155 protein-coding genes, 2 tRNA genes and 2 pseudogenes are annotated in these 180,770 nt (G+C 65.4%); 59 read left to right on the plus strand and 100 right to left on the minus strand.

Translation table 11 applies throughout. From position 1 onward, the window contains the following. The 3 genes and pseudogenes from DL240_RS20230 to DL240_RS08835 form a co-directional block, all read right to left on the minus strand. A pseudogene (locus DL240_RS20230) lies at positions 1-207 on the minus strand (hypothetical protein); the annotation flags it as partial. Next, complete coding sequence (locus tag DL240_RS08830; protein WP_111729515.1) at positions 204-2,615, minus strand: RCC1 domain-containing protein; 2,412 nt, start codon at positions 2,613-2,615, stop codon at positions 204-206. The pseudogene DL240_RS20230 and the gene DL240_RS08830, both read right to left, overlap by 4 nt. Before the next feature lie 165 nt (positions 2,616-2,780). Then, a complete protein-coding gene (locus tag DL240_RS08835) occupies positions 2,781-3,650 on the minus strand; it encodes an AgmX/PglI C-terminal domain-containing protein (RefSeq protein WP_111729516.1) in 870 nt (289 codons plus the stop codon). A gap of 370 nt (positions 3,651-4,020) precedes the next feature. Between DL240_RS08835 and tnpC the strand changes: the two genes are divergently transcribed. Beyond that, positions 4,021-5,445 (plus strand): IS66 family transposase, encoded by a 1,425-nt coding sequence (tnpC, locus tag DL240_RS08840; protein WP_111729517.1) that lies wholly within the window; start codon positions 4,021-4,023, stop codon positions 5,443-5,445. A gap of 59 nt (positions 5,446-5,504) precedes the next feature. Beyond that, on the plus strand, positions 5,505-6,038 hold the full coding sequence (locus DL240_RS19605) for a hypothetical protein (protein WP_146618197.1): 534 nt from the start codon (positions 5,505-5,507) through the stop codon (positions 6,036-6,038). A 159-nt stretch (positions 6,039-6,197) separates the two neighbouring features. On the opposite strand, the gene DL240_RS08850 is transcribed toward DL240_RS19605, so the two are convergent. From DL240_RS08850 to DL240_RS08860, 3 genes are all read right to left on the minus strand, one after another. Then, a complete protein-coding gene (locus DL240_RS08850) occupies positions 6,198-6,860 on the minus strand; it encodes a GNAT family N-acetyltransferase (protein ID WP_111729519.1) in 663 nt (220 codons plus the stop codon). 78 nt (positions 6,861-6,938) lie between these two features. Continuing rightward, positions 6,939-7,736 carry an AAC(3) family N-acetyltransferase gene (locus tag DL240_RS08855; RefSeq protein ID WP_158542452.1) on the minus strand — a complete coding sequence of 266 codons (798 nt, stop codon included), beginning with the start codon at positions 7,734-7,736 and terminating at the stop codon, positions 6,939-6,941. 2 nt (positions 7,737-7,738) lie between these two features. Continuing rightward, complete coding sequence (locus tag DL240_RS08860; RefSeq protein WP_111729521.1) at positions 7,739-9,361, minus strand: AMP-binding protein; 1,623 nt, start codon at positions 9,359-9,361, stop codon at positions 7,739-7,741. Positions 9,362-9,495: 134 nt separating this feature from the next. On the opposite strand from DL240_RS08860, the gene DL240_RS08865 reads away from it, so the two are divergent. After that, positions 9,496-9,969: a hypothetical protein gene (locus tag DL240_RS08865; RefSeq protein ID WP_111729522.1), complete on the plus strand. Its 474-nt coding sequence runs from the start codon at positions 9,496-9,498 to the stop codon at positions 9,967-9,969. 63 nt (positions 9,970-10,032) lie between these two features. Here the strand turns inward: DL240_RS08865 and gpt are convergent, their stop codons facing one another. The 11 genes from gpt to DL240_RS08925 all read right to left on the minus strand — a co-directional run bounded on the left by gpt (position 10,033) and on the right by DL240_RS08925 (position 22,940). Next, entirely contained in the window at positions 10,033-10,548 is a 516-nt protein-coding gene (gene gpt / locus DL240_RS08870; protein ID WP_111729523.1) for a xanthine phosphoribosyltransferase, read from the minus strand. Positions 10,549-10,623: 75 nt separating this feature from the next. Next, positions 10,624-12,102, minus strand: coding sequence for a phytoene desaturase family protein (locus DL240_RS08875; protein WP_111729524.1), 1,479 nt, complete (start codon positions 12,100-12,102; stop codon positions 10,624-10,626). Then, the gene (locus tag DL240_RS08880) at positions 12,099-13,298 is read right to left on the minus strand and encodes a hypothetical protein (RefSeq protein WP_111729525.1); all 1,200 of its coding nucleotides are present in this window, start codon (positions 13,296-13,298) and stop codon (positions 12,099-12,101) included. Before DL240_RS08880 ends, DL240_RS08875 begins: the two co-directional genes overlap by 4 nt. Further along, positions 13,295-14,242 (minus strand): phytoene/squalene synthase family protein, encoded by a 948-nt coding sequence (locus DL240_RS08885; RefSeq protein WP_111729526.1) that lies wholly within the window; start codon positions 14,240-14,242, stop codon positions 13,295-13,297. Before DL240_RS08885 ends, DL240_RS08880 begins: the two co-directional genes overlap by 4 nt. Next, the gene (locus DL240_RS08890; protein ID WP_430673507.1) at positions 14,239-15,810 is read right to left on the minus strand and encodes a phytoene desaturase; all 1,572 of its coding nucleotides are present in this window, start codon (positions 15,808-15,810) and stop codon (positions 14,239-14,241) included. The genes DL240_RS08885 and DL240_RS08890 overlap by 4 nt, the downstream gene beginning before the upstream one ends. 46 nt (positions 15,811-15,856) lie before the next feature. Further along, entirely contained in the window at positions 15,857-16,627 is a 771-nt protein-coding gene (locus DL240_RS08895; protein ID WP_111729527.1) for a fatty acid desaturase, read from the minus strand. Continuing rightward, positions 16,624-17,907, minus strand: a complete 1,284-nt coding sequence (locus tag DL240_RS08900) for a lycopene cyclase family protein (RefSeq protein ID WP_146618198.1) — start codon at positions 17,905-17,907, stop codon at positions 16,624-16,626. Before DL240_RS08900 ends, DL240_RS08895 begins: the two co-directional genes overlap by 4 nt. A gap of 180 nt (positions 17,908-18,087) precedes the next feature. Continuing rightward, positions 18,088-20,334, minus strand: coding sequence for an NADP-dependent isocitrate dehydrogenase (locus DL240_RS08905; RefSeq protein ID WP_111729529.1), 2,247 nt, complete (start codon positions 20,332-20,334; stop codon positions 18,088-18,090). Positions 20,335-20,539: 205 nt separating this feature from the next. Then, on the minus strand, positions 20,540-21,268 hold the full coding sequence (locus DL240_RS19610) for a CAP domain-containing protein (RefSeq protein WP_146618199.1): 729 nt from the start codon (positions 21,266-21,268) through the stop codon (positions 20,540-20,542). A gap of 101 nt (positions 21,269-21,369) precedes the next feature. Then, the gene (locus DL240_RS08920; RefSeq protein ID WP_111729531.1) at positions 21,370-22,371 is read right to left on the minus strand and encodes an LLM class flavin-dependent oxidoreductase; all 1,002 of its coding nucleotides are present in this window, start codon (positions 22,369-22,371) and stop codon (positions 21,370-21,372) included. Between the two features lie 131 nt (positions 22,372-22,502). After that, positions 22,503-22,940, minus strand: a complete 438-nt coding sequence (locus DL240_RS08925; RefSeq protein WP_111729532.1) for a translation initiation factor — start codon at positions 22,938-22,940, stop codon at positions 22,503-22,505. Positions 22,941-23,076: 136 nt separating this feature from the next. Here DL240_RS08925 and DL240_RS08930 point away from each other — a divergent pair, with 136 nt between their 5' ends. Then, positions 23,077-24,759 (plus strand): SulP family inorganic anion transporter, encoded by a 1,683-nt coding sequence (locus DL240_RS08930; protein ID WP_111729533.1) that lies wholly within the window; start codon positions 23,077-23,079, stop codon positions 24,757-24,759. A 40-nt stretch (positions 24,760-24,799) separates the two neighbouring features. Here DL240_RS08930 and DL240_RS08935 read toward each other — a convergent pair whose 3' ends face one another. From DL240_RS08935 to DL240_RS08950, 4 genes are all read right to left on the minus strand, one after another. After that, the gene (locus tag DL240_RS08935) at positions 24,800-25,573 is read right to left on the minus strand and encodes a DUF6694 family lipoprotein (RefSeq protein WP_111729534.1); all 774 of its coding nucleotides are present in this window, start codon (positions 25,571-25,573) and stop codon (positions 24,800-24,802) included. A gap of 136 nt (positions 25,574-25,709) precedes the next feature. Further along, positions 25,710-26,108, minus strand: coding sequence for a group II truncated hemoglobin (locus DL240_RS08940; RefSeq protein WP_111729535.1), 399 nt, complete (start codon positions 26,106-26,108; stop codon positions 25,710-25,712). Between the two features lie 278 nt (positions 26,109-26,386). Then, positions 26,387-28,072 (minus strand): catalase, encoded by a 1,686-nt coding sequence (locus DL240_RS08945; RefSeq protein WP_111729536.1) that lies wholly within the window; start codon positions 28,070-28,072, stop codon positions 26,387-26,389. 333 nt (positions 28,073-28,405) lie between these two features. Continuing rightward, positions 28,406-28,846: a YchJ family protein gene (locus tag DL240_RS08950; protein ID WP_111729537.1), complete on the minus strand. Its 441-nt coding sequence runs from the start codon at positions 28,844-28,846 to the stop codon at positions 28,406-28,408. Between the two features lie 130 nt (positions 28,847-28,976). Between DL240_RS08950 and DL240_RS08955 the strand changes: the two genes are divergently transcribed. Further along, positions 28,977-29,525: a flavodoxin family protein gene (locus DL240_RS08955; protein WP_111729538.1), complete on the plus strand. Its 549-nt coding sequence runs from the start codon at positions 28,977-28,979 to the stop codon at positions 29,523-29,525. Here the strand turns inward: DL240_RS08955 and DL240_RS08960 are convergent. Further along, positions 29,516-30,274, minus strand: coding sequence for a glutathione S-transferase family protein (locus DL240_RS08960; protein ID WP_146618200.1), 759 nt, complete (start codon positions 30,272-30,274; stop codon positions 29,516-29,518). The genes DL240_RS08955 and DL240_RS08960 overlap by 10 nt on opposite strands. A gap of 39 nt (positions 30,275-30,313) precedes the next feature. Beyond that, on the minus strand, positions 30,314-32,053 hold the full coding sequence (locus DL240_RS08965; RefSeq protein WP_199589779.1) for a DEAD/DEAH box helicase: 1,740 nt from the start codon (positions 32,051-32,053) through the stop codon (positions 30,314-30,316). Positions 32,054-32,368: 315 nt separating this feature from the next. Here DL240_RS08965 and DL240_RS08970 point away from each other — a divergent pair, with 315 nt between their 5' ends. The 4 genes from DL240_RS08970 (at position 32,369) to DL240_RS08985 (ending at position 36,363) form a co-directional block, all read left to right on the plus strand. Further along, entirely contained in the window at positions 32,369-32,788 is a 420-nt protein-coding gene (locus DL240_RS08970; protein WP_111729540.1) for a VOC family protein, read from the plus strand. Between the two features lie 139 nt (positions 32,789-32,927). Then, positions 32,928-33,230 carry a hypothetical protein gene (locus DL240_RS20460; RefSeq protein ID WP_111729541.1) on the plus strand — a complete coding sequence of 101 codons (303 nt, stop codon included), beginning with the start codon at positions 32,928-32,930 and terminating at the stop codon, positions 33,228-33,230. Positions 33,231-33,703: 473 nt separating this feature from the next. Continuing rightward, on the plus strand, positions 33,704-34,813 hold the full coding sequence (locus DL240_RS08980; protein WP_111729542.1) for a hypothetical protein: 1,110 nt from the start codon (positions 33,704-33,706) through the stop codon (positions 34,811-34,813). A 284-nt stretch (positions 34,814-35,097) separates the two neighbouring features. Beyond that, positions 35,098-36,363: a helix-turn-helix transcriptional regulator gene (locus tag DL240_RS08985; protein WP_111729543.1), complete on the plus strand. Its 1,266-nt coding sequence runs from the start codon at positions 35,098-35,100 to the stop codon at positions 36,361-36,363. 23 nt (positions 36,364-36,386) lie between these two features. On the opposite strand, the gene DL240_RS08990 is transcribed toward DL240_RS08985, so the two are convergent. After that, positions 36,387-38,858 carry an ATP-binding protein gene (locus tag DL240_RS08990; protein ID WP_111729544.1) on the minus strand — a complete coding sequence of 824 codons (2,472 nt, stop codon included), beginning with the start codon at positions 38,856-38,858 and terminating at the stop codon, positions 36,387-36,389. 233 nt (positions 38,859-39,091) lie between these two features. Between DL240_RS08990 and DL240_RS08995 the strand changes: the two genes are divergently transcribed. Continuing rightward, positions 39,092-39,922, plus strand: a complete 831-nt coding sequence (locus DL240_RS08995) for a CvfB family protein (protein WP_111729545.1) — start codon at positions 39,092-39,094, stop codon at positions 39,920-39,922. 39 nt (positions 39,923-39,961) lie between these two features. Here the strand turns inward: DL240_RS08995 and DL240_RS09000 are convergent, their stop codons facing one another. From DL240_RS09000 to DL240_RS09010, 3 genes are read right to left on the minus strand one after another with little or no spacing between them, the layout of a single operon-like run. Next, positions 39,962-40,576, minus strand: a complete 615-nt coding sequence (locus DL240_RS09000; RefSeq protein WP_111729546.1) for an RES family NAD+ phosphorylase — start codon at positions 40,574-40,576, stop codon at positions 39,962-39,964. A 4-nt stretch (positions 40,577-40,580) separates the two neighbouring features. After that, positions 40,581-41,153, minus strand: a complete 573-nt coding sequence (locus DL240_RS09005) for a hypothetical protein (RefSeq protein WP_146618202.1) — start codon at positions 41,151-41,153, stop codon at positions 40,581-40,583. Then, positions 41,110-41,874, minus strand: coding sequence for a TIGR04255 family protein (locus tag DL240_RS09010; protein WP_111729548.1), 765 nt, complete (start codon positions 41,872-41,874; stop codon positions 41,110-41,112). The genes DL240_RS09005 and DL240_RS09010 overlap by 44 nt, the downstream gene beginning before the upstream one ends. 218 nt (positions 41,875-42,092) lie before the next feature. Between DL240_RS09010 and DL240_RS09015 the strand changes: the two genes are divergently transcribed. The 5 genes from DL240_RS09015 (at position 42,093) to DL240_RS09035 (ending at position 47,441) form a co-directional block, all read left to right on the plus strand. After that, positions 42,093-42,485, plus strand: a complete 393-nt coding sequence (locus tag DL240_RS09015) for a hypothetical protein (protein WP_111729549.1) — start codon at positions 42,093-42,095, stop codon at positions 42,483-42,485. Positions 42,486-42,525: 40 nt separating this feature from the next. Beyond that, positions 42,526-43,215 carry a hypothetical protein gene (locus DL240_RS09020; RefSeq protein ID WP_146618203.1) on the plus strand — a complete coding sequence of 230 codons (690 nt, stop codon included), beginning with the start codon at positions 42,526-42,528 and terminating at the stop codon, positions 43,213-43,215. 11 nt (positions 43,216-43,226) lie between these two features. Next, positions 43,227-43,952: a hypothetical protein gene (locus tag DL240_RS09025; protein WP_111729551.1), complete on the plus strand. Its 726-nt coding sequence runs from the start codon at positions 43,227-43,229 to the stop codon at positions 43,950-43,952. 168 nt (positions 43,953-44,120) lie between these two features. Continuing rightward, positions 44,121-46,835: a hypothetical protein gene (locus DL240_RS19615; protein ID WP_146618204.1), complete on the plus strand. Its 2,715-nt coding sequence runs from the start codon at positions 44,121-44,123 to the stop codon at positions 46,833-46,835. A 36-nt stretch (positions 46,836-46,871) separates the two neighbouring features. Further along, entirely contained in the window at positions 46,872-47,441 is a 570-nt protein-coding gene (locus tag DL240_RS09035; RefSeq protein ID WP_111729552.1) for a hypothetical protein, read from the plus strand. A gap of 105 nt (positions 47,442-47,546) precedes the next feature. Here DL240_RS09035 and DL240_RS09040 read toward each other — a convergent pair whose 3' ends face one another. Next, entirely contained in the window at positions 47,547-47,999 is a 453-nt protein-coding gene (locus DL240_RS09040) for a YaiI/YqxD family protein (protein ID WP_111729553.1), read from the minus strand. A gap of 572 nt (positions 48,000-48,571) precedes the next feature. Further along, positions 48,572-50,029 (minus strand): SulP family inorganic anion transporter, encoded by a 1,458-nt coding sequence (locus DL240_RS09045; RefSeq protein ID WP_233497055.1) that lies wholly within the window; start codon positions 50,027-50,029, stop codon positions 48,572-48,574. Between the two features lie 383 nt (positions 50,030-50,412). Between DL240_RS09045 and arfB the strand changes: the two genes are divergently transcribed. Both arfB and DL240_RS09055 read left to right on the plus strand, forming a co-directional pair. Further along, on the plus strand, positions 50,413-50,853 hold the full coding sequence (gene arfB / locus DL240_RS09050; RefSeq protein ID WP_111729554.1) for an alternative ribosome rescue aminoacyl-tRNA hydrolase ArfB: 441 nt from the start codon (positions 50,413-50,415) through the stop codon (positions 50,851-50,853). Between the two features lie 103 nt (positions 50,854-50,956). Then, a complete protein-coding gene (locus DL240_RS09055) occupies positions 50,957-51,937 on the plus strand; it encodes a hypothetical protein (protein WP_111729555.1) in 981 nt (326 codons plus the stop codon). A gap of 115 nt (positions 51,938-52,052) precedes the next feature. Here the strand turns inward: DL240_RS09055 and DL240_RS09060 are convergent, their stop codons facing one another. Beyond that, positions 52,053-53,681, minus strand: coding sequence for a DEAD/DEAH box helicase (locus tag DL240_RS09060; protein WP_158542453.1), 1,629 nt, complete (start codon positions 53,679-53,681; stop codon positions 52,053-52,055). A 323-nt stretch (positions 53,682-54,004) separates the two neighbouring features. On the opposite strand from DL240_RS09060, the gene DL240_RS09065 reads away from it, so the two are divergent. The 6 genes from DL240_RS09065 to DL240_RS09090 all read left to right on the plus strand — a co-directional run bounded on the left by DL240_RS09065 (position 54,005) and on the right by DL240_RS09090 (position 58,481). Then, positions 54,005-54,397, plus strand: a complete 393-nt coding sequence (locus DL240_RS09065; RefSeq protein WP_111729557.1) for a TraR/DksA family transcriptional regulator — start codon at positions 54,005-54,007, stop codon at positions 54,395-54,397. A gap of 119 nt (positions 54,398-54,516) precedes the next feature. Further along, the gene (locus DL240_RS09070) at positions 54,517-55,194 is read left to right on the plus strand and encodes a hypothetical protein (protein ID WP_111729558.1); all 678 of its coding nucleotides are present in this window, start codon (positions 54,517-54,519) and stop codon (positions 55,192-55,194) included. Positions 55,195-55,342: 148 nt separating this feature from the next. After that, the gene (locus tag DL240_RS09075) at positions 55,343-56,131 is read left to right on the plus strand and encodes a hypothetical protein (RefSeq protein ID WP_111729559.1); all 789 of its coding nucleotides are present in this window, start codon (positions 55,343-55,345) and stop codon (positions 56,129-56,131) included. 113 nt (positions 56,132-56,244) lie between these two features. Further along, the gene (locus DL240_RS09080; protein ID WP_111729560.1) at positions 56,245-56,751 is read left to right on the plus strand and encodes a hypothetical protein; all 507 of its coding nucleotides are present in this window, start codon (positions 56,245-56,247) and stop codon (positions 56,749-56,751) included. Positions 56,752-56,960: 209 nt separating this feature from the next. Further along, complete coding sequence (locus DL240_RS09085) at positions 56,961-57,884, plus strand: hypothetical protein (RefSeq protein WP_111729561.1); 924 nt, start codon at positions 56,961-56,963, stop codon at positions 57,882-57,884. Positions 57,885-57,965: 81 nt separating this feature from the next. Then, a complete protein-coding gene (locus DL240_RS09090; RefSeq protein WP_111729562.1) occupies positions 57,966-58,481 on the plus strand; it encodes a hypothetical protein in 516 nt (171 codons plus the stop codon). An 85-nt stretch (positions 58,482-58,566) separates the two neighbouring features. Here the strand turns inward: DL240_RS09090 and DL240_RS09095 are convergent, their stop codons facing one another. Beyond that, complete coding sequence (locus tag DL240_RS09095) at positions 58,567-59,676, minus strand: Gfo/Idh/MocA family protein (protein WP_111729563.1); 1,110 nt, start codon at positions 59,674-59,676, stop codon at positions 58,567-58,569. 651 nt (positions 59,677-60,327) lie between these two features. Here DL240_RS09095 and hflX point away from each other — a divergent pair. Continuing rightward, positions 60,328-62,562, plus strand: coding sequence for a GTPase HflX (gene hflX, locus DL240_RS19960; protein ID WP_158542454.1), 2,235 nt, complete (start codon positions 60,328-60,330; stop codon positions 62,560-62,562). Between the two features lie 474 nt (positions 62,563-63,036). On the opposite strand, the gene DL240_RS09105 is transcribed toward hflX, so the two are convergent. The 25 genes from DL240_RS09105 to DL240_RS09225 form a co-directional block, all read right to left on the minus strand. Then, positions 63,037-63,858 (minus strand): metallophosphoesterase family protein, encoded by an 822-nt coding sequence (locus tag DL240_RS09105; protein ID WP_158542455.1) that lies wholly within the window; start codon positions 63,856-63,858, stop codon positions 63,037-63,039. Next, entirely contained in the window at positions 63,855-64,193 is a 339-nt protein-coding gene (locus tag DL240_RS09110; RefSeq protein WP_111729565.1) for a hypothetical protein, read from the minus strand. The genes DL240_RS09105 and DL240_RS09110 overlap by 4 nt, the downstream gene beginning before the upstream one ends. Beyond that, the gene (locus DL240_RS09115) at positions 64,193-64,510 is read right to left on the minus strand and encodes a hypothetical protein (RefSeq protein WP_111729566.1); all 318 of its coding nucleotides are present in this window, start codon (positions 64,508-64,510) and stop codon (positions 64,193-64,195) included. The genes DL240_RS09110 and DL240_RS09115 overlap by 1 nt, the downstream gene beginning before the upstream one ends. Further along, the gene (locus DL240_RS09120) at positions 64,510-65,154 is read right to left on the minus strand and encodes a hypothetical protein (protein WP_111729567.1); all 645 of its coding nucleotides are present in this window, start codon (positions 65,152-65,154) and stop codon (positions 64,510-64,512) included. Before DL240_RS09120 ends, DL240_RS09115 begins: the two co-directional genes overlap by 1 nt. Before the next feature lie 85 nt (positions 65,155-65,239). Further along, the gene (locus tag DL240_RS09125) at positions 65,240-65,923 is read right to left on the minus strand and encodes a hypothetical protein (protein ID WP_111729568.1); all 684 of its coding nucleotides are present in this window, start codon (positions 65,921-65,923) and stop codon (positions 65,240-65,242) included. A gap of 89 nt (positions 65,924-66,012) precedes the next feature. Next, the gene (locus DL240_RS09130) at positions 66,013-66,675 is read right to left on the minus strand and encodes a hypothetical protein (protein ID WP_111729569.1); all 663 of its coding nucleotides are present in this window, start codon (positions 66,673-66,675) and stop codon (positions 66,013-66,015) included. Positions 66,676-66,718: 43 nt separating this feature from the next. Beyond that, positions 66,719-67,591 carry a hypothetical protein gene (locus DL240_RS09135; protein ID WP_111729570.1) on the minus strand — a complete coding sequence of 291 codons (873 nt, stop codon included), beginning with the start codon at positions 67,589-67,591 and terminating at the stop codon, positions 66,719-66,721. Continuing rightward, entirely contained in the window at positions 67,588-68,142 is a 555-nt protein-coding gene (locus tag DL240_RS09140; protein ID WP_111729571.1) for a hypothetical protein, read from the minus strand. Before DL240_RS09140 ends, DL240_RS09135 begins: the two co-directional genes overlap by 4 nt. Beyond that, positions 68,139-68,543, minus strand: coding sequence for a contractile injection system sheath initiator (locus DL240_RS09145; protein ID WP_111729572.1), 405 nt, complete (start codon positions 68,541-68,543; stop codon positions 68,139-68,141). Before DL240_RS09145 ends, DL240_RS09140 begins: the two co-directional genes overlap by 4 nt. A gap of 88 nt (positions 68,544-68,631) precedes the next feature. Beyond that, a complete protein-coding gene (locus DL240_RS09150) occupies positions 68,632-69,819 on the minus strand; it encodes a baseplate J/gp47 family protein (protein WP_111729573.1) in 1,188 nt (395 codons plus the stop codon). A 72-nt stretch (positions 69,820-69,891) separates the two neighbouring features. Next, the gene (locus DL240_RS09155) at positions 69,892-70,158 is read right to left on the minus strand and encodes a hypothetical protein (protein WP_111729574.1); all 267 of its coding nucleotides are present in this window, start codon (positions 70,156-70,158) and stop codon (positions 69,892-69,894) included. Between the two features lie 23 nt (positions 70,159-70,181). Beyond that, positions 70,182-70,892: a Gp138 family membrane-puncturing spike protein gene (locus DL240_RS09160; protein ID WP_111729575.1), complete on the minus strand. Its 711-nt coding sequence runs from the start codon at positions 70,890-70,892 to the stop codon at positions 70,182-70,184. Next, complete coding sequence (locus DL240_RS09165) at positions 70,889-71,692, minus strand: hypothetical protein (RefSeq protein WP_111729576.1); 804 nt, start codon at positions 71,690-71,692, stop codon at positions 70,889-70,891. The genes DL240_RS09160 and DL240_RS09165 overlap by 4 nt, the downstream gene beginning before the upstream one ends. Beyond that, positions 71,689-72,060 (minus strand): phage baseplate plug family protein, encoded by a 372-nt coding sequence (locus DL240_RS09170; protein ID WP_111729577.1) that lies wholly within the window; start codon positions 72,058-72,060, stop codon positions 71,689-71,691. The genes DL240_RS09165 and DL240_RS09170 overlap by 4 nt, the downstream gene beginning before the upstream one ends. A 1-nt stretch (position 72,061) precedes the next feature. After that, entirely contained in the window at positions 72,062-72,622 is a 561-nt protein-coding gene (locus tag DL240_RS09175) for a phage baseplate protein (RefSeq protein WP_111729578.1), read from the minus strand. After that, positions 72,619-74,454: a phage tail protein gene (locus tag DL240_RS09180; RefSeq protein ID WP_111729579.1), complete on the minus strand. Its 1,836-nt coding sequence runs from the start codon at positions 74,452-74,454 to the stop codon at positions 72,619-72,621. The genes DL240_RS09175 and DL240_RS09180 overlap by 4 nt, the downstream gene beginning before the upstream one ends. Before the next feature lie 2 nt (positions 74,455-74,456). Continuing rightward, positions 74,457-74,681, minus strand: coding sequence for a hypothetical protein (locus DL240_RS09185; RefSeq protein WP_111729580.1), 225 nt, complete (start codon positions 74,679-74,681; stop codon positions 74,457-74,459). Further along, the gene (locus DL240_RS09190) at positions 74,678-75,139 is read right to left on the minus strand and encodes a phage tail assembly chaperone (RefSeq protein ID WP_111729581.1); all 462 of its coding nucleotides are present in this window, start codon (positions 75,137-75,139) and stop codon (positions 74,678-74,680) included. The genes DL240_RS09185 and DL240_RS09190 overlap by 4 nt, the downstream gene beginning before the upstream one ends. Positions 75,140-75,275: 136 nt before the next feature. Next, positions 75,276-75,716: a tail tube family protein gene (locus tag DL240_RS09195; RefSeq protein ID WP_111729582.1), complete on the minus strand. Its 441-nt coding sequence runs from the start codon at positions 75,714-75,716 to the stop codon at positions 75,276-75,278. Positions 75,717-75,718: 2 nt separating this feature from the next. Beyond that, a complete protein-coding gene (locus tag DL240_RS09200) occupies positions 75,719-76,795 on the minus strand; it encodes a DUF3383 family protein (protein ID WP_111729583.1) in 1,077 nt (358 codons plus the stop codon). After that, on the minus strand, positions 76,795-77,358 hold the full coding sequence (locus tag DL240_RS09205; RefSeq protein ID WP_111729584.1) for a hypothetical protein: 564 nt from the start codon (positions 77,356-77,358) through the stop codon (positions 76,795-76,797). Before DL240_RS09205 ends, DL240_RS09200 begins: the two co-directional genes overlap by 1 nt. 139 nt (positions 77,359-77,497) lie before the next feature. Then, complete coding sequence (locus DL240_RS09210; protein WP_111729585.1) at positions 77,498-77,764, minus strand: hypothetical protein; 267 nt, start codon at positions 77,762-77,764, stop codon at positions 77,498-77,500. Next, positions 77,761-78,207 carry a hypothetical protein gene (locus DL240_RS09215; RefSeq protein ID WP_111729586.1) on the minus strand — a complete coding sequence of 149 codons (447 nt, stop codon included), beginning with the start codon at positions 78,205-78,207 and terminating at the stop codon, positions 77,761-77,763. Before DL240_RS09215 ends, DL240_RS09210 begins: the two co-directional genes overlap by 4 nt. Before the next feature lie 78 nt (positions 78,208-78,285). Continuing rightward, positions 78,286-78,531 (minus strand): hypothetical protein, encoded by a 246-nt coding sequence (locus DL240_RS09220; RefSeq protein WP_111729587.1) that lies wholly within the window; start codon positions 78,529-78,531, stop codon positions 78,286-78,288. A 127-nt stretch (positions 78,532-78,658) separates the two neighbouring features. Then, a complete protein-coding gene (locus DL240_RS09225; protein ID WP_347342246.1) occupies positions 78,659-79,252 on the minus strand; it encodes a helix-turn-helix domain-containing protein in 594 nt (197 codons plus the stop codon). Positions 79,253-79,348: 96 nt separating this feature from the next. Here DL240_RS09225 and DL240_RS09230 point away from each other — a divergent pair, with 96 nt between their 5' ends. After that, a complete protein-coding gene (locus DL240_RS09230) occupies positions 79,349-79,843 on the plus strand; it encodes a helix-turn-helix domain-containing protein (protein ID WP_111729589.1) in 495 nt (164 codons plus the stop codon). Between the two features lie 124 nt (positions 79,844-79,967). Here the strand turns inward: DL240_RS09230 and DL240_RS09235 are convergent. The 4 genes from DL240_RS09235 to DL240_RS09250 all read right to left on the minus strand — a co-directional run bounded on the left by DL240_RS09235 (position 79,968) and on the right by DL240_RS09250 (position 84,156). Then, positions 79,968-80,039 (minus strand) — tRNA-Gly (locus DL240_RS09235). Between the two features lie 55 nt (positions 80,040-80,094). Continuing rightward, positions 80,095-82,869: a tetratricopeptide repeat protein gene (locus tag DL240_RS09240; protein WP_158542456.1), complete on the minus strand. Its 2,775-nt coding sequence runs from the start codon at positions 82,867-82,869 to the stop codon at positions 80,095-80,097. 199 nt (positions 82,870-83,068) lie between these two features. Next, a complete protein-coding gene (gene efp, locus DL240_RS09245) occupies positions 83,069-83,632 on the minus strand; it encodes an elongation factor P (protein WP_111729591.1) in 564 nt (187 codons plus the stop codon). 167 nt (positions 83,633-83,799) lie between these two features. Next, complete coding sequence (locus DL240_RS09250; protein WP_111729592.1) at positions 83,800-84,156, minus strand: roadblock/LC7 domain-containing protein; 357 nt, start codon at positions 84,154-84,156, stop codon at positions 83,800-83,802. A 367-nt stretch (positions 84,157-84,523) separates the two neighbouring features. Between DL240_RS09250 and DL240_RS09255 the strand changes: the two genes are divergently transcribed. Further along, positions 84,524-87,010 carry an ArnT family glycosyltransferase gene (locus tag DL240_RS09255; RefSeq protein WP_158542457.1) on the plus strand — a complete coding sequence of 829 codons (2,487 nt, stop codon included), beginning with the start codon at positions 84,524-84,526 and terminating at the stop codon, positions 87,008-87,010. Continuing rightward, positions 87,010-89,061: a hypothetical protein gene (locus DL240_RS09260; protein ID WP_111729594.1), complete on the plus strand. Its 2,052-nt coding sequence runs from the start codon at positions 87,010-87,012 to the stop codon at positions 89,059-89,061. Before DL240_RS09255 ends, DL240_RS09260 begins: the two co-directional genes overlap by 1 nt. Here the strand turns inward: DL240_RS09260 and DL240_RS09265 are convergent. Both DL240_RS09265 and ahcY read right to left on the minus strand, forming a co-directional pair. Continuing rightward, the gene (locus DL240_RS09265) at positions 89,058-89,939 is read right to left on the minus strand and encodes a beta-keto acid cleavage family enzyme (protein WP_111729595.1); all 882 of its coding nucleotides are present in this window, start codon (positions 89,937-89,939) and stop codon (positions 89,058-89,060) included. The two genes, DL240_RS09260 and DL240_RS09265, sit on opposite strands and share 4 nt — an antisense overlap. A 213-nt stretch (positions 89,940-90,152) precedes the next feature. Next, complete coding sequence (gene ahcY, locus DL240_RS09270) at positions 90,153-91,634, minus strand: adenosylhomocysteinase (RefSeq protein WP_199589784.1); 1,482 nt, start codon at positions 91,632-91,634, stop codon at positions 90,153-90,155. 778 nt (positions 91,635-92,412) lie between these two features. Here ahcY and DL240_RS09275 point away from each other — a divergent pair. From DL240_RS09275 to DL240_RS09285, 3 genes are read left to right on the plus strand one after another with little or no spacing between them, the layout of a single operon-like run. After that, positions 92,413-94,290: a serine/threonine-protein kinase gene (locus DL240_RS09275; RefSeq protein WP_111729597.1), complete on the plus strand. Its 1,878-nt coding sequence runs from the start codon at positions 92,413-92,415 to the stop codon at positions 94,288-94,290. A 48-nt stretch (positions 94,291-94,338) separates the two neighbouring features. After that, the gene (locus DL240_RS09280; RefSeq protein WP_158542458.1) at positions 94,339-95,328 is read left to right on the plus strand and encodes a PEGA domain-containing protein; all 990 of its coding nucleotides are present in this window, start codon (positions 94,339-94,341) and stop codon (positions 95,326-95,328) included. A gap of 6 nt (positions 95,329-95,334) precedes the next feature. Then, a complete protein-coding gene (locus DL240_RS09285; protein ID WP_146618206.1) occupies positions 95,335-97,371 on the plus strand; it encodes an Eco57I restriction-modification methylase domain-containing protein in 2,037 nt (678 codons plus the stop codon). A gap of 12 nt (positions 97,372-97,383) precedes the next feature. Here DL240_RS09285 and DL240_RS09290 read toward each other — a convergent pair whose 3' ends face one another. The 11 genes from DL240_RS09290 to DL240_RS09340 form a co-directional block, all read right to left on the minus strand. Next, complete coding sequence (locus DL240_RS09290; RefSeq protein ID WP_111729600.1) at positions 97,384-98,118, minus strand: hypothetical protein; 735 nt, start codon at positions 98,116-98,118, stop codon at positions 97,384-97,386. A gap of 73 nt (positions 98,119-98,191) precedes the next feature. Beyond that, a complete protein-coding gene (locus tag DL240_RS09295; RefSeq protein WP_111729601.1) occupies positions 98,192-99,031 on the minus strand; it encodes an OmpA/MotB family protein in 840 nt (279 codons plus the stop codon). 161 nt (positions 99,032-99,192) lie between these two features. After that, positions 99,193-100,305, minus strand: coding sequence for an SDR family oxidoreductase (locus DL240_RS09300; RefSeq protein ID WP_111729602.1), 1,113 nt, complete (start codon positions 100,303-100,305; stop codon positions 99,193-99,195). Positions 100,306-100,576: 271 nt separating this feature from the next. Beyond that, the gene (locus DL240_RS09305; RefSeq protein ID WP_111729603.1) at positions 100,577-102,340 is read right to left on the minus strand and encodes a hybrid sensor histidine kinase/response regulator; all 1,764 of its coding nucleotides are present in this window, start codon (positions 102,338-102,340) and stop codon (positions 100,577-100,579) included. A gap of 163 nt (positions 102,341-102,503) precedes the next feature. Beyond that, the gene (locus DL240_RS09310) at positions 102,504-103,304 is read right to left on the minus strand and encodes a CheR family methyltransferase (RefSeq protein WP_111729604.1); all 801 of its coding nucleotides are present in this window, start codon (positions 103,302-103,304) and stop codon (positions 102,504-102,506) included. Between the two features lies 1 nt (position 103,305). Beyond that, complete coding sequence (locus DL240_RS09315) at positions 103,306-104,955, minus strand: amidase (RefSeq protein ID WP_111729605.1); 1,650 nt, start codon at positions 104,953-104,955, stop codon at positions 103,306-103,308. A 14-nt stretch (positions 104,956-104,969) separates the two neighbouring features. Next, positions 104,970-105,752, minus strand: a complete 783-nt coding sequence (locus tag DL240_RS09320; RefSeq protein ID WP_111729606.1) for an enoyl-CoA hydratase-related protein — start codon at positions 105,750-105,752, stop codon at positions 104,970-104,972. Between the two features lie 120 nt (positions 105,753-105,872). Next, positions 105,873-106,991, minus strand: coding sequence for a tRNA-queuosine alpha-mannosyltransferase domain-containing protein (locus DL240_RS09325; RefSeq protein ID WP_111729607.1), 1,119 nt, complete (start codon positions 106,989-106,991; stop codon positions 105,873-105,875). Positions 106,992-106,997: 6 nt separating this feature from the next. Continuing rightward, complete coding sequence (locus DL240_RS09330) at positions 106,998-107,573, minus strand: hypothetical protein (protein ID WP_111729608.1); 576 nt, start codon at positions 107,571-107,573, stop codon at positions 106,998-107,000. Between the two features lie 115 nt (positions 107,574-107,688). Further along, positions 107,689-108,300: a 30S ribosomal protein S4 gene (gene rpsD / locus DL240_RS09335; RefSeq protein ID WP_111729609.1), complete on the minus strand. Its 612-nt coding sequence runs from the start codon at positions 108,298-108,300 to the stop codon at positions 107,689-107,691. 258 nt (positions 108,301-108,558) lie between these two features. Continuing rightward, a complete protein-coding gene (locus DL240_RS09340; RefSeq protein ID WP_111729610.1) occupies positions 108,559-109,215 on the minus strand; it encodes a Rossmann-fold NAD(P)-binding domain-containing protein in 657 nt (218 codons plus the stop codon). A 149-nt stretch (positions 109,216-109,364) separates the two neighbouring features. Between DL240_RS09340 and DL240_RS09345 the strand changes: the two genes are divergently transcribed. The 4 genes and pseudogenes from DL240_RS09345 (at position 109,365) to DL240_RS09360 (ending at position 121,041) form a co-directional block, all read left to right on the plus strand. Continuing rightward, on the plus strand, positions 109,365-110,765 hold the full coding sequence (locus DL240_RS09345) for an NERD domain-containing protein kinase family protein (RefSeq protein ID WP_111729611.1): 1,401 nt from the start codon (positions 109,365-109,367) through the stop codon (positions 110,763-110,765). 523 nt (positions 110,766-111,288) lie between these two features. Then, positions 111,289-115,494, plus strand: a pseudogene (rpoB, locus tag DL240_RS09350) (DNA-directed RNA polymerase subunit beta); the annotation flags it as partial. Positions 115,495-115,592: 98 nt separating this feature from the next. Next, positions 115,593-119,753: a DNA-directed RNA polymerase subunit beta' gene (gene rpoC, locus DL240_RS09355; RefSeq protein WP_111729613.1), complete on the plus strand. Its 4,161-nt coding sequence runs from the start codon at positions 115,593-115,595 to the stop codon at positions 119,751-119,753. Positions 119,754-119,994: 241 nt separating this feature from the next. After that, positions 119,995-121,041, plus strand: a complete 1,047-nt coding sequence (locus DL240_RS09360; RefSeq protein ID WP_111729614.1) for a hypothetical protein — start codon at positions 119,995-119,997, stop codon at positions 121,039-121,041. A 15-nt stretch (positions 121,042-121,056) separates the two neighbouring features. Here the strand turns inward: DL240_RS09360 and mtnC are convergent, their stop codons facing one another. Then, positions 121,057-121,809, minus strand: coding sequence for an acireductone synthase (mtnC, locus tag DL240_RS09365; protein WP_111729615.1), 753 nt, complete (start codon positions 121,807-121,809; stop codon positions 121,057-121,059). A 33-nt stretch (positions 121,810-121,842) separates the two neighbouring features. Then, the gene (locus DL240_RS09370) at positions 121,843-122,100 is read right to left on the minus strand and encodes a hypothetical protein (RefSeq protein WP_111729616.1); all 258 of its coding nucleotides are present in this window, start codon (positions 122,098-122,100) and stop codon (positions 121,843-121,845) included. 151 nt (positions 122,101-122,251) lie between these two features. On the opposite strand from DL240_RS09370, the gene DL240_RS09375 reads away from it, so the two are divergent. Continuing rightward, positions 122,252-123,079: a class II glutamine amidotransferase gene (locus DL240_RS09375; protein ID WP_111729617.1), complete on the plus strand. Its 828-nt coding sequence runs from the start codon at positions 122,252-122,254 to the stop codon at positions 123,077-123,079. A 62-nt stretch (positions 123,080-123,141) separates the two neighbouring features. Here DL240_RS09375 and DL240_RS09380 read toward each other — a convergent pair whose 3' ends face one another. Continuing rightward, a complete protein-coding gene (locus DL240_RS09380) occupies positions 123,142-124,278 on the minus strand; it encodes a PEGA domain-containing protein (RefSeq protein WP_111729618.1) in 1,137 nt (378 codons plus the stop codon). A gap of 3 nt (positions 124,279-124,281) precedes the next feature. Next, positions 124,282-125,130 (minus strand): glutamate racemase, encoded by an 849-nt coding sequence (gene murI / locus DL240_RS09385; RefSeq protein ID WP_111729619.1) that lies wholly within the window; start codon positions 125,128-125,130, stop codon positions 124,282-124,284. A gap of 251 nt (positions 125,131-125,381) precedes the next feature. On the opposite strand from murI, the gene DL240_RS09390 reads away from it, so the two are divergent. From DL240_RS09390 to DL240_RS09420, 7 genes are all read left to right on the plus strand, one after another. Next, positions 125,382-127,721, plus strand: a complete 2,340-nt coding sequence (locus DL240_RS09390; protein ID WP_111729620.1) for a LemA family protein — start codon at positions 125,382-125,384, stop codon at positions 127,719-127,721. A 115-nt stretch (positions 127,722-127,836) separates the two neighbouring features. Beyond that, positions 127,837-128,538, plus strand: a complete 702-nt coding sequence (locus DL240_RS09395; protein ID WP_111729621.1) for a RomY N-terminal domain-containing regulatory protein — start codon at positions 127,837-127,839, stop codon at positions 128,536-128,538. Between the two features lie 57 nt (positions 128,539-128,595). Beyond that, the gene (locus DL240_RS09400; RefSeq protein ID WP_111729622.1) at positions 128,596-129,258 is read left to right on the plus strand and encodes an ATP-binding cassette domain-containing protein; all 663 of its coding nucleotides are present in this window, start codon (positions 128,596-128,598) and stop codon (positions 129,256-129,258) included. After that, the gene (locus DL240_RS09405) at positions 129,252-130,172 is read left to right on the plus strand and encodes a hypothetical protein (protein WP_146618207.1); all 921 of its coding nucleotides are present in this window, start codon (positions 129,252-129,254) and stop codon (positions 130,170-130,172) included. Before DL240_RS09400 ends, DL240_RS09405 begins: the two co-directional genes overlap by 7 nt. Next, positions 130,172-131,245 (plus strand): murein hydrolase activator EnvC family protein, encoded by a 1,074-nt coding sequence (locus tag DL240_RS09410; RefSeq protein WP_111729624.1) that lies wholly within the window; start codon positions 130,172-130,174, stop codon positions 131,243-131,245. The genes DL240_RS09405 and DL240_RS09410 overlap by 1 nt, the downstream gene beginning before the upstream one ends. A gap of 106 nt (positions 131,246-131,351) precedes the next feature. Further along, positions 131,352-132,185 carry a glycosyltransferase family 2 protein gene (locus DL240_RS09415; protein WP_111729625.1) on the plus strand — a complete coding sequence of 278 codons (834 nt, stop codon included), beginning with the start codon at positions 131,352-131,354 and terminating at the stop codon, positions 132,183-132,185. 9 nt (positions 132,186-132,194) lie between these two features. Then, a complete protein-coding gene (locus DL240_RS09420; protein WP_111729626.1) occupies positions 132,195-133,430 on the plus strand; it encodes a glycosyltransferase in 1,236 nt (411 codons plus the stop codon). 3 nt (positions 133,431-133,433) lie between these two features. On the opposite strand, the gene DL240_RS09425 is transcribed toward DL240_RS09420, so the two are convergent. Next, on the minus strand, positions 133,434-133,991 hold the full coding sequence (locus tag DL240_RS09425) for an isochorismatase family protein (protein ID WP_111729627.1): 558 nt from the start codon (positions 133,989-133,991) through the stop codon (positions 133,434-133,436). A gap of 208 nt (positions 133,992-134,199) precedes the next feature. Here DL240_RS09425 and DL240_RS09430 point away from each other — a divergent pair, with 208 nt between their 5' ends. Together DL240_RS09430 and DL240_RS09435 are read left to right on the plus strand one after the other, a co-directional pair. Continuing rightward, on the plus strand, positions 134,200-136,533 hold the full coding sequence (locus tag DL240_RS09430) for a L,D-transpeptidase family protein (protein WP_146618208.1): 2,334 nt from the start codon (positions 134,200-134,202) through the stop codon (positions 136,531-136,533). A gap of 80 nt (positions 136,534-136,613) precedes the next feature. Then, positions 136,614-136,687, plus strand: a tRNA-Arg gene (locus tag DL240_RS09435). Positions 136,688-137,047: 360 nt separating this feature from the next. On the opposite strand, the gene DL240_RS09440 is transcribed toward DL240_RS09435, so the two are convergent. Beyond that, positions 137,048-138,643 carry an FAD-dependent oxidoreductase gene (locus DL240_RS09440; RefSeq protein WP_111729629.1) on the minus strand — a complete coding sequence of 532 codons (1,596 nt, stop codon included), beginning with the start codon at positions 138,641-138,643 and terminating at the stop codon, positions 137,048-137,050. Between the two features lie 355 nt (positions 138,644-138,998). Between DL240_RS09440 and DL240_RS20235 the strand changes: the two genes are divergently transcribed. The 6 genes from DL240_RS20235 to DL240_RS09475 all read left to right on the plus strand — a co-directional run bounded on the left by DL240_RS20235 (position 138,999) and on the right by DL240_RS09475 (position 144,985). Beyond that, positions 138,999-140,432, plus strand: coding sequence for an SEC-C metal-binding domain-containing protein (locus DL240_RS20235; protein ID WP_199589780.1), 1,434 nt, complete (start codon positions 138,999-139,001; stop codon positions 140,430-140,432). Positions 140,433-140,565: 133 nt separating this feature from the next. Next, a complete protein-coding gene (locus DL240_RS09450; protein WP_158542459.1) occupies positions 140,566-141,441 on the plus strand; it encodes a CE1 family esterase in 876 nt (291 codons plus the stop codon). Between the two features lie 199 nt (positions 141,442-141,640). After that, the gene (gene trhA, locus DL240_RS09455) at positions 141,641-142,366 is read left to right on the plus strand and encodes a PAQR family membrane homeostasis protein TrhA (RefSeq protein WP_199589781.1); all 726 of its coding nucleotides are present in this window, start codon (positions 141,641-141,643) and stop codon (positions 142,364-142,366) included. 343 nt (positions 142,367-142,709) lie between these two features. Further along, on the plus strand, positions 142,710-143,150 hold the full coding sequence (locus DL240_RS09460) for a hypothetical protein (RefSeq protein ID WP_111729631.1): 441 nt from the start codon (positions 142,710-142,712) through the stop codon (positions 143,148-143,150). A 233-nt stretch (positions 143,151-143,383) separates the two neighbouring features. Then, a complete protein-coding gene (locus tag DL240_RS19965; protein WP_158542460.1) occupies positions 143,384-144,433 on the plus strand; it encodes a hypothetical protein in 1,050 nt (349 codons plus the stop codon). A 63-nt stretch (positions 144,434-144,496) separates the two neighbouring features. Further along, a complete protein-coding gene (locus tag DL240_RS09475) occupies positions 144,497-144,985 on the plus strand; it encodes a tetratricopeptide repeat protein (protein ID WP_111729633.1) in 489 nt (162 codons plus the stop codon). Here the strand turns inward: DL240_RS09475 and ccoS are convergent. The 7 genes from ccoS to ccoN all read right to left on the minus strand — a co-directional run bounded on the left by ccoS (position 144,982) and on the right by ccoN (position 152,625). Next, entirely contained in the window at positions 144,982-145,140 is a 159-nt protein-coding gene (gene ccoS, locus DL240_RS09480; RefSeq protein ID WP_111729634.1) for a cbb3-type cytochrome oxidase assembly protein CcoS, read from the minus strand. The two genes, DL240_RS09475 and ccoS, sit on opposite strands and share 4 nt — an antisense overlap. Further along, complete coding sequence (locus DL240_RS09485; protein WP_111729635.1) at positions 145,137-147,719, minus strand: heavy metal translocating P-type ATPase; 2,583 nt, start codon at positions 147,717-147,719, stop codon at positions 145,137-145,139. Before DL240_RS09485 ends, ccoS begins: the two co-directional genes overlap by 4 nt. Further along, positions 147,716-148,186, minus strand: a complete 471-nt coding sequence (locus tag DL240_RS09490; RefSeq protein ID WP_111729636.1) for a FixH family protein — start codon at positions 148,184-148,186, stop codon at positions 147,716-147,718. The genes DL240_RS09485 and DL240_RS09490 overlap by 4 nt, the downstream gene beginning before the upstream one ends. Before the next feature lie 2 nt (positions 148,187-148,188). Then, on the minus strand, positions 148,189-149,628 hold the full coding sequence (ccoG, locus tag DL240_RS09495) for a cytochrome c oxidase accessory protein CcoG (RefSeq protein WP_111729637.1): 1,440 nt from the start codon (positions 149,626-149,628) through the stop codon (positions 148,189-148,191). 65 nt (positions 149,629-149,693) lie between these two features. Continuing rightward, positions 149,694-150,230, minus strand: a complete 537-nt coding sequence (locus DL240_RS09500) for a cbb3-type cytochrome c oxidase N-terminal domain-containing protein (protein ID WP_111729638.1) — start codon at positions 150,228-150,230, stop codon at positions 149,694-149,696. Next, entirely contained in the window at positions 150,227-150,412 is a 186-nt protein-coding gene (locus tag DL240_RS09505; protein ID WP_111729639.1) for a hypothetical protein, read from the minus strand. Before DL240_RS09505 ends, DL240_RS09500 begins: the two co-directional genes overlap by 4 nt. Further along, positions 150,412-152,625, minus strand: coding sequence for a cytochrome-c oxidase, cbb3-type subunit I (ccoN, locus tag DL240_RS09510; protein WP_111729640.1), 2,214 nt, complete (start codon positions 152,623-152,625; stop codon positions 150,412-150,414). Before ccoN ends, DL240_RS09505 begins: the two co-directional genes overlap by 1 nt. A 454-nt stretch (positions 152,626-153,079) precedes the next feature. On the opposite strand from ccoN, the gene DL240_RS09515 reads away from it, so the two are divergent. The 3 genes from DL240_RS09515 to DL240_RS09525 are packed head-to-tail and all read left to right on the plus strand — an operon-like array spanning position 153,080 to position 155,139. Continuing rightward, on the plus strand, positions 153,080-153,877 hold the full coding sequence (locus tag DL240_RS09515) for a sulfite exporter TauE/SafE family protein (protein WP_158542461.1): 798 nt from the start codon (positions 153,080-153,082) through the stop codon (positions 153,875-153,877). 57 nt (positions 153,878-153,934) lie between these two features. Next, positions 153,935-154,555 (plus strand): pyridoxamine 5'-phosphate oxidase family protein, encoded by a 621-nt coding sequence (locus DL240_RS09520; protein ID WP_111729642.1) that lies wholly within the window; start codon positions 153,935-153,937, stop codon positions 154,553-154,555. Next, positions 154,540-155,139 carry a DNA-3-methyladenine glycosylase gene (locus DL240_RS09525; protein ID WP_146618212.1) on the plus strand — a complete coding sequence of 200 codons (600 nt, stop codon included), beginning with the start codon at positions 154,540-154,542 and terminating at the stop codon, positions 155,137-155,139. The genes DL240_RS09520 and DL240_RS09525 overlap by 16 nt, the downstream gene beginning before the upstream one ends. 34 nt (positions 155,140-155,173) lie before the next feature. Here DL240_RS09525 and DL240_RS09530 read toward each other — a convergent pair whose 3' ends face one another. From DL240_RS09530 to DL240_RS09540, 3 genes are all read right to left on the minus strand, one after another. Continuing rightward, entirely contained in the window at positions 155,174-156,727 is a 1,554-nt protein-coding gene (locus DL240_RS09530) for a hypothetical protein (protein ID WP_111729644.1), read from the minus strand. An 82-nt stretch (positions 156,728-156,809) separates the two neighbouring features. Further along, positions 156,810-158,102, minus strand: coding sequence for a HEAT repeat domain-containing protein (locus DL240_RS09535; RefSeq protein ID WP_111729645.1), 1,293 nt, complete (start codon positions 158,100-158,102; stop codon positions 156,810-156,812). A 76-nt stretch (positions 158,103-158,178) separates the two neighbouring features. Further along, positions 158,179-158,943 carry an SDR family NAD(P)-dependent oxidoreductase gene (locus tag DL240_RS09540; protein WP_111729646.1) on the minus strand — a complete coding sequence of 255 codons (765 nt, stop codon included), beginning with the start codon at positions 158,941-158,943 and terminating at the stop codon, positions 158,179-158,181. Positions 158,944-159,161: 218 nt separating this feature from the next. Here DL240_RS09540 and DL240_RS20700 point away from each other — a divergent pair, with 218 nt between their 5' ends. After that, positions 159,162-161,171, plus strand: coding sequence for a cation:proton antiporter domain-containing protein (locus DL240_RS20700; RefSeq protein WP_111729647.1), 2,010 nt, complete (start codon positions 159,162-159,164; stop codon positions 161,169-161,171). Here DL240_RS20700 and DL240_RS09550 read toward each other — a convergent pair. Next, complete coding sequence (locus tag DL240_RS09550; protein ID WP_146618213.1) at positions 161,126-163,039, minus strand: hypothetical protein; 1,914 nt, start codon at positions 163,037-163,039, stop codon at positions 161,126-161,128. The genes DL240_RS20700 and DL240_RS09550 overlap by 46 nt on opposite strands. Before the next feature lie 433 nt (positions 163,040-163,472). On the opposite strand from DL240_RS09550, the gene DL240_RS09555 reads away from it, so the two are divergent. The 4 genes from DL240_RS09555 to DL240_RS09570 all read left to right on the plus strand — a co-directional run bounded on the left by DL240_RS09555 (position 163,473) and on the right by DL240_RS09570 (position 168,834). After that, positions 163,473-165,008 (plus strand): hypothetical protein, encoded by a 1,536-nt coding sequence (locus DL240_RS09555; RefSeq protein ID WP_111729649.1) that lies wholly within the window; start codon positions 163,473-163,475, stop codon positions 165,006-165,008. A gap of 729 nt (positions 165,009-165,737) precedes the next feature. Then, entirely contained in the window at positions 165,738-166,823 is a 1,086-nt protein-coding gene (locus tag DL240_RS09560) for an endonuclease/exonuclease/phosphatase family protein (RefSeq protein WP_158542462.1), read from the plus strand. Further along, complete coding sequence (locus tag DL240_RS09565; RefSeq protein ID WP_146618214.1) at positions 166,820-167,656, plus strand: hypothetical protein; 837 nt, start codon at positions 166,820-166,822, stop codon at positions 167,654-167,656. Before DL240_RS09560 ends, DL240_RS09565 begins: the two co-directional genes overlap by 4 nt. A gap of 77 nt (positions 167,657-167,733) precedes the next feature. Further along, entirely contained in the window at positions 167,734-168,834 is a 1,101-nt protein-coding gene (locus DL240_RS09570) for a pectin acetylesterase-family hydrolase (RefSeq protein ID WP_146618215.1), read from the plus strand. Positions 168,835-168,980: 146 nt separating this feature from the next. Here DL240_RS09570 and DL240_RS09575 read toward each other — a convergent pair whose 3' ends face one another. The 9 genes from DL240_RS09575 to DL240_RS09615 all read right to left on the minus strand — a co-directional run bounded on the left by DL240_RS09575 (position 168,981) and on the right by DL240_RS09615 (position 179,114). After that, the gene (locus DL240_RS09575; protein WP_111729653.1) at positions 168,981-170,684 is read right to left on the minus strand and encodes a bifunctional metallophosphatase/5'-nucleotidase; all 1,704 of its coding nucleotides are present in this window, start codon (positions 170,682-170,684) and stop codon (positions 168,981-168,983) included. A 169-nt stretch (positions 170,685-170,853) separates the two neighbouring features. Then, positions 170,854-171,993 carry an acyl-CoA desaturase gene (locus DL240_RS09580; RefSeq protein ID WP_199589783.1) on the minus strand — a complete coding sequence of 380 codons (1,140 nt, stop codon included), beginning with the start codon at positions 171,991-171,993 and terminating at the stop codon, positions 170,854-170,856. Positions 171,994-172,068: 75 nt separating this feature from the next. Beyond that, a complete protein-coding gene (gene recO, locus DL240_RS09585; RefSeq protein ID WP_111729654.1) occupies positions 172,069-172,830 on the minus strand; it encodes a DNA repair protein RecO in 762 nt (253 codons plus the stop codon). A 12-nt stretch (positions 172,831-172,842) separates the two neighbouring features. After that, entirely contained in the window at positions 172,843-173,295 is a 453-nt protein-coding gene (locus tag DL240_RS09590) for a DUF6918 family protein (protein WP_111729655.1), read from the minus strand. A 116-nt stretch (positions 173,296-173,411) separates the two neighbouring features. Beyond that, positions 173,412-174,497 (minus strand): hypothetical protein, encoded by a 1,086-nt coding sequence (locus tag DL240_RS09595; protein ID WP_111729656.1) that lies wholly within the window; start codon positions 174,495-174,497, stop codon positions 173,412-173,414. 12 nt (positions 174,498-174,509) lie between these two features. After that, positions 174,510-175,319 (minus strand): hypothetical protein, encoded by an 810-nt coding sequence (locus DL240_RS09600; protein ID WP_111729657.1) that lies wholly within the window; start codon positions 175,317-175,319, stop codon positions 174,510-174,512. A gap of 673 nt (positions 175,320-175,992) precedes the next feature. Then, entirely contained in the window at positions 175,993-176,826 is an 834-nt protein-coding gene (locus DL240_RS09605) for a hypothetical protein (RefSeq protein ID WP_111729658.1), read from the minus strand. Positions 176,827-176,995: 169 nt separating this feature from the next. Beyond that, entirely contained in the window at positions 176,996-177,238 is a 243-nt protein-coding gene (locus DL240_RS19970) for a hypothetical protein (RefSeq protein ID WP_158542463.1), read from the minus strand. A 76-nt stretch (positions 177,239-177,314) separates the two neighbouring features. Next, positions 177,315-179,114, minus strand: coding sequence for an RCC1 domain-containing protein (locus DL240_RS09615; RefSeq protein ID WP_111729659.1), 1,800 nt, complete (start codon positions 179,112-179,114; stop codon positions 177,315-177,317). A 117-nt stretch (positions 179,115-179,231) separates the two neighbouring features. Here DL240_RS09615 and DL240_RS19975 point away from each other — a divergent pair, with 117 nt between their 5' ends. Then, positions 179,232-179,564: a hypothetical protein gene (locus DL240_RS19975; RefSeq protein WP_158542464.1), complete on the plus strand. Its 333-nt coding sequence runs from the start codon at positions 179,232-179,234 to the stop codon at positions 179,562-179,564. Here the strand turns inward: DL240_RS19975 and DL240_RS09625 are convergent. After that, a partial coding sequence (locus DL240_RS09625; protein WP_111729661.1) for an RCC1 domain-containing protein occupies positions 179,552-180,770 on the minus strand: 1,219 nt, incomplete at its 5' end. The genes DL240_RS19975 and DL240_RS09625 overlap by 13 nt on opposite strands.

Raw genomic sequence — 180,770 nt, forward strand, 5'->3', positions numbered from 1 at the left:
GGGCCGGGGTGCCGCCGGCGGTCGCGCCGAAGGGGCCGGAGGCGCGTCGCTCTGGGCCCGGGGCGCGTCGTAGGCCACGCTCTCGGCGGCGGCGCTGCCCGTGTAGGCCGGGGCCATCTGGGAGGGGGCGCGAGCGGAGCTCGCGCAGCCGGTGAGCAGCGCGGCAAGGAGCAGCGCGGTGGCTTTAAGGGTGGGAGAGGGGCTCAAGGGGTGTACTCCAGTTTGACGTCGAAGGGACGGTAGGACTCATCGCGCAGCAGGGCAGAGTTGCCGATCTGGCCGTACTGGTTGCTGCCCCAGCATTTGATGTTTTGGTCGTCGACCAGCACGCAGGAGAAGGCGTCGCCGGCGGTCATGGCTTCGCCGCGCACGATGTTGTCGTCGACGTCGAAGTAGAGGTCGACCGGCGTGCTCCAGGGGTTGTTGGTGCCGTCGCCGACCTGGCCGTAGCTGTTGAGGCCGAAGCAGCGCACGTTGGTCAAGAGGGTGTCGGGCTGGTCGACGACCATGCAGAGGTGGTTGGCGCCGGCCTCGATGGTGAGGGCTTCGCCCGAGGCGCTGATGAGGGCCGGGGTGCGGGAGAAACGGTTGATGTAGGCGGCGGCCAGGGGGTACTCCAGGCGCTCGCAGCGGTTGTTCGCGGAGCAGGTGTAGGTGGCAGGGCAAGAGGGGGGCTCGCCACAGGAGCCCGCAGAGGCGGTGCGCTCGGTGAAGCGCCCCACCGCCGGGCCGGAGGCGGGCCAGATCGCGCAGTTGGCGGCGTCGCGTCCCGTGAGATTACCCCGGGTGTCGGTGTAGCCGTCGGGGACAAAGCAGGTGCTGCCCGAGCTGGTGGGGCGGTGGATGGCGCCCCAGCAGGAGACTTCGCCAGCGGAGGAACGCACGCAGTTGAAGTCATCGCCGGCGGTGATTTCTGCGCCATCGCTGATGTCGGGCACGGCGACTGGCGAGCGGGTGATGGTCATGAAGTCGATCGGCTCGTTGATGAGGTAGCCGTAGGCGCTGATGAGCCAGGGGCCCCCGAGGGTCAGGTTGGCGACCTGTCCGAAGCGGTTGCGTCCCCAGCAGCTGACGCCGCCGTTGTCGTGGAGCGCGCAGCTGTGATGGCGGCCGGCGGCCACATCGACGATGCCGCTGGAGAGGCCGTCGGCCAGCGTGGCGACGGCGATGTTGGTGCCCAGGCTGAGGTTGGCGTTGCCGATCTGGCCGTAGTCGTTGGCGCCCCAGCAGCGCACGCCGCCGTTGACCACCGCGCAGCTGTGGAACTCGCCACTGGCGATGGCGGTGGCGCCGCTGATGATGGCGCGGCTGCCGGGCAGAGGGTTGTCGACGGTGGTGCCCACACCCAGCTGGCCGCGGTCGTTGGCGCCCCAGCAGAAGACCTCGCCGGCCTGGCTGAGCGCGCAGGTGTGTTCGCCGCCGGGGGCGACTTCGACCAGGGTGGGGAGGTTGGCGACGTCGACCGGGTTGCGCTCATCGCGGGTGGCGCCGTTGCCGAGCTGTCCGTCGGTGTTGCGCCCCCAGCACTTGAGCTTGCCCGAGCCGATGGCGCAGGCGTGGGAGGCGCCGGCGGTGACGCTCTCCACGCAGAACTCGTCGCATTGGGTGGTGCCCCCGCAGCCGTCTTCGAGCTCGCCACAGAGCATCTGGGCGTCTTCGCAGGTGATGGGCGTGCAGCCGCACTGGTTCTCTTCGCCGCCGCCTCCGCAGGTATCAAAGAGGGTGCAGACCTGGTCTTCGGCACCGCAGTCCAGCGTGCGCTCGATGCCGCAGCTGTCGATGATGGCGATCTCGCCACACTCGGCCTGTTGCATGGCGCAATGCTCTTCGTCGGTGAACTCCGGGGTGCATCCGCACTGGCCGGGGATGCCGGCGCCGCCGCAGGTTTCAAACTCGCCACAGACCTGGGTCTCGTCGCCACAGTCCAGGGTGCGCTCGGTGCCGCAGCTGTCGGTGATGGTGAGCTCGCCACAGGCGTAGGAGTTGAGCTGGCAGATCTGGGTGTCGGTGCGCGGGTCGGTGCATCCGCACTGCCCCTCGACGCCGGCGCCGCCGCAGGTTTCGAACTCGCCACAGACGTCGGCTTCGTCGCCGCAGTCGATCAAGCGCTCGATGCCGCAGGCGTCGATGATGGTGTGCTGGCCGCAGGTGAAGGCGTTGGCCTCGCAGAGCTCGACGTCGGTGCCGGTATCCGCGCATCCGCACTCTCCCTCGACGCTGGCGCCGCCGCAGGTTTCGAACTCGCCACAGACCTGAGCCTCGTCACCGCAGTCGACCAGGCGCTCGTCGCCGCAGGCGTCGGTGATGGTGTGCTGGCCGCAGGTGAAGGCGCTGGCCTCGCAGAGTTCGGCGTCGCTTTCGGCCTCGCAGGTGTTCCCGCCGTCGGCGTCGGGGTCGTTGTCCCCGCCGTCGGGGTCGGCGTCTCCGCCGTCGGGGTCGTTGTCCCCGCCGTCGGCGTCGGGGTCGTTGTCCCCGCCGTCGGCGTCGGGGCCCACGTCTTCGATGAGGTCGTCTTTGGGGATGACCCGTGTGTTGGGCTTATCGCCGCAGGCGGCGAGGGCCAGGGTTAAGACGAGCGTAAGAAGCCATCGTGATGGCGAGGCGACGGTGTGCATGGGGAGTTCCTAAAGCGGTGTGGCGAAAGTTCGAGGGGCTACCAGGCGCTTCTGGAGCGTGGTGAAGCGGGGGCCCCGTTGCGTCAGTTCAGATTGGGGCGCACCCTAGCACGAAGGCGGGTATTTTCGAATGATTTCGCGGCTGACAACGCAGATGGGAGCGCTTCAGGGGGCGGGGGCCGTGAAGGTGTAGTGGGGATGGGAGCGCAGCGTGAGATCGATGGGATAGTTCACCGTGCACACGCCCTGGTCGGGGGCGTCGAAGGTCGTGGCGCTCAGGGCCTCGGTGATGCAGGTGTTGAGGGCTTCATCCTCGATGGTGCTGTGGAGCTCAAGGTGGGAGGCGGAGCCGTCGGGGACGATGATGAAGCGGGCCAGCGCGGCGCCCACCAGGCCGGGGCGAGTTTTGAGGGTCTGGTCGTAGCAGTCGTTGATGGTGTCGTGGGCCTGGTAGAGCACGTCGTAGATGTTTTCGTTGCTGCAGCGGCCCTCTTCGCGCAGCTGCGGGGGGATGGCGTCGCGCTGGGCCCGGGCGCGCTCACCAGAGCCCAGGACCATCTGGACCTGGCGGGCGTCGTGCTCGCGCAAAAAGGAGTAGCTCAGCACGACGTCGCGGTGGGGCGCGGCGGTGCTCTCCTGGACCAGGTGGGGGTAGAGGGCTTCGGCCACGCAGCTGGTGAGGCCGTCGTTGGTGAGGGTGTCGTGGGCGACTTGCAGGCCGACCGGGGTGTTGTCTTCGGCCAGCTGCCAGTTGAATTGCAGCAGTCCGCTGAGTTGCGGGGTTTGGGTGAGCGCGCTGCGGTAGCAGGCGTTGATGTCGGCCTCCGCCGCGCTCATCGCCCGGTGGAGGATGCGGCTGGGTTCTTCGGGGGCGTCGGCGGCGGCGTTTGGGGAGGACTGGGCGGAGGCGGAGAGAGGGGCTTGTGTGGCCTCGGTGTCGGCGCCCGGGGTCGGAGTGCTCTGGCAGGCGGAGAGGGCGATGGTGAGGGTCAGCGTGAGCAGAGCGATAGGGGCAGTCGGGCAGAGTGCGCGCATGGCAGACCGGAGGCTTTTGGGGGGGATGGGGCTCCGGACCATGTAAATATGGGATCGAGTGAGGTGCAAGGGGGAAATGGGGGTGGGGGAGGTTTGGTCGCCCGATAACCCGCTGCCATGACGGCCAGACCGCATTTCAACGGCCGTGGGTGTTGGGCTTTTGTACCTTCAAGGGGTGGGGTATGAGTGTTGTAACCGAAGGCTGTTCGAAAGGAGCTGTCTAACTCCTGAGATTCTCAGTGTCTGCAAGTGAAATGTGAAAAATTTCAATAGGTTGTGGGTGTAAGCGTTCAGCCATCTGACCCACTTCCGCGCCCAAACGCCCCTGCCTTGTTTGGTGAGCCGGCGATGGTGTCGATCCTATCAAACTATGGGCGAGACACCACGAGACTGGCGGGATGATCGCATCGCGGAGCTGGAGGCGGAGAATGCGCAGCTGAAACAAATGCTGCGCGAAGCACTGCAACGCATCGCAGAGTTGGAGCGGATGCTCGGCTTAAACTCCCAGAATTCTTCAAAACCACCCTCCACGGACAATGAGCGGGCGAGAAAGAAGCGACGGCGAAAAAAGCCCTCAGGGCGCGCGCCGGGAGGACAGCCGGGGCATCAAGGTCATTGCCGCGAGTTGTTGCCCGAAGACCAGGTCGACCATATTAAAAAGCACATTCCGCCCAGCTGCCGCGGTTGCGGCCAGGAGTTGTCGGCGCAGCATGCCACCGGTCATCCGGCACGGCATCAGGTCTTTGAGCTTGTGCCAAAGTTGGTCGAGTGCACCGAACACCAGCTCGTTTCCTGCCAATGTCCGGCCTGCGGCGAGGTCACGCGCGGAAGATTGCCCGCCGAGGTTGCTGGAAGTGGCTGGGGATCGCGACTTTCGGGCTTAAGCGGCGCGCTCTCGGTGGTCTGTCGGGACAGCCGCCGGCAGGTCGATTGGTTCATCAGCGAAGTGATCGGCGCACCGAGTTCGCTTGGCACGGTCCAAAAACATTTTGAAGAAGTCTCGGCGGCGCTTGAGCCGGGGTTTGAGCAGGTTCGCGCCGCTCTACAACACCCAAAGAACGTTGTGGGGCTTGATGAAACGGGATGGCGACTGGGCAATCTTCCTTATTGGATCTGGGTCGCGGAGACCGAAAACTTGGCGTTCTACATCGTGCGTGAAGGTCGTCGAAAAGAGTTTGCTCGGGAGCTTGTCGGGGAGTCTAAAGAGCGAATTTTCGTTACGGATCGTTATGGCGGATATAGCTTTTTACCTCAAAACCATCACCAGATTTGCCATGCTCATATGAAGCGAGAATTTACCGCCATGGCCGCACGAGAAGGGCCAATGGGCGACATTGGCGTCAAATTGCATGCATCAAGCGAGGCGTTTCAAAAGGCCTGGATCGAGGTGAAATCCGGCAAAACATCTCGTGGTGAGTTTGTGTCCCGGATGAAAGACGAGGTCGTGCCCAGGTGGCTGACGCTTCTGAAAGAGGCAAAAGCGCTCGATGAAAAAGCCCCCGGGTTTGTCGGCTGGCTGCTCAAAGATGCAAAACACGTGATGCTCTGGACCTTCCTCGATCACGAGGATGTAGAGCCCACAAACAACCGCGCCGAACGTGCCCTGCGCGGCCCGGTGATTCAGCGCAAGCTCTCGTGGGGCTCAAAGAGCGAGGCGGGTTTGCGGCTGATGGAACGACTCTGGACCGCTGCCGAAACCTGCAGACGCCAGGGGCGTAGCTTGCTCGACTACATCACGGCCTCAATGGAGGCGTTGCGTGGTGAAAAGGCAGCGCCGGTGCTTGCGTTGGCTTAAACGACGAGGAAAGTAGGGGGGGCTGAACGCTTACGGTTCGTTTTGACACCCCTCTCATTATGCACCGTGGAGCGGAGGGATGCCGAAGCGTCGACCATCCTTTAAAAAGAACGACGACTTCTTATGAATCTTATGATCAAACGCTCGATGTAGGGAATTCGACGCTTTTATTGCCCCCGGATGACTATTTTGATGAACCGCTGGACGAGGCGTGGAGAGATGTTTCCGTATTTAGTGAGACGTTTGACGTCGACGATGATGTTGTTGAGTTGAATCTTCAGATGGCGACATTGAGTGAGAATGTTCCTGTTCGCAAAGAGTATGTCGCAGTTTTCATTGATGGAGAGTTTTATGACAGTCACTCCGGGCTGATCGAGATGCCTGCAGGTCAAAGCTATGAAGAGGAGAGCGAGAGTGCAGAGGTTGTATCGTTCCCGATTAAGGTCGATCTCGGTGATAGGGTCGGGGAGTATGTTCGTGTGCGAGCAATCCGCTTCCCAGACCCTTTTAATCTTCGCGCATGTACTCGCGTTATCCATTGTCGGGCCACATCTTCCAACGAGTTGGTTTTGAGAAGGATGACGGGGAGTTGAATTAAAAACCGCCAGCCCAACATAGGCTGGCGGTTTTTTGCGAACTGGGGCGCTCCCAAAGGGCCATCACATCAACGACACGCTCACATCACGGTCTGAATGTCGGGAGGCGCACCAGGAGAACTTTTGAGTGATGAATTGTTTAATGTATTCAAGGGTTTAGTGATCGTTGAGATCCCGCACCATCGTCAAATAGCGCAGCTTTCCGTCGTTGGATTTACCGCGGTAGGCGGTGTCGAAGCCATAAGCGCGGCAGAGATCGAGGGCGTAGCGGTGGGTTTCGGGCACGTCGACGCGGGCGCGGCGAAAGCCGCCCTGGCGGCCGCGGCGCAGGTAGTCTTCGATCAGCGTGTGGCAGAGCCCGCGGCCGCGGTGGTCCGGGTGGAGGCCCAGGCGTGTGAGGGTGAAGTCGTTGTCTTCGATGGGTGCAAAGAGCTCGCGGACGCGATCGACGCGGGCGCGCAGATGGGCGTAGCTGCCTTCGCCGATCTGGCGCGCCAGGTCCAGGAGGTCGGCCTGGCGGCCCGCGCGTAGCTCGGTGCCGCTGAGGGCGATGTAGCCGCCGGCGATGCGCTCGTCGATCATCAGCAGGCGGGCGCGTTGCAGGGTGATCGTGGAGGTGTCGTTGAGCATCCAGCGGGCGAGGACCTCGTCGGGGTTGACGCCTTCTAAGAGGTAGTCGTCGTAGGGCTGACCGGCGGGGCGGATCCAGCTTAAGAGTTCGCTCAGGCGGTGCTCCAGGCCGGCGGTTTTGTGGCCCCAACGCAGGGGTGGAGTCTGGGGATTGCGGCGGATGTTCATGTCGGAAATCTCCGTCTTCATGGAAGGAACAAGGGTGTGTGTAGGCCTGTGGAAAAGTTGGGGAGAGCCTGGCCGGAGCTGTGGAAAACCCCCGAGGTGTCAGGGCGGTGGCGGCGGTGTGGCCGGCGGCGGTGGTGGCCGAGAGCGCAGCAAGGCGTGCGGGTCGGCCAGCAGGAGTTCGGTGGCGGTGTCGACGAGTCGGGCGGCCTCGACCAGGATGATGCGCGTGCGGCCGAAGGGGACGACTTCCAGATGTCCCCGGGCGGCCAGGGCCCGGGAGAGGAAAAGAGTGGAAAGGGCGATGGTCTGAGGCAGGCGGCGTTGTTGAAATAAGAAGCGGCGCTCCATGGCCAGGCCCTGATCGACCCAGGGGCCCTGGAGCTCCTGAAAGTCGAGGTAGGGGACGCGGGCGCGGCTCTCGGCGATGTGGAGAAGTGGCGAGTGCTGAAGGTCCAGGCCGATGAAGAGGGCCCGGGCGTTGAGCGCGAGCAGGGTGTCGAAGGCCGAGCCGGGGCCGAAGGCCGCCGGGGTGTCGCGGGCGCAGAGGGTATGGGCCAGGGGGCCTTCGGCGGCGAGGGATTGCAGGGCGTGGGCCGAGCGGTGAGCCCGGGGGAGGCGGCGCAGGTACTCGTTGAAGGGCGCGGCCGTGGGGGTGAGCTGGCGGTCGAAGGGGGTGCCGGCGGCAAAGGATGGCGAGTGCGTGGCGACCACCAGAGTGGCCCGGCTGGAGGTACGCTGGCGCAGGACCGAGTAGTAGCGCGAGGGCAGCTCGTGGACCGGGCAGTCGGCCAGGCGGCCGGCGGCGAGCAGGTCGAAGTGCAGGAGCAGGAGCTCGGCAGGGCCCAGGTTGAGCGCGCCCAGCGCGTGGCGCAGATGATTGAGGGTCAGGCCAGGCACGATTAGCTCCGCTCGCGGTTAAGGCGCCGGGCCAGCGCGAGGCGGTCCGGGGTGCCGGAGGAGGTCCGGGGCAACTGATCGATGGGTAGCACGCGGTCGGGGACCAGATGGGCGGGGAGCTGACGGCGGCAGGCGGCGAGGATGGCGGCCACGTCCAGGGGATGGTCCAGGGTGGTGGCGACCAGGGCGATCAGGCCGGCAGGCCAGTCGGTGTCTTGAGGCCAGGGCAGCACCGCGGCGTGGCGATGACCGCAGGCCTGTTGGAGGGCCTGGTCGAGTTCGCTCAGTTCGATGAGCTCGCCGCCCAGGTAGACCTGGTCGTCATGGCGAGGCCCCAGGTCGAAGGCGCCGCCCTGGCCCAGGTGCGCCTGGTGGCCGGTGCGCAGCCAGGGGCCGGGGGCGGGGGTAGCGCCGGGGGCGTCACCGGGTTCGACGCAGGGCGAGGGAGAGGCGTCGGCGGGGTTGGGGCAGGGGACCTGAGGGCCGCTGACCACCAGCTCGCCGGGCTGGCCGGGGGCTGGCGAGCGGAGCTCGGAGGAGAGGGTGGAGGCCTGGTGGCCGTCGAAGAGGGTGAGGCGATCGGGGTCGGTGCCGGGCGTTGCGGCAGCGGGGGCGTGGGTGGATGAAGGGCTGGCCTGGGGGCGCTGGAGCCCGCGGGAGGCCAGCGCGGGGCCAGCCTGAGGGGGGCCCCACATGGAGGTGATCAGGCTCTTGGGGGCAGCGCGGTGCCAGGCGTGGGCCAGGTCGGCGTCGAGCGGCGGCCCGAAAAAGAGTGAGGAGCGCAGGTCGCCGAAGGCATCTTCGGCGAGTTCGCCGGTGCGCCAGAGCCCGGCGGCCAGGGCCGGCCAGCCGGCGAAGCGGGTGAGGCGATGCGCCTGTATTTTTGCGGCGAGTCGGGGGCGGGCCGAGCGGCCCAGGGCGACCAGTGTGGCGCCGGCCTGCCAGGTGGTGAGCATGTCATGGAGGGCCTGGCTCAGGCGCAGGTCAAAGATCTGGGAGACGCGGTCGTCGGGATCGAGATCCAGGCTGCGCGCGACCTGATCCACGTAATGGATCAGCGCCTGGTGGGAGAGGCTCAGCGCGTGCAGGCGAGCCGCCCCGCCGACGTAGGTGATGTAGGCCGGGTGTGTGGGGTTCTCGGGAGCGAGGAGTTCGGCCTCGGCGGTGACGAGTTGTTTCTGATCGGCGAAGCGATGACGGCGGTGGCGCGCGCTTAGTCCGCGCAGCGCGTCGGTCTCCGGGGTGAGGATCAGCAGCGGGCGACCGCTGGCGGCCAGGAGTCCGTCGACGCGGTCCAGGGCCTGAGGCCCTACGACCAGCGCGTCGACGCCGCTGGCGGCGATGATGGCGTGGACGCGGCCGGGAGGGTCAAAGGGATCCAGGGGCAGGATGGCGCGCCTGCAGCCCGTGGCGGCCAGGGCGCCGGCGTAGGCGCTTAAGCTGTGGCTGGCGTAGACTCCCAGAAGGGGGGATTCCCCCGGGGCGCCGGCCTGGACCCGGGCGGCGATCGCCGCGGCCAGGCGTTCGAGTTCCTCATAGGTGACATTCTCGGTATCCAGACGTAGAGCGGTGCGGGTGCAGTGCAGCCGGGCGGCTTGCACAAAGCCGCGAAGCAACGATGCCATGGGTCCCCCCCGGGATAATTGGATGCGTTGGTGCGTACGCTAAAAAAAGTAGACCCGACTCCCCCGGTGGAAAGGTTCCAATCGGCCCTCAATCTGGCAAATCCCCCGGAACATCCCCTTTGTGGAGGTCGCCCATGCCCACGCTGGAAACACTCGCCCATCGCGCCCGGCAACTGGAAAAGTCGTTTAAAAAACGCGTGAAGCTCTTTAAGCGTCAGGCCGAGGGGGCGAAGGACTCGACGAAGAAGTCCGGGAAGGCGCAGGAGCCCCTGGATCCGGTGAGTCTGGAGAGTTTGAGGCGCCAGGCCATTGAGGTGGCCGATCTGGAGATGACCCTGGGAGGGTGGGGAGCCTCGGAGCCCCGGGCGCTGGTGATGGAGGGAGAGGTGGTGGCCGGGCCGCTGAGTCCGGGGCAGCTGGTGGCGCTGGAGGCGTGGCTTAAGCGGGTGGTGCAGATGTATCAGGCCGCCGGAGAGGAGAGGCGCGCGGAGCGCGCCGGCGAGGTACGCCGGGAGGTGCGGGCCCTGCTGGAGAGCTGGCGCAAGGAGGAGCTGGCCACGGCGCGGGCCGGCGAGTCGATTCTGGCGTTTATTGAGCGGGAGCGCTGAAGGGGAGCGGCGGGCGCCGGGGCGGCCTGGGACCGGCGTCGGCGCCCGGGGGAAGTTGGGAGCTCAGGGGGTGGGAGGCCGGTGGCGCTGTTCTTGTTCGATGAGGGGCGGGGCGAAGCTCAGTTCCATATCCCAGGGAAAACGAATCCAGGTGTCCTGGGTCACCGTGCGCACGCAGTGGTCGACCTGTGCGCGCCCCTCGGGCTTGGCGTAGACGGTGGCGAAGGTGGCGTGGGGCAACATCTCGCGCAGCCGGGTGGCGGTGGCGCCGGTATCGACCAGATCGTCGACCAGGAGCATGCCCTGGCCGTCGCCGGCGGCGGGTTTGATCAGGCGCAGGTTTTCGGAGCGTTCCCGGGCCTCGGTGCCCTCGTAGCTGGCGATGCAGACGGTGTCGATCAGCCGGATGTCGAGCTCCCGGGCGACGATGGCCGCCGGGATCAGGCCGCCGCGGGTCACGGCGATGATCCCCTCAAAGGGATAGGCCGGGTCGCGCAGGAGCATCTGGCAGAGCTGGCGGGTGTCGCGGTGAAGTTCTTCCCAGGAGACAAAAAAGTCCTGCTTGTAGGTCGCGCACATCGTTCCCTCGTCGGCAGCGGGTGGGGGGGAGACTACAGCCGGAGTCTTTAGCACTCCGGAGCCCGGGTCGACCAGCTACACCCGATCGAGGAGCAGGGATTCGGCGGCCTGACGGCCCGATTGCAGGCAGAGGGGCACGCCGCCGCCGGGATGGGCGCTGCCGCTGGCCAGGTAGAGGCCCGGGAGCCCGGCGGCGCGGTTGGCCGGGCGTTTAAAGGCGGCAAAGCGGGAGTTGGAGGCCGCGCCGTAGATGCTGCCGCGACTGCCCGGAAAGCGCGTGGCCAGAGCGTCGGGGGTGCGCACCCAGACTGGCGCGTCGTCGGGAGCGAGGAGGCCGGTGCGTACCAGGCGTTCGGTGATGTGCCGGGTGTGGGCGTGCCAGTCGGTGGCGGTGGAGCCATCGGGGGCGGTGGCCGGGGCGTTGGTCATGGCAAAGAGGGGTTCGTGCTCCTGCCAGCCCGGCGCGGCGTGGGCTTTTTCCTGGGCGCAGAGGTAGATGGTGGGCGCCTGTGGGGCGCGCTGGCGGTCGAAGATGTCGACAAACTCCTCCAGGTAGTCGCCGTCGGGGAAGAGCACCTGGTGGGCGGGGCGCTGGGCCGGGGAGCGCCGGCGGGCCTGGAAGAGGGCGGTGTAGCCCGACATGGAGGGAGTGGGGTCGGGGGCGATGCCGTGCGCGGTGTCCTCGCTTAAGAGGTCGTGGACCAGATGCGCGACGTCGGCGTTGATGATCAGGCGATCGGCGCGGAGGCGGTCGCCGTGAATGCGGAGTTCGAACCCGTCGTTGTGGCGAGCGATGCGCTCCACCGGGCTCTGGAAGCTAAAGCGCACGCCCTGGTGTTGGGCCGCCTCAAAGAGGGCGGTGGCCAGGCGGCGCATTCCGCCCTCGATGCCGTAGCAGCCCAGGCCCAGCTCCACCCAGGCGATGCAGTTGAGCGTAGCCGGGGCCTGCCGCGGGTCGGAGCCGTTGTAGGTGGCGTAGCGGTAGAAGAGGTCGCGCAGCTCCGGGCTGCGGATCTGGGCGTCGATGGCGGCCTTCATGGTGCGCATCGGATCGATGGCACGCATCTTTGCGAGCGCCGAGAGGCCGAGCTTGAACACGCCCCCAAAGGAGGGCGCCGGGCCCATCACGAAGTTCGGCGCGGCGGCCTCCCAGATGCGCCGGCAGTAGTTCAGGAAGTTCTCAAACTCGCCGGCGGCCTTCCGGTCCAGCGTCTGGGCGATGGCCCGGGCGGTGTCGGCCGGATCGAAGTGCACATCCAGGGCGGTGCCGCTGCCGAAGTGGTAGCGAAAGAGGTGCTCGGGGTGGATGAGCTTGAGGTGCTCTTCGAGGCGCAGATCGGCGGCCTCAAAGAGTTCGGTGAGGACCCCGGGCATGGTGAGCACGCTGGGGCCGGTATCAAAGGCCAGGCCCTGATGGTGGGCGGTGCCGACTTTGCCGCCGGGGCCCTCCAGGGCATCGACAACCAGAATGTCCAGATCGGGATGGGCGCTCAGGCGCAGAGCGGCCGAGAGCCCTCCCATGCCGGCGCCGACAATCACTACACGCTCGCTCATCGCTGCTCCTCGGGGCTCGGGGGGGGCTCGACAGGAGGGGCGTGCGCCGGCGCCGCCGTGGCGCCCGGGAGCCAGCTCTGGACCAGGCGGCGCACTCGCCCCTGCCGGGGGCCGGTGAAGAGGGGCAGCCAGATGGAGTTGGAGGCCTGGCGCCGGTGCACCCGCATGCGCACCAGGGGGCGATGCACGTCGAGATCGATGCGCGCGGGGTCGCAGACCTCGTTGATGCCGCGGGCAACCTCGTCGCGCTCGTGGTCGTGGGCCCGGGGCACCGCGCGCAGGTAAAAGGGGCCGCTGTCGATGCGGTGGCGGTTGTCGATGGTGATCAGGGGGCGACCCTCGCGCTCGATGACCTGGGTCGGCCACCAGCGCATCGCCCCCATGTTTTTGGCCGGGGCGCTGCGGCGCAGGCTAAGCCCCGGGAGGATGTGTGCCTGGCCGGATGAGTCGAGCTCGACAAAGAGTGACTGCGTCGGGCGTTGCGGATCCCGGGGGTAGAGCACGTAGTAGATGAACTCGCGCGAGGGAAAGGCCAGCCGCCCCCAGGTCCACAGATCGATGCCCAGATCGTGCATGGGGCGGCGGCCCCCGTTGCGGTCGTGGTAGACGCGGCCCTCAAAGTGCACGGTTTTGTTGTGGGCGTGCAGGGTGGCCCGGCCGGTGGCCACGGCCAGGAGAGGCGTCCAGTCGTGATCGGGCAGGGGATCGATGAGGCGGTGGGCCGGATCGGGGGCACGTCCGGAATGGGTGATGGCCGGGCCGGTGGCGTCGATCGTGGCCTGAGCCAGCGCACCGGTGGGCATGGTGAGGTGCAGTTGGAGGTGGACCCGGCGCTGGCCATCGCGCTGCACGCTCTCGAGCACGCTCTGGCCGAAGCGCCAGAGGTCGCCGTGGGGGCCCGGGGACCATTGGACCTCGTGGGGGGCGAACTCCTGGAGGACGTAGAAGTCGAGTTTGCCGCCACGGAAGCTGGCCAGGTTGAGGCTGGGGCGGAGCGCCGGCGTCTGGGGGTGTCCGCGGCGGGCGGCTGAGGTGTAGCCGGGCAAGAAGGGCAGTCCAAAGCTCCAGATGCACACCAGGCCGTTGCCCCGCGCGTCGACCAGATCGAGGTACCACCAGGCGAAGCCCCCCGGGGCGTGGAGAAGGTCGGGGTGGATGCCGCTGCCGGCGGGAGAGAGGTGCAGAAGGTCGCTCATGCGTGAATGCCAGGAAGGCCGCGCAGCTCGCGGTGGAGGTCGGGATTGTGGGAGGGGGCCCGGGCGGGCCGCTGGCCCAGGGTGCTCAACCAGGCCAGGCACCCGCCGGCGGCGCGCAGGATTCGCCCCGCTGGTGAGACGATGGTGCGCCCGCGCAGGGGGTTGGCGCCGCGGGCACGCAGTTTCAGGCCGATGGCGCGGTAGACGCGGCTGGCCACCATGATGGCCGCGCGCGAGCGCGCCGGGATGTAGACCATCCCGCGCTCGGCGCTGCGGTAGTAGTGCTCGGCCAGGTCCAGGAGCTCGGTAACCACGCTGGCGAGCGCGGCGGTATCGGCGCGCTCTTCGAGCAGATGCGCCGGGTGCAGACCCCGGGCCTGGAGGCGTCGGGCCGGGAGGTAGACGCGGCCCATCCGGGCGTCTTCGAGCACGTCGCGGCAGATGTTGGTGAGTTGCATGCCCACGCCCAGATCGATGGCGTGGGCGATGGCGCGCGGGTCGGTCACGCCGAGCACCGCGCACATCATCACGCCGACGGTGCCGGCGACCCGGTAAGCGTAGCGCAGCAGCTCAGCGTCGGATGCCACGCAGACCTCTCCCAGATCGCTTTCCACGCCTTCGATGAGCTCGAAGACGTAGGCCAGATCCAGGTCCCGGCGTCGGGCCATCTCCAGAAAGGAGGTGATAAGCGGGCGCGGGGCGTGCTCCCCGCGCAGCTCTCGGCGCAGCTCATCGAGTCCGCGGCGGGCCTGCTGCGGAGTCGCCGCCTCATCGGCCGTGTCGTCGATCAGGCGGCAGAGCGCGTAGAGGTGCGCGGCGTCTCCGCGGCGATCGCTCGGGAGAAAGTACGAGGCCAGCCGAAAGGAGCGCGAACCCCGGGCCAGAATCTGCTCGTGGACGCGAACCAGTTCGGTGGAGCTGCGCGGTTCAGCGGGGGAACTCATGCCGATACCCGGGGCTGGAGTGAGGGTGAGGGGAGGGGGACTTTATGCGCCGGCGCCGGAACGAGCTTTTCCAGGACCTTGGCCGAGGTGATCACGCCGGGCAGGCCGGCGCCCGGGTGGACGCCGGCGCCCACGAAGTAGAGTCCATCAATGTCTTTGGAGCGGTTATGGTAGCGGAACCAGGCCGATTGCGTAAGCCGGGGCTCCGGCCCAAAGCCGGCTCCGCTGGCCGAGCGCAGCTCCTGCTGGAAGTAGTCCGGGCTGGTCCAGAACTGGGTGGTGATATGCTGGCGCAGTCCGGGCATATGGCGCGCTTCCAGGCTCTGGAGGATGCGCTCCATGTATTCGGGGCCCTGGGCCTCCCAGTCGATGCCGCTCTCGTTGTTGGGCACCGGGCTGAGCACGTAGAAGCAGTCGTGGCCTTCGGGTGCCAGCGAGGGGTCGGAGGCGGTGGGGCGGTGCAGGTAGAGGGAGAAGTCCTCGGCCAGCACCTTTTTGTTGAAGATATCGTCGAGCAGGCCCCGGTAGCGGGGCCCGAGCACGATGGTGTGGTGCTTGATGTCTTCGTATTTTTTGTCGGTGCCGAAGAAGCCCACAAAGAGGCCCATGGACTGCTTGACCCGCTCCACGCGGCGGTCGCTGTTTTTGGAGCGATGTTCCGGGGCCACCATCTTTTTGTAGGTCATGGAGGGGTCGGCGTTGCTGACCACAAACTGGCACGCAATACGCTCGCCGGATTCGGTGCGCACGGCGGTGGCGCGGCCCCCTTCGACCTCGATCTCGGCCACCGGAGTGTTGAGGCGAACCTCCACGCCGATCTCGTCGATCAGGCGCATCATGCCCGCGACGATCGCGGTGGTGCCGCCCCTGGCGAAGTGCACCCCCCATTTGCGTTCCAGCCAGTGGATGAGCAGGTAGATCGAGGTCACATTAAAGGGGTTCCCGCCCACCAGGAGGGGCTGGAAGGTAAAGACCTGCCGCAGGCGCTCGTCTTTGATGTACTTGGCCACCAGGCTGTAGACCGAGCGGTAGTTCTCCAGCTTCATCATGTCCGGCACGACCCGCATCATGTCCATGATGGTGTCGAAGGGCTGGTCGGCGAGCTGGGTATAGCCCACATCAAAGATGCGCCGGGAGTGTTCGGCCAGGCGCCGGTAGCCCTGAACGTCGTCCGGGTTGAACTCGGCGATCTGGGCCAGCAGGCGCTCTTCGTCGCCCACGTAATCAAAGGCCGACCCGTCGGGGAAGGTGATGCGGTAGAAGGGGTCGACGGGCATCATCTCCACAAAATCATTGATGTCGCGCCCGACCAGCTCAAAGAGCTCGTGGAAGAGGTAGGGGGCGGTGATCACCGTGGGGCCGGCGTCGAAGGTGTAGCCCTCGCGCTTGAAGACGCTGGCCCGTCCTCCGGGCTGATCGCGGGCTTCCAGAAGGGTGACCGGGTAGCCCATGGCGCGCAGACGTATGGCGGCCGAGAGGCCACCGAAGCCCGAACCGATGACGATGACAGGGGAGGTGTTGGACACGATAGGGCTCCGAGATACAGGGGTTGAAGAGTTATTGAGCAGTCAATTCCAGCAGGCGCAGAGCAGTATGGGCACGTGTGAACAGGGTTCAAGTGTTTTGAATAGGTTTTGAATTTGATTTTTTGATGAGATGCTTTTTCCGAAAGCCGGGCAGGGCCCACCAGGGGATGTCGGGGCGCTGGTGATGCTCCCGGTGGTAGCCAAAGTGGTAGCAGGTCAGAAATGAGAGCCAGGGAGCGAAGTCGTTGGAGGAGGCGCGGTGGTGATCGGCGTAGCCGCGGGCGGGGCGGCGGTGGGGCAGGTAGGTGCCGAAGTAGAAGAGCTGCAGGGTGCTCAGGAGCGAGGGCAAGACCCAGAAGAGGAGCAGGTTGGGCAGGGGCACTGAGAGCAGGTGGTGCAGGATGTTGAAGACGAGTGCCATGCCCACCAGCTGTCCGGCGGAGACGTAGCCCTTGAGAAAGTGCAGGTACCAGCGCAGCGGATCGGGGTGCTGCCCGTCGTGGAAGTCGGGGTCTTCGGGGCTGGCCGGGTGGGCGTGGTGAGCGTGGTGGCTCTGGAGCAGCCGGGTGTAGGAGAAGAGCGCATAGAGGAGCACGGCCAGCCGGCCCAGGGCGTGATTGAGACGCGGGAAGTCGGGGGCCACGCTGCGGTGCATTGCATCGTGGGCGGTGATGAAGAGGCCGGTGTAGAGAAAGGTCATCAGCGCGACCAGGAGAGGCGCGGCCGCGAGCACGAGGGGGCTCAGGCTCAGGGGCAGGGTCAGCGCCAGTGCCAGGCCACCGGACCAGGCGCTCAGTATGGCGAGGGCTGAAAGGAGCCCGCGCGCGCTGTGGTATCGGGGACGTTGGTAGGTGTTCATGGTGCTCCTCCTTCGACCGTCGCGCGCGTGGGAGTGAGCAGCTTTTGAAGGGTTGTGGGGGCCACACGCAGGGCTTCGCGAGCCAGGTGCAGGCGCAGGCTGTTGGGAGACTTGCCAAAGAGCTTCCACATAAGGGCGGCCACCTCGGCGGGGGTGAGGGTGGCGGCCATGTAGGCGTGCCAGTCTTCGTCCGGGAGGAGGAAGAAGCTCTCGAAGAAGTGGGCGATGGTGTCCAGATCCATGGCCATCACCGACTCCTGGCCCAGGGTGTAGAGGGCGCGGGCGCGGCGGTCGCGGGCTGACCAGAGCAGCGCGCGCGCCTGCAGGGCGGTGGTATGAGCGGGGCGTTCGGCCGAGAGGGCGTTCTGGAGCAGGTCGGCCAGGGGGGCGGCCTCGCGCAGGCTGCGCGCGAGGGAGTAGCCGGTGGCCGGGTGCACAAAGCCGGCCGCCGCCCCGAAGGCGATGATCGGGGCCTGGTCGGCTCGGGGCGGCGGGGGCAGCGCGGTACCCATGGGGATGAGGCATCGTTCCACCTCGAGTACCCGGGTGGGCAGGGCGTGGCGGGCGGCCAGGCGCGCGCGCAGGCGCGCCTCCAGCGCGTCGTAGGTCAGAGGCTGGCGGGTGACCAGGGCGGTTTCTTCGACGAAGTAGAGGTCATCGCCCAGGTGCATGCCGTACAAAAAGGTGGGGATGTCCCGGGCGTCGTCGACCGGGGGCGGGCGAAAGTCCATCAGGGTCAGGGGCTGGCCCTGCAGGGGATCGCGCTCAAAACGGGCCAGCCACCCCAGTGCGCTCTGATAGCCGGGCGCGGTCGGTGCCGAGCCAGATTGGCGGAGCAGGCCCTGGCCGGTGGCGTCGATCAGGGCTGACGCGGCCAGTGATTCGCCACTCTCCAGGGTGAGCCAGGCGGCGGTGTGAGCGTCGCGGCCGGGGGAGGCGGTGGAGGCCCGGCCGGTGTGAAGTGTGCCACCGTGGGCGGTGAGCTGGTCGATGAGCAGCGTTTTAAACGCGCGCGGGTCGACGCGGGTGTAGGCCCGGGGGAGGCGCTGAGCGTCGCGGCCGGGGAGGTGAATGGCCGCCGCCTTAAAGGTGGCCTCGGCCGGCACCGGGAGCTCCAGGTGTTGGAGCGCATCGCTCCAGATGCCGTAGGTGTTGGGCCAGGGCGCGAGAGGATCGGGGTCGACGACGACTACCGCCAGGCCCCGGCGAGCCAGGAGTGTCGAGAGCCAGAGGCCGGCCGGGCCCGCGCCGACAACGATAATGGGATGAGGAGATGTCATGATGATGCTCCAGACAAATAACGTCAGCACAGAGAAGCGCGCGGAGACGAAGCATCGAAACAGATCTTCAGGGGTCAAGCGCTCCGGGGTCGGGAGTACAAGAAGTAAAAAGCGCGGGCCCGGCTGACAAAGTCAGCCGGGCCCGCGCTCGGGGTGTTTCAAGTGAGCTGGTGAGGCGCCTTAGGCCTCGGCCGCCACCGGTCGGGTGATGCGATCGATGATCGCGTTGAAGGTGGCGCTGGGGCGCATCGCCCGGCTGGCGAGCGTCGCATCAGGGTAGTAGTACCCGCCGATGTCGATGGGCTCGCCCTGCACCGCGAGCAGCTCTTTGACGATGGTGTCTTCGTTGGCGGAGAGCTCCTCGGCCACGGCCGCGAAGCGCTCGGCCAGCTCGGCGTCGGCGCTCTGGTTTGCCAGGGCCTGAGCCCAGTAGAGGGCCAGGTAGAAGTGGGAGCCACGGTTGTCGATCTGGCCGACTTTGCGGGCCGGGCTCTTGTTGTTCATCAGGTACTGGGTGGTGGCCTCATCCAGGGCCTCCCCGAGCACGCGGGCGCGCTCTACGCCGAAGGTGTCGGCCAGGTGCTCAAAGCTCACTCCGAGCGCGAGGAACTCCCCGAGGGAGTCCCAGCGCAGGTAGTTGACGCTGTTGAACTGCTGGACGTGCTTGGGCGCCGAGCCCCCGGCGCCGGTTTCAAAGAGGCCGCCGCCGGCCATCAGAGGCACGATCGAGAGCATCTTGGCGCTGGTGCCGAGTTCGAGGATCGGGAAGAGGTCGGTGAGGTAGTCGCGCAGCACGTTGCCGGTCACCGAGATGGTGTCCAGGCCTTCTTTGATGCGCTCCAGGCTTACGCGGGTGGCCTCGGCCGGGGCGAGGATGCGGATGTCCAGATCTGCGGTGTCGTGGTCCTGGAGGTAGGTCTGGACCTTGGCGATGAGGGCGGCGTCGTGGGGACGCTCTGCATCGAGCCAGAAGATCGCCGGGGCGCCGGTGGCGCGGGCGCGGGTCACGGCCAGCTTGACCCAGTCACGAACGGGGGCGTCTTTGGTCTGGCACATCCGCCAGATGTCGCCGGGCTGCACGCGATGCTCGGTGAGGACGTTGCCCTCGGCGTCGAGGGTGCGCACGGCTCCGGCGCGCTCGATCTCAAAGGTCTTGTCGTGGGAGCCGTACTCCTCGGCCTTCTGGGCCATCAGCCCCACGTTGGGGACGCTTCCCATGGTACGCGGGTCAAACGCACCGTGGACTTTGCAGAAGTCGATCACCTCTTGATAGACGCTGGCGTAGCTGGAGTCGGGGATGACGGCCTTGGCGTCCTGGGTATCGCCCTGGGCGTTCCACATCTTGCCGGAGGTGCGGATCATGGCCGGCATGGACGCGTCGATGATCACGTCGCTGGGCACGTGAAGGTTGGTGATGCCGCGGTCGGAGTCGACCATGGCGATGTCGGGGCCCTGGGCGTAGGCCTTGTTGAGCGCGTCTTCGATCTCGGCCTGAAGGTCGTCGGGCAGGGTTTTGATTTTGGCCAGCAGATCGCCCAGGCCGTTGTTCACGTCGACGCCGAGCTTATCGAAGGTCGCCTGATATTTGGCGAAGACATCTTTAAAGTAGGTGCGCACGGCGTGGCCGAAGATGATGGGGTCGGAGACCTTCATCATGGTGGCCTTCATGTGCAGGCTGAAGAGGACGCCCTGGGCGTTGGCGTCTTCGACCTGGGCATCGAGGAAGCTCAACAGCTCCTGGCGACGCATCACCGAGGCGTCGATGACCTCGCCAGCCAGCAGGGGGAGCGAGGCTTTGAGGGTGTTGCTCTGGCCGTCGTCGCCCACAAACTCAATGCGCGCGTCGGTCGGGGCGCTCAGCGTGTGCGAGACCTCGGTGTTGCGGAAGTCGCCCTGGCTCATCGTGGCCACGTGCGACTTCGAGTCGCTGCTCCAGGCGCCCATGGAGTGCGGGTTTTTGCGGGCGTATTCTTTGACGGCACGCGGGGCGCGGCGATCGGAGTTGCCCTCGCGCAGCACCGGGTTGACGGCGCTGCCCTTGACGCGGTCGTAGCGGGCGCGGGCGTCTTTCTGGGCGTCGGTCTGCGGATCTTCCGGGTAGTCGGGCAGATCAAAGCCGGCAGCCTGGAGTTCGGCGATGGCCGCTTTGAGCTGGGGGATCGAGGCGCTGATATTCGGCAGCTTGATGATGTTGGCCCGGGGGTTTTTGGCCAACTCGCCGAGTTCTTTGAGGTGGTCGCCGACCTGCTGCTCGGGAGTGAGGTGATCGGGGAAGACGGCCAGGATGCGGGCGGCCAGCGAGATGTCGCGGGTTTCCACGCGCACGCCGGCGGTGGCGGCGAAGGCCTCCACGACGGGCAAGAAGGAGTAGGTCGCGAGCGCCGGGGCTTCGTCGGTTTTGGTGTAGATGATGGTGGGTTTGGTCATGACGACTTCCATGTGGGGGTAGGTGGGAGCGCGTTCAAATCAAGGCAAGTCCTAAGAACCAATCGGGCGCTGTCGAGGGCGCGCCCGGGTTTTTTGGCAAAGATGGCGCGTGCTCGTCAACGTCGAGCTCGGGGGAGTTCACCGGGCATAACGCGTGGAGGGCGTGAGTTCTGCCCGCAATTCGCAGAGGACGCTGTGCTGGGCTTCAGCGCAAGGGGTCGGGCTCGTGGCCGAACCACACATGGGCGTAGTCCCCGGCGATGCCCACACCGATGGCCTGCCAGGGTTGGGTCCAGCCCTCCTGGTTGAGGATCACGGCGTTATGCCCCGGGGAGCCCTGCCACAGGCTCAGTGCGCTCTCGGGGGTCATGCGGGTGCTCATCGCCGAGATTTCGTAGCCCAGGCCGGGGTAGATGCTGAGTTCGCCGGGTTTTTGCCACATGCATTCGGCCCGGGTGTGATCCGGGGTGTAGCAGCAGGGGGTCCAGTCGCCCTGGTCGGACCAGGAGTGCAGGTTGCACTCGTCGTCGGTGATCTCGGGGTGGGCGTTGAGGTCCGCGACGTGGATGCTGGCGACCAGACTCAGCGAGGGGGAGAGGGGAATGGCGCCAAGATCGTGCTCGGCGCGGTAGGCGATGATCAGCTCGTAGAGGCGGCGAGCTTCGGGCGAGATGAAGTCGTCGGGTCCGGTGTCGGCGTCGGTGTCGAGTTCGGCGTCGGTGTCGGTGTCGGCGTCGGCGTCGGCGTCGAGTTCGGCGTCAGTGTCGAGTTCGGCGTCGGCGTCGGCGTTGGCGTCGGGTCCGACGTCTTCGGGCAGTGAGACGTCTGGAGAAGTACGACGAGGTCCCCGGGCATCGGAGCAGGCCAGCGTGAGGCTGACGAGCAGGATGGGGAACAACAACCGGGCAGGATAGCAGGAGATAATTCCGGGCATGGAGGCCTCGGGAGAAGATCGCTGAAGACCAGTGGTGAGCGTTGAGGTTTAGAAAGTATCGGTCTCGTAGCTGCGATCTTCAACCCGGAGGTGCTCCCGGGTCAGGGGTTCTGCCAGGCTTCGGAGAGGAGCGTCAGGGAGCGGGCGCGGCTGGTGTGCGAGTAGGTGAAGGTGGCGATCATCAGCTCGCTGGCGCCACTTTTTTGTACGAAGTCGCGCAGTCGCTCGGTGACGTGGTCGGCGGTGCCAATGAACTGCAGTTTGCGATGGGAGTGAATGAACTCGCGCTCCAGCGGGCTGTAGGGGTAGGCCAGCGCCTCGTCAGGGGTGGGGAAGGGGGCGGGGACCCCGCGGCGCAGACGCACCATGGCCAGATCCCAGGAGGTGGCCAGGCGCTGGGCCTCTTCGTCGGTGTCGGCGACGATGACGGCGGCGGCCAGGATGATATGGGGTCGGGGGAAGTGCTCGGAGGGCTCGAAGTGGTGGCGGTAGGCGTCCAGGGCCGGCTGCGGGTCGGTGGGGCTGAAGTGGCTGGCGAAGGCGTAGCCCAGGCCCAGGCGACCGGCCAGCGCCGCGCTGGCTCCGGAGGAGCCCAGCAGCCAGATGGGCGGGAGCTGCACGTCGTCGGGCATCACCCGGATGCGGGCGAAGGGGTGTTCGGGGGGGAGCGTGCCGGCGGAGAGCCCGCGTAGCTCCTGGAGCTGGTCGGGGAAGTGGTTGGGGTCAAAGGAGCGCAGCGCCCGCAGGGTGTTCTGGTCGGTGCCCGGGGCCCGGCCGATTCCTAAGTCGATGCGCCCCGGGTGCAGGGCCTCCAGGGTGTGGAAGCGCTCGGCGACTTTGAGCGGCACGTGGTTGGGCAGCATGATGCCGCCGCTTCCCAGGCGGATGGTGGAGGTGTGCGCGGCCAGATGCGCGATGAGGATCTCCGGGGAGGAGCTGGCCACGCCGGGCATGCCGTGGTGTTCGGCCACCCAGTGGCGGACAAAGCCGCGGGATTCGGCAAGCTGAGCGAGCCTGACGGAATTGGCCAGAGTGCTTTGAGGGGTATCCACCGTGCTGACCGTGGCCAGGTCGAGTAGAGAGAGGGGAATCTCGGCGGTCATAGAGCATCCTTGCAGGCAGCATGAAGGGTCAGGCTTAACGACCCGCGCGTGGCGAGTCGGGGCGCAGACAAGAATGGTCGGGCCGAGCGCCTTCTTCCCGGGGTATGGACCGGGGGGGGGGCCGGAGGGGCTCAGCGCACCGAGGCGCCCTGCTCCTGGAGCCAGCGTGCGGCGCGTTCGCGCTGGTCGCCCTGGAGCGCGATGGCCTCGCCATCGATCGCGGCTCCGCAGCCCAGGGCGCGTTTGAGCTGGCCGAGGAGTGCTTCGAGCGCATCTTCGCCAGGGGAGCCCAGCCCTTCGAGAAGGGTGACGGTTTTGCCGCCTCGACCTTTGCGCTCAATGCGCAGGCGCAGATGTTTGAGCCTGGCGAGGTTCAGCGTGGCGCCGGGGGCCGGCTGGTGTTGGGGGTTCGGGGCGGTGGAGGTCTCCTCGGGGGGCGCGGCCGGCGAGGAGGCCTGGCCAAAATGGGCGGCAAACGGATTGTGGCCAAAGCCTTTGGTATCGGCGTCGAGGGCGATTTTTTTCTTCGAGGCGTTGCGCTGATCGCTGGCGTTGCGGCGTTTACCCATGGGCGTGCTCCTGAGCTGTGAGAAGGGGCAGTGAGACGAATGTCGGCCGGATCGTGGCGTAACAAAAGGGCAACACGCAAGAGGTAAAAAGGTTGCCCGGCTGGCGAGCTATGGGACGAGAAGCCAGGGGGATGGGATGACGGGCAAGGTGCGGGGGTGGTTTCCGGCGTTGCGGGGAGGGGGCGCCGGGCGCTGGCGAGCCGATACGGTGGCCGGGCTCACACTCTGGGTGGTGCTGGTGCCCGAGGTGATGGCCTACGCCACCATCGCCGGGGTGCCCCCGGTGGTGGGACTTGTGGCTTCGGTGGCATCGCTGGCCATGTACGCGGCGCTGGGAACCTCGTCCCGGGTGGTGATGGGGCCGATGGCCGCGACCGCCGCGTTGAGCGGGGCGACCCTGGCTTCGCTTCATCCGACGGGCCCGGCCGAGGCCCTGGCGCTGACCGCGGGGCTGGCGATCTTGTGTGGCGTGGCCGCCCTGGTGGCCGGGCTGCTGCGCATGGGCTTTGTGGTGGCGATGGTCTCCAAGCCGGTGCTCAAGGGCTTTGTGGTGGGGCTGAGCCTGGCCGTGGTCTGGGGGCAGCTGCCAGTGTTGCTGGGGGCGGAGTCGGCCCACGGAAGTTTCTGGAAGGTGGGCAAGATCTGGCTGGACGTTGGCGACTGGTTTGATGTGCGCAGCGCGCTGATCGGGATCGGGGGGCTGACGATCATGCTGGTGATGCGACGCTATTGGCCCCGCTCGCCAGCGGCGCTTGTGGCGGTGTTAGGGAGCCTGGCGGTGTCGTGGTTTTTGGAGCTGCCGCAGGCCGGGGTGAGTTCGATTGGCGCGCTCGAAGTGGGTGAGATTCATATGGGGTGGCCGAGCATCGAACTTTCGCGCTGGGGCCGCCTGGTAGGCCCGGCGCTGGCGGTGGCGCTGGTGGGGTTTGCCGATGGGATGGGGGCGGCCCGGGCGGTGGGGACCACCGTGGTGCCCAACCGCGAGCTGATCGCCCAGGGGGGCTCCAACCTGGGTGCGGGCCTGGTCGGCGGGATGGTGGTCAACGGCAGCCTCTCCAAGAGTGCGGTCAACCGCGACGCCGGGGCGCGCACCCAGGTCTCGGGGCTTGTGGCCGCGTCGCTGGTGGTGGCCACGCTCTTGTGGCTGGGGCCGGTCTTTGCCTGGCTGCCCCACGCCACGCTGGCCGCGGTGGTGATCGCCGCGTTGTGGGAACTGGTCGATTTCAAGGGGTTGGTCGATCTCTACCACGTCGGTCGTTCGGGCAAGGTCGAAGGGGTGGCGGTGTGGGCCGACGCGGCCGCGGCCTGGGTAACCTTTGTGGGCGTGATCGGCCTGGGCGTGCTGGAGGGGCTGCTGGTGGGGGTGGGGGGCTCGTTACTTCTGATTTTGTATCGCGCCAGCTGGCCCTACATCGCCGAGCTCGGGGTGCTGGAGCAGGAGCAGGGCGATCTTTATGTGGATCAGGCGCGTCACCCCGAGGCGCAGGCGGTGAAGGGGGTGGTGATCCTGCGTGTGGAGAGCGGGTTCTACTTCGTGAACGCTGAGCATGTGCGTCGGCAGGTGCTCAAGGTGGCGCGGCGCGAGGGGGTACGTTGTGTGATCTTGGACGGGGAGTCGACGCCGGTGATCGATGTGAGCGCCGCACAGATGCTCGTGAAGCTGGCCGAAGAGCTGCGAAAACGAGACAAAGTTTTGGCCATGGCGCGGGATGTGGGGCAGGTGCGCGACATTTTGGCCGAGGAACGAAAACTGCGGGCGATGCCTCACTACGCCAGCGTAGGCGAGGCGGTGGAAGCCCTGGCCAAAGATCAGACCTGACCGAAGCCATGGCCTCCGGATTAGCCGCCCCGCTGGCGCGCTAGAGGGCTTTCAGGGAGCTGAGAGAGCTCTCTTGTTCCAGTCCAAAGGCCGACTCGGCGATGGGCTCTGCGCTGGCATCGTCGAGGCGCACGACCAGGGTCTTAAGCGTCATGCCTTCCTGATACTGAACCGACCAGGCCGGGTTGTAGATCGTGGGTTCATAGATGAGCTGGAGGCTCTCGCCGGGCTCCAGGCTTTGGGGCAGCGTCAGAGTGAAGCGCTGCACATCGAGAGACTTCGGGTTTGGGTTCTCTGGCGTCGTGAGCCCGCCGTCGAAGTGCACGCGGGAGACCGCGCGATTGGTACCGTTGGTCAGAGAGAGCTTCATGACCGGCTGAGCGCTTCCGGAGGGGGGGGTATCGAGCCGATATTCAGTAGCCTTCAGGGTGAACGCATCCAACGTGCGTCGGGCCGGCGCCGAACTCTCACGTAGCGCTTCGAGTTCCTTAATGGTGGGCTCCGCGAGGCTGCGCAGTGCTTCGATGGCATCCTTACGAAGGTCTCCGCCCACTTTCATCACCTGCTTCACGCTAAGTCCGTGAATGGCTTTCAAGGCGGCATCTTCGGCGGATTGATCGGGGGCGACCGTGAATTGAGAGTTGAAGAGAATGGCTTCGAGGTTCTCGTTGAAGGCTTTGCGCTCCGTCTCGGTGAGCCCCTCATGGATGCGGGTGATCGAGGCCTCGAGCGCCTCCGGGCTGGACGCGTCCACGCGGGGGCTGCAGCCCAGCAGGAAGGAGGTTCCGAGCAAGAGAAGGAAAAGTCTGTACATGTCGTCTCCTGGCGAAGAGGGGGATTAGCTCCCCCCGGGGGCGTTTCGTACTTCGCGATGGTGGTCGACTCAGACTGCTTGCAGAGGCTCCAACCGTGATGTGGGAGGCCGCAGAAGCGGGCCTCTGGGGATGGGGTCAGTGCATGTTGCGCATATGGGCGGCGACGCGATCGAGTGCCTGATCCAGGAAGCGGCGCAACTGTGCGTCCTCGACCTGCTCATCAAGGGCCTGACGCATGCAGAGCATCCAGGCCTGGCGGGCGTCTTCGTCGATGTCGAAGGGGGCGTGACGCATGCGCAGGCGAGGGTGCCCGTACTTTTCCATGTAGAGGGGGGGACCGCCGAGCCAGCCGGTGAGAAAGAGCACGAGCTTCTCGCGCGAGACTTTCAGGCTTCTGGCGTGCATCGCTCGGATGGTCGCCGCCTCGGGAAGGGTGTCCATCAGGTCGTAGAAGCGGTCGACGAGCTTTTGTACACCCTCGGTGCCGCCAACGAGTTCAAAAGGAGTGGTGTCTTCGGGGGGAGGTTGGGTCATGAGACTGCGTGGGAAAGAGGGAAGAGGGAAGGGCCGAGGCTCATCGTTAAGGACGGCGGTGCATCCGGTCAACGCTTCGGGGGTGGTGTTGCCCCGCGTGCGGTGAGCAGAACCCGGGATGGCCGCGAGGCCTTCCTGGTAGCGCCGTAGAGCCCTGGCGAGCGTGGCGCGTGCTCGGGAGGCTTTGGGTGGTGTGTGTTGGCGGCGTGCTTCAGGGCGAATCCCTCATCCTCGCCACATACTCGCCAGGGGAAGGTTCCCCTGGCGAGTATGTGGCGTCAGGCGTGAGGCTGAACGCTCTCGTGAAGATCGTCCATCTCTCCGTTGCGGTAGGCCTCCAGCGCCCTGCGAACCAGGCGCCCGTAGTTGGCGTCGGCCTGATCGAAGTGCACGAGCTGTCGCTCGATGATGTCTTTGCGGCAGCCGCCCAGCGATTCGACGATGTTGACCGCCAGGCGCACCTTTTCGTCGCGGTCCATCAGCCGGAAGAGGTTGCCGGCCTGCGTGTAGTCGTCGTGATCGATGCGGGAGTCCCAGCGGTCGACGGTCACCGAGCCGAGCTCCCAGGGCGGTTCATTGAACGAGGCATCGGGCTGGGGAGCGCCCTTGATGCTGTTGGGGTAGTAGTTGGGAAACCCGGTGCCCTCATCGTGCATCCCGCCGAACTGACCGTCGCGCAGGTAATTATGCACCGGGCAGCGGGGGCGGTTGACGTCCAGATCGCGGTAGTTGACGCCGACGCGGTAGAGGTGGGCGTCCTGATAACTTAAGAGGCGCGCCTGGAGCATCTTGTCGGGGCTGGGCCCGATGCCGGGGACAAAGGAGCTGGGGTTAAAGGCCGATTGCTCCACCTCGTGATGGTAGTTTTTCGGGGTGCGGTTGAGCTCCAGCTCTCCAAACTCGATGAGCGGGAAGTCGGCGTGCGGCCAGACCTTGGTCAGGTCGAAGGGGTTCCAGCGGAAGTTCTGGGCCTGCTCCTGGGTCATGACCTGGAGGTAGGCTTTCCATTTCGGAAAGTCCCCACCCTGGATGGCGTCGAGCATGTCGCGCTGATGGCTTTCGCGATCATGCATGATGACCTCGGCGGCCTCAGCGTTGGTCAGGCACTCGATGCCCTGGAGGGTCTTGAAGTGAAACTTGACCCAGACCCGCTCCCCCTGCTCGTTGATCATCGAGTAGGTGTGGCTGCTGTAGCCATTCATATGGCGGTAGCTGCGAGGGATGCCGCGGTCACCGAAGAGCCAGGTCACCTGGTGGAGGCTCTCCGGGCAGAGGCTCCAGAAGTCCCACTGCATGTTGGCGTCGCGCAGGTTCGTCTCGGGGTGGCGCTTCTGGGAGTGGATGAACATCTGGAACTTGTAGGGATCGCGCACGAAAAAGATCGGCGTGTTGTTGCAGACCAGATCCCAGTTGCCCTCGTCGGTGTAGAACTTCATGGCAAAGCCGCGCGGGTCGCGTTCGGCGTCGGCCGCGCCGCGTTCGCCGGCCACGGTGGAGAAGCGCACCACGCACTCGGTTTTCTTGCCCTTTTTCGAAAAGATCGACGCCCGGGTATAGCGGCGCAGGTCGGCGGTGACCTTAAAGGTGCCATAGACGCCGGTGCCTTTGGCGTGGACGACGCGCTCGGGCATGCGCTCGCGGTTGAAGCGCTGGATCTGCTCGATGAGGTTGACGTCCTGCATCAGCAGGGGGCCGCGGGGCCCGGCGCTGAGCGCGTTTTCCTGGTCGCCCACCGGGGCCCCGTCGGCGGTGGTCAGACGCGGACCTCGACGCCGGCCGTTGCCCGACGACTTCGAGCCCCGGGAACTCGTGCTTTTGGCTCCCCGCTTTGCCGCGGTGGAACCCCGGGAAGCGGAGGTCTTGGACGAGGTGCTGCGGGTGCTTTTCGACGCCTTTTTAGACGACTTCGTGGCGCCGCTTTTGGAGCTTTTGGGGTTCTTGCCGTTCTTTGAGGAGCCTGCCATGGGGCCTCCCGGGCTGAGAGAATACGTCGTTGGATGAAGTACCAGGGTACGTCTACGGCCAACTACGTGCCTCGCCATGCGGGGAGACTTCGGGGGCCCTCGTCGGGGGGCCAGGGAGAGGCGTGGGGCGGAGTGTAAACACCGCCTTAAGAGGGCAAGGGCTTTTTTGAAAGGGCCCGGGGGAGGGCCGTCCGGCCCTCCCCCGGGCGTGCGTGGGGACTCAAAGGCGGGGACTCAGGATGTGAGGCTGGCCACAAAAAAAATGCCCCCGGACGCTGGACATATGAGCAGAGGCGGCCAGGTTCGTCTCCGTCCACGGCAGCGGGGCGCGCGTCAGACGCCTTCTTCGAGTTCTTCGCCCTCGGCGTAGTACCAGCGGGGATCGCCCTTTTGGCCGGGGAGGGTTTTGAGCTCGAAGCGGCTGCGTTCGGTGAAGCTGAAGGGCTGGCGATCCTGGATCAGCGTGGCCTTAAAGGTCACGAAGCCTTCGGATTGGCCGGGCTCCCATTCGGTGTGGAGTACGCGTAGCTCCACGAAGTCGGTGGCCTTGCAGTAGGCCAGCAGCTCGCGCCGCCAGCTGGCGCGCTCGGGTTTGGCCTGGGGGCTCTCGGGCAGGGTTGTGTCGATGACGTAGTCGACCAGGCCTCGGGCGTAAGCGCTGAAACGCGAGCGCATCAGGGCTTCGGGATTCGGCGCCGGGAGGCCGCGATGGTACTTGCCGCAACACAGCGCGGCGGGTTGGTTGCTGGAGCAGGGGCAGGTGCGTCGTCGCATAGAGGTTCACGGGGCTTGGGGTCAGAGAAGCGGGGTCTAGGTTTGGGGAGCGCTCCGGTGGCGCGCCGACGTTGCGGCTGCCGGCCGGCGAGTGTGTTGTCATAGTCAACTTTGCCCGGGAGGCGAAGCGATGCGACAGGCGTTGATCGTGTACGAGTCGATGTTTGGAGACAACGAAAAGGTGGCCTACGCGATTGCGCAGGGGCTGGCCACCGGGATGCGTGTGGATGTGATGGAGGTGTCGTCGGCGCCGCCCCGGGTGGATAGCTCGATCGACCTGCTGGTGGTGGGGGGCCCCACTCATATGACGCGCTTGAGCACTGAGCGCTCGCGTCATCGTGCCGAAGACGAGTCGGAAGAAGACTGGGAGCCGCTCTCCGAGAGTGGGGTGCGGGAGTGGCTGGCCGGGTTGAAGGCGCGTGGCGAGGTGGGGCGCGGCGCGGCGGCAGCGTTTGGCACCAACCTCCAGGAGCCGAAGTGGCTCTCCAAGGTCGGTCAGGCGTCGCGGGCCATTGGTCGAAGGCTCAAGCACCTGGGGTTTGAGCTGATCGAGGCGCCGCAGACCTTCTTTGTCGAGGGCACCGAGGGACCGCTGGTGGAGGGAGAGGCCGAGCGAGCGCATCGTTTTGGTGTGGCGCTGGCGCGCCACTTCGGCGAAGCGCCGCGCCCTCACGCCTGAATGCGATCGTTGGCGTAGAGGCGCAGCAGATATTCGCCGGCGGCGGTGGCGCGGAACTCCTCGGTCAGGCGTTTGAGGGCATCGGGTGCGCCCTCCAGCGGGGGGAGCGCCGCGCCGTATTCGGCCGGGGAGACCAGGGGGCCGGCCAGGCTCCCAAAGGTCAGGTCGGCGGCGCTGAAGGTATCCCCGGTGAGGTAGGGGCGACCGTCGGCCAGCGTCTGGGCCACGCGGGCAAAAATATCGTCGATACGTCCGCGGGCGCGTTGCGCCCGCGCCGGGGTGATCGCGTAGCTCTTGGAGATCGCCTGGCGCAGCATGCCAAAGCCCGGGCGAATGGCCTGGCGTTGCCATCCCGGGCCGCTCTCCACCATGAAGTCGCGTGTGTAGGCGGCGTGCGCCAGCAGCACGTCGTAGACGACCACCCGCACCGCCGGGCCCAGACGCTGATCGAACTCCTCTTCCCAGGTTTCGATGGCGTCGGGTTCCGCGTCGTCGAGCGAGCGCTCCGCGAAGAGACGCGTGCCCGAGCCGACCTGATCGCAGAAGTGCAAAATGTCGGTGGAGTCTCCCACGGTCTTTTCGCCGGCTTTAAGGATCGGCACCGAGCGCTGCCCGGAGGGGAGCGCGCCGATCAGGTGAAAGAGGGGCAGGTAGGCCTGCTCCTCAAACCCCAGCCGATGGTGATTGAGCGCCCAGCGGGCTTTCTCACAGAAGTGGCTAAAGGGGATGGTGATCAGCGCGTAGGGCATGGCGAGCACGGGGGAAGAGGAGGCCGTGGGAGAAAACGATCAATCACGCTCGCTCAGCGGGCGGCGATCGCGACGGGTGCGACGAGGCTGCTTCGAGGTGTCAGCCGCAGCGCCTTTGGCGCGCTGTCCCGAAGGTTGCGAGCCCGACGTTGCCTGCAGGTTGCGGGCGTTGGCGCGCTGACGCGCGCCCCGGCTGGTGCGACGCTCCGAGCTTTGGCGACCCGAGCCGCTGCCCTGCCGGGGCTCCGACGAGGCACCCGAGCCCTCCGCGTTCCCCTCACGTTGGGAGGTGCGCGCCCCGGCAGGGCGCTCTCCCTGGCCGGAGCGGCCGCGCCCACCTCGGCGTCCGCGCCGGCGGCTGGAGCTGCGGCGCCCGGTGCCTTCGCCCTGCTCCTGCCGGGCGTCGTCGCGCGCTTGCCGCGAGTCGTTGCCGCGGCTGGCGCTCTCGACGCGCTCCTTGCGCTCGCCATGGCTACGCTCGCTACGCGTGCTCTGGCGCTGCTTCGGCGCGTTCTGGTTCTTGCTGCCACCGCCGCGGCTCTTGCGCCCGCCGGAGCGGCGGTTGGAGCTGCGTCGGCGCCCGCCGCGGCTCTTGCCCCGGCCGCCGGCGCTCCTGGCGGCGGGCACGGCGTTCATCGCCTTCTCGCTGTGGAAGGCATGCGTGGTATCCACCGTGATCGACTCACCGATGGTTTTCTCAATGTCGCGCAGGTACTCGCCTTCGGAGTCATCGCAGAAGGCGATCGCCGTGCCCGCGCGCCCGGCGCGTCCGGTGCGGCCGATGCGGTGCACGTAGCTCTCGGGCTCGTTGGGCAGGTCGAAGTTAAAGACGTGGGTGACGCTCTCCACATCGATGCCGCGGGAGGCCACGTCGGTGGCCACCAGGATGGTGATCGAGCCATCCTGGAACCCTTCGAGCGCGCGACGACGGGCATTCTGGCTCTTATTGCCGTGAATGGCCGCGGCCTTAAAGCCGGCTCGCTCCAGCTTCTTGGTCAGGCGGTTGGCGCCGTGCTTGGTGCGGGTAAACACGATGGTGGACTCGACCTTGAGGTCGACGAGCAGCTCGCTGAGCAGCTGCGTCTTGTCGGACTTCTCGACAAACATCACTCGCTGGTCGATGGCCTCCACCGTGGTCGATTCGGGCGTGATGTCGATGCGCACCGGATCCGTCATAAAGGTGTTGGCCAGCTTCGCCACCGAGGGCGGCATCGTGGCCGAGAAGAGCAGGTTCTGGCGCTCGCCACGCAGGGCTTTGAGGATCCGACGCACATCGGGGACAAAGCCCATGTCGAGCATGCGGTCGGCTTCATCGAGCACGAAGAAGTCGACGTGCGTCAGGTCGACAAACCCGCGGCCATGCAGGTCGAGCAGGCGCCCGGGGCAGGCCACCAAAAGGTCGACGCCCCGCTCCAACGCGCGGATCTGGGGCTTTTCATTGACCCCGCCGAACATCACCAGGTGACGCAGGTTTAAGTGCTTGGCGTAGGCCTCGATCGATTCGCCGATCTGGGCGGCGAGCTCGCGAGTCGGAGAGAGGATCAGGGCGCGTACGGGGCGCTTGCCGCGGGGGGCTTTCTGGCCGGCCAGGTGCTGGAGCACCGGGAGGGTGAACGCGGCGGTTTTGCCGGTCCCGGTCTGGGCGCAGCCGAGCACATCGCGGCCCTGGAGCAGCGCGGGGATGGCCTGGGCCTGAATGGGGGTGGGTTTGACGTAATTCTGGGCAGCGATCGCCCGGCGCAGCGGTTCGATCAGGTCGAGCTTTGCAAAATCGTTCAAGGAGATACCGTGGTAAAGGGGGCACTCCAAACGAGCGCCGCAGTGTCGAGGGCGTGGTAACAGAAGGGAAGAGCGGTGTCCATTGAGGGCGCCGGCACCTCGGATCGCCCGGCCGGCGTCATGCGGGGAACGGGTCGCCTGGCGAGGTTCTTCCGCGGGCGCGCCGGCGTCGCTCTCCGGCGGCGTGGTGCTCACGGTACTTTTTTTGTGCGTCGGTCGGTCGCTGGCGAGGGGATTCGACCAGGGTTCTGAAGGCGTCGCCTCATGGGGAGGTGGATGCTTCATCTGAATGTCATGTGTCTGAGGAGAGTTGCCATGAGCGATCTGTCGGGACGCCCGTTCTTTATTAATCTTGCCGTTGAGAATGTGGAGCGCTCCCGGCGCTTCTTTGAGGCGCTGGGGTATGCGTTTGATGCGCGCTTTGAGGGGGAGCAGGCCTGCTGCCTGATCATCAACGACCTGGCGTATGCGATGTTGTTGGAGCCCTCGTTTTTCCAGAACTTCACCGAGCGCAAGGTCTGCGACACCTCCAGCCACAGCGAAGCGCTGCTCTGCGTGCTCGTGCCTACACGCGAGGAGGTTGATGAGATGGTCGAAAAGGCGGTGGCTCACGGCGGCGCCTATGCGATGCCGAAGCAGGAGCAAGGGGGGATGTACGGATGGAGTTTTTATGATGTGGATGGCCACCACTGGGAGGTGGGGTGGATGGGGGAAGGCCTGCCCCCTCAGGAGTAGTTCAGTCTGCGGGCGCGTTGCTCGCCCGGGAAGGCGCCGAAGGCGCCCGGCCCGCGGTCGACGTCGGGCGCGCGCTCGGGGTAGGTTGGCCCCCCCGGGCGCCGGGCGCGCCCGCAGCCCTTTCCATCCAAGGAGCATGATGAAAGTTACGCGCCTGAATTGCTTTGCCTGCGGCCACGCGCTGGCGTTGCAGACCCCGATCTTTCGCACCACGACCTGTCCGGAGTGCGATGCCGACATGAAGGTCTGCAAAAACTGCCGTTTCTATGACGTGAACGCCTCCAAAAGCTGTCGGGAGCCGGTCAGCGAGCCGGTGCGCGACAAAGAACGGGCCAATTTCTGCGACTTTTTCCGCCCTGCCGCCCCTGCCGGTGGCCAGCCTGGCGAGCGCAGCGAGGCCGATGAGGCCCGCGCCCGATTAGAGGCGCTTTTTAAGTCGTGAAGGCGCCCCGGGGCGGGGTTGCCGGGGGTTGCCCCCCCCCCATGGGTGCGTTCGGGAACGTCCTTTTTGGGGAAGCTTGCTGAGAAGGGCACGTTCGCGAGCGGGATTGCCGGGGGTTGAACCCCCCATGGGTGCGTTCGAGAAGGGCCGGGGAGGGGTTTAACCCCCGAACAGGGGTGGTCGTGGGCGCCTGCCCGGGGCCTGTGGGCCGAGTTCGGTGCGCCCGGGAGGGCTCAACCCCCCATGGGTGCGCCCCGGGGCGCCTGGCCGAAACGTCGGGGGCGGTGGGGGCGGTGGGGCGCGTGGCAGAAGTTTAAAAGTGAAAAATTATTCTCATGACAGGGTGCGAAGCCCTCTCTAACGTCGTCGCGTTACATCCCACCTTTTGGGAGGACTGGAGTGGTGCCGGTGGTCGGCTCTGCTCGCGAACTAACAGGGCGCCTGGCGGCGCTCCATGTGATGAGAGGGTGTGTATGATGCAGTGGTATCGTCTTTTGACTCCTCTGGCGCTGCTGACCTGCGGCGCGCTGCTGACAACGGCCTGTGTGGAAGGCCCCGCGGACGATGGGACGCCCGATGAGACCGGAGAGCCCGTGGAACTCAGCGGGGACATCAGCGCGGACCGCACGGTGGGGGGGGACGTGTTCATCACCTCGTCGCTTACGGTGCACGCCAAATTGAGTTTTGAGGCCTGCTCCACGGTGAAGATCGCCTCCGGGGCGGTGATCACCGTGGAAAATGGCGGCGCGATTGAAGCGATCGGGGAGGCCGACTGCCCGGTGGTGATCGAGAGCGCCAGCGCCAACCCCTCGGCCGGCGACTGGGAGCGCATCGATATCTACGCCAGCGCCGACAACGCCAACCGCTTTGAGCACGCGGTGATTCGCCATGGCGATGGTGAGGGTTACGGCATGATCTGGGTGGAAGAGGGCGCCCAGATCAGTCTGAGCGACGTCGCCTTGCAGGAGAGCGCCTACGCCGCGATTCAGATCAACGGGGATGCCCGGGTGGATGCGTTCTCCAATGTCAGCTTCAAAGACATCGGTGGTCCGCTGGTCTCGGTCAGTGGTGAGCGGGCCCATACTCTGGAGCCCTTCGCGGCCAGCGGGACCAACCCCCAGGCCTACGTCGCTGTGATGAACGGGGATATGAAGCAGGACGTCAGCTGGAAGGCGCTGGGCGTGCCCTATGTCATGCAATCGCAGGCGCTGATGGCGGATCTGACGCTGGAGGCCGGCGTGACGCTTCAGTTTGAAGGCGGCGGGTACCTGCGCGTGAGCGAGGGCGGACAGCTGCGGGCGATGGGGAGCGCGGAGCTCCCGGTGGTGATCGAGAGCGCCAAGTCCAACCCGGCCGCTGGCGACTGGGCGACGATTGAGATTTACGGCGACGCCGACAACGGCTCGCGCTTCCAGCACACCACGGTTCGCCACGGTGGTGGCGATGGCTACGGCGCGATCTGGTTGGAGGCCGGCGCCACGATTGAGCTGGAAGACGTCACCTTCAGCGACAACCAGGGCTGTGACATCGACGCGTTGGGAACGGTCAACGCGACCAACGCCGACTTCGTGACCTGCGACTAAGGCGCGGAGTCCGTCGACGCCCGTAGTCTCAAAAAAAGCCCCCGGTTTCGGGGGCTTTTTTCATGGGGCGAGTCCGAAAGGTGTCGGAAGCCTTCCCCCCGAAAAGGGAGGCCCAGGCATGAGGCGGAGGCCTCAGGAGGGGCGCCCGACGAGCACTTTGTTGCTGCAGAAGAAGCGCCGCTTTGCTATGGGGAGCGCGACTCAACACACCCAAATATGAAGCCGGGCCCCTGTTCGCGGGGTATCACGGCGTTGTTAGGCCCAGAAGCCCGGGTAGAAGTGGCATGAAAAGAGCCGTGCAGGCTGCGCATGCGGCATATCGATTGGAGCGTAGCGAGGCGGAGTGGCTGGAGGGGTTGCTGGCGTTGATGGCGCCCCTGCTCGACCGGGGCCGGGGCGTGGTGGCGTATCGCTGGGTCTGTGATCGCCACCGGGTGCAGGCCCTGACCTTTCGTCAGCAGGGCGGTCGCGGTGGGGATGAGCAGATGTTTCGCGACCTGCTCCAACACCTCGATCCGACCCGGGCCCGGCTGGCCTACGAGCATCCCTATCGCTACCGCGCCCTCTCCGAGATCGCTGGCGAGCATCCGACCCTGAAGCATCTGCGTCAGGACAGCGACATGCAGCGTCTGGCGCATGGCCGCGACGTGGTCGATTTTGAAATGCTGCGGATGGATGAGGGAGGGGGCTCCGGCTTTATGTTTTGCGTGCTGCTGGACAGGCCGGTCGCGATGTCGGCATCTCGCCGCGCGATCTGGGAGCGGGTCGGGGCCCACGTGGCCGCCGGCGCGCGCCTGCGCCGTCGCCTGGATTCGCGGGGGTTGGAGGGGGCGGCGGCCGTTTTTGATCGGAGCCGCTCGCTGCTGGAGGTTCCGGATCCACGGCTGCGCTCCGAGCACGCGCGTCAGCAGGTGCGTCATCTCATCGAAGCGCGGGAGCATGCCAGCAGCCTGGCCGCCGATCGCCCGCTGGAGGCGTTGAACCTGTGGCAGGGCATGGTGGAGGGGCGCTGGTCGCTGCTGGATGTGATCGACACCGATGGGCGCTCCTTTACCGTATTGCACGAAAACCCGCTGGAGGTGCGCTGCAACGTGAGCCTGAGTGAGCGCGAGCGTCAGGTGGCCTACCTGGTGGGGCGAGGGCACCATGTGAAGCTGGCGGCCTATGAGCTGGGGCTCTCGCCATCGACGGTGCGCTCGCAGCTGCGCTCGGCGCTGCTCAAACTCAACCTGGAGGATCGCTCGGCCCTGGTGCGTCTGGTGGCGTCGGTGTTCGGGGCGGAGTCGCAGATTCGGCTCGCGGAGTCTGAGCTGTTGGTGCTGGCTCAGCCGCCGCTGCGTCTGCCGGCGGGATTGAGCGAGGCCGAGCGCGATGTGGCGCGCCAGGTGGCTCAGGGGCGCACCAACGCCGAGATCGCCGCGGCGCGGGGCAGCGCCGAGCGCACCGTGGCCAATCAGCTCGCCAGCATCTACCGCAAGCTGGGGCTGAACTCGCGTCAGGAGCTGGTGCAAACGATCTGCGACGAGCAGCCCTCGACGGACCCAGGCTGAGCCGGGCGCCGGAGGCGCGTCGCTTAGTCGGATGCCGACGAGTTCATGACCTGGAGGATCGCGGCGATGAGCTCGTCGTAGCCGTAGGGTTTTTGGAGCAGGGGGGCGTCGCGTTGAGTGGCGAGCTCGGCCGCGTCGTCGGGGCTGGTGGAGGCGTCGACGAGGAGGACGCGCAGCCCGGGGGCGCGGGCTTTCAGGCGTTGGATAAGCTCTGCGGTGGGGAGTTCGGGGGGGGGCCCCTCGGTGATGAGGAGATCGAAGGGGGAAAGGTCCGGGCGCTCCACCAGCTCCAGGGCGCGGGCGGCGCTTTCGACGCCGGTGACCTCCAGGCCGGCCAGGATCAGCAGGCGCTCGGTGGCGAGGCGCACCGTCGTCTGGGCGTCGACGAGGAGCACCCGCCAGGGGAGCAGGGAGCGCCGGCCGCGGATCGCGCCCGGGCCGTCAGACGAGGGCGTCGCGCGCTCCTCGGCGGCGGGGAAGTAGAGATCAAAGGTGCAGCCCTGGCCCGGCGCGCTCTCCACGAAGATGGCGCCCTCCGACTCCCGGATGACCTCGGCCACGGTGACCATGCCCAGGCCGGTCCCCTCTTTTTTGGTGGTGAAGTAGGGCTCGAAGAGCCTGGCGAGCGTCTGATCGCTGAGGCCCTGGCCGGTGTCGCTAAAGCGCAGGTGGACGTAGCGGCCCGGGCGCAGGGCCTGGCCCAGGGCGTCGATGCGCCGGCGGCGTTCGACGTGGTTGCTCGCTTTCAGCGTGAGTTCGCCGCCCTCGGGCATGGCGTCGCGGGCATTGACCAGCAGGTTGAGTAGCACCTGTTCGATGCGCTGGCGGTCGGCCAGGATCGGCCAGCAGGTGGGGCCGAGATGGCGGGAGAAGATCACGTCGTTGCCGATCAAAGGGCGCATGATCGGGGTCAGGGCTTCGATGAGCGTCGGCAGATCGAGCGCGGTCTTTTGCATCGGTTGGCGGCGCGAGAAGGCCAGCAGGCGCTCGGTCAACGCCGAGGCCCGGGCGCAGGCTTCGGTGATGGCCTGGAGGCTTTGGGTGCTCGCCATGGGGTCGGCGAGCTGCTCTTCGAGCACCTGCGTCGAGTTCTGGATCACGGTGAGCAGGTTGTTGAAGTCATGGGCCACGCCCCCGGCGAGTTTGCCGACGGCTTCCATTTTCTGGGCGTGGCGCAGTCGGGATTCCAGGTCCTGGCGGGCTCGCAGATCGCGGATGGTGACGCTGGCGCGCAGGTTGCCGCGGGCGTCCTGAAAGGTCGCGCAGGAGACATCGCAGGGGATCAGGGTGCCTTCGCGGTGGCGATAGCAAAGCTCGCCGCGGTAGGTGCCGGTGCGTTGAACCTGCACCAGCGCGGCGTGCAGGCCGGGGGCGTCGGGGTCGATGATGCCCCGGCGGCCGATCTCGCAGAGTTCGTCGGCGGAGTAGCCCAGGAGGGCCTCGGCGGCGGGGTTGGCCTCCAGGATCTCTCCCTGCGGGGTGGTGAGCATCATGGCATCCAGCGAGTTACGAAACACCGCCTCGTAGCGTCGCTGAGCGTTGGCGCGGGTGAGCTCCAGGTAACGCACGCGCTGGATGTTGCGGGCCAGGGTGGCGCCGACCTCCTGGAGAAAGGTGCGGTAGTCCTCGTCCAGGGGAAGGTGGGGGTGGAGGCTGGCGAGCATCCCGGCGACGACCCGGGGCCCCCCGGCGTGGAGCTCGACGATCGGTAGCCAGACCCAGGGGCCGGCGCCGGCCTGGCGCGCGCCGGGAAGTTCCACCAGGTGCAGACCCTCCCTGGTTGAGCGCCAGGGAATCTGGTCGAAGAGGGGCCGGGGCCCCATCCGGGGCTCGGTGGTCTCGATCAGGCGCAGGTGATCGCGCGCGGCATCGACCTCAAATAAGAGGACGCGTGGCAGATCCTCAAAAGCCTCCTCCAGGCAGCGGGCGCCCCCGGAGAGCACCGCCTCGACGCTGGTAGCTTCGGTGAAGGTGCCCAGCCTACCTAACTGGCGAGCGCGGCGGATCGCGCGCACCGACGCGGTGGTCTCCACCGCCGAAGCCAGGATGCCGACGACCTCGCCATGCTCGTCGCGAAAGGGGCTGTACGAGAAGGTGAAGTGGCACTGCTCCAGGCGACCTTTGCGGCGAAGCTCAAAGGGGTGATTCTCCAGCCAGAGGGCTTCGCCGCTGCGGTAGACGCCTTCGAGCAGCGGGCGCACCTCCTCCCAGATCTCGGAGTACACCCGGCGTACCGGCTGCCCCAGCGCTTCGGGGTGCTTTTCCTGCAGGATGGGCAGGTAGCCCTCGTTGTAGATCTGCACCAGCTCTGGCCCCCAGGCCAGGGTCATGGGCATGCGCGAGTTCAGGATCATGCGCGCCCCGGAGCGCAGCGCCGCGGGCCAGTGCTGTGGGGGCCCCAGCGGGGTGTCCTCCCAGTTCATGGCGCGGCAGCGGGCGGCGACCTCACCGGGGAAGTCAAAGAGCAGGTCAGGCGACGAAGCGAGGGGGCTCATAAGTCAGACCAGGCCAGGGGGAGAGCACGGTGATCGAGCGCGTGCGTGAACACCCCCCACCATAATCAAAGATGGGGGTTCGGCGAAGGGGGTAGATCGAGCAAAGGGCGCCCGGGCGTGGCCAGGCTAAATGCGCGGGGGGAATCGGGAACTTCTGTGGTAGGAGCGTGGGGAGCGCGGCGCGGCAACGCGGCGCGCCTCTCTCACCACGAACTCACACCCCAGGACAGGCCATGATCGAGATCGGTCAACACACCACACTCACCGTGATCGCGCGCGGCGCACAGGGCTACGTGCTCCAGGGCCAGGGGCCTGAGGAGCGTCTGGACCTGCCGGCTCAGGAGGCCCCCTCGACGTTGAAGCCTGGCGAGCAGGTGCGGGTGTTTGTGTACCTCGATTCCGACGATGTGCCGGTGGCCACCACCCGGGAGCCCAAAGTCGTGGTGGGCCAGTGCGCCTGGCTCAGTGTCAAAGAGGTCAACGCGGTGGGGGCCTTTGTGGACTGGGGGCTGGGCAAAGACCTGCTGGTGCCCTTTGCCGAGCAGGGCACCCCGATGCGCGCGGGGCGCTCCTACCTGATCTACGCCTACATCGACAGCACCGGGCGGATCGCGGGAACTCGCCGGCTCGACACGTATCTCTCGACCGACGGCAGCCAGTTCAGCGCCGGCGACGAGGTGGATCTGGTGCTCTGGGAGCGCAGCGACCTGGGCTTTAAGGCCGTGATCAATCACACCCATGTGGGGATGCTCTTTGAGCGGGAGATCCTGGGCGAGCTCAAGCCTGGCGAGTCGCTGCGCGGCTACATTCAGGAGGTGCGCCCGGATACCCGCATCAACCTGAGTCTGCAGCGGCATACGGCGTCGGCCCGCGACGCCCTGCAGAGCGCGATTTTTCAAGACCTCCAGTCTCGGGGCGGGGTCTCCACGCTCACCGATAAGAGCTCGCCGGAGGCGATTTTTGAGGCCTTTGGTGTGAGCAAAAAGAGCTACAAAAAGGCGCTGGGGGCACTCTATCGGGCACGGATGATCGAGCTGGAGCCGGGGATCGTGCGTCTGGTCTGACGCTGGTGAGAAGGGCGGCTGCCGGCTCGTGGGGGCGAGTCAGGTGGTGATGGCCAGCTGGTAGCGCTCGACCATGGCTTCGAGAAAAGAACGATTGGCAAGCAGGGAGCCCTGTGACTCCCAGACCCAGTGAGGCGCGTGGGTGGAGGCGCGCTCGAAGAGGGCCAGCGAGCGGCGCTCGAGATCATGGCGCGCAGGGTAGCGCAGGGCGTCGGGTTGGTCGCGGTGATGGAAAAGGCGGGCAGCCAGGTGTTGCGAGGCCATGTAGTCGGGGGCGTTGATCAGGCTGCTTTCCAGTCCCATTCGCAGCAGGTAATGGCCGTCGAGGCGTACGACCCGAAGGGGCTGCGTGCAGGTCAGCTGATAGAGTATCTGATCGTCCAGAGCGCTCAGAGCCAGAGCCTGCCCTTGAAGTTTGCCGCGGCCCAGAGTCTCGACAAAGGCCCCTTCTGGCGAGGTGGAGACGTAGCAGACGCCAAACTCCCCGGCGGGATCGTTGAAGCGGGCGTGGGGGCCTCGCCCGAAAAAGATAGGGCTGGGGTAGCCCGCCGCCTGAATGCGGTAGAGCGGGGTATGGGGCTTTAGTGTCGTTAGCTCCAGAGACTCGGGGAGCTCCCGAAGCGTCGCAGGGGTGTCGGCTGGCGAGTCTGGCATCGCTTCAGGTGCTCAGGTGCTGCCAGTGCTGGCGAGCGCAGCGCAACACGGGTTCGAGCTGCCCCTGAGTCAGGGCGTGGGCGGGGGTGTCGCCGTGAAGCCCTTCATGAGGGGAGTTGAAGAAGTTCAGAGCGTCAAACCAGCCGTAGTCGGGAAGGAGCTTAAGAACCTGCTCCAGGCCCGGGAGCAGGTGGCTTTCGACGAGCTGAAAGGAGGGGATGCGTGTCGGGCTCGGCGATGAGTCGTTGGCAGGGATGGCCAGCAGCCGCCCTTGAGCGATGGCGGTGCGGAGCTCGTCTATGCTGAGCTCCAGGCGCCGGGCGGCTTCCTCAAGGGAGAGCGTCGGGGTCTGCAAGAGTTCCCGGCGGCGGCTGTCACCGCGGGCGAGTGCCCTGGCGAGCACCGGGCTCTTCTCGAGTTCGGCGCGCGAGGGCAGGCCAAAGGGCTCTTCCCGGCGTAAGGGGCCGAAACTCTGCCCGGCGCGTATCAGGCTCAACGAGTGGCGTGGGGCCGAGGCGGTGCCATAGGGCTGATTACGACGGGTGGTTTCCGGCAACATCAGGGGGGCAGATGCCATGGTGTGCTCCAGATGTCAGCGCCTCTTTGAGGCGATCACTGATGGCCCATCGAAAAATGTAGCCGCCCTGATCATGGTAGGGGAGTAGAATCTGAGGAATCTGCTCAAAGGGGTAGCGTCCCTGCTCAAAGAGTTCGGTGCGGATCACATAGACCCGTCGATTCTGCTCGTCGCGGGTAAGCCCGTGGGTGATATGGGCTCGCCCCTGCGCGAGTTTAAGCGAGATAAAGCGCATCAGCTCGTCCACCTCATCTTCCTCCAGCGCGTCATCACAGAGCTCGCCGGCAAACGCGGGCTTGAGTAACTCCGCGTAGGAACTCTGGTTCAGACCCAGCTCATGACGGTTGATCACATCCTGGTAGGTCAGGCTGAAGCCGGACGCGGTGTGCACGTCGTAAATTGAGCTGAAGGCTTTTAGCAAAGGGCTCAGGCGCCGGTGGAAATCCTGGCGTTCGGTGTACTCGGTGGTGGCCAGGCGCAGGTGAGTGGCGTTGACCGAGAACTTCCAGAAGCGGTCTTCCGAGATGAAGTCGTAGGTGGTGAGTCCCCGGGAGGCATCGCGGCTGCTCTCCTGGCGAGGGTAGCGATCGCGGATGGCTTCCTGCAACGCGACCGGGAGTTCGCTCTCCAGACGCAGGAGACGCTCGATCGAGAGTTCGCAGCTCACCTCCACCAGGGGGTTGGGCTCGAAGATGATGCGTTCGGATGCAGGGATAGGCATGGGGGCCTCCGTGATCGGCTGCCGGTCATACGGTGCAAAAAACAGCGCTCTCAAAGGGGCGCCTGGGAGCAAGGGGCAGCGAGAGTATAAGGCATGATCTCGCGCAAGTCTTCCCCGGGCACTGGCGAGCGCGACGGGAATATTGCATGGTGGGCTCCTACGCAAACACAGACCGGCCGGGGGGGATCAACCCCAACGCCATCACATCAGGAGGAATGATGACGCAGGTATCGAAAGGGAGCGCGGGAGGAGGGCTGGCGCTGGGCATCGTGGCCTTGATGGTGCTCGCCAACCTGTTCTGGTCGCCTTCTTCCAAAGACACGACTGTGGAGTGCACTCGCGGGCACTGCCAGGTGTATACAGGGAAAAAGGATAAGAAGGCCTATGCGAGCTTTCACCTTCGCGATGTGCGCAAGGTCCGCGTGTCGAGCGCCAGGAGCAGTAGGCGTGGGCGCAGCTGGCGCTCTACCCGCAGCTCCTATTACGAGGTGTCGGTGGGCTTTCACAGCGGCGATACCATGCGCAAGACCGTGACCCCCCGGATCTCCAAAGAAGAGGCCGAGCGCGTCAAAGAGCAGATCGACTACGCGTTGATGGCCTATCGCGGCTGAGTGTGTTGAGGGGGCGACAGGGGAGCCTTTGGAGGGAGCGATGTCGGAATCGATAGCACGGCACGAGATGATCGAGATGCTGATCTACGCCTTCGCCGGGGTGCTCGTGGTGGGGGGCCTGGTGCTCTACTACTGGGGGCAGATCCGGGAGGGGCTGATCTGGGACGCGCTCCGCCAGGCGCGCGGCTGGAAGGCTGGCGAGGACACCTTTTTTGACGTGAGCTGGGAGCTCGATACCGGGGCCGGGCCCGCGCGCGTGAAGGTGGGGCGAGCGTCTCGGCGGTGGGTGATGGTCGCGATGGAGTTTGGGGCGCCCTTTCCCCAACACCTGACGATCACCGAGCGGGTGTTGCCGCTGAGTGGCGAGCCCGATCGGCGTTTTGGGGAAGCCGGCAGTCCCTTTCACCGCGGGCTCAAGGTGAGCGCCCCGGCCCAAGCCCCCGGGGTGGAGCGCCTGGCACGCGCGGGCTTTGGCGAGCTGCTGGTGGCGCTTCGGAAGCGCGGTGCGCGCGTCGAACTCAGGGAGCGTCGCCTGAAGCTGGAGTACGTCAAAACACTCTTTAAAACCCGTGAGGAGCTGGAAGCCTTTGTCGAGCGCCAGCTGGAAGCGGCCCAGACGATCGCCGAGATGGCCGGGCTGCAAGGTGGGGAGAACCAGCCGGTGCCCGAGCCGCGCGCGCTCGCGCAGGGAACAAGCCTGCGGGAGAAGCGCTCCACCGGGCATTGGTGAGAGGAGACGTGATGGACCAGACCTGGATGATCATGGGTGGAAGCCTGGTGGCGCTCGTTGTGCTCTTTCACATCGTTTTTCTGGTGCCCCCGGTGATCTCGGGCATCAGGCTCGATCGACGCTGGGAGGAGATTCGCCAGGCCCGGGGCTGGCCTGCAGGCAAGAGCCACTTCTTTGGCGCGGTGTGGATGGTCGATACGCGGATAGGGCCCATCCACTTCCAAATGGGGTATAAAGATTTCGCCAATGAGATGGACCTACTGGTGACGGTGATGGTGTTTGACGCACCGTTTCCCCGCACGTTGCACGTGAGCAGACGGCGATCTTGGGATGAAGAAGCGCCCGATCTGCGCTTTGGCGGGGCCGATAGCGAATTCAATCGCCTCTTTAAGGTGAAGGTCTCCGACGATGAGCCGGGGCTAACAGGCCTGGCCTGTCCGGCCTTTGGCGCGCTGCTGGCGGAGTTCGGTCGTGGCGATTCATCCCTAGAGCTCAAGGAGCGTCGCCTCCAGATCAAGTTTTGTGGAGCGACAAGGTATGAGCGCCAGGGCATTGAAGCGCAGATCGAGCAGTACCTGCAGGCGGCCCGATCGATCGTCGAGATGGCCGGACTCCAGGGCGGGGAGGGGCCCCCGGAAGCGCCCGAGGCCGGGGAGCGCCACAAGGTCGGGGCATGTGCGGCTGAGACCGGCGAAGGCGTGACGCAGCATCAGGACATGCCCTCCGGGCACTGGTGAAGCGATTTCCCCCAAAAGGGGGGGGAGTTTTGAAGAGCGGTGCCCGTGCTGCTAAAACCAGGGGCACTTCAATCTTAAAGGATGGGGCGGCGGGTGAGCGCGTGAGGTGTTCGCTACGGCGTTCCTCTTTGCATGCCATGAGGGGGTAGGTCGATGAGAGAGCCGGGAATGGGCTGGCGAATGGTGGCGGTGATGATGCCGCTGATGATGCTGGGCGCGGGTTGCGAGGGGTGTCGCAGCTATTTTGAGCCGGAGAATAACCTGGAGGTCTATCAGGGCGCGGCACCCGCAGAGGTGGATTTCCCCTCGTATTGCACCGGGGTGCATGTCTGGGGCAGCGGTGGGGAGCCCTTTGAGGAGGTTGAGGTCGATCTCCAGCTCTTCGATGTCGATGAGCAAGGGCCGCAACATCGGCGGGGGCTTTTCTCGGCGAAGGTGTACTACGGCGAGGGGGACGATGAGTATTTTGTACTGCCGGTGTACTTCGACTCGGAGCGCGAGAAGCATTATTTCATCTCTCCGATGCATCCGGAGTCTGCACAGGGTGGCCCGCTGACCCTGCGATTCACCGATGGTGAGGCGGAGTGCCCGGGGGAGGTGGCCTGGGAGGTGGAGGCTTTGCCGCCGGCGCCCGGCGCCCTCCGGGAGTCGTTGATCGCCTCCTCAGAGCTCGCCGAGACCCTGCTGGAGAGCTACGGGCTGGAGTTGCGCGAGGTGCTGGAGGGGCCCCTGGATGAGGTGCCGGTGATGGCCCTCCCGCTGGCGATGCAGGCCTGGGCCACGGCCCATCCGGATAACCCCGATTCGCTGCTGGCGCAGCTCGATGAGGGGCGTCTGCCGGTGGAGGTCAGCGCTGAGGACCTTGCGCTGGTCGACGCGATCATCGGAAAGGTCGACGCCGCCGGGCTGAGCCGGGAGGCGCTGGTCGGGCTGGCCGAGCTGGAGGCCGAGGGGCCGGTGGAGCTGCGCTTTACCCCGGGGCCTTCTGAGGAGGGGCTGGAGTTTGGAGACGACCTGGGGCAGCACCGCCAGGGGATCTGCGCCAGGATTTCCGACCGTGTGGAGGTGGAGATCGCCAATGCCGAGGAACTCTCCTATTACATGCGAAAGGCCGCCACCGTGGCAGGGGTAAAGAGAGAGGTAGCGAAGGTAGGAACCCTGGCCAGCGTGATCTCCGTTGTGCCGGGGCCGTCCGCCGGTGTGGGTGTGGTGTTGGGGCTCTATGTTGGTGCCGCGCAGTTGGGGAGCTACATGTACACCAACTCTATGCCACGCTGGCTTTACGATGGGGAGGTGCGTAGCTACACCAGCGCATTTATCGAAGATTACCGGGTGCCCGGCCAGTGGGATGACTTTGTTGTTTCGGCCCACGCGCCGGGATGGGTTCTGGGGGGGAGTGTCGCGAAAATGTTCGTGAATCTTGCGCTGGCCGCGGCCTGGGGCGTCGATAACCTGACCGGAGCCGGGCGGATCGCGAAGAAAACCGCGGCCTCTACGCTACTGCGTAACGAGATGAAGATCGGCAACGATGATGTAGCCACGGTGTTTGAGAATATCGTTGAGTTTTTCGTTGCAAACGCTGCCGGGACATCGCTGGAAGGGATGTTTGATTTGACCCTGGGTTGTGAAATTCGCCCGGGCCCCTGGACTGACATCTCGCTCTATGTCGATACCCATCAGGTCGATTTTGAGTACCAGGGAGGGATCGGCTCCCGGGCGAATGGCGCGGATGTGGCCGCGGGCTTTTGTAGCGAGGGGCCGCTGAACACCAACAAGCGGGTGTATGAGCCTCGTCACGCCGGGGGCGGCGCGGTGGTGGTGTGGGCCAACGGTACCCGCGCGGCCTTTCCGCCGCAGAGCAATCAGGAGAGTTCGCGGTGGGAGGGGCCGGTGACGATCACGCCGATTCGCGTGGAGATGGAGCAGCGGGTCATCGCGGCGCTCCCCGGCGACTCGGTCATCTTGAATGCCGAGATCTTCGGGGAGGATGCCCGGGGCCAGTGGGAGGTGACCTATGGTGAGGCCACGCTCCGCGACATCAGCGAGGATGGGGGGCGCCACACGGTGGTGGTAGAGCTGCCGGCGACCCGGGAGGAGTTCCCGGTAGAGGTGACCCTGACGAGCCTCTCTTTTGGGGGCTTGCGCTCTCCGAGCTGCGGGCAGCCCCCGCGCCAGGCCTCGGTGCTGATGCGCAACGAGGAGTCGCTGCGCATCAGCCCGCGGGCTCGCTGCATTCAGCCTGACGAGCCCCTGCAGCTCAGTGCGGAGGCTGTCACCCTGGCCGGCGATGCGCGGGTGACGTGGGAAGCTTCCGGCGGGAGCATCAGCTCCGATGGGCGCTTTGTCAGTGCAGACACGGGGGAATACACCATCTCCGCGAGCATCGAGGAGCGCGAGCTCTACGACTCGGTGCGGGTGCGGGTGGGCCATTGCGAGTGTTTCTACGACATGGAGACCCAGGGGGTGGCCAGCGGTTCGGTCGGCGACTTTAAGGGCATCTCGGCGCTTTATGTAGCGCCACTGCTCACCCTTGATTTTGGCAGCTCTCATACAGCGCGGCATACCATCGTCGCTGAGCTGCCCGTGGGGGAGCAGCCCCTGGTGGTGCCGGCCAACTTTTCGGTGGCGCTGAACGAGATCTTTCCACTGCCCTTCCCTCATACCTCGGCGCATGGCGAGGGGATGTTGACGATCACCCGCTGGACGGAGAATGGGTACATCGAAGGGGTCTACCAGGGCACGGCGCCCGGGGGCACGTACCAGGTCAACGGTCAGCAGGAGGTCTACCTGGCGCCCACCTCCATGGAGCTGCGCTTTATGGCGCCGGTGCGTGATCCGGAACATCCCCTGGCCGGGCTCTTTGTAGAGTGTCCGCTCCTCTGAGATAAAGGGACGTCGCGGATGAAATGAGGAGGTGAGATGAGCGAGCGTGAACACGAGCAGGAAACCCCGGATTTGCCGGTGCAGGAGACCCCGGAGCCGTCGGAATCCGCTCCGCCGGAGTCGGAGTCGTTGGAGGTGTCGGAGCCCCGGGGGTTCTGGAGCGCGTTGAGCCGGGCGCAGCGCCTGCTGGTGGTGGTGCTATCGCTGGTGGGGGCGCTGACCCTGGTCGGAGGGCTGGTGTTTATGAGCGCGCCGCGCGATGCCCAGGTGGTGTGCAACCCCTCCATCTGCCGGGTCTACGTGGCGTCGCGGATGGGGCTGGAGCGCGCGTACACGAGCTTTGACGTCGCTCAGCTGCGCGGGGTGGAGGTGGTCGAGAGGAGCGAGCGCGGCAGCGGCGTGCGCCCGGGCCACCGCGCCACGGGCCACGTCGTCGTGATCTCGCAGCGTGACGGGCAGCGTCAGACCATCTCGCCGCTGCTGCCTGCGGAGTCGGCCTGGCGGATGTACACCCAGCTGGAGCGTATGCGGGCCTTTGATGAGGTGCGCGTTCAGCAGGTCCAGGGGCGTCAGCCCTTGAAGCTGCCGGAGCGCCCCGAGCTCTAGTGGCGGGGAGCTTCTGAGCTCCCCTTCGTTCACACGCCTAAAAAAAGCGCCCCACAGGTCCCGGGGCGCTTTTTTTAGGCGTCGGTGCCGCGGGGGCCCCGGCGCTTAAGGGCGGTGGTGACGGGTGATCCAGCGATCCAGGGCGTTGGCAAAGCCCTGTTTCTGGCTCTGACCGTAGGGGGGCGGCCCGCCGGTCATCACGCCCAAATCGCGCAGCTCCTCTTTGAAGTCGCGCATGCTCAAGGCCTCGCGCACGTTGGCCTCATCGAGCTCGCGGCCGTAGGCGGTGATCACCTGGCAGCCGCGCTCGATCACGCGGTCGGCCAGGGGGATGTCGGCGGTGATGACCAGGTCGCCCTGCTGGCAATGCTCCACGATATGGTCGTCGGCCACGTCGGCGCCGGCGGGCACCACGATGGTCTGGACCAGCTCGGCGCGGGGTTTGGGCATCCAGCGGTTGGCCACCAGCACGACGTTGATGCGCCGAGTGAGCGAGGCTTTGACCAGGATGTCCCGGGCGGCGGAGGGGAGGGCGTCGGCGTCGACCCAGATGGTCATGAAGGCTCCTTCAACGGGGGGGATACGCGCGGAGCGCAGGGTGTCCGGTGCTGGCGAGGAGGTCAAGGGGGCCCGGGACGTTCGTGGCTGAACGAAGGCTATTCAAGCGCTGATCGCGGGTGTCTGCAGCGTTTTGGGGGCTTCTTAAGCGCTGATCGCGGGCGTTTGAAACTGAACCAGGGCTTCTTAAGCGTTGATCGCGAGCGTCTGCAGCGTTTTGGGGGCTTCTTAAGCGCTGATCGCGGGTGTCTGCAGCGTTTTGGGGGCTTCTTAAGCGCTGATCACGGGCGTTTGAAACTGAACCAGGGCTACTCAAGTGCTGATCGCGGGCGTTTGAAACTGAACCAGGGCTACTCAAGGGCTGATCGGCCCTCTTTCAGCTACCGGAAGGGTCGATCAGGTGTTGATCGGCCCTGTTTCAGCTACCGGAAGGGTCGATCAGGTGTTGATCGGCCCTCTTTCATTTTACAAGGGGGCCAACGAGCACCTGATCGACCCTATTTCAATTTGAACTAAGGCCGATTAGGCGCATTCCACCTGCTCCATCGCCCGATCGGCCCTTTCCGGTCGGCTCAGTGCCCGGCGGGGGCGCCGAGCCCCACGCGGTCGACGAGCTTCTGGCTCTCGGGGTTGAGTCCGACCACGCGGAGGGTCTTGCCCAGGCTCTCGTACTTTTCGCGCTGGCGAGCGATGGCGTTGACCGCGGAGAGGTCCCAGATGTGGGAGTCGCCAAAGTCGAGGATGACGGTGTCGGGGTCGTCCAGCGGGGTGAGGCTCTCGGTGAACGCGGTGCAGGTGGCGAAGAAGAACTGGCCGCTGACCCGGTAGTTTTTGGTGCCCTCGCTCAGCTCGCTGACGACCTTGAGGCGCGCGATACGCCAGCCAAAGATGATGGCGCTGAGGGCCACGCCCAGGGCCACGCCTTTGGCCAGGTCGTGGGTGTAGACCACGGTGGCCACGGTGCTGAGCATCACCACCGAGTCGCCGACGGGCACCCGGCGCATCTGGAGCAGGGAGTTCCAGTTGAAGGTGCCCACGCTGACCATGATCATCACGCCGACCAGGGCCGCCATGGGGATGCGCATGACCACGTCGCCGAAGGCCAGGATCAGGACCATCAAAAAGATCCCGGCGACCAGGGCCGAGAGGCGACCGCGTCCGCCGCTTTTCACGTTGATCACCGACTGGCCGATCATCGCGCAGCCGGCCATCCCGCCGAAGCACCCGGCGATGGCGTTGGCGATGCCCTGGCCGCGGATCTCCTGGTTTTTATCGCTGCGGGTGTCGGTCATCTCGTCGAGGAGCTGAGCGGTGAGCAGCGACTCCAGCATCCCGACCATCGCCAGCGTCAGGGCGTAGGGGAAGATGATGCGCAGGGTCTCCAGGTTGAAGGGCACCTGGGGGAGCGCGAACATCGGCAGGGTGCGGGTGATCGTGCCCATATCGCCCACGGTTTTGAGCTCCCACCCGGTGGTAAAGACCAGGGCCGTGACCAGCACGATGCCCATCAGCGCCGAGGGCAGCGCGCGGGTCAGGCGCGGGAGCCCGTAGATGATCACCAGGGTCAGCCCGACCAGGGCGTACATCAGCCAGGTGGCGCCCTCAAATTGGGGGAGCTGGGCCTGGAAGATCAGGATGGCCAGGGCGTTGACAAAGCCCAGCATCACCGGGTGGGGCACAAAGGTGATAAAGCGGCCCAGCTTTAAGACCCCGGCGATGAATTGCAGAAAGCCGGTGAGGATGGTGGCGGCCAGCAGGTATTCCAGGCCGTGATCGGCCACCAGCGTGACCATCACCAGGGCCATGGCGCCGGTGGCGGCCGAGATCATGCCCGGGCGCCCGCCGGTAAACGCGATGGTCACCGCGATGCAGAATGAGGCGTAGAGCCCGACCATCGGGTCGACGTCGGCGATGATCGAGAAGGCGATCGCCTCGGGGATCAGCGCCAGCGCCACGGTGATGCCGGCGAGCACGTCACCGCGGAGGTTGAAGAGCCAGGTGGAGCGGAAGTTGGTCAGAGAGGGGTGCAAAAGCGTGCCTTGTCGTCAGGGGGGGCCAGAGGGTGTCAAAGACGCAGGGGGCTCGTCGCCGCAGGCGCAGCGCGCACCCGGGCGTTTGGGGGCGGCACAGGCCACAGGGGCCCGGGCCGGGTTGGGAGCAACGACGTCAGAGATGTAAGAGGGGGCCTAAGTCGTATCGGGCTCGTCAGGGGCGTCACACATGGGCGTAGCGCGCCTGGTGAAAGGGCGCGTGCGTACACCTTCGAGGCGAAGCTTGCAACCTCTCGGGAGCCCGGGCCCGGGGAGGGCTGGCTTGAAATCCCCCCGGTCGGCGTGCACCTTTGGGGCGCAAACCCGAAAGGCGCACGGCGCCCGCAGGCGCTTACAGGCGCAGGGCTCGACAAGGAAGTGAGATGAGCAGCGAAGACGATCTGGAGGTCAAACCCGGGGTGACCATCCCGGGTTGGGAACTCTATTTTACGGCCACCCGCTCCGGGGGACCGGGAGGGCAGCACGCCAACAAGGCCAGCACGCGGGTGGTGCTGCACTGGCCGGTGGCTCAGACCACCGCCCTCACCGAGGCGGATCGTCGCCGGGTGATGCGTCGACTCGCCGGCTACATCAACGAGGAGGGCGTGCTTTTGCTGGCCTCCAGCGAGACGCGCAGCCAGTACCGCAATCGCCAGGACGCCCGTCAGCGCCTGGCCGAGAAGGTGGAAGAGGCCCTGCGCCGGCGTAAACGGCGCATCGAAACCAAACCCTCCCGAGCCGCGAAGCGTCGCCGGGTGGAGGAGAAGCGCCGCCGCGGTCAGAAAAAAGAGCTGCGCAAAGATCCGGGCTCCCGAGACTGGTAGCTCTCATTGGAAGAGATCGCATGTCAGGGGGGCTTATAGTGCCCGTGAAGTCCATGGAGCCCGGGGCCCGGGCTCAACCTTATTTTGGTGCGGAGGCAATGCGATGGAATGGATGCAAGGCAAGGGGATCGGGGGTGGCGTAGTGACGGTCGGGCTGCTGCTGATGGTGGGCTGCGCCTCGGAGCCGCAGGCCCCGGGCAGCGAGGCGGTGGCCGAGGCCCGCGCGCCGATCGATGCGTCGGCGGCCGCGGCCGGCAAGCGTTTTGCGGTGACGGTGGAAGATGAGGGGGGCCTGCGCACCCGCATCTTCGACGGGCTGGGCTCCCAGCTGGTGGGTTACGAGACGCTGGTGGTGCCCGCCAAAAGCGGCATGTGGCGCTGGGAGGAGTCGGTGCGTGAGGTCACCCAGACCGACTGCGGCTGCATGATGGATAAACTAAACGAGACGCCCGGCACGACCGACACCTCCGGGTGCGAGGTGAGCAAGGAGGTGATTGCCGGGCGCCTGATCAACGACGCCACCGGTCAGGCCTGGGAGCCCGAGGAGAGCACCATGGCGCCCGCAGACGCCGACTGGGAGGTGACCTTTACGCCGGTGGGCGCGGTCGGGTCGACGGCGCTCGTGAAGATCTGCCAGATGATCTACTACTGCGGCGCGGCCCATCCCAACACCGAGTGTCGGCAGGCGGTGGTGGCGCTTGATGGCGAGTCCCCGCAGGAGCTGGCCCCCCGGGAGTTGAGTCCGGTGGTGGGGGCCGAGCATTTTGAGGGTCAGAGCTTTGGGCTGGATGAAGGTGTGGAGGTCGATCCGAAGCGTGCCGCGCTGGTGGCGCTCACGCCCACCTGGGATCCGGAAGCCCGCGAACTCCGGGCCGAGCAGCAGTACGCCTTTGAGGCGTGCTACGCGTGCAGCGACGGAGAGTGGAGTGCCTACTCGGTCTCCACCTTTGTGAGCGATCGCCCCTTTAACGAGAAGGCCGGTGTGCCGGCGCTGCCGCGCGGGCTCCAGGATCTTTTGACCACCTCGTCGTGGCAGGTGCGCGGGTTGAGCGCGGTGCCCGAGAGTGCGGGGCTCAAGCACTGAGCGTGTCGCATTGCGGCCGGGAGCCAGGAGGCCACCGGCGGAACACCCCCGAGGGCGCCCCCTGAATGGGGGCGCCCTCGGGGGTGTGGGCGGGCTGGTTAGCTAGCCGCGGGTCTTAGTCGCGATCGCGAGGGGGGCTCTGGCCCTTGCGGTGGCTGACTTTCTTGCGGGTCTTACGCGTGGCGAGTCGCCCGGAGGTCTTGCGATCTTTGCGCTCGTTGCGCTCGTCGCCGGCGGATTTCGAGGCGCGCGGGTCACTGGCGGATTTCGAGGCGCGCGGGCCGCGTGAGGACTTCGAGGAGCGCGAGCCCCGGCCCTTGGAGCGGCCGCGATGCCTGGAGGAGCGGCTCTTCTTGTTGCCGCCGGAGTTGCGGTGGCTGCTGGGCGCGATGGGGTTGAGGTCGGCCAGCGTGGGGGGCTTGAGCGTGTCGCCGGCGGCCAGGAGCGAAGCCGCCGCGGCCACCTCGGTCATGTGGAAGCCCTCATCGACCAGGGCTTTGACCAGGTTGTAATGCGGCGAGAGTTCGGGGGATTTCGCCACGAGAATCTCGCGGAGGCGAGCGGCGTGAATCTCGGCAGCGCGGTGCTCGACGTCGGCGGCCGAGGGGACCTGCATGGGTTTGACGCTGACCTTCATCTGGCGTTCGACCTGACGGATGAAGGCCATCTGACGGTTGGAGACCAGGCTCACCGCCAGCCCCTCGCGTCCGGCCCGGCCGGTGCGGCCTACGCGGTGGGTGTAGGTGTCGACGTCGAAGGGCAGGTCGTAGTTGACGACCAGGCTCAGGTGGTCGACGTCCAGGCCGCGGGCGGCCACGTCGGTGCCCACGACCACGTCGAGTTGGCGCTCGCGCAGGCGGTGCAGCACCAGCTCGCGCTGCTGCTGGCCCAGGTCGCCGTTGAGGGCCTGGGCGCGGTGGCCCAGTTCGCAGAGCTTCTGGGCGATCTCTTCGGTGTCGGCGCGGCGCTGGGCAAAGACCAGCACGCCCTCGTGGTCGCTGGCGCGCAGCAGGCGGTCGAGCGCGAAGAACTTCTCGGGGTAGCGCAGGCGGATAAAGCGCTGCTCAATCGTGGTGCGATGGTGCGACTCGATGGTCACGCTCTGCGGCTCGCGCAGGTGCTTGCGGGCCACGGTCTCGATGGCGCGGGGCATGGTGGCCGAGAAGAGGGCGGTGCGACGCTCGGTGGGCGTGGCTTCCAGGATCGTCTCGACGTCGTCGATAAAGCCCATGCGCAGCATTTCGTCGGCTTCGTCGAGCACCAGCGCCTGCACCTTATCCAGGCGCAGGCTCTGGCGGCGCAGGTGATCGAGGACCCGGCCCGGGGTGCCCACGACCACGTGCACTCCGCGGCGCAGCGCGTGGAGCTGTCCCATCATCGAGGCCCCGCCGTACACCGGCAAAATGGTCAGGCCCGGGCGATGGCGCGCGTAGGACTCCATGGCTTCGGCGATCTGCACGGCCAGCTCACGGGTCGGGGTGAGGATCAGCCCCTGGACCGCGCGCTCCGAGAGATCGATGGCGTCGAGCATCGGCAGCGCAAAGGCCGCCGTCTTGCCGGTGCCGGTGCGGGCCTGGCCGATGATGTCGTGGCCGGCCAGCAGCAGGGGGATCGCGCCGGCCTGGATGGGCGTGGGGGTGTCGTAGCCGGCGTCGGTGACCGCGTTCAAAATGGGCGCGCTCAGCCCGAGCTGGTCGAAGGTAGACGTGGGGACAGACGCCGCGGCGTCAACCGTGGTGCTCATAGGTGCTCCAGATGTGCCGGAAAAAGGGTGACGAGCTCGACCCTTGACTCCGGCGAGGCGCCACAGAAGGCGCATCGGAGCAGCAAAAGGACAGCGCGCCCGGACGTTTCGGCAATCAGGTCGGGCGCTTAGCTCTGAGGGACTCGGACACCACGGCAGGCGGCGTCCGGCAAGCGGCTTGTGTCAGCGTTGAGCCCGAAGGTCAAGCGCGATAGATCGATAAGGGTGCAATTGTTTCGTCGCTGTTGAAGTTCTGCTGGCGAGTCAAGATTCCCTGAGCACGCATCTGTCTTGAACCTCCCCCCTTATGTGAGTGATCCACCTTGGAAGAAGAAGAACTGCAGGCATTGCGCGAGAAACTCCTGGCCCGTCGCCGGGAACTCCTCACTCAGGGCGACCTCAGCGTCGACCCGAACCGCCCCACGCCGGTGGAGCATGCCGATGAAGACGAGCAGCCCCTCAACGAGATGAACCAGGTCATCGCCTCCAAGCGCAACCGGGCTCGCGTCGACGAGCTGCGCAAGATCGAGGCCGCGCTCCAACGCATGGCCGCCGACCCCGAGGAGTTCGGCCTCTGCCTGGACTGCGATGAGCCCATCCCGGTGCGCCGCCTGGAGCTGATGCCCTGGGCCACCTTATGCGTGCCTTGCCAGACCAAGCGTTCCGGTCCGCGCCGCGACGGTCGGCGGCGGCATCTGCGCGATTTTGACGACTGAGTTCGGGACGTGGGGGCTGAGTCTCTTCGCTGGCGTTGGCACACCGACATGGTTAAAGTCCGCCCTCCGGCAACCGGGTACGCTTTTGATGAGAGTCTGGCCCCTTTTCGGAGGATTCGTTGAACGAGATTCAAGCACAACAACGCCGCCGTGCGCGGATCCTGGGAGCCTTGTCCTTCGCGCTCTCCCTGGTGAGCCTGCCCAGCCTGGCGGGGGCGGTCTACGATATCGTCATCGGAGCTGAGAACATGAAGGGGGCCATCATGGCCGGGCTCTTTATGGCGCTGATTCTGGCTCTGGGAGTCTTTCTGGGGCGCCTGGCTCTGCGCTCCCACCAGGCCTCAAAGCGCGTGACGATTACCGAGGAGCTGGAGCGCATGGTCCTCCAGCTGGCCCGGGCCTCTCATGGCGAAATCTCGGCCTCGGACATCGCGCTGGGCACTCGTCTCAACCTTGAACAGGCCGCCGAAGTGCTGGCCGTCATGGAGCTTCGGGGTCATGCCTACTCCACGGTGAGCACCGAGGGCTCCCGGCGCTTTGTCTTCCCTGACCTGCGCTCCAGTGCGCGCCAGGAGAGCGACGAGGAGCGCGTTTTCCTCGATGAGCTGCGCAGTTCCTCCCTCGTCGACTATCGCGAGGGGGTGAGCGTCCAGGGCCAGGCGGCCCGCGCCGACCTCGTCGATTATCGCGAGGGGGTGAGCGTCCAGGGCCAGGAGGCCCGGGCCGACCTCGTCGATTATCGCGAGGGGGTGAGCCGTCAGGGCCAGGAGGCCCGCGCCGAAGAGTGGGATAGGTAGGTGCTTGGGCCCGAACCATGCTATGGAGAGGGCCGCCCGAGTCATTGCTTGCGCGTGGGGAGCCCCGAGGTCCGGAAGGGATAGGGACCCGGGGTCGGGATGAATTCAAAGCGTCGCGTCAGGCGTGTGATGAGATGAGAGTGAAGCGTTGAAAACGAGCAAAAAGGATAAGGGCTCCACGACAGATGAGAACGTGAATCCGAGCGAGCCCAACGCGAGCCATGGGTTCGAGTACGATCTGGAGCTGGCCAAAGCCACCCAGGGAGAGTTTGAGGGTGAGATCGCGCTGGTCGAATCCTCGTTGGGGCTCGGGCCGTTCAAGGTGCTCTTTCTGGTTGTGGTGTTCTGCGCGAGCCCGGTGTTGGTCGGCTGCCTCTCCCCGGTCCTCTTTGCGATGTGTGCGGCGATCCTTTTTGGGGCGTCCTGGTGCGTGGGGCCCTCGGGGCTGAGGATGATGCCCGACCCGAGAGTCGATGTGATCGACGACATGTTTGATCGGGAGGGCGCGTCCGGGCGGCAGGGGTTGATGCTGATAGGAGGGCTTATTGCCGGACTTTTCGCGGTGATCTGTGTTGCCAAAGGGGCACTGCCCTGGCTGGGCGACGTGTCACTGGAGGATGCCTACGACCAGGTTGCGTTTTTTGGTTTTGGCGCCGTTTCGATGGGGCTGGCGACCAGCATGTTCTGGAAGGAGTACATCCGTGAGAGCCGTCGTCTCGACGACCCCCAGCTGCTGGTGTCGGTGGAGCATTTTATCCTCGAAAGCGCCGCGCAGCAGGGCTCGATCACCGCGGGCACCCTGGCGGTGAACTCCCGACTCTCCCTGCACCAGGCCTCGGAGGTGTTGCGCCTCCTGGAGGTGCAGGGCCATTTGCAGTCGACGGTGGTGGGGGATGGGGCGCTGCATTTCAGGATAGCGGGCCATGACAAACCCTGACCCTCGGCACGTGGGAGTAGGGACGTTCGTTGGCATCGTAAGTTTCGACGTTCGAGGCCTCCGGCTCGCCAGACCGGGCTCGACGCCCGGGGACATGAAAAGAGGTACACGCCATGGACTATGAAAACGCAAAGAGCCCGCCCTATTACAAGTGGATGGGCGGCCTGTGTCTGTCGGTGGGGATTCCCCTGGGGGGCTGGAGCGTGGGGATACTGACCAGTGGTTACCCGGAGGCGAAGGCGTGGGTTTTGCTCTTCCTGGCGGTGATCGCGGCTTTTGTAGGACTGTTGATGGTCCTGGTTCCCGCGCTGCCACAGGACATCCGCGCACTCACGGAGGATGGCGAGCGCAATACGCTGGCCATCGCCCGAGCTCGGGAAGGGCGCCTCAGTGTCGTGGAGCTGGCGCTCTATGGGAGGGTGAGTTTGCGAGATGCTCAGACGATCCTCTCGCACTTTGAAGCTGAGGGGTATGCCTACGTGATCGTCAGCGAAGAAGGCGTTCAACACTATGTGTTTCCCGACTTCTCGCCAGGGCCCCGGGAGTTATCAGAGAGCGAGTCCGAGAACTTCATGCGGCGCCTGGCTGAGGCCGAGGCCGAGGTTGAGGTTCATGGCTGAGCGGCAGGGATTGCTGTGGCCGTGGTCAGTGCGGGGTGCCGGGCCCCGGCGCCCGGTGTGTACACGTCAGGGGTGATGCGATCTGCGCGCTGGAGAGGAGCGTCAGAGTCACGGCATGCACGCCGGGAGCCCCGGGGGCGGTGGCAGATCCGACGTGAAGATGAATTGCGTACGTCGCTTGATATGTATGATGAGATGAGAGTGAAGCGTTGAAAAAGAACAAAAAGGATAAGGGCTCCAAGAAGAGCAAGGGCTTCAAGAAGAGCAAGGGCTCCAAGAAGGGGAAACACACCGAAAGATGGGAGTCCGACGATGAGCTTAAGCCGTCGAGTGCCCCGTGGGATGAGTCCGACGATGAGCTTAAGCCTTCGAGTGCCCCGTGGGATGAGTCCGATGACGAGCTCTCGCGGATTGAAACCGCATGGGAAGAGCCTGACGACGACATCAAGCTGTCTGACAACTCCTGGAAGAACGACCCGATGACGATAGCGCCCTTTGCCGTGGTGTTCTTGGCAAGTGTGGTGTTGGGCGGCTGTTTGACCCCGGCAATCTATGCGTTGGCGCTGCCGATCTTGGTGGGCGCACACTGGTGGGCGCGTGAGCCTGCAAGAAAGACAAGGGTCAATCCCAGAAAGGACATGATCGGCGATGTTTTTGACCGAGAGGGGGCGGCTCGCCGGCGCGGGGTGATGTATATGAGCGCGCTTATCACCGGGCTCGTCACGTTGCTCTTTTTGGTCATGGGGGCGTTTCCCTGGCTCGGGGCAGGATCGTTGGAAGAAGCCTACGAGACGATCGTGGTCTTCGGCATTCTTTCCATTGTGCTGGGGCTTGCCACCGCTGTTTTCTGGGAGGAGTACCGTAGCGAGAGCAGCCGCATCAAAGCGCCCCGACTTCTACCCTCGGTGGAGCGTTTCATCCTCGAAAGCGCTGTGGAGCACGGCTCGATGACGGCGGGGACCCTGGCGCTGAACTCCAGGCTCGACCTGAAGCAGGCATCGACGGCGTTGGGGCATCTTGAGGAACAGGGCTATTTGCACTCGGAGGTGGTTGGCGATGGGGCGTTGCAATACAGCTTTGTCGAGCTTCCCCGGCCCAGTCCTTCGCGAGCGTGGAGGGGCGGCGCCAAATGACCCCCGGGAGTTTCTGTAGGAGAGGTCCGCGGCACGAGAGAAGAGGCTTGGAGCCCGGGGATATGAAAGGAGATACGCGCGATGAATGAGGATGCAGGCGAACGTGATACGACGGCCGCGTGGATTGCTTTTTTATGCCTGTCGTTGGGGATTGGCCTGGGATTTTGGAGCCTGGGTGTGTTTCAGAGTGGCATGGGAGGGGCCAAGACGTGGGCGGTGATGGTGCTGGCGGTGATGGCGCTGGGCTTCGGAGGGTACTTGATCCGCAGTTACCTGCGACCGTGGAAGATGACGCTCGACGAAGAGGACGAGCGCAAGATTCTGGCCCTCGTCAGCGCTCGGGAAGGGCGGATCAGCGTTGTGGAGTTGGCGCTCGATACGAAGATGACCTTGAGGAGGGCTCAAAACGCGCTTTCTTGCCTGGAGCATAGCGGACACGCCTACATCACCCTCAGCGCCCATGGCACCTCATACTACGTCTTTCCCGACTTCTCGCCGGCTCCGGAGGGCCTGGAAAGCCGCGACGCCGAGGACTTCATGCGGCGTCTGGCCGAGGCGCAGGCCGAGGTTGAGGACGAGGTTGAGGTCCACGTCTGAGTCGGGTGCCCCCCTGTGGCCCGCGTCTCCCACCGTGTCACCGGGACCGGGTGGTGTGGCACAGGCCGGTCCCGGGGTGCAGGCGTCAGGGCTGCGACGATTTTGAGGTCAGGATCTCGTCGGGCTTGTCGATGCCCGGTCGCACGATGATCTGAGAGACGTCCGGGCGTTCGCGCTGCTCGACCGGCTCCAGTGCCACTGATTCTTCGAGTTCGGCGGCATGGTAGATGGCTTCGATGATGCGCACATCGGCCATCCCCTCGTAACCATCGGGCTCCGGCGGGCGTTGGTGCTGAATGCACTCGGCGAAGTAGAGCAGCTGGGCGCCAAATTGATCGTGTCGGGGGAAGGTGCGCGCAAAGGGCTCCGGGGTGCTCACCCTCAGGGTGATGGGCAGCGCGGAGGAGAAGGCCGGGCTTAAGCTCAGCGCCCCGTCCTCCCCGAGCAGGTCCAGGCGCCCGATGGAGGCGCTGCCCAGGCTGGAGACAAAACTCGCCAGGCGATCGCCGGGAAAGCGCAGCGTGGCCGAGGTCGATTCATCACAGTAGTCAAAGCGCGGGTCGCCGGGCCGGCGTTGACTCGTGGCCATGACCTCCAGAGGTTCGGCGCCAAAGAGGTAGCGCGCGGCGTTGATACCGTAGATGCCCATGTCGTACACGCTGCCGCCACCCTCATCCAGGGGGCTCAGGCGGATGTTGCCCGGGGCGACATTCTGGCCGAAGGCGCCCGTTAAGTAGCGCAGCTCTCCCAGCGCGCCCCGCTGTGCCATGTCGAGCGCGTGCAGATGGGCCGGGTCGAAGTGCAGGCGATAGGCCGTCATCAGATGGACCTCGGCCTCTTCGCAGGCCGCGATCATCTTGCGGCACTCGACCTCGCTCACCGCCAGCGGTTTCTCGCATAAGACATGCACCCCGGCCTCGGCCGCGCTCAGGGTGTACTCGCAGTGCAGGTGGTTGGGCAGCGCGATGTAGAGGGCGTCGATATGTCCCTGTGTCAGAAAGTCGTCGAAGTCGCGGTAGTGGATGCGATGGGGCACATCGTAGCGCTCTCCGAGCACCTGCAGCTTCCTCGCATCGCCGGAGATGATGGCGCTGAGGTGGGCGTTGGGAGTGCCCGCGAACGCGGGCAGGATGGCGCTCTGGGCGATATAACCCAGGCCAATGACGCCAAAACGTACGGGATCGGCGGTGCTCATAAACTCCTCGGCGCTTCAAGACTCGACCAGGGGGCGGGGTGCTCTCGAATATGAGCACGGGCCGGCGAGCTGCGAAATCAGTGAGAGGCCGGGGCCGGGGGCTGGGAGGCCGTCGCCAGCTTGACTTTTAGGGGGAGCGGTCCCTAGGTTTGTCGCCGATGCCGCCGGAGCACCTCCGGCGAAGGTGCGTATCACCTCCCTGTTGACGCCGCTCCCCTTGAGCCCGGCTACTCGCCATTGCGGAGCGCCTGCCAGATGACGACGATGATCGATTCTTTCTACATCCGACTTCGCTGAGCCCCGTCGGCCGCGTCGACCTCTTGGGGTGACGACGACTGACGTGCAGGCTTAACCATCGCCCCATGTACGCTACTTACGCGACGCGTGTGGGACCGATGGGGGAGTGCCCCTCAGAGGGCAACGTCAGGGTGCAGATTCGCCCTGGCGCAACGCTCCTGCGTACCGTGGATGTAGAGGGAAGCACGCGATCCGGCAGGCCCGGCCTTCACCCTCGAAGGCGCCTTCTCGGGGCACCTTCGCTCCGGCTGAAAGTTCGTCGGCATCTCCCTTCCTTTCCATCCGGTACCTCCATCGTGTCACCGTGACGTCTGTCGCTCTGGTGAGGCTCTTGAGCCCACTTAAGGAGGTCTTATGCGCGACTCTGAATCCAATAACGCATCGTCTGAACATCCCCACACTCACGATACCCGCACGTTGATGGGACACCGGCAGGAACGCGCGGTGATTCTCTCGGTGCAAACCCCCGAGCTCGACGATCAGGAGCTTGAGAGCTCCGCCCGGGAGCTTACCGCGCTGGCACGTACCCTGGGCATGGAGGTGCTCGCCGGGCATGCACAGAAGCGCACCAACGATCGCTCCGTGGCGCTGCTGGGCCGGGGCAAACTGGAGGAGGTTCGCGCCGACTGCGAGAGTCTCGGGCTTAACCTGGCACTGGTTGACGCCGAACTCAGCCCCCGGCAGCAGCAGGTGCTCGAAGAGGCGCTGGGCATCGGCGTGATGGATCGCAGCGCGGTGATCCTGCGCATTTTTGAGGAGCGCGCCCAGACCCGGGAGGCTCGTCTTCAGGTTGAGATGGCGCGTATCAGCTACGAGTTGCCCCGGGTACGCACGAACCTCGTCGGCGATGACCGCCATGGGGGAGGGGGGCGCGGGGGGCGAGGACACTCGAACACGGAGCTGGCCCGGCAACGCTATCGCGAGCGCCTGGTTGAGCTGCAGCAGGAGCTTGCCGAGGTTCAGGCTCGGGCCAGGCTCCAGCGGGAGCGCCGTTCCCAGGCCTTTCAGGTAGCCCTGGTCGGCTACACCAACGCCGGGAAGTCATCGCTGATGCGCGCGCTCACCGGCAGCCAGGTGCTGGTCGAAGACAAGCTCTTTGCCACGCTGGGCACCACCGCCCGGAGGCTGGAGCCGCAGCTTCAGCCCGAGGTGGTGATCAGCGATACGGTGGGGTTCATCAAAAGGCTCCCCCATGAGCTTGTCGCCTCCTTTAAGTCGACCCTGGATGAGGCCCGAGACGCCGATCTGCTGCTCTTTGTTTTGGACGCCTCCGACCCGGCCTGGCCTGAGCATCTGCGGGTGACCCGCGAGACCTTACGCTCCATCGATGTGGACCTCAAAGATGCCCTGGTGGTCTTTAATAAAGTCGATTGTCTGGAGCATGAGGCCCGCGCCAGCCTGCGCATCCACATGCCCGACGCCCTCCAGGTCAGCGCGATGAAGCCCGAGCTGCTCTCGCTGCTGCACCAGAGGATCGCCCGGGCGCAGGAGGCCTCCTTTGTCGAGGAGTCCCTCTTCATTCCTTACGAGAGTGGGCAGCTGGTGGGCAGCGTGCACCGCGGTGCGCGGGTCATGGAGCAGCATCACGGTCCTCACGGGACCGGGCTGCGAGTGAAGGCGCCGGCCCATTCGCTTAACCTCTGGCGAGACGAGCTCGGAGGATTTGTGCCGGTGGAGGAGCCCGAGGAGCTGCTGGCGCATTGTGAGGCGCTGGGGCTGGAGCTTCTCAGCGAGTCGGAGCGTTTTGAGGAGTCTGGCGCCGACTATCGGGCGCTCCACGCCAGCGATCTGGAGGAGCGGCCCTGGGTGGTGCGTTCGCCCCGTCGGCAAGGTTTGATGGAGGCGAGCCGATATGAGGCCCGCGCGCTGCGCGCGCTTCGTGGGGAGCTTCCGGTGGCGACTCCGGAGTGGGCGCTGCACTCGGCGCGGGCTATCGCCTATCCCCGGCTCCCCGGGCGTCCGGCCTGGGAGATCACCGACCAGGGGGAGCTGCGCTGGCCGGTGCTTAACCCGGCGGCCCCGACCGAGGCTTTCTTGAGCTCGGTGGTCGGTCTGCTAAGCGCGCTGCATCACCTGGAGCCGGGCCCCCTGATGCGTGCCGGGCTTCGCCGGCAGGGCCCGGAGCAAGAGCGTAAGCATCTGCACTCTCAGCTCTTGCGGGTGCTCCCGATGCTTAAGCCTTCGCAAGCGCTGCGGGAGCGCTGGGAGCGCTGGCTGGCCGATGACACCCTGTGGGCCTGGGAACCGGTCCCGGTTCATGGAGATCTCCACCCGGGGCATCTCTTGCTCGATGAGCAGGCCCGGGTTGTGGGTGTGATCGACTGGTCGGAGGTTCATCTGGGAGATCCCGCCATCGATCTCGTCTTTTTGGTCGATAGGTTTGGCCCGCAGGTGCTTGTCGATGTGCTGGAGCGTCTGGACGATGCCGGCGCAGCAGGAGGCCCCCGGCTGGAAGTCCGCTGCCGGGAGCGTGGGGCGTTTCAGGCGGTGATCGTCGCCGATTGGGCGCTGACCCACGGGCATGAGTTGGCCCGGGCGTATGCGTTTAGCCTGGTGGAGGCGGCAGAGTCCCAGATGTCTGAGACCTGAGTCCGGGAGCAAGCCGGTCACCCCCGGCCCCGACGGCGACCGGAGTCGCCGCCGGGGCCGGGGAGTTCGGAACCCGCTGAGGGGGGAGTCCCAGCCAGAGGGGGCTCAGACCTCTCCGGCTGGCAGTTCATCACCCGTTCGGGGGTAAGGGGGCCCCCCCGGGCTGGGACTCAGGTCCGAGGGTATGGGGTGTCGGTCCCCCCGGGCTGGGAGTCAGGTCGCAGCGTGGGGGGCGTTGACCCACCCGGGGTGGGGGTAGAGTCCCGCGGCGAGGGGTGATGCACCCCCGGAGGTGTGAGTCAACTCCGAGGGGTGGGGGGTAGGGGAGCGTCCGAGCTGGGAGTCGGGTCGCAGCCGATGGGGTCGAAGACCCCTGTGGGTGGGAGTGACCCCTCGGGGCTGCGTTCGGGAGCGCGGAGGTTGGGAGGGGGCAGGGGGACAGGAGACGCGACGCTCCGGCGAGTTGGGAGGAGTTCAGGACGACGAGGCGGAGGGGTAGGGAGGAAGGAGGGCCTGGTTGAGATGGACCCAGGAGGAGAGCCACCGCCCGGCGTCGTACCAGAGATGGCGATAGCGCAACGAGCGGGTCGAAGCGTCCGCTGCATACACGCGTCGGATGCCCCAGACCTCTGACCAGGCGGCAGCCTGATGCAGATGACCGCAGAGCAGCACGTCGCAGCGGCTTGAGAGCAGGTGCAAGAGGGCGTCGGCGTCTTTGAGCCGCAGGCTGGGATCGTCGCTCATCGGGTGATGGTGAAGCGCCACGATCACCTGGTCGCCCCGCTCGCTGGCGGATTGACAGGCGAGTGCGAGGGCCATGCGCTGAGGGTAGCCGAGTTGGCCTGTGGCGAGTTTGTTGTGGCCCTGGTTGGAGTCGCAGAGAATCAGGGAGAGGCTGGCTGCGCGGTAGACTCGCGGCCAGCTCAGCTCCGGCGGCGGTGCGCCGGCACTTTGCGCCAGCCACTGCAGTGCCATCGTCCGGTAGCGCTCACGTCCGACCAGTCCCATCCAGGCCACGTCGTGGTTGCCCGGGCAGGCCACCACCGGGATGTTTGCGGCGCGAAGTGGCCGGAGCAGCGTCTCGGCCTGAGTCCAGAGCCCGGGGTCGGGCGTATCGATGATATCGCCGGTGAGCACGACGAGGGTGGGGGTGTTGCGAAAGCGCCAGGCGATGTGGTCCACCAGGCGTTGGGCGTTTCGCAGCGTGGTGGCATCGCGCAGGTGGAGGTCGCTGAGGTGGATCACATTCGGCGGCGAATCTCCGGGCAGAGCAAGTCTGAGTGTGGAAGAGGTCATCGTTCCTCCCATTCGTTGCGCACCTCCAGGCGTCGCTGCCCTTCTTGGAGTTGGGCAACTTCGAGTTGCAGCCTGGCGATCTCGTCGTCCCGGGTATCCAGGGCTCGCTTGAGCACCAGGCGTTCGGCTTTGAGATGTTCCAGTTCATCCCGGACGCGTCGCAGTTCCTCGCGGGTTTCTCGCAGCTCTTCTCGCAGTTCGTCGCGGAGCGACTGGCCGGCCAGCAGTTCACTCTCGCGGTGCTTGCGCCAGGCGGCCATCACCGCGCCCCCCAGCGTGACCAGCGCTCCCAGCAGGGCGGTGCCCAGATGTGTGAACAGGCGTTCCCATTCCATCATCTCCCTCCCGAGATCCGGGGATCTCTGCCGCCCAGGGTTTGTTTACGGGCGCTATGTCCGGAGGCAGCCACCGCGCCGGCCCCGATGCCCATCATCACGGCCTCGGGGGGGCCGACCTGCGTCAGCCAGGGCAGATGAGGCGCGAGCAGCGGAAGTACCGCCGGTCCGGAGATGCCCCCCAGGAGCAGAGGCATCATGGGCAGGGCTCGGGCCCAGCCGGGGTGCTCGCGCACCCCGGGCATGCGCTGGATGGCCTCGATCACCGCAAAAATCGCGGTGGACCATCCTGTGAAGATCATCAACGCGCTATCCATCAGCAGACCTCCTCAATGTGTTCGGGGCGAAGTCGGTAGATGCGTCGCACATCGCGCAGGGGGCGTTTGCCCCGAATCACGCCGCGTCCCATCTCTTTATCCGGCCCGAGGGGGCCCACCGCGTTGGCCTCCACGGTGTGAACCGTGTCGCCGGCGGCGTGGTGGACGATGGCGAAGTGGTCGCCGTAGGGCCGGGGGGCGCGAGAGCGGGTGCGCAGGGTGATGATGTCGCCGGGGTGCAGGGCGGCCTCACCAGGCTCGAGCGGAGGAGGGGCGGCGACGCCGGCGCGGGCCCAGTGCCGGGCGCTCTGGGCCCGGAAGGTCGAGGGCAGCACCAGCTCGGCGATGCCTGGCCGCAGACGCACCGGCACGCAGCGCTCCGGTTCCAGGTGGTGGCCCAGGTGCAGGCCACAAAAGGCCACGAAGAGGCCGCAGTACTCCAGGTGCGGCGAGGCGCGGCGGAGGTCTTCGTCGAAGGCGCCACCGGCGTGTTGATCGAGGTGCCACTGCCAGCCGCAGTCGCGGAAGTAGCGGCTGATGCGCGTGGCGTCGCGGCGGCACTCCACGCCGCGCTCCCACTCGGAGAGCGCGGCAGAAAGCAGAGCGCGGCGAAGCCGCGCGCCTTCGGTGGGGATAAGGGGCATGATCGCCTCCGAAAGGGTGCAAGAAATGAAAAAGCCCCGCCGAAGCGGGGCGAGGAGAGGGTGGGGGGATGTGGGGATCGCCGGGCTAGATGCCCCAGTCGGCGGCCAGCTCTGCACGCACGTGTGCCAGCTCCGCCGGGGTCAGTGCGCGGTTGAAGAAGAGCAGGTCGTGTACGAGCCCGCCGAAGAGCCGACCCAGCAGGCCAGGCTCGTCACGTGGCGCAAATAGGGTGTTGTGCGGGCTCACCTGCGCTACCATGGTCGATTGCTGAACGCCCGCCTTGATACCGCTCGTATCGGACACGACAGACACGATGGAGTACCCAGAAGACCACACCCCAGACACCGATCTGCTGATCGCGTACCCATAGAGCTGTAGCGCATCATCGGGATATGTGGTCAAACCCCATCTGCCCGTATCAAGAGTCGCAATGTCGCCCCAGACGGCCAACTGCCTTACGCCATCCTGAGACTGCTTGTTCACCAGTGCGACGACCGTGACTCCTACCAGAGGGTCGCTAACAGCCTCAGCCGGGATCTGCATCGCGGACCTTTGCTCCGCCGAGAACAACACCCCTTGAGCGCTAAATTCATAGGTCGGACTCACCTGATACTCGTCTGGAGCGAGCGTCATCATGTCGACCAGTGATGGCAACTGACCCGACGTGTCGCCCCACTCCGCCACCGGCGCGCCATCGGCCAGACTTAGCGTGCGCGCGTCGTAGCGGGCAAGGCCACCGGCGATGTTAAAAAAGTGGTCTACGTCCACATCCGGTCTCCTTCGCGGCGGTGAACGAACGACTGCCTGAGCGAAGAGCCCCGAGGTGCCGGGGCTGACGATGGCGTCACAATACAGGTTCATTCCAGCACCCCCGGGCCCACGGCGACATGGACCAGGCCATCGGCGTCGGCGATTTCGATGTAGAGCCGGTCGAAGCCCGCCGTGTCCACGCGTTCCACCATGCCCCGGTGGTCCAGCATGAACTCGCCGCGTGAGGCCTGCACCCAGGCTGATGGTTTGGCGGCGTTGGCGATGCCGCCAGGAAGCAGCCAGACGCGCGCGGTGCATTCGGTGGCGTCGGCGTGGACCGTGATATCCCCGTAGGTTGACGTCGTCGTGATCATGAAGTCTTCGGGGCCGAGCCCGCGCACGATGACCTCTCGGGCGTCGGCGTCGTATGTGGCCTGCACCAGAGGCTGCAAATTCACATCGGCGTTGATGCCTTCTGCGAGCTTACTCAGGGTCGTTGCTTCATTGTTGTAGGCCCCCTGGTCCACGTCGATGCCATTGATGGTAGCCGTGTAGAGAGCGCTCTTCGAGAAGCTTAACCTGATGCGAGCTGTTCGATAGTGCGCTTCCTCGCGGGGCGCCACATACACCAGCGTCTTCATCGCGCCGCTCAGTGGTACGCCGGCCGAGAGCGCGGCAGGGGGGCCATATGTGGTGGATTGCGAGCGCCATTCGGGCCGGCGACCGGCGCCGAGTACGCCCAGGCGGTTGAGGGTTTCAAAGAGTCCCATGGTGTTCTCCAAAAAAAAGACCGCCCGGGGGCGGTCTGGCGTTTTAGTCGAATCCGTAAGAGGAGTAGAGCGCAAGGATGAATGGAGCGTTTCTAGACGTTCCACTGCTGCTTGTTATTTCAATGTAAATGGTGGTCTCGTCGTCAGACGGGTTAATGATGGAACGATACGTTGCAAAGTGGTCGCTTTGTGAAGAGAAATTCATTTGTGGAGTGATTTGGATGAAAGGGAAAGTGATTTGTGTTGGGATTTTTACAATGTAGTGCCCTTGCGATGTTCGATCTACGTGGCTAACGCGCGACGTTGGAGTTAAGCTGAAAAAGCCTTGTCCATCCTCATGAACAAGGATGAGTACCTTGGGTGTGTTGCTTCCTTCAATCTGTTCGGTCGCATATAGGTTCCCGATGAGGTTCATGTTTACCTTCCCGTCGGAAGAGAAGGTGCTTATGTTTAAAGAGGCTGAGTTGGAGGTGGGATCAATGTCGGACGCGTAAATGTCTACAACCTTTGACATGTTGCTAATGAGTCCAATGTTTTTTGTCTGGATCTCATCGGAAATGAAGCGCGTAAAACTGGATGGGTTTATGTCAGTGCATCGATGGGTGATTTCATGAACTCGATCGATAGAGTCTCTGTCAAGAGTGACTTTAAATTCCCCTCCTTCGCCCCAGTTGATATGCTCCTTAAGATTGACCTTCGGCGCACTCAACTCCCCGCTCCCCCCATCATGCACATGGTTGTCGCTTTTGTTCGCCAACCACTTCACCCACCTCCCCACCGTCCTCCACATCCAGTTGATTTGTTGCGCCGCAGGCACAAAGCCAAAAGGAAAGCCCGACGGCCGCAACGCGTCGGGCTCGTCGACTTCGGCGCCGGGGTCTTCGGCCCACTCGATCTCTTCGGTTGGTCTGTTCATAGAATCCTCGCGTAGGCGCCGACGTTGAAGCCAGGGCCGGTATCAAAAGAAAAGGCGCCGGAAGGCGCCTCGATTAAGACAAGAGCAATGCCGGCGGGGCGAATGCTTTCGATGAAGGTGCGAATGTGCCGGCGTTGGGTGTCGCTTAAGGGCTCGGAGGGGGCTGCCACCAGGGCAAAGGCTCCCGCGGTCAGCGCAAATAAACGCACGTGCTCGGCGCCGGTGATCAGGCGCCACAGTTCGATAAAGTCGTCGGCGACGCCCGAGACGTTGTTGGCGGTGATCCTGGCCTTGATGAAAGGGCGGTAGGAGTCGTCGCTTCGTTCCCGGCGAGGTTCGCCGACCACCTGCCCCCAGCGTTCCAGGGCCTGGCCCCGAGTGTGGTCGACGTTGTTGGTGAGCAGGGTGTCAAAGCCCAGGTCTTCGGTGTGCTGTGCCGAAGTTGCGAGCGCGTTGATGAGCGCCTGAATCCGGGGAGAGGTACGAAATTGGGCCAGGGTGATCGCCCGGGTGCGCTCGGGGTAATCTGGGATGTAGGTCAGTTCACTCATAGGGGGGCTCCACTGTGAGAGAGGTTCAGTGCCACGGTGGGAGAGGTGTTGCCCGAGGTGGCGACCTCCACGCTCAGGTCGAGCGCGGCTCCCTCCTCCAGGCGCACTTCGCCGGAGAGCCGAATGGTGTCGTCGACTTGCTCCGCGCGCAGGGCCCTGACCTCGAGAATGCCCGGGATGGATGCGATGTCGTCTCGCACCCGGGCGGCCATGGCCTCCAGCGGTGGCGAGCGTTGGGAGCGCCATCGCAAGAAGGGCAGGCCGGCGCGACGATCCAGGAGCCACTCGCCGCGAAAGGTGCTCAGGCGCATGCGGATGCGCTGGGCGATGAGCTCGGGGCCCTCAATCAAGCGCGTGTGCTCGGGGAGATCCCCGTCGACGAGTTGAACGTCGGTAAACATGGTGTCCTCCTGAAAAGCCGAGGGCCCCGTAGCGGGGCCCTCGGATCGATATGGGGTGTGCAGGCTCCAGACGTCACCGACGCGCCCACTATCCCTGCAGGATGGTGGGCACGCCGGTGGTGGCGACCTGATAGGGTTCGACGTCCACGTCGGCGTCCACCCCGTCGAAGAGCACCTCCACGCCGGTGACGCCGTCGAGCTTCGCCAGAGCCACGATCAGCGGTAGACGGTGCACCGTCTCGCCCACGCGCAACGCACGGAAGTGGGCCTGGATGATGTTGGTGGTGGCGTCCACGACAACGCTGGTCAGGTTAACCCCGGTGAGCGTCACGATGACGTCGACGGGGACCGCTTCGCTGTAGCTCCATTGCACGACGTTCTGTGCGCCGTCGGCGGTGGTCACCGCCCAGGATTCGTCGTTGCCGGCGGTGCGTACCCCGGCGCTGAGGGTGGTGTAGAGCACCTCGGCCACCTCGCGCTTCTGGTCGGCGTCCTGCAGTGAGCCATCCGAGTTTTTGCCATAGATGTACACCACCACCGTGTGGGGTGGTGCCGTGACTCCGGCGATGGTTTTGGTGCTGTTGGATGGGTTGTCGAACACCTCGGCGCTTTTTACGAAGTCGAGCGCGAGCAATTTGCCGCGGATGGCGGCGCAGCTCGATCCGCCCTGCACCTGGAGCGAGAGCTTGCGGCGCTGACGCAGCTCGGAGTCGGTCTCTCGTTCACGCCCGGCGGTAGCTTTCTGGGGGTTGGTCACGCTGAGCCAGCCGGCGACCGGGGTGATGATCTTTGTGATGGTTTCGGCGTCTGCGTTGATGTTGCCCACCTCTTCGGAGTGGGCGTCGACCTGCGCTTTGCCCTGCCCCTCCTGCTCGATGAGGGTGACGGCCTGGTCGGTGATCCAGCGCTGGCGCGCGTTGTCTTCGACATGTTGGCCGGCGGGTACCGTGACGCCCACATCGCCGGTGAGCTCCAGGGTGACGGTGGACGCGCGCGCCGGGATGCGGGTGACGTAGGTCAGGGCGCAGAGTTTATCGAGATGCACTCCCGAGGCACTTTCCGGGTCCTGCGCGTCGTAAACGGCATGCAGAAGCTGCGCGTTCTGGTCGAGCTGCTGGGCCATCAACGCGGTGATGTTGCCCAGGAAGGTGTCGCGTCCCCAGTCGAGTTGAAGGCCGGTCTCTGCCTCGTACTGGTCGCGAATCAAGGTGAGGTAGTCGGCGAAGCGAGGGACTTCGAGGCCCTGATCGCTCAGGCCCCAGGGGTGGTCAGCCATGGTGGACTCCGTATCTATGAAAAAGGCTCGCTGTGAGAGCGCCTGAATGATTGGGAAAGGGGGATACAGCGCTTACTGAACGATTCCGGTGGTCTCGACGGTTTCGCCGATCGGTCGGTTATCGGCGTTGTTCACCTTCAGTGGCATGATCGTCAGGTTGTTTTGTATTTCAGCCACGAGAACCTGCGCCATGTAGTGAAGTAAATTGTAGAGTTCAGGTGAAGGTGTGGGTTTGTACATGTCTCGTTGTTCTTCTTCGAAATATGTGTAGCGTTCTTCGGCGTCGCCAAGGATGGTGTTGTAGGTGTCTTTAGCAAGGCGTTCAGCAGAGAGGGGCATGGTGGTTTTCCTGTTATGAAAGTCTAAAGAGAGAAGGTGATCGCGCTGGCGGTAGAGCCGGATGTGGTAGAGGGAGCATTGGGGTCGGAGCCGCCGATTAGCATGGTCGGGTCGACTAGTGTTTTCATAGTCGGACCAGGCGAAGCTGGGATCGCGGGCACAATGTAGGCGTGTTCATGGGTCCGGATATAATCTTCGATGGCGTTAAGTCGGGTCTCCACATGCTTGGCGATCGCCAAAGCCTCGGTTGCCTCAGCATGACCAATTCGCACCTTCTCCCCCCGAATCACCCGCGCATCACTCGCCACCGCATCACCCGGCAGCTGACCCCGCGATCGCACGGGCGTCGCCACCGCATCCGACAACGAAAACCGGCGCACGTCGGCTGGCGTGACGAGCTCGCCCTCGGTCAGCAGCCACTCGTCGACGCTGCGTTCGGCGAAACTGAGCCAGACTTCGTCGCCTCGTTGTAAGGGCCAGGTGTCGCTGTAGGCACCGCCGCCGCCGGCGGGCCAGGCGATGGGCACGTTCGGCAGGGGAGGGGGCTCGTAGGGCACGCGTTCGCCGGTGTCCGGGTCGCGGCGCGAGAAGCGGATGGGGATGCGCACCTCCGCGGTCTGGGTGGTGGCGTCGTAGCTCTCAATCACGCCCGGTAGCGAGGTATGCACCCGGGCAAGTTCGCTGCGAACGACCTGTTGCAGCACATCGATAAGTTCGGGATGGCGCTCACTCATGTCTCTCTCCCGGTGATGACGGTATAAAACGAGGTATCCCACCCCGAATCAAAGGTGTGTTTGACCTCGGTGGCGATATAAGTCCCCTGGTAGTCGCGGCTCTCCACGATGAAGCGGCGGCCGGGGCGAATGCGTCCATCGAGCAGCGCGGTGACCTCCAGCCCCTTATCCAGGGGGCGCGGCGAGCCGATCAGGTTGCCGTTGGTGGCCGAGACCACCACGGCGACCTCGCCGGTGTCTTCGCCCGAGGGAAGCACCTGCAGCAGCCCGTCTTGAATCGACCAGCGCACACCCAGACGTTGACAGACCTCGTCGAGCGCATCGCGCGCCGGCAGGGAGAGTGTAAGCCCCCGTGGCCAGCGCGCGTCGCTCTCCACGCGCACGGTGCCCAGCGGAACATTCAGCGCGTCGGCCAGCGTGCCGAAGACCTGCTCCGCGCTCACTTCTGCCGAGAATGAGGTGTCGACCCGCGCCTCACGCAGGCGCCGGCCGCCATCCTGCGCCTCGATGCGCAAGACGCGGTCCACCTCATCATGCGAGAGCTCCACACCTCCGCGATTGATGTCGCCGGCGAAGATCAGCCGAGGAACCTCATAGCCGGCCAACACCCGCATCATCGTGCCTTCGCGCTGCGCGAACGCGAGCGCGTCTGGCGAGGGGTTGTAAATCGACACCGCCGCCGTATTTGCGTTGCGGCCCCTCGACTTTTTCACCTCACCGCTGATCCGCAGCTTCGTAAACCGGCGCGCGCTCTCGCCAGGCACCCCGAACTCGACAATGACCTGTCGCATAAAACTCATGGCACCTCCTCGTTGCTCTCAACAGACACAATGAAGGCATCGGCGACGTCTTCGACCTCGGGCGTCAACACGTCCAACTCGACGTAGTACTCGCGCAACGCCTCGCCCAGGTCTTCGCGACGCGGTTCGTCCGGGCCACGGGCGTAGATCAGCCCGTCCACGCCCAGCACCTCGGGCCCCGCCACCACCTGCTGACCCACCAAACGGCGCCCCAGCAGCAGCGGCTTCTCATCGCGATCGAAAATGTCCACGTACCAGGACCCGGTGCGCGGCCGATAAGTGCGCTGGTAACGGAGCACCTTTCCACTGAGCGTCAGCGTCATGATGTGTTTAGGAAACTCGGCGAAGGTTGGAAGTCGTTGGATCATGTTAGTTCCTGCCAAAAAAGTCGAAAATAGTGGCCAATGCAGATTTCAGTTCGGGCTCTTCAATGACCTTCTTTTGCTCAGGCTCGGGACACTCCTCCAACAAACACTGGCCAAGTTCTTTAGTTGGCGGTTCAGTATCAGTAATTTCTGCGCGCGGAAGGGTTCGTGTCTCAACCTTCGCAATACGCACTTCTCTCAATGTAATGTTGAAAACAAGGTTGCGAAGATGCGTGACATCATAGGGCCAGCTTTCAAGAAGCCAGGGCCCCGACCGTGCGTGTCGTGATTCAAGCTCGAGAAGCTCGGCGTTCTCGCCAGCGTCGTTGAGGAAGCGAAGCGCCTGGGTAATGCGATCGCCTTCTGCTCCGCCTTCGCCAACGAAGGAGTCGGAAACGATTCCGGTGATGGAAACTTGAAGATGCTGGTGTCGGGCGTGGTCCGAAATCGTCACGCCTTCTTCAACCGGGTGGTCTGTGATTTGGTTTGACGTGGACCAGCTCTGGGTGGGAGAGGCGTCAAAGGTCAGCGACTCTCCGTTGGGTCGTACAAGTGTGACGCTCATAGTTCACCTCCGGCAGTCGCTGCCTGCGTCTGGCGTAGTGCTCGTCCCATGCCCTGTTGAGCGCCACGTGCCACCTCGTTTCCAATGTCAGCCGGGCTGGCGGAGCTGCCCTCGACGTGCACGTTAACTTGCGTAGAGGCGTTCTGGGTCTGAGGACCCACGCCAGGAGAGCGAAGATTGGCTTCTTCATCGGGAGCAAAGGCATTGCTGACGCGCGAGAGCATACCCTGGCCGGCGTCAAGGATGGCCTGGCCAGGATTGGTCAGCGCATTTTTTGCTGTTTCAAAGGTGTCGAGCACGCCTTGAAAACTTTCTTTCAACCAGGTGAGCGGTCCTTCGAAGGCTTCGCGTAGCTTTTCTCCGGCGGTATTCAGAAGGTTGAAAAGGTTGTTAACAAACCCGTCCCACTCGGCCCTAAGCCCTACCAGGACATCGGAAAGGGTCTGTTTTAAGTTGTCCCAGAGTACGTTCCACCCTTCGGTGAGTAGAGTAAAAACCAGAGGGAGTTGGGTGAAGAACTCAACAAAAGAGTTGAATAGGCCGTTGATAAGGTTTCGGCCATGGGCGACCAGAGCGTAGAAGTCTTCGATGATGCCATTGATGAGGTCTTTGATGTAGTTTTTGACCCCGTCGACCATCGAGGAGAAGCCGGCAATGATCCCGTTAATCGCGTCTTTGACGCCGGTGACAAGATTATTCCACATCTGTTTTACGAGGGGGCCGAACTTCTCGAGAAAGCGCCCCAGCATGGAATCGCCACCACGTAGAAAGACGATGACGTCTTCAATGGCCAGCGCCAGACCTATGATGAGCGCTGTGATCATGGCACCGATGATCAGGGGTTTCGCCAGAGCGATCGCCGCCACCAGTCCGACTGCTTTAAACGCGGCAATCACAGCGGTGAGCGAGGTCCAGAGTGCGCCGACCTTGGACGCCACCACAAGAAATCCCAGTCCGGCCAGAGCGATGGCGATTCCATCAAAGATCGTCTCCCATCCGCCAATCTTTTGCACAAAAGCGTCGAGGTGATCGAACTGGTTTCTCAGCACCTCAATGGCATCACCGATGGCCTCGGCCCAGACATCAATCTTGCTGTTGATGAGCTCGCGATTGGTGTCGAGCCAGCTGTTGAGACGCCGAAGCAAGGCGAGGACGGAGGGCATGATTCCGGCGACAAGTGCGTTTTTGAAGCGGTTGATCGTGCCCTGAATGCGATCGAACTCTTTGTTGAAGATGTTGAAATGGGAGATGGCCTCGTCAGAGAAGACGGCTCCCATCGGCTCGGCCTCGGCGGCGAGTTTGAGCATCTCAGGATCACACTTTTCCAGGAGTGCCAGGGTTTCCTGAAGATCTTTGCCACTCTTGGAGCTGGCATACATTGCCTGCTGGAGCCGCTCGACGGTGACTCCGTATTGATCCGCCTGTTTGCTGACGTCTCGAACAGAATCCGCTGCTCCTTTAACCATATCGAAGAGCGTGGTTCCTGCTTTTTTGAGACCTCCCCAAACCGTGTTGAAAAGGTCCGTGGCGGCTGTTTTTAGCTCTCCGAGTGATGTTTTGAATGTGTCGAGGGCTTCTTTTTGTTTTTTAAGACCACCTTCAACCTCGGAGTTTTTACCGTCCTTTTGGGATTCTTTTGGGTTGTCCTTGGCGGGGGCTTCGGTCGTATTTCCGGTCACACGAACGACGACCTCCGCTGTGACGGAACGAATTTTTTTGAGCGTTTTAGATGTAACTTTGAGCGCCTTATTAATGGCTCTCAGGGCTCGGAGCGCCGGGAAGAGGGAGGTCGGGTCGAGCACATCCCCCAGAGTCAACTTTTTTTTGGCCATAATCAGGTTGTCCGAGGGTTAGGGGGCGGGCGTTCGATCGCCGACCACACGTCGAGGACCCGCAACGCGTCGGTGAGCTGGCGCACCGACCAGCGTTGCTCAATGTCCAGGAGGCTGTCGTTGTATTTGCCGCTCGTGGCGATGGAATGCAGCCACCAGTCCACGCCGCGAGCGCGCGCAAGCGCGCGCTGGACGTGCAGGCGCGGTGTGGACTGGGGCGCGTTCATTCGCTCGCGAGCGATGCGGTAAAACCCAGAAATCCGTTGATACGGATGACCTGCACGACGGCTTTGAGCATCTCCAGATAGTTTTGCTGGTAGGCCAGATCGTAGTTGCCCTGCTCGCCAAGCGCTTTGCCGTCGCGCCGGGTGTATTTGAGGAGGTCGCGGATCAGGCGGGTGCCATCGACCTCGGCGATGACCCGTCGCAGATCGCCGGCGATGGCATGCCACTCGATGTCGCCCAGCTCCGCTCCCAGGGAGGAGAGCTCGGTGTCGGCGCCGAATTCTCCCTCGGCAAAACGATTCATCATGTCGGCGAGTTTGGACTCCAGCAGGCGGCCCAGGGGTTCGGCGGCCAGCGACATGACCTGCAGGACCAGGCGAGTGCCCTCGCCGGCCGGGTGGGGCTGAATGTGGTAGGAGTGGGGGGTGCCTTTGGCGTCGACAATCGTGAGTTCATTCATGGTGTTCTCGTCGGTTACTGGGGATTAAAAGCGATGAAGGGGGGGACAACGAAACAGGGCGCGACGCCGTGCGGGCGCCGCGCCCTGAGAAAAGACGCCGGATTCGCGCCTCCGAAAGGGCACGAACCTGTTTCTCTTAGAGGGCGGTTTCCGGCCCGCTGACTTCGGCGTAGGGCAGCAGCACGCGGATGGTGCGCTCCTGGGCCTGTTTCTGCTGCGTGGGATCGGAGCGGGTCTTGAACACGGTGTACGCGCAGGCAACCCGTTCGCCGGTGCCGGGATTGCTCAATTCGAAGGGCAGCTCTTCGATGTTGGACTGGGCCTGCTGGGCACGCATCAGCGCCATCAAGCGGGCGTATCCGGCCGAGGTCTGCATCACGGTGATGTCGGCATAGAGGCGACGGTCGTTGGTGCGGCTGAAGGTGACCTCGCCGTCGGCACCGACGACGTCTTCACCGATGTCGGAGCCCCATTCGAATTCGATCCCGCCTTCTTCGCCGAAGCCACCGATGAGCTGGCCGCCAATGGAGAGAACGGTCTGTTTGAAGTCGTGCGTTTTGAGAATCTGGAAGTTCATGATTAGTCCTCCTGATGGATGGCGGTGCGCTGGAAGTTGAAGGTGAAGTCAAAGGTGCGGGCGCCGACCGCAAGCTGAGCGCGACCGGTGGCGCGGATGCGTTGCGCGTCGATGTCAGCCTGGGTGGGCGCGATGAACACGACCTCGGTCTGGTCGGGGATGAAGTGCCCGGCGGCCACACCTTCGGCCAGTTGGGCTTCGACCAGGGGGCGAAGGATGGAGATGCCCTGCTGGCCCAGAGGGATCTTCTGACCGCGGGCCGAGATGTTGATCTTGGTCTGCGCCACGCGCTGCTCCAGGCGCAGGGCAAACCAGTCGCGGGTCAGAAGTTCGTAGATCGGGCGCCCCGCCAGGTTGACGCCCGGATCGACGAAGGTCTGGACCGGGCCGTAGGGCAGGACCAGGTTGATGTGATTGCCCATCGCCGCGTTGCGCTCGCCACTGCCCATGGGGCTACCGCTGTAGGGTTTCACGCCGAAGATCCGGCAGTCCCAGGGCGCCGAGAAGGTGTCCGGGTTGAAGGCCAGACGGTTGGCCAACCAGGCCAGATCGGCCGCCTCACTGTCGTCACTGTGGTAGACGACGACGGTGCGCTCGTTGACCGCCAGGTTCTCGTAGGCCACCGGCAGCCCCGCGCTGAGCAGGCTCTGATCGCTGGATTGCGCCACAAAGAGCATCGTGCGCGCCTCGGCAAACGCGGCGGCTTCGGCGATATCGGCTTCCAGGCGCGAGTCAATCGCCAGGCCGTACCACAGGTTGTCGGCGGCCTCGATCGCCAGCAGGGCGTCGGCGTAGGTTTCCGCCGGATCGTTGGACTTAAGTCCGAGTTTGATGAGCGAGGGGCGAGGCTGCTGGGCAAAGGAGGACTTCAGGCGGTAGGCGATGCCCGCGCTGATCGTGCCCTGGGTCAGGGCGTCGTCCACCTCGCGCGCCGAGGAGAAGCCCATGACGCGGTTTTCGGGGGCGACTGCGACGTCGGTTTGCGCGACCAGCAGGGGGATGCCAAAGCCGGCCTGGGAGGGCGAAGGAGCATCCAGGATGATGTCGATGGAGATGTTTGAATCATGCGTTGCGGCCATTAATCTGCCTCCAGGGTGACCATGAGTGGGTCGGTGAAGTGAGGATCGGCGTCGAGTTCGACGTCGATGACCAGGCGCTCAAAGTGGGGCTCGACATCGGTCGAGCTGAGTTTGAGCGCGTAATGGAGCGCGAATTCGCGCTCAAAGACCGGTGCGGGGAGTTCCGCGAGGGTCTCATCGTTGACCGGCGTGGTGGGGCCGGTGCTGGAAAGGGTGATGGCGAGGGCTTGAAGCTCTCGCTGAAGTGCGGGCAGGCTCAGGGCCAGCGAGCACTGAGAGAGGAGCGCCGCGCCTCCGGGGCCACAGACCCGCAACACTCCCGTGGCCGAGCGCTGGCCGACGACGCGGGCTTGCATCGCCTGGTTGGCGTCGAGCTCGTAGTGGAGCTCGTCGGTGCCTGCGGAGCGGTCGAGCTGGGGGAGTCGCACCATGAAAAAAGGCGCCTCCGGCCAGGGGGCCGTGGCGCCGTCGAAGATCACGCGCTCCGGGGCGAGTCCGGTCGCGGCGACCACCCAGGTTCGGGTGGCTTCGAGAAGGTCATCAGGAAATGTGTGTGAAGTCATCGTAGTCACCTGCCGGGTTGGCGTCGTTGCGTTGTCCCTTCACAAGGAGTCGAGAACTGGACGTTTGAGCAGGTGTCGGGTGGGGATGCGCCCGTGTTTATGCGGTCGATCGAGGGTGGGACAGGCGTTCAGGTGTCGTCTATGCGTCCGACGACGCCACCTCTTCCAGGAGCCTGACCGCGCGCATCGTGGCGCGCAGTTCGCGAACCTCGTGTTCGCGCTCGCGCAGCCGTCGCGCGATCCATTTGCCGCCGTCGGGCATCGATCTCAGGTCGCGCACGCGCTCGTAGAGGCGCAGCGCCGTCGAAGGCGGGCGCCCGCCGGCGTAGCCCGCCAGGCGGGCGGCCTCGCGACTGCCCGAGCCCTGCAGACGAGCGATGACGTAGCGTTCGGCTTTGGTGCTCATTGTTCCTCCCCCCTCTTGCTGGCGACGGGCTGGCGGGCCAGAAGCTGGCGTTCGGCCAGCGCTTCTTCCACCACTCCGTCCACGCGTGCGACCTGGCGGCCGACGGTGGTCTTCGATCTTCCGGAAATCTCGCGGTAGGCGCGGTGATGTATGCGGACCTGGCACCAGACGTCCCAGTCATCCTCGCTGGCGCGGTCTCGAGCGGTGGTGAAGGCGGCTTCCAGCTCCCATTTGGTGCTCAGATCCCGGATATGACCGGGCTCTGGAGGCGGGGTGTACTGGATAAACAGTCCGACGCTTCGGTAGTCCAGAGCCGAGCATCCCGCGCATTGCAGGGCGATGCGCAGGTAGTGTTCAACGGCGTGCTCGGCGCTGACGTAGCGCGGGAGGCGTTCGATGCGAAGGGCGTCGGTGGAGAGGGTGAGGCTGTTGTCGATGTACATGTTCAGGCTCCTGATGGAAGGTGGGCTGGAGGCTGTACATGTTTTCAGTGTTTCGGTGGGCTGTCAGGAGAAGTAACGTTACTCCGTGAACTCGAATTCGAGTCGGTCGATGATCAGGGCGCGGGCTCTGAGGAGGGCGTCCAGCGGAAGGTGCTCCTCGCTGGCGAGCGCCCGGAGCTCATCTTCATTCAGAGCTCGGACGTAGGGCCCCGCGACAAGTAGTAGCAGCACCGCTCGCCGCACCTGGTAGGGGTGCGGATCGGTCAAAAGTCGATCCCCCAGTTGTTTTAGCGTTGTATCCCCGACCATCATCACCTCAGTCATCTGAACTGATGAGCAGGATATCGCCCTTCAAGGGTAGGTCAACTGCGAAGCGTGGCGAGGGTGTTCGTATGACGATAAAAGAGCGCGATCGTGGCGGTGGGCCGGCGTCGTCGGCTGGTCGGGGAGCTTAGCTCTTGGGAGGAAAGACCAGCTTCAATGCCCACTCGACCGAACCCAGGCGTTCGACCCAGGGACCTGTCACCACGGTATTCCAGTGCTCGCGAACCCAGTTTTCCGGCAGATTTGCCCGGGTGATCAGTTCGTGGCTGGTCAGGGCGACCACCCCCGAATCCGGATCCAGGAACGCCGGAAGCGTGGTCAGCATCAGCGTGATCTCTGGGGAAAGTCTGGCCAGAGCAATGGCATTTCGCCAGGCGTTGGCTTCGGCGTCGCTTCGTACGTGAGAGCACTCAAGGCGTAGGGATTCCACCGCCTGGCCAGCGGCACGTTCTAGCAGAGCGCGGACACTGCACTGGAGGGCACGGGCGATCTCGGGGAGGCGATCTTCGGGAGGAGGTTGTCGCTCCCATCGGGAGATCGTCATTTTTGAGACGCCGATCGCGTCGGCCAGCTCTTGTTGCGTGAGTCCGCGCTGCGTCCTGATGTCTCGGATGGCGAGGCTTAACATGAGCAATGGCCTGGGAAATCTGGCGAGGAGGAACGCGCGGGCACCGGATCTCGATAGTACGCAGGTCCTGATAAAGCAACCGTCCTTTGACATGTAACGTTACTAACGGTACATGTGTTCAGGTCCGACGCCTTCGGGTCAGATGGGCAATGACACTGTCTTCATATCAGGTGCGCTGAAGGAGGATTTATGACGAGGAGACACAAGGCAAGGGTGAGCCCGCGGTCGCTGGCTGAGGTTCGGAGGGCCCGGGGCTGGACGCAGCGTGAACTCGCCGCGCAGCTCGGGGTCTGCAGTACAACGGTGAGTGTCTGGGAGCGGCGAGGATTGCCGGCCACTCGTCTCACTCAGGTGGCGGAGCTTTTGGGGGTGGACAGCGCCGAGCTGCTGGCGGGTCAGCCACGGGCTCCGCGCTCCCAGCCGAGGGCCTCCTGGGTGCCGGCCGGACAGCTGGCCCATGCGCGGATGGAACGCGATGCGTTACGCCGGGCCTACGAGGAGCTTTCCGAGGATCTCAACGCCACGATCGTGGTGTTGGCCGATGCGCTGGAGTTTTACGCGGACTACGGCAGCTACATGTTGGCCGACGAGTCACGGCTTCGCCTGCATCGCGGGGGATATCGGCGCGCGATTCTGGAGGACGGTGGTTTGCGAGCTCGTCAGGCCCTGGGAGAAGATCTCTGAGGGGGGCAGGCTCATCATCAAGAAACGAAAAACCCCCGAAGTCTTTGGGCTTCGGGGGTTACGAACTTGGCACCCCGGGCGGTACTTGCCACCCGGAGGGCTCGTAAGTTGTTGATTTTATTGAAGCGGGTGATGGGATTTGAACCCACGACCTTCAGCTTGGGAAGCTGACACTCTACCACTGAGTTACACCCGCGAAGGTTCAGGTAGGATAAGCGACCTACTCCGGACGTCAAGTTTAAAGTGCAGGGTCAGGAGACAAGATCGGAGATTTCGCGCAGCGTGTTCCCGGCAGCCTCTCGGAGTGCGTGGCTGAGGGTGTCTCGGCTCAAAAGCTCGTTGAGGGTCTGGTGGGCCTGGTCGCCATGTCCCAGATCCCGTTCGCAGAGCGCGATCTGGTAGGTGGCGGCGTCTGCGGCCTCCGGGTCGTCGGTGGCCTGTCGGAACTCGTCGAGCGCTTCGTTAAAAAGCCCCATCTCGCGGTAGGCGATGCCCAGCTCCATGTTGGAGTTGACCACGGTGGAGAAGTCGGGGGCCGGGACCTTGCCGGTGGGGTTGGCCGCGCTGGGGTTGAACTTCTGTGAGAGGCTGCGCGCCCCAAAGGGGTTGTCGGCCGCGCCCAGGCCGCCGCGCACCTGCATCAGCTGGGCGCGGCGCTTGGCCAGGCCCGGGTGATGCGGGTTCTGCGCTTCGAAGGCGGTGAGGGCCTCGGCAGCCTCGTCGGTGAGCCCCTGTTGGATGAAGAAGTCGATCTCGGCCATTTCTCCCATCGGGTCGTCGCCGCCAATGTTGACGTCGCCCCCGGAGACCATGTCGCCGAAGAGGTCCTCGAAGATGTCGTCGGCTTCCACATCGGCGAAGAGGGCGTTGACGCTGGGGGCATCTGCGACCGGCGCGTCGTCGAGGGCCGAGAAGTCGAGGGCGTCGAGGTCGGCCACATCGTGGCCCAGCTCCATCTCGACCACGTCGTCGGTCTCAAAGGCCAGCTCATCGTCGGAGACCACGCTGGAGGCGGCGCCGACCTCATCGAAGAGGCCGATGTCGATCTCCTGGATGTCGGAGAGCTCCAGGGACTCCACATCGTCGAAATCATCGAAATCTTCGATGTCTTCGAAATCACCAAACTCTTCGATGCTCTCGATGTCGCCCATCGAGAGGGGGTCGGCGGCGTCGGTGGGCTGGTCGAGGCCGGTCTCCAGGGCCTCGTTGGCGGTGCCAAAAGCCGAATCCAGCGTCTCCAGCGCGGCGCTCACCGCGTCGGGAGCGTCGAACTCTTCGGAGGGAGGCAGAAAATCGACCACCGAGTCGTCGAGGAAGAGAAGATCGTCTTCGTCGTCGGGGGGTAAGGGCTCGACAAACTCGTCGATGCGCTCGACGTCGACCTGGACGGTGCCCGGCTCCTCGGTGGCGTCGACGACTTCGAGGGCGTCGATGGAGATCTCGGCGATGTCGTCGCTGGTCGGCGGCGTCGTGAGATCCAGTCCCAGGGCCTGCGCGCGGACGTGCACGGCCCGCGGGTTGGGCGCGACCTCCAGGGCCTCATGCAGGAAGTCGTAGGCGCGCAGCGGGGTGTCGACGGTGAGCTCGGCCAGGGTGATCAGCGTGCGGTACGCGCTCTGCCGATCCCCGGTGGCACGCGCCAGATCGAGGAGCTGCTGATGGGCCACCAGGCTTTGAGGGGAGCGCTCCAGCGCGGCGTTGATCGCGGCGATGGCTTTGTCGTAGAGGCCGTACTTCAAAAAGACCTGACACTCGCTGAGCATCTGCCGGACTTCGCTTTCGCTGACCGGCTGGCGTGGGAGCGGCTCGATCTCCACGAGCTCCGGGGCGCTCTCTTCGTCGAGAAACTCCACCTCGTTGGTGATGTCGACAAAGGCCTCCTCCGAGGAGGTCTGCGGCGCCGGCGCGGTTGCGGTCGGAGCCGAGGGCGCGGTCGGAGCCGAGGGCGCCGGGGTTGGCACCGACGAGGCGTAGGCGGCCGGGGCCAGGGCCGGCTCGGGCTCGTCATCGAGAAACTCGATGTCGTCGAGCTCGTCGAGATCGTCGTCGAGAAACTCGACCTGGTCCGTCTCGTAGGCCGGCACCGGGGTGTGCTGCGCCGCGCGCCGCGCGCCGCTCTCCTGGGAGGATGCCCCCGCACCCAGGGCCTCGCGGGCCCGGGCGTTGGAGGGATCGAGGCGCGCGATACGACGCCAGACATTGGAGGCATCGGCCTCTCGGTGGGCCGCAGTGTAGAGCGCGGGCAGCGAGAGGAGCACCAGGACGGCTTTGTCATCACGCCCGAGGCGCTCGAAGGTGTCGCCGAGCATCTCCAGGGTTTCGATATCTTCGGGAAGCTCCCGAAAGAGCATCTGCAGGTGCTGCAGGGCGCTTTGCTCGTCGCGGCGATCCAGGTGCAGGCGCACGACCCGCTTGCGCAGGTCGTGGCGTTGCGGGGTCAAAAAGAGCATGCGCTCCAGCACCTGCAAGAGCTCGTCGTGACGCCCCTCGTCATCGAGTTTGGTGGCGCAGAAGCTAAAGGCATCCAGCGCCTGATCGTTGAGACCATCGCGGGTGTAGCGTTCGGCCAGTTGAATGCGCAGGCCCACATCCTCGGCGTCGATGCGGACCATGTGTTCGAGCATCTGACGCTGCCGCTCGGCGTCACCGGCCTCTTTGTACATGCGCTGGGCCTGATGAAAGGAGCGCAGCGCGTCTTTGAGCCGGCCCAGCCGGAAGTAGCACTCACCGATGGCGTGATGCAGGGCCACGTCGTCCTGATCCAGGCGTTGGGCCTGTTTGTAGACGGCGATGGCCTTCTCGTACATGTCCTGCTGGGCGTAGCGGTCGGCCACGGTTTTGTACGAGGTGAGCGCCTCCTCGATCCGATCGAGTTTGACGTAGAGGTCGCCGCATTTCAGCAGCGCGCGAAGATCGGAGGGATCGTCTTCGGCCAGGAGCACATACTCCTTGAGGGCCTTATCCCAGTTGCCCTTGCGGATGTGTTTCTGAGCCGCGGTGAGCACTTTGTTACGGTTGATCGACACGAGGAACCCTGGCTCGTCGTCAGACGGGAAAGCCCCCGGCCCGGTCTCTATGGCCGCCCGGGTACAGGTCTTGAGGGCTTTGAGGAGGAGGGCCCCGACAAAAAGGGGCCCGGCGTAGTACATCCGGGGCCGATGGGCGCTCGCCCACCGGCCCCACGTCCGACACAAAGCTTAAGCCGGACGATTTATTTTCGAGGCGTTATTTGTTGACGCGCTCCACAAATTCGCCGGTGCGGGTATCGACCTTCACGAACTGGCCCATCTCCAGGTAGAGCGGGGCCTGAACGACGTGGCCGGTCTCCAGCGTGGCGGGCTTGGTGGCGCCCTGCGCGGTGTCGCCTTTGAAGCCCGGATCGGTCTGGGTGACTTCCAGGATCACAAAGGTGGGCGGCTCCACGCTGATCGCGTTGCCGTTGTGGAAGAGCACATCCACTTCCAGGTTGTCTTTGAGGAAGGGAATGACGTCGCTGACGGCATCTTTGCTCAGGCGAAGCTGCTCGTAGGTGTCGGTGTCCATAAACACGTAATGGACGTCTTCGGGGTAGAGGTACTGCATGGTGCGCGATTCGAGGTTGGGCGTATCGACCTTGTCACCGCTGCGGTAGGTCTGATCCAGGACGCGACCGGAAACCAGGCTCTTGATGCGGGTTTTTACAAAGGCCACACCTTTGCCGGGCTTGACGTGCTGGCAGTCGATGATGACGTAGGGCTCACCATCGACCTCGATTTTAAGGTTTTTACGAAAGTCCTGGGTGCTGATCATGGAGTCGCTCTCAGTGCTGGGTCGGTCCCTTCATTCAGGGGCGTCGTCGGGTGGAGAGGGGAGATTCTGACGCATGCTCCCGGCGCCAACGCGCCGGGAGCCTCATCAAAAGCCCCGAGCCTTTCAAAACGTGTGGGGCGGTCGGGTGACCGCGCGGTGGCGCCCAATCAGCGCATCTCGCGCTCCACAAAGGGGGAGATCAGCCGCAACATGGTCTGGCCACGGTTGACGTTCCCTTCCACGGAGAGGGCGAGAATAAGCAGATATTCCTCGGCGACCACCTTGGCCAGCGCCGTGATCGTGCCGGCGGTGATGCTCACCTCGTTGACCTCGCCCACATCGTAGATCTGCAGGCGACGAAACTTGTCGAGGAGGTTGCTCAGTTCAATGGCCACCGCGCTCATTTGTGGCAGCTCTTCGTCTTTGTAGACGCTGTCAATCGGGATGCCGTCAAAGCCAATGAGCAGGCAGCCGATGGCGCCCTCGACGTTGTTGACCACACTGGTCAACTTTTGCTTGAACATGAAACCTCCAGAAGTGGCAAACCCCTCGGCCTGGCCCGGCCAGGAGTGCTCGCGGCGGTTGGACGGGGCAACTTTCCAACAGAGGGGCGTTCAAGGTCAAGAGCCTACCGCGTGCGCCGGGCCGCTGTACAGCCGCTAACGCGCCGCGTAAGGCGGGGTTCGTTGCTTGAGGACGCGCCGCTATGATACCACCGGCGCCCCTGAGTGCCCTGCGCGCGCTTTGGATGTGTTTTACCGAAGGAGCGCCCTGCTTTAGGCGACGCGCGCGCCTGCACGTGTGGCTCGGAGGGGAGAGGTGAACGTAAGGACGATCCGCAGCGGATCGTTTCGAGCACAGGCGGCCCGGCGCCGCGGTGAGGATAGCATGATGGCGAGAGTCGTTGCCGCGTTGGTCGTGGCCATGAGTGCGGTGTTGGTGATCGGGAGCGCGGGCAACCTGGGCATCTGGGAGCCCTGGGAGTCGGGGGCGGTGCGTCTGGCGATGGAGGTCGACGCCGAGGCCCCGGTCGAGGAGGAGGGCGCCGAGGCTGAGGCCGCCAGAGAACCCGCCGCGACGCCGGATGAGGGACGCTTCTCGGGGCTGCGGCTCTGGCTCTTAAGCTCTCAGGTCGATGCACAGCCGGTGGTGGAGTCTGGCGAGATCGGTCGGGCCGAGCGCAGCGCCCGCGCGCCGGTGATGATCATGGGGCTTTTGCTCCTGCTCGGGGTCTGGCTCTGGACGCGCCGCTTTCTCGGGGAGCGCGCCGGCGCGATGAGCGCGGTGGTGCTGGCGACGACGCCGGCGATGATCCTGGGGGCGATCTTTGTGTCGGGACCCATGGCGCTGATGTTCACCAGCTCGCTGGCGGTGCTGGGGTTGCTGGCCGTGGCGCTGACGTCGCAGGCGCGGCGTGAGGCCTCGGAGGAGACCTCGGGCCTGAAGCTCTCGGCGGCCGACTACGGCTGGCTGGGCATGGGCGCGGCCACGCTGGCGCTGGCGGTGTGGGAGGCCGGCGTCGTGGGCCTGGCCCTGCCGGTGCTCACCCTGGGGCTGGTCGCGCTGCTGGAGTGGCGCGCCCGCGGGGGCGGTCGCCCGGTGGGGCGCGTGTTGCTCCATTGGCCGGGGCTTGTGTGGGTGGCGCCGGCCCTGGTGACGCTGGTGCTTTTGGGCCAGGAGCAGGGCTTTGGCCACCTCTTAAGCCAGATGGCGTTTGCCGAAGACGTGAACGCATCGGGGACCTTCGCCTGGTGGCTGCGCCAGATTGGGTTTGGGTTCTTCCCCTGGTTTGCGCTCTCGTTTGCGGCCTACGGCTACATGAGCTGGCGCCTTGCTGGCGAGTCGGAGGGCGATGGCGAGCCGGTTGATGTGGGGAGTGCCGCGATCGCGCGGGTGCTGATGCTCTGGCCGGCGGTGGCCTTTGTGGTCATGGTGATCGGCGGGCGCTGGGGCCACGCCAGCTACGCGGCCTTTGTGCCGCTGGCGCTGGGCGTGGGCTGGGCGCTCTCGGATCGGCGCTACTGGGATGAGCTGCGCCTGAAGCCTCAGCTCTACCTCCTGATCGCGCTCAGCGTGATCTTTGTGGTCATGATGCTGGGCAAAGATCTGGAGCGCTTCCCGCCGCGCCTGGTCGAGTTGGTGACCGGCGGACAGGATGAGCTGGGCCTTGGCGAGGACTACGAGCTGGGGCGCGCGCTCAAGCTGTGGAAGTACGGGTATGTGGCGCTGCTGGCGGCCTATTTTGCCGGGGCGCTGAGCTGGCTGGTCTTTGCCTGGCGCGATCTCAAGGTGTTCTGGGCCTGGCTGGGGCGCAGCTGGCGCACCTGGCGCGGCAAGGAGGAGGCGCCACAGCGTCAGGAGCCGGTGAGCGAGGCCGCCGAGGTGGCGTTGGAGAGCCCTGGCGAGGTGCGTGCGGCCGAGCGCGAGGCCTTCCGCCAGGGCTCGGGGCCGCTGCAGCGCCTGGCGGCCTTTGCCGAAGGGTATCGAGGCCTGGTGATCGTGGCCACGCTCGGGGCGCTGAGCTGGGCCCTGCTTCTGGTCGGGGTGTTTTTGCCCGATCTCGATTCTAACCTCTCCAACCGCAAGGTCGTGGCCAGCTATCTGGAGGTGCGTCAGGACGATGAGCCCCTCTTGCGTTATGGCTTCGACGCCAGCGACTCCGACTTCTATGTGCGGGGGCTGGAGTCGATCGCCCACGCCCGCGCGTTCAATGCGCGTTTTGCGGATGAGGAGCGCTTCTTTGCGCTGATCCCCCGCGATCGCCTGGCCGCGGTGCACTCCGATGTGCGTCGTGCCCATAAGGCCGACCTGGTGGTGGTCGATAACAGCTCATCGACGATGGTGCTGGTGAGCAACCAGCTGGGCCCGGGCGAAGTCGATCAGAGCCCGCTGGCCGGCGTGCTGCTCGACGCGCTGCCCGAGAGCGCCTCGCCGATCACCGTGGAGAATACGCCGGGCGAGTCGCCGGAGTTTAATCGGCAGATCGCGCTGATCGGTTATGAGCTCAACAAGAAGGGCGCTGAGGGGCAGCCGCCGGTGTACGCCTGGGGCGAAGAGCTGGAGATGACCCTCTACTTCGAGACTCTGCGGCGAGTGACCAGCGATCAGGAGATCTTCGTGCATATCGACACTCCCGGAAATCGCATCGGGGCGGATCACGATCCGGTGGGCGGTCATTACCCGACCAACCGCTGGCTGGAGGGCGATATCGTGAGCGATCGCCACAGCCTGACCATCGATCGCTACTCGACGCCCGGGACCTACACCATCTGGATGGGCTTTTACCGGGGTGAGAAGCGCATGCAGGTCACCCCGCGTAAGGGCCAGGATGGCCAGAACCGGGTGAAGGTGGCCACGATTGAGATTGAGGCGTTCTGATGCGGGTGAAGCAGGTGCTTTTCTGGGGGGTGTTGGCGGGATGGATGACGTTGGGAGCGGTGGCCGCGGCTCAGCCGGAGCCACCGGCTCCGGCGCCGGAATCGGGCGCCGAGGCCTGCGAGGTCGAGGCGATCGAGGGGGGCGTGCGCTGCGTGGCCGCGGGGCAGGTGGTGGCCGAGGTGGTGCACCCCGCGCTCTACGGGGCTCCGGGGCGCTACCGTGAAAACCAGGGCGGTCGCCTGCCGGTGGGGCCGGTGCGCCTGGGAGGGCGTGCCTACTACGGGGTGCGCGCCGAGCTGCTGGCCTTTGATGTGGAGGCCCGGGCGGTGGTGGAGCGCGTGGCGTTGCCGGCGCCGCTGGTGGCGATGGAGCGGGTCGAGGGAGAGCCCCCCGCGCTCCGACTGACCCTGGCCGGCGATCCCCCCACCGAGCTTCGATACACCCCTGGCGAGGCGGTGGCCTGGGGCGGGCCCTGGCGCTGGTCGGAGACCCTGGGCGCGATGCAGGACGCGATGTGGCTCCCGGAGGTTGATCTGGCCCGGGAGCCCGGCGCCGTCTCGGTGCCCGACCCCGACGCGCTGAGCCCGGGCCCGGGCGACTCGGCGTTGCTCCAGGCCATGGAGGCCCGGGCTCGGGGGGACCGCACCAACCTTTATTTTGATCTCTACCGGGCCGAGGCCTTGCTGCGCCTGGAGCGCCACGCCCCGGCGGTGCGCGCGGCCAACGACGCGGCCAACGCCCCGGCGCCCTGGTACGACCTCTTGCGCGCGAGCATGAGGCTGCACTACCGCGGGCTGCACGCCCCGGCCGAGCGGGCCTTTGAACGGGCGCTGATCGCGATGGTGGAGGCCGGCGTGCGCCCCGAGGCCCTGACCAGCCCGGTGGCCCTGAGCTTTGCCACGCTCTGGAGTCGCGATCTGATGGACTCCCTGGCCAGCCACGAGCCCGGGAGTGCCGGGGAGGGGCCCGGGGAGCACGCGCCGGTGGTCAGCGCTGTCGAGCTGCTGCAACGCCTGGAGACCATCGCGCCCAACGCCGAGGGGCTGCCGGCTGCCCGGCGCGCGCTGGGGCTCTTGCCCGTGGCTCAGGCCGGTCCCGCCGCGGTGGTGGAGCGGGCGGTGCGCCAGGTCGATCAGCACCTGGCCCTGGGGCTGGGGCTCTTGCTGGCCCTGCTGGGCGGCGGCGCGGTGGTGGGGCTGGGGCGCGGCCAGAGCCGCCGCCGCGTGGTGGGCGATGGGTTGATGTTTGGTGCGTTGCTCGCCATGAGCTTCTGGAACCTGGGGGAACTCGGGCGTCTGGCGCAGCAGGCGTCGGTGGTGTGGGCGATGCCCGATGTGGTGGGCAGCGACGCGCTGACGAGCCCCGAGGCCCGGGCCTGGCTCCAGGCGCTGGAGCCCTCCGGGGAGCGCGCCCAGCTGCTGGAGGTCTCCGGGGCCACGAGCCAGGCCCGGGCCCGGGGCGATCAGCCTCAGGCCCTGCTGGAAGGCCACACGCAGACGATGCTCGTGGGTGACGCGCTCCTGGCGCATCTTCAGGCCACCGCCATTGAGTCGCCGGCTGAGCTGGAGAGTTCGCCGGCGGTGCGCGAGGAGTTCGGCTGGCTGGACGCGGTGCGGGCCCTGGACTTAAGGGGGAGCCGCGGCGCGCTGGTGGCCGGCGGACTCCTGCTCAACGCCCTGCTCCTCGGCGGCCTGGTCTGGATGCTCGTGGGAGGCTCGCCGGCGCTGGGTCAGCGCGTACGTCGGTGGTGGCCCGGAGCGCCCCGGGGGTTGGGGCCGGCGCGCATGGTCGTGTGGACGATGTTCTGCGTGGGGGTGGCCGGGCTGAGCCCCCTCTCGGGCATGGTGCGCGGCGCCACCGATCAGGTGTGGGCCGGGTACTACGGATTGGGCGCGGTGGCCGGTCCGCCTGGCCTCCAGCTCTGGGCGCTGGCGCTGCTGGTGGTGGCGCTGGCGCTGCACCTGGGCGCGGTGGTCTTTGCGCGTCTCTATCCCTCCGGTGGCGAGGGGGCTCAGGACATCGACGAGTCCTCCGGCCAGGCTCCGGCTTAACGTGGGCCCGCAGCTCCCTGGTCGACGTGTCCCAAAAGAATCGCGCGGGCCTGGGCCGGGGTGGCCGGCTCTCGGCCGACCTCGCGGGCCAGGGCGGTCATCGCCTCGATCAGCGGGCCGTTGCCGCAAACCCTGGTGCCGTCGGGCAGGTACAGGGTGTCTTCCACGCCGGTGCGCAGGTGGCCCCCCAGCTCGGCTGTGCGGCGGTGGATCGGCCAGACCTCCTGACCCCCGATCACCACCGATTGCCAGGGGGCCCGGGCCGGGGCTTCGTCGAGGAGGATGGGCATCAGATCCTGGCGAGCGGGCATGCCGCTGGCCATCCCCAGCACAAAGCTCACCAGGTAAGGGGGCTGGAGCAGGCCGTGGCGCTCCAACAACGAGAGCGAGCGCACGATACCGGTGTCGAAGCACTCGCACTCGGGCACGATCTGGTGGTGTGCCATCAGCTCCAGAAAGGCGCCGATTTTGCTGACCGGGTTGTCCACCAGCGTCGGCGCTTCGGCCCACTGCCCGTCGCGACGCAGTTTTAAGTCGTTGAGGGAGCCGGCGTTGAGCGCCGCCATCTCCGGGCGGACGGCCTCCAGGCAGGCCCGCGGTCCGGAGAGATCGTTGCCGATGACGTCGGTGCTCAGGTTGAGGATGATGTCGGGGACCCGGGCCAGGATCGCGTCGGCGACCTCGCGGGCCCGGGCCGGATCCCAGGAGGGGGTTTGCCCATCCTGCGGATCGCGCAGGTGCAGGTGCACCATCGAGGCCCCGGCCTCGTAGGCCTGCCGGGCCTCGTCGGCCATCTGCACGGGGGTGCGGGGCGCCGGGTCGCGGTGCGCGCCGTTGAGCGCGCAGGTGATCACCACGGGGTCGGGGCTCGGGGCCATGGGGCTCTCCTCCAGAGTCGGCGGGGCTGGCGAGGCCAGCGGGGAGTGACGAGCAGCAACGTCGCCTGCGTGTACCCAAGAACGCCGCGCGGCGCCGGGTGTCGAGCGGCGGCCACAAAAAAAGGGCCCTCGCGATCAAAGCGAGGGCCCCTAAAGGGTGATGCGTGCCGGGGCGCCGCGGCCGGTTTGAGCCGGCGGCGACGTCTCAGGCGATCAGTAGCGGTAGTAGTCGGGCTTGAAGGGGCCTTCGACGCCCACGCCGATGTACTCGGCCTGCTCTTTGCTCAGGCTGGTGAGCTGCGCGCCGAGCTTGCCCAGGTGGAGTTTGGCGACCATTTCGTCGAGGTGCTTGGGCAGGGTGATGACATCCTTGCCGTAGGCTTCAGCGTTGGCGTGCAGCTCCATCTGCGCCAGCACCTGGTTGGTGAACGAGGCGCTCATCACGAAGCTGGGGTGGCCGGTGGCGCAGCCCAGGTTCACCAGGCGACCTTCGGCCAGGATGATGATGGAGTTGCCCGTTTCCTTGAACTTCCACTCGTGGACCTGGGGCTTGATCTGGATCTTCTCAACTTCGCCGCGCTCGCGCATCGCCTCCAGACCGGCCATATCGATCTCGTTATCGAAGTGGCCGATGTTGCAGACGATGGCGTTATGCTTCATCCGCTTCATGTGGTCGGCGGTGATGACGTTGAAGTTGCCGGTGGCGGTCACGTAGATGTCGTAGCCCAGCTCCAGAGCCTGCTCCATCGTGATGACGTCGAGGCCGTGCATGCAGGCCTGGAGCGCGCAGATGGGGTCGATCTCGGTGACGGCCACGCGGGCCCGCTGGCTGGAGAGCGACTGCGCCGAGCCTTTGCCCACATCGCCGTAGCCGGCGACCAGGGCGCGCTTGCCGGCGAGCATCACGTCGGTGGCGCGCATGATGGCGTCGACCAGGGAGTGGCGGCAGCCGTAGACGTTGTCGAACTTGCTCTTGGTGACGGCGTCGTTGACGTTGATCGCCGGGAAGAGCAGCGTGCCCTCTTTCTGCGACTGGTAGAGGCGATGCACCCCGGTGGTGGTCTCCTCGCTGACGCCGCGGATGTTGGGGGCGGTGCGGCTCCAGTAGCCCTTGTCCAGACCCTGGAGCTCCTTGAGCACCGAGAGCACCACGCGGAACTCCGCGTTATCGGTGGTGGAGGGGTCGGCGCTGATGTTGTTCTGCTCAAACTCAAAGCCCTTGTGGACCAGGAGCGTGGCGTCGCCCCCGTCGTCAAGGATGAGGTTGGGGCCCTGTCCGTCGGGCCAGTTCAGCGCCTGGAAGGTGCACCACCAGTACTCTTCCAGCGTCTCACCCTTCCAGGCAAAGACGGGCACGCCCTGGGGATTATCGGCGGTGCCTTCGGGGCCGACGGCCACGGCGGCCGCGGCGTGATCCTGGGTCGAGTAGATGTTACAGGAGGCCCAGCGCACGTCGGCGCCCAGGGTCACCAGGGTCTCAATGAGCACGGCGGTCTGAATCGTCATGTGCAACGAGCCCATGATGCGCGCGCCTTTAAGGGGCTGGGCCTCGCCATACTGCTCGCGCAGCGCCATCAGCCCGGGCATCTCGGCTTCGGCCAGCTCGATCTCTTTGCGGCCAAAGGCCACCGTTTCCGGGGAGAGGTCGGCGACCACGAAGGGGTCATTGGTCAGCAGCGGGCGACCGGTGTTCATGAAGGGGGGGATCACGTCGGCTGGCGAGCTGGTCATGGAGAGCTCCCTTGCAAGATGAAGGTAAAAGATAAGGTGCGCCCAGGAGGGGCAGCGTGCCTGAGGTTCGCGAGTGGCGATGAGCCCAAAACGTCTGCTCTGGCGCAAAGTGCGGTGTGCGGCGTCCAGAGAGCGGTGGTGTCGGGCAAAGGGTTGACCAAAAGAGCCTATTCCTGTCAAGCGTGGGCCCCGGGGAGAAGGGGGAAAAGGCGTCGCCGCGACCCCGTTGTGTGCCGGGGCCCACTGGCGCCCAACCCCCGCGGGGCCAGCTCCCATGCGCTTCGACGCGTGTGTTTTAAAATGAAAGAGGTGCGTCGGAGTGCGCGACGCAGGTGTCTGCACGTGAAAGAGGCGCGTCGGAGTGCGTGACGGGGGTGTTTGAGACTGAAAGAGGCGTGTCGGAGCGCGCGACGGGGGGGGTTGATTTGCGGGAAGGCGCGTCGAAGTGTTCGACGGAGGTGTTTGAGTTTCGGAAGGGCGTGTCGACGTGTTCGTCGGCTGTGTTTGAGCCGTGGGAGGTAGAAAGAGGCCGGGGGAGAGCGCCTGCGAGGTCTGCGACGTTGACCCTGATTCAGGGGCGACCTACGATGGCGCAAGTCGTGCGCAGTGAATGTGAATACGCGGCAAAGTCGGGGCAGGAGTCTCCGGTCGGTGCGAGGGGATACGTGCCGGATGTCGCAGAACTTTGATCCAGGGAAGGTCGCCACCGCCAACGATTCGGGTGTGCGGCGCCGAGGCGAGCATGAAGCTATATTGCCCCCAATGTCAGCAGCGTTTTGATGGCGAGCTGGAGGTCTGCCCCGACGATGGCAGTCGCCTCTTTCTGCTCGACTCGCCGCAGGCGGCGCCGGATCCCTTGCTGGGGCAGGTGATTGATGAGCGCTTTCGGATTGAGCGCCTGCTGGGCGTGGGGGGCATGGGCGCGGTCTACGCCGGGGTGCAGCTCTCGGTGAACCGGGAGGTGGCGATCAAGGTGCTGCGCCCGGAGATGAGCGATCGTGAGAAGGCGTTGGAGCGCTTCTTTCGCGAGGCCAAGGTCGTCTCGGAGTTGAGTCACGCCAACATCGTGAGCCTCTTTGATTTTGGTCAGGATCGCTCCCGCGATCTGCTCTACCTGGTGATGGAGTTGGTGCGGGGGATCGGTCTGGGAGAACTGCTGGAACAGGGGCGCTTGCGGGTGAACATGGCGTTGGAGGTGGTCTACCAGGTGTGTGGGGCACTGACCGAGCCGCACGCCCGCGGGATCATTCACCGCGATCTCAAGCCGGATAATCTGGTGCTGCTGCCGGTGAGCGACGGGACGGTGCAGGTGAAGGTGCTGGATTTCGGGATCGCCCGGGCGCTGGAGCAGAGCACGCAGATCACCAAGACGGGCATGATCTGCGGGACGCCGGCGTACATGGCGCCGGAGCAGGCCCAGAATCACGCGATCGACGGGCGCACCGACCTCTACGCGCTGGGGGTGATTCTCTTTGAGATGCTCAGCGGGATGGTGCCCTTTAGCGGGGAGACAAGCCTGCAGATCTTGTTCAGCCATCTCCAGAAGAGCCCGCCTTCGTTGCGGCATCTGGTGGGAGTGGGGAGTCTGCCGGAGGACGTCGAGGCGCTCTGCTACCGCCTGCTGGCCAAGGCTCCCGAGGAGCGGCCGGCGTCGGCGCGGGAGGTGCGCGATGAGATCGATCAGCTGCGGATGCGCCATCAGCTGCGCCCGGTGCGTCTGGATGCGGGGCGAGCCGGGGTGGAGGCCTTTGAGGGCTGGTTGATGCCGCATCTCGATACTGATCGCCGGGCGGCGCCCAGCTCCACGCAGGCGCAGCGTCAGCGTCAGACGCCGCAGACCGGCGGGTTTGGCGCGGTGCCCGGGACCGACGAGTTTGAGAGCATGCCCACCCGGCTGATGCGGACGCCGGCAGAGCAAGAGCCGGTGCGGGTGGGCGCCGAGGGGGAGGCGGACACGCTGCCGGAGTTTGGTGGCGCCCCCCGAGGGCCCGAGCTTAAGAGCGCGCGCCGCGATACGATCACCGGGGAGTCGCAGGTGGATGTGCAGGTCGCCCGCATCCGGGGGCCGCTGGCCACGATGCCGGTGGACCTGGAGGAGCCGGCGGGGCGGCGTCGGACCGGGCTGGTGGCGGCGGTGGCGGTGGTGGCGGTGCTGGGAGCCGGGGGGGCGGTGTGGCTGATGGGAGATAAGGGTGGGGAGCCGGCGGGGGCGCCGGTGAACTCGCCGGCCCTTGTCGAGGTTGAAGCGACGCCGCCGGAGCTTGAGCGCGCCCCGGAGGTCGAGGGCGACTTTCATATTCATGCCCGCAGCGCCGGCGCGGAGGCGGGGGCGGAGGCGGTGCTCAAGGTGCGGGAGTTGACCGCGACGCAGGCCGCGTTGGCCCGGGTGGCCGCCGAGCGCCAGGCCGCGCAGGAGCGTAGCGAGCGGGAGCGCGTGCGGGAGGCAGCGGCGCGTCGCAAAGCGCGCCGGGAGGCCCGGGCGCAGGACGAGGCGCCGGCCGGAGCTGATGAGCCCACTGGCGAGGACGCGGTCCAGAACGCCGCACAGGTGCGCGATAAAGGGAACCAGACCGACTCGGCGCTGCGCGAGCGGTTGCGCCGGTTGCGTTCCGGAGAGTAAGACCGGCCGGGACGATGATGTCGAAGATTCGGGTAAGGACGGATGCGGATGAAGAAGCGAGTGGTGTGGGCGGTGCTGGCGGCGGTGTTGATGTGTCTGTGTGCCAGTGTGGCGGTGGCGGCGGAGCCTTTTGATGCGCTCAGCGAAGCGGAGAAGGTTGAGCTGATCGAGCTGATCGACTCCGGGACGGCTGCTTACGACGCCGGGGAGTTCCAGACCGCGGTGGAGCTTTTTCATCGGGCCTATGAGCTGGCTCCGCTGCCCGATTTTCTCTACCGGCTGGGGCTGGCCTACGAGCGTCTGGGGGAGGATGCGCGGGCGGTGGAGTATTACCGCAGCTTTCTCAACGCGGAGCCACAGGCCGAGGAGCGGGGGCGAATTGAGAGCACGATTGAGGTGATCGAGGGGCGCCTGGCCCGTCGCGCGCGGACCTCGATTGAGGTGATCACCCGTCCGGAGGGGGCGCGGGTGTACGTGGGCTCTCGCGAGGATGGGATGCGGGGAGTGACGCCGATCGAGCTCAACGTGGAGCCCGGGGAGTACCGGCTGATCGTGGAGCTGGAGGGCTACGAGGTGGTCGAGGAGCAGGTGCAGGTGCCTCAGGGGCAGCGGGTGGTGCTGCGCCCGGGGCTGACGCCGCAGGGGGGCTTTGCGGAGGCGGATCGTTCGGTGTGGCGCTCGACCTGGGTGCCGGTGTCGCTGGCGGTGGTGGGCGCGGGGGCGCTGGTGTTGACCCCGGTGTTTAACGGGCTGGCCAATGACGCCGCTGCGGAGCGCTCCGAGCTCTTGCAAGACCGTCGCTCCACGCAGAATGAGGTGGATAAGTACGCCATCGAGCGTCGGGAGGCGACCTACCGGGGGCTGACGATCGGGGCGGCGGTGGTGGGCGGGGCCGCGATCACCACCGCCGGCGCGTTGCTGGTGTGGCAGCTCCTCGCCGATGACGCCGGCGCCGGCGCCGAGCAGGCGGGCCTGGAGGCGGTGGGCGTGGGGCCGCTGGGCGACACCGTGGGCGTGGGCCTGCGGGGGCGTTTCTGACGCGCCGTGAGTCTTTCATCGGAACATGAAGCGAAGGCGGCGCCCGGGCTGGTGGGGCGCCTCGAAGTCCTGCTCTCCGAGGCGTTGGCGCGTGGCGAGTCGGTGAGTTCTGCGCACTGGCACGGGGCGTTGATGGCCGCCGGGGCGGCCCGGCGTCAGGGGTGTCTGGGGCTTAAGGTGTCGCCGATCGCTGAGGAGGATGCGCTGGCGGCGGCCGCCAAGCTGGGGCTGGACGAGGCGCTGGGCGCGTGGCCCGATGCGCTCTTTGAGGACCCGCACGCGCTGGGCTGGCTGCATCAGGGGTGGTCGTCGGTGGGGCGTCTGGAGAGCTTTGAGGGACATGTGCAGCGCGGTGAGCGCCACGGGTCGGCCACGGTCTCCACGCAGCTCTACACCCCGCGCTGGGTGGCCGATGCGCTGGCGCGGCGCGCGATGGCGGGAGGAGAGGCCACCCGGGTGCTCGATCCGGCGGTGGGCGGCGCGCAGATGTTGCTGGCGGCGCTTCAGGTGTGGGTGGATCAGGGGAGGGATCCTCTGCGGGCGGTGAGCGGGCTCTGGGGCTGGGATCTCGACCCGCGGGCGGTGGCGGTGGCCCGGCTCACGCTGAAGCTGGAGCTGGCCCGCTTGTTGGGCCGGCGCACAGCGGAGGGGGAGGCGCGCATCGACGCGCAGATCGTCTGCCGTGACGCGCTGGTGGGGGAGTCCGAGGTGTTTGACGTGGTGTTGACCAACCCGCCCTACATGGGCTGGCGCTCGATGCCCGAGGAGCTGCGCGCGCTGCTCAAGGAGCGGTACCGGCCCTTTGAGCGCGACCTCTACGCGGCCTTTATCAAGCGCTGCCAGGAGCTGGCCTCGCAGTCGGTGGGGCTGCTGGTGCAGCAGGGGATCTTTTATCTCAAAGGCTTTCAGGCCGCGCGGCGGGCGTTGCTGGAGGCCGGCGAACTCCGCGACTTTCTGCACCTGGGCGCCGGGGCGTTCTGGGGGTTGAGCGGGGAGAAGGCCAGCGTGGTGGGCTTTGTGCAGACGATGGGGGAGGGGGCCGGGGAGGCCACCCGGGTCTGGGATCTGCGCGGGCTTCGCGGCCCGCAGGATAAGGAGCGGGCCTATCGGGAGCGCGCCCCGCAGCGTTTTGAGCCCTGGCGAGCGCGTGCGGTGCCCGGGCGGCCCTTTTGCTATGAGCTGCCGGGGGAGCTGCTGCGCTGGTTTGATGAGGCTGAGCCCCTGGACGCCATCGCCGAGGTGCCCGGGGGGCAGAATAAGACCGGGGCCAACCGCCGCTTTGTGAGGCGTTTTGACCAGGTGGACCCGGCAAAGATCACGCATACGCCGGGGCTCTGGGAGGAGGGGGAGGCCTCGGGGCGCTGGCGCTTCTACAGCAAGGGCGGGCGTTTTGCGCCCTGGTGGGGCAACTGGGAGTGGGTGGTGGACTGGTCGGAGCAGGCCCGGGAGTTCTACGCGAGCAACCGCACCTCGAACCTGCTCTCGGAGGCCTACGTGGGGCGCGAGGGGATCTGCTACACGGACTTTGCCGGCGGGCGTTTTAACGCGCGGTGGATGCCGGCGGGGTGTGTGTTTGACATGACGGGGCCGGCGATTTTTGTGCGCCCGCAGTGGTTGGCGGGGTTGAGTTTTGAGGAGCGCAACGCGGCGTTGCTGGGGGTGCTGAACAGCGGTCCGGCCCGGCGTCTGTTGCGGGCGCTCAATCCGACGCTGCATTTTCAGGTCAGCGATGTGCGCGCGCTGCCGGTGCCGCGGCTCAGCGAGGCGAAGGCGCGCCGGATCGCGGCGCTGGTGCGCGCCCAGGTGGCGGGGGTGCGTCGGGCCCACCAGGGGTTGGGGGGCAGCGTGCTTCAGGGGCAGGCCGCGCTCTCGGCCGGGGAGCTGCGGGCGTTGCTCGCCAGGCTCAAGGCGCTGGAGGCGGCGCTGGAGGCGGAGGTGGCCGAACTCTATGAGGTGGGGATTCGACCGCCGGTGGGCGCCTCGGTGGAGGCGCATCACGCGCTGGTAGGGCTCTACCGGGGCCACGGGCTGGCGTTGAGCTGAGCCAGCCGGGGGTCAGCGCATGCGGGAGAGGCGGAAATAGACGGCGGTGGTCAGGGTGTCGACGCGGGCGGGCCAGTCGGGGTAGGCGGCGCTGACCTCGTTGAGGCGGCGGTCGAACTGGCGCAAAAGGTTGCGCTGATCCCCCAGAACCTGGTTGACCTGGCTCCAGCCGGCGGCGCTGAAGAGCGCTCGCCGGCGGGCGTAGTCGGCTTCGATCTGGCGCACGTTGGTGCGGCTGGCGGCGATGAACTCGCGGTGGTCGGCGATCTGGGCGGGCATGGCGGCCAGGCGCATGCGCAGGCTGCCTTTGAGCAGGCGGATCTGGTCGACGAGAAAGAGCAGGCGCAGGGCGTCGTTGCGCGCGTCGAGCTCCAGGGTGCCGATGGCCTGGTTGAGGCGATCCAGGTGCGCGGGACGGCAGGTCAGCGGCGCGCCGGTGGTGGGGGGGGCGCTGGTGGCCGCCGGGGCGTACTCGGTGTTGAGGCAACTGACCGCCACCAGGCGAAAGAGGTCGGTGGGGAAGGTCTCATCGCGCTGGCGATTGGTCAGCGTGCTCAGTGAGAGCAGGAGGTTATCCAGGCGTTGGAGATCCTGGACGATGGCGACCTCGGATTCATGGACCGAGGCCAGCCGCTGGACGGTCTCGTTGCGATCGAGGTCCAGGTTGGGCGGGGGCGGATCGGGAACCGTGGCGCAGGCGGCCTGCAGAAGCAGCACAAGGAGGAGGGGCAGTATGGCGAGGGGCATGGTGGGGATCTCGGTGCTGCGGGCGCCCGGGGGCGGCAGGTGCGCCGGTGGATGGGGCGCCCGCAGCCGGGGCTTACGAGCCCTGGAAGACGTCGTCGGGCACCGACGGCAGCTCTTCGATGTTGGGCATCAAGATGATCTCGATGCGGCGGTTGAGCGCGCGCATCTCACGGTCTTCGTTATCGGCGATGGGGTCAAACTCTCCGTAGCCGGCGGCGGCCAGGTTGGTGGGGTTGACGCCCTGCTCCTGCAGAAATTTCACAACTTCGACGGCGCGTGCCGTGGAGAGCTCCCAGTTTGAGGAGAAGCGACCGGAGCTGATCGGCACATTATCGGTGTGTCCGGCGACGAGGAAGTTGCGATCGTCGACCTCTTGAAGCACGGCGGCCAGTTCCTGGAGGGCGTTCTGGCCGTCTTGCTTGATGTCGGTGCGTCCGGAGTCGAAGAGGATGTTGTCGGCGAGCTCAATGACCATGCGGCCTTCGCGGATTTTGACCGAGAGCTGGCCGGATTCGACCATGGAGGCCAGGCGGTTGGCCAGGTTGCGGTATTCCTGGAGGCGCGCCTCGGTTTGAGCGCGGGCGCGCCGCAGCTCATCGAGTTCGGTGCGGGAGGCCTCCAGGGCTTCTTCCAGGCCGCCGGCACGCGACTCGTAGAGATCCAGGTCGCCGCGGGCCTCGCTGAGCTCGGTTTCCAGGGCGAGTTTATCGTTTTCGAGTTTGGCGATGCGGGCTTCCAGGGTCTCGATCTGGCCGCGGAGCTCTTCTTCGACTTCGGCTTTTTCGCGTTCGGTGGTGGCGAGGGCGATCTTGGTATTTTCCATATCGCGGAGCATCGCCTCGTGTTCATCGGTGGGGACTCCGCAGCCGATCAGCAGGGAGGCAGCGAGCAGGGCGACGAGTGATTTTTTCATGTCATACTCCTTTAACAGACCATCGATGCGAGGAGCTCCCGGCGCTCCGGCGTGCGTGAGGAGGGCTTGAGCGGGAGCGCCGGCCAGTATGGGGCGGCAGATGTAGTAGAGGGGAGGATAGCGCGGCGGGGGGCCTGGCGAGAAGGGGCGCCGGGGGAGTTTTACGACCTTTTGCAGTCGTGGGAGGCCTGGACGCCGCGCAGATGGCGCTCGAAGCGGTGGACGACCCACAGGTGCATCAGCGCCTGGGTAAAGCGGTAGATGAGCCAGGGGAGGCGAGGCTCAAAATCATGGATGGCCACGATGGTGTGGTCGCTGCGGGGGATCTGGCGAAACTCCAGGCGCCCGGGCTGGTGGGGTCTGGCAAGCAGTCCGCCGGTGATCCAGAAGAGCTGGCGGTCGGGGGTGCTGACCTCGGGGGCCAGGGTGAGTTCCAGCAGGGGCCAGGGCAGAGGGCCGAGAAAGAAGCGGGCGATCGAGGGGTGATCGGGATCGGTGTCGTGGGTGGCGCGGATGAGGAAGCGCAGCGAGGTGGGCAGCCAGCGCACGTATTCGTGGGCGGTCCAGCGGGCATCTTTTCCCGGGGGGAGGGTCAGGCGCTGGACGGAGCGCACCAGGGAGGGGAGCCCCTGGCGGTGGGTGAGCGCGCGGGAGGCGGGCCTGGGGGCCTCAGCGCAGGCTTTGAGCGCGCGGGACAGGGGCGTGAGCGGGCGCTTGCAGGCCGCTTCGAAGGGGAAAGCGCGCTCATGTCGGGAGGGTTGGGCCAGGAGTTCCTGGAGCATGTCTCGCCATTCGACGCCGACGGAGGCGGGCATCGAGGCGCGGGGATGGAGGAGGCCGGAGGAGCGCCAGCGCAGGCGGTGGCCGCGGTGCTCGGCCAGGCGTTCGACGAGGGCTTTAAAGCTGAGCGACTCGGGGCCGTGGAGGTTGAAGGTGTCGCCGAAGCGCGCCGGGTCGGTGAGGATGGCTTCGGCCGCCGCGAGGACATCAGCCAGGGCGATGGGGCGTAGGCAGGCGTGGAAGTTCGCCTGGAGGGTCGGGCGTGGGCCGGCGGCCAGGTGCTGAGCGATGCGTGTCAGGGGGCTTTGAGGGCTGAGAACCAGGGGCAGGCGTAGGGTGGTGACCGGCACGCCGTAGGCGCTCAGAGCGTTGTGAATCTCGTGGGTGCGGCCCAGGTCGTGGGCGGCGTTGGGCGGGGTGTCGCACCCCAAATAGAGGATGTGGCGGAGCCCGTGGTGGGCGGCGGCGCGCCCGAAATTATCGGCGCAGAGCACGTCGAGGTCGGCGAGGTGGGCCTGGGTGAGGCGAGCGCGGTGACGGGTCTGGTGGACGGCGTAGATGGCCAGCGACGCGCCCTGGAGGGCGTTGAAGGTCTGGAGGCGGCTGAAGAGGTCGGTCTGGCGCCAGTGGGGCAGGGCGGGAGTGGTGGGGGTGCTGTGTCGGGAGAGGCCGAGGAGTTCGAAGCGTGCGCTCAGGTGGTGGGCCAGCGCCTGCCCCAGCGCGCCGGTGGCCCCGGCCAGGGCCAGCCCGGGGCGGGGGGAGTGTTCAGGGAGACTGGGAGAGGTTGTAGGACTCAGGGCCGGGTCCGGGGGCAGGCGCTTCGGCGGTGTCAGGCGTGATCAGGGCGCGGACGGCTTCGATCAGACGCTCCGGGGAGAAGGGTTTCTCCAGAAAGGGGGCGCGGGCGTCAATGCCGCGTTGCTGGCAGACCGATTCGTGATCGTAGCCTGAGATGTAGAGCACCGAGGCGTTGGGGTGAGACTTGAGCACGCGTTCGGCCAGCTGGCGCCCGTTCATCCCGGGCATGGTCACGTCGGTGACGATAAGATCGATACGCGAGGGGTGAAGCTCGGCGATGTCCACGCCTTCGGCCGGAGTGCTGGCACTGAGCACCTTATAGCCCTCGGCGTTGAGCACCATGGTGGCCAGCTGGCGCAGGTCGGCCTGGTCTTCGACGAGGAGGATGGTGGGTGTGTGGGGCAGATTTTCGGTGCGCGTGGGGGCATCCACGCGGGGGGCGTAGATCAAAAAGGAGGTCCCCTGGTCGAGTTGACTGACCACATCGATGACGCCCCGGTGCTGGCGCACAATGCCCTGGGAGGTGGCCAGACCGTAGCCGTGGGTTTTTTCGTTGTTTTTGGTGGTGAAGGTCGGGTCGAAGATGCGCGAGACCGCGTCTTCGGGGATGCCGTATCCGGTATCTTCGACCTCGATCAGCACGAAGGGGCCTGCTTCTAACCCGAGTTTTCGAGCGGCGCGTTCGTTGAGCACGATGTTGCGGCTGCGCAGGGTCAGGCGGCCTCCCTGGGGCATCGCTTCACAGGCGTTGATGACCAGGTTCATCAGGACCTGTTTGAACTGGGAGGCATCGAAGCAGGCCGTGCCCAGGGTCTTGTCCAGGGAAAGGTGGAATTCGATATGATCCCCGGTCACTCGCCGCAACATCGACTCGATGTCGAGGATGATCTCATTGAGGTCGAGGGCTTCGGGGGAAGGCGCGCGCTCGCGGCTAAACGCCAGGAGTTGATCGATGAGCTCGGAGGCGTGGTGTCCGGCTTTGTGGATCTGCTGGGCGTGAGCGAAGAAGGGGTCGGATGTTGAGAGTTGGTTCATGGCCAGCTTGGAGTAGCCGATGATCAGGGTGAGCAGGTTGTTGAAGTCGTGGGCAATGCCACTGACCAGGCGGCCCAACGCTTCCATTTTGTGGGCCTGGCGAAGTTGCTCCTGCAGTTCGCGGCGTTCGCGTTCGGCGTGCTGCTGATCGTTGATATCGAAGAGGATGGTGCGGCATCGGGCGGCGTCGTCGCCATCGGGATCGACCACCACGCTGATCAGGCGCAGGTGGTTTTGAGAGCCGTCGGGAAGGCGCGCGGTGATCTCGCAGGTGCAGCTCTTTTGGCCGCTAAAGACCTGGGCCAGGTGGGTATTGAAGCGCTCTCGACTGGAGGCGGTGAGCTGCTCCCCGAGTGAGCTCGCGATGAGATTGTCGCGTGGTTTCTCCAAGAGCTCGGCGGCCATCAGGTTGAGCTCTTCGATCGTGCCGGAGGGATTGAGGGTCAGATACCCGACCGGGGCATGAAAGTAGAGATCGACATAGCGCTCGCGGGAGGCTTCAAGCTGGGCCTGATTGCGCTTGAGTTCTTTGTTTTGAAGGTTGAGTTCGATCTGGTGCAGGCGAAGTTCTCGAATCAGTTCATCGAGATTGTGTTGGCGAAGCTCCGTCGGGTCATGTTCATCGAGGAGGGCTTCGGCCCGGGCACGAAGATCGAATTGGGATAGACCTGGGAGACCGCTTTCATTCGGATTCATAGCGTTACCATGGGCACACAAAAGGTCGGCCAGAGGGTGGACGCTCCCCGCCAAGAGAGAAGTCGCGGTACAGACGGCGCAGTCATACTGAATGGGCCCAGATTAAGCCAGAAAACCCTTCAGTGCAACCGATTTAGCCGGGGGGTGTGAGGGGTAATGGGGCTCAGGAGCGGCGGGTAAAGATACTGTGTTGAGCGTTAACCAGGGCAAAGAGATCGGGGCGAGAGGCGGCGGATTCGTAGGCCCCCATAAAGAGGAGGCCTCCCGGAGCCAGCGCGTGGTGCAGGTGCTGAAGAAGCGTCTGCTGGGCGGAAGGTTGCAGATAGATCAGAAGGTTACGGCAGCAGATCAGATCGTAGCCCGGAGGTGGGGGCTGGCGTAAAAGATCGCGGACCTCGTAGTGAAGTTTCTGCTGATAGGCTTCGTGCAGCCTGTAGTGCGCGCCCTGAGCGTCAAAGAAGCGCTCCCGCATGGCCGGGGGCAGGGCCTCGACCTCGGAGCGGGCGAAGATGCCCCGACGCGCCCGGGCGATGGCCTGAGTGTTGATATCGCTGGCCTGCACCGAAAAGTGGGAGGTGTCGGTGTGGAGGCGCTCCAGGAGCATGAGCACCGAGACGGCTTCCTGGCCGGTGGAGCAGGCGCCGACCAGGGCGTGCACGGGGGGGCTCTGGGCGGAGAGGCGTCGTTTTAGCTGGTGGGTCAGCGCGTCGAAGGCCTGGGGATCTCGAAAAAAGTGAGTGAAGCCCACGAAGGTGTCATTGAGCAGCGTGAAGGCTTCTTCGGGGCGGTGGTCCAGGTAGTCGAGGTAGGCGTCGAGGGTGTTCAGCCCCAGACTGCGGGAGCGTAGCGCGATGGTTTCGAAGAAGAAGTCGCGGCGGAAGGGGTCAAGGTGCGCGCCGCTGATGGTGGCGACGCGCTGGAGGATGTGACTCAGGGGGTCGGTGCCGGGGGGCAAGGGGGGCATATCAGGCCAGGGCCAGGTAGTCGGCAGGGGCGGGCAGGTGGTGGAGCCCCAGGCGCTCCCCGTGGGCCATGGCGGCCAGCACCGAGGCCTCGTCGAAGGCCGCGCCGATAAACTGCAGGCCAAAGGGCAAGCCGTTGTGGCGTCCGATCGGGATGGAGCCGGCGGGAAGCCCGGTGATGTTGGCCAGGAAGGTGAAGCGACACATGTCGCGGGTGCCCTGGTCATCGAGAAGCTGTGCGCCGGTGAGGTTGAGGTCGTAGGGAAGCGCGGTGGTACGGGTGGTGGGCATCGCGATCAGATCGACATCATCGAGGGCCTCGCGCAGCTGCTCTTTGAGGAGTTCGCGGGTGCGCTGGGCGGCCATGAACTCCTCGGTGGTGATGGTGCGCAGCGAGGCGATCAGTACCCGGACTTCTTCGGAGAAGTCGGCGGGGAACTCGCGGAGGTGATCGGTGAGGTTGCCCAGTGTTTCCAGACCGATGGTGAGCACGCCGATGGCCAGCGCGTGGGTGACGAGTTCCAGGTCGAGTTCCACCAGGGTGGCGCCCTCGGCGGCGAACTGGCGCAGCGCGTCGAGGGTGGGCTGCTGGAGTGCCGGATCGAGGGCATCGAGCTCCGAGGAGAGGTAGCCGATGCGTGCTCCTCGCACCCCGCGTCCCAGGGCCTTTCGCCACTGCTCGGCCTTGCGCGGCTGGCGAGGGGCCCAGCGGCTGGCCGGGTCGAGGGGATCGGGGGCGCTGGCGGCGATGAGGAATTCGACCAGATCGGCGGTGGACTGCCCCAGCGGTCCCATCGTGGAGACGGTACCCGCGCCAAAGACGTCGCCGGTGCGGCCGATACGGCCAAAGGTGGGTTTGATGCCCAGAAGTCCGTTGAGGGCGGAGGGGATGCGGATGGAGCCGCCACCATCGGAGCCCAGAGCCACCGGGGCCAGGCCCAGCGCGACGGCGACGGCCGAGCCGGTGGAGGAGCCTCCGGCGCCGTGGTGTCGGCTGTAGACGTTGCGCGGCATGGCAAAATGTGGCGAGAAGCCCGAGGGATTCATGCCCCATTCGGTGGTGTGGGTGCGGCCGTAGAGCAGCGCGCCGGCGTTGCGAAGGTGGGCGATGACGTGTCCATCGCTCTCGCTGCGGGGGTTGAAGTACGAGGTGCCACAGCGCACCGGCATCCCCTGCATGTCGACCTGATCTTTGATCGGGATAGGGATGCCATCGAGGGGGCCCAGGGCGTTGCCGGCCTGCAGGCGTTTGTGGCTGGCCGCGGCGGCATCCAGGGCCCGCTCAAAGTCGGTGCAGACAAAGGGGGAGTGGGTGGATTCGCCGAGGGTGCGTGTGGCGAGTTGTTGCTGGATGCGCTCCAGGACCTCCACCGGGGAGGATTCACCGCTGCGGTAGGCCCTGGCGAGTGCGGCCATGGTGGTGCGTCCGGGCGTCGTCGACGGCGGGTCGAGCTTCTGGTCGTTCCAGCCCCGTTTGCGCCGGGATTGCAGGGGCTGCGGATCAAAGCGCAGCGTTCCGCGCGAGGAGGCCGGAAGCTCAAGCAGGCGATCGATGCCAAAGTCGGCCATCGCGCGTTTGCGCAGAATCAGGGCTCCTGCCGGGCTTTCGGCAGCTTTACGGGCGATGGTGAGCGCGGGTCCAGTCAGGCGCATCGAACTTCCGGGGTTCAGTTGGAGTGGAGGCTGTTGAGGAGCGCTTCGACGGCGTCTTCGTGTTCCTGGGTGCTCTGAATCAGGCCCTGAAGCGCGGCGGTGATGTGTAGGGCGCTCTCCAGGTCACGGTTGACGCTGCGGTAGAGGGCGGTTTTGGCCATGCTGACCGCTTTGGGGGGGAGCGCGGCGATCTCACTGGCGAGCGCCAGGGTGCGTGCGGCCAGCTCATCGTCGGGGACGACTTCGTGGACCATTTCGATCTTGAGAGCGTCGTCGGCGCCGATGACCCGGGCGGTGAGGATGAGCTCCAGCGCGCGGGAAAAGCCTACCGTGCGAGTAAGCAGATAGGCGCCACCATCACCGGGGATCAGGCCGACCCGGGCAAAGGTTGAGCCGAACTTTGCGCGGCGAGCGCTCACCCGAAGATCGCACATCAGGGCCAGTCCCAGTCCGGCCCCGATGGCCGGGCCGTTGATCTGGGCGATGGTGGGTTTTTCGAAGCTGTCAAAGCGCCGCGGCAGGGTCTGCATCCCGCGCAGGTAGCGCTGGCGAAGCTCGACGGGATCACCTCCGAACATACCGCTGTGATCGCGCATGGCTTTGAGGTCACCGCCGGCGCAAAAGGCCGAGCCCTGACCGGTGACGATGACCACGCGGACGTCGGGATCGCGTTCGGCTTGATCCAGGCTGTCGGTGATGCCCTTGATCATCGCGTCGGAGAAGGCGTTGCGCGCGTCGGGGCGGTTGAGCGTGATGCGGGCGATCGGACCATCAAGGGTGTAGAGCACATCAGACATGGAGAGCCTCCGGGAGGTTCGGACATGTATTTAAGGGCCACGACATCAAGCGAGATTTGCCGGCAGGGCTGTGGCGGTGAGCCAGGACCATCGGCCGGCGGTGGCGGAGAGGATGCGCACCTATCGCGGCGCGCAAAGTGAGTTTAAGTGTTCGTAGTATGTGCACCGCAGTCGGGTCCAACGCAAGTTGTGAAGGTCGGGAAGGGGTAGGGAGCGCACTCGCGCCGGATCGCTGAGAAGGGGCCGGAGCGCGTTAACGAGGGCGTCGACCTGGGCGTTGGGTGTGGCGTGGGATGGGTAGAGGTACTCAGCGCCGAAGAAGTTCGGGTAGGCCAGGCGTTCGGGGAGGAGCGGGCGGCAGCCCAGGGCCACGGCCTCCATGACTGCCAGGCCCTGAAACTCCTGGCGGGCGGTGGAGATGACCACATCGCTGCGTCGGAGCCAGCTCAGGTACTCGGCGCGGGAGGGGGCAAAGCCGAAGTGGTCGATGCGATCGCCCAGGCGCTCTCGGGCCTGGTCGAAGATGTCAGGCGATTGGCGAAAGCGCTCTCCGAGGACGACCAGCCGAAAGGGGATCTCTTGCTCGTGAAGGGCAAAGAGGGCGTTAAAGAAGGTCTGCGGGGCTTTGTCGTACTCCCAGCGGTGGTTCCAGAGCAGGCGTAGTGGGCGCTGGTGGTCGGGGCGATCGTCGGGGCGGTACTCAGGCTCGGTCGGCTCAAAGAGCGTGTCGTGGAGCGGTACCGGGAGCAGGTGGGAGCGTTGGCGCAGTGCGTCGACCAGTGCGGAGGGCGCGTGGTCGGGCAGGCGCTTGAGCAGCGTGGAGGCTCCCTCCAGGAAGGAGTCGCGGTTGAACGCCGAGTTAAAGAGGAGGCGATCGGCAGCCAGCGCGGAGTAGAGGCTGGTGAGCTGGAAGTGAAGCGTCTGTTCGCCCTGGGTGGAGGGATAGGCGAACTGATTTTCGTGGAAGTAGAGCGCGGTGGGGAGGCTGGCAAAGCGAGGGTCGATGCCGCGCAGGGTCGCCAGATCGACCATCGAGGTGGCGAGCAGCGCGTGGTAGCCGGCCGGCTCCACGTTGAGTTCGTGGGCAAAGGCCAGGGCGTTGCCGCGAAAGCGCCAGGCGAAGTGGCGAGGAGGCAGTGCGTGGATGTCGATCTCGACATCCTCAAGGTGTTCCGCCAGGCCCCGCGCCCACTGCGCGTGGCTGTGCGCATGGTACGCCGATAAGAGCAAGAGCTTCACGCGATCTCAACTCGTCGGAATGAGATGGACCTCAACGGGCACCGACGTGTTGACGAGTACCGTCCCGAGTGAGGAAAAGAGCCGGTCGAAGCGTTGCGGCGCTGCGGGCAGCGTGATGAGGATGCGCAGGCGATCGGCCGGCTCCAGCGCGTCGAGCGCCTCTTGGAGGGCGGCGATCAGCGCATCGGCGTCGACGGTGGCGTTGGGAGAGCCCTCGGACGCGCTCAAAGCGTCGGCGTCCTCGGCGTCCTCGGCCGGCGCCACCGGTTGGCCATCGATCAGGAGCCGACCTTCTTCGTCAAAGGTCAGTCGGAGCTCGGCGGTGGTGTTTGCCATCTCGGCGGCCTGCTGCGACTTCTGTGCTTCGGCCTGAGCGCCGGCACCCTGTTCGCTTGAGGCGTAGATCAGTCCCTGGTGGCCGGCACGGGTTCGCTCGGCAGCCCGGTGAGCCGTGTGCTCGGCGCTTGTCAGCGCGCTGGAGTCGACCGGCCGCATCGTCGGGCCACTGCCACAGCCGATCGGGGCGATCAGACACGTCAGGGCACACAGGCCGGCGGCGGACATCGAAGAGATCAGGCGCATGAGCAGCTCCAAACGCACCAGGCGCGAGGCGTCCCCTTATGTAAAGGGTCGCGCTCGCGCCTGGTGGGAAAATCGAGATGTGCGCCCCAAAGGATCGGGGCGCGGTGCTGCGAGATTAGAGGCGCGGCGAGTAGTACTCGACGACCAGGTTTTCCTGGACCTGCACCGGAATGTCTTCGCGGCTGGGCAGGGCCTGCATGCGACCGGTCAGGGTCTTGGCGTCGAAGCTCAGGTAGCCGGGCATACGCAGGGTGGGCTGCGCCACGGACTCCTGGATGGCCGAGATGTCGCGGCTCTTGGCGCGGACCGAGATTTCACGGCCGGGCTCCACGCGGTAGCTCGGGCGGTCCACTTTCTTGCCGTCAACGACGATGTGACCGTGGACGACCAGCTGGCGAGCCGCCGGGATGGTCGGGGCCAGGCCAAGGCGGAAGACGACGTTGTCGAGGCGCTGTTCCAGAAGGCGCAGCAGCACCAGACCGGCCGGGTCTTTGGAGCGCTGAGCTTCCACGAAGAGGTTACGCAGCTGACCTTCGCTGAGCCCGTAGTTGTAGCGAAGCTTCTGCTTTTCGTAGAGCTGCTTCTTGAACTCGCTGAAGCGCTGGCGTCCCTGGCCGTGTTGTCCGGGCGGGTAGGGGCGACGATCAGCAAGCTTGCGGGTCAGGCCCGGCAGGTCGGTGCCGAGGCGACGGGCGATACGAAGGCGCGGTCCAGTATAACGAGCCATAGTTGATTCTATCCACGGGTGCGTTGTCGTTTTTTGGGTCGGCGTCAGTCTGACGTGCAGCGACCCATCCAAAAAGGGGCAATGCTTTATAGGTGCGTCGAGCCAGCCACGCGTGCTGCTCGAATCGGCAGCAAAGGGCGCATACCATAAGGGCGGCGCCGCTCGAATGCAAGACCAGAGCGTGAGAGGGGTCTCGCAAGGCGCGCTTTTTGGCATAAAGCGACCCGGGGTGCAAGTCAAAGCACCGGGAGGGCGCGATCAACTCATCTGAGCAAAGAGAGCGTCGCCGAGCTGCGCGCACTCCGGGGCGGTGAGCACGCCCTGGTGCTCAGGCTCCAGAGCCGCGCGCAATAAGGCGATAGCGGCAGTCTCCACCCTCATAGGAAGGGCGAACGCGCCGGGGTTGAAGCGGTGGGCGATCCCAGCGATCGCGGCGGCCATCACCGAGTCCGGGCGATCGGGGCCGTAGATCACCGGGAGTCTCAGGCTGACATGATCGGGAGCCTCGCGGGCCAGCAGAGCTTCGGCCTGGCGGGTGCTGGGCAGGTAGCTTGAGGGCACCAGGGGCGTGGGGGCGGCGGAGCGATACACCAGGCGGGCCTGGAGGGACTCCATCATCTGGAGCACTCGGCGCACGCCTGCGACGTTGCGGGCCTGGAGGCGGCCGCTGCGGTCGTCGAAGTAGGTGGTTGCGCAATAGATCAACGCGTCGATCGGGCCGTCGTTTTGCCAGGCTGGTTTGGGACCGGAGTCGTCTCGAAGCCAGTGCACGCCTGCCATCCAGGGGTGCACTGGCGCCGGGGGCTCGTCCTGGCATACTACCATGATCTGATGCCCAATCGCTCGTCCCAGCCTGGCGACCTCCTGGCCGACGTAGGTCTCTCCGCCGAAGATCACCAGATTTTGTGTCTGCATCGGGATCCTGAACGCATTTTTTGTTTAACTTCGATCAAAAGAGGTTTTGACTTACCCTCAAAAGGGGGCACACTCTAGCGCGCCGGTTGCTACGTTCTGTAGAGGCTGGCTGGTGCACGACCTAAAGACTCTGCGAACGACCACCCAGTATGGCAACTTATATACCGATTGGCGGGCCCGCCAACGACGCCGAGATCGAGGGGATTCGACTGCTGCGCGATCTCTTGCCAGATCATTACGTGATTATCGGCAACTTCGATCTCCGCCTTGAAGGGCGACGCAACTCGTTGGAAATGGATGCGGTTGTGATCGCCGAACACGGCCTCTTCGTCGTGGAAATCAAAGGATGGAGCGGTCCCATCCACGGGGATGCTCGGCGCTGGAAGGTGCCCTGGGGCACGGTGAGCAATCCGATCACGCCCCTGGAGCGCAAGGCCAAGGCGCTGCGCCAGTACCTGGGAGCCAAGTGCGGGGGTCTGCCCGCCGAGGTGTTCTGCTCGCCGGTGGTGCTCTTCCCGCGCAAGGTCGAGGAGTTGAGCCTGCCGGTGGAGCTGCGCCGACATGTGATCCAGCCCGATGAGGTTTACGCGTACTTTGTGGACCTGGAGCTGCTCCAGGAGCAGGGGCCGGGCCGCTTCCGGGATAAGGCGGCGCGCGATGCGATCGTCAACGCCATCGCTCCGGTGGCCGATGCCCCCGGTGAGAAGATCACGATCGAGACCTACGAGATCGAGCGGGAACTCCAGGTTCCCCACCGTCAGTACCGCGAGTACGTGGGCCAGCATCGCTATCTGCAGAGCCGCAGCCGGGTGCGGATCAAAGCCTATAGCATGGATCCGCTCCACGATCGCGCCCGGCAGCAGGCTGAGATCACACGGGTGATGCGCGATACCGAGGCGCTCTCGGTCCTTGATGACAACCCCTACGTGGCGCGCAGCTACGATGTGTTGCGGGATCGCGATGACGAGCTGATCTTCTACATGGTCAGCGAATGGGTGGGGGCCAAGACGCTGGGAGATTATCTGGAACGAGCGCGTCAGGAAGGCTGGCGGCTGGAGCGACGCTGGGAGCTGGCGCGCGAGCTGACCGCCGCGGTGCAGAGCATCCATCAGGCGGGGATTCTTCACCGAAACCTGCATCCGGGCGTTATCTACATGACGCGACGCGAGGCGCGGGTGCCCTTTAAAATCGCCGATTTTGACTACTCCCGGGTGCAACAGCTCGAGTCGATCTCCGAGGACCTCAACGCCATCGGCACCGAGGGCTACCGGGCTCCGGAGCTGTGGCTGGGGCAGCCCTATGACCATCGCGTCGATGTCTTCTCATTAGGCGCGATCCTCTTTGAGTTGCTGACGCTGGAGCGTCTGTTTGAAGGCATGAGCGATCTCCTGCAGATCGAAGAGACCTGGGCGCGTCGCAAAGCGGCGATTCCCTGGGAGGCGGTCGCCGAGGTGATCGGTCAGATGCTCGGGTCTGAGCCGGGCGAACGCCTCGGGGAGCTCGATCTGGTGTCGCAGGCGTTTGAGGCAACGGTGCCCGCGCCGGGGTGAAAAGGGCCGGGAATTTTCCCTTGACAGAACTCCTCATTTGTTCTTGACACCCACAGGTTGCGCTCATAGTCTACGGCGCCTTACCCGCCCTGTGCCCGCGGCGTGTGCTTGCGGCACGGGATTGGTCCGAGCGCGACGACCGGGAGCGGGTTGGACACAAGTTGACACACACCGTGGCGCCATGGAGGCAGACCACGGCGCGACAATTGATGAAGGTTCCGCATCGAGAGCTCCCAGCGCATAGCCGGCAACACCTGTAAGAGCTGGATCTCGCAAGAAGGCGGGACTTTTTTTGTACGTCAAAGAACGAGTGAAATGAAGCACGTGCGGTGATCCGCGACCTGCGCTGGCAGAGCTCTTCTCCAGGCAGGCTTAAGACATGTTAGGGCAGGCAATTGATGTCGCCGCCTTGTAGACGAATTGACCCCCCTGCGTGCGCCCCCTGGAATCCGGCGCGCGGCGGGGGGCGATGTCGTCTGCGAGGCGGTGAATCGCACTTTTGGCAGCACTCCAAGGAGAGACGATGGGTCTAACGATCAAGTCGAACTTCCGAGTCCGCAAAGACTACGGTTCGATCAAGAAGATTGTCGACATTCCGAATTTGATCGCAGTGCAGCGGCGCTCCTACGACGACTTCCTGCAGACCGAGGTGCCTCACGAGGAGCGCACGGATACGGGCCTGCAGGGCGTCTTCAAGAGCGTCTTCCCGATCAAGGACTTCAACGAGACCTCGACTCTGGAGTTTATCAGCTACAACCTCGAGAAGCCCAAGTACGACATCGACGAGTGCATCGCGCGCGGCATGACCTATGCGGCGCCGGTGAAAGTCGTGATTCGTCTGGTGGTCTGGGATGTGGATGAAGACACCGAGACGCGCTCGATCCGCGACGTCAAGGAGAAGGAAGTCTTCTTCGGCGATATCCCGCTGATGACCGAGAAGGGGACCTTCATCATCAACGGCACCGAGCGGGTGATTGTCAGCCAGCTGCACCGTTCGCCGGGCTCGTTCTTTGACCACGATAAGGGCAAGAGCCACTCCTCGGGTAAGTTCCTCTACTCGGCGCGAGTGATTCCTTACCGCGGCTCCTGGCTGGACTTTGAGTTCGATGCCAAGGACATCGTGCATGTGCGCATCGACCGCAAGCGCAAGATGCCTGCCACCGTGCTTCTGCGGGCGCTGGGCTACTCGACCGAAGAGTTGCTCAACTACTATTACGATACCGAACAGATCTTTTTGGAGGGGTCGAGCTTCTTCAAGACGGTCAACCTGGAGCTGCTTCCGGGTCAGGTTGCCTCTAAAGAGGTGACCGATGAGGAGGGCAACGTCCTCGTCAAGAAGGGCAAGAAGTTTACGCGTGGCTCCACTCGCCGCATCTCCCGGGCCGGGCTCACCCGTATTCCGATCGCACTGGAAGAGGTGCTGGGCAAGGTTGCCGCCGAAGATATCTTCGACATGGAGACCGGTGAGATTCTGGTCGAGTGCAACGAAGAGCTCACCGAGGCCAAGCTCGAAGAGCTGCTCACGCGTGGCATTGAGTCGATCAACGTGCTCTTCATCGACAACGTTAACGTGGGTCCCTACCTGCGCAACACGCTCTTGGTCGACAAGATCACCAACGCCGAAGACGCGATCCTCGAGATCTACCAGCGCCTTCGCCCCGGTGATCCCCCCACCCAGGAGCAGGCTCAGAACCTCTTTGATAACCTCTTCTTCAACCCGGAGCGCTACGATCTCTCCGACGTGGGGCGCCTGAAGCTCAACTACAAGTTCCACCGCGAGATCGTGGTGCCGCTGGAAGAGCGGGAGAAGGCACTGCTCGAGAAGATCGAGACGGTCTCCAGCAAAAAGGCGCGGGAAGAAGCCGAGGCCGAGCTGGCCGAAGTCACCGAGGAGCTCGATCGCTGGCGCATTCAGACGCTTCGCGAAGAAGATATCCTGGAGACGATGCGCTACCTCATCGAGCTGCGTAACGGTCGGGGCACGGTCGATGACATCGACCACCTGGGTAACCGTCGCGTGCGTACGGTCGGCGAGCTGCTGGAGAACCAGTACCGCATCGGGCTGGTGCGCATGGAGCGTGGCATCAAAGAGCGGATGAGCATCTCGCAGGATATCGAGACGCTGATGCCCGACGATCTGATCAATGCCAAGCCGGTGAGCGCGGTGATCAAGGAGTACTTCGGCTCCAGCCAGCTCTCGCAGTTCATGGACCAGAACAACCCCCTCTCGGAGGTCACGCACAAGCGCCGCCTCTCGGCTCTGGGACCGGGTGGTCTGACCCGTGATCGCGCCGGCTTTGAGGTGCGCGACGTTCACGTGACGCACTACGGTCGCATCTGCCCGATTGAGACGCCGGAAGGACCGAACATCGGTCTGATCGCGTCGCTGTCGACCTACGCGCGCATCAACAAGTACGGGTTCATTGAGACTCCGTACCGCAAAGTCATCGACGGCAAAGCGACCACCGAGGTGCGTTATTACTCGGCGCTGGAAGAAGAGAATAACGTCATCGCTCAGGCCAACGCCGAGCTCAATGATGATGGCAGTTTCGTCAACGAACAGGTCGCCGCGCGTGACGCCGGCGAGCCGACCTTCGTGCTCCCGGAGCAGGTCACGTTGATGGACGTCTCGCCCAACCAGCTGGTGAGCGTGGGTGCGGGTCTGATTCCCTTCCTGGAAAACGACGATGCGAACCGCGCGCTGATGGGCTCGAACATGCAGCGCCAGGCGGTGCCGCTGATGCGCAGCCGTTCGCCGCTGGTCGGTACCGGCATCGAAGGTACGGTGGCGCGCGACTCCGGCATCACGATCGTTGCCCGGCACGCCGGGGTGGTCGAGTCCAGTGGTGCGGACCGCATTGTGGTGCGCCCCGATGACATCGGCGATCAGCTCTTTGTGAAGCCCGATATCTACAACCTGCTCAAGTTCACCCGTTCCAACCAGGGGACCTGCTTCAACCAGCGTCCGCTGGTGAATGTGGGCGATCGTGTGGAGGCCGGTGAGATTCTTGCCGACGGTCCCTCCACCGAGCGCGGTGAGCTGGCGCTGGGCCAGAACTGCGTCGTGGCCTTCATGCCGTGGAACGGCTACAACTTCGAGGACTCCATCCTGCTGAGCGAGCGCCTGGTCAAAGAAGACTGGTTCACCTCGCTGCATATCGAGGAGTACGAGGCGACCGCCCGCGATACCAAGCTGGGACCGGAAGAGATCACGCGCGACATCCCCAACGTGGGTGAAGAGGCGCTGGCCGATCTGGACGAAGCCGGCATCATCCGCATCGGCGCCGAAGTGGCCGCGGACGACATCCTGGTCGGTAAGATTACGCCCAAGGGTGAGTCGCAGCTCTCGCCGGAAGAGAAGCTCCTGCGGGCGATCTTCGGTGAGAAGGCCGGCGATGTTCGCGATACCTCGCTGCGCATGCCTCCGGGCACCAGCGGCACGGTGATCGGCGCGCAGGTCTTCTATCGTGAAGGCGCCGAGAAGGACGAGCGCACCATCGCGATCGAAGACGCCGAGGAAGCCAAGCTGCTCAAGGATCAGAACGACGAGATCCGTATTCTTCGCGACGCGGCCTACCGTAAGATGCGGGACATTCTGAGCTCGAAGAAGACTCAGAGCGACCTGGTGGATGAGTCGAAGCAGGTCCTGGTCAAGGGGGGCACCAAGCTCACCGAGAAGGTGCTCAGCGAGGTTCCGCGTCGTTACTGGCCGGACTTCGATATCGACGAGGAGACGACCTCCAAGCTCATGCAGATCCTGGGCGACGTTGAGGACCAGATCCTGGTGATTCGCACCAACTACGGTGAGAAGATCAAGAAGGCGCGCAAGGGCGACGATCTGCCCCCGGGCGTCATCAAGATGGTCAAGGTCTACGTGGCGGTGAAGCGCAAGCTTCAGGTCGGCGATAAGATGGCCGGTCGTCACGGGAACAAAGGTGTCATCAGCCGCATCCTGCCGATCGAAGATCTGCCCTTCCTGGAAGACGGAACGCCGGTGGACGTGGTGCTCAACCCGCTGGGTGTTCCCAGCCGTATGAACATCGGTCAGATCCTGGAGACGCACCTGGGCTGGGCGGCGCGTGGCCTGGGGGTTCGCATCACCGAGATGCTCGAGGAGATGCAGAAGCCCGAGAACCTGCGTAACTACCTGTTGAGCGTGTTCAAGGACGAGGAGACCCGGGAGGTCATCAATCAGGTCGATGATGACAACCTGTTGGAGTTCGCCCGTTCGATGAAGGACGGCGTGCACATGGCCACGCCGGTGTTTGACGGGGCTCCGGAGACGGAGATTCGCGAGATGCTGGGTCTGGCTGACCTGGATATCAGCGGACAGTCGGTGCTCTACGACGGTCGTACCGGCGAGGCGTTTGATAGCCCGGTGACCGTGGGTGTGATGTACATCCTGAAGCTGCACCACCTGGTCGACGATAAGATTCACGCGCGTTCGATCGGGCCCTACAGCCTGGTCACCCAGCAGCCGCTCGGCGGTAAGGCGCAGTTCGGTGGTCAGCGTCTGGGTGAGATGGAGGTCTGGGCCATTGAGGCCTACGGCGCCGCGTACACGCTGCAGGAATTCCTGACGGTGAAGAGCGACGACGTCCAGGGCCGCACGCGTATCTACGAGTCGATCGTCAAGGGCGACTTCTCGCTGGATCCGGGCCTGCCGGAGAGCTTCAACGTGTTGATCAAAGAGCTCCACTCGCTCTGCCTGAACGTCGAACTTCTGGAAGACGTGGCTTAAAGGCAGAGTTCGGCCGCCGGCTGTCGAGGCCGGCGGCGCGACGACGATGATCGTATGTACCTCTTGAGTCCCTGAAGGAGGGTACCTTGAAAGATATCTTCAGCTTCTTCGAAAAGCCCAAAGACCCGTTAAGCTTCAGCGCGATTCGGGTTGGAATCGCCAGCCCGGAGAAGATCCGCGAGTGGAGTCACGGCGAAGTTAAAAAGCCTGAGACGATCAACTACCGCACCTTTAAGCCGGAGCGTGATGGCCTCTTCTGCGCCAAGATCTTCGGTCCGGTTAAAGACTACGAGTGCATCTGCGGCAAGTATAAGCGCATGAAGCATCGCGGCGTGGTCTGCGAGAAGTGTGGCGTGGAGGTGATTCAGTCCAAGGTGCGTCGTGAGCGCCTGGGACACATCAACCTGGCCACTCCGACGGCGCATATCTGGTTCCTTAAGAGCCTGCCCTCGCGCATCGGTAACCTGCTCGATATCACGCTTAAGGATCTGGAGAAGGTCCTGTACTGCGTGGCCTACATCGTCACCGACCCGGGCTTTACGCCCCTGTCGAAGGGCGAGGTGCTCTCCGAGCAGAAGTACATGCAGTACCTGGAAGAGTACGGCGATGTGTTTGAGGCGCGTATGGGCGCCGACGCCATCAAAGATCTTCTGGCTGAACTCGACATCCTGCGCATCGCCGAAGAGCTGCGCGCGGAGATGAAAGAAGCGACCAGCCAGGCCAAGCGCAAGCGCATCGCCAAGCGCCTCAAGATCGTGGAGGCCGTGCGCGACTCGCAGAACCTTGCCGAGTGGCTGATTCTCGACGTCATCCCGGTGCTGCCGCCGGATCTGCGTCCGCTGGTGCCGCTGGACGGGGGGCGCTTTGCGACCTCGGATCTCAACGATCTGTACCGTCGGGTGATCAACCGCAACAACCGACTCAAGCGCCTGCTCGATCTGCACGCGCCGGAGATCATCATCCGCAACGAGAAGCGGATGCTCCAGGAGGCGGTCGACGCGCTCTTTGATAACGGTCGCCGTGGCAAGACGATCACCGGTCCGAATAAGCGCCCGCTGAAGTCGCTCTCGGACATGATCAAGGGCAAGCAGGGCCGCTTCCGCCAGAACCTTCTCGGGAAGCGCGTGGACTACTCGGGACGCTCGGTCATCGTGGCCGGCCCGGAGCTTAAGCTCCACCAGTGTGGTCTTCCCAAGAAGATGGCCCTGGAGCTCTTTAAGCCCTTTATCTACAACCGTCTCGAAGAGAAAGGGTATGTGACCACCATCAAGAGCGCCAAGAAGATGGTGGAGCAGGAGCGCTCCGAGGTCTGGGACGTTCTCGATGAGGTGATCAAAGAGCACCCGGTGCTGCTCAACCGTGCGCCGACGCTGCACCGTCTGGGGATCCAGGCGTTTGAGCCGGTGCTGATTGAGGGTAAGGCGATCCGCATTCACCCGTTGGTGTGTGTGGCGTACAACGCCGACTTCGACGGCGACCAGATGGCGGTGCACGTGCCGCTCTCGCTGGAAGCGCAGATGGAAGCCCGCGTGCTTCTGCTGAGTACGAACAACATTCTCTCGCCGGCTAACGGTGGTCCGATCATCGTGCCGACGCAGGACATCGTCCTGGGTTGTTACTACATGACCAGCGAGCGTCCCTTTGCCCGGGGTTGCTACCGGGAGAATGAGCAGGGGCATCCGATTCAGGGGCTTTACGCGAACTTCGAAGAAGTGCGCATGGCTCACGATTCCGATGAGCTCGACCTGTTGGCCAAGATCAAGGTGCGCCATGAGGGCGAGATCGTGGAGACGACCTGTGGTCGGGTGCTCTTCTACGAGATCATGCCCAAAGAGCTGCCCTTCTCGCTGGTGAACCGCTCGTTGACCAAGAAGGCCCTGGCTCACGTGGTCGACACTTGTTACCGGATGGCGGGCAACAAGATGACGGTTCTGGTGGCCGATGCCATTCGTACGATCGGGTACACTTACGCGACGATGGCCGGGATTTCGGTCTCGATCGGTGACATGCAGATCCCGGGCAACAAGTGGACCGTGGTTGATGCGGCGCGCGAAGAGGTCAACGAGATCCAGGCGCAGTACACCGAGGGTCTGATCACCGACGGTGAGCGCTACAACAAGGTCGTTGACATCTGGGCCAACGCTACCGAAGAGGTGGCCAGCCAGATGAGCAAGGAGATCTCGACGGAGAAGTTCGTCGATAAGGTCACCGGCGCCGAAGAGGTGAGCAAGTCGTTTAACCCGGTGTTCATTATGGCGGACAGCGGGGCGCGTGGTTCCGCGCAGCAGATGCGTCAGCTCTCCGGGATGCGTGGTCTGATGGCCAAGCCCTCCGGTGCGATCATCGAGACGCCGATTACGGCGAACTTCCGCGAAGGTCTGACGGTGCTCGAGTACTTCATCTCGACGCACGGTGCGCGTAAGGGTCTGGCCGATACGGCGCTGAAGACGGCGAACTCCGGTTACCTGACGCGTCGTCTGGTCGATGTGGCCAACGATTGCGTGATTGTGGAGTTCGATTGCGGCACGCTCGACGGCATCGATCTGACCGCCCTGTACGAGGGTGGTGAGGTGATCGAGCCGCTGGCAGCTCGTCTGCTGGGTCGGGTGGCGCTGGAGCCGATCTGGGATCACAACGACGAGATGCTCATCGACGCCAATGGTGAGATCGATGAGGACACCGCCGAAGCGATCGAGAACTCGGGCATCGAGAAGGTGCGGGTGCGCTCGACGTTGACCTGTCAGTCGGAGAACGGGGTTTGCGTGCGTTGCTACGGTCGCGACCTGGCGCGTGGCCGCATGGTCAACGTGGGTGAGGCCGTCGGAACGATCGCCGCGCAGTCGATTGGGGAGCCGGGAACGCAGCTTACGATGCGTACCTTCCACATCGGTGGTATTAGCTCGCTGCGCGTTGAGCAGTCGGCCCACGAGGTGCGCTTCAGCGGGAAGGTGCGCCTGATCAACGTGCGTCTGGTCGAGCGCGATGAAGCCGGCACCAAGGTCAACGTCGTGATGACCCGTAACGGGGAGGTCTCGATCGTTGATGATCAGGATCGCGAGCGTGAGCGTTATCCGCTGGTTTACGGTGCGCGCCTCTACTACAGCGACGGCGACATGATCGAGCAGGGCGCGACCCTGGCCGAGTGGGAGCCCTTTGCGACTCCGGTGCTCACCGATGTGGCCGGTCTGGTGAAGTACGAGGACATCATCGAAGGCGTCTCCATGGAGGAGCGCGTCGATGCCGACACCGGTCTCTCGCGTAAGGTGATTATTGAGAGCCGCGATTCCAGCGTGCGCCCGAAGATCTCGATTCGCGAAGACAAGAAGGGCGGCAAGATCCTCTCGAGTCAATTCTTGACGGTGGGTGCGGCGATCTTTGTGAACGAAGGTCAGCCGGTGGAGCCCGGTCAGATTCTGGCGAAGATCCCGCGCGAGACGACCAAGAACAAAGATATTACCGGTGGTCTGCCGCGTGTTGCCGAGCTCTTTGAGGCGCGTAAGCCCAAGGAACAGGCGATCATCAGTGAGATCGATGGCATCGTCTCCTACGGTCGGGAGACCAAGGGTAAGCGCACGGTCATCGTGACCCCCGATGTTGGTGATCCGAAATCGTACAAGATCCCCAAGAACAAGCACATTACGGTGCTTGAGGGCGACCGCGTGCGTGCCGGTGAGGCGTTGATGGAGGGTTCGGAGAACCCGCACGACATCCTCAAGGTCAAGGGTCGCAAGGATCTGGCGAAGTACATCGTGGACGAGATTCAGGAGGTGTACCGTCTCCAGGGCGTCGGGATTAACGACAAGCACATCGAGGTGATCGTGCGCCAGATGCTGCGCAAGGTGCGCATCGTCGAAGTGGGCGACAGCGATTTCCTGACCGATGAGCAGGTGGAGCGCGCGGAGTTTGAATCGGTCAACCGCAAGCTCGTAGAGAAGGGCGGTCGTCCGGCAGTGGGTCAGGACCTCTTGCTCGGGATCACCAAGGCGTCGCTGTCGACGGAGAGCTTCATCTCGGCGTCGAGTTTCCAGGAGACGACCAAGGTGCTTACCGAGGCGTCGCTGGCGAGCAAGGTCGATTACCTGCGCGGCCTCAAGGAGAACGTCATTATGGGCCGTCTGGTCCCGGCGGGAACCGGCGCCACGCAGTATCAGAAGCTGCGTCACCGGGTGGAGTCTCCGGAGGAGCTTCCCGATGCCATCAAGCGTCGCTTCGGCACGCTGGATGAGGAGATGGCCGCCGGCGAGTGATCGCCAGCGTACGAGTTCGCTCCGGTGAGGGGCGGCTCGTGCTTTTCGGATCAAGGCGCCGACGGCACTTTCCTTAGCGCGAGGAGAGGGCCGTCGGCGTTTTTGATTTCGGGCGTGGTCCGGAAGGGCTATGAGGCGGGGGTTGTTCCAAGGGGGCGGAGGTTGCTGAAGGGGCGAAGATCCGTAGGTTTAGAGCAGGTGCGTCCCGCACAACGCAGCGCACCAGGCTTGAGGAGCGACGATGAGCGAAAAGAATCAAGAGTTGAACGATGATGAGTACGCCGCGCTCCTGCGCGATCTCGAAGGGCGGGCGTCTTCGCCGGGCGTGTCGACCTCTGCGGAGGGGGCATCGGAAGCGGGGGCGGATGAAGATTTAGAGGCCTTTCTGGCGTCGCTGGAAGACGATGCGGAGGCTCGTGCCGAGAGCGGCGTGAAGACAGCGACCGCCGAGCGGGCCGAAGATCCTTTTGCGGGGGAGTTTGAAAAGCTCGCCAAAGAGAGCGACCTGGTGGTGGCCGAGGAGCAGGAAGAAGAGAAGAAATCCTGGTCAGCGCGTCGGGCCGAGAAGAAGGCCGAGAAGCAGGCCGAGAAGGATGCGGCCGAGGCGGCGCGTCAGGCCGAGAAGCAAGCCGCGGCCCAGGAGAAGGAAGCGGCGAAGGCGGCCAAAGCCAAGGCCAAAGAAGAGGCCCGACAGGGACGCGGGGTGGGGCAGCGGGCGCTGCGGATGATGGGGCGGGTGGCGCTGTGGTACGGGCCGGCGCTGGTGCTGTGGTGGGTTGTGGGAGCGTTGATCGCGCCCTGGGTTTCGGCCGGGTGGTTGATCGCGGCGATGGTCACGATGTTTGTGTTCGGATTGCCGGCGCTCTGTAAGCGGGTGTTTCAGCGGGGGACGTACCGGGCCTGGACGCTGGGGGTATCGTTGATCGGCCTGGGGGTGGCGTTGGTGCCCTGGCCGCAGAGCGCGGGGGAGAAGCTCGCGCATTACGGCTACTGGCCATCGGCGGTGGTGGCCGAGGTGAGCGGGCAGCCGGTCGACAGCGCGTTGGTGCGGGCGCATGCCGGCGTGTCGGAGTTTGTGGGCGGGTTGCTTACGGCGGACGACGTGGACTGGAAGGCGTACCGCCTGGGGACGGATCTGCCGCTGGGGACAGTGGCGCCGGAGAGCGGCGAGCCGGGCGCGAGCGAAGCCGGGACGGAGGCACCGGCGCCGGAAGCGCCGGCGTCGGAGGCACCGGCATTGGAGGCACCGGCTTCGGAGGGAAGCGGCGCCAGTCCGAGCTGGCTCTAAGGCCGGGGCAGGCGCTTAGTCAGCCGGGGAGAAGAGCGCGTCGAAGGAGGTCAGGGTGAGGTGGTCGTGCTCGGGAAGGGGGGCGTTGCCCGGGCGCAGGGCGATGCGCGTTTGCATCCCGGCTTCGCGGGCAGCGATGGCCTCGTGAAGGTTGTCGGTGACGAAGAGCACGTCAGCGGTGGGGACGCCGATCTCATCGGCGATATCCCGGTAGCTTTGGGCGACTTTTTTGGGGCCGGTGGTGGTGTCGAAGTAGCCGGCGAGCAGCGGGCGGAGGTCGCCTTCTTCGGTGTGGCCGAAGAGGAGTTTCTGGGCGGCGACGCTGCCGGAGGAGTAGATGTAGGTCGGGAGCTTTGCTTCGTGCCAGCGTCGCAGTGCGGTGAAGACGTCGGGGTAGACCGAGGCGGTGAGGGTGCCGGCGGCGTAGCCGTCTTTCCAGATTTTTCCCTGGAGGGACTTCAGGCCGGTGGTCTTTCGGTCGGCGTCCATCTGCCAGTGGATGTTGGCCAGGGCGGCCTGGCGCAGGGTGTCGGCGTCGCCGCGGTCGGGGATCTGTGGGGCGTCGGGGAAGTCGCCGGCGGCGTCCTGGCGGGCCTGGTCGCGTAGCAGGGCGATGTCGTCCTGGACTTCCGGGCGCTCCCAGGCGCTTTTGAGGAAGGCCTCGGCATGAGCGCGAGCGTAGGGGAAGAGGACGTCGTAGACGAAGGTCACCGGGGTGGTGGTGCCTTCGATGTCGAGGAGGGCTGCGCGGTAGGAGAGTGTGGTCATGAAAGGGGGCTCACGGATGGGGTTCTGGATGTTTTAGGGGGCGGTGCGGTCCTGGTGCTCGACCGACGATGTTCTGGAGGTGGCGTCGACGCAGGGGGAGACCGGCTCGGTGCTGCGGGCGGCCAGGGTTTCGTAGGCTTTCAGGTCGCCGCGCTGGCAGGCCAGGCCGGCGAGCTCCTCGAAGGGGCGAGCCTGGTCGGAGCGTGCGTAGGGCTGGCCGCCGTTGACGAAACAGGCGGAGAGGGAGAGGGCGAGGGTCGCCAGGGTGACGCGAACACGAGGTGAGAGCATGGGCAGCCGGGGATAAGGGCCCTGGGATTGACCCGGGGAGAATTTCACAGGGCGGGGGCTTTGTCATCTGGATCGGCTGGGCGTCGCTGCGTCGATGCGCATCTTTAGAAGAGGTCAGGGTTGAGACGGAGGGGGAGACCAGGAGTGGGTTATGGGACAGATGTTCGGGTATGTGTGCAGCGACGATAGCCTCAGCGGCGCGTTGATGGAGGAGGTGGGAGAAGTGTTGCGGGCGGTAGCGCCACGCGCGCGCGCCGGGCTGGGGCTGGGCTGGGTGCAGGGGGGGCGAACGCTGGTGCGGAAGCACCCGGGAAAGCGGGCCACCGGAGCCGATCTGCCGGCCTTGATCGGCGATCTGCGAAGTCGAGCGGTGGTGGGGCATGTGCGCGAGAGTGCCGAGGGCCGGGTGCCCACCGGAGCGTTGCAGCCCTTTCGCGCGGGGAAGTGGGTGTGGTGTCAGGAGGGATTCGGGGAGGCCAGCGCCGAGGAGTATGCGGCGTTGCGGGAGTGGGTGCCGGAGCACCTGCGCCAGCGTTTGGGGGGGCGGGCGTTGGCGGAGGTGATGTTTCTGGCGTCGTTGGGGGAAGTGGCGCCGGCCTGGAATCGCGCCGGGGAGCGGGAGCGCTGGGAGGCGGCGGCGCGGGCGATGTGTCGGGTTTTGTGGGGAGCCCGGGAGCTTCTGGGAGGTGGCGATCGGGGTGGGGCGGCGTTGGTCGCCCGGGGCCGCGGGATGGTGGCTGTGGCGTTGGGGTCGCCGCTGTGGGTGCGCCAGGTGGAGGGGTTGGCGGCGGTCGGGGGGCGGCGAGCGGAGGAGGTAGTGGAGCGGGTGGGGAGGGAGCGCTTTCGGGCGGTGCTGGTGGTAAGCGGGCCGGATCCTGGCGTGGGCTGGTCGTGTCTGGGGCCCGGGGAGGTGCTTCGGGTGGAGGAGGGGCTGGAGCTCATCCGAACTCCTTTTGAGGCGATGTTGCCCGAGCATTAAAAAGGCCCTCGCCGAGAAGTTCCTCGGGAGGGTTCTTTAAAAAGGTGATGTGTTTCAGTGGGTTAGAAACGTCCGTCCAGGTGCAATCCCGTGTAACCCTTGCCCAGGGCCGGGCTCAGGCTCACGCCGACCGGCTCGGCCTGGCGGGCCTCCCCGGCGAGCCAGGGCCAGGTCAGGAGGACGGCGCCGCCGGCCAGGGTGGTGGCGCCCAGGATGGTGAAGGTCAGCCCCATGGGGGCGGTGTTGTAGAGGGTGGGGCAGCGGGAGTAGGCGGTGCCATCGTCGCAGGTGGCTTTGCCCTGCTGGGCGGTGAGCAGGATACCGGCCACGGTGAGCATGGCGCCGGTTCCAACGGCGGCCCAGCCGTAGGCCAGGCGGCGCTCCTCGATGTGGTCGACCAGACCGTTACCCCGGGAGACGACCACGCGCTGGGGAGCCGGCGCCCCGCTGAGGTGCACGCGCACCATGATCAGGTCGGGGGATGACTCGCTGACGATGATGGTCTCCCGCAGGTCACGGTGGGACTCCGAGGCGAAACGCAGCTCCTGCTGGCCGGGCTCCACATCCAGGGTAAGTTCGCCCTGGCCGACGTTTTCACCGTTGAGAAAGACGGTGGCGTCGGCGGGGACCACACTCACGCGGAGGCGCTTGTGGCCGGGAGCGGCCGGGGCCTCCGAGGAGGTGTCGAGGGCCTCGGCCCGCGGGGGCGCACCGCGTTCTTGAAGGTTGAGCGTGGCGAGGTTGGCCACGATGGCGGTGCGCACCTGCTGGACGACTTCGGCGCGGCCGCAGAGCTCGCAGACGCCGCGGTCTTCGACCAGCGCGGTGCCTTCGGCCAGCTCAAAGATGTCGAGTGACCAGGTGTAGATCTGGCCTTCTTCGCTCAGCGTCAGGCGCAGGCCGGCCTGTGCGCCGGTGGATTCCCCGGCGCGGATGAGGCAATCGGCGGTGAAGCAATCGCGGACAACCGGGTTGAGCTGGGAGCGCACCCGGGAGACCGGGATGTAGCTAAAGCGCGAGTTCTGCTGGAAGGCCTCGGAGATGCCCTGGTCGAGGTCCTCGCGCAGGGGAGCGTTGACGGAGGCGCCATAGCTGGTCTGCAGGCCGGCGACGACCTGCGCCTGGGCCTGGTGGGCCAGCCCCAGGGTGAGGGTGGCGGCCGAGGCAATGGCGAACACAAGCGGTTTAAGAGAAGCCATGGCTTAACCGGGGGTGGAGGCGAAGGTGTCGATGATGTCGACGTGCTCGCAGCGCTCGGCGACGGACTGGCCAAAGAAGCGCGAGGCGGTCTCGACAAAGCCTTCGGGAAGATCGGTGAGCAGGAAGCGATGTTGACCGGGGTCGGTCGACGTGGTGGCGAGCTGAAGCCTGGCCAGGGTCTCTCGGAGCTCGGTGGCGGTGGCCGTGGCGCTGTCGAGAAGTTCCACGGGGTGAGGCGCAATCCGGGAGATGACCTCGGAGATGGCCTGGCGTAGCAGGGGGTAGTGAGTACAGCCGAGGATCATGGTGTCGATCGGGGAGCGGGTCAGTGGCTCAAGGTAGTGCTGGAGGACCTCTTCGACGACCGGTCCCCGGGTCCAGCCCTCTTCGGCCAGGGGCACGAGCAGGGGGCAGGCTATGGGGTGGACGTGGGCATCGGGGCGAAGATTCATCAGCGCGCGCGTGTAGCTGTGGCTGCGCACGGTGGCGCGGGTGCCGATCAGCGCGATGTGTCCGGATTGAGAGCGGGCGGCGGCCAGGGCGGCGACCGGCTCAACGACGCCGAAGACCGGGATGTCGAGAGCGTCCTGGAGGGCGGGGAGCGCGTAGGCGGTGGCGGTGTTGCAGGCCACGACCAGGGCTTTGATGTTGCGGTTGACCAGCAGGCGAGCGGCGTTGAGGGCGTAGCGGCGGATGGTCTCGGCGCCGCGATTGCCGTAGGGCACGCGGGCGGTGTCGCCCAGGTAGAGGAGGTCTTCGTGGGGGAGAGCCTCGACCAGCGCGCGCATGACGGTGAGGCCGCCGACGCCGCTGTCGAAGACGCCAATGGGGCGGTGGGCGTGGGGATGCATAGGTACTCGTCGGGTCAAGATGCCGGTGGTTTGCGAGCCGGAGCTCGTCGGGGGCGCACGATAAGCCGGGGCGCAGTGGGAGACCAGCTTTTTTAGGTGGTGGTCGGCGGCCAGAGTCTTGAAGGGGGGCGGTCCGGCGGGCTAGGGTGAGCCCCGAGAAGAACGGGTGACGTTGGGGTTGAAGGCGCGGCCCTCGTGCGTGCATCGCGCGCGAACATGGAGAGGTTCGCCCGCCAGAAGCAGGAGTTGTGGTGAGTGAAGGGAAAGAGTCGGAGCAAGAGGGCAGCGGGTTGACCGGGAAGTTGGGTCTGGCCGCCGTGGGGGCGCTCCTGATGGTGTTGGGGTTGCTCGCCGGGCTGGGGAGCTTTTCGGAGCTCGGGCAGGCGCGTCAGCTCGATCGCGGTGTGATTCAGCGCATCGGTGGGGCGCTGCCCGGTGGAGCGCTGCTCCGCGGTGAGGTCGTCTCGGCCGGGGAGGTGTTTAGGGCCACCGGTCATGACGCGCCCTGCGTGTATCACCTTCGGGAAGAGTATAAGCGCCAGGGCTCCGGGTCGGATAAGAAGAAGTGGCATCGCGTTTTGAGCAAGGCCAATCGGGCGCCCTTTACGCTCAAAGATGATAGCGGCCAGGTGGCGGTGCACCCGAACAAAGACGTGAACTTCCGGGTGGAGAAGGTCTACGAGGAGCGCACCGCGGACCGGCGTATTGAAGAGTACTGCCTGGAGGTAGGGGCCACGGCCACGGTGATGGGGATGGTGCGGCTGGAGCGCAGCCGGACCTTTGTCGACTTTGAGAACCTCGAGGGGCTCAAGCCGGCGATTGTCAGCGGGAGTGGGGAGCGGGCCCGGGCCGATGCCTCGTTGGTGAGTTATGTGTTTGTGCTGGTGGCGCTCTTGTTGGTGGGGCTGGGCGTGTGGGCGCTCTTTAACGGACTGGGATTTGTCTCGGTGGGTGGTTTTGTCAGCCTGATGACGGTGGTGATGCTCCTCTTTCTGAGTGTTCTGGGGCTGCGTCTGACTCTTCAGGAGCTGAAGCAGAATCAACAGACGATCGAGCAGGCCCGGACGGCCACCGAGGAGGTCACCCGCGATCTTCTGGGAAGCGCGGCCAAGGGATGGAAGCTCGACTGGGCGCATGCCTGGAATTACGACGCGGCTCCCTTCAAGAGCCTCAGCCGGGCGGAGCGGGAGCGGGTGCAGCTGATGCGCGCGAACCTGGCGACGATGGTGGAGCAGGCGCGTCGTTTTCAGAGCCGGCCGCCGGAGGTGTTGTTTGCGCTGGCGCTGGGGTATGCGCGTCCGGCCGAAGTGGTGCTTAATGCCGAGGAGACGGCGCTGAAGCCCGACGTGGAACGCGTCTGGCGTCGAGGATTGACGGTGGGACAGGCCCTGCTCGGCGGGCTTTTGACCGGGTTGCTCGGGCTTCTCTTTAGCTGGCTGGGGTTGCGCGAGATCCGGGGGCTGCGCGTCTCGCGAAGCCTGCCCACGCCGGCGGTCGAGGCGGTGGTCTACGGCACGACCGAACTCAAAGGGCGCGTCGAAGTGCATCCGGACCATGGGACGGTGCTCTCGCCGCTGAAGCAGCGGCCCTGCGTGATGTACACCGAGGCTCCTCAGACGCTTGATAAGCGTGGGGATGGCAAGAAGAGCGGCGTGGGGACTCGCAGCTATGAGGCACGGCCCTTTTACTGCGTCGACGCGACCGGCAAGATTCTCATTGAGCCCGATGGCGTGGAGTTGCTCACCGACCATCATGAAGAGCGCAAGGTCGGCAAGGATGACAAGCAGGAGTTCTGGCGTCTGGAGGAAGGCGACGAGATCTATGTGCTGGGCACGGCCGTGGTGGAGGAGGGCTCTTACACGACGTTGAAACTGGGGCGGGGAGCCGGCGAGGTGCCTTTTATTATCAGCACCTGGAAGGAAGCGCGGGTGCAGCGCTCCAAGGCAAAGAAGGGCACCGGGCTGCTGGCGGTGGGGGTGGTCGGGGTGATCGGGGCCGCGCTGAGTGTGCTGGGGATGGTCATGACCTTTTCGCCGTTGATGTTCACCGGTGGGGCAATGGTGGTGTGCGCCTGGGCGCTGGTGATGCCGGTGATCTTTTTGTTCAACGACATGGTCTTCATGCGCCTGCGGGTGGATCGGGCCTGGGCCAATATCGAAGTTTCGCTCAAGAAGCGTTTTGATCTGATCACGGCGTTGGAAGAGATGGTGCGCGGGATGTTTGATCATGAACAGGCGCTCCACCAGGCGGTGAGTTCGGCCCGGGAGCGCCGCGAGCGCCTGTCGAAGAGCCGGGAAGGGTTGGAGGCGGTGGCCGAAGAAGAGGAAGTGCTGGCCCGGCGGATGATGGGAGTACTGGAGTCGTATCCCGAGCTGCGCAGCGACGAGCAGGTTGCGCGTCTGGGGCAGGCGCTCCGTGATGTGGAGAATGAGCTCATGCTCATGCGCTCGGGCTACAACGAGGCGGTGACCTTCTATAATACGCGTCGGGAGCGTTTTCCGCAGAAGCTGGTGGCCGCTCCGATGGGGTTTGTCGGGCGTCCGCTCTGGGATGAGCGCGAGCAGGCGGTGTCGGGGGTGGGCCAGGGCTGAGGGGCCGGGACGTAGCTGGTGGTTTTCAGCGCTGAAGGGCTGTGCTAATTTTCGCTCGATATGAACCCTGCCGGTCGACTGGTCGCCGGCGCCGCTCAAGAGGTCGGAGTCCTGCATGCTGATTGGCTACAACAACGACGTGGAGCACCGCGGGAAGACGTTTCATATTCAGACCGAAGATCGGGGCTCGAGTACCGACACCATTGAGACGCAGCTTTTTCATGGCGGGGCGATCCTCGATACACGGATCACCAATTACGCCGAGTTGATCGTGGGGCTCACCGGTAAGACGCGCGACAAGAAAGTGAAAAGCGCGATGCAGGCGAGCCACCGCACCCTCTACAAGAAGCTGCTCTCTGGCGAGTACGACCATATGGTGGGGTTGGAGCCCCAGGGAGAGGCGGTCGAGGAGGACGTGGAGGCCAAGACCGAGGTCTTTAACCCCTCGCAGGAGCGGGTGCCGGCCGCGGCGCTGGCGGTTGAAGAAGGTCAGGCGGAAACGCTCGAAGGGCTCGGTGGCGATGGTCATGTGGGGCTGTCTCAGCTCAAAGATAAGTTGGCCAATCTCAAGGAATCCAGCGCTTCGGTGGTCGATGAGGCCGAGGTTGAAGCGCCGGTGCAGGAGAAGGCCGGGCGTCGCCGTGGTCGAGAGCTCTCGGGCCGCTTTAATGTGCATGAGCTCAAGGCCGGTCTGGCGCGGGCGGCCAAAGGGCCGTCGGAGCTCCCGTCGACCGGTGTGGCGGCGTATAACGGGCTCGATCCGATCGACGAAGATCTCTCGTTGACCGAGCTTGTAGAGGCGTTCATTCACCGATGAGCGCGAGTCCGGCAGAGGTTGCCTCAGGATGAGTGTGACCGGGGAACGTTTCCATTCATGATCGCATTGTATGACGTCATTATCCCGGGCGCGTTTGCCGGGGGGGCAGTGTCGCGCGCGCTGACCTGGCGAGTGGAAGCCGGGCAGTGGGCCGAGGTCGTGGGTGGCGCCGGCAGTGGCAAGAGTGCGCTTTTTGAGGTGCTCACGCTGGGGAGTTTGCCGGCGAGTGGGCGCCTGGTGGTGGCCGGCCGGAACCTGGATCGGGCGGGACGAGGGGGACTGGCGGCGGTGCGTCGCGAGATCGGGGGATGTGCGCAGTGGCCGCAGGTGCTGGCGGAGCGCACCGTGATCGAGCACGCGGTGTTGCCGATGGTCGCCCGTGGGCAGCAGGGGCGCGCGCTGGTCGCGGCCGAAGAGGCGCTGGGAGCGCTGGGTCTGGACGCCTGTCGGGAGGTCTGTGGCGCGGAGCTCTCGGCGCAGCAGCGGGCCTTGCTCGGTGTGGTGATGGCCACTGTGGGGAGGCCGAAGCTCGTTGTGGTCGACGCAGTTCAGGAGGGGCTGGAAGCCGCGTGGCGTGGGCGGGTGCTCTCGTGGCTCTGGCAGCTTAAGGAAGGGGGAAGCACGGTGGTCGTGCTGGGGCGCCGCCCCACCAGTCGTGCGCGTGAGGGGGAGGTGCTCCGTCTGGGCGGGCTGGAGGTTGTGGAGGAGGCGTCATGTTGAGGTCACCTTTGATCGGGCTGGGAGCCCGTCGGATCTGGACGCTGGGGGTGGTCCTGGGGCTGGGGGCGCTGCTCTGGTGGGGGGGCGTGGTGTGGTTGGGCAGCGCGCAGCTTCGCCAGGCCCAGGAGGGCGGGGCCGGGCACTACTGGCCGGCGGTGTACGTGGAGGCGCAACCGGAGGAGGCCACCCTGGAGGCGTTGATCGCGGAGCTTGAGGGCTGGTCGCGGGTGAGCGCGGTGCATCGACGTGAGCCGGCCGAGAGCATGAAGGTGTTGAAGCAGCGCCTGGGAGAGGAGGAGGTGCGTCGGATGGGGGTCGAGGCCGCCATGCTGCCGGTGATCCTGGAGGTTGAGCCGGCGGTGATGCCGGGCCGCTCCATGGAGCTTGTGGCTCAGGTCGCGGCGCTGGAAGTTCGGGAGGAGGTGGTGGCCGTGGATCTTCCCGAGGCCCGGGCGCTGGAGGCGGTGGCCGCGTGGAAGGTATTGGGCGGCGGGCTCTGGGCGGGCTGGTTGCTGGGGCTGCTCGGGGGTGTGCTGGGGCTGGGGGGCCTGCTGTGGCGAGTGCGCGAAGATGAGCGTGCAGAACAGGCGATGTTGGAGCGTTTCGGGGCCTCGCAGGTCGCGTTGAGTCGACCCACGTTGGTGAGAGGCCTGGTGGTGGGGGCAGCGGCCGGGGTGGCCGCGGCGCTGGCGACGGTGGTCAGTCTTAATGCGTTGCGCGGGGCGCTGGAGCCGCTCTTGCTGGACGCCACGCTGGGGGCGGGGGCCGCTGTTCCGGTGATGATGCTCCAGGTGCTGGGAGGCGGGCTGGCCGGCGCTCTTGCCGGCTGGGTGCTGCGGCGCCCGCAGCGGGGAGACTCGAAGAGGCCGGTGCGTGAAGGAGCGCTGCGTCCGCTTCTGGAGTGGAGGTCGTGATGGCAGGTCGAGAGAGCACACCATGGCGCGCGCTGAGTCTGGGGGCGCTTCTTGTGTTGAGCGTCTTTGTGGGAGGCGATGCGTTGGCCGGATCCGGGAGCCCGGGAGGCGATTGGCTTGAGGTGCTGGATGCCCGAGAGCGCGAGGTGCTGGCACTGGAAGATGCGCTGGAGCGTCAGCGCGCGCAGGCCCGGACGATCGATGGCAGCGGCGACCTGGTGATGGCCGATGAGCGCGCGGTCTGGCGAGCGACCCGGGGGATGCGTCGCCAGGTGAGCGAGCGTCTGGCCTTGTGGGATGCGGCCGATCGGCAGGCGGCTCGACAGGCAGTGTGGCAGCCTCCGGCCGATGCCGACCGTCTTTCTCGCCTGTTGCAGCTCAGTGAGACCGGGGCGCTGGAGGAGAGCATCGGCGACGATGTGGGTACGCTTAAGGAGCTGGCGCAGGGGGTGGAGCGCGGCGCCGAGCTCCTGGTCTGGCGCACCGCGCTCGACGTGGAGTTGGCCGGCGATGCGGCTAAATTGGCGACCCGTAAGGCGGAGCGCCAGCTGTGGATTAAGCGGGCGCTTAAAGATGGTGGGCGAGGGCTGAGCGGGGCTTTTGTGCAGGCGGCTCAGGCGCTGGAGGAGGCCGGGGAGTCGATGCCGGAGAATCCTTCGACGGCAGATTTTCATCGCAAGAAAGGGGCGCTGGTCCCGCCGGTGAGCGAAGCCGCGGCCCATCTCTTTGGACCACGCAAGCTGGAGGGCTCGCAGACCCTGGTGCGCCATACCGGGTTGACGTATCGGGTGGAGGCCGGCACCGATGTGCGGCCGGTGTCGTCGGGGCTGGTGGTGTTTGCCGATCGCTTCACCGGCTACGGTCGGCTGGTGATCGTGGACCACGGCGGGGGGTATCACTCACTCTACGCGCATCTGGGCGCGGTGGAGGTGGCAGTCGGACAACGCGTGGGGCGTGCCGATGTGCTGGGGGTCAGCGGGGAGAGCGGGAGTCTGGAAGGACCGAAGTTGTATTTTGAGCTGCGTGAGCGCGGACGAGCCATCGATCCGAGCCCCTGGTTTGTGACGCGCTGAGAGTTGGACGTGGAGGTGTGCGTCGGTTGCTGGGCTGATGAGCGATGCGATCGGGCGCATGATAGGCCGTTGATCCCGAGGTCGGACGGCGGCGATTGAGGTTGAGATGTTTGAAGCAAAGCGCGTGGCTGTGGTGGTGCCGGCTTACTGTGAGGCGGCGATCTTGCCGCGAACGCTGGCCGGGCTCCCCGCCTACGTTGATGATGTGATCGTGGTCGATGACGGTTCGCCGGACGCCACCTTTGAGGTCGCCCGGGGGCTGGCGGCCCGGGAGGCGCGGGTGGAGGTGGTGCGTCTGGGCTTCAACTACGGGGTGGGGCGGGCGATTGTGAGCGGTTATGAGCGCGCGCTGCAGCTGGGGGCCGATGTGGTTGTGGTGATGGCGGCCGATGATCAGATGGACCCCCGGGATCTGCCCGATGTGATCGCGCCGGTGGCTCGTGGCGAGGCGGATTACGTCAAAGGCAATCGCCTGCGCCATGACGAGATCGGTCGGATGCCGCCCCTGCGCCGGGCGGGCACCTGGGCGCTGGGGAGATTGACCAGCGTGGTCAGCGGGCTGGAGGGCCTGGAAGATACGCAGTGCGGCTACACCGCGATCGGTCGAGCGATGTTGGAGCGGCTGCCGCTTGGCGAGCTCTACCCGCGCTATGGTTATCCCAACGACATGTTAATTCGGCTGGCCGAGCGCGGCGCGCGGGTGGCGCAGCCGGTGGTGCGGCCGGTGTACGCCGATGAGGTCTCGGGGTTGAAGATCACCAAGGTGATCGGGCCTATCAGCGGGATTTTGATGCGGGGAGCCTGGCGGCGCTGGACCGGGCGGGGCAGCAGCACCCGGGCGGCGGCTCGGCGCGCGGCGCCGACGCGGTTGCCGGTGGCGCCGCCGCCGGTGGTGGGGGCGGTCGACTCGGGCGAGGCGTTTGGCGCTGCGGCGGAGTGAGGTCCGGGGATGAACCTGGTGGTTCTGACCAGCAGCTACCCGCGCTTTGAGGGGGACGGTGCCGGGGCTTTTGTGGCCCGGTGGTGCGAGAGCCTGGTCGCCCGGGGGCATCGGGTGAGGGTGTTGTGTTTTCGCGGTCCGGAGGCTCGGGGAGGCGTGCGGCGAGGGGTGGATCTGCGATTTGTGCCCTATGCTCCGCGGCCCTGGGAGCGCCTGTTTTTTGGGCAGGGAGGGCCGGAGAACCTGGAGCGAGAGCCGGGGCTGGCGGCGTTGGCCGTGCCCGCGGTAGCGGCCATGTTCGGAGCGGCGCTGGCCGAGGTACGCCGGGAGCGATGCGACCGGGTGGTGGGGCACTGGGTGTTGCCCGGTGGGCTGGTGGCCCGGGCGGTGGAGCGGGTGACGGGGGTGCCCTCGGCGATTGTGGGGCATTCGGGAGGGGTGCATGCGCTGGGTGGGTTGCCGGCTGCGGTGAGCGCGCGTCTGGCGCGCGCGGCGCTGGCCGGCCCGCTGACGATGAGCAGCGCTCCTCTGGCCGCGACGCTCGCCAGGCTGGCCGGTGCGCCGGGGCGAGGCGGGGCGACGCCGGTGGCGCCCATGGGCTACGACGGGCCGGCACCTGAGGGCGCCCCGGGAGTTGATGCGTGGCGGGGAGATGGGGCGTTGCGGGTGGGGTTTATGGGGCGTCTGGTGCCGATAAAGGGCGTGGATCGCGCGATACGCGCCGTGCAGGAGCTACGGTCGGCGGGGCTGGATGTCACGCTGGAGATCGCTGGCGAGGGGGCGGAGCGCCGGCGTTTGGAGCGCCCGGGCGGGGAGGAGGGTGTGTGCTTCAGGGGGCACTTAAGCGGCGCGGAGAAGGCTTCATTCCTGCACCGGTTGGACGTTTTTGTGATGCCCTCTCGCCGCATGGCGTCGGGGCGTCACGAGGGGATGCCCGTCTCGCTGCTGGAGGCCGCCGGGGTGGGGGCGGTGCCGGTGGTAGGGGAGGTGCCCGGGGTGGAGCGGTGGCTGGCCGAGCCCGACTGGCAGGTGGCGCAACGCGCCGATGAGCTTCGCGGCGCGTTGCGACGGGTGGCCGAACTCAAGGCTCGGAGCCCCGAAGGCTATCTGGCGCTGCGGGCGCAGACGCGCGCACGGGTCGAGAGTCTGTGCTGGCCAGCCTATGCGGCGCGTTGGGAGCGCTGGCTGGAGTCGCCGCAGCGGGGGTTCTGGGACGCGCCAGGCGCTGTGGCCGTTGAGGGTTGAGGTTCAGCGCACTTTTTTGGAGAAGGTCTTAAACGCCGGGTGTTCGGCGCTTCGCAGTGCGTCGAAGACCACCGTCTCGTAGTTGGTGATGACAGCGCCGGCCTGCTCCATCACCCGCAGGCCGTTGTCGCGGTTCTCCAGACGGCGGCTGATCACCGCGTCGAAGGGCACGAAGACCCGGTGGCGGTGCTCGATCAGCGCGCGCACCGTAGCCTGCACACAGATATGTGCCTCCATGCCGCAGACGACGATGCGTTTGGGAAGTTCGATCAGGAAGCGGTGGAACTCCGGAGCGGCGCAGGCATCAAAGGTCATTTTTTCGACGCGTTCTGCATCGGCGTCGTTGAGCGCCTGGAGGAGCGAGGCTTCGGTGGGACCCAGGCCCCCGGGGTACTGTTCGGTGTAGACGATCTGGGCGCCCACCTCTTTGGCCAGCTCCACCAGTGTTTTGGTGGCATGGAGGCAGCGCTCCATCTCGGGCTCGGGCATCGCCTTGAGCAGACGCTCCTGGACGTCGACCACCAGCAGCGCGGATTTTGAACCAAGGTAGATGTCGGTCATGGTAAGTTCCTGGAAATAATATGCTTTTAGGTTCTGATGTTCAGGCGGGTCACGGGCAAGCGCGCCCGAGGAGGGGGGCGCTGATTTCTTGGGCGAAGCCCCGGCCTCTGATAGGGTCCGCTCCTTAAGAGGGGGGTGGGGCAAGGCTAGAGGTTAGAGAGGCGGCGGACAAGTCCGGCCGCCCGGGCAGTAGCGAAGGAACTCGGTCATGAAGCGAGTGGATATTCTGGGGCGATGGCAAAAGAGGCTGGCAGTAGCGAGCTGTGCCTGGGTGCTGGCGAGCTGTGGCATGGAGGGCAGTGAGGCTCCCGGGCCGCTGCCCGTGCCGGTGGAAGCGGCCCGTCAGTTGGTGGAGTCGCGTGTCGGGGAGCTGGCGCCGGTGCTGGAAGAGGCTGCCCGCGAGAAGGCGCTGCGCGGAGCCGTGGAGGCGTTGGTGGCAAATGAGGCGGCCCGGCCTTTTGCCGCGCGGGTTCAGTCGGGGCTGCGCTATTCGACGGTGTATCAGCGCGAGTATGTGGATGGAGAGCGCTGGCCCTTTTTGACCGACGCAGGGGGGCTTAATGAGGTGGGGATCGCTGTGTTGGAGGAGGTGCGAAAGGCCCCCTTGCACGGCATCGAGCTGACGCTCTTTGGGTTGGAGCGCATTGAGAAACTCCAGGCGCGTATCGCGGCGTTGAGTCCCGATGAGCCCGCTGGCGAGGAGAGCGCCTTTAAGCTCCAGCCTCAGGAAGTGGAGTCGCTGGTCGTGGCGGTCAGTGCGTTTGCTGAGACTCATGGGGGGCTGGAGGGGCCGGTGGTTGAGCGTACGCTGATCCGCGGGGGGGCGGGGCTGGAGCGGGTACAGGAGTATGTGCGGGAGCGGGGCCGGGCGTTTGCCGAGCGCTCGGCGTTGCGCGCCGAGCTGGAGCTCTACGTGGCGGACGCCGCGCTGCGATACGCCCGGGAGATGCGTCACGCCAACCTCAATCGCCTGGGCTGGCGGGAATTGCGCGATGCCGGTGGTTCCACCGAGCTTATTCTGGGGAGGATGCAACGCACGCTGGGAGCGCTGAACCAGGCCCGGGGGGCCGACGATGTGCAGGAGGTGTTCCGGGGGCTGGAGCCCGATCATCCCCAGTACCGGGCGCTCTTTGAGGCCACGCAGCGCTATCGGGAGTGGGTGGCCGCAGGTGGGTGGCCGCAGGTGCGTCCGGTGTCGCTTCGCGAGGGGACGCGTAGCCCACGGGTGGGCGTCTTGCGCGAGCGGCTGCGGCGAGAGGGCTATCTCTCGCCGGTGGAGCCCGATGAGGAGGTTGTCGAGCCCGGTGATGAGGCCGAAGAGGCGTCGGCGGAGTTGGTCGCGCGTGCCGATGTGCCGGATCCGGATGGGGAGGTCGCGCGTGCCGAGGTGCTGGATCCGGATGAGGAGGTCGCGCGTGCCGATGTGCTGGATCCGGATGAGGAGGTCGCGCGTGCCGCGGTGCTGGATCCGGATGAGGAGGTCGCGCGTAGCGATGCGGCGAGTGCGGAGCAGGAGGTCGCGCGTAGCGATGCGGCGAGTGCGGACGAGGTGCCGGCGGACGAGGTGGTGCCCGAGGTCGATCCTGACGTCGTCGATGCTGCGCTCATCGAAGCGATGCGGCTGTATCGCCAGACCCATCAGTTCCAGGAGCGTGGCGAGCCCACCGCCGGGGTGTGGCGAAGTCTCAACGTGAGCGCCGAGAGAAGGCTCGCGCAGATGGAGCTGACGCTGGGGCGCTGGCGGGAGAGTCAGATGGATGGAGACGAGGACTTCGTCTTTGTGAACATCCCTGACTTTCACGCCGAGGTCTTTGTGGAGGGAGAGCGGCAGATGCGCTTTCGGGTGGTTGTCGGCAACAACAAGCGGGTGTGCGACAGCGAGAGCGGCCGTTGGAAGTATCCCAACGCCACACCGGTGCAGTGGGCGCCGATGGAGCATATGATCCTCAACCCGTCCTGGTATGTGCCGCCGCGTCTGGTGCGTGAGTCGCTGGCGCCCAAGGCTGCAAGGAACCCGAATTACTACGAGGAGAAAGGCTACGAGGTTCTTCAGCTGGGAAGCGGGGAGGCCGTGCGCCAGAAGCCCGGGCCCGACAACGCGCTGGGGGTGGCGAAGTTCATCTTCCCCAATGAGCAAAATATCTACCTGCATGATACCCCCCAGAAGCATTATTTTGACTACCCGGTGCGCGGGTTCAGCTCCGGATGTGTGCGCGTGCATCAACCGGTGGAGTTGGCACGTTTTCTGGCCGAGTATCAGGGGCGGGAGGAGCTCAATGTCGATGAGCTGATCGACTCGGGGCGTACGCGAAAGATCGATTTTGAGCGTCAGCTGCCGGTGTTCATCGAATATTACACCGTGTGGATCGATGAAGCCGGCCACGCCAACTTCCTGGCGGATATCTACCGTCATGATGCGCGCCGAAGTTCCGAGGACCCCGAGGCGTTCGATAGTTGCATTCAGCGTCGTGCTCCGAAGGAGTCTCCTCTGGAGGGCAGTGAGGATGAGCCGACCGGCGTGGGTGACGACCTTGGTCCGTGAGAGTCGCGTGAGCGTTTGGGGTTGACGACTAGAGACGTTTCACCTAGCGTGCCTGCTGCTCGCCTCTACGAGAGCGCGACGCGCGAGTAGCTCAGCTGGATAGAGCGCTGGCCTCCGGAGCCAGAGGTCGTGGGTTCGAATCCCGCCTTGCGCATTCAACAAAAACACAGCCATCAAGGGGCATCCAGTGTGCTCGCGTCGGTAGCGTCCCAAGCTCGCCGATGCGGTCCCAGGTAAACGTACCAAGTGAAGCCAGCCCCATGGCCTGCTCGACCAGTGCAGCGTCGACGCCATCCAGCGCCGTGTCTGCGAGAGCGTGTCGAGTGCGGCGTGCTTCGATTCCGTCCGAACTCCAGAATAGCGTTGAGTCATCGCCACCGAGCTGTGGCTGACCATCGACCCGAGCGTGCGGGGCGATGCCGGTGGTGCGCTCCGCTGGTGCTCGCGCGCCATCGTTCGCATCCGGGGGGCTGCCTGGCCATCCCAGGGAGAGGCGTGCCCGGGGGGGAGCGCCCTATGGCGTTGGTGGGTGTGATTCCGGGGCCGGGGAGTACGGTGGTTCTTGCATCTGAAGCAGGTGCCTGAGCGTGGCCTGATCGTTGGTGGCGAAGGCCTGCTCGGCGCGCAGGCTCGCGCGAGGGCGTCCCAGGGTAACTACGGCCTCGATGCGGTCTTGATGGATGTAGCCCACGATGGCGTCGCGTTCTGCGAGCGAGCCGTGGATGAGGACCCGATCGAAGTGTTCGCAGTGGCCGACGTAGCGGATGTTGAGATCGAAGTGACGGCTCCAGAAGAAGGGGACCAGGGAAAAGGGCTCCACCGGTAGATTTAGCATCACCCTGGCCGCGCGTTGAGCCAGGCGCTGGGCCAGCACCCAGTGTTCCACGCGGGCCGGGGCGTCGCTGGCGGGTTCGGGAAAGCGAGCCACATCACCCACGGCGAAGATCGCCGGATCGCTGGTGCGCATCTGGCGATCGACGAGGATGCCCCGATCGACCTTGAGTCCGGCGGCCTCGGCCAGCTCCGTACGGGGGCGCACGCCCGTGCCCAGGACCACAAAGTCGAAGTCGATGTGTTGCCCGGTGCTCAGGTGGGCACGGGTTGGCTCGAAGCTCTCCACACCGGTGCCCAGCATAAAGTCGACGCCCTGAGCCTCGTGAGTGTCTCGGACCAGGCGGCCGAGCTCCTCGCCAAGGACAGGTTGAAGGGGGAGCTCCTCGGGAGCCACCACCGTGACGTTGAGACCGCGCTTGCGCAGCGAGGCTGCTACTTCCAGCCCGATGAAGCCGGCCCCTACGATGAGGGCGTGTTTGCCGGAATCGGCCGCCTGGCTGATATGCCGGGAGTCGTTGAAACTTCGTAGCGTGAAGTGCGTTGTCTGCTCCAGGCCTTCGATGGGAGGCACAAGGGGTTCGGCACCGGTGGCATAGAGAAGCGCGTCGTACTCAAAGGCGGTGCCTTTGTCGGTGACGACCTGTCGGGCTTTGCGCTCAATGCGGGTGACCCGGGTATCCTTAAGAAGGTTGACGTTAAGCTCTTCCCAGCGCTTGTCTCCTCCGAGTGGTAGCCACGACGCGGGGGCATCGCCGGCGAGGTAATCTTTGGAGAGGTTGGGGCGGTCGATAGGGCCGCTCTCTTCCTGGCCGATCATGGTGATGGTGCCCTCGAACCCTTCGTGGCGCATCAGCTCCACGGCTGCCGCTGCGGCTGCTCCGGCGCCGACGATCACCAGCGCGTTGATCGCAGGGCGTCTGAGATGGCGCCGGGGGACGTCTTCTCGCGCCCTGACTCGGACGCGTTCGCCGTCCACAATCACCGGATAGCAGCTCACCGGGGAGAGCGCCGGGGCCCCCAGGGCGCTGCCATCGCGAAGACTGAAAACAGCGTGGTGCAAGGGGCAGTGGATGGTGTCTTCCACGACCAGGCCCCGGTGCAGGGGCCCTCCGTAGTGGGTGCAGCGCGCGCTGATGGCTCGTATCTCGTCGGCCAGGCGCACCACAACGACCGCATCATCGCCGACGTGTCCGAGAAAGGGCTCGCCAGGACGAAGCTCCGAGAGCGCGATGCCTTGGGTGAGGTCGGGGCCGTTTGCGTCGGGCTGATCGGTCATTGCGTGAGGTCTCCAAAAGGGTGACGAGACGTGGGTACCGGGGCCGTTTACGAGCGTGTGAACGCCGAGGGGGCAGTATGCCGAGAAACCTGTGGACCACTGAAGATTCGTCAAGGATTTGTGTTTGGGGTTGCACATACGATCAGGGGGCACATGTTCAGGCGCGCGGTCGACCCGAGGTTGAGAATGGGGCGGTGGTCTGTGTCTTGCTCGCGCGGCGATGCGGGCCGTGGCGTAGGTTTTAGGGGGACTTCTTTAGGGGGAGGTGCTTTGAGGTTTGGGGCTCGGCGCGCTAAAGTGAGTGCTCCACTCATAAAAAGCAGTACAAGCAGTCATTGCACGGGAGGGCGATGCGATGAACTACGCCGGTCATCAGGTTCATTTTCTGGAACGTCTGGAGCGGGTCGATGGCGAGGAGCAGGAGCTGGCGCTGTCGTTGTACTACGACGCGAAATTTGTACGTGCATACCTGGAGAAAGAGTCCATTCCCGAAGCCTTTGAGCGCGTGGCGCTGGCGCTCTCCGACGAGCCCAACGGGGCTCATGTGGTAGCGACACGGGATGGGGCCTTCGTGACGGTGCTGGGGGCGGGGATGAAGCCGCGCAATCTCTACGTGCTGCCACGCAGTCGCACGGTGAGGTTGCATCAGATGTTGGAGCGCATACGCGGGTATATGGCAGATCTGGAGGGAAAAGAGATTCATCCGAGGAAGGCGCTCGCGGTGTTGCGTCGGGAGGCTAATGTGCTCACACGCGAGAGTTTTGAGAGGCTTAAACGTGGGGCCCCGCTGCTCTATCCGAGTGTGTTGGAGTGGATGTGGCAAGCGCAGGGGCGACTTCAACGAAGGCGCGGGCTGCTGGCGGCTCGGCTGGGGTCACGGGGCAAGCGGGTTCGTCGCGTTAAGGGGAGGATGAGGAGGTTGGCGCGCGAGCACTGGGAGGATGTGTTTATGCTCACGCATATGATGGTGTTGGGCGCGGAATGGAACGCGATGTATGGGGCCTGGGTCGACCATCCTCGGGCCATAGAGGAGAGTTTTGGGGAGATGTTTTATGGGTTGTGGAGTGAAGGATGGTTTGGCGTGGCGACGCGGGTTCTGTGGTGTGCCGGTGAGATGGGAGAAGTCCTGGCTCCGGGGCTGATGGCGCGGATGGAACATGAGGAACATGTGTCGCGAGGGTTCTTCAGTGCGATGGCGCTGACGGTGATTGCGCTGCGTCATGAGCAGTACTTTGATCCGTGGATAAAGCTGCTCAAGAGCTGGCCGCCGAGTGGCGACGACAGTTCAGAGAAAGCGCTGACCGAGGTCGAAAGGATGCGGAGCCTGTGCCGGGAGGAGTTGCTTCCGGCGCTGGAAGATCCGGACTCGCACCGGCAGCGCTTCTGCGAGATGGCGCTGGAGCAGTATGAGGGAAGTTTCGGGGATGGCGATGGTGAGGCCGAAGGCTGGGTGGCTCCGGAGGCGTTGAACGAGGACGAGCTGTGTTCGCTCTTTCACCTGATGCTCTTTGATGATCATGGGGGCGGCGCGAACCTGACGATGCTGGTGTACGCGTTGCCCTATCTCGCGGCGATTTCTGCGGAAGAGTTGTATCCCCGAGCTGAGATTCTTCCGCCGGGGGAGGGATGGGCGCCGGGCATTGGTGCAAGTCTGCTCGCTCATATGGGGCGTCGCCTCAGCTATCGGAAGCCCGAGCGTGTGAGCGCGGTGCCCGGGCGAAATGATCCCTGCGGGTGCGGGAGCGGGAAAAAATACAAGCGATGTTGTGCGGGAATGATGGTGCATTGAGCGGGGGAAGTCTGGCTGGTTTGACACCGATCGGTTAAGAGAGAGTGGAGAGCTGAAGGCAGATTGACTCAAAGCTACGAGGTGTCTGGTGCGCGGCGTCACATCAACGGTGTTGGGGGGGATGGTTTTACTTATGGCGGGATGGTTCGGATGCGGGGAGCCCACAGGTCAGCCCGTGGAAGAGGCGCCTTCGGGGCCGCCGTATGCGCCGGTCTGGGACGGAGAGCCCCTCGGGGGGGAACGTCCGGTCGAGCCTGTGTTGCCGGTGGACTACGATGTGAACAAGCGCTGGCCGCTGGTGATCGCACTGCATGGTTTTTCGGCATCACCGGACTGGATCGACGACTATTTTGGCGTGCGACGCGAAGCCGAGGAGCGAGGTTTTATCGCACTGATGCCCGAAGGAACGTTGGGGGCTGGCGATCTGGCCTTCTGGAATGCGACGCCGGCCTGCTGCGACTTCGCGGATGTTGGCGTCGATGACGTGGCGTATCTGAGCGCGTTGATCGAGGAGGCCCAGGAGCGACTGGCCGTGGACCCGGAGCGTATTTATTTTATGGGGCACTCCAACGGAGGGTTCATGAGCTACCGGATGGCCTGCGAACTCAGCGAGAAGATTCGGGGCGTGGCAGTCGCCTCGGGCTCGAGCCTGGCGGATGCCAGCGCGTGTGGAACGCCTTCGCCGTTGCGGGTACTGCACGTTCACGGGACCGAGGATAATGTCATTCCCTACCAGGGGGGGAGTTTTGGGCGTGATGATTTTCCCGGTGTGCAAGACGTGGTGGCCCGCTGGGTTGAGCGCAACGGATGTGCGGGGGTGCCCACCGAGGAGGGCCCGGTGGATCTGAGCAGTGGCGTTTTCGGTCGCGAAAGTACCATTGAGCGTTGGGCGGAGTGTGAGTCGGGAATGAGTGTGGAGCTCTGGACGGTGAACGGTGCGGATCACTTTCCGTGGCTGAACTTGAGGGGGCAGGACGCGCTTTTTGATGCTCTGCTGGACGAGGATTAGAACTCGGAGCCGGTGTGTGGCCAGGCGTGTTGTGGAAACGTCGGCAGGGGGGGAGCGTTGTGCGTGGCAGAGCGCTTTTGCGATGCCCCTGGGAAGGATAGGGCAGGGGGCTTTGATCGCGAGGGGGGATGTGGGAGCATCGACAAGGCGGGAGGCATCAATGGCCGTGGATGAAGCTTCCGGGGGAGTCAGGAGAGCTATGGGCGCGAACGTAGGGCGAAAGACTGAGCACGGAGATTCGCAGATCGAGGAGTTGGCCGAGAAGATCGGCGATGCCCGCGAGATGATCGCGCATACTGAGATCTTTAGTGCCGAAGATATCGCCAACAGCGTGAGCCATGGCGTGGGATTGGGGGCGGCACTTGTGGGCTTTGTGGTGCTTGCCGTTACGGCATGGGCGACGGGAGCGGGGCTGCAGATTGTCGGAGCGCTGGTGTATGGCCTGACGCTGGTGGCGCTTTTTGCGGCGTCCACGGTTTATCACAGTGTGACGCATCCCCGGGTGCGGCGGGCGCTGCAGGTGGTCGACCATTGTGCGGTGTTTTTTCTGATTGCAGGAACTTATACGCCCTTTGCGCTCGTGACTTTGGCGGGCCCCCTGGGCTGGAGCCTTCTGGCGGGGGTGTGGGCGATGGCGCTGCTGGGGGTGACGATCAAGCTCTTCTGGTTTGGACGTTTTGAGGGGGTGAGTCTGGCGCTGTATCTGTTGATGGGGTGGACGATCGTGTTTGCGATTAAGCCGCTCTGGCTTGCGATGGAGCCGGCTGGCGTGGCGTTGCTCTTTGGTGGGGGTTTACTTTACACGGCTGGCGTGGCGTTTTTTGTGTGGGAGCGGCTCTTTTTGAACCACGCGATCTGGCACCTGTTTGTGCTCGGCGGGAGCGTGTGTCACTACCTTGCGATTCTCTTCTATGTGCTGGGTTGATCTGGGCGCCGAGAATGGTGGTGTCGGCTATATGCGGACGTGTCGGGAGAGGTCCTGGTAATTCTCGGCAGCGGTGACAGGGTGGGGTAAGTTGACAATATATATGGATTATCTATACTCAGCTCTCCTGGTCAGAAGGTCAGTGATCGGGTCATGAGCGGCGTGTGAACGCACATGCTTATTCGCAGCGCTGGCGTCCGATGCGGATTTCGGCGCAAAAAAGCTCAGCTTTGAAAGGTCCAGTTCTTCTTGAGCGGAGGAAGATGTTGGGCGCCTGCGTGGCGTACCTTCATCTGGAAGACGCGCTTCGTGGGCGATGTGAACACAGCACCCAGGAGAGCGAATGGACACGTTAGATGTGGTCAAGAAAGCGGAAGAGCGGGGTGGAAGGGAGCGACGAGAGGCGATTGAGCAGGTGCTCATCAGCGCGCGTCGGCTCGGCTGTGATATGCAGGTTGGAGGCGGTCAGGCGGGGGGGATGAATCTGCGTTATGGAGCGATCGGGTACGCGATTCTGGATGTGAATACCCGTGGGGTGGTCAAGCTCTACGCCTCGCCACATCCGGGTAAAGAGGTCAGCGAGGAGCATCGAGACGCGGTGAACGCGTTTATCGAGGGGCGAGAGGCGTTGGAGCCGAAGTCTTTTCCGGTCCATACCTATGGGCATCTTGAGAATCCGATTGAGGAGATTGGTTCGGAGCCGCTGGTGGCCTTTGTGGAGCGTGCCGTGCAGTTGATTCGCCGGAGTTACTACGAGCCGTGGCGTGAGTTGCACGAGGCTTAAGGGGCTTTGGCGGAGGGGACTGGGGGAGAAGGATTGAAACCCTGCCGGGCGATTAGCCCGGCAGGGTTTTTTGTCTGGTGCTGGAGGTGGGGAGCGAGAAAAAAGCAAAAATAAGGGGTAAGGACGCAAGATCGTCGCCGTGAGCTCGATAACAGAGAACGCAGGGGCGGTGAGTAGGCAGTTGGAGAGGAGTACGCCGCCCGGGGAGAGGATGTGAACTTGAGGGGCTGGCGATGGAAATTTCGAGTGCACTGAGCAATGCCGCGGCGGCGATTTTGGAGATCGGAGGGTCGGCGGCGAGCCTGGAGGCGAGCGCTCCGAGCAGCGTGGGGGCAGGCGATAGTGTGGAGGTTGGCGGGGGGGAGAAGAAGGGTTTTTTCGGGCTGATCAAAGATGTGTTCACCGGAAAGAGTAGCATTGGGACGGCAGCCAATAATGCGCTCGATGGGCTGGGGTTACCGGACTGGATTGGCGATGTTGCCGGGGCGGCGATCGACTTCGGGACGGGCAATTTTGCCGGAGGGTTGGAGAACGGGTTGAAGGTGGCCGGCCATGTGGCCGAGGCCTGTGGTGGCGATGAGATCGCGGGGTTTTGCCGTTCAGCCAGTGATGTGGTGGGGATGTTTTACGAGACGGTTGGTCCGATTGTGACCAAGGTTGCCCTGGGGGTGGCCACCGGTGGGGCGGGCGCGGGTGTGCTCGGAGCTGCGGGCGGAGCGGGAGCATTGGGAGGCAGCGCCGGGCTCTTTGCGAATCTGGGGCAGCTCGGAGGCCTGGTCGGCCAGGCGGGGCCGGTGCTGGAGCACGCCGGAACGGCGATGCAGGTGATCGACGCGATTAAGTCCGGAGGCAGTTTGCTGGAGAGTGCGCCGCAGATCGCGAATCTCTTCAGCGGCGCCTTTGACACGCTTCAGGATTTGGCCGGTCCGGATGGCCCGGCGGATCAGGTCAAGGCGACCTTGGAAGAGGCGGTGGAGCGGGCGCTGGAGAAACTTCAGAGCCAGGGCTCGCTGGCCTCTGATTTGGGGACGCAGGTGTTTGAGCAGGTTCGAGAGGAGCTGATGGGGCAGGCAAACTCGCTGCTTGAAGGGCTTGGTGGTGCGGCGTCCTCGCAGGTGGAGGCGGTGCTCAACGAGGCATTGGAGACCGCGGGGGGCCTGCTCGATATGGCGGGATTGGATTCGGGAGTGGCGGGGGATGTGATGGATATGCTCGGGCAGCTGGATGCGTTCAGTCTGGCGAAGCCGGTAGCGGAGTTGGTGAGCACGATCTTCCGAGCCTGAACTCGGTGATCGAGTGAGTGTGGTCTGAGCGTAATTTTTGTGCGTCCAATCGAAGGAGCAGAGATGAGTGAGCAGAGCGAGAAAGAGCAGAGCAGCACGGAGCGAGCCTGGCAGGCGGCCCCTGATATTGTGGCGGCACAGGTGCAGGCGTTGGCTCGTAAGTATTATGAGCAGGGGGAGTTGGATCGGGCGCGCGAGGTGCTGGAGAAGCTGGTGAAGATGCGGCCCCGCTGTGCGTGGGCCCACGCGCTTCTGGGGGTCGTGCAGCGGCGTCAGGGGCGGATGGTCAAGGCGTTGGAGTCGTTGCAACGCGCCGCGGAGATCGATCCCGACGATCGCAACACACTGGTCAATCTCGGGGAGTGCCTGGTGATTGCGGGGAAGGTGCCTCAGGGGGTTGATGTGTTGCGGGCGGTGTTTGAGATGGGATACGACCCCGCGCTTGCTCCGGAGGAGCACGACGCGTTTACGCGTCGTGCCGGAGCTCAGCTGGAGGTGATTCAGCGCGCGGCACGCATGGTTCAGGAGGAGTACGGCCAGCAGGGGAGTTAGCGCGGCGGGGGGGCGCTTTCGTCGTCGAGCAGGGGGCGAAGCGCCGGGGTTTCCAGGTCGTCGAGTTGGCCCCGGCGCACGGCCCAGATAAAGGCGGCGACCGAGCTCAGGGTCAGTAAGAGCGCCATGGGGATGAGCAGGTAGAGGATGTTCATGCGGCGGACTCCGTGGGGTGAGGATGGCCGGCGAGCTCCCGGGGCTCGGGTGGTGTCGCGGCGTTGGGGGGGGCCGGGGGGCTCTCTCGGGGCTCAAAGGAGCGCTGTGAGAGCGATGAGGCGACCACCGCCAGGGAGCTTACCGGCATGAGCAGGGCGGCGACCAGCGGAGAGACCAGTCCGAGCGCTGCCAGCGAGATTCCAAAGGCGTTGTAGAGCGCGGAGCCGACGAGGTTTCGGCGTACCGTGCGCATGATGGTTTGAGCGCCGTCGAGCAGATCTTCGATCGGGGTAAGGCCCTGACGCATCAGGAAGATGTCTGCGGCCTGAAGGCTGGCCTCCGCGCCGCCGTGGACGGCCACGCCCACGTGGGCGGTCTGCAAGGCGGCGGCGTCATTGACGCCGTCTCCCACCATGGCGACGGTGGCCTCGGGGCGCCGGGCGCGAAGTTCTTTGAGGTAGGCGACCTTGGCTTCCGGGCTGGCTCCGCCCAGGGTGGCGTCGGCAGCGATGCCCAACTCGCGGGCGACACGACTGACCAGGTCGGGGTGGTCTCCGGAGAGCAGGTGGACGCGCACGCCCCGATGGGCCAGACGCTGGACGAGCTCGGAGGCGCCCGGGCGCAGCGTGTCGCCCAGCCCCAGGAGTTGGCGAGGTTTTTCGTCGACGACGATGACCAGGGGAGTGAGCCCGCGTGCGGCCAGCTGGTCGGCACGTGCGCGCCAGGGGTGGTCGTCGGCCAGCTGCCAGGAGGGCCGCCCCACGGCAACGCGGTGGTTGCCGACTCGGCCGGTGATGCCGCGGCCCATATGCTCTTCGATGTCGGCGGTAGGCGGGCCGGGGTGCCCCGGTGTGGGGGGCGCGGCCGCCACAATCGCTCTGGCCAGCGGGTGGCTGGAGTGGGCTTCCAGGGCGCTGGCCAGGGCCAGGGCGCTGTCGTCGCCTTCGCTGGAAGCGATGGTGGGCGTGCCCACGGTCAGCGTGCCTGTTTTGTCGAAGACCAGGTCGGTGAGATGATCCAGGGCTTCGATGACGTCGTCGTTTTTGATGTGGACGCCCCGTCGCGCGGCGCGTCCAGCTCCCACGCTCATGGCCAGCGGGGTGGCCATGCCCAGCGCGCAGGGGCAGGAGATGACGAGCAGGGCCACGGCGTTGGGGATGGCGCGGGAGGGGTCAATCAGGGCCCAGACCAGGGCGGTGAGCAGCGCGGCACCGAGGACGGCCAGCACGAAGATGCCGCCCAGGCGGTCGGCGAGCTGTACGATCGGGGCGCGCTGGGTCTGGTGATCTTCGATCCAGCGCAGGAGTTTGCCCACGCGGGTATCTTCGGCGGTGGCGAGGACTTCGACGTGAAGGAGCGCGCCCAGGTTGGTCACCCCGGCCTCGATGCTTTGCCCGGGGGCGATCTTCTCGGGGCGCGATTCGCCGGTGAGCAGCGCGCGCAGGACTTCGCCGCGGCCCAGGGTGACGGTGCCGTCGGCGGGGACGACGTCGCCGGTGCGGACTTCGATGAGGTCGCCCGGACGCAGGGAAGTGGCTAGGACGGCTTCGGCGGTGTCTCGGAGCGCGGCGGTGGGCTCGTCGGCCCGGCGCAAGAGGCGGGCGCTGCGGGGCAGCAGTGAGTAGAGGCGTTCGGCGGCGTCGGCGGCGCGGGCGTTACCCCGGAGTTGCAGGTAGCGCGCGCTCAGCAGGGCGGCGATGAGGACGGTGAGCGAGTCAAACCAGACATCGCCGGCGCCCCAGACCGTGTTGTAGGCGGAGTGAAGCCAGCCCACGCCGATGCCGAGCGCGATGGGCACGTCGATGGAGAGGCGCGTCAGCCCGGAGGGCAGTCCCTGGGCCAGGGCCGCGCGAAGTGAGGCCCAGGCGCGGCGAAAGAAGATGGAGCCGCCCACGATCATCGCCACGATGCTCAGGCCCAGGCTGAGCCAGCGCATGGTGGTATGCAGCCCGGCATCGGTCAGCGCGCTGAGGCCGGCGTATTCGGAGATGGCGAAGATCATGGTGTTCATCGCCACCGCCCAGCTGATGCCCACTCGGATCAGCAGGCGGCCCAGCCCCTGGGAGCGGACCTTGCGTTGGTCGGCGCGCAGCGGGTGGGCTTTGTAGCCGAAGCGGGCCAGCGCCCGGCCTACCTCGGAGAGGCGCACCCGTTCGGGATCCCAGCGCAGGCTGAGCAGGCCGCGCGTTAAGTCCAGGTGGGCGTTGACCACGCCGTCGAGGAGTTGCGGCATGCGCTCGATCAGCCAGACACACCCGGCACAGTGCACACCTTCCAGGTGAAGTTTCGCGCTGAGGGTGCCGTCTTCGTGGGTTCGGGCGTGCTCCTGGAGGAAGGCTTCGGAGTCGAGCAGTGGCGCTATCTCGGCGGCATCCTGTGGCGAGTGGGCGGGTTGGGGGTCGTTTTTCCAGGCGTCGCGGAGTTGGTAGAAGTTGTCGAGCCCCGACTCATGGAGCACCACGTAGACCGAGTGGCAGCCCACACAGCAAAAGCTGGGGGTGTCTTCCGGTGCACCCCGGGGCGGAGGCGGTGCCGGCAGGCCGCAGTGGGCGCAGGGCACGGTGGTGGGAGTGGTCATGGTGAGCGCTCCACGCGATGGGTGCGCCGGTAGGGGGTTTCACCGGCCTGGAGGACGAGCTCGACGTCGTAGACGCCGGGAGCGTCGGGGGCTCCTTCGATGCGGTAGTGCCCCTGGAGCGTGGGGTGCGCCGTCAGCTCCAGGGGGGCATCGGGTTCGATCTGGGAGGCCAGTCGAAACTGAGCGGTACCGGTCAGCGCCAGCGGCTGGTTTTGAGCATCGCGCACTGCCACCTCGGCCAGGCCTTCATCCAGGCGCAGCGCCACGGTCCAGCTGAGCTCGTCGGCGGCGCGCCTGGTGGCCTGGGTCTCATCCCAGTCGACCGCCTTGGCGTAGTAGTCGGGCACGATGCGCGGCCCCCCGTCGGAGGCCGACGCAAAGATGATCGACATGCCCGAGCCCATGGCGATGGCCAGGATGACGATGATGAATCCGGGCCAGAAGATATGTGATGGGATCGAAGGCATGGTTATTCTCCAACGGAGGTCGGTCCGAGCAGGGGGAAACTTGAGGTGGCCCAGGGCTCGCCGTCGATGATGACTTCGAAGGTGGCGGTGGCCGAGCCGTCGGGCAGGGCTTCGGGCGGAGCGGTGACCCAGACCTCGAAGCGGCTCAGCTCACCGCTGTTCAGCGAGATGGTCTGGGGGCCGACCACCCGTACCTGGGCGCCGGCGGGCTCGGAGAGACGCAGGGTCGCCTGGCGATCTTCGCCGGTGCGGTTGCGCAGACGCACGCGCAGGCGGTTGGCGATCTGTCCGTCGGCAAGCTCGGTAAACGCCGGGCCCGGCATCCGGCCGATGTCGACTTCGAGGGGAGAGCGCTGTCCGATGAGGGCCACGAGGACCGAACTCAGGACGACCAGCAGCACACCGTAGGCCACCGTACGGGGACGGATCACGCGGGTGGGCTTTTGCGCAATGGCATTTTCCGAGGTGTAGCGAATCAGCCCGCGGGGCTTGTCGATAGCGTCCATGATGGAGTCGCAGGCGTCGACGCACTGGGTGCAGGAGATGCACTCCATCTGCAGACCTTCGCGGATATCGATGCCGGTGGGGCAGGTGCGCACACAGGCGCCGCAGTCGATGCAGTCGCCCAGGCGGGCCAGGGGCTGGTCGAGATCGATGGGGCCGGCAGATTTTGCGCGTTTGCGTTTGCCGCGGGGTTCGCCTCGGTTGGGGTCGTAGCTGACGATGAGCGAATGGCGGTCCATCAACACCGACTGGAAGCGAGCGTAGGGGCAGGTGATGGTGCACATCTGCTCGCGGAAGTAGCCGAAGTCGAAGAAGATGAGGGCGGTGGTGATGGCCATCGTCGCGAAGTAGCCCGGATGCTCGGTGGGGCTGAGGCTCATCCAACGCAGCAGTTCGGGCCAGCTTACGAAGTAGGCCACAAAGGTATGCGCGAGGAAGAGGGAGAGGGCTCCGAAGACGACGAGTTTCAGGCCTTTGCGCGCTACTTTTTCGCCGGTCCAGGGGCCCTGGTCGCGGCGTCGACGAGCGCTCTCTTTGCCTTCGATGAGGCGTTCAATGGGGCGGAAGACAAACTCTAAGTACACGGTCTGCGGGCAGCCCCAGCCGCACCAGACGCGGCCGAAGAGAGCGGTGAAGAAGAAGACCGAGAGCAGGATGGTCAGCAAGAAGACCATCAGGAGTACGGTGTCGGTGGCGTGAAGGGTCAGGCCAAAGAAGGTGAACTCACCGCCGGTGAGGTTGAGAAAGATCGCCGGCTTATCGGCGATGTTGATCCAGGGCAGCGCGACAAAGAAGGCGATGAGTACGAAGCCCACCAGGCGGCGAGCATTGAGAAAGCGACCGGGGCTTAAGGTGGGATAGATCCAGCGGCGTTTGCCGTCTTTGTCCATGGTGGATAGGACGGCGTCGGGGGATTCGAGGATAGGAGGGGTGCTCATAATGGCCTCGTCGGCGACGAGAGAAGAGGGGGTGGGCGCCCGGCGAATGCCGGGCGCCCTGAGGGTTATTGCAGGGAGGTGATGTAGGCGGTCAGGCTGGCGATATCCTCCTGACGCAACACCGGTCCCCAGGGGGGCATGCCCTTATCGGAGACGCCGTCGCGAATGGTGGCAAAGATCTGCGGCATTTCTCCGCCGTGGATCCACTCATCGTCGGTGAGGATGGGGCCGACGCCGCCCTCGTGGTTGGCGCCGTGGCAGGGAGCACAGGTACCGCTGTAGATCTCGGCGCCCCGGGCCAGCGCGTCGCTGTCTTCGAGCAGCGCACTGAGCATGGCTTCATCGACCGGCGGGGTCTCCGAGGCGTAGGCGTTGCGGGTCTGCTCCAGCTGGCGCGAGGCCTGGGCGAGCTGAGCGTCGTAGTCGTTGATGAGTTCCAGGCCGAGGGCCACCATGTAGAAGAGGGACCAGGCGATGGTGACGTAGAAGATCGCCAGCCACCAGCCGGGCATCGGGTTGTCGTATTCCTGGATGCCATCGTAGTCGTGGTCCAGGAGCACGTCCTGTTCGGGGGCCGCATTTTGAGTGGTGATATCAGTCATTGGGCAGACTCCTGGCCCGTGAGGGTGCCATCCTCCAGGGGGAGGTGTTGGACGTGGTTAATCTCCTCTTTCTTTGCAAAGGCCGCTCGCAGGACGATGAGCACAAAGGCGATGACAAAGAGGATGAGACCGACCTCAGCGAAGGCCTCAAGGCCGGCGGCTTCCATGATCTCACGTCGCATCAGTTCGCTCCCTCGGCTTGAGTGATGTCAGTGCCCAGGCGTTGCAGGTAGGCAATGAGCGCGATGAGTTTGGCGTCTTCCACCGCCTGGGGGCCGCCCTGTTCGTGGAGTTCGGCGGCGATCTGGGCGGCCTGGGCGCGGGCGTCTTCGACTGCGTTTTCGGCCTGCTCCGGGGTGTAGGGCACGCCCAGCAAGATCATGGTTTCGATCTTTTTCTGGGTCATGGAGAGGTCGAGCGCATCGGTCTCCAGGTGCGGGTAGGCGGGCATGATCGACTTGGTGTTGGTGGAGCGCGGGTCGATCATGTGGCGGTAGTGCCAGAAGTGGTTGTACTTGCCACCGACACGCGCCAGGTCGGGCCCGGTCCGCTTCGATCCCCACAGGAAGGGGTGGTCGTAGATGCCTTCGCCGGGCTTGGAGTACTCGCCGTAGCGTTCGATCTCGGCGATCATCGGGCGGACCTGCTGGGAGTGGCAGGTGTGGCAGCCCTCGGCGATGTAGAGATCGCGTCCCTCAAGCTCCAGCGGGGTGTAGGGCTGCACCGAAGCGATGGTGGGGACCGAGGAGCGGATCAGCAGCATCGGCACGATTTCGATGATGGTACCGACGAGGATGGCCACCGTGGTCAGGATGGTGAAGACCAGGGGCCAGCCCTCCAGGAGACGGTGCCAGCCGCCCTTGAGCTTGTCCTGCAGGGCGAAGAGCGCGTCGTCGTAGCGGGGCTGTTCGCCGGTTTTGGGAGCGGCGGCCGGCTTGCGGGGCTGCTTCCAGGGGCGGATGGCCGGGACGATGGCCTCGGGATCTTCGAGGTCTTTGGGCGCGGTGCGCGCGGTCATCAGCAGGTTGTAGCCGCCCAGGCAGGTGGCGAAGAGGTAGATCGAGCCGCCGAGCAGGCGCACCCAGTACATCGGGACGATGGCCACGACCGTTTCCATGAAGTCCGGGTACATCAGGCGCCCGGTTTCATCGAAGGCGCGCCACATCAGGCCCTGGGTGATTCCGGCGCTGTACATCGCCACGATGTAGAGAAGGATGCCGATGGTCGCCAGCCAGAAGTGGGTGTTGGCCAGGCGCTTGGAGTAGAGCTTGGTCTGCCAGAGGCGAGGCGCCAGCCAGTAGATCATGCCGAAGGTCATGAAGCCGTTCCACCCCAGGGCCGCAGAGTGCACGTGGGCGATGGTCCAGTCGGTGTAGTGGCTCAGGGAGTTGACGAGCTTCACGCTCATCAGGGGGCCTTCAAAGGTGGCCATGCCGTAGAAGGTGATGCCGACCACGAAGAACTTGAGGACGGGGTCGGTACGCACCTTGTCCCAGGCACCACGCAGGGTGAAGAGGCCGTTGATCATGCCGCCCCAGCTGGGCATCCAGAGCATGATGGAGAAGACCATCCCGAGCGTGGAGGCCCACTGCGGCAGCGAGGTGTAGTGGAGGTGGTGCGGGCCGGCCCAGATGTAGATGAAGACCAGCGACCAGAAGTGAAGGATGGAGAGCTTGTAGGAGTAAATGGGGCGGTTGGCGGCCTTGGGCAGGAAGTAATACATCAGGCCCAGGAAGGGGGTGGTGAGCACGAAGGCCACCGCGTTGTGGCCGTACCACCACTGGATCATGGCGTCCTGAACGCCGGAGAAGAGCGAGTAGCTCTTAAAGAGGCCGACGGGGATGGCCAGGTTGTTGACGATGTGGAGCACGGCCACGGTGACGATGGTCGCGATGTAGAACCAGATCGCCACATAGATGTGCTTTTCTCGCCGGTTTTTGAGCGTCAAAAAGAAGTTGGCCGCGAAGATCACCCAGACCACCGTGATGGCCAGGGCGATGGGCCACTCCAGCTCGGCGTATTCCTTGGTCTGGGTAAAGCCCATGGGCAGGGTGATGGCGGCGGCGACGATGATGCTCTGCCAGCCCCAGAAATGGAGTTTGCTCATCATGTCGCTGAACATGCGAGCTTTCACCAGGCGCTGGGTCGAGTAGTAGACCGCGGCGAAGATGGCGTTGCCGGCGAAGGCAAAGATGACCGCGTTGGTATGGAGCGGTCGCAGCCTCCCGAAGGTGAAGTACTTACCCAGCTCGTTGGCCGGGAAGTAGGCCAGCTGAAGTGCCAGGATGACGCCGACGAGCATGCCGACGATGCCCCAGGCGACGGTGGCGATGACGAACATGCGCACGATGCGATCGTCGTAACGGATCCGCTCGGTGGCCGTGTTGGCGACCATCTGGGCGGGTTGTTGGGGGGAAGGCGCTCGAGTCACCGAAACCTCCTTAGGACTCTTAGAAGTGGGCAAAGGGCCGTCTAGCCGTTGCAGTCAAATGCGTCGGATATGGTGTGGCCGACGCTACGCGGGCGAGGGTTAACAAGTTGCGTGCCAGCGCTGGGAGTGGGGGAAATTCGGCGCAAATTTTGTCAAAATCGAGACAATATGCCGCGCTTTTTTAAGGGCGTTGCGCAAAAGCCGGCGCATGTTTTGCGCGTTATTTTGCGCGAAACGCACATATTTCGCAGAATTTGACCCGCGTTGGCCGAGGTTCACGAGTGGCGGAAGGAGGGGGGGCGGGGAGGATGAGAGGGGCGGGAAGAGATCGGCTGGCCTGAGGCTTGCAGACCTGTGGCGGTGGTCACGGCGTTGTGGATCACGACGACATCTGGAGTGCGAGCACGGAGTAGATTTTATGACGCAGGTCGGTGAGTTCGGGCAGGTTGCCCCTTATTACGCGCAGGTGTTGGGAGTAGGCGTGGTGTGGGTGAGCCTGCATTGCGCCGGGATGTGCGGGCCGATCATGGCCAGCCTCACCGCCACCACCGGCGCCTGGTCGGAGCCCTCGCCGGCGCGGCGCGTGGCCAAAGCTTCGGCCGGAGTGCTGAGCTATCAGGCGGGTCGGGCGGTGACCTATGCGGTGATGGGAGGCGCGGCCGGTGCGCTGGGAGCCCTGGCCCAGGGCTGGGTCCGGGGTATGACGCAGACCGCCGGCCTGGTGGTGGCCCTGCTCCTGGTGCTTGCCGGGATTTATAAACTCTTGCCGGCGCGTCTGCGGGCCGGAGCCCTGGCCACGACCTGGAGCGGGAAAGCGGCCGGGGTGACCGGGGGCCTGCTCCAGTCGGCGATGCGCCTGGCGCCGAAAAACCGCTGGTTGAAGATGATGGCGATGGGGCTGATGATGGGATTGCTGCCCTGCATGCTCATGTTCTGGGTGCTGGGCATCGCCGCCTCGACCGCGAGCCCGGTGCACGGGGCCGGCGTGATGGTCGCGCTGGTGGCGATGACCACGCCCGTGCTCATGGCGGCGGCCAGCGGGTCGAGCCTGCTGGGCGGGCGCTGGCGCTCGGCGTCAGGCGTGGTGGTCGCCGCCGGTATGATCCTCTCCGGCGCCTGGATGGGCCTGATTGGCGCGGCGGCGAACGGCTGGGTCGATCACGTGTATTTTGCGTTTGAGCTCTTTGGTGAGGCCTGGACGATGATGCTGTGGTGATGGCGTGTGCAATTTTTGCGCAGGTCGAATCCCCACCCCGATCTTCATGAGGATGTGATGAGCAAGCCCGACGATGACCTTCTGGAAACCTCCGAGTCCACACCGCGATATACCTCGCTCGACGAGGTGCTGGCGCATCTCTGGTCGTACGCCGCGCGCGGCGCTCGATATCGAGATAACGCCATGGCCACGCCGATCTTCGTGAGCACGGCGGTGGAGGGTGGGCCCTCGGCGCGCACGGTGGTGCTGCGGGAGGTCGAAGAGGGGCGCGCGCTGCTCTGCCATACCGATCGACGCTCGCGCAAAGTCGCCGAGCTGGCCGAGGAGCCCCGGTCGATCTGGGTGACGTACGACCGGCAGGAGCACCAGCAGTTTCAGTTCATTGGCCGCTCCAGCGTGCATACCGACGACGATGTGGCCGATCGGATGTGGGCCGAGGAGTCGCCCGATGAGCTGGTGTTCTATTTTAAGCGCTCGCGCCCCTCGGAGGGGGCCGCAGGTCCGACCTCGGCGCAGGACTTCGAGTCGGTCAGTGAAGACGAAGCCCGGGGCAACTTTGCGGTGGTGCGCACCGAGATCGAAGCCATCATGTGGCAGCATGTTCACCCGGAAGGGGAGTACCGCGCGCGCTTTGAGTGGGATGGGGGCCGCTGGGTGGGAACTTGGCTGATTCCATGAGTCGGTGGTCGGGCGAACGTGGGGAAAGTCTGGGGCGTGCATTTTTTGCGCGGGACATTCACCAGGTCGCCCGGGACCTTCTTGGCCGAGAGATCTGGTTCGGGAACCGGGGCGCACGTCTGGTGGAGGTGGAGGTGTACGAGGGGGCCAACGACGCGGCCAGCCACGCGCGGAGCGGGCGGCCCACCGGGCGCACCTGGCCGATGTTTGCCGAGCCCGGGCGCGTGTACGTCTACCGAATCTACGGGATGCATCGCTGCCTGAACCTGCGGGCGCCCAGTGGGGTCGGAGCGGGAGCCATTCTGGTGCGGGCCGCCCAGCCGCTGAGCGGTTTTGAGCCCGAGGTGCATCGCCGGCGCCGACTCAGCGGGCCCGGGTTGCTGTGCAAAACGATGGGGATTGATGAGCGCCTCAGCGGCGCCTGGGTGGGGCAGGGGCTGGTGCTGCGGGAAGGAGAACCCGTGGCGGAGGAGCGGGTCGTGACCCGACCCCGCGTGGGGCTCAATGAGGCGCGTTGCCAGGAAGCCACGCACTGGCCCTGGCGCTACATCATCGAAGATTCGCCCTGGATCTCGCGCCGCTGAAGGGCTCGCCGGCTGGCGAGGCGGCCGCGTGCGCTTAGAGCAGCAGGGCCAAAAGCCCCAGAATCACGACCAGAAGGAGCGCCGCGACCAGGCCGCGGACACCGCCGGGGATGCGCTCGGCGAGGGAGCGCTGCGGCGGTGGGGGACTGAGATCAAAGGTGTGGGAGATGCGGTAGCCGCTTTTCTTGGGGGCGGGACGAGGCAGGCGACGATCGCGCTCGTTTTGGGGCAGCGTGGAGCGAACCAGGCCAAGTTCCAGCATGCGCGGTGAGGGCCCGATGTCGATCGGGAGCTCCATGGCGTAGCCCGACGACACAAAGTTGAGATCCTGTCGGGGGCGCAGCGCCTCGACGGTGACCTCATCGAGTTCGGAGGCCTCGGAGGCCGCCTTTTCGAGATCGTCGAGGGCTTCGTCGAGGGCTTCCTCGTCGAGTTCGAGTTCGGGGCTGATGGCCTCGGCGATGATGAGGTCGTCGTCCGGATCGTGAGCCGGAAGCGCGTCGTCTTCGGCGTTCTCGTCGTCGGGGGGAGTGTCGCCCACGGTGATGTTCCAGCGCGACCGACCGCCGGCGCTCTCGCGCTGGGCTTTGTCGGCTTCGTCCGGGGGTGGGCTCAGGACGTCGTCGCTCGCTACGCGGGTCTCGAGCGTGGGCTCATCGTCAGACGCGGTGCTCGGCTCTGGCGAGCGCTCTTGTGGGTGAGGCTCGTCGGCGGCCTCGGCGCGCTCTTGTTGGGGGGCCTCTTCGGTCTCGTCGAGAGGGTTGGCGAGTTCGGTGCCCTCGTCGCTCTCGTCGTCGGCGTCTTGGAGCGCGGCGCTCTCATCGTCGGAGCCCTTGTCGTCGGTGGCGGCGCTGAGCTCCTCCAGCGCATCGCTGAGTTCTTCCAGCGCGTCGTCATCTGCGTCGCTGTCTGGCGCGGCGAAGCGCTCCACCGGGGGAAGCTCCCGCAGCTCCGTCACCTCGTCAGGGCCCGCAAAACCCTCCTCGTCCAATTCGCCGAGCTCATCCATGCGCGGCTGAGCGTTGAGTTCGGGTTTGGTGAGCTCGGCCGTGGCGAAGAGATCTTCGGGGAGGTCGTGGCGGCCCAGGCGGCGCGTGGCGATGGCCGGGGCAGCAGGCTCGGCCTGCGGGGCGGGAGCCTCGTCGGGGGCCTGGCGCTCGGCGCCTTCGGAGAGGAGCGCCAGGGTGCGCTCGGTCATGACGGTGATTTCAGAGGCGTCGTGGGCTACGCCCTCCACGCCCTCGGGAGGCTCGGGAGGTGGGGGGAAGTCCAGGTCGTCGGCCGGCGGCTCGGGGAGCGGAGCGCGGCGGCGCGCCGGGCGCAAGATTCCGGAGGCGGGGACCGGTCGGGAGGGCGTAGAAGGCACGTGCCGGGCGGTGACCACCGTGTCGGGGGTGTTCTTGTGCGCTTCCTCCAGCGAGGCAAAGAGCGGGGCAAAGCCGGGGTGTTCGCCGATGGGCGCCCAGCGCTCGGTGCTCGGGTCGTGGAGGAGGTCGGCCGGGCGAATCACCCAGTTGCGGATGAGTTTTTCGACCTTCGCCTGAGAGTCACATTTGTAGTGACGTATGTCAGTCTTGATGCGGAACATTCAAGCACCGGCGGTCGGACTCGGAGAATGCGATCAAAGTGAAGGGGAGCTTAAAGTGCGCGGGCGTCAAACTCAACAGGTATCAACGTTGGACGCGAGCCATTTGACGCAGGATTTCGTCGGCGACATCGCGGGTGCGCACATCTTGCTCCGGGTCGTTGACCAGGCGGACCAGCCAGTCCTGGTGCGAAAAGGGATCGGTGTTGCCCACGGTTTTAAGCCATTTGAGGCGGACCGATTCGCCCCAGACCACGTGGTGGATGCGTTCGTCGGGCTCCTGGAAGGTCAGCGGCTCGCAGAAAAGCTCGGGGTCAACGCGTTGGAAGCTGCGCCGGGCCCAGATGGTGTCGTCTTTGGTGGAGACCATTTTAAAGGCTTCCAACGCGGCGCAGCGTCGCGCACCGTGGGGCAGGGTTTCGACGCGCTTCTTGACCTGCTGGCGAGCCTCGGGGGAGCCGATGCGCGCCAGCGCCCAGTAGGCGTAGGCGGCGACTTCATCTGCGGGGTCGTCGATATGCGGGAGAATGGCGGGCACGGCAAAGGGGTCGGCCAGGGAGGCCAGGCCGCGAAAGGCCCCCAGGCGTACTTCGGTGGGTTGGTCGGCGGCGATGAGGGCTTCTAAGGTGGTGCGATTCTTCTCGCTGCGCGGGAGCTTGCCCAGGGCGTAGGCGGCTTGAGCGCGGGTGCCGATGTCGGAGTGGTCGGTGGCCAGGGCAATCAGCGCTTCATCGGCGCGGTCGACGTTGAGGGCGCCAGCGGTCCAGGCGGCGCGCTGGCGTACCTGGTCGTCGGGATCGTCGAGCGCGTCGACGATCATCGTGTGCAGGGCCGGGCGCTCCCAGATGCGGTTGTTGATCGGGTCGGCCAGCTTGGTCAGTGAGGCCAGGCGCTCGTCGGGGTCTTCGGCGCGCATGCGCACCTGAAAGAAGGCCTCGTTATGATAGCGATCAAAGAAGCCGCCGGTGAGCTGGTTGACCGCAAACCCGTTGACGAGCACGCCGATGAGGATGATGGCGATGAACTCGGCGTTGTGGTCCTGAACGGCCATCATCTCTTCGGTGGCGTTGGCGCCCTTGCCCGGACGCTCGCCAAGGAGAGCGCGCTGCCGCCAGCCCGGGGTGAAGAAGAGGTCGCCTAAAAGGGCGGCCTGCAAGAAGGCGGCGACGACCAGGACAAAGAGGTTGGCGGTGATGAGGAGGATATTGAGCAGCGCGGAGCTGCTAAAGTTAAGGATGTAGTCGCTGCTCCAGAGGGGGCAGGCAATCGCCAGCGCGCTTCCCACCAGGGTGGTCACCACCAGGCGAGCGCGGCTGCGGGCCGGCCAGCGCAGGAGCCCCCATTGGGAGACATCGGTGACGAGTTTGGGACGTTCCATGAAGGTCGTGTGGGTGAGGGAAGGTTGAGCCAAGCGTCAGGACGCCCGGGAGAACAGCGCGAGGGGCACGGGCATTTCAGCCGTAGATCTTCTCGGTGGCCCAGAGGGCCAGGGGCCGGGGGATAAAACGGGAGAAGAAGGTAAAGGCCTTGATCGACACGCCGTAGACCGAGAGGAGCCGGCGGCGCTCGGCGTCTTTGAGGGCGCGAGCGACGACTTTTTCGGGGCTGGCCATCACCCCGGGAGGGCCGCTCTTGGCGCCGCCTTCGGTGGCGGCGACATCGAAGAACTCGGTCTGGACCGGGCCGGGGCAGACCGCGGTGACGCCGATGCCCCGGGGGCGTACTTCGCGGGCCAGGGCGTTGGAGAAGTTGACCACGTAGGCCTTGGAGGCGGCGTAGACCGAGAAGTTGGTGATCGGCAAAAAGCCCGCGGAGCTGGCCACCTGGATGATGCGGCTGCCGGCCGAGCAGAAGGGCAGCGCCCGCTGGGTGAGATCGGTGAGCGCGCGGATGTTGAGGTCGAGCATCTGCAGGTTGCTCTGTGGGGGGATGGCCTCGAAGCGCCCGATTTTTCCGAAGCCGGCGTTGTTGATGAGCCAGGCCACGTTGGGGGCCTCCTGCTCCAGCGCCCGGGAGACTTCGTCGAAGCTGGAAGGCACGCAGAGGTCGAGGGCGAAGATGCGCGCGCGGGCGTGGGTGAGTTCGCTGGCGAGCTCTTCCATGCGCTCTTTGCGTCTGGCGATGAGCCAGATTTCGTCGAGATCGCCGCGGGCGTCGAGCTGCAGGGCAAAGTGGCGTCCCATGCCGGCGGAGGCGCCGGTGATGATGGCGATGTTCATAGCTAAGGCTCCGGTTCAGATCCAAAACTTCGGGGGCCGCGGGAGTGTAAGAGCCCGGTGGTCGGTTGTCGATGGGTCGGCGTCGGGCTCGCGGCCCAGGGAATGTGCAGGTGGCGCGCCAGGGCGTACATACGGTAAAACGCGCGGCGAAGATAGGTTTGAAGCGTCTGTACCGGGCTTGCAGGTCGGGCTCGGGCTAGCTGGCAATTGAGGTGTTTTTGGATTTTGGACCGAGCGTAACCTTTCCTTTCTCCAACCCGGTCTTGATCTTTGCGACCCTGATGGCGTTGATTTTTCTGGCGCCGCAGGTGGTCACCCGCTTGAAGATCCCGGGGATGGTGGGCCTGATTCTGGGCGGCGCGCTGGTTGGCCCTTCGGCGTTTAATCTGCTGGCGCGCGACGCGACGATTGTGCTTCTGGGCACAGTGGGGCTGCTCTACCTGATGTTTCAGGCGGGGCTTTCGCTGGATCTGGGGCGTTTTAATACGCTTAAGGGTCGCAGCGTGGTCTTCGGGCTCTTTTCGTTCTTTATCCCTCAACTGCTGACGCTGTGGGTCTCGCTGCGATTTTTGGGGTATTCGCTGGAGGCGGCGCTCTTGCTGGGGTCGATCATCGGCTCGCACACGCTGATCGCTTACCCGATTGTGGCGCGGCTGGGGTTGATGAAGAACACCGCGGTGACCATGACGCTGGGGGGCACGCTGGTCACCGATACGCTCTCGCTGGCGATTCTGGCGATTGTGATGGCCTGGCATAGTGGCGATGTCGCGGCGATTGACTGGGCGGTCTTCGGCGGGGCGGTGGCGGCGTATGTGGCCGTGGTGCTGCTGGGGTTGCCGCGGCTGGGGTACGCGTTTTTTCGGACGGTGCGCAACAGCCCGGAGATGGAGTTCGGGTTTTTGATGACGGTGCTCTTCTTTACGGCCTGGCTGGCGGAGGCGGTGGGTCTGGCGCCGATCATCGGGGCGTTTATCGGGGGTCTGGCGCTCAATCGTCTGGTGCCGGAGCAGAGCACGTTGATGGCGCGGATTCGCTTTAATGGCGAGGCGCTCTTCGTGCCCTTTTTCCTGATCTCGGTGGGGTTGTTGATCGACTTCGAGGTGCTGTTCAGCAGCCTGGCGTTGTGGAAGCTGGCGGCGGTGCTGATCGCGCTGGTCAGCGTCGGGAAGCTGGTGGCGGCGCTGATTGTGCGCTCGATCTTTAAGTACAGCGCGGCCGAGGGGTGGACGATCTACGGGTTGAGCGTGCCGCAGGCCGCGGCGACGCTGGCGGTGACGCTGATCGGGTATGAGGCGAGCATTTTTGACGCGACGCTGGTCAATGCGGTGGTGGTCATGATTCTGGCGACGTGCATTCTGGGGCCGGCGCTGGTGGAGAAGTACGGTCTGGAGATGGCGCATCGGGCGGAGGCCGAGCCGGTGGAGCAGCGCTTTGGGCGCGAGCGTCTGCTGGTGCCGGTGGCCAACCCGAAGACCTCGGATGAGCTCTTTGATCTGGCGCTCTATATGCGCGATCCCAAGTGCAAGGAGCCGGTATATCCGCTGATGGTGGTGACCGACGGGCAGGATGCCGAGGAGCGTCTGCTGACCAAGCGCAAGATGCTCGACCATTTTGTGACCAAGGGGGCCGAGGCCGGGGTGTCGGTGCGTCCGCTGGCGCGCATCGCGATGAACGTGGCCAACGGGATTGCCCGGGTGGCCCGGGAGGAGCGGGCCTCGATGGTGCTCATCGGGTGGAGCGGGCAGGTGTCTACCCGGGAGCGAATCTTCGGCACGGTGCTCGACCAGCTTCTCGACGAGACGCGTCAGCTGCTCTTTGTGAACCGGATCTCCGAGCCGCTGGCGACCACCGAGAAGGTGGTGCTGGCGGTGCCGCCTTTTGCGGAGCGCTCCCCGGGATTTTTTGAGGCGGTCAATTCTGTGAAATTGCTGGCGTCACGGCTCGATGCGGAGCTGGTGGTCGTGTGTGAGGCGCGCCACCTGGAGCACGACCGCAGCTACGTGGATTCGATTGAGCCGGAGCTCGACGCTGACTACGTGCCGGTTGAGGCCTGGTCGACGCTGGCGCAGACGCTGGACAACGTGGTCGAGCGCGGAGCGATGATCTTTGCGCTCAGCGCCCGTCCGCGCTCCGCGCCCTGGATTCCGGAGCTGGATCGCTTGCCCCGGGTTCTGAGCGAGCGTTATCCGGACAACTCGCTGTCGGTGGTGTTCCTCTCGGAGTACTGAGAGGAGTGTGCCGCGGGGGGGCGGGGGGCCAGGAGGGTGTGCAGGCGTTGGGTCAGCGCGCTGTGCAGGGCGTCGTGCTCGGGGGTGGCGGCCAGCAGGGTGAGCAGGGCCTCTAGTGCCGGGTCGATGGCGAGCTCCACCTGGAGGGTGTGCTTTTGGGGGCAGGGCTCGCAGCGCAGGCCGGAGGAGGCATGGAGGTGGGAGGTGCTCAGCATCGCGTCGAGGGGGACCCGGGCCAGAAGTTGGCGCAGGACATGGAGGTGATGGCCCTGGTCGGGGTCCTCGTCGAGCCAGGTAAGGAGCGGGCGCAGATCGATGCGTGCCGCGGCGGCGGGGCCTTCGAGGAGACCGGCATCGCGGGCGGCGGCCAGCGCCAGGGCCAGCAGGCGCAGGGCGTCTTGAAGTTCGAGGGATTCGAAGAGGCGGTGGCCCTGGAGGACGACGCCGGCGGCCAGGTTGGCCAGGGCGTCGGCGCAGGCGCCGGCCAGGTCCAGCGTTTCGGTGGCCCGCTCCAGCAGCGGCGCCTCCAGGCGCGCGCGGGCGCCCAGGGGGGCCGGGGCTTCGCCCTGGCGCCAGGCGCCACAGAGGCGTGCCAGGCGGTCGGCCAGCGCGGCGCGCGGGCCTTCGGCCCGCCAGCTCGCGCGTTCAAACCTGGCGAGATCGGCCTGCTTGTCGCTGAGCCCCTGGCGTTGTCCGGCCAGGACGAGCTCGCGCAGCTCTTCTTCGCGCAGCTTGAGAGCCTGGCGCAGGGGTTCGCGCAGGACCAGGTCGGTCATCGCGCTGAGATCGCTTAAGTTGAGCACATGCAGGCAGTAATGTGCGTAGTGGGTGGCCTCGCGCAGGGTGATGTCGCGGGAGTCGGCCAGTTCAGCGCAGTCGCCGCGCAGGTAGTTGGTCCAGGGCTGGAGCGAGGCCAGGGGCAGCGCGCCCTGGAGGTGGTGCAGGAAGAGGTGGCGCGTTTCGATGAGCGCCCGGGCCAGCGCCAGGAGTGCCGGGTCGTCGGCAAAGAGGGTGAATCGCGCCAGGTAATGTTGGAGTTCGCGGGTCGAGGGCATGGGCTGCCCGCTGGCCGGGGCAAAGGCCAACGCGACGCGCACGGCCACCAGCAGGCCCTGTTGTTCCAGATTGGCGATGAGGCTGCGTTCAAAGTCTTGAGAGCGTTGCTTGAGCTGGCTGAGCTGGAGGGGGGCGCGTTTGTAATCGTGGTCTTCGAAATCGCGCAGCAGGGTCAGTCCGCAGGCGCGGCGTTCGATGGGCCAGGGGGGGAGCAGCTCTTCAAAGTCGGTGATATGGGGGCTTTCGATGACGCTGGCCATCAGTCCGGCCTGTGCCACGAGTCGATCCAGGGCGCGGGCCGCGGGCAGTTCCAGGAGTTCACCCAGCGCCTGTTCATCGAGCATCACGCGGGCCATGGCGAGCTGGCGCGGGTCGTCGGTGGGCGTCTGGGGCTCGTCGTTTTGCCGGGGAGCGCGATGGATGGCGGTGGTGCAGGCCAGGGCGTGAGCGCGCTCCAGGCGGCGGCGCACCGCGTCTTCTCCCTGGTGGATGATCAGTCCCTGCTCGCTGAGCTCTCGGGTGAGGGCATCTGGCGAGAGTTTGCCCTCTTCCCAGGCGGCGTAGAGGGGGACCAGGGGGAGGCGAGCGCAGGCGCTGGCGAGGACCTCCGGGGAGAGCTCCTGGGCCAGGTTGAGAGCGGCGATGGCCAGGTGGCGCAGCGCGGCGGCGTCGGCGGTGTCGTGCTGCCGATGGGGATCGACGAGGCGTTGAAGCAGGGCGCAGGCCTGATGGCGGCGCCGAGCGCTATCGGAGGAGATCATCGCGACCTTCCGTGGTGTTTGCGAGGCGATGCGCGGTTGGGATTCATCCATGAATCGAGTCATTGGGGCGCCGCGCACCTGAATAGGCTTGCAGACGATAGCCGAATTTTACACAGGGAGGCAACCGGTTTGCGTGCAAAACCTGTGGAAAATCAGCGCTGTGGAAAAGTCTGTGGAAAACCTTTGGGCATCGGTGGAGTGTTGTCTGCGCAGTCTGGCGAGCAGAGGGAGTAAGGGTTGACCAGGAAGGGGCGCGGAGGGGTTGTCGGGCGCTTAAATTCGTATTGGCAAGAGTCTTGCTTTAGTGGGGGCCGGCAGCTGTCCCCCGGACGAAGCCCCGGGGATGAGCGGTCCGGTTGAATGAAGCATTTATCTGGCCGGGCGTCCGTAGCGAGCGTGCAGTGCAGATACGATGAGAAGTGCCGACCTCAGCCCGAGCGGAGAGGCCGGGCAGAAGAGACTCTTAACCGATACGAGGTGAGCGATGCGCCAGGATATGAAGAAGTGGTTGGGTTTTACGATGGTGGCGTCCAGCGTCATGGCCTGCGGTCACGATGACGGGAAGCAGGTGGAGGCGGAGCCGCAGCCGGTGGACCACGCGCAGGTGCGGCTGGCGGTTGGCGAGTCGGTGAGCGGAGCGATGGATTCGGTGGCGGAGGGTCTGGCGGTGCTCTCGGGCTCGGATCTCTTTCATGATTATGTCTGGTCGATGGCCAGTGGCGATTGCGGCGGCGCGGCGGTGCCCCCGGAGCCGGTGGGCGGAGATGGGGAGATTGATGAGCCGTTGGAGCCGGTGGAATGTGACTCGAGCGATGGTGAGCGCTTTGAGATGGATCTGAGCGAGGAGCGCGACGAGATCCGCCGGGTGCTGGAGGAGTACGTCTTTGTCGAGGGCAACATCGAGGCCGAGTCCGAGACGGAGGTCACGTATCTGTTGCGTGGCGAGGTGGTATGCGCCGAGGAGGAGGACGAGCTCGCTCGTGCGGAGTGCGAGGCCGATGTCGACGCGCTGGAGCTGCGTCTGGTGGCGAGCTCGTGGACGGCCGAGCAGGTGCGCCTGGAGGTGCAGGTGGGGCCGGAGCGCATTGAGCCGGTGACGCTGGAGTTTTCGCCTTCGTCGGTGGAGGCCAGCGCGGCGCTGGGGGAAGTGCGCCGGGCCGCGCTCTATATGGGGGAGGTACGAGGCGACGATCTTTCTGTTGAGCTGCCCCAAGAGATGTCGGGAGAGCTCCTGGCGAGCTTCTCGTATGGGGAAGGGCAGGCGGCGTTGAGCGTGGAGGTGCTGGAGGACGTGGCGGTGGCGGGCGATGGGTTTGCGCTCCAGCTGGCCCGGACGCCGGAGCTCTTCAGTGTGGAAGCCGATCGCGCTGAGGATGTGTTCGGGGTGCGTCTGGGGCTGGCGGCCAGCTCGCTGCTGGCAAGCACCGGGGAGGTGGAAGAGTGCACGGAGGTCAGCGCCGGGAGTCTGGAGGTGAGTTGCGAGGTGGTCGAGGAGGGCTATTCGATCGGCGCGGAGATTGCGGCGCTGGCCGGCGAGTTGAAACTCTTTGCGGCCGAGGATCGCTTCTCGATTCAGGATCTGACCCTGGGGCAGGGTCCGGCGCGGGTGAGCGTGGAAGGGCAGGAGGTAGCCACGCTGAACTTCAACGCCGCGTTTGCAGACCGGAGCCTCAATGCCAACGTGCATAAGGATGGCGAGGACATCGCGATTTCGATGTCGCCCGGGCTGGATCTGGAGTTGATGCTGGCGCTCTACCGGGCGCAGGACGTGCTCGGCGACGTGGAGGAGTGGATGCTCGACGACGTGCTCACGCTGGTCTTTGACAACGACGCCAGCCCGGCGCTGCGCATCGGGGAGGCCGGGGTGAAGGTGGAGCGCGGGGAGTTGACGTTGCGCTCGGAGGCTGCCGAGCTTGAGATCGGCGTGAGTGCCGGGATGTGCATCGGTGAGGTCGAGCCGGCTGAGGAGAGTGCGGCGCATCCCTTCTCGGCGGTGGGAGAGGTGGCCTGCCAGGAGTAAGGGCTCGTAGCGGCGAAGAGCCGCGCATGTGAAGGTTGCAAAGCCGCGCTCTGAGAGGAGCGCGGCTTTGTGGTCTCTGGAGTTGTGGGGAGAGCCGTGGCGCGGCGCTGGCGGGGAGGAGGGGAGCGGGGGAGGGAAGCGATTTTGGTGTGGGAAAGGCTTCTATTTCGAGCTGGCGGCGATTTTGGTGTGGGAATGAGGCCGATATTCGCGCTGGCGGCGATTTTGGTGTGGGAAAGGCTTCTATTTCGAGCTGGCGGCGATTTTGGTGTGGGAATGAGGTCGATATTCGCGCCGGGAGCACTTCCCATATGGGAAAGAGGTCAATATTCGAGCCGGGAGCACTTCCCGTATGGGAAAGGGGTCGATATTCGCGCCGGAAGCACTTCCCAGGCGAAAAAGAGGTCAATATTCGCGCCGGAAGCACTTCCCAGGCGAAAAAGAGGTCAATATTCGCGCGGGAAGCCTTTCCCAGGCGCAAGGGGGGCGGCGACTTGAAGTGGGGAGCCTTCTTCGGGGGTGAGGAGGGCGCGCTGTGGGGGTTCGGGCTATGCAGCCCACGTGAAAGCCGTTAGCTTTCGGAGGGATGAGACATCACGCAGATCGAACCCCGCCCCGAACAAGTGGCGGGAGCGCAACGCCCATAACGGACAAACCATGGATAAAATGACGCAACGCGCGCACTGGCCGCGGCCCTTGGGCCGAGGCCCCGGGCGCCCGGTGAGGTGGATGATGCAAGTGGCGTTGATGCAGGTGCTGGCCAGTGCGCTCTGGGGGTGCGACCCCTTCAACGCAACCTTCGACGATGTGGAAGACGCGCGCTACTACGAGGCCGCCGAGCTGGTGGCCCCTGGCGAGCGGGGCCCCGAGCTGGTGGTGATGGACTGGAACGTCAAGTTTGGCGGCGCTCGCATCGACTTCTGGTTCGACTGCCATGGCGAACGCGTGATCATGGACGAGGAGGAGGTGCTCGAAAATCTGGAGGGGCTGGCGATGAAGATTCGTCAGGTCGACCCGGATATTCTGCTGGTCCAGGAGATCGATATCGACTCCAAACGCGTGGCCTACATCGACCAGGTGCAGTGGCTCCTCGATCATAGCGATCTCAATTACGCGGTCTTCGCCTCGCAGTGGCGGGCTCATCACGTGCCGACCGACGGGATCGGTCGGGTGAATATGGGCAATGCCATCCTTTCGAAATACCCCATACGTGATGCCCAGCGCATCGCGATGCCGCAGATCAGCACCAACGACGCGCTGACCAATTACTTCTATCTCAAGCGGCACATCTTGACCTCGGTGGTGGAGGTGCCCGATTACGGCGATCTGCACGTGCTCAACGTGCATACCGACGCCTTCGCTCAGGACGGGACCAAAGAGGTGCAGATCGACCTCTTTAAAGACGAGCTCGACCGCATCGACCGCGCCGGCGGGGTGTTTGTGGCCGGGGGAGACCTGAATACGCTTCCGCCGGGGTCGGTGAAACAGAACGATTTCCCCGACTCGATCTGCGTCTCGGAAGACTTCCAGGCCGATGATTTTCGCCAGGAGACCGACGCGCTCAGCGAACTCTACGCGGCCTACACCCCGGCGATCGCGCTGGCGGATTACCAGGCCGATAACGCCCCCTACTTCACGCACTCCACCCAGGGGGGCACTTTCTGGAACCGCAAGCTCGACTACCTCTTCACCAATGGCACCTTTGTGGCCGGCTCCGGGCTGACCCACCAGGATGCCGCCAGTGGCGGTGTCGACACGATGGAACTCTCGGATCACGCCCCGATTACGGTGCGCTTTGCGCTGGAGGCGCCATGAGAGGGATGCGCTGGACGATGGTGGTGGCGTTGCTCCTGCTGGTGGCGCCGCTGCAGGTGTGGGCTCAGGAGGAGGGGGGCCCTGGCGAGGTTTCGGCACAGGCGGCCACGCCGGCGCCGGCGGCGGCCCCTTCGGCGCCGACGACCTTTGTCGGGGGCACGGCCCTGTTGGTGGAGGAGGGACGCTGGGAGCTGGGACTCTTCGGGCCCCTGCGCTACGGGCTCATCGAGAAGGTGGAGCTGGCCACGCACCCGCTGTGGTTCTTTGTGGCGCCGAACCTGCAGGCGAAATTTAATCTGGGGCAGCGGGGGCGCTGGCACCTGGCGAGCAAAGCCCAGCTGACCTACCCGACGCCGCTGCTGCGTCTGCTTTCCCGCGAGGGCATCGGCGGCATCCTGCCCTCCGACCGCGCGGTGCCTCATCTGGTGTCTTTACAGGCGGAGCTGCTGGCCACCCGTGCGTATGGGGAGCACCTTTTGACGTACGGGCTGGGCGTGCAGGTTCTGCCGCGCGTCGGAGCCTCGGAGATGGTGTCGATCGACCTTCCTTTTGTGTACCCGCGGACCGCCGCGGCCTTTGGATGGGCGACCGGCATCGCGCAGGTTCAGGCACAGGGGCCGATCTACAAGAAGCTGGGGTATCAGGCCGATGTGCGCGCGTTTGTCTACCCGGGCATTGAGGGGGCCTTTGCCGTGGAGCAGGGCGCGGGGCTGCGGCTGACGACCAGCGAGCGCTTTATGGCGCAGGCCGGCTATCGCTTCAGTTACGCGGGCTATCCCTTTGGCACGATGACGAACATCGCGCCCACCGTGGAGCTGGCCTGGGGGTTTTGAGCGCGCCTGAGACCATGGCGGGGCGACACAGCGGCGAGTGTGCCGGTGGGGGCCGGTCCACCGACAAAGGGGGGGGCATGAAGGGGAGTCAAGCGATGCGGGGGCGGTGGTGGGGGGCGCTCCTGATCCTGATTGCGCTGGGGGGCTGTGTGCTGCCCCCGGGGCTGCGGCGCAGCAACAACCCGCAGGTCGAGGTCGAGCTCTGGCGCCCGGAGGCCGGGCTGGTCCCGGGGCGCTGGACCTATGTGGAGGTCGAGGGCGCGCGTTGTGCCAATGGCAGCGCGGTGGGGGCTGGTTTTAGCGCCGGTGGGCAGCAGGGCGACCTGGTGGTCTACTTCAACGGGGGAGGCGCGTGCTGGGATGCGTTGAGTTGCGGCATCCTGGAGACCGCCGCCAATACCGACCGGCGCTACTCCCACGAACAGCTCGCCAGAGAGGTGTATCCCCTGGAGAAAGCCGGGCTCTTAAGCCGCGAGGAGGGGACAAACCCGCTGCGAGACGCGCACTTTCTCTTCGTGCCCTACTGCACCGGCGATCTGCACGCGGGGGCCAACACCATCACCTATCCCGGGCTGGGGCTGGAGGGGCCGGTGCACCATCAGGGGCGCCGTAACGTCGAGCTCTTTGTGGAGCGCGCCCGCACGTTTTTTCCCCACGTGGAGCGGGTCTGGTTGATGGGGGTGAGCGCCGGGGGCTACGCCGTGACGCTGAACTTTGAGCTCTTCAAAGAGGCCTTCCCCCACGCCGAGGTTCACGCCTTTGCCGACGCTTCGCCGTGGCTCACCCTGGAGGAGGAACGCTGGGCAAGCTGGCGCGCGAGCTGGGCGATGACCCTCCCTGCTCAATGCCAGGGCTGCCTGGAAAACAGCCAGCTCATCCCCACGCGTCTGGCCGAGACCTACCCCGGGTCCCGCTTCGCGCTCTCGGTCTTCTCCCATGACGCGGTGATTTCCACCTACTTCGGTGCGTCGCCGGCCACCTTCAACACCCTGCTGGAGGCGCTGGTGCTCCGCTATCAGGAGGGCCCTCCCAATATGCGGGTGTTTGTGGCCGAGGGCGGAGACCACGAGACGCTTCTGCAGCTTCGAACCCTGCGGGGCGTCGAGGAGCGCCGCCTGGAGGACTTTTTCCTGCGCTGGGTGCAGGGAGAGGAGTCCGAAGATGGGCCCGGGGAGTAGTGGCGAGCCCGGTGCCCAGCGCGTGCGTCGCCGGCGCAAGCGGTGGTGAACATAGCGAGCAGCGCTCGGGCGAGCGGAGCGCGCACCTAACAATGGCGAGCCCGAAGGCTCGCCATTGTTAGGTGCGGTCTGAATAAGGGGATGACTTAGTTGGCGCCGCCAACCACCGTCACGCGCGTCTCCTCCGGAGCCGAAAGCGGCCCGGAAGTCTCGACGTAGGTCACCAGCGCGTCGAGGTCGATGGGGCCCACCACCCGCTCGGTGCCCCGGGGCAGCACGGCAAAGCCGTCGCCGCCGGTGCTCAGGAAGTTGTTGACCGTCACCCGGTAGTTTTCATCCATCTTCAGGGGCTCACCGTGGAGGGTGATGCTGGCCGGGTCTACGCGTTCGCCGCGCGGGGCGCTGGCGTCCCAGGTGTAGCTAAAGCCCCGGGAGACGCCCAGCATGTGGGTGCGATCCGGGTTGATCCACTGCTGCTCCAGAAGCTCGTGGAGCTGGCTCCCGGTCAGCGTCATGGTCACCAGCGTGTTGCCAAAGGGCTGCGCGGTGTGCAGAGCGGCGAAGCTGATGTTGCCCTCGGCGTCCGGTGCAAGCGAGGCGCGGATGCCGCCCGGGTTAATGAAGGCAATCTGAGCATTGCCGACCTCGGCGCTGGCGGTCGCGGCCAGCTGGGCATCGGCGATGACCATGCCCAGGGGAGACTGGCCAGAGGCGTCGCGCTCGCGGCTGAACTCGGAGGTGAGCTGCCCGACGGTGCGCTCGGCCAGCGGGTTGGCGATGGCCGCGTAGTCCTCGATGATCGAGGCAACCTCGGCGGCGGGTTCCACGTCGCGGGTGACCGCGCGCTGGCGCGCGCTGCGCGAGAGGACTTCGCCGGTCTGGCGGTCGATGGTCATGTCGATGGCGGTGATCACGCGCCCAAACGACTTGGCGCCGGTGACCAGTTTGCCGCCGAACTCACAGAGGTAGGCCTCGTGGGTGTGGCCGGTGAGGATCACCGAGACCAGCGGGGGCATCGCCTCGGCGATCGGGATGATCGGGCCTTCGACCTCGTCGCACGCGCTGATGTCGTCAGAGTCGCCGGTGACCGAGCCCCCCTCATGCAAGAGCACGATGGCGGTGGCCACCCCGGCGGCTTCGAGCTCGGGGAGCAGCGCGTTGACCGTCTCGACCTCGTCACCAAACGAGAGCCCCTCCACGGCGGTGGGCACCACGGCCGAGGGCGTGTCTTCCAGGGTCATGCCGATGATGGCGACCTTCACGCCGTCGAAATCCCGGATGATGTAGGGCGGAAGCAGGGAGTCTTCTTCGCCGGTGATATGCACGTTGGCCGCCAGGTACGAGAACTCCGGGCCCTGGTAGGTGTAGCCCTCGCGGCATCCGGCGGTGGGATGGCAGCCGCCCTCGTTGATGCGAAGGAGCTCCTGGTAGCCCTCGTCGAACTCGTGGTTACCCACCGCCGAGGCGTCCAGCCCCAGGGCGTTCATCACCTCGATGGTCGGCTCGTCGTGCAGGAGCGCCGAGATCAGCGGGGAGGCACCGATGAGATCGCCGGCGGCCAGCACCAGGGCATGGTCGGCGGCCTGACGCTCCGCAGCGATATGCGCCGCCAGATACGCCGCGCCGCCGGTCTCCACCGACTCGCCATCGACCCGGACCTTGCCCGAGGGCCCCTCCAGAGCGCCGTGAAAGTCGTTGAACGCGATGATGCGCAGGTTGACCGGCTCGGCAAACTGCGCGGCCGATGGTTCTTCGATCGGCGGGGCGTCAGGGGTGGCCGGGCCGGTGGAACAGGCCACGAGCGCGAGCGAAGCGAGCGCGGCGGTCAGGGTGCGGGGTTGCCAGATCATAGAGCCTCCAGGGAGTGGCCAGCGTCAGCGATAGCGGCCGCAGGTGTACCCGAATTCTGGCGAACGGGCAAAAGGTGATGCCCGGTGGCTCGCGCAGACAAGAAGGCAAAAGGCCCCGCTCACCGGGGTGAGACGGGGCCTTGCATGATGCGGGTAGAAAGGGTCGGGCTCAGGCGATGGTCGGCGCCAGCTGCGAGCTCTCGTTGAGCATACGCTTAAACTCGCGGAACTCCGCCAACACCCGGCGCTCCGCCTCTCGTCGCGCCAGGCGAAGCTCGCGGGCCGCCTCAGTGTGCAGCTCTTCGGCACGGCGGCTTAGGTCGCGGTGCAGCGCGCGGGCCTCGTCCAGCGCCGACTCAAAGCGCGCGCAGGCCTCGTCGAACTGCGCCTGGAGCTGCTCCTCCCAGTGGACGCGCTGCTCCTGATAACGCTCGTGGAGGTGACTCCAGCGGCGGCGCAGACGGCGATCAAAGGAGCTGCGCTTAAGGTTGGTCGCCAGGCCCACCCGATCCAGCGTCCAGATCAGCCATTTGGTCGGGTCGAACTGCCACCAGCGCACCCCGTTGCGGTAGTCGCCCGGGAAGGTGTGGTGAAAGTTGTGGTAGCCCTCGCCAAAGGTAAAGAAGGCCAACACGGCGTTGTCCCGCGCGCTATGCTCCTGGGTCCAGGGGCGCGAGCCCCACATATGGGCCAGCGAGTTAATGAAGAAGGTGGCGTGGTGCACAAAGACAATGCGCAGCAGCCCGGCCCACAGGAGCATGCCCAGGATGTTGCCGGTGAGCACGCCCAGCAGCAGGGGAACGCCCAGGTTAAAGGCGATGCTGATGGCGTTGTAGTGCTTATGCTGCCAGGCGCAGAGCGGGTCCTTCCAGAGGTCGGGGACGTTATCAAAATCGTCGTGACGGTTGCCCTTGATGATCACCCAGAGCATGTGCGCGTACCAGAAGCCGCGGGTGATGGTGTAGGGGTCGTCGTCGGTGTCGACATCGCGGTGGTGGTAGCGGTGGCCGGCCGACCAGGCGATGACGCTGTTTTGCCAGGCGGCCGCTCCGAAGATGAGCAGAGCCACGCGCACCGGCTTGGCCGCCCACCAGGCGCGGTGGGAAAACATGCGGTGGTAGCCGGCGGTGATGCCCAGGCCGCTGAGAATCCACAGCGCAAACATCGCGACCGGCTCGCTCCAGTGCACCCCGTTGGCGCTGATGTAGAGCGGGGCCAGGATCGCTGCCAGTAGAGGCGTGCCGATCAGAAAAAGCGCATTGATCCAGAGGATCTCTACAGGTTGGCGGTCGTTAGGGTGGTTTTCCATCGCGATGATCTCGTGGGGATGTCGGGGAAGAGATAGGAGAAGATGCGCAGGTGCCCGAAATGATGGATGTTTCTCTTAGATGCGAAGGAGGGAACGAAACATCGCTCGAGCGCTTAATTGGCGAGTGACCAGCGAGTCAATCGAAGTATCAATGACCCGCTCCGCCTGTGCAAGGGCCTCTCCCGGCAGGGGAGTGGGCGGCGCGTGTGCGGGATCTTCAAAGTGCAATAAAAGTTCTAAGGTGGAGGGATGAACCACACCCACCGCCTCGCCAGGGTGGCGGCAGGGCTCGCAGAGCAGACCCTCGCCACTGCGGGCAAAACGCGCCCGGTCGAGCTCTTGAGCCGCCGTGCCACAGCGCGCGCAGCCGGCGATCGAGGGGGCCAGCCCGTACAGGCTGAGCAGGCGCAACTCAAAATGATGCACGAGGCTCAGGATGGCGACATCATCGTCGCAGCGGGGAAGGAAGGTGAAGAGCTGGCGCAAAAGTTCAAACATCGCGCGAGCATCTTCACCCTCCCGCCAGGTCTCCCGGACGAGCTCGGTGGCGTAGCTCGCCGCGCTCAGGGTTTCCAAGCGCTCTTCCAGGCCCGGATAGTCCTCGCTGACCTCCAGCTCCTGGAGCGTGGCCAGGTCGCCGCGGACCGGTGAGGTGTAGACGGCCTCCACCAGACGCAGCGGCTGAAGCGCTCCGCCAAAGCGCTTGCGGCTGGTGCGGGCGCTGCGCGCGATCGCCGAGAAGCGCCCGGCATCTCGCCCCAGCAGCGTGACGATCACGTCGCGCTCCCCGTAGTCGACGGTGCGTAAAATGAAGGCGGGTGAGATGCGGGTGGCCATGCCAGTCCAGAATCAGGCGTCTTTCGGGGCGTAACGATCGATGAGGCGGCCGACCTCGGGGAGCGCTTCTTTGACGTGCTTCTCGGCCTGGCCGCGCAGCTTGCCGTAGGTCGACTTCAGCAGCTTGTTGTCGGCGCGCTCGGCGCGGGCATCGGTGATGCTCAAGAGATCGTTGGCGGCGCGATCTTCGTGCTGCTTGAGGTAGGCTTCAAAGGTGGAAAGCGCGGCGTTCTCCACGTAGTCCTGGTAGAGCGGGTTGAGCGCGCCGGTGAAGGAATCGAGGAGGTTGTCGATGGCCTCTTCGATCATGTTGGGCTTGACCTTCTTGACGACCTTGTAGCCGCCTTTAATCGCCATGCCCGAGATGCCGGACTTGGCGGCAACCTCGCGCTCAATCAGTGCCGCGGTGTCGTTGATCACTTTCTGGCGGTCAACCTGGGAGAGGCGTTCGGTAAGCGAGGTCATACAGGGTCTCCGAGTCATATGTCAGGCAAAGGCCCCTGGGCGAGTCAACCGGGATCGAGGGGCCGCACAGGCGCAGGTTCTAAACGTGATCAAAGGTGGGTGTAAAGCGCCCTGAGTCAACGCACGATGGCGGCGACCACTTCCTCGCCGGCCAACGCGCAGGGCGTAGGCCGGTCGTGGGCGTCGCGCAGGTTGAGCCGGGTGGTGGGCAAGCGCACGGTGAGCAGGTCGCCAAAGAAGGGGAGCGCGCGGGCGCTCTGAGCGACGCAGACGCCGAGCCAGCGGGTGAGCACGTCTTCGATCGGAGAGGGCTCCAGCGCCAGATGCTCGGCCATGGCCAGGCTCAGGTTGAGGTGGAGAGGGTCTTCGCGCTCATCGAACTCAAAGAGCTCGTCGGGCCAGTCGCGCCAGAGCACCAGGGGGCCCAGGCGCTCGGTGTCGAGCCCATGGCGAGCGAGCACGTGGCGACGCAGGTTGGCGTAGACGTCGTCGAGCAGCTCCGCGGCCAGGAGCCCGGCGCGGTCCCCGGGCGCCGGCAGGCGCCAGTCCTCGGGCAGGGTCATCGGGCTGCCCGGCGGCTCCTCGGCCTGCAGGTCGAGATCGACGCGGAAGTAATCGTCGATGCGCGCGCGCCAGGCGCGTTGCTGGCGCTGGCCCACCCAGGATTGCACCCCGAAGATGCCCTGGGTGGCGTCGTGATCGATGCGCAGCCAACGCCCCTGACCGATGTGGTTGACGAACTCCTCGTGGTCCATGCGCCCGTCGTCTTCGCCGCCGTAGTCCACGATCGACCAGGGCAGTGAGGTCAGCGTGTGGCGCAGTCGGGGGACCAGCAGGGGCTGGAGCGTGCGGCTGGTGGCCGCCGAGAAGTCGTCCGGGCGGAAGAGGATGAGCCAGTCGTCGACGTTCTCAAAGGGGAAGAGCATGGCCGCATCAAGCCAGGTGGCCCGACGCTCCCGATCAAAGAGCCAGACCTCTTGCTCGGGCGTCTCCAGGCGCTGGGAGCCCCGGGCCAGCGAGCGGGCGGGGAAGATGCGCTGCTCGGCCAGCCCCAAAACCGGCAGAATCAGGCGCTCGTAGGCGCTTTTCTGCTCGGAGAGCGCTTGCACAAAGGCCTCGGCGAAGGTGTCCGCCGTGGGGGAGAAGCAGCGCTCCGAGAGCACCTGACCCAGGAGCTCGAGCGCATCAGGAGGAGAGACCATCAGTCGTGCGCGTTAGAAGCGCCCCCCGAGTATCGCGCCGGCGCTCCGGCCGGTGAACATCGGGGCGATGTGCAGTGCTCCGGCGTCGGGCTCTGAGGCGCGTGGGTTCAAGAAGAGCATCGTGGCGCCGGCGGCGCCCAGTGCCACGCCGCCGGCCAGAAAGGCCACGGTCAGGGTCTGGTGGGTACGAAGCTGGCTTACATCATCGTTGCGGCTTTGCGCGCCGGCGTACACCGGGTGTGCGGTGCCTTCGGTGCGGCTCACTTCGAGTCGCTCCAGGGTGTCGTCGATCAGCAGACCGCTGCCAAAGAGCGCACTCGCCGCCAGCGCCACGCCGCCGGCGCCGACCAGCGACCAGGCCATCACGTTGGATGCGGGCTCGGCAGCCTCGGGAGGGGCCGCCAGCGGCGCCGGGGCCGGGGCCGGGGTGGCTTCGGGGGCAGCGTCGCGCTCGGCGATGGCCGCTTCGAGCTGCCCGCGCAGCTCGGGCAGGTCCTCAAAACGCCCGTCCTGCGCCATCGTTTCGGCGTAGATGTCGAGCATGCGCAGCGCCTCATCGAGCTTACCCATCCCCTGGTAGGCCAGGATCTGGTTGTAGCGGTAGATAAGGTTCGGATCGTGGGCAAAGGCCTGCTCCAAAAGGTCGACGGCGCGGCCGAAACGCCCCTGGCTGTAGGCCTCGCTGGCCTCCTGATAGAAGGCGGTGGCGCGCTCGTGGGCATCGTCCTGAGCAAAGGCTGCCGTCGGAGCGAAGAGCAGGCTGGTGGTCAGCAGCAGGGCCAGAAGGCGATGTCGAGGAGCAAAGAGAGTCATGGCAATCATCGCTTATCACCCGGGGAAGAGGTCATCAAGAAGGCGCTGCACGCACGACGTGTCTGCGCACGCATTAACACCATCACCGCAGCCGGCAACGCGGCGTCGGCGCGCAAATGGAGCAATCCAGAGACGATTCATGGCAGGTCCCTCCCAGGGCATAGAACAGGCGTTCGTCGAATCAATGCCTCGAACTCTAGCCCTTACGCCCCGGCGAGTCTACCGGGGGGCTCGGGGGGGCAAAGGGAGGGGGGGAGGGGGGAGCGCCCTGAGTGCGCTCGGGTTGAGCCCGAGCCCGAGCCCCACCAGCCCTCCCCACCCACACGCTTCGCCCCGCCCGAGCTTCGCCGAGCCTTCCGACCCAGACCGCCCCTGCCCCCCGGGCGGTCCGCCCCCCTCCCCTGCCAGACACCCTCTGGCCCGACAGGGGGTCCAACCCCCTCCTCTGCCAGACACCCTCTGGCATCGGAGCCTTATTAAGCCTCCGGGACCAGAGGCCCTCTGGCATCGGAGCCTTAGTAAGCCTCCAGGACCAGAGAGCCTCTGTCGCCGGAGGGGGTTCACCCCCCTGCGAGGTCGAGCCACCTCCGAGCCCGCGCACAAAAAAGCCCCCCGCACAGCGGCGAGGGGCTATTCGTTCGTGCAGGCATTTATGCGTTCACTCGCTTACGCATGTTTGCCCTTATGCCACAACAGGCGGCGGCGCATCGGCCTCCTCCGTCGAGAGCTCGCCAGCGTCCTGCTCTTCACCCGTCTCCGGGTTCACATCGCCGATGGCACGACGACGACGTTGGGCGTCGAGCACCCGGGCCTGCTGCTCGCGCAGCGGCGCCAGAATATGCTCCCGCGTCTCCATCGCCGCCACGTCGTCCAGATCCACAAAGTTCGCCAGCACCATGATCGCCACAAGACACGTGGCCTCATGCAGCTCCTCGCGCCGGGCCATGACCTGATCCCAGGTCGTGCGCTCGGTCTTCTGGCGACGCAGCTCCTCCGCAAAATCCGCCACTCGCCCGCGGAAACGCGCGACATCACCCTCCAGCCCCACCCGCGCCACGTCATCCCGCAACGCTCCGCCGAACTCGGCGATCATGGCCTCCATCACGCCCAGCTGATCCTCGAAGCTCAACCGAATCACGTCAGCTACCCCGCGCCGAAAGAGCGTTTGCTCGATCCGCGCCGCCGCCTCACTCACCTCCGAGCTCGCGCTCCGCGAGCGAATCGCCACAAAATCACGCAGGTCGGTGATCATCACATCGAGCTCCCGATCGATCACCACCGCCTCGCCGCGGGCCTGCGAGACGCCCTCTTTATGCTGGTTGTACGCCAGCTCGGCGGCCAGCGCCCCGCGCCCCAGCTTGAGCGCGCGCTCGATCTGGGCGCGAAGCGCGTCCTTCTGCCCCTGGCTCAGGCCCTGGCACCCGGCCACCCGCTCGGCCACCTGCTCCAGCCCGAAGACATGGCGCCCGGCGCCCATCCGACGAAAATTCACATCACTCGACACGACTCCCTTCATCACAAACCTCTCTCTTCAAACAGGTTTGTGCCGCCCCGACCGCGCGCTCAAGCCGAACCCCTCGGCCCGTGCAGGACGACCCATGAATTTCCATTCACCGCCGGGCGCACAGGCACCGAGCGCCCCAGGACGAAACCAGCGGCGTCGTCAGGGATTCGCGGTAGCGCTGCTACAGCTTCATCCCTGCCTCCTTGCTGGATTTCGCCCTGGATACGCTCGGGTCGGCGGGTTCGAGGTCGAGGTCGAGGTCGAGCCCGAGTTCGAGGTCGAGTACGAGGTCGAGGTCGAGGTCGAGGTCGAGTCCGAGCCCGAGCCCGAGCACGAGCACGAGGTCGAGTACGAGTACGAGGTCGAGGTCGAGGTCGAGGTCGAGGTCGAGGTCGAGGTCGAGTACGAGGTCGAGTCCGAGCACGACGCAAAACACCCCACCTCCAGCGTTTGCCGGGGGTGGGGTGTTTTTAGATGGGACGCGTTCCCGAAGCCCGAGTTTATGGCGTGTAAGGCCAGGCGACGGGGGTGGGGGTGGAGGTCTGGTTGGCCACAGCCGGGTCGCCCAGCTGCCCGGAGATGTTCAGGCCCCAGCAGCGCATGATACCGCCGGCGATGCCGCAGGTATGCTCACGGCCAGCGGCGATGGCGGTCCAGTCTTCCCGCGGTGCGGTGATGAGCGTGGGGTCGGCGGTGGATGTGGCATCTGGTGGGAAGGTCAGGTTGAAGCCCAGCCGACCATTGTCAGCACGCCCCCAACAATAGGCCTCGTTCGCGGCGATGGCGCAGGTGTGCTCGGTGCCAGCGGTGATCTGAGAGAAGCTAAAACCGCTCACCTGGGCTACATCAGGCGCAGAACTGTGGCCGTTTTGGCCCGAGTCACCATTGCCCCAGCAGTAAGTTCGGTTTTCAGAGCCAACATCCACCACTGCACAGGAATGCGATCCGCCTGCCGCAATAATCAACGTGGTTGAGCTCGGCGCCCCTGGCGCCCCCTGAACTTTTACAGGCCCTGAGCTCGCCCCCAAAACCCCATCCAACCGCCCATTCGCCGGATTCCCCCAACACCACCCATTCGCCCCCTGAGCCGTCACCGCACACGTATGCGCATCGCCGGCGGCGACCGCCACGAAGGTGTCGATCGGCGTCGGGTCATCGGGGTTGATGATGACCCTGTGACGTTGGTTGGCGGCGGGGGTGTCGGTGCCGAGTTGTTGGTCGCTGTTTTCGCCCCAACAATAAAGTGCATTTGCACCGGTCAGTGCGCAGGTATGCTCGGTGCCAGCTGCTACTGAAACCCAGTCGGTATCAGTGCCGATTTGATGCGGGTTAACATAGTTGAGGGTGCTGCCAGATGTTGGATCGATCTGTTTCTCATTGTTGCGTCCCCAACACCACAAACTCCCATCCTCCTTAACTCCACAGGTATGCTGCCCACCCGCGCTCACCTGAGTCCACACGCCATCACCGGCCACTCGCGTGGGCTGGCTGCGCTGGGTTGTGGAGCCGTCGCCCAGGCGACCGCTGCCGTTATTACCCCAACACCACAACGTGCCGTCGTCGAGGATGCCGCAGGAGTGCTCGGCGCCGGTGGCCACCTGCGTCCAGGTCGGGGCTTCATACGTGAACGTATAAACCTGCTCCGGCAAACAATGCTCCGGCTCCAGACCGGTAGCGCAGGCGTTGACTGTGATGACCACCTCGGCCACGCCCGCCGGGAAGGCCAGCCCCTCACACTCCAGCGTGTCGCCCCCGCCGTCGGTGCAGGTCGTGGAGGTCGTGATCGTGCAGTCCTCGCGGGTGCAAAAACTCTCAAGCTCGGGCGGGTGACTAAAGGTATGATCGCCCGTCGCAAACCCCTGCAGCTCGGCATCAAAGGCGTAGCGCACATCGAAGGTTTTTGAGGCGCTCGTGCTTTGCTCGTCGAGGGAGGTGTTGACGGTGAGCGTCCAGCTGCCCTCGGCGTTGAGCTCGTTGGTGGTGAGCTCGATCGACTCGGCGCACTCAACAGGCGTCACTACCTCGCCGCCTTCAAAGCTCAGGGTGCAGGCATCCAGGGTGCAGCCCTGGGGGGCGCATTCGACGCCAAACGTCACGCTCCCGGTGTCGGGATCGAGAATGAAAGGCCCCTCCTCGCCAGAGATCTCCAGGGTGAGTTCGGGGGGGAGGTCGGTGTCGGTATCGGGATCAGCGTCGGCGTCGGGGGTGATGTCGGTGTCTTTGGGCGTCGCGACGCCGTCGCCGCCGCAGCCCACGGCGAGTAAGGTGAGTGCAATAAAGACCACACGAAAGTACGACATGGCAGGGCCCTCCCGGTGCTGTGTCAGGTTGATATGAAGAGCCCCAGACTTAGCCCGGATGGCCGCTGCGGGGCAAGCCCATCATGAAACCACCCCACCGCCAGCGTTTGCCGGGGGGTGGGGTGGTTTCATGATAGAGCAAATTGCCCCGAGCACGAGCACGAGCACGAGGTCGAGTACGAGGTCGAGGTCGAGTACGAGCACGAGCACGAGGTCGAGGTCGAGGTCGAGGTCGAGCCCGAGTACGAGTACGAGCACGAGTTCGAGGTCGAGGTCGAGCCCGAGTACGAGTACGAGTTCGAGGTCGAGGTCGAGTTCGAGTACGAGGTCGAGGTCGAGCCCGAGTACGAGTACGAGCCCGACGCAAAACACCCCACCTCCAGCGTTTGCCGGGGGTGGGGTGTTTTAATGATCGGACGTGTTACCGAAGCCCGAGTTTATGGCGTGTAAGGCCAGGCGACGGGGGTGGGGGTGGCACCGCCGGCGGCGGGGTTGCCCAGCTGCCCAATGTTGTTTCGCCCCCAGCAGTACATGGTGTCATCAGCAATACCGCAGGAGTGCTCACTACCGGCAGCGATGCCAGACCAGCCAATCAATTCACCACTGACTTCGGTGGGTGTGGTGTTTGTGCTTTGGCTGTGACCGAGGCGTCCTTCACTCGCACGTCCCCAGCAATATGCAGTTTCATCGGCGATTGCGCAGGTGTGTTCAGCGCCAGTGGTGATATCGTTTATGTTGGATACATTCAGTATTTCGCGAACTAATGGAGGGCTGCTGTGTCCCACTTGTCCCGAACCACCATTTGTACCACTTCCCCAGCAGTAAGTTCCCGGATTAAAGCTACCGGAAACAATCGCACAAGAATGGGTTCCACCCGTCGCGATAAAATCGGTGCTAGAACCAATGCGGGAAACTGGACTGCCGACAGCCCTGGGGGCACTATCCCCCGTCGGCTCCCCATCCAACTGCCCATCCGTGGGATCGCCCCAACACCACCCATTCGCCCCCTGAGCCGTCACCGCGCAGGTATGCGCATCGCCGGCGGCGACGGCCACGAAGGTGTCGATGGTGGTGCCGCCGCTGGTGATTTCCACGCGAGTGCGGTCGTCGACGGGGGTGCCGGTGCCGAGTTGTTGGTCGCTGTTTTCACCCCAACAATAGAGGGTGTTTCCATCGGTCAGTGCGCAGGTATGTTCGGCGCCAGCCGCTACTGAAACCCAGTTGGCATCAGTGCCGACTTGATGCGGGTTGGCGTAGTTGAGGGCGCTGCCAGATGTTGGATCGACCTGTTTCTCATTGTTGCGCCCCCAACACCACAAACTCCCATCCTCTTTAATCCCACAGGTATGCTGCCCACCCGCGCTCACCTGAGCCCACACGCCATCACCAGCCACTCGCGTGGGCTGGCTGCGCTGGGTTGTGGAGCCGTCGCCCAGGCGACCGCTGCCGTTATTACCCCAACACCACAACGTGCCGTCGTCGAGGATGCCGCAGGAGTGCTCGGCGCCGGTGGCCACCTGCGTCCAGGTCGGGGTTTCATACGTGAACGTATAAACCTGCTCCGGCAAACAATGCTCCGGCTCCAGCTCGCCGGCGCAGGCGTTGAGCGTGATGACCACCTCGGCCTCACCTTCGGGGAAGGCCAGCCCCTCACAG

This window comes from Lujinxingia litoralis (assembly GCF_003260125.1).
In the GTDB taxonomy this organism is placed as follows: domain Bacteria; phylum Myxococcota_A; class Bradymonadia; order Bradymonadales; family Bradymonadaceae; genus Lujinxingia; species Lujinxingia litoralis.

Excerpts from the sequence above, each read along its gene's own strand:
- DL240_RS08865 (WP_111729522.1), top strand. The coding sequence starts at position 9,496 with ATGCCCACGCTGGAAACACTCGCCCATCGCGCCCGGCAACTGGAAAAG.
- ccoN (WP_111729640.1), bottom strand. The coding sequence starts at position 152,625 with ATGGTCGCCAACACGGCCACCGAGCGGATCCGTTACGACGATCGCATC.
- DL240_RS09080 (WP_111729560.1), top strand. The coding sequence starts at position 56,245 with ATGGACTATGAAAACGCAAAGAGCCCGCCCTATTACAAGTGGATGGGC.
- DL240_RS09295 (WP_111729601.1), bottom strand. The coding sequence starts at position 99,031 with ATGAAAAAATCACTCGTCGCCCTGCTCGCTGCCTCCCTGCTGATCGGC.
- DL240_RS09340 (WP_111729610.1), bottom strand. The coding sequence starts at position 109,215 with ATGCAGACACAAAATCTGGTGATCTTCGGCGGAGAGACCTACGTCGGC.
- mtnC (WP_111729615.1), bottom strand. The coding sequence starts at position 121,809 with ATGACCACACTCTCCTACCGCGCAGCCCTCCTCGACATCGAAGGCACC.
- DL240_RS09360 (WP_111729614.1), top strand. The coding sequence starts at position 119,995 with ATGAGCGAAAAGAATCAAGAGTTGAACGATGATGAGTACGCCGCGCTC.
- tnpC (WP_111729517.1), top strand. The coding sequence starts at position 4,021 with ATGGGCGAGACACCACGAGACTGGCGGGATGATCGCATCGCGGAGCTG.
- DL240_RS09035 (WP_111729552.1), top strand. The coding sequence starts at position 46,872 with ATGAGCGAGCGTGAACACGAGCAGGAAACCCCGGATTTGCCGGTGCAG.
- DL240_RS09530 (WP_111729644.1), bottom strand. The coding sequence starts at position 156,727 with ATGTTCCGCATCAAGACTGACATACGTCACTACAAATGTGACTCTCAG.
- DL240_RS09060 (WP_158542453.1), bottom strand. The coding sequence starts at position 53,681 with ATGAGCACCACGGTTGACGCCGCGGCGTCTGTCCCCACGTCTACCTTC.
- DL240_RS09570 (WP_146618215.1), top strand. The coding sequence starts at position 167,734 with ATGAAGGGGAGTCAAGCGATGCGGGGGCGGTGGTGGGGGGCGCTCCTG.
- DL240_RS09055 (WP_111729555.1), top strand. The coding sequence starts at position 50,957 with ATGGAATGGATGCAAGGCAAGGGGATCGGGGGTGGCGTAGTGACGGTC.
- DL240_RS08900 (WP_146618198.1), bottom strand. The coding sequence starts at position 17,907 with ATGACATCTCCTCATCCCATTATCGTTGTCGGCGCGGGCCCGGCCGGC.
- DL240_RS09105 (WP_158542455.1), bottom strand. The coding sequence starts at position 63,858 with ATGACCTCTTCCACACTCAGACTTGCTCTGCCCGGAGATTCGCCGCCG.
- DL240_RS08895 (WP_111729527.1), bottom strand. The coding sequence starts at position 16,627 with ATGAACACCTACCAACGTCCCCGATACCACAGCGCGCGCGGGCTCCTT.
- DL240_RS09315 (WP_111729605.1), bottom strand. The coding sequence starts at position 104,955 with ATGCGCCTGACTGGACCCGCGCTCACCATCGCCCGTAAAGCTGCCGAA.
- DL240_RS08885 (WP_111729526.1), bottom strand. The coding sequence starts at position 14,242 with ATGAGTTCCCCCGCTGAACCGCGCAGCTCCACCGAACTGGTTCGCGTC.
- DL240_RS19615 (WP_146618204.1), top strand. The coding sequence starts at position 44,121 with ATGGGCTGGCGAATGGTGGCGGTGATGATGCCGCTGATGATGCTGGGC.
- DL240_RS09150 (WP_111729573.1), bottom strand. The coding sequence starts at position 69,819 with ATGGCTGACCACCCCTGGGGCCTGAGCGATCAGGGCCTCGAAGTCCCT.
- DL240_RS08935 (WP_111729534.1), bottom strand. The coding sequence starts at position 25,573 with ATGTACAGACTTTTCCTTCTCTTGCTCGGAACCTCCTTCCTGCTGGGC.
- DL240_RS09550 (WP_146618213.1), bottom strand. The coding sequence starts at position 163,039 with ATGGATGAATCCCAACCGCGCATCGCCTCGCAAACACCACGGAAGGTC.
- DL240_RS09515 (WP_158542461.1), top strand. The coding sequence starts at position 153,080 with ATGACGCAGGTCGGTGAGTTCGGGCAGGTTGCCCCTTATTACGCGCAG.
- DL240_RS09615 (WP_111729659.1), bottom strand. The coding sequence starts at position 179,114 with ATGTCGTACTTTCGTGTGGTCTTTATTGCACTCACCTTACTCGCCGTG.
- recO (WP_111729654.1), bottom strand. The coding sequence starts at position 172,830 with ATGGCCACCCGCATCTCACCCGCCTTCATTTTACGCACCGTCGACTAC.
- DL240_RS09580 (WP_199589783.1), bottom strand. The coding sequence starts at position 171,993 with ATGGAAAACCACCCTAACGACCGCCAACCTGTAGAGATCCTCTGGATC.
- ccoS (WP_111729634.1), bottom strand. The coding sequence starts at position 145,140 with ATGAACATCCTCTACCTGCTCATCCCCATGGCGCTCTTACTGACCCTG.
- ccoG (WP_111729637.1), bottom strand. The coding sequence starts at position 149,628 with ATGAGCACCCCTCCTATCCTCGAATCCCCCGACGCCGTCCTATCCACC.
- DL240_RS09265 (WP_111729595.1), bottom strand. The coding sequence starts at position 89,939 with ATGGCCCCGAGCCCCGACCCCGTGGTGATCACCTGCGCGCTCAACGGC.
- DL240_RS09180 (WP_111729579.1), bottom strand. The coding sequence starts at position 74,454 with ATGGCCAAAAAAAAGTTGACTCTGGGGGATGTGCTCGACCCGACCTCC.
- DL240_RS09475 (WP_111729633.1), top strand. The coding sequence starts at position 144,497 with ATGAGTGAGCAGAGCGAGAAAGAGCAGAGCAGCACGGAGCGAGCCTGG.
- DL240_RS08945 (WP_111729536.1), bottom strand. The coding sequence starts at position 28,072 with ATGGCAGGCTCCTCAAAGAACGGCAAGAACCCCAAAAGCTCCAAAAGC.
- DL240_RS09005 (WP_146618202.1), bottom strand. The coding sequence starts at position 41,153 with ATGGCATCTGCCCCCCTGATGTTGCCGGAAACCACCCGTCGTAATCAG.
- DL240_RS09205 (WP_111729584.1), bottom strand. The coding sequence starts at position 77,358 with ATGACTTCACACACATTTCCTGATGACCTTCTCGAAGCCACCCGAACC.
- DL240_RS09595 (WP_111729656.1), bottom strand. The coding sequence starts at position 174,497 with ATGGTCTCTCCTCCTGATGCGCTCGAGCTCCTGGGTCAGGTGCTCTCG.
- DL240_RS09010 (WP_111729548.1), bottom strand. The coding sequence starts at position 41,874 with ATGCCTATCCCTGCATCCGAACGCATCATCTTCGAGCCCAACCCCCTG.
- DL240_RS08990 (WP_111729544.1), bottom strand. The coding sequence starts at position 38,858 with ATGAGCCCCCTCGCTTCGTCGCCTGACCTGCTCTTTGACTTCCCCGGT.
- DL240_RS09430 (WP_146618208.1), top strand. The coding sequence starts at position 134,200 with ATGAAGCGAGTGGATATTCTGGGGCGATGGCAAAAGAGGCTGGCAGTA.
- DL240_RS09590 (WP_111729655.1), bottom strand. The coding sequence starts at position 173,295 with ATGACCTCGCTTACCGAACGCCTCTCCCAGGTTGACCGCCAGAAAGTG.
- DL240_RS09290 (WP_111729600.1), bottom strand. The coding sequence starts at position 98,118 with ATGCCCCTCGCCATACTGCCCCTCCTCCTTGTGCTGCTTCTGCAGGCC.
- DL240_RS09220 (WP_111729587.1), bottom strand. The coding sequence starts at position 78,531 with ATGACTGAGGTGATGATGGTCGGGGATACAACGCTAAAACAACTGGGG.
- DL240_RS09560 (WP_158542462.1), top strand. The coding sequence starts at position 165,738 with ATGATGCAAGTGGCGTTGATGCAGGTGCTGGCCAGTGCGCTCTGGGGG.
- DL240_RS09155 (WP_111729574.1), bottom strand. The coding sequence starts at position 70,158 with ATGCCCCTCTCTGCTGAACGCCTTGCTAAAGACACCTACAACACCATC.
- DL240_RS09175 (WP_111729578.1), bottom strand. The coding sequence starts at position 72,622 with ATGAGCGTCACACTTGTACGACCCAACGGAGAGTCGCTGACCTTTGAC.
- DL240_RS09040 (WP_111729553.1), bottom strand. The coding sequence starts at position 47,999 with ATGACCATCTGGGTCGACGCCGACGCCCTCCCCTCCGCCGCCCGGGAC.
- DL240_RS09025 (WP_111729551.1), top strand. The coding sequence starts at position 43,227 with ATGGACCAGACCTGGATGATCATGGGTGGAAGCCTGGTGGCGCTCGTT.
- DL240_RS08995 (WP_111729545.1), top strand. The coding sequence starts at position 39,092 with ATGATCGAGATCGGTCAACACACCACACTCACCGTGATCGCGCGCGGC.
- DL240_RS09330 (WP_111729608.1), bottom strand. The coding sequence starts at position 107,573 with ATGCGCCTGATCTCTTCGATGTCCGCCGCCGGCCTGTGTGCCCTGACG.
- DL240_RS09305 (WP_111729603.1), bottom strand. The coding sequence starts at position 102,340 with ATGAATCCGAATGAAAGCGGTCTCCCAGGTCTATCCCAATTCGATCTT.
- DL240_RS09195 (WP_111729582.1), bottom strand. The coding sequence starts at position 75,716 with ATGAACTTCCAGATTCTCAAAACGCACGACTTCAAACAGACCGTTCTC.
- DL240_RS08925 (WP_111729532.1), bottom strand. The coding sequence starts at position 22,940 with ATGGGTAAACGCCGCAACGCCAGCGATCAGCGCAACGCCTCGAAGAAA.
- DL240_RS09215 (WP_111729586.1), bottom strand. The coding sequence starts at position 78,207 with ATGTACATCGACAACAGCCTCACCCTCTCCACCGACGCCCTTCGCATC.
- DL240_RS09000 (WP_111729546.1), bottom strand. The coding sequence starts at position 40,576 with ATGCCAGACTCGCCAGCCGACACCCCTGCGACGCTTCGGGAGCTCCCC.
- DL240_RS09410 (WP_111729624.1), top strand. The coding sequence starts at position 130,172 with ATGGCAGGTCGAGAGAGCACACCATGGCGCGCGCTGAGTCTGGGGGCG.
- DL240_RS09120 (WP_111729567.1), bottom strand. The coding sequence starts at position 65,154 with ATGCCCCTTATCCCCACCGAAGGCGCGCGGCTTCGCCGCGCTCTGCTT.
- DL240_RS08830 (WP_111729515.1), bottom strand. The coding sequence starts at position 2,615 with ATGCACACCGTCGCCTCGCCATCACGATGGCTTCTTACGCTCGTCTTA.
- DL240_RS09395 (WP_111729621.1), top strand. The coding sequence starts at position 127,837 with ATGCTGATTGGCTACAACAACGACGTGGAGCACCGCGGGAAGACGTTT.
- ahcY (WP_199589784.1), bottom strand. The coding sequence starts at position 91,634 with ATGAACACCGGTCGCCCGCTGCTGACCAATGACCCCTTCGTGGTCGCC.
- DL240_RS09535 (WP_111729645.1), bottom strand. The coding sequence starts at position 158,102 with ATGGAACGTCCCAAACTCGTCACCGATGTCTCCCAATGGGGGCTCCTG.
- DL240_RS08950 (WP_111729537.1), bottom strand. The coding sequence starts at position 28,846 with ATGCGACGACGCACCTGCCCCTGCTCCAGCAACCAACCCGCCGCGCTG.
- DL240_RS09210 (WP_111729585.1), bottom strand. The coding sequence starts at position 77,764 with ATGAGCACCAAAGCCGAACGCTACGTCATCGCTCGTCTGCAGGGCTCG.
- DL240_RS09490 (WP_111729636.1), bottom strand. The coding sequence starts at position 148,186 with ATGCCTTCGATCCCATCACATATCTTCTGGCCCGGATTCATCATCGTC.
- DL240_RS09165 (WP_111729576.1), bottom strand. The coding sequence starts at position 71,692 with ATGAGTTTTATGCGACAGGTCATTGTCGAGTTCGGGGTGCCTGGCGAG.
- DL240_RS09425 (WP_111729627.1), bottom strand. The coding sequence starts at position 133,991 with ATGACCGACATCTACCTTGGTTCAAAATCCGCGCTGCTGGTGGTCGAC.
- hflX (WP_158542454.1), top strand. The coding sequence starts at position 60,328 with ATGCGCGACTCTGAATCCAATAACGCATCGTCTGAACATCCCCACACT.
- DL240_RS09170 (WP_111729577.1), bottom strand. The coding sequence starts at position 72,060 with ATGATCCAACGACTTCCAACCTTCGCCGAGTTTCCTAAACACATCATG.
- trhA (WP_199589781.1), top strand. The coding sequence starts at position 141,641 with ATGGGCGCGAACGTAGGGCGAAAGACTGAGCACGGAGATTCGCAGATC.
- DL240_RS09090 (WP_111729562.1), top strand. The coding sequence starts at position 57,966 with ATGAATGAGGATGCAGGCGAACGTGATACGACGGCCGCGTGGATTGCT.
- DL240_RS09185 (WP_111729580.1), bottom strand. The coding sequence starts at position 74,681 with ATGAACGCGCCCCAGTCCACACCGCGCCTGCACGTCCAGCGCGCGCTT.
- DL240_RS08875 (WP_111729524.1), bottom strand. The coding sequence starts at position 12,102 with ATGAGCGAGCGTGTAGTGATTGTCGGCGCCGGCATGGGAGGGCTCTCG.
- DL240_RS09110 (WP_111729565.1), bottom strand. The coding sequence starts at position 64,193 with ATGGAATGGGAACGCCTGTTCACACATCTGGGCACCGCCCTGCTGGGA.
- DL240_RS09145 (WP_111729572.1), bottom strand. The coding sequence starts at position 68,543 with ATGTTTACCGACGTTCAACTCGTCGACGGGGATCTCCCCGAGCACACG.
- DL240_RS09440 (WP_111729629.1), bottom strand. The coding sequence starts at position 138,643 with ATGACCGATCAGCCCGACGCAAACGGCCCCGACCTCACCCAAGGCATC.
- DL240_RS08955 (WP_111729538.1), top strand. The coding sequence starts at position 28,977 with ATGCGACAGGCGTTGATCGTGTACGAGTCGATGTTTGGAGACAACGAA.
- DL240_RS08860 (WP_111729521.1), bottom strand. The coding sequence starts at position 9,361 with ATGGCATCGTTGCTTCGCGGCTTTGTGCAAGCCGCCCGGCTGCACTGC.
- DL240_RS20460 (WP_111729541.1), top strand. The coding sequence starts at position 32,928 with ATGAAAGTTACGCGCCTGAATTGCTTTGCCTGCGGCCACGCGCTGGCG.
- DL240_RS09130 (WP_111729569.1), bottom strand. The coding sequence starts at position 66,675 with ATGGGACTCTTTGAAACCCTCAACCGCCTGGGCGTACTCGGCGCCGGT.
- DL240_RS09020 (WP_146618203.1), top strand. The coding sequence starts at position 42,526 with ATGTCGGAATCGATAGCACGGCACGAGATGATCGAGATGCTGATCTAC.
- DL240_RS09275 (WP_111729597.1), top strand. The coding sequence starts at position 92,413 with ATGAAGCTATATTGCCCCCAATGTCAGCAGCGTTTTGATGGCGAGCTG.
- DL240_RS09320 (WP_111729606.1), bottom strand. The coding sequence starts at position 105,752 with ATGTCTGATGTGCTCTACACCCTTGATGGTCCGATCGCCCGCATCACG.
- DL240_RS09310 (WP_111729604.1), bottom strand. The coding sequence starts at position 103,304 with ATGCCCCCCTTGCCCCCCGGCACCGACCCCCTGAGTCACATCCTCCAG.
- efp (WP_111729591.1), bottom strand. The coding sequence starts at position 83,632 with ATGATCAGCACCCAGGACTTTCGTAAAAACCTTAAAATCGAGGTCGAT.
- arfB (WP_111729554.1), top strand. The coding sequence starts at position 50,413 with ATGAGCAGCGAAGACGATCTGGAGGTCAAACCCGGGGTGACCATCCCG.
- DL240_RS08835 (WP_111729516.1), bottom strand. The coding sequence starts at position 3,650 with ATGCGCGCACTCTGCCCGACTGCCCCTATCGCTCTGCTCACGCTGACC.
- DL240_RS09555 (WP_111729649.1), top strand. The coding sequence starts at position 163,473 with ATGCGCCAGGATATGAAGAAGTGGTTGGGTTTTACGATGGTGGCGTCC.
- murI (WP_111729619.1), bottom strand. The coding sequence starts at position 125,130 with ATGCATCCCCACGCCCACCGCCCCATTGGCGTCTTCGACAGCGGCGTC.
- DL240_RS09600 (WP_111729657.1), bottom strand. The coding sequence starts at position 175,319 with ATGATTGCCATGACTCTCTTTGCTCCTCGACATCGCCTTCTGGCCCTG.
- DL240_RS08960 (WP_146618200.1), bottom strand. The coding sequence starts at position 30,274 with ATGCCCTACGCGCTGATCACCATCCCCTTTAGCCACTTCTGTGAGAAA.
- DL240_RS09400 (WP_111729622.1), top strand. The coding sequence starts at position 128,596 with ATGATCGCATTGTATGACGTCATTATCCCGGGCGCGTTTGCCGGGGGG.
- DL240_RS09450 (WP_158542459.1), top strand. The coding sequence starts at position 140,566 with ATGGCGGGATGGTTCGGATGCGGGGAGCCCACAGGTCAGCCCGTGGAA.
- DL240_RS09160 (WP_111729575.1), bottom strand. The coding sequence starts at position 70,892 with ATGAGTGAGCGCCATCCCGAACTTATCGATGTGCTGCAACAGGTCGTT.
- DL240_RS09565 (WP_146618214.1), top strand. The coding sequence starts at position 166,820 with ATGAGAGGGATGCGCTGGACGATGGTGGTGGCGTTGCTCCTGCTGGTG.
- DL240_RS09115 (WP_111729566.1), bottom strand. The coding sequence starts at position 64,510 with ATGGATAGCGCGTTGATGATCTTCACAGGATGGTCCACCGCGATTTTT.
- DL240_RS19965 (WP_158542460.1), top strand. The coding sequence starts at position 143,384 with ATGGAAATTTCGAGTGCACTGAGCAATGCCGCGGCGGCGATTTTGGAG.
- DL240_RS09415 (WP_111729625.1), top strand. The coding sequence starts at position 131,352 with ATGTTTGAAGCAAAGCGCGTGGCTGTGGTGGTGCCGGCTTACTGTGAG.
- DL240_RS09500 (WP_111729638.1), bottom strand. The coding sequence starts at position 150,230 with ATGACTGATATCACCACTCAAAATGCGGCCCCCGAACAGGACGTGCTC.
- DL240_RS08985 (WP_111729543.1), top strand. The coding sequence starts at position 35,098 with ATGAAAAGAGCCGTGCAGGCTGCGCATGCGGCATATCGATTGGAGCGT.
- DL240_RS09375 (WP_111729617.1), top strand. The coding sequence starts at position 122,252 with ATGGGACAGATGTTCGGGTATGTGTGCAGCGACGATAGCCTCAGCGGC.
- DL240_RS09200 (WP_111729583.1), bottom strand. The coding sequence starts at position 76,795 with ATGGCCGCAACGCATGATTCAAACATCTCCATCGACATCATCCTGGAT.
- DL240_RS09460 (WP_111729631.1), top strand. The coding sequence starts at position 142,710 with ATGGACACGTTAGATGTGGTCAAGAAAGCGGAAGAGCGGGGTGGAAGG.
- DL240_RS09405 (WP_146618207.1), top strand. The coding sequence starts at position 129,252 with ATGTTGAGGTCACCTTTGATCGGGCTGGGAGCCCGTCGGATCTGGACG.
- DL240_RS08940 (WP_111729535.1), bottom strand. The coding sequence starts at position 26,108 with ATGACCCAACCTCCCCCCGAAGACACCACTCCTTTTGAACTCGTTGGC.
- DL240_RS09260 (WP_111729594.1), top strand. The coding sequence starts at position 87,010 with ATGCGGGTGAAGCAGGTGCTTTTCTGGGGGGTGTTGGCGGGATGGATG.
- DL240_RS08850 (WP_111729519.1), bottom strand. The coding sequence starts at position 6,860 with ATGAAGACGGAGATTTCCGACATGAACATCCGCCGCAATCCCCAGACT.
- DL240_RS09015 (WP_111729549.1), top strand. The coding sequence starts at position 42,093 with ATGACGCAGGTATCGAAAGGGAGCGCGGGAGGAGGGCTGGCGCTGGGC.
- DL240_RS09095 (WP_111729563.1), bottom strand. The coding sequence starts at position 59,676 with ATGAGCACCGCCGATCCCGTACGTTTTGGCGTCATTGGCCTGGGTTAT.
- rpsD (WP_111729609.1), bottom strand. The coding sequence starts at position 108,300 with ATGGCTCGTTATACTGGACCGCGCCTTCGTATCGCCCGTCGCCTCGGC.
- DL240_RS09420 (WP_111729626.1), top strand. The coding sequence starts at position 132,195 with ATGAACCTGGTGGTTCTGACCAGCAGCTACCCGCGCTTTGAGGGGGAC.
- gpt (WP_111729523.1), bottom strand. The coding sequence starts at position 10,548 with ATGTGCGCGACCTACAAGCAGGACTTTTTTGTCTCCTGGGAAGAACTT.
- DL240_RS09520 (WP_111729642.1), top strand. The coding sequence starts at position 153,935 with ATGAGCAAGCCCGACGATGACCTTCTGGAAACCTCCGAGTCCACACCG.
- DL240_RS09190 (WP_111729581.1), bottom strand. The coding sequence starts at position 75,139 with ATGAATGAACTCACGATTGTCGACGCCAAAGGCACCCCCCACTCCTAC.
- DL240_RS09485 (WP_111729635.1), bottom strand. The coding sequence starts at position 147,719 with ATGACCACTCCCACCACCGTGCCCTGCGCCCACTGCGGCCTGCCGGCA.
- DL240_RS09255 (WP_158542457.1), top strand. The coding sequence starts at position 84,524 with ATGGCGAGAGTCGTTGCCGCGTTGGTCGTGGCCATGAGTGCGGTGTTG.
- DL240_RS09230 (WP_111729589.1), top strand. The coding sequence starts at position 79,349 with ATGACGAGGAGACACAAGGCAAGGGTGAGCCCGCGGTCGCTGGCTGAG.
- DL240_RS09250 (WP_111729592.1), bottom strand. The coding sequence starts at position 84,156 with ATGTTCAAGCAAAAGTTGACCAGTGTGGTCAACAACGTCGAGGGCGCC.
- DL240_RS09380 (WP_111729618.1), bottom strand. The coding sequence starts at position 124,278 with ATGGCTTCTCTTAAACCGCTTGTGTTCGCCATTGCCTCGGCCGCCACC.
- DL240_RS08920 (WP_111729531.1), bottom strand. The coding sequence starts at position 22,371 with ATGACCGCCGAGATTCCCCTCTCTCTACTCGACCTGGCCACGGTCAGC.
- DL240_RS19610 (WP_146618199.1), bottom strand. The coding sequence starts at position 21,268 with ATGCCCGGAATTATCTCCTGCTATCCTGCCCGGTTGTTGTTCCCCATC.
- DL240_RS08970 (WP_111729540.1), top strand. The coding sequence starts at position 32,369 with ATGAGCGATCTGTCGGGACGCCCGTTCTTTATTAATCTTGCCGTTGAG.
- DL240_RS08880 (WP_111729525.1), bottom strand. The coding sequence starts at position 13,298 with ATGAGCGACCTTCTGCACCTCTCTCCCGCCGGCAGCGGCATCCACCCC.
- DL240_RS08905 (WP_111729529.1), bottom strand. The coding sequence starts at position 20,334 with ATGACCAAACCCACCATCATCTACACCAAAACCGACGAAGCCCCGGCG.
- DL240_RS09135 (WP_111729570.1), bottom strand. The coding sequence starts at position 67,591 with ATGAACAGACCAACCGAAGAGATCGAGTGGGCCGAAGACCCCGGCGCC.
- DL240_RS09505 (WP_111729639.1), bottom strand. The coding sequence starts at position 150,412 with ATGCGACGTGAGATCATGGAAGCCGCCGGCCTTGAGGCCTTCGCTGAG.
- DL240_RS09140 (WP_111729571.1), bottom strand. The coding sequence starts at position 68,142 with ATGAGTGAACTGACCTACATCCCAGATTACCCCGAGCGCACCCGGGCG.
- DL240_RS09575 (WP_111729653.1), bottom strand. The coding sequence starts at position 170,684 with ATGATCTGGCAACCCCGCACCCTGACCGCCGCGCTCGCTTCGCTCGCG.
- DL240_RS09280 (WP_158542458.1), top strand. The coding sequence starts at position 94,339 with ATGAAGAAGCGAGTGGTGTGGGCGGTGCTGGCGGCGGTGTTGATGTGT.
- DL240_RS08980 (WP_111729542.1), top strand. The coding sequence starts at position 33,704 with ATGATGCAGTGGTATCGTCTTTTGACTCCTCTGGCGCTGCTGACCTGC.
- DL240_RS09605 (WP_111729658.1), bottom strand. The coding sequence starts at position 176,826 with ATGAAGGGAGTCGTGTCGAGTGATGTGAATTTTCGTCGGATGGGCGCC.
- DL240_RS20235 (WP_199589780.1), top strand. The coding sequence starts at position 138,999 with ATGAACTACGCCGGTCATCAGGTTCATTTTCTGGAACGTCTGGAGCGG.
- DL240_RS19605 (WP_146618197.1), top strand. The coding sequence starts at position 5,505 with ATGCACCGTGGAGCGGAGGGATGCCGAAGCGTCGACCATCCTTTAAAA.
- DL240_RS09225 (WP_347342246.1), bottom strand. The coding sequence starts at position 79,252 with ATGTCAAAGGACGGTTGCTTTATCAGGACCTGCGTACTATCGAGATCC.
- DL240_RS09345 (WP_111729611.1), top strand. The coding sequence starts at position 109,365 with ATGGCAACTTATATACCGATTGGCGGGCCCGCCAACGACGCCGAGATC.
- DL240_RS09370 (WP_111729616.1), bottom strand. The coding sequence starts at position 122,100 with ATGCTCTCACCTCGTGTTCGCGTCACCCTGGCGACCCTCGCCCTCTCC.
- DL240_RS09540 (WP_111729646.1), bottom strand. The coding sequence starts at position 158,943 with ATGAACATCGCCATCATCACCGGCGCCTCCGCCGGCATGGGACGCCAC.
- DL240_RS08930 (WP_111729533.1), top strand. The coding sequence starts at position 23,077 with ATGACGGGCAAGGTGCGGGGGTGGTTTCCGGCGTTGCGGGGAGGGGGC.